This window comes from Bradyrhizobium sp. USDA 372 (assembly GCF_053629095.1).
The window spans coordinates 5,251,521-5,482,206 of record NZ_JBRJHR010000001.1 but is presented as its reverse complement, the minus strand read 5'-3'; the positions used below and the strand labels follow the sequence as shown (position 1 = coordinate 5,482,206).

Genomic DNA, 230,686 nt, shown 5'->3' with positions numbered 1-230,686 from the left:
GCATCGTACACTCGGCCTACGTGGCATCATTCAGAATACCCTGGAGTTCCAGGACGTCGAGATGCCCCGTTCTTACGTGCTCTCTCGCCATCAAGACGGCTGGGGTGCGGCGGCATCTAGTATGAACCGCGGCCGCATCGGTGTGGCTGCTATGGGTCTTGGAGCCCTTGAGCGCGCTATCCAGGTAGCCGCCTCTTATGCAGGCCAGCGTCGGCTTGGTAAACTGCGCATGATCGAAAACAGTTACATTGAGCAGCTATTTGGACAGATGGTGCTGCGGCGGGAAGTAGTGAAGGCGATGCTAGCAGCATCCTGCCGACTTGTTTCAGCGCACGGTGCGCCGAACGTCCACCTTGCGTCGGCGACGAAGGTTTTGTCCTCAGAGTGGTGCGGCCTTGTCGCCGATCAATGCGTCCAGCTGTTAGGCGGCCGCGGCTACGATGAGGGAACGCCTTTGGCCAAAATCTACCGAGACGCTCGCATCCTCCGCATCTTCGAAGGTCCGACTGAGACGCTCCTATCGCATCTCGGCCGTTGCCTCCTCTCTAAAGCCACGCGCGACGAGATAGCCGATCTGTTTCGGTCGGTTGGGGCGGCATCAGTCCATGCTGCTGCAATTGACGAGCTCTCCGGGCTGAATGAGACTGACGGTGCCGTGCTGATCTATGCGGGTTGGCTCACCACATTGGGACTGGCAAAAGCTGTCATGTCTGCTGATTGCTTCTCAGCCTCAGATTGCGCCGCGGCGGCGGCTGACCTGGTCAGTTCTGAACTGGCATCTCTCCGCACTCGCATGCCGGCACGACACTCTGTCGAAACTCGCAGTCGGGCTAATCGGACACTCGCCACCTTTCTTCACGACGCGGCTTGCTCTATTCGCTCCCCTGTCTTCACAGACGACTACCTTAAATTGCTGCAGTATGTCTGACATCTCCCGCATGTCCGACGTCCTTCCACGCCGTGGTGCCGCGCGCGACGCGCAACTTCCGCAAGCGGAAAGGTCCGTGACAACTCTCACGTCTACATGCGGCACGCGCTGCTGTGAAGGCCTAACCTTCTCATTCCTGGCGGCACGCCGCGGCAGCGAAGGCTTTCGCGTTAAAGAGCACCCGATACCGCTCCCCGATCGGGGCTGGCGCCCGAGAAGGGTGGGCCGCCTCGATTCGCCCCGCGCTGCAAACATCGATAGGCGTGGTGTGTTTTAAGCGTCCTGCTGCCACCTTCTCGCTGGCACATGGCATATGCGAGTTTTCACGACCTCTTAAAGGAGGAGCTTGCGTCTGTAGTCAACGATACTTTTAAGTCAAACTTCCGCTAGGCGGGTGGCGGGGCTCAAGACGGGAGGGCCTCCCCGCACAGGCCGCTTTCGCTTGATGCATGGCGTCGGGTTCGTCAGGTTTCGGAAAGCTCGCCCATCTACATCGATGTTGAAGTTAGCAGCACGTGGTAGGGACAGCGCTTGCCCCGAGTATGCGTGGGGATTTTGGCGCCGAGTCACGTTTCTGCTAACTTCAACCAGTGGTGCGGGCGTGGCAGAGAGAAGATCTGATCCATCCAGTCCGGCCAGGGCCGAGTCGCCCCGCGCTGTTTCCGGCGTGAGACTGGATCAGATCCGCACTACGGGGCGGCCGTCTTCCAGATCAAGCTCAATGCCCGCATGCGCTCGCTCCGTCCAGGAGAAGGATCTCACCTCGCATTATTCGACAAGTCACTCCTCAACGACTTTGTAATCCAGCTCGGCGGAAAATCTCGACCGTGAGGCTCGGAACTGCATAGTGTTGTCACCGAGCTAGTTCGTGGCTGGGGGTTTCACCAAAGCCGGACGATACGGGAAGTGCGGCGACGCGACAAGGCGCCGGAGCTCGTGGCGAGTGAGGACTCGGTTTGGACGCCGGTGCGACTGCATGCAGTTGTCGGCGGCTGCAGCTATTTGGTTGGCGAATCAGTACAGAAGGACTGGCGAGAATTCCGAAGCAGTCGAACTACAGCTTGTGCCGGCTCTGTGGATGCCTGGTCACCGACCTTAGCCCTGAGCGCGATTGGGGTCGGGCATCGGAACCCACACGAGGAAGTTAGTCTAACGGGCCCTCGATCGTGCTCGAGTGCAAGGGCTTTGAGGCGGCGAGGACGCTGGCTCACGAACCTGAGTGATCGGACGACCTATATCGGCTGAACATTCTCCCCTCTCTGCACTACTTCCAGGAGCTTCCGTCGAGAGCACCGATCCAACATCCGAAGAACCGCGTCGACTGCACCATCTAGGGACGCGGCTGTCCCGCACCGACCGAGTAGGTTCCGCGCGGGGGCATCGGGTAAGGTCCGTTGCAACCTAGGAAGTCCTCACGTCACCCTTTGTGTGACGACAGTCGATATGTACATTTTGTTCGGGGGGCTCCTGTAGCGCTCCGCAAGACTCTTGAATAACTTTCCGACCTCATCTGAAGGAACAGAAAATTCCCCATAGTTAGGATCAAAAAGGGTCGTCGTTCCATTCGACGTCACTGTCGCAATCATGTGGGCGCCACCTGCGGCGAAACGCAAGCTGACCAAATACATGGACGCATCCTGGGTGAGCTCCTTCACGATCTGGTCAATGCACGAAGATGTATCAAACCTATATCGCGTCTCTTCAGCAGACGGCTCTAAGCCAGCGTCGCGTAACGTTGTGTTTTTTGCCTGGAGGTTGTGAGACCCTTCCGCGCCACCGGTTTTCAATTGAGCCTTGAGCTCTTCGTACTGTTCCTGCCGACTTGCCGCTGAGCGGTGCTTTTCAGTGTCCGGGAGCAGAGCCCTCATTCGGGATGACGGGCTGCTTGGGAGATTAAGGAGCCACTCCGCTACCAATCCAACACAGATTCCGTTGACATTGGCTTCGGGCAATTCAGCAGTCCTGTAATCGAATAGAGCGCGGACAGGGCTATCGGCAGAGGATAACTCCGAGCTGGAGGACAGAGAGCTGTGGCGCGAGTTGCTTGGACTATAAACGATTGAATCTGAGGTATGTGGCTTGCTGAAGCAGAGCCCCATCCTGTCGATCAATTCGCCCGACGGCAGGCTCTCTCGTCGCGCGACTTCAGTGAGTGTTTGCGCAAATTCGGTACTATCTGCGGGCCTGATCGATCCGTCGGCTTGATCAGCGCGTGTGTATTGGCCATCGAGTCGATTATACATCCTGGTTCACCTGCTTCTTCGGCGCACGCGTCCTCAGGGAGAGCGCGCTGCTTACATCTTGCTGCGGATGATATCGCAGCAAACTGACGAAGAGCTGACCACCAACAAGCCTGGGGAAGCTACGGCCGCGGCGGCCAATTGGTTGCACGACAGTGCCACTCACGAGCGGGGCTGCAGGTGTGAGGTAGTGGCCGAACGGCTAGTTACTCTTGCACACTACGGAGGGGCGCGCTTGGAATTGCAGATGCCGTCAGGATGATGGCTACGCTGGACAGCGCGACCGTCGGTTTGGTGGTCGATCTCACCTTTATCGTGTTGCGCCGCTCGGTCGCACAACTACGCCTCCAACAGTGCGCAATTCACGTCCCCGTGATCGGCCATCGGCGAGTGAGATGCTGTTGTTGCCGCTGACGTACCTTCAGCACAGATCCGAAACCCGGTTTGAATACAAATTACGATCTTGTTCACTCTACAAGAACTGGCGCAGACATTTCTCACGGCCATCAGTGTGCCGTTAGCCGCTCGGACGGCGGCATTTCGGGTTCAGCCCGCCTAAACACTGCAACAGTCGAGCGAGCCCGACATACACCCGCATGTGACACGTCATATCGGGAAGCCGAACCGGTGCTTGTGCGCCCGCTCGACCTCACCTTCTGCTCGCATTTTGTTAGCTCAGCCCGTCATGCTGTCGCGCTCATTTGCGCGAACAACGTTGCCGCATCGGAGGGACTTAATCCAACGACGCCTACGAAGCTCGGGGACGGCATCGGGATGTCTCGATAAGTGGGTCTCCACAAGTGAAGGCAATATCGGCTGTTATTCACGTACCTCGAATGTGGCGGATGCAGTTGCATGACGCACTCTTCTTCATCCCAGAACAAGTCTTTCACAAAGCACATCTCGTCCCAATTCGGACAACGCCGCGGGGTCGAAACAGCGACATGCTCCCAACCGGGACGGACAAACGCACTTATCTTAAGTTCACACCCACAAGGCCCCTGCACAAGGAACAGACCGGAAGGGCCTGACCCTGGAGCAGTAGCGAACCGGCCGTGTTGCACGCGGCCGGCCTCCAGCTTGTCTATCATCTGCGGTCGCACGCCCGCTCCTTTTCTTCTCGGATAGCCCTGACGTCTACGTAGATGACGCTGTCTCGTAACAAGTCAACCTGCTCGGTCCTCGGCCCAGCGTTCCTAAACCAATCTACAGCGCGCCATCCGCGAAAGCCGTAGATGTCTATCATCACTCACTCTCCTCTGATTATTGCTCTAAGACGTACTTCGCCCTCGGGCCGCCGGTCGCCTGAGCATGAGCGGTACCACTAATTGCGCGTCGGGCGAATTGAGCCGCCGATTGCACCTGGCGCTACTTATGTAAGTCCATCATTAAGTCTCTCCGAGGCGAAACAGTTTGTCATCCGTGCCAGGCAGTATTCACTGCTCATCGCCGGCAGAGCGCACATCCCGCATGAGCAGACGAAATCGGCGACTCTGACGCGTCACCTCGTCTTCAATGAATTGGTCTTCATCATGGCACGCTGCCGTGTTGGCGAAACATCTAGAGCTCATGATGCTCGCGAAACCAGTAGTGGCACCAGATAGATCGGAGTTACATTGCTGCTTCGCGAGAGAGAGTACTTGATCACTCGACGGCCTCCTCGCCAAGGCTGAACAGGCCCAATGCGCCGTTTATGTGAAAATGGTTCAGCTTTATGGCTTCCAAATCGGCATACACATAGCCGCGGACGCCGGCATGCTCCGTTCTTCCAAATGGACCATCCGGCGGATCGCCTGCTATCTTGGTCGTAAGCTAACGGTCAGAAACAATGATTAGTCGATTTCATCGACTGCAACTGCGAATGTCGCCCGATTTTCCGCATCACTAAGATGCAGCTCCTAACGCGTTGTCTACGGCATGGCGCTCGCGAACCGCTCACCCTTTGCCGTTAATCAGGGTGTTGTTTCCGACATGAATGTCGCGACTCAGACGCCGCGCAACGGCTCCGTGTCACCAACCCACCGCATCAAACGCGCTGCAGACAGTTCTACCTCGTGGCATGTCGCTTGCTGTGCTGACAGAACGCGACCTCGCTGTAGCGAGGATGCACGAGCAATGAATCGGCCGAATCGTCGCCGCAACGAACATCGGTTCTGATGCCCCATGAAAAGAGGACTGCTAACTTATGAGTGATAGGAGTCATGCAAAGCTTGGCATTTTTCTGTTCACCGGCGCTCAGCGTAATGAAATGACTCATTGGCGCGCAACAAAGCGCCCAACGATCAAGCATTGCGGCACCGATCGTCCCTCCCGGCGAGCCCAGAAAAGGTGGAACTTGTGGCCTCTGGCCGCACTCCTCATAAATGCGCTGCTTTGGGCCGGGATCTACTTAGTCATCGCAGCGTTCTTCTGAAACACTCTCGCGCATGGCAACCGCGCGATGGACTTCTGGCGCCTCTCGCAACCGCGGGCCGCCACGGCTGCGAACAAACTGATGCCAAGGCGCTTCGCGCTCCTACCGGGATATACAATGCGCTGCTCCGGCGGAAGGAAATGTCGACGCATGACCCAGATGCCTCGAATTAGCGACACTGATGTGCCGCTGCCGCGCGACGAAGTGCCAAATTGACCTGTAGCAGCTCAACCCGTCCGCGGCGAGTGGCATCCGGGCTTCCAAGTGAGGCGCGACGGATCGACTGCAAGTGAGGACTAGTGCCAGTATTCCCCTTATGTGAAAGTTAGCTTTCGAGAAGCTGACGAAACAAGGTGACCTAAGGGAACGTTGGGCAGGCGGCTGGCTCGGGCCCCGTGCGTGTGGCATAGGACGGTCAGGCGTCTTGCCTTCTGGCTCTCTCAACGCTCCGTACAGGCGGCATTGACTTGCTTGCTGAGCGATATCTACCTAGCCAATGGGTCGGGTAGAGATCGACAGGCTGAGGCCTTATGGACCGTAGCGACGCTTTACAGCTCTTGCTCAGGCTACGTATCGTCCTCATTCTTGCGCATCTGCCACACGTGTGCACGCCACGCTAACTTGTCGTACTCCAGGGCAATCTTAAGCAGCCTGTCTTTGGCTTTTCCGTCGATGAGCGCTGCCGCTTTCTTTCGCGTTGCTTCCGCGCGGCCTCGCCAGTGATCGGGCTGGTACAGTTTACTTTTCGGATTCATGCCGAGAGCATGCAATCCGTAGATCAACGAATTGCGACACTGACGCTCCGTATAATCACGTAGGAGCGACGCTCGTGGCTCCGGCTGCCGAAGCAGTCAGTCCCCAGTCCACAGCAACCATTCAGAAACGGCTGAATGCGCATTGCAGACGATGCTCGTACGAAGAATGCACAGTCACCGACAGCTTCAGACCATTGCTCCCACCAAAAGACTTGAATCGCACGCTGCGTTAGATTGTAGGATTCTGGACAGGTGTGGATCACCTCTGACAATCAGTCGATTACTGATAGTTCACGAGCATTGGAAATGCCTCAAACATCTACAATCGCCCGGGACGACCGAATAGAGAGCCTAACATCATCCAGATGCGAGCCTGCCCGCGATTCATCGAATGCTATTCCTCTTTCTGCTGTACGTAATCGCGCGTTAGGAGGTCTGCGCGGCCGACTCCGATCAACTCAGACTCGGCTGACCCGACGCAAGACGAAACCTACCTCACAGAGATACCCCCCAACCTCTTCACATAAAGTGGAGCAGAAGCGCGATGACACCAAACATTGCCTCAGCGCGCCATCATGGTCGCTCTTGCCAGGCCGAATGCATCATCAACAACGAGAGAAGCACATCTGGCCTCCCTAATATGTATGCTTCGCCACAGCTGGCCAGGGCCGCGTCGAGCCGGCATCGTGGCGAGTCCGCCGTCACTCACCGGCCGGCGATTAGGCTGACCATAGCACCTCAGGTCATGTCAAGCAGACTCAAGCAATCCTCGAGGCATCGAGGCATGCACTGGCTGCACAATCACAGCAACTCCAAGACCTTCATCTGGTGCGTCGGCGCAGCTGCTACTAACTCCCCTCTTTCGTAAGGCTCTGCCGGTATGCAAGGTGTCGTTCCTGTCCTCCTGGACAAATGACGAACTCCGTACAGTGAGAACGGCAAAAGTAGAACAACGAGCTTGCAGACAGCTAAGCAGATCCGCCTGTTTCCCGGTTTGCAGGTGATGCGTTCCGGGCAGCAAGAACAATAATCAGCTCCACCGAACTGAAGAAATGTCATGGTTCAAAAACAACAAATTCGGCCGGCTCCGCGCCTCAGGCTCTACTACCGCGATATCGCCCTAGGCGTGGCAATGGCAACTGCAATGCTTGCGCCGGTCAACGCGCTTGATCGAACGCCGACCGCAGAGGAGAAAGAGGCCTGCATGGGAGACGTGTTTCGCCTTTGTAGCAGTCACATACCAGATCGTACCGCTATTACTGCCTGCCTCAGATCCAAGCAAGATCGTCTCAGTCAGCAATGTCGCTACGTGATCTCCGGGCGGGACACCGGCAATAAGAGCAGCGGATCGAGGTGAAGATGCTGCGAGCTGTCCGCCCGACTCCTCTCCAGAAGTCGTCCCAGCTTGACGTGCAGCACGTCACACGAGGGTTCGCCCAACGGCTCACCAGCTCATGCGGGCCGGTCAACGGACGCGTCCATCGCTCCTTGGAGGCTTTCATGCGCAGGTTCATTATAGTGAGGTGGGGTCATTTCGTAGAGCCAGCTAAGCTCAGCCTGGAATTGGCATCGATATATTCATAGCACGTGCGGAAGCCGCTCTGCGGCTCCGCCACGGCGGCACCGGAAAGCGAAGCCTTGTGATCCGGCCGGAACATCGACGGCAAGCGGGCGCGAGACAGAGCTGTTATCCTCGCATCAAGCAACTCAGTGCTCTGACTAGCCGCCGATGTCCTCTCGAGGGCACCATCGAACGGAGGGAGCTTGACCCTGACGTAGCGTCAGGTTGTAGCGTCGCCACGGGTGCCACGTTCATCCGACGGCCCGCCTCAAGGACTCGTGCGGCATAGCGAGTGCGGATAGACCGGCAGCTGCATCAGGGCGCCCGGTTGCGAAGACGCCTGGCTGGACGGACGGACCCTAGATTGGATAAGGAACGTGTAAAGTTCGATGGAACCGCTTAAATCGATCATCGGCAAAGTTGCCACCGGTGCCACTCTGACCCGCGAGGAGGCCGCGTTAGCGTTCGACAGCATGATGTCCGGCGACGCAACTCCCTCGCAAATCGGTGGCTTGTTGATTGGGATGAGGGTCCGCGGGGAGACGATCGAAGAAGTCACAGGCGCCGCATCCGCAATGCGAAATATAATGCCCACCGTCGAGACGCGATGTGACCCCATCGATATCGCTGGCACGAGCGATACCGTTATGTGTTCGCTCAACGTTTCGACGTGCGCTTCGTTCATCGTCGCCGGGGTCGGCGTTCCCGTCGCCAAGAATGTCAACCGCGCGGCATCTTTGCGCTCAAGCACCGCAGACGTGTTGGCGCGCCTCGGCGTAAAGGTCGATCTCAAGCCTGAGGCAATTGCACGTTGTGTGCACGAAGCCGACATTGGCTTCATTTTTGCGTCACCCGACTATCCGGCGATGCAGCGCATCAGGCAGATCCGGAGCGTACTTGGAACCCACACGATGTTCAATCTAATCGAGGCTCTGTCGAATCCAGCCAGGGTCAAGCGGCAGATTCTTGGAGTGTTCACTCCCGAATGGGTGCAGCCTCTGGCGCAAGTCTTGAAGAACCTTGGTGCCGACTCGGTATGGGTTGTTCATGGCTCGGACGGGCTCGATGAATTATCCCTCACCGACACAAGCTTTGTTGCTGCGGTTGAGGCGGGTACAGTCCGCACGTTCGAAGTCACGCCGGAGGAAGCCGGGCTCCCCCGCTACCGCGCCGATGAGCTGGAGTGCAGTGATGTCGAGGCTCATGCCTTTGCGTTACAAAAAGTGCTTGATGGGCTGCCAGGTCGTTTTCGTGATGCCGCCCTTCTGAATGCGGCGGCCGCACTGGTGGTGGCCGGGCGGGCCTCGAACCTACAGGAAGGCGTGGCGCTTGGACAAGAATCACTTGATCGGGGCGCTGCCGCCGCTCGACTGAATCGCTTGATCGCCGTTTCAAACGCCTGACAGCCGATCTGGTTGATGCCGCATCCTTGCGATCGATAGTGCAGCTTACGCGCGAGAAAACTGTTGCAGCCGCGAATGCGGGTTACTTGTGCCGATTTCTCATGGAGCGCCCGCTTGCGCAAGTCCTGGTCAAAACAGCTCCGCGCTGAACACTCAGCCCGACAGCCAACATTTGGTGCACTAGAGGTTGTTCGCGCCCCGGTTGCTGAGGTGAGGACCCGCGACGAAGCGTGCGCAACGCGGCAAAGGAGACGATCGAAGATGCCCTGGCAGAGGATTGAAACACTTGGAACTATCGCAACGATAGAACACATCATTCGGAAGTTTCGGGAATTGATCGATACAGATAGCTCGATCCCGCCGGAGCTGCGGCGTGCGCTGCACGAGACGCTGGATGGGCATCTTCTGGAGGCAAAGCGGCGTGTTCTCCTGAGAGAAGAATAGGTCCGGATGCCGTTTACACACGGAGAGACACTGGCAGGCCGGCGTTGCGCTCTATGCCCACGCTCAAAACGCTTGCGGCCAAGCTTGGCTTCGAGCTGCTCGCTCGTTCAGCGGTGATTCCGATGGCGATTGCTCAGCGCCGCTCATCTCGCCGCGGACTGGCCATCGATGGTGATGGCCCGCATACGCACCCTGACCAACTCTACATTTCGTCCAAACTCGGCGCACTGGGGTCATGCGTTGGACACGCCGCCGGCGCATTCGCCGGATCGCTCCTAAGGGCTCAGCCACAGGCTTCCCCCTCAGGGTGGCGCTGAATGCTTGCGACACCAGCCCCTCGGGGGCCCTCTTCGGGTAGCATGAGCTTGGCCACGTTCTCATTGGCCCGCAAAAAGGGGCTTGAATCTGACGTAACGTTAAATCGTAGGCTCTTGAGGTGTTACCTACATGGGTGTGAAGGACTTCGGATGCCTCAGTTGGTCAGATCCGCGGACCGGTCGCTGGTCATGCTCCTTATGCCCGATGGCCCATTGGTCGAGAGGGCTTTGCACCAAGTTCCAATCGCGGCGCTAAGGGTAGCAAGTAACTTTCAATGCTGCGGCATTTCGGATCTGGACGAAGTGGCGGTCGCGTACCGCCCCGCCAGAGAGCCGATAACGACAGAATTGATCGACGTAGAACTCAATCCGAAGCGCCTAGATGGTGCTGCTTTCCTCAAGCTGACGCAAGCCCGCCTCTGGCGCAGCAGCGCACAAAATCAGTTTGCCGAACCCGCTACCTTCAAGCTGCTTTCCCGCACGTGGCGTCTCGATCGCGCAAAGGTGTGACAGACGGTGGGCCTGCGCAGGTTTTCGAAGTGACCCGGCGTCTTGCTCCGCGTGACCAGCGCGGCATCGGACGTTATTGCATGGCATGCGGGAGCAGCAAGTTGAAAGACCCGGCCGGCCTTAAGAAGGTTCTGTGTGTTTGATCATATTGAAGGTCAGTGCCGCTGCATCATCGGCTTCAATGATGGAGATATGAGAGCGCCATATATGTGCGGCGCCTCTGTATATCAAAGGCGCGGCAAGAAACCCTCTTCGTGGTGCGCCTGTCACAACCGACAGATGCACACGACCGCAGCAGAGCCGAGCGAAGTGAGTGATCAATCGGCAGATTTCCCTCAAGAAATAACCATCGTTCGCAACCCATGACAACCATTAAGAGCCGGCCAAAAGAAGCATATGACTGGGGCGTCGCCAAGCACTCCGGGCTTCCGATGAAACGCATCGGCACAAACACAATGTGCGGACCTGATGCACATGAATAGCGAGTTGGATTCTCCACCTTCGTCGAGCAAAACGCCAAGTATACTCCTGACAAGACCACGATCCATTTCGAACGGAAGACGCCCAGCTATGTCATCCTCAATCGACTGATCGAGCGGATCGCTCGCGCCTTCGAGAGCCAGTTTGGTGTCCAGAGAGGAGGCCGAATCAAGATGCCCCGACTCGCAGGGGACTTTGGATGCTGCGACGCAGATGGATCTTTTCCGCTTCACGACGCCAAATCAGCACTCGGTTACTTCCGCCGAGAACATCTACCTAGCGAAAATAGAGCGAGTGCATACGTAATATCCAGATCTAGCCGAATGCGGCCGGTCGGTCGAGCCGATGCGCGCTGGGAAGAAGTACCGGTCGCTTATATGACCAAGCGACTGGGGTGCGAGATCGAGGCAGACGCGCTGATCGCACATGTTTGGTCACGGTCCGTTTTAGCGTGCCGCGCGAAATCATTTCACACGAAGCATTCCGAACATCGCACTACCCAACGTCCCGCGCTTTTTCTGAAGCGAATAGCCATGCGACCGAGCTATCAATTGAGATCGGCAGATCTGAGACGGGCCGTTCTCTCCCACTACATCGCAGGTGACATCGAGACGGCGCAAACTCTCCCTGTCTCAGCGACTTACCACGGGGTGGCACGGCTGTCATGCTTGCCATGACCATCCCATCCTGATCAAGTCCAGATGCCCGGAGGTCGCGAATGCCGCGGATCCTAATTATGAATGCCGGTACGCCTCAGATGTCGGGCGCCCATCTAACAAAGGCTCAACGTTCGCTGGCCGCCAGCTCGGCATACCGTTCAGCGTGGTTTGCTCAGGAGGGCGACCTGATCGTCTCCCCGGTAGCGATCCCGGCGGATCTGCTATCCTTCATTGGCGCGACGCTCGATTTCGATGCATCGCGTCTTCGCCTTGTTGTACCTGCGAGCCGCCAATCGACGATCCTCGATGATTGCACGTTGCTGTCCCAGCCTGTTGTCGAGCGGCTCAAAAGACATATTCGTCAGAAATCCGCCTGGCGATTGCATCCCTGCTACTTTACAGAAGGTGTCGCACGTTTGGCGGCCACACTGGGCATATCGAAGACCGGGGACGACTTCGCTCTGCAGCGCGGGCCTGATCTGTTGAATCGCAAGAGCCACTTCCGTCAGTTGGCAACAAGCGTCGCACTTCCGCTCCCTCATGGATGTGTCGCGACAGACCCAAATGGACTATTCAAAGCGGTCACTGCCCTCAAATCCGAGACGGGCAGGGTCATTGTAAAGTTGGATAATGGAGCTGGAGGAGTCGGAAATGTCATCTTGACCCGCAGCAAAAGCGATCCGCTACCTGGAGCCAGAGATACTCGGATGATTTCGTGGCCGTCGCTTGATCCTGACGCGCTTTACTCTGAGATCACAACAGCATCGTGTAAGACGCTGGTCGTCGAATCATACCACTTGGCCCGATCTCTATTTTATCTCGAGTATGAAATCCAGGATGATGCATCAATCGCTTTTATCAACAGTGGAAACATACGCCTGCGTAAAAGCACAGATCGGTCCGAACGGGCTCTCACCTGGACGGGGCTTGAGCTTCCAAGCGACCTGGAGAACGAGCAATGGTTGACTGCCCAGGAGCATGCCTACCGATTTGTGGCACTAGCGAGAGACCTGGGCTATCGCGGAATGATCAACATCGACGCCATTTTCACAAAAGACGAACGGTTGCTGTTCAATGAAGCGAACGGCCGCTGGGGTGGCGGATCGGTGTTACACAACATTGCGATCCGGCTGCTCGGCTTCGACTATTCCAGCCGCAACGTTATTCTATCTGTAAGAAATGTGCGATCGCCATCCTTTCAAGCGGCGCATGATCGCTTCTTCAAAGAAGGACTCCTATTCGACCGCACACGTAAGGCGGGCGTGATCCCGCTTGCCGCCGACGAGGAGGCTGGCACCGTGGAGTGCGTTGTGATTGCGCCAGACAGGACTGCGGCCCACGATCAGCAACACCGACTTTTGAGCTCCTAGCGAGCAATCTTCACACGCTCAATTCACTGCCCCGCTCCAAAGCAGCGCTTTATTCGGCCCTACATAAAGAGGGCACAGTCTGAGCAAATAGGTTCGGCGCTGCGGCCGGCTGCACTCCCTGAAGCGCCGGACAGGCGAGAGGCTAGGTTGATCCTTAATGCTAAACGTCGGATCATGATCGTGACCTTGCGCGGGAAATATTCTCACCCAGCTGGTCGATCGCTGCAAGAGGCTGTCCTACGCAACGGCATCCGCTAAGCGCATTGCGTCCATCAATCGGACATTCTCTCGGCGGAGATTAGAGTCATGCTCGAGCGGCTGCGTTTGCAACCGGCGACTTTCGCAACTGCACGCATGCGGCACCAATCTTCGGGTGAGGACGAGGGCCGACCTTATAGTGGGATGATGGCTCGCCTACAACGAGAACCTGGGCAGACTCATATCAGGCGCGCCACCTCATAGCCGAGCGGTAGAACTTTCGATGACCCGGCGGTTCGCGCCGCCCCTTTTTGAACAGAAGTAGACAAGAGATCGGCGCTCCCCGCTCGACACCGGCTTAACTTCATGCCGGACCTTACATGTCGTGACAAGCACGGCGCCGAATGGTGGCCGGAATACGTGCTGTTCGTACACGGTAGGATATACCACGAACTCACCCCCCTCGAAGTCTCTCGCTAGCTGCACAATCACCGCGTACTCGAAGTCCGGATCACTCTTCGCATCCAAATGGATGCCCACAAAGGACCCGGGCGGCATACGATGCATTTGGCATCGGCGAACCACGTAATCTGAGGATGCTCCGAAGATCTGTCTTAGCGCGAAGCTGCGGTCTTTACTTTCAAGTAGCTCCATGATCTGCCCTGAAGCTGTACCACTCACGTTGCTAGGCGCCCGGCCGGGTGGATCTACCCTTACGCGCTTGACAAAGACGCTGTGCAAGTCGCCGGCATCTCCCTCCCGCACTTCTTCCTCGGGAATCTCAGCCTGCAGCTGATCGATCTTGGTCAAGTCGGCTTGAGTGAACAATATCTGGGGGGCGATAACGGCCGTCCCCTTTACTAACAGCTCTATGCGGTACTTTGTCAGCATTTCCTCTGAAAGCTGGCGGGATTTATCACTCATTGCGCGCGCCATTCGAGCTCACTCCTTTGATCTTCGAAGCAGGACTCCGGGTCCTTGTGCATTGAGACGAATGCTTGCTCCCAATGCTCGCCATCGAACTCGGTTATTCTTACGCGCGCGATCGTCCTTCTGTCCAGGCATCGAATATTTACGCTGAACCCGGAGGGGTTCGACCTCGGCCTATAGAATGGCTTTACCCCACAAAGCCGGCAAAACGTGTGCCGAGCAATGTTCTTGTTGAACTGATATGTAGTGAGGAATTCTTCACCGCGCTCGATGCGTAGCTTATCGCCAGTTACGAGTAAGTGGAGAAACCCAGACATTTGACAAATCGAGCAATTGCAACGAACTCCAGAGAGCTCCCGCGGCGCTCTGACGTAGAACTTGACAGAGCCACAATGGCAACTGCCATGATGTTCGATCTCCGAGTGATCATCTCCGGTGCGTGCCGCAATTGCGATGAGATCGCGGCACCACTGGACGCTGACCCGATAGGCTTGGAGGAATTCATTCAAAAAACGATCACTACGGTCAGGCTGCACAAGTTCACCAATCAGCCGGCCTGTCATTTCTCCGTGGTACTTCTCCGCGGGATCTTCTCCGCCCACATGGCTGCGAAAATACTCCAGATCGTCCGGCTGCGCTTTAAACGTTTCGGCCAGGGTGGTCCACAGCGATTGGATCATGTCCGCAGCATGTAGCTCAAAAGCTACCATGTAAGCGCAACGAACGAGGGAGTCTTTCGATGACAATCCGGCGTAGAGAGAATGCAGATACTGCTTCGTCCTAGAGCTATAGTTGGGCAGTATTGCTCGGCCGAGTAGTTGGGAGGCATCTTTCTTCAACAGGTTGGAGTGAAAGCTTTCTGTCAACAGAATATCCGGTAGCGCGGCCTTGCCCCCCTGGAGAATTCGGCCATGGCCTCCGGTCTCGTCCCAACAGATAAAGTTCGCGACCACGCTGGTCAGCTCAATGTCTCTCGCAATATCCCGATTGTGATGCATTGCATCAAATATGAGGTCCCCTTGGGACCCCGCCTGCAGGTACGGGAACGCCTGTGACATCGCCAGATATTCGGGCAGCACCCTGGCAACCTGATCTTCGGACAACTGAGAGGCGAACGGATGCGGGCCGAACAAGGCTCGCGCTTGCTCGGTCAGGTACTCGCAGCATATCTTCGGAGGCTGATCCGCTGCAAATCGAGACGCTTGAGATGTCATGTGATCCCTGCAGATGAGAAGCGAACGGTCCCTGACGAAGCAGCTTCGTGTCCGGGCCACCTATTAACCGCCCTGGGTTCATTGGCTTAGAAGGGCCAATGATTGCGCTCACCTTCCAGGCGAACTTTTGGTAGTTTGCTTCGCGATGGCAGACAGCGGCATGCTCAGTCCAGCTCATAAGCATCGAAGGGAATGCGTTCATTATTGGAGCGGCGGGAATCCAGTCGGATTCCTCTCCACCAGCAGTCCGACGCCGCAGTGCCCGCCCCGACCAGCATTCGCGCGGAGACTCATAATGGATACTGCGCCGCCCACGCCGTTTTGTAGCTAATGTCGCGTGGGCGAGTGGCGTGCCTGGCCGCTCGGCACGCTTGCAGCTTTCGCGATCTTGGGCGAATGGATCAAGCCCTCGCGGGTGGTGCTCCCGCCATTTCGCCGAACCGCTGTCAGCCTGGGACAGCATTGTAGACTCCAATTTGTACCTATGATGCTCTTAAGGTTTTTGGCCCCTGGTGTCACATACCGCTGCTGGCGGCACAAAGCATCTCAAAGAGACCCTCACCCGTTCTTCGTTCGCGATTACCACCTCTAAGTTCTTAGTCGCTCTCAGCAATCATTATGCCAACTCTTGGATTCGCTCCGTAAGATCTGAATCAGTTGATACAACGGTCGTGTCGCCTCCTCATTGCGAGTGTATCGACCTTGAGAGCCTGCGCGCCGCTGTCAGAAAGCAAACAGCGAAGAGCCAGCGGCCGCTCACATGCGTACAGGTCTGCTCAATCGCGGAGACTGCTTCAAAGGCGACGCATGGGTTGACTTTGCGCCCCGAAGCCAGCGACAGCGCTTTGTGCGTGCAGACGGCAGCGCTAGTATGGTGACCCGGGTCGCTGACTATTGCGTCTTCGCCGTGACCGTTACAAGAGAAGAAATGGCCTTCCACGTCATCGAATACGACCGAACGGTGACCTGGAACATACGCAGGCCCCTTTGCCTGTGCCCCGACAATCCCCCGCGACTCCGTCGTAGCGTAACGTGGTCTAGGGAACATCCGGGCCCGCTGCTCGCGAGATCGACGGATGCCATGGGCAGACCCTATTGGTAGCTGGCCGAGATGGGTCGCTACATGTTGCGCGCTCTTCGACACGGGTGCGGCGTTGATACATTTCTGGAGCGTATCCACTATCATGGCCTGGACTCTCCGGATCGAGCGCCACGAGCAAGTGCCGCAAGATCGGTTTCGAGCTTCGGTTGAAGCGAGAACATTGCGTCTATCAACGCCTGCGCCGGTTGCTCAGCGGCCTCAACCAGCGCCGCCTTCTCGGCCCGCGCAGAGGGAGCGAACACACGCTTAACGACCGTCGGCGAGCCCTTGAGACCGCAGTTGGAGGTGTCTTCGACACCGGCTTCTTGCGCGCTCCATTTCACGATTTGGGCACGCGCGGCACGCAAGGCATCCGCCATCGCGCCGCGCCGAATCTGATTGGTCGCCTCAAGCATGGTGATGAGGCACGGCAATTTGGTTTGCAACACCTGCACACCACCTTCGCAGCGTCGTTCCACTTCAATCGTTTGAGCGGCGAGGTCCAAGGATCTGATCTTAGCAACGTAAGTCAGCTGCACTACGCCCACTCGCTTTGCGATGCCGGGCCCAACCTGCGCAGTATCGCCGTCGATGGTCTGCTTTCCCGTGAAAATGACATTCGTCGGGCGATAGTCCTTACCCATTTTCCGGATGGCGGTTGCAAGTGCATACGTTGTGGCCAGTGTGTCGGAGCCCGCAAAGCAGCGATCGGTGAGTAGGACGGCGCGATCGGCACCATAAGCCAGCGCCTTTCGCAGGGACTCTTCTGCCGATGGCGGTCCCATGGTAAGCACGGTAATTTCGCCGCCGAACCGATCGCGCAGCTCCAGCGCGGCCTCGAGCGCGAAGAGGTCATATGGGTTGATGATTGTCGGCACTCCCTGGCGCATGATTGTATTGGTCACGGGGTGAACGCGGATTTGCGCCGAGTCCGGAACCTGTTTGATGCAGACGACATTGTGCACGATGTTGCTCCAACAGTTGCGATAGCTGCGAAGAGAACAGCAAGTGTTGTACCATCGCCGTTGCCTGGAATCGGCTCGCTGTCAAAAAGGCTTAAACCGGGCGATAAGTCGCTCCAGCCGCTCTTCCTGACGAACGAATGCCGACACAAGTCAGGGCACCGACAACGCGGTTCCGCTCGTCACGCCAGCCGAGAGACGCAAGGGATGCTCGCAGGATCACTGCTGCGAACCACCTGCGGGCATCGGGCCGATCGACGGTTAAGCATTGCCGCTCACTCGTCCGCAGAATAGGGATGATAGCTTGTTACATGTTCGAGCTACGGAGGACGGTTCACGATTGTATGGCCCCAGGTGAGGCTCTGTAACTCATGGCGCACAAATCCATGTTGCGCGCGCGCCGTCGTCGCCGCAGGCCGGCCCATTCCCTTCAGAGTGCGTAGATTGCCTCTTCGGAATCATTCTTCAACTATCTATTTGGCAGCAGAAGTTCCGACGGGTGTGGTTGTTCAGAACCGCTTTATCTCAACTCCGTATTTTCGCAGCGCATAGCCGATTTGGCGCGGGGTTAGTCCGAGTAGGCGCGCTGCCTTGGCCTGCACCCAGCCAGATTTTTCCATGGCCGCAATGACACGCTCGCGATCGGTCATGCTCGCACCACCAACGAGAACTGTGCCGGCAGGTGCCAGTAGGGCCGGTCCGCAGACAGACTGCGGTGGCAATGTCGTTTGAGCTAGCGGAATGATGGACTTTGCAGGCATCGGCTGCATGGGTACCGCCACGTCGGCCTTGTCGTTCGATGTGCTTTTCCAGAGCATCATGGAAAGGCACTGGCCTTGGCAGCATGCAAAGTCACTTCTCACAATCGATGGCCCGGTACACAGCGTCGCTGTTCGCTCGATGCAATTTTCGAGTTCGCGAATATTTCCCGGAAACCCGCAGTTCATCAGTACCTCGATCGCACTCGCCTCCAGGGTGAGCGTACGGCCGTTCTCGCTGTTGAACTTTCTGAGGAACTCTCGGGCTAGCAGCGGAATATCAGTGCGTCTTTCGCGCAGCGGCGGCAACAACAAGGGAACTACGCTAATACGATAGTAGAGGTCCGCGCGGAACTCGCTCCTTGCCACGGCCTCTTCAAGGTTCTTGTTGGTCGCAGCTATGACTCGAACATCGACCTTAATCGTGTGATTGCTACCGACGCGCTCGAACTCCTGCTCTTGCAGAACTCGCAGCAATTTCGCCTGGAACGGAGCTGAGATCTCTCCGATCTCATCCAGAAATAGCGTCCCTTTGTCAGCAAGCTCGAAGCGCCCCTTGCGCGAGCTGACCGCACCGGTAAAGGCACCTTTCTCATGGCCAAACAATTCCGATTCCAGAACCGTCTCTGGCAGCGCCGCGCAATTCAGTTTAACGAACGGTCGTTTAGCGCGGGACGAGGACTCGTGAATGGCCTTGGCTACGAGCTCCTTGCCGGTGCCGGATTCGCCCCGCAGCAGAACCGTGCTGTTCGATTTGGCTACAACCGCAATCTTCTCGAGCAGAGCGCTCAGCGCGGCGCTGTCGCCAATGATCCCGTGGGCGTGAAGCTTCTTGCGCTCGCGAGCGGCCACCTCAAGCTCAACAATCTTCTGTGGCTGGTCTTTGTCCACTAACAATCGTTCACGATCGCAGGCCAACAAGCGATGTAGCTTGACTGTTTGTCCCACCAAGTTGGCGACCATAGCCAGCAGTCGCGCATCGTACTCGAGCCGAAGACTGGAACTATCGTCCTGGATACGGTCTACCGTCAGCGTACCAACGACCCTCGCTTCAATACGAATAGGAACCCCAATAAACGATACGCGCACGCTGTCGGAGGCGCCGAGAAGCTCCCGGTCGGCAGCGCTGAAGGCTGGCTCGCCGGCTACGCTCTCGACAATAAGAGGCCCGTCTGTCGCTACGATCTGGGCGATTGCTTTCTGCGGCAGGCACGTGCGGTAACGTTCGTCACTGCCTTCGCTCCAGCCGGCGCCAACGGTAATTTCCGGGATACCGTCATCGTGGAATAGCGAGACGATGCCGTGTCGCATCTGCACAAACGATTGCAGCAGGCCAAGGACCTTGGCCAACATGACTTCGAGCCGACCAGGGGCGCTGACTATTTTCGATATTTCGAAGATGCCGGCCAGCGCACTCTCATACGACGGCTGCCCCGAGGGATCACGCTCCGGCTCCGGTTGCGAGGCAGGTCGTTCGCCCGAGGATGGGATGTGCAGCATGAGCCTGTCTCCGTTGTCTTGATTATCCTCCATGGAGCCATGTTGGGATTGGCGAGCTTCGTTTTGCATGTCACTCTCTGATCTAGCCCCACGTGTTGAGGAGATGACATAGAACCGTGACACCTTATTATGGCACGACACCACACTTGCAATGTGCCCTCGTTTCACTTTTTGCGGATCGTGCGCGTCGTCAGCGGAGAACATACGTGCCGCTGCAGGACACGTCAGCTGCGTCGCCAGAGCGGCGGCTTTACAAATGCTGCCCGCCATTGATCGGCACCTCGGCTCCCGTGACATAACTCGCCGCATCCGAGCACAGGAAGAAGATGACTTTGGCCACTTCATCCGGGGTCCCCACTCTGCGCAGCGGGATACCTGGCACGAGACGGGCTTCCGTGTCTGGCGATAGCATGTCGGTCTTGATTTCGCCGGGCGCGATCGCATTCACACGAATGCCATGCGGCGCATAATCATAGGCCAGCTCGCGTGTGAGGCTCGCAAGCGCCGCTTTCGAGGTCGCATAGGCGCTACCGGCGAATGGGTGCACCCGTGAGCCTGCTATTGAAGTCACATTTACGATTGATCCTGACGCGGCTCTTAGCTCGTCAAACAGACCCTGCGCCAGCAGGATCGGAGCTACCAGATTAAGATGAAACACCCCCATCCAGGTCTCGCGTTGACGTGGTCAACGACGTCATCCGATCGCCAGTGGGCGTTTTCGGCGAGACCCCGGCATTATTCACCAGCGCGTGCAAGGGCGCACCAGCCAAGCGCTTCTTGACCTCGGTGATCGCACGCGGCAGCATTCGATGATTGCTGAGGTCGATCTGGAAATGATCGTCATTCCCTGCCTCCCAGGAGCATCGCTCGCCGTCGAAAGGTTGGCGCGCGCAAGAAATGACACGCCAGCCCGCCTCCGAGAAGAGCTTGGCAGTGGCATGACCAATTCCGCGCGATGCCCCCGTGAGCAACATCGTCTTTTGTTCTCTACGATTATCACGCGCTTTATCGGCGTAAACGAGGCAACCCAAATGTGTTTCGGCCAGCGGCTCTCTAATCAGATTGTCATTCGGCAGATCGAGACCCAAGGCCGCCTCCTCTACTGTTAGGGCAGCGGACGATTAGCAGGATTTGCGCCACTGCGGTGCAGGTAAATCACCTCCGTTTTGCGTCCTAACGTCGCGCACACCGAACACTTGGCCGATTTCAGACAGCCGTGGGTGTGCTTTGTGACAACAATGGCAAATCAGCTACGTAAGCTCTCTAGCACACTCGCCTGCTTCATCACAGGGGACGGGCCGCGCTCGCTTTCTTGATCGCGCAACCGAATGAGCTGCGGCTTGTCGGCGCCTCGCCGAAGTCAACGACCGCTCGGGAGCGACCACGGACATTTTGCCGCGCTAACTCTAAAACTGACGTACCAGCCTCGCACGTCAGATTCGTCAATCGTCGATTCTGTTTGTCGCACCCCTGGGCAGAACTGGAAATATCGCTGGACGGGTTGGCTCCAGGCACGAGCTGGCGAACTGATATGTTCATCCACGCTCGAGCACTGATCAGCTCCGATTTGTGGCTGACCGAAGGATGACGACGACGTGTTCCGTCTGCTTAACGCTGCGCAGCACTTTAGGGCGGTTGTTATCGACGTCACGGCTCAAGCGAAGGCACTTAGCCGTCGCTTCGTTCTGCTCTTCGTTGCAACAGCATCACGTTGGGCAGACGATTGTCGCCTGTACAAGAACTGGCAGTACTCTTGGATGCAAAGAGCGACAATCAGGTCGATCAAGCGCGCTACAACTTTCATGAAGCTACGAGCTCTTGCGAGTTGTCTTCGACCAAGATCAACCTGCTCGGATCGTTCAAGTCGAACTCTATAACGCGTGGAGCAAAGAGACGCGCATAGCGCGTGAAGGCGCTCGTTGGGGGAAACCGGATCACCGTGTCGCAGCGCGCAAGGAGATACATCTCAGTGAGGGCAGAAAAGCCACCCTCGGCTCCGAGGGCGGCGTTGTGCAACGGGCCGGCGTGAGGCGCCTGGAACTGTTTTGGAATCGCAAAAACATCGGGAAATATTGCCGACACCTGCTCAAGGATGAGCGCGCTGTCCGTGCACAGGAATGCCCTCACAGGCCTCGCATGTGGTAACGCCCTCGCCTTTTCAATGGCATTACAGACCTGTCGAAACGCGCGCTCCGCGTCCGCCCAGTAGGGAGCATGCCCCATAATGTCCTCACCGTTGCCATGCCGGACATGAATTCCGATCACACTGTACGGCTCAAAGTGCTCGCGGTAGATGGCATCAATCCGAGCCTGAATTGCAGCTCGCGGCTTTATACTCCGAAAGATCTCGCGCTCCGCCTCCTGATCGCAGCGCCACATCAGGCAGGCATCACACACAACCGTGTTAGCGTCACTATCTCTCTGACTTTGGAACAGTTGATCGAGTTGGTCGCGTTCCCGGAAGATCTGCTCGTTCGGGCGGTAGACGCAATCGATAGATGGCTTGTTCCACCATGCCGGAAAGAATGGTCCCGGAAACGAACGTTTGTTGATGTCGTCGTCGCAAATCACCGGCACGCCGGCAATGTCTTCAACCGGTTCGAAGAAGACTGGAAAGGCATTGGTGAATGGTTCATCAAGATAGCAAGAGCCCCGCCAATCGATGGCTAGCGTCCGCCCTGTCTGCTTTGCAAAACGCCAAGCTGCCGCCAGGGACCACAGACAGTCGCCAAAACCCGTACGTCGCCGGGACACTACGAACCGAACATTCATCGCACCGCTAACCATCTCGATTGCCTTTTCGCGCGCTCCTGGTTGGACAAAAGACATCGATACAGACATCTCGGGTCTCTTCTCGCCCGGCGTCACAGTCTGTTGCGGTTCCGGCGAGCTGCGTCGGTAGAACTTCATAGCAGGGCTATCCGTGATGGCCGCGTTCTCTCAACACTTTCTGTCCTTTCTTCAGCGGTGTTGTATCGACCTGCCCGAAGTCCGATGCCCAATACTCCCTGTGCGTCGGATGGGATGGTCCCCTCACATGCAGGCATAGGAGGCGTGGCCACATGCGCTTCGTGGTGATTCACCAAGGAAAGTCGGGACGGATCGATCTCTGCCCCGAACTCCCGTGCCAGAAGCTGCCGCAGCAACAGTTTGGCGTCTAGCGTAACTGGTTGAGAAACAAAAAGACGCTCGAGGATGGTTTTGCAATAGGCTTCAGTCGCGTAGGACGCGATGCGATCGATCATCCCCGAGCTCGACTCCTGCGGCAGACAGGCAGTATCGGGTCGGGCTGCTAGGGAACTTGTTGGAGTGCTTGACACAGTTGAGACGCTCCTCTTCGACAGCAGCAATTACGCGGCCATCCTGCACAAAAACCGCAGTGCCACCGTGAAGAAATGTATTCGGCAGCTCCGGAGAGCTTTCATGGATTCTATCAAGGTCACCACTCAGTCCCGGGCACAACATCCCGTCCTCCATCGTGACGGGAAGGCCGACTGCCGTCCCATCGAACTAACCTGTACAATCACGCTCCGCCGGTGCGCGGGCCAGACAGCACAACATGACTTTGCAAGGCCTGTCTCGGCGCCTAGCGACAGGCACTCAGAAATAGGGTGGCTGACGTCCGACGCCGATAGACCGAACAGGCGGCCATAGATCTGGCTCGATCGCAGCCTCTTAAGGCCGTTGCAGAAGCCGCTGTAACGGACCAGGTCACTCGCGAGCTACCGCGGAAGGACTCATGATACTGCATCGATTGACTTTCTCGCGTTCGCTCAATTGACGTCAACGCAGCAGGCGTCGCCGAAATAGTGCTGTCGACGCGAAAAAGGGCAAGACCGCGTAAACACAAAGCGCACCTACGTGCAGGGCGGCACTGTCGACGCCGCGCTCAAGCATCGTTGGACGAATAAGGTCGACCGAATGTGCGAGCGGCAACAAGCCGGCAAAGTGCTGAAATGAGTCAGGCAGTTGACTCGTCGGAAAGATCGCGCCACAGAGAAACACCATGGGCGTAAGGACGAGCGACTGGTAAAACACGAAGTAATCGTAAGTTGGCGCAAGAGATATGACGACCATTGCCAGGCTGGCGAAGACAAGACCCGTAAGGGCGACTGTGGGTATCGCGCACAGAATTGACGTCCAGGATGCATAGCCCAGCGCTGCAGCGACAATCCCGATTGCTGTCCCCGCTAGAACGGACTTACTGGCCGCCCACACCAACTCACCTAGAACGATATCGCCGAGCGTGAGCTGTGTGAACAGAATTCCCTCCCAGGTGCGTTTGACACCCATCCTAGCAAAGGCCGCATATAGGGTTTCAAAGGTCGCGGATGTCATCGCACTGATTGCGACCATACCGGCCGCCAAAAAGGCAATGTACGAAGTCCCCTCAACTCGTCCCACGATAAGTCCGAGGCCAAAGCCAAGGCCCAACAGATTGGTTATAGGGTCTGCGAGATTGCCGAGAAGCGATGCAAGCGCGACTTTCCTCCATGCCAGGAAATTTCGTCGCCATACCGCGATCCAGTTGTACGCGTTAGCCGGCATCACCGACGCATAGCCATCATCCATCGCTCATTTCTCCATCTCGCGCCCGGTCAACCGCAAGAACACGTCTTCGAGATTCGGAGGGCGCTGCAGTACGCGAAGGTTTGCTTGCCCGCGCAGGTGCACGCGGACTTGCTCCGGATATGGCGCGTAACAAAAAAGCGTCTCTCCACTCACTTCGATATGCCGCGCATAAGGCCTGATCAGCTCTCGAAGTTGATTGGGATCACCGCCATAGATCTCAATCACGTTGCAGCCGATATGCTCGTCGATCAAGGCATCTGGTTTGCCTTCGGCGATTTTGCATCCACTCTCAAGCACGCATAAGCGATCGCACAGGCGCTCGGCCTCTTCCATGAAGTGAGTGGTCAAGAGGATCGTCTTGCCACGCGCAAGCAGGGCCCGCAGGCGTTCCCAAATCAGGTGACGTGCATGCGGATCCAGGCCAGTGGTGGGCTCATCCATCACGAGTAGATGTGGATCATTAACCAGGGCACGCGCCAGTGTCAGCCGCCGCCTCATGCCACCGGATAACTCGGAGACACGCACGTCCGCTCTGCTTTCAAGACGCGCAAACTCAAGCAGCGCGGGCGCAACCGCCTCGATTCTGCGAGCGCTCATGCCAAAATAGCGGCCAAACACAAGCAGATTCTCTCGCACTGTGAACTCGAGCTCAAGGTTGTCGAACTGCGGCACCACCCCGACGCGCGTACGCGCCGCACGAGCTCGGGAAGGCACAGGCTCATCGAGGACTGTAATATTGCCTGCGTCGGGCGAAATCATGCCGAGGAGCATGCGCGCAATCGTACTCTTGCCAGCTCCATTCGGCCCAAGCAGTCCGAAGCACTCTCCGCGCGCGACCGAGAACGACAGGTCGTTGACGATAAGGTTGTCGCCAAATGACTTTTTTACCCCGGCAAGGTCGATCGCCACAGTGGACATGTTCATCTTAGGCTGACAGAAGTCGTTCCGTGGACAATGGCTTCTTGGCGACCGTTTTGCTCCAGAGCATGCCCTCGCACCAAACATGCTCGACACGCCCCCATTGGCAAGCTGCCGCAGCGTCCGGAAAGAATCCCCGTCCGTGGAGGTTGGCGCTCGTGTTGCAGAGCAGCGGAATGCCCGTGAGTTGCTCAAATTCGACGAGAAGCGCGGCAATTTCGTGAGGAGAGTTGCGGGAAATTGTCTGCAGCCGCGCCGAGCCATCAAGATGGACCACCGCCGGGACCTTGTCGCGCCAATTCGCCCGGGTCTGGTGATCGAATAGCATGTAAGGATCTGGCGTGCCCGGGCTGAAGATCTCCGGCGCCCGATCCTCCAGACAGATCGGCGCCACCGGTCGGAAGTGCTCGCGACGCTTGATGTCGTTGAGATGATCCTTCATTGCCGGGCACGTTGGAGCTGCAACAATGCTTCTACCGCCCAGCGCCCGCGGCCCAAGCTCGGCACACCCGGAAAGAAAGATCACGGGCTTGTTGTCGGCAAGAATCGACGCAAGTTCACTCAGACTGCAAGGTGCGGCCTCCCAGTCCGGCGGAACCTCGCTCTCCTGGAGGGCAGGACCACTGTAAACTGACCATTGCAATGGCCCGAAGCCATCTTGCGCTGCCATGGCGCCGCACGCCGCGCCGATTGCCGAGCCGCTGTCATTCGGAAACGGCGGCACCCAGACATCATCGAACAATCCCGTCGCGCGAAGCGCGCTGTTCCATTTGATATTGAGACCGCAACCTCCGGCGACACATAGATTTCGCGCTCCCGGAAGCGACGAATATCTTAGCAGAAGCAGCGCGATTTCCTTAACAAGAAGACGTTCCAGAAACACATGGAACGAGGCGAGGACGTCCTCCGCTCGCTTGGCAGCCAGGCGCAACGTGCTTGCCTCGAAGAACGCGTGCATAGCTGCAAGAGACGATTCCGCATTGTTGATGTCTTCGCGGTAGCGGCGAGCCTGCTCCGTGTCGGCCGCCAACCGTGTTTCATAAAGCTCCTGAAACACTTCCACTATGCTTTCATCAACTGAGCCAAGCGCGATGTAAGCCATCAGCTTGCCGGCGATGCCCAGATCCCAACTGGAGCGGTTCGGCTGACGGTACGGCCCGAAGTGAAGGCCCGCGGCAGCATAGGCGTGGCCAATCATAGGAAACAGCGATCCAATGAACCGAGCCCCGCGCGGTTCGACATAGTAAAGACGTGGAAAGATGCAGCCATCCCACACCAGACAGAACGAAGGCTTTCCCGCGGCTGCAAAGGGACTGGTGCTATATGCTGACGCGACATGGCCCGTGACATGCGGGTAGCTCTTATATGGAAACTCCTTGCCTCCGAGGAGGAGGCCAACGCCGTCGACGGGATCAAGGAGGCCCTCAGCATGACGCTCGACATATGGCGCGCCTTTTAGCGCAACCTGCACCGCTCCGCTTAGGAGCTGGAACTGCGATTCATTCTCCCCGTCCCAGCCGTCAACGACGAACTGATCGATATCCCGCGGCTCCAGGCCATGCTCAGCCAAGGCGCGCACGACTGCATCGAGATTGTCAACGGACTGATAGCGTGGACTATTGCCGCGCTTCTCTTGCTCCACGCAAAAAAGAAGCCGACCGTCCTCGACGACAGCAATTGCTCCGTCATGTGTCAACTTTATTCCGCAGATGCGCATACGTACTCCTGGCCTAATGACCGACGTTTGATTGTTCTGACGTGGCGTCCGGCTTTCGAAACTGGACGATCAAGCAGTCTTCGTTTGCCAATCCGGTGGAGCAGTGCCGACGCTCGACCTCCGATAGGCTCTCCTTAAAGAGAGCGATCACCGTTTCGGCACCAGCAGCATGCCCCCAGCGTTGACATATTTCATCACGCGCGGACCCGAAAATCAGAGTGCCACTTGGCGCAAGCATACTCACGAGGTTGCGGATAGCCGCATGCATCTCGCTCACGTCTTTGAGGTAGTAAAGAACCTCGGCCACGACAATCAAATCGAACTGCTCAGTGGACGAGAACCGCTGAATGTCGCAGGTCACCCAAGCAATATGTGACCACTTACTGGTCCGCAGTCGCGCTCGCTCAATTGCCTGCGGCATGACATCCACCACGGTAAGTCGCTCGCATAGCGGAGCCAGCATCTCCGTGAATGCACCGGCTGCACATCCTACTTCGAGGCCAGACGCAGCGTCTCCGTTGCCACACGACATCCGGAGCATTTGCGCGTATCGCTCCTGCTCGAACGAACTACTGTCAAGGCGCCATGGGTCGTCGAGAGCCAACTCTCGCTCTAATAGCCGATGGTTTTCGTCCAGAATCATGAGACGACCACTTATTCGTAGGCAGTCGAGCGTTCACGACCGGAAACACTCTCCGTGGCCGTGAGGCTCGATGGACGGTGCGATACCCCCCCTTTATGAATGACAGTAGGCCCCACCCCTACACTAGCCGCACCTCGTCCGGCATTGGGGCGCAGGATGACACGCTGTTTCTCCTCTTCCGCCGGCACATTAGTAACTTTTCGCGATAGCCAATCGCTATTGCTCAATGTACAAAGCGCATAAGCCTTCAATGGTAGTAAAAGAAAGATATTGATCGGTGTGTGGAGCGAGAAGCCGATAAACCGCAAATCGCGAGCACGAAGTGCTGCCACACTGCACCGGACCATAGTCATTGCAGCAATCGTCAGTCCCGTCCACCAGGGTATAGAGCCACCGATCACGAGCTGTGCAAGGGCAGCAAGTGTTGAGATCGCGAGGAGAAATGGGCCGAGATTCTGCCCGATAACATCTAGGGTCAAATAACCATCGAGCTCTGGCAGCAGGCGCAATGCAAGAAACGTATCTCGAAAGGTACTGCGTGCCCAACGGAGCTGCTGACGCAGATATGGCCCAAGACTGTGCGGGACGACGGTAGCTGCTATCGCGTCTGGGACGTATTCGGTTCGAAAGCCCGCCTTGAGCATGAGTATCGTTAGATGGCGGTCCTCGCCGAAATCACTCGGCTTCCCACGAAAGAATTGCGCTTCGTATTGATCAAGAAGCAAGGTGAGTGCGGAACGCCGATACATTGCACATGGGCCGCAGCAACACATGACGGCACCGAAACGCGCCTGTGCCGCGCGCTCTTCGTTGCACGCGAGCCAATATTCCATATCGATCAGCCTGGTCAGCCAGGTCTGGTTGCGATTACTTGCTACGAGTTGACCCATCGCCGCACCGATTTCCGGGTCATGCATCTTCAATACAAGCTTCGTGACGACATCGGCAGCAAGAACCGTGTCGGAATCGACGTTGAGAACGAGATCCCCGGATGAGCTGCGTATTGCAGCGATCTGCGCCTTGCGCTTTCCGACGTTGTTGGCCAACAAGATGATATTGAATCTCGGATCATTGGCATATATCTGGTGTACAGGCGCGACCACGTCGCGGTTTGCAGACCCGTCATCGACCACATAGACCTGCATCTTTCCGGCGTACTCTTGACTGGCAATCGACTCCAGACATTCGGCAAGCGTGTTTGGATTCTCATTGAAGCACGGCACGATGACGTCCACAGTGGGAAGGACCACCTCGGTTTGTCCGAGGCTGTCCTGTAGCGATGAGTTGATCGTCGGCTGGGCATAAAGCGCTTGCACGCTCTTATAGATAGTCGAGAGCAGCGCATAACTTGAAACAGCAGCAGCACTGGTTGTCGCGAGCAGGTCCATAGGTGTCAGTTCTTGTTTAGTGAAGTTGAGGGAGTGGACGGATTACAAACCCGCGCCGTTGTAGTGCCGGAATCAGAAATGCCAGCGCCTTCGTGGTCTGATCGCGCAGCGTTGTATCGGTGCACAGTCTCTCCTCATCGGGAGGATACCCGTCGTGCAGGAGCACAATTGCACCCGGGCGAACGTTCGCCAGCACCGAATTCACAATTGTATCAACCCCAGGGCGGGACCAATCTCTCGGGTCGACCGACCAGTGCAGAGCCGTGAGACCAGCGCTCGCAGTCATTGCGAGCACCTGTTGCGTCCATATGCCGTAAGGCGCTCGCATATGCCTGGGCGAGGCCTTCGGGCACGCCAGACGGATCGCCTCGCTCGCGGTCAGCACTTCATCCTGTAGCTCCGCAGGTCCGCATCTGGATAGATCAGGATGGGTCATCGTATGGTTCGCAACCTCATGCCCTTCCGCAATCACTCGTCGGATGAGGTCAGGATGCTCGATCGCGTACGTGCCGATGACGAAGAATGTCGCCGGAACCCGATGTTGCGCCAGCACATCGAGCACCTCTGGCGTACAAAACGGGTTCGGCCCGTCGTCAAAGGTCAAATAGACAGCTCGACTTCCGCTCACGTCAGCGTAGTCGCAGCGGACAGTGGATGGGGTGGAACGCTCTGTCACAACTCAGGCCCGTTCCGATCGATGAAAGTCCCGGCCGGCCATTCGCTTATCGAGCGCCCCAGCGGAAACACCACCACGATCACATCCTCGAGGCGGGTCGGCGATAAATTGGGATAGACATCCGGCTGCGTGGAGCGGACGCGAATGCCATGCATCAGGGTGGCGAGCCCCTGCCTTTCGACCAGTCGCGTCATATGTTTCTCAAGCGCCGACCGAACCGTGCCAAAGCCGAATGGAACGCCAAGCTCCTGCAGTACGGGATACATCACGCGCATTGCGTGGCTTATTCCGAGCCCTTCGAGATCCGGACGCACCGCATACAACCCCAGTTCTGCTACGAGGAGATCGACTTCACTAACTTTGATGAAGCGACGTAGTAGCCCGAGGTGGGCCGCTACCCCGCGCGCGTCGTAACCAATTGCACGGAGCTCCGGTCTTGCGCCGGCCCAACTTCGGCTTCCCTCAAAAGGCTGCGCATTGAACGCACCCGTCGGTCCATAACTCTTGCGGAAGAACTCCGCGAGCTCGGCATGATCGGCGAGCCGCAGCTCGTTCTCCCAACGAAGGCTCCACTGCACTTGAGCGCGCGTAGAAGAGCGTTCCGCAGCCGGGGACACGGCAATGTTCATGGCAAGCTTCCTTGCGCCAGTGGAATTAAGAGCGAGACGTTCACGTGAAGTCGTTAGTCGCCGAACCGCCGATCAATGCTGGGATGCGCGGACTTGCTGTGTCGGAGCTCGGCACCGCTCGCCTGCACAGCGCCGCTGGCCCCATGCTCGCGAGGCAGCGAGCGCTCGGTTCGCGCTCCTCATCCGGCCAATGCCCTGCGTGCCATATATCGGAAGATGCCCACGATGCGATTCGACAGGCCAGATGCTGTCTGCACCAAAGAGCTTTTGCGCCTCCTGTCGCTTCGATGTCCGCCGCTTTGATCTCTGAGGGCAGGCGATCGACGCGCGGCCCTCATCGACGGCGCTTCGGAGCGGCATCAGGTCAAACTGGCTTTCATACATCTTCGACACGCCCCGAATGCACTGGACAGGCGAGCCATTTGGAAAGGCGCCTGGAATTATTGGCATCCGCAATCTGCGCCTGCCGCTATTCCCTGACACTAGAATGATGCTGAAAGCGCTCTCAAGTGTACGCGGGTAAACCTCGAATATGGAAACGGATGGCGTCACCATACCAAGGTTTATCGGACCCCGCTTGCCGACCAAACGAGCGCACTTCGCACGGAGACGCAACACGGCTCGCATGACGCGCCTGTAGACGCCCATGAAACGGAATCGGCGGCGCGCTCGCACGTCCAGGAGCTTTCCTCTGAGCTCACCTGAACGACCATAAAGCATTGTGGTGTGCCTGGTTACTTTTTCAAACTTCAGTTTGCTATCCAACATCCCGCAATTTGGTAAAATCGATTGTTTCGATAGAACACATCCACACGATGGATAGACTCACAACATGCGGTTCAAGGGACTCGATCTAAATCTTCTCGTTGCGCTCGATGCCGTGATGACGGAGCGCAATCTCACAGCGGCGGCTCGCAAAATTAACCTGAGCCAGCCGGCCATGAGCGCTGCGATCGCACGGCTGCGCACCTATTTCCGTGATGAACTATTTACTATGAAAGGTCGCGAGCTCGTCCCGACACCTGGCGCGGAGGCGCTTGCAGGTCCGGTTCGCGAGGCCCTGCTGCACATCCAACTCTCAATCATATCACGGGACGCGTTCGACCCGACGCAGTCGAGTCGACGGTTCAGGGTCATTCTTTCGGATTTCATGACGATCGTTTTCTTCCGCAGAATAGTGGACCGCATCGCACAAGAAGCTCCCGCCGTGCGGTTCGAATTGCTGCCATTTTCCGATGAACCCGATGAGCTGCTCCGTCGGGGCGAAGTCGACTTTCTCATTCTGCCGGAACTGTTCATGTCGAGTGCGCATCCTAAGGCGACGCTGTTCGACGAGACCCTCGTGTGCGTGGGATGCCGCGCGAACAAGCAGCTATCCCGACAGCTTACGTTCGATAAATACATCTCGATGGGGCACGTTGCTGCCAAGTTCGGACGGGCACTGAGACCGAACCTCGAAGAATGGTTTTTGCTTGAGCACGGTCTGAGGAGACGAATTGAGGTGGTCGTGCAGGGCTTTAGCCTGATTCCGCCCATATTGTTAGACACGAGCCGTATCGGCACGATGCCCTTGCGACTGGCCAGACACTTCGAAAAGCGGATGCCGCTGCGAATCATCGAACCGCCTCTCCCCCTACCCATATTCACAGAGGCCGTGCAATGGCCCTCGTTCCACAATACCGATCCCGCGAGCATCTGGATGCGGCGGATATTGCTCGAGGAGGCATCCAACATGGCATCTGGTGAGCAAGGGCCTCCAACTCGTAGGCGCTGTTAGGCTTACCGCAGGCTGCGACTCCGAATATCCAAAGCACGCTATGGGCCCTTCGACGTGCTCGGTCCCTTTCCTCGCTTCGGCGTCTCCTGGAGAGACACTGCCACGACCTCACAAGCCAGTGATCCGCTTGCGAAGACTTTTCCAGTTGTAAGCGTGGTGACTTCCCAGGTGTGGTTTGATGGGCTTGCGCTGCGTTCAGGGCTACCCCTGGCAATATCGCGGATAGAACACGCCTCCATTACAAATGTTCAGCTTGGCCATTAAAATGGCTTGAATCGCACATTGCGTCAGGTTGTAGGTTGACCGTCGCGACTTGCGCTGCACGACACAGCCGTCGACGGAGCGCTTTGGGGACCTCACGGCGCTCACGGATGCTGGGACGATCTGCCATCAGCGAGCTGAACGGACCAGCTACGTGGTCGGCCGAAACCGGCGAGACGGATCAGCTTGGAGGGTCCTGAAGCTTTCCCGCCGCGGCCGATCGGCTTACCGCTTGCTGTCCATTCTTGTGGTCATTCGCGAGCCTCTTGTCGTGATGGCCGGGTTGAGCCGATGTCCATTCGGGCGAGCCAGGACGATTGCTCCAAACGCAGCCGCCACCGCACGCTTTGTCGCAGCAAGGACGTTTGCGCCGGATAAGAAGAGATGCGTTTCAAAGGTCTGGATCTAAATCTTCTCGTTGCGCTGGATGCTCTGATAACTGAGCGCAATCTCACCTCAGCGGCGCGTAGCATCAATCTCAGTCAGCCGGCCATGAGCGCAGCCGTTGCCCGGTTGCGCTCATATTTTGGCGATGAACTGTTTGGGATGAGGGGGCGCGAACTTGTCTTGACCTCGCGGGCGGAAGGGCTCGCAGCTCCTGTACGCCAGGCGCTGGCGCACATTGAACTCTCAATCATGGCGCGAGACGTGTTCGATCCAGCTCGATCGAGCCGGCGATTCAGGATCGCCCTTTCTGATTTCATAACAGTTGTATTCTTAAAAAATGTCGTGGAGCGCGTCACACGAGAAGCCCCCACCGTCAGCTTCGAACTGGCGGCGCCGACCGCTGAGCACGAGGAGCTCCTCCGCCGCGGCGAAGTCGATTTTGTTATCCTGCCAGATTCTCTCATGTCCAGCGCGCACCCCAGGGCGGCCCTATTCGAGGAGAGGCTCGTCTGCGTAGGTTGCTGCACGAACAGGGAATTACAACGCGGGCTTACATTCGATCGATATGTGTCGATGGGTCACGTTGCAGTTAAGCACGGAGGCGCACCCCACACGCCAGTTGAGCAATCATTCTTAATCGATCTCGGTCCTACTCGGCGCATCGACATTCTCGTGCAGAGCTTCAGCATGATCCCGCCCCTCCTTGTTGGGACGAACCGCATAGGCACGATGCCATTAGGGCTCGTGAGGCATTTCCAAAAAACGATGCCTCTTCAGATTGTCGAGCTTCCGGATCCATTCCCCGTCTTCACTGAAGCGGTCCAATGGCCCGCACTTCACAACAATGACCCGGAAAGCCTGTGGATGCGGGAGATGTTGTTCCAAGAGGCCACGCGCATGGCAACTGCGAAAGAACACCCCGTCACCAGCACTCCGGAAGGAGCGGGCAGTGCCGGAAAATCCGCACAATCCGTCTCGCCGTTGCCTTAAGGAGGCTCGTGAAGTCTACGAACCTCACATTCCAACACTTGTCTCAGCACACACACAATTCCACCTACCTGGCTTGCTCTCCTTATCGCGGGATAAAGACCCTCCGGGCGCGCGGTTCATGAGACGTTCTTGATCTCTTTTGCGCGTTGGCGTTAGGCGCGATGTCCGAACCGCGGAATGTTGGCCTGGCTTTAGAGACGGACACGGAGCAGCACGTTTGCCCTTAGGCCAGGCGTTTACGTTGCAGCGCGGCCGCCAAGCGCGTCTCTCAAGAACGCATGGCCGGCACGGAGCTCCGGTCGTCAACTCTCCGAGTTAGTAGTTGCTCCCGATGAATGGAGGCGATCGGCCTCTTTGGAGTCGCAACAAAATGCATCGTGAGCATAGAGGTCGTCGATCATACAGACGAAGCAAGCATCCGCGCTCGCGTGTGGCCCTATGGCATCACTCTACAGTACACCGCATCTCCATCGCTCTGCGCCGCAGGTATGACTTCTTTTGGCCCTACCGCAGCCAAACGTCTTGACGACCTGCGCTGCCCTGGACCCAATTCAAACAAGGAGCTGAAGGTTGAAGCTATCCAGCGGCGTGTTCGATCCAGAAGAGCTTTCTGCCCTCGGACGACTTTATGACAGCGCCGTCGACGCGCTACCCCCATCGATGCGGAGTCCAGAGAATCGCACGGCAATCGCCAAGCTCATCCTGGAGCGTACAGTGGCTGGCGAGACTCAACTGGCATGCCTTGCGAACTTGTTGATCACCCTTTCCCCTCAGGGTTGATCCGCCGCCATTCTAAGGATAGTCACCACTCTCGCGCTGGAGAATGGAAGACGATTCAGGCTGACGCTAAGAAAGCAGCTTGAATCATACGTGACGTCAGGTTGTAGGCTTCAAAATTGAACAACATGAACAAACCTACACCAAGAAGGCGTCGATGGCGCATTGGCGAACTTGCAGAGGCGACCGGAGTAACGGTACGCACGCTGCACCATTATGAGCACACAGGACTCCTAGCAGCCACAGAGCGTACTGACGGCGGCCACCGGATGTATGACCGCGAAAGCCTGCAGCGGGTTCAGCAGATTCGCGCGCTGCGTGAGCTTGGCTTCTCACTTGTCGAGATCCGTAAAGCCATGGAGGGAACGACTTCTCTCACGGACCTGCTGCGCAAACATTTAGAGCGCATAGAACTTCAAGTCGCTCGAGCAACTCTTTTGCGCGACCGTTTGCGCAACATGACCATCGACGGCGAGGCGCAAGTAAGTGTGGATGAGCTGCCTGCCACTCTGAATGCCATGTCGCGAGTCGAGACGCGTAGTCAAACGTCCCGATGCATCTGCAATTTAGCTTCAGAGCGCGAGGACCGGTGGCGGCGAATCCGTGACGACCTTCGCGATTGCATGGATCGGAGCGAGCCCCCTTGCGGTGAGCGCGCAAAGGCTGTCGCAGTTGCAGCACGCTTGCTGATCAGCGAAATCGCCGGCGCCGATTCACGCGTTTCGATGATCCTGAAGGTACTTGCACGACTGAGCGCCCCCCGCGCTCTGGCTGGTTGGGATCCCTGCCTGATGCAATATCTCGATCTCGCCCTTGGCGGGTTGGAGGATTAGCCGTACTGACCCGTTCATGGCCGTTTCCACACGTCGGTTGAAGGCAACCTGACAATGCTAGGTTGACCGGCCGCGCTCTGATGCGGGCTGAAAGCTTTATGAGCTTAAGCGAACAGATGATCATGGCCCGCCGATGCGCGCTCCTGACGCACCCATGCCCCTTAAAACGGCTTGATCCGCACGTAACGTCAAATTGTAGACTCTCCGGAAATTGGAAGCTGGTCGAGCCAACGCACGGTTGGCTTGGAGCAGCCTTGACCTGCAGGGGTGTCTGATCACAACCACTTGGGATCACTTCAGTGAGCATTGAAGGCTATACAATAGCAAATACGCAGCGCGCTTCTGTTGCAAGTGCGGCGATTCTCTTCTGTGCTCTCGCCGCCCCGCTTGCGCTCGGTTCTGAAGTAAAGATCGCCGTGGCTGGTCCAATGACTGGAAGCAGCGCCGCGTTCGGCGCGCAAATGCGCGATGGTGCAGCTGCTGCGGTTGAGGACTTGAACGCTTCGGGCCTACTTCCGGATAATGCCAAAGTTATATTGAGGGTCGCTGACGACGCCTGCGACCCAAGGCAAGCTGTCGCAGTTGCGAATAAGCTCGCGACAGAGCGCGTCCTGTTGGTGGTTGGCCATTTTTGGTCCTCTTCGTCGATCCCGGCCTCCGACATCTACGCTGAAGCAGGCATCGTTCAGGTGTCACCAGGCTCGTCAACTCCTCAGCTAACAGAGCGCGGCCTTAAGACTGTCTTTCGGATCTGCGGGCGCGACGACCAACAGGGAACCGTTGCCGCCGAGTACATTCACGTGAACCATCCCAACGAGAACATCGCGGTGCTCGACGACAAGAGCACTGCTGGAAAGGGCATTGCCGACGTGGTCGAAGCCCAGCTTCATCGATTCGGACGACAAGTCAGTCGGCAAAGCTATGTTGCAGGTGAACGGGACTTCAGAGCGCTAGTCTCAAGAATGAAAAAGGATCGAGTGCGCGTCGCCTATATCGGCGGCTATCATACCGAAATCGGATTGTTTGTGCGCCAGGCATCAGATTCAAAAGCAGACTTCATAGTCATGGCAAACGATCCGCTGATGACCTCTGAATTCTGGGCGATTACCGGCAGCGCTGGGAATGGCACATTGTTTACCTTCATGCCCAATCCGGCCGGGAGTGCCAAGGCGGCCGGCGTGGTCGCCGGACTCAAAGCTTCCGGCCTGTCCGGTGAAGGCTACACGCTATACGCCTATGCAGCTGTGCAAGCCTGGGCAGAGGCGGTGAACCGGAGCGGCTCCTTCCATGCTACGCGGGTCGCCAGCGCACTTCGTTCACGGCCGGTCGACACCGTAATTGGCCCGGTCCGGTTCGACAAAAAGGGAGACAACTCGGCTTCTGGATTTTTGGTTTACCGCTGGCGCGACGGCCGTGTTGAACGTGTCAAGAAGTATTGATTGGCAGGCACCGCCGGCTCCAAACGCAATGTATCACGAATGACGAGACGCCCTCAGAACGTTATCGCAGCGATACTCGCTAGCTCTTTTATACTTGCTGCTTTCGGAGCGTTTTTCGCGTTCGCTGCGGCGCTCGCAGAGCTAGCTAGGGTCGAGCTGACGGAGGTGCTACGTCCGATGATAGACAAATAGCAGCCCCGTTGTCCCGATCCGTCCGGCAGCACAGGACCGCTGAGCGGTCGACTACAGTTCTGGCGGGTCTGAAGGCATGACCTTTCTGCCGCCAAGTGATTGAAGGTTCAGGGGGGAGGAACGGGAAGCTAACGAGTTTATAGTCACGCTATGGCTCAGATGGGGGCGCGTTCGCTACTTCGATCAAACTGACAGCCCGATCGCCATTGACGCATTCTCCTGTACCTATCATATCGCGCAAGCTCGGATCCACGCAGGGGAGAGAGAGCGGGACGGCATGAAGCAATCAGGACCCACCACATAGGCTATAGTCGGGTACGGTGGGTAACCACAGCTGGTGGATCGTAGGCGCCGACATTGCATGTCTGTCTCTTCGGCTTGGGACTACCCCAGAGCTTCAAACTATTCGCAAACGTGCAGCCCTGCGGCTTTTTCTTTGTCAATCATGATCGGTGATCAACGGATCAGCAGCCCTGCCCGACATCCCTTAGACGTTGCTCTGAGCCCAGACCGCGGGAGGCACCAATTAGCCGGCTCCGATGAAGGCGGTGAGACTGCTCGCGGGCGCTATCAACGAACTGGATGCATCCCATCAACACTTTCGATTTTACTAATTCCAGCCAAACACCGCATAAGTCGACGCCGGATTACGGAAAGAACAGTCCACGAATGTCTCGTGACAACGATTCCTTGCAGGTTGGTCGTAGCCCAATTCGTGTCTGTCGTGGCTGCACCACGCAATGTTTGACAACGAAACACGCGGGGCACCAATGCAGTGCGATGAGCAACCGCAGGCGGGCGCGCAGCCTATCACGTTGTCGTCTCTCGCCTTTGCGATGATACTTGGCGGCTCTAAGAAGACAGCTTTCACGCGCACTGTTCGGCGAAGGTAAATGCGTCCGCAGCATAGAACTCGGGCAGGTGAACTGTCCTTTGCACCGGTGCGGGCCGGACTTTTCGCTCTGACCAGAGCCGATAGCATCAACAATCCAGCCGTGTCGCCGCGGCTCCAAGCAAGGCAGTACAACCACCTGTGTGACCCCGACTGGAGTCACTGCAGTTATCCGACACGCCGGACGGCTCGATCACGGTCCAATAGACTTCCGGGCCATCTACAACGCTTGTCGGCTTTTCCATATACGCCCCCTTCCCCTTTGCGATCCTGTCGCGGGACATGTGTGCCGCCCTGTTTGGGGAGCGTGCGCACCTCCTGTGCAACAGCGATTCGTCGGCCGACGCATCCGGCGTCTGGCGAACGGGAAACGACTACCCTTATTCCGCCTGTCTTGCATTTCACCACTTTGGAGAAATACCGTGAAACTTGACCCTTCCAATTCACGCATACAGGATCTCGAGGATCGCATCGACCTGCAACTCGACATCGTGGCCGCGCTCATGCGCGAAGAAGGCAACGAGCTCGAAGCGATCCGACTGCTCAATGCACTCATAGGCCAAATGATTACGGCGGAGCTGGAGCTCGGCCAGCGTGGTGATACGAGCACCGGTGACGGACGAATGCGACTGTTTCGAGACCGTGGCGTTTACCAGCCCGAGGACCTTCAGTTCTTGGGACGCCTCTTCGATCAAACTGTGGCAGCATTACCGGCAGCGCTACGAACTTCCGTCAATCGAATGACGATCGCCAAGCTGATTTTTTCACGTGCGGCGGCGGACTGAACTTCCATTTGGCTTTTTCTGGGTTGACGGCGCTGACCGAACGTTTATCGCTGGACTGACATCGTGCCAATGTCGTCCGCACCAGATGGAGGGTATGCGGCTTATGGGCTACCCGTCCATAAGCGGGTCGCTTCCGCTGGCTTTCTATATCGCAACTGCTCGCGACGTTCGAGAGCAGGCTCGCTTTATCTCGCACCGCGGACGACACAGTTACGTTCGATCTAGCAAGACCTTGCTGTTCCTCGACGCCTGTGGCCACCAAGAGCTGATAGCGCGGAAGCGCAACCCAACACATACGTTCGAGACACCGGACGGCTATCGCCGCTTCCGACCGCTCCCTGCGCCGACCTTCGAACTCGCTACATGTATCAGATACGATTCCCAAAGCAGCCCTAGGGGATGTGGCGCTTCTTCTTCCGATCAAGATCTACCAGATAAGGCAGCTACGACATGTTGGATGTGTGGTACCCTTGAAAGCTAATGCTCGGAACAGGGCGATCAGCCACTCCGCACGTTAGCAATCTTTCCGCGAGGCACCCCGATATTGTCCGCCGCGCACTGGTGGCGCTGAGACGCGGCGCGCACCACCTGTCCGTATCCGAGAACCTCACATAGCTTTCCGAGATCACAATATTGCGGTTGGGCCGCTCACGTCAGGTTAGTCGTGACTGGCCTGGCGCGGATCTTCCGATTGCAGGAAGAATATCCACAATTTATTGTCGACGCCAATCAACTGCGCACTACGGTAAAGAAGCGCGCTAGAATCCCTGCTCGTTTCACTCCTTTCAGAATTATTCGACTGCGCCTGGCAATACGACATTCGGTCATCCGACTTTCAACAACGATCTATAAACTTCCCTGAAGCACCGAGAGCAGCTCGATCGGGGGTCTGCACGCTGATGTCTCGCTTGCTACACGTCACGAAATCTCGGTTAGCTGTTGGGAGGGTACTCCCTTGTGTCAGGATGTCGAGGAGTGTTTTAGATGGATCAGTTTTCTTCCGACCAAGTGCAGGTGCCAGATGCTGTCGTGAGCGTCGCATTTGACAAGGCTTGGGGCTTCGTCGAGAAGGATCCCTTGCTGGCACATAATCTCAAAGCCGTCCTTCATAGACGATTGCGCACTTACCTTGAGTGTTCGATAAGAAAAGGCGAACGGAATACTCTGAATCTGGCAAACGAGGCGATACGCAACTTGCGTGCTGAACTCGCACCGTCGACCGACCAATGAGCGCTTGCAGCCGTACCGCTGGGAGCGTCCGGCTTGGTAAACGCATCTAACGGGTCTATGCGATAGGCAAATCGGGTCAGAGCGTAGTCGAGCAGACTTTCCTCTACTCATGCTCTGCCCGGCGCGCCCGTAATCAAGGCCTTCATTACCGATCTGTCTGAGCCGTCAGCATGCACGAAGTGTGTAAGCGCGGCCTCGTCTTGCCGTTTGCAACAGAAGGAGCCAAGCACCTCCCAACTTTGCAGTCGCATCGCACGCCATCATGAACGGCTCGTGTCCAAAGAAGGGCCCCGCGAGGCGCCACTGCCGGGCCGCAGCGTCTCGATGGCTGTGGAGCAGCGGCATTTTGCGCGCTCCGCAATCTGACGCCGCGTACGATTGGACACATTTCTTTCCAAGACATGTTGTGCGGCAGTTACAGCAATTCGCGTTCATATTGATAAACGCACGGCGCCGGGGGGGCACCGAAAGGAAACGACACTCGAATGAAAAACATTCTGATTCTGACTGCAAGCATCGGCGCACTCGTTGCGGCCACTCCCTCCTTCGGCACGGACTTGGCCGGGCAGCCTGTCAAGGTCAAAGCGGCACCGCTGCCGGCCGCGGCCCCGATTACCGATTGGTCCGGCTACTATATCGGTGCAAATGGCGGCTGGGGAACGAGCCACAATTGCTGGGATTTCAATGGCGCCACTCCCGAGGGCTGCCACAATTCGACTGGCGGGACCATTGGCGGCCAGATTGGCTATCGTTGGCACATCTTCAACATGGTCTACGGCATCGAAGGTCAGGGCAACTGGGCCGACGTCAACGGCTCCAATATCAGCACCGCCTTTCCGGCAAGCACCGTTGGCACCACGACAGATGCATTCGGTCTACTCACGGGCCATATCGGCTACGCGTTCAATGCCGTGCTACTATACGGCAAGGGTGGTGCTGCGGTGACCAGCAACACCTATCAGGTCAACTCGTTGGCTACTGGCACCGAGATTGGCAAAAGCAGTGATGTGCGTTGGGGTGGCGTGCTGGGCGCCGGTGCCGAAGTCAGCCTCACGCCGAACTGGTCAGCTGGCGTCGAGTATAACCACTTGTTCATGCAGCGCAGCAACATCAGCTTCCCAGCGGCTCTTGGTACGGATCGCGTCCACCAGGATGTCGATCTCATCACCGCACGGCTCAATTACAAGTTTGGCTCGCCCTTTGCTAGATAGAGACCTCCACGCGGTCGCGTGAATCGGACCCCGGCCAGCGGTCGGGGTTCTTTCGCGAGTTGATCCCACAAAAACGGCAATCATGACATTGGTAGGGAAGGCGACAGCACCATTTGCGAAGCAGGGACACGAGGTGACTTACAGCAAGAAATGCAGCTTACCTCGGCGGCCCCTCGAGTCCGGCCCTCTCAGGGCCATGTGTGGACGGCTCCGGGTTGGCAAGGAGAATCCTCACGTCGCAGATTGGTCGGAGCAGCCATGTGTTCGGCCTGTTTGTGCGGTTCACATGACCGCTGGCCATAATGCCCTCCGCGGATCAGGTCCCGATCAAAAGCACGCATTCGAAGATGCCGTGGCCCGTATGGGTTGTCCTGATCGCCGGATCGACCGGCGCTGCATTACGTGCTGTTCGCCCTCCCAACCGTTACGTCACGCCGGCGATGTCGGCGCGATCTCGTTTAGGCCGCCAGCGCGGCCGGCTCCTGGTAGCGTTCGTTCCTCGCCATCATCGCCCAGGCCATCCTGGCGAGCTTGTTGGCAAGCGCGATGGCCGCGACCTTGGTGGGCCGGCGGGCCAACAATCGCGTGAGCCATGGCCGATGATCGGTGCCATGGATCTTGGCGTAGCGGATTACGGCGAGCGCGCCAGCCGTAAACAGGCTACGCAAATAGCGATCGCCCTGCTTGCTGATGCTGCCAAGCTTGTCTTTGCCCCCGCTCGAGCTCTGCTTCGGTACAAGCCCAACCCAGGCCGAGAAGTCTCGTCCCGATCGAAAAGCTCTAGGATCAGCAATGCTCGCGACCAGAGCTGTTGCCAGCGCCGGCCCAACGCCGGGGATCGCGTCCAGCCGTTTGCTCGTCGCGCTTGATCGATGCCAGGCGATGATGCGCCGGTCGAACTCCAGGATCTGGGCCTTCAGCGCGCGCAATTGCCCACCGAGAGCAGCAAGACACATCCGGGCGCCCTCCGGGACTCGGTCTTCGGCTGTATCGGCGACGACTTCCAGCAGTTGCTCGACACCCCCGCGCCCGACAGGGGCGACAATCCCGGACTCGGCGAGATAGGCGCGGATTGAATTGATCACGGCAGTCTGCTGGCGGATGAAGAGGTGGCGCGCTCGGTGAAGCATCAGACAGCTCTGTTGTTCAACCGTCTTGGTCGGCACGAACCCCCATGTTGGGCCTCGTCACCGCCTCGCAAATCGCCTCCGCATCAGCGCTGTCGTTCTTCTGCCGCTTGACGTAGGGCTTCACATAGGCCGGAGGCATCAATCGCACCGCATGCCCCAATGCCTGCAACTCGCGGGACCAATGGTGTGATGATGCGCAAGCCTCGATCCCTACCAGGCAGGGCGGCAGCTTCTGGAAAAACGTCAGGACTTGCCGGCGCTTCAACTGACGGCGGATGATCACCTGGCCAGCTGCATCAACGCCGTGCACTTGGAAGACTGACTTCGCGATATCCAGACCGATGGTCGAAATTGGCTGCATAGGGCTGCTCCTCCGAATCGTGGGAGCCTCAAACGGCGCCCACACCTTGGCACTCTCGTGCCGGTGGAGGAGCCGTCCACAGCATCAAAAGCGCAGCCCTATTCCAGCCCAGTCAAGTACAAAGTTCGGCAGTTGATGGGACGGTCTACACACGACGCTCGTTAAGGACCTTGACCTGACTGCAGCTCCGGCCGCCCCATCCCCACTTAAGCCCCTTGCGGAAACACAACTAGGCCGCACCTGATGCACAACTTATGAAGGGCTCGGTGGAAAACGGCGAAGAGCTTAGCCAAGATCGTTGAGGCATGATTTCTCCGCTCTTCGCGATCATCTCGCTGCTCTATGCGAGCGTTGGTGAGGCGGGTGGTACTGCATTTCTGTTGCTAATAACTTTCATTGGTATGCCACTGCATTGTACAACAGAGGTCGGGTGGGGCACCCACTTTCGCCTGATCAAGCGCTTGCCGCAATCTCCTCGACGCCTGGGTAGGCTCAGCTCGCATTCGCGCAAGAGCATCTGCAGGCTCGATTGGTCTACCGAACCACAAACTTCCTCAATCCATTGTGACCGGACTGGAATACCAGGATGGGAACGCATTCATGCAATGAAAAGCCGCAAGCTCTCCACCCCGATCCTGCATAGACGGCTCGAGCTCGCAGCATCGAGAACATAGTGACTGGATGGTCGACGCCTGACCAGGCGGCCTATGTGACACTGAGAGCTGCAGGTGCATCACATCGACGCGACGCGAATGAAGGCTAACGGAGTAGATATGCGCGTCTGGCAGCGATCGATAGCTGCAAAGGCTATGTCCAAAGAAAACTACCCAGCTGGTCAGGCAGAATAGACCATACAGATAGTGTTACATCTGATGTATCTGGCCAGAATTCGCTTTGCCATCAGCAGAACGTCCACAACCGTTGTGAGTTGGTGAGCTGCATTAGACAGGAACGAGACGCCGCCGAACCAAGGCGCCCCGACGCACTCGGCCGGGGGGCTGAAAGTGCGCCGGGTTCGCCCCAACATCATCAGTACATCCGTGATGATGCTTGTGGCAATGAGACAAGCAGCGTGGCGGAATTGAGGCTTATGCTTCGATACTAGAGATCAAAGCGAGTTTTCGTCGGCTGCGCCGACAGACTTGAATCGCACGTCGCGTCACGTTGTACTATTGCGCTCCTCTCGCTCTCATCCAGCAAGCAACTTGTCTTCCGTGGCACGCCGGCCCTTTGACGGGAGGCATCCTTTGAACCCTGTGAGCAACCAAATCGGCTTTTGCTTGGAAACACCGGTTTGAAAATATGCGCCAGCTCAGCTGCTTCTGGTGAGACCTGCAATCCCTGTTTTCGTCGCAGAATGAGCAGCCCTCAGCGAATGCGGAAACGACGTGCCCTCGTATGAGCGATTGAACGTTGCGCAGGCTCGTCGGGCACGTCTAGTCGCTTCTCCGTGCTCGCACGAGAAATTCATATCCTAAACGTTCAGATAGCCGCCAACGAGCGACTCTCACTCCCTCACCCTGCCCCTAAGCCGCGTTTGCAGTAACATCGAAAACGGGACCAGATCTCAGAAACCACTAGGCGGGTTTGACATATCGCAAAGACATTAGAGAGGGTATTCGTCAGCTTTATGCTGGCCTGAGCATTGGAAAGTTAGGACTTGCCGACCTCCCTTCTGAACAAGTATTGCGATGCTCGCCTGCCTTGGTACACCATCTATCCAACCGTACCGGATTTCTCCGCGTGGTCGGTGCCGAGACTTGTGAGACATGGCTGAGGCGACTGCCGCCCGACGAGCCCGTATCGCTCTACATCCACGTTCCGTTCTGTCGCTCTATCTGTTGGTATTGCGGCTTCCCTACAAGCCTCACTCGCAGCGAGCGACCGGTCCGCAATTACTTGGCAGCGTTGCGAGAGGAGATAGGCTTGGTCGCAGAGCAAGTGCCGCGCGCTCTGCCGGTGAGCGACGTGCATTTTGGCGGCGGGACGCCGACCACCATTGCACCGAGCGATTTTCTCGCCTAGATGGAACTCCTGCGCCACTGCTTTGCGTTCAAAAAATCAGCTACCATCGCCATAGAAATCGATCCGCGTGGGGTCACGCCCGAGATGGTCGAAACGTTACAAGCGGCCGGGGTCAGCCGCGCGAGCATCGGCGTGCAAAGCTTCGATCCTATAGTTCAAAGGTCGGTCAACCGCGCGCAGAGCGAGGTGCTGACGGCTTCTGTCGTCGAAACTCTACGCCAGCATGGGATAAACCGCATCAATTTCGACCTTCTCTTCGGACTACCGCATCAAACGGTGCGGTCCTGCGTCGACACCGCGCGGACAGCTCTGGCCATGCGGCCAGACCGGCTTGCAGTTTTCGGCTATGCTCACGTCCCCTCCTATATGAAACGTCAACGCCAGCTCGATGAGACGGCGCTGCCGGACAATATTGCCCGTGCTGAGCAAGCCGCGGCCATAGCAAATACCCTGGTCTCGGCCGGCTATCGCCAGATCGGGCTCGACCATTTCGCCCTGCCCAACGACGAGCTCGCCCTGGCGCAGAAAGCTGGTCGACTGCGGCGCAACTCCCTCGGTTATTCGGCTGATACCACCAAAACCGTAATCGGCTTAGGTCCATCCGCCATCGGCCGTTTGCGTGAGGGTTATGTGCAGAACGAGATCGCGACCACTTCCTATTACGAACACGTTCGAGCCGGCCGCCTGGCAACCTCAAAAGGCTATTGTCTGTCGGCTGAAGATCGCCTCCGCGCCGCAATCATCGAGCGTCTAATGTGCGATTTGCACGCCGACATACCAGCGATCTGCGCTGCTCACGGATTTGATCCGATTCCTCTTCTCAAGTCTGCAGGCCGGCTGGGAATGCTTGCCGAAGACGGGATAGTGGACATTGAAAAGGGCTTAATTCGGGTCAAGCAGGAGCATCGGTTCGTCGTTCGTGCGGTTGCTGCCGCATTCGACACTTATCTCGACCGTACCCCCATTAGCTAAGCCATGCCTCGAGCGGAGTTGAAGACTCGAGTACACCTGCAGCAGTCTCGGCCTCAAGGCTCGGCTTTCTTCGGTCCTGCGATCATTGGCGCGCCTCCGAGAGAAACAGGCCGTTCTCGTTTGGACCGGCCGAAGGGTTTCCTGGCGCTGCTTGAACAGCCCGGGCTGCCGACAAAGCAGTCGCGGGAGCAGCAGATGGGAGAGGAGTTAAACTCTGCAGCGAGTCGATCCGCGAGGTCCGGATCGTGATCTGATCCAGGATCCCTTTTAGGTCATCACGCTGGGCAACGGCCCGGCGCTTGAGTTCCGCGATCTCATCGTCAGCTTTCTGTTGCGCCTCCCTTATCTCGGACTGAACCTGTCTCCCCTGGTGACGGGCTCATCTTTGAAGCGACGTCCTGCACTTCTGGCGACTCGACAAATTGTTCAAAATGACCCAAAGCCACGCGCCAGAAGCGAGCCGACGAGGACAAGCGGCAGCATCAAACCGGCGAGAATCCGTCTTGACGGCCTGTGCAGGAGCGGCCGCACGTCTGAACCGGCCGCTTGAGCAATCGACTCCATTGCTCCTCCCTCAAAATCCCTTCCAGCAGGTTTCTTTGTCGACGCGAGAGCCTACGATGCTGACGCGCTTCTAAGGGCTACTAGCGTCCACAATAAGCAATCTCGGCCACCTTCCCGATCGGCTGCTCCTGCTTCGATGCTATCCCCTTCAGCAACTCGACAATTTGCGCTCGTTCTCCATGATACAGTCCCGCAGCGAGCAATGGTTGTCGTCGTTTGGCCATGGCGATGGCGCAGCATTTTTTCCTCATTCAGAGGAATATTGCAGATTTTCTCGAGCGTCGCACGAATGCAAATCGTCCGCGGCTTCCTGCATTGTGTTGGATAGAGCAGCCTCGCCTCAGGCCTTGACGACATCACAAACTTCATCCGGGACACGCCACATAGGCACAACGGCTGAACGGCCGACCCGCAATGGCCGATCGGACTAGCTATCATTGCAAACTGTTCAACTCCCAATTCCGGCGGGTTGCTTGAGATGACGGATAGATGGCAAGCGTGACCAACGAACGCCGCGCACGTCATGGACTCCGATGCAACACAGATTTTGCACTGACAACCGCGGTAACAGAGCCAGCAACGTGCTCGCAGATTGGCGGCAAAGCCGCTGTATGGCTGTTCCCTCCGGCCTCCTGGGCCATCAGGTTAGACCTTCTGGTGTGATTGCCGGACGCGCAAATTCAAAGGCGCCTCGGCGAGCTTGGCGATTTTCTCGTCTTTCCGTGACAACGATGCCAATGAAGCGCTTCGTGAAGCCTGGTCTCACCGCCAAATCGGCTGACTCAGGTGAGCAAAGTGGAGATTCGCAACGCTTTCGTGCCCATTGCAGCGAGGCGCTGCGCGCTCGTGATGAGCATCTTGATGAACCAACGCTCGGGGCTGGCTCTCGGCGCACCGGCCTCGTTCATAGCCGTGGTTGCGAAGCGGATCATCACGTCGCGAGCTAACAGCTTTACAAGGCGGGGATGGTTCTTGTCGGAACAATCGAGATCCAGCTCGCCGTCCTCGCCCTCGAACGAGAAAACCCTAAGAGCTTACCGTTGGCCAATCAGGCCGCAGCGCAATCTATTCATGGCCGGGAAAGATGAAAGCAAGGTGCGCCGTGCGTGATTGCTTTCTTGAGACGAGTTTGCCGTGGGGATACCCGGCGGCCAAAGCACTTTCCTTTAATTTAAAGCCGAGAGGAAAGCAACGTTGGCTTCTTATCGCAGTTTCGCTCGCAGCTTATCTGGTCGACAATTCCGTACTGGCACAAACCGCCAGCGGGTTTGATCCTAGGAGCCACCCTGTGGATCAGGCCAGCAAAAGACGAAAGGCTTCTGATCCGGCCGAAAAGCTCCGGATGGGCCTGGCAACCAGCCCTCGTGCCCCGGCGCCAGCACCAAATCCCGGTGCGTCTTTCGAAAAGCGCGCTCGTGCGGACAGAGCTACTCAGACTAGAACGCAAAAGACGGTCGATCCCCTCGCACGGTACGACAATCTGCGTGAAAAAGGAGTGTGGTTCAACATACCTGGCGCTGTGGACACGATCGATCAGGACAAGGGCGGCGTTAGATCAGCGCTTGCAGATGTCGGCATCGGCTACATCGGCTGGACACACAACAGCTTTGCAAACAACCTGCTGCCGAATGCCGCCAGAAGTATTATCGCAAACCAGCTCTATATGGGCCAGAATCCGACCTTCGCGTCGGCAAACTTCATGATCGTCACCTACGATCTCAGCCGGCTTGGCATTTCCGACGGACAAATTGTCATAGGGGCCGAGCAGCAACACTGGACATGGGATCGCCCGGGACCAGATCGAGTGGGGCTCAATACGCTCGCCTACTACCAGACTTTCTTCGACAAGACACTAGAGCTTAAACTCGGCTATCTCAGAAACCAAAATGAATTCACCGGCACATTGTTCGGAGGGATTACAGGATCGAACATGTCTGCCTTGTTCCAGGGGGGCATGAGCACCAATGCCGCACCGACGCCCGCGGTCAATCTGAAGTACAATTTTGACCGTGGCTTGTACAACAAGGTCTCCGTCCAGCGCTCAATTAGCCCAGATGGTCCCTATGTCCAGATAACGGAGAATCCCACGGGCTTGAACTGGAGCACGCCCCATGCAGGCATTCTTCTCATTGATGAAGCCGGCTACAAGAGCAAGGCAGCTCCCGGCGTACCCGATACGTGGCTGCGGGCGGGCGTTGGTTTCAACACCAGCCGGTACACGAGTTTGACGGATCCCAAGCGAGGGAGGGAAAGCGGGAATAACTTTCACTACATCGCTGCGGACAGGCAGTTCTGGCAGAACGACCCCGATGGGATCCCATCTCGCGGGATCTATGGCGGCTTCTCCATTATGGAAGCTCCGCCGGACCTGAACAGGATCAGCCGGTATTCTGAGCTTCGTCTTTACGCCAGGGGAGCATTTGACAGTCGGCCCAGTGATCTGATTGCACTCGTTGCTAGCAACACGAGCTGGAGCAAATTTGCGGTGGATGCTGCCCTCGCCAAAGGGCAGCTTGCGCATCGCGACACAACAGCAATCACCGCAACATATACCGCCCATCTCGCTCCGGGAATATATGCAGGGGTCGGACTGTCATACATTCATAACCCGACAAGCATCACGCACACACCCCAGACTAAAGACGCGCTCAATCTGTTGCTATCTACGTTGATATTCTTCTGATCATCGCAACCGCCATTGTGCTACCAACTCCTCGTGACCCGAGGGACTTGAGCTTGGCGATCTCTTTGAAAGGATCCGCCGCATCTGCGCTAGCCAGGCATTGTTGCTCGGCTTGACGGAAAGTCGCTGACCCGGCGGTGACGTGCGCGAGTTCAGCGGGGACGCGAATAGCAACAGACTCATTGAAGCATTAAAGTATCTACGGACCTTTCGCTCGACGGGGGCGTCGTGCCCATCGTGCGTCCAAGGCGCACTCGCGCTAATCTCAATCCTTCCCCACAGAACCGGACTCTCATCAAGCCCGAAGACGCCATACCCACGGACACGCATCGATGGCGCCCCTGTGCAGGACCGCACGCCGCACGAGGCTAATCGGCACGAGGAGCATCAGGGTGGGCAGGATAATACGCCCATACCTCGGCTCTCCACGAAGGACAGGTCCTTGTCGGTCCAGAGCAGCTTCTTAAGAGCAGCTTCGCTGCCTACTGGATCATCTGGGCGACCAATCCATACCCTTGCCATGTTCCGTCCCTTCGCAGGAGCTTCAGCAGCTCGAAAGGACTTACGTGACGAGCTTCAGCGGCAATGGAAGGATCCCCTGGCCTCTCGTTTTCGTTGATCCAGAAGAGTTTACTGTTGATGAGGAGCAGTTCTCGAGGGGGGCTCGACGCAGAGCAGGGCTCTCGGGAGGAACCCTCGGGTAAGCGTTGCAGGAGGGCCCTATCGATCGGGGGGCACACGGCGTTGGCGAGAGACAGTCGTCTTCGAGACCAACCTCCTGTCTGAGTACGAGCAGTGGAGTTGTAGCACGATAAACCGACCGCCAGCACCATCGCCAACGTCACGCCTCAGCTCTGCAATCTACATCGACTGGATGCATGGCCCATCAAGCGCGAAGTGAGCGAAGGCCGCGCGCGAACTGCCCGCCGAGCATTTGGAAATGCAGCCAAGTTTGATTCTTCAGCCACGTTCGGGATAGGCGCGAACGCGCCGGCGTCCCTCGCTTTCCACCAACTCGCCCCTATAAGGCACTCCACGGATAGCGAAATAGGTCGGGCGCCCAACTTCGGGCATGATGCGCTGGCCTTCAAGGACGCGGACGAGGTAATCGGGCAGGAATCGCTCCCGGTGCTCCCATCCGCCCCGAATCAAGTACCCAAGATCGACTGTACCTTCGTCGGGTCGCGCGGCCCTGACGATCTGCGGGGGACGATAGAGGGGCTGCGATGGGCCAGCCTCGTTTATCCCGCCAGCGCGCGGGTGGTGGATCAGGCGAACATCCATGGGGCCTTCCGGCCCGACAGTCGCGGAATAGTGCTCCCCATTGATCGCGAACTGACTTGGCCCGAACTGGTTTGGCAGCAGATTGATATTGCTCAATACTTCGATCAACACGTCTGAAGCCGCCTTGGAGCCGTGGCGCCAGTCGGCGCCAACGATCGCTCCGATATCCCGCAGCTCCGGAGCCGCCCCCGGCGGTCCTGCGAACCACGAGGTGGCTGCAAATCCAGGTGCTGGCGCAGAGCGCGCATCGTCACGCAAGTCGTGCGGTGTGGGTGGATCGAGATCAACGAAGGAATCGAGGCCGCCGTAGATGTTTGACGATCGGGGCCTCACCGATGACGGTGATGCGGGTTCTTGCATTTGTTGCCCAAGCCAGGCCCAGGCTCCCTGGCTCGGGGTGGCCGGAGTAGCAGGAAGCTCGAGCGGCGGATGAGCTTGCGCGGCCCAGTGCGGCGCTGGCACTGGTGAGGCGGGTTCGTGGATTTGCTCGCCAATCCAATCCCGGGCTGCCGCGCTCGGCGTTGCCGGGGTTTCGGGAAGCTGTTGCGACGAACCGGCCTGCCAATCGCTGGGCGCTCGCATCGATGTGGTGGGCCCGTGGATCTGCTCGCCAACCCAATCCCAGGCTCCCGCGCTCGGGGTGGGTGGCGTTGCAGGAGGCTCCTGCATTGAGTGCGGCTGTCGAGCAGCTTCCCAAGAAGGCTGGCCCGGATCCTCAGGAGGCCGCAATCCAAGCGCCCTGTTCGCCTCCAGGATTTGCTCGTATTGGCCAAGCTTGACTAGATCAGGCTTGATCTTGCCGTCTTTGGTTTCGCGCCTGTATTCCTCGACGTCCCGGTCAAGCGCTGGGGTGGAAAGTCTGCCAGCCATTGCCGGCCGATCATGCGTCTGCAGCCACTCACTTAGCCTATACATGCGGCGAGCTTGCCTGTCGATCGTCTCCGGCTCGATCCTGTGCGCCGCCTTTTCCGCCGCCGACCACCTGTCGATGAGGATTGCGTCCGCGCGGTGAGGGGCCAGTCGGCGGAGATCAGGCGCCAGCGCGTTTCCGGCACCGACCTCACGGAGCTTCTTCAAGGCCGCTTTGATGCGTCTGCTTCTGTCCTTTGCGTAGGTATCGACATCCTCATCCAGCTCAGCTTCCAGCTGATGGTTTTCCACCTCCGGGTTGTCCTGCTGCGCGTTTTCTGATTCCCGTTGAATTCGATCCGCAATTGAGGGCCTGCCGGCGGTGCTCAGGCGCGCGCTCAAATGGCGCAAATCGGCTGCGGCATTCTTGATCGTGCCGTCGGTGAGGTTACCCGCCGCTTTGTTTCTGAAATCTCTTATCAGCACCTCGTCCTCCTCTGGGACAGCGCGCGTCCGGCCTGGCTGGCGAGCATAGTCAATGCGAAGAGTCGTGGAAAAGGCATCCCCCTGTCCCGCATTGCGCGAGTACTTTTCGCTGCTCCCGCCAAAAGCCTTGCCGATTCCCGACTTGAAGCGTGACCATAATCCGCCGCTCTTGCCGCTCTTGGCCGACGCGGCAGACTCTGCGTCTGGAAAGCTGTAGCGCGCGCTGCTGAACGGATCATCTCGCAAGCTGGACTGCGGCACTTGCGCCGAAGCGGGAAGCTGGAAGCTGGGAATGTCTACGCTCCGGCGCGTGCCGCCCAGCGCACTCTCCCTAAAAGCGGAGTCCGGCGGCACCCGCATCGAACCGCCGAAATCCTCCCGCCGGACTGCTCGACCCCCTCCTGCGGGAGCCCGATCAGGCGAATTTGAGTTGCTTTCATCTGACGGATCGAGACGCAAATCCTCCAGCCGCCGTTCAAAACCACGGTGCTCCCTTTGGTTGTCTCCTCGCTGCGCGGTCCGCTCTTGCAGGGCGGCGTACTCCCGCATCCAGGCTCCTGAATCGAAGAATGGGTCAACCGGATCCACCCTGCTCTCCTCATGTTTGTACAGGCCGGACAGCAATCGGTACGGCCTCGTAGCAGATCGTCTAGCAAGAAACAGATTGTGGATTGTTGTAGCCGCAACCTTTCGAAAAGCTGACGAGATCAGGACATTGCTGCGCGATTAACGGCCTCGCATCGGCCACCGCCTGGCGACAGGCGCTCCAATTTTTTCGCACCTCTTCGCCCGGCCTGTTCCAGTCGGCGAATTTTGTAAGCCGATGATACCAATGGATCGTCCTGTCGATCGTGTGAGCAATTCAAGCATCAGGCCCGGAACTCACTCAGCCGCTAAGACTGTCTAAGGTCATGCGTGACGAGCATCTTCTCCTCCTTCGCATCAACTTTGGCGCTGAGCTTATCCTGCGGGTGCTCTTCAATGGCGGACAGCGACCTCTCCTTGACGCAGACCGGGGGCGTTCTGGTGTCCTGGACTTCCATTTGTTGCTTTCGGCTGCGCTTGTGAGGGACCGAATTGGCCTACTGCGGTTTACCAGGTCTGGCGCTTTCGCTCGAATGCAGAACGTCCCTTTCGAAGGCTTACGGCGTATCCCCCGCTTCCCGGAAGACGTGGATCACATAGGGCTGCCCTTGAGGGAGCGTAGTCGCCTAGACGAGAGGAACAGCGAGTTCAGATATCAAATCGCCCAGACAGCTTTTTCAAGAAGATGTGCAGGTTGTCCTGAGTTCTCAGCAGTCATCCCGAGCGCCTCTCGGCGCTCGGGAGCGGACAGGCAGCGCGCAGTTCGAGGCCGAGCTTGGCAGGCCAGCTCGGCAAATGAAAATCCGGCAGGCTTCATTCGTCCCTTGACTGCGGAACCGCAAGGCTTGTCGTGCAGTCTCGGAAGCGCCTCGATCAAGCGCGTGCAGGACTTCGCCCGCATGACGGATTGGCCATCGTAAGCTGCGAATACGGTACTCCACCACTGCTTGCCCAGATGGATCTCGCTGGAAGGACTCGAAGTCAACTAGATCTGACGAACAGTTAACTCCCGCGTCAAACCAGCTGGTTGGTCGGCGCAGCGGCCTGTCTGGTCTGCTCAACAACTTCCGACTGACGGAGCTCTGGTCCCGAGGAGCTGTGGAGCTGACGCAGATATGCCTCGCCTTGCGCGCGCGTTTTCATCGCTCGGCAAGACCGAAAGGCCCGCATTTTCCAACCTGCAAAAGCACCTTCGCGGCAATTGGCGAGGCTTTGACGATCGACTTTTTGGTTCCGCCACAGAGCATTGATAGATATATCTCCGGCGTGAGGAGACCTCAGAGTTCGAGGCCGCCACGCTCGGCCAGCACACGGTGCATGACATCGCGTTTGATCTCGCTGGCGAGCTCGTTTCGGACTTGGGCTCCGAGCACCCGCTCGGCATCCGGATCGCCCAGAAGACCGTGCTCGCCCAGTCGCTGATCCAAGCGGGTTTGAAACTCCTCGCCCATGGCTTCGACGAGCCGGTCTTGCATCGCTTCATATTCATCAGGAGCGATTCGCCTCAGCACCGTCTCCCACGGTTGCCAGCGGGTTGCCATGTAGTCAGTAAACTGGTTCGCTTCTTGCTCGCGAACCGAGTCCAGTGCGCGCGCCGCATCATCGGATGTCACGTGAGAAACCGTCAGAAAGCGCATGTCAGGGGCGACGTGAATCAGCTCCAGCGGCTCGCGAAGAAGATTTTGATAGGCCAAGTAGACTTCAACGTCGTCTAAGTCCGGGTGGAGAGTGAGGAGCGCGTTGACCCTGTCGCGCGCGATGCCTTCCAGCGCGTCCAGGCGGAACGCAACGCGGCCGCGCTGGATGAGTTGGCCGAGCCTATCATCATACAACCCCTCCTCGACGTCAGCATTAAGGCGCGCGGTCCGCATACCGTTCCAGTGCAGAGTAACACGATCCTCGCAACTCGCGTTGGCTTCGGAAGCCTGTGTGAAAAACTGCTCGCGCAATCTCGGATTGGTCGCCGCCTGCCGCAGATCGTCCGCCACGGCCTGCCGAAACTCGTGATTGCCATAGTTGACGGTCCCACGTAACCTTTCTAGGAACCGGGCGTAGTCTTGGGCGCCAGGCTCATCCGCAAAGTGCTGCCACTCCGCTAGCGCCGTCGGATCGTCCCCGAGCCAGTGCGCGGCAGCCTCGTCCAGAGGCAGTTGCTCAAGATGGGGTGCTGCTAGGTGAGCGCGGACCTCGTCCGGGAATGGGTTATTACCGAACTCGACGTTCTGCAGCGGATGGCTCAAACTCCCCGGTAGGAGATCCTCGGGCAGGCTGGTCAGCCGGTTACCGCTGACATCGATCGATTCAAGCCAGCTCGGAAGGGTTTCGGGGAGATTGGCCAATTGATTGCTGCTGACATCGAGCTCAACGAGCCGCCATGGGAGGGACTCGGGGAGTTCGGTCAGCTGATTGCCACTAACCTCGAGTGAGGTGAGGCTGCTCGGGAGAGCGTCGGGCAACCTAGTCAGTCGGTTGTTGTTTGCGTTCAGGATCCCCAGCTCCGCCGGGAGGCTATCTGGGAGACTCGTCAACCTGTTATCGCTCACCTCTAAGCGATAGAGGCTCGCCGGAAGAGCGTCCGGCAAACTGGTCAACCGGTTGTGGCTAATAAAAAGTTCGTGGAGACCAGGTGGGAGGCTAGCGGGCAGGCTGCCTAGCTCGTTGTGCATGGCGCGGAGGTTCAGCAGTCTCGGCGGCAGGGCGTCGGGCAAAGCGGTTAAGGACAGGGATGACAAATCGACCAAGTGCGAGCGCATGTTGTCCGCAGCCCTGATTCGCGAGCGCCCCTGTCCGCGGCTCTCCGCTGAGCCCTGCCCCTCTTCGCCAACCCACTCGTCCAGGATCCGCGCGCGCGCGGAGCTGGGGGTCCGATACCCTGTCAAGCTTTCGACCAAATTTGCCAAGGCGCGGTTGAAGCCGCCGAGGTAGCTTTCCCGCTCCCCTTCTTCAAAATTATCCGGGGCAGAACCTGCGCTCCGCTGTGCCTGTCCTGTGTCCATCACCTTATCTCCCTCGTCAGAAACTAAGAAATCCGCGTGCCGCTGCGCAAGGCCGCGGAGCAGGAGTTTGCGCGCTGGCGCAATAATCATTCGAGCGGGCGCACGTGCGCCCGCGGCGGCCCGCCCTGGTCTAAGGCGGCTCAGCTTCACACGATTTGGAGGCGGCGAATGGATCGCTGCTGCTGCAAAGTTTGCTGCCATTCCGTTGGCCGATAGATCCAGAGGACCGCTAACGTGAAAGCGTTCTGCCGCTAGCACGGCCACCTGTCGATCAGCTGACGAGTCTCGCTGCAAAAACGCCCGAGTCACTCGGTTTGCCACCCGTAGCAAAGACCAGCGTTGCACCGATTGCCTTGGCAAGTGAAAGGGCGGCCGCGGAGGTGAGCGTTCGAGCGCCTGCCGCTCGTCGTTCTTCACGGACTCGGCCGAAAAGGGACCCCTGCCTGCCATTGACGTAACGCACCGTTGCCGCGCCCCGGGCTCGATGTTTAAGCCGCTGCCGCGTCGGTGCGGAGTGTAGGCGCAGCTAACGGACCGCCATGGATTCACTGTTCCAAATCGTTGCACCGAAATTATGCCTGCTTCGATGCCATCGCTGCGGTAACTGCGATAGGGCCGTCAGCTTGTCGAAAGAGTAGTGTCCTAGGTCCTAGATGGTGTCGTCACGGGCTGAGTTGGCCCGGTGTGGTAAGGGAGGTGAAATGGATCCTTTTGAGACAGGGCAAATTCGGCGTGACGGAGGCATTCCTTCTGCATCTTCCCAACAAGAGGGGGCGGAAGACGGGCGGGGGGCGCCACAGTGGGATGCATTCGTGACGGGTTTCGCAGCAAACTCCGGGCATTCAACCCATGCGGTGACCGAAGCAGACGAGACCCTTGAGAATTGGGCTTCTGAACAGCACGTGGGTCTCCTCGAGGACCGGGACGAAGCGGCAAGGCGGGTCAATGCTTTGGGTGAAGACGCCATGCTGGATCTCCAGTCGCTGTCCCTTACCAGTCTGCCCAGACTTCCAAGCGAGATCGTCGTGCTCGATGTGCCCTTCAATCGGCTTACCAATCTGCCTGACGAACTTCCGGCTTCGCTCCAGCGTCTTGATGTTAGTGGCAATCAGTTGAGCAGCCTGCCCGCGCTCCCGGGCGGGCTCAGAGGCCTCGACGTGAACTCGAACCGGCTGGAGAGCCTACCTGCCGTCCTACCTGCCGGGCTCCAATTTCTTTCCGCCAACCACAATCGGCTGCTGAACCTACCCGACTCCTTCCCTGCTTCGCTCCAATTTCTCCACGTCAGCGATAATCAGCTGACGAGTCTACCGGTGGCGCTCCCTGCTATGCTCGAGTTTCTCGACGTCAGCCAAAATCAACTGACGGATCTGCCGCCGGCTCTCCCAGCTTCGCTCCGGTTTCTCGACGTAAGCCAAAACCATTTGACCAGTCTGCCGGAGGACCTGCTGACGGCCTTGGGCGATGGTGGCACCCTAGTTCTGACTGAAAATCCGCTATCTGAGCAGGTGCTGGCGAACCTCAGTACAATCCTAGGCGCGGAGGGTTATGTCGGCCCGACTGTCCACCTTTCGCACGACGACGAAAGTGAATCGTCCGGGACAGACGATGAGCAGGCGGACGCTCTCGCTGAAACAGTTGCAGAATGGCTGAAGGGCAATCCACAGGAGGACGATCGGGAGGTGCTTGCCGCTTGGCAGAACTTTGCAGAAGAGCCGGGCGCTCGGGAATACGGGCTTTTCCTCGCCAAGCTGTTCGAGTCCGTCAGCTCTGGCAATGAAGGGTTCCGGCAATCGGTGGCCAATGATCTGCGTCAGGCGGCAAAAAACCCGCAACTGCGTGCCCAGTACTTTCAACTGGCATGGGATGCCAACCAGAGCTGCGAGGACCGCAGAACATTAACCTGGAACGGAATGCAGACGGCGCGCCTCATCGCGGAAGTCGAGAACGGGCTCTATGACAACAAGGCACGGCTTGCCGATCTCATCGAATTGGGGCGCGTCATGTTCCGCATGGACGCGCTCGAGGCGACCGCGCGCGATAAGGCTCACTCGCTCGCCTCGGTCGACAACGTAGAAGACATCGACGCCGTTGAAGTCTTTCTTGCCTATCAGAGCAAACTGCGCGAGCGGCTGGGACTACAACACGTCGCGCCGGACATGCGCTTCTTTCAAGTCTCCGGCGTTACCGACTCTGACGTTGACAGGGCAGAGACATCCGTGCGGGAGAGCGAGGCGGCCGAATTTGCCGACTATTTGGCAATGGATTGGCAGCCTTGGGACGATGTGATTCGCCGCATCGCACCTGAAGAGCATGCCAAGATGCAGGACCAGCTCATTGGTGCAATGGGAAAGGAGTTCGACAGCCGAATGGAGCAACAGCTCGCCGCTCAAGGCCTGACCGGGGCTGAAGCTGGCCTCGTCGAAGATGCCAAGCGAGTGTTGGGTGCCGCAGTTCGCAAAGAGATCGCCCGTGAGATCAAGGGGGCCCTGAGAGATAAGGTGCTCAATGAGCACAGCCTCGCGCTCTGAAGCCGCCTTGCCGTAGGATGCTGTTAATTTTGCTGCCGTTCCTCTGGTGCGCCGGTTGGTGGCCGAGAGGAATGCGTAATGCCGCATGTCGTCTATCAATGTTCGGAGCTGTCGCGAACTTTTGCATCCCCCCATTTAGTTTTGACTTCGGGAAGGACGAAAAAATGACCATCATCCCGATCCAACTGCTGTCTTTCCTCGCAAAGTGGCGCTTTGGACACCATGGAGTACCTGTTGTCGGCAGCCGTCGCCCGCGGCTCGCCCCACGCCGTGTTGAGCGCAGCTTGCCGGGCCAGGCTTCCCTGGGCAGCACTTCGCGTGCGCCCGTAAAGACCCCATCGCGGATTGCGCGAGACGCCCGCTGCAATATGCCGCTGGCCTAAGCGGGCCTTGGGTAATCGCGGTGCCCGGCCTTCGGAGCCATTTGAATCGTTCGCTGGGCAAGCCCGCCGACGACGGAAGAGCCGCTACAACCCCGTCACCGGCCCCATGCAGGTCTGCGCGCCGTGATAAACGCGTGCTCTTGCATCAGGGCCCTCCTTGATGAAAAAGTACGCATACGACGAGGACCGCCTGATTGACGCATGCGCGCGGGTACAGTTAGTTCTATGATCGGCGGGGTGAAGGTCAGGCGGCTTGCTGATCGGTGGGATTGGCTTGGCGCAGGAGCTTCCATTCCCAGGGCAGCAGTTCGTGCAGCCGCGACGTAGGAAGATCGGCGATCCGGGCGAGGACGTCGGCGAGCCAGGCCTTGGGATCGACGTCGTTGAGGCGACAGGTCGTGATCATCGTCAGCATGATGGCGGCCCGATCGGCACCGCGCTGGCTGCCAGCGAAGGTCCAGTTGCGCCGCCCCAAGGCGATGCCTCTCAACGCGCGTTCAGCGCAATTGTTGGTCAAGCAGACCCTGCCGTCGTCGAGGAAGCGGGCGAAGTCGTCCCAGCGCCTGAGCATGTAGTTCATGGGCTTCAGGACCTCGGAGGAGCTCGACAGGGTCTCCCGCTCGCGGAGCAGCCAGTCGTGCATGTCGTCGAGAAGCGGCTTGCTCTGTTCCTGGCGCACGGCGCGCCGGCCGTCGGCACTGCGGCCGTTGATGGCGCGCTCGATCTCGAACAGGGCGTCAAGACGCCTGACCGCTTCCAGCGCGATCGGGGAGACCGGTTTGCCTTTCTGTCCGTCCCGGGCGGCTTTCTCGATGTCAGCCAGTTCGAAGAAGCCCCGCCGCGCATGGGCCAGGCAAAATGCCGGCGTGATCGGCATCGCTTTCCTTTTTGGGTCGAACAACGGCTCGAAGCCGCTATAGCAATCCGCCTGCAGGATACCGCCGAAGACGGCCAGATGCTTCTGGGGATGTTCGCCCCTTCGGTCGCCCGAGGCGTAATAGACCGCCGCCGGCGGCGCAGGTCCGGCGAAGGGCCGATCATCCCGCACATACGTCCAGATCCGGCCGGTCGTGCACTTGCCCTTCGCCAGGATGCGGATGGTGGTGTCGTCGCCATGAAGGCGCTCGGCCGCAAGCACATGACGCTCGATCAGCTGGAACAGCGGCGTGACGGCGAAGGTCCCGTGACCGACCTGGTCGGCCAGCGTCGATAACGGCAGATCGATCCTCTCGGCCTTAAAGCGCACGCTCTGGCGGTTGAGCGGGATATGCATGCCGAACTTGTCGAACAGAATCGTCGCCAGCAATTGTGGGCCGATGAAGCCGCGCGGCGTCGCATGGAACGGTGCCGGCGGCTGGCTGATCTTCTCGCAATCGCGGCAGGTGAACTTCTCGCGTACCGTCTCGATGACCTTAAAGCGACGCGGAATCTCCTGCAGCGTCTTGGTCACATCCTCGCCGACCTTCGCCAACCGCGATCCACCGCAGCAGGCGCAGGTCCTTGGAGCCTCGATGACGACGCGCTCACGTTCGATGTCGTCCGGCCACGGCTTGCGCACCGGCCGCTTGCGCGTGAAGGCGCTCACGCTCTGGGTTTTTGCCGCGGCAGCCTGCGCAGCCAGCTCATTCTCGGTCGCCGTGGTGGCGAGTTCTTCGAGCTCCAATTCCAACTGCTCAAGTAGCCGCGCCGTGCGCTCGGAGCGCTGCCCGTGCAGTTCGCGTTTGAGCTTCTCGATCCGTAGCTCAAGATGAGCGATCAGCACTTCGCTGTCCGACAGCTCCGCCCGCGCGTTGGCGGCATCCGCGACCGCCACATCGCGTTCAGCCTGCAACGCCTCGCGCTCGGCCAGCAGCGCAAGGTAGGCGCTCGCGAGATCCGACGGAAGATCGCTCGGCTTCAATGTCATGAAGCCATTGAATCAGATCGAGCATCAGATTCAAACCCAAAACGATTATCCGACCCGCGTCGGACGCTGGGTTTCTTGCGGATTGCGCCAATCGATCCCGGACAGCAGGTAGCTCAACTGCGCCAGCGAGATCGTTACCGCTTCACCGGCAACCGATGGCCAGATAAACTTTTTTCTCTCGAGTTTTTTTGTGAACAAGCAGGCTCCCTGACCATCGTGCCAGATCACCTTCACAAGATCGCTGCGGCGACCGCGGAAGACAAACAAATGACCGCTGAGCGGTTCTTTGTGCAGCACCTCCTGCACTTGGAGGGCCAGCGATGGAAAGCCTCTGCGCATATCCGTGTAGCCTGTAGCCAGCCACACTCGCACATTCCCTGGTACAGAAATCATCGGCGTCCAAGCACATCGAGGACCCGCGCCAACGCCTCCGGATCGACGTGCGCATCCACCCGGATGCACCGTCGGTTGCCGAGATCGATCTCTATCAATCCAGTACGCGCGGCTGCCGCCGAGCGAACTCGGCCATCAACCGTAGGCAAAAGCTTCGGAGTTTCTTCAGCCGAGGCCGCTACGGCGGCGATCTGCACCGGCGTAAAAGATGGTGCAACTTGTTCCGATGTCCGTGCTTGTCGACGCCAGGTAAACACCAGGCTGGCCGCTACTCCGTTGCGCCGCGCAACCTCAGTTACCTTCGCGCCCGGTGCCAGCGTCTCCTCGACAATCCGTGCCTTGTCGTCCTGCGACCAACGCCGCCGCCGCTCGAGCCCGCCCAACACTTCGACCCGCATCGCCTGATGACCTTAAAGCTAGACCTAAGGTCACACGCTTCGCGAATTACCACCCGTCACGCAAGACGGTCCTCGTCGGAGCGGTACATGAAAAAGGCCATCGGCGCGTTTGGAAATGTTGCGCGGCACTTGACATGAGAAGGAGTCGATTGACGGTGTTATCTTGAATGCCGACGACCGGCGCCTGACGAGAAATTTAAGCCGACTTTGCCTTCATCTGAGCCTGAAGAATGACCTTCTGCGCTCGCTTGTGCATTCGATTAAATCGAGCTGAGATGTTGGCCTCACATTCGATTTACGCCCATTGGCGCCAATCTTCGACGGGTAGTTGGACAGGCTGCCAATAAGGGCGGGATAAGCGGATGATCGCATCCCGCCGCAAGCGATGGAGCGTCTTAACGAGCTCCTCTAAGCGTGGAGTGACAGCCGAAGCCCTGCCCCTCTCACGCCCCCGGCAGTTTGGTTGCTGGACACCACTCTCCATCATGTCCGCTCTCTCCGTCATTCATCCGAGGATCGCCGTCGTTCCCTCACCGTCAGCGTTGTTTTGTCTTCCATCGATATGGTTCCGCAGGCAGCCAATCTGTGGCACCCCCGAAGAACGCGGTCAGCGACCATCTCGCGGCTTCCCCATCTGTCAGTTGATGGGAGTAAGGTTCGCGGCCTGAGGGGTTAGCCCCGACCCCGAAGGATCTATATTCGGCATAATAGCTCGTCCTCAAGTTGTTGGTCTTGCCCCTATCCCATTCGCGCCAGCCCTCCGGAATGACCTGCGCATCTATCTTTGTCGACAGAAAGACCACTGTGGCATACGGCCGCCAGGGGCGGCCAAGCGCGATATCGCGCGCGGAAGGGTCGGCACTTAGAGTGCAATGATCAAAAACATAGCCGCTGTCCTCGTCCGGTACTGCCTTGCTCTGAGCGGTAAAGACGACCGCTTGATTGGCGATGCCGTGCAACTCACATTTCCGGAACCAGGCCTTGGCGTTGCCAAATACGAAATCGACATGCCCTTCGATGTAGCAGTTCGAGAAGTATTGACGTGACATTCTGCCGTTTGGACCCTTGCCGGCAAGCAGCGTGTCCTGGGCGCCGAGCAGGCGGACGCGCGTAACGACGTCCCTGTCTCCGGTAAGGGATAATGCAACCGCCTGCGAGGGTGGATTGGCCGGGTTGAGAGCGTAGTCGTTCTGGATGGTCAAATTCTCGAGCCGGAAGTCATCGCCAGTGGCATCCAGCGTCGCCGACCGGGCGGTTCCTCCTACATTGATCGCGCCATCGCCATACACAATGACGGTATTCTCCGGCTTGCTACCAGTGCCTGAGAGATGAACACCGGATTTGGAGATTTTGACCTTCTCACGATAGATACCCGGCGCGATCCGAACATCTCCGCCTTCCGCCGGCAATGCGTCGATGGCTTGCTGCACCGAGTGATAGTCGGCATTTACGGCATGCGACACGAACAGTGGCTGAGCGTATGCTGACGAGATGCAGAAACATCCCGTCAGAAGTGCAGCAGGGTGAACGAAAATACGCATGATCCTACACTTCGTTGAGTCAGCGGCACCTCGACGCAGTCGACAGAGCCTCTCTCGGCGGGATAGCCGCCGCGCATGGCCAACACATTTTTCGCGCCAAATCAGAACCTCCACGTCACCTTCGCATCCCTGGCCCTGCAAACCGTCAGACAATTGCAAACAAGTCCGGACATGAGGCCGACCTTCGTCAACACCAGTAATCTTGGTCCAGAGCTGAACTCACCACCCGAGTTCGGCGCCGGATGTAGTGCTTACCGATTGCTGTTGCGGAACGCCCTGGAACATACCTCCGAGCCGCGCAGCAGCGGTTTTGCAGCTTGTCCTGGCAGCGGCGGTGATACGTCCGAGTGATTTGCGGTGACGTTCGCATGTTCAACTTGCCAAGTGGCGGAATCGGAAAATCGGACATCTTCGAGTGTCAGGTCAAGTGCATGCTCCTCGTCTACGCCGCGCATCAGCAACACACCGGTGTCGCCATGCACATGACGGAGAACGATTCGCCGATAGACCGGAATTCTCGTGCCTTGTGCGCGCGGATCATATTTCGTATCAAAAGCTAGCGGCCACCGGTTGCCCCTCAGGCACACGTACTCATAAGTCACGCTCTCGACCAGACCGCCTCGGCTAACATCGCTCTTGATGCGCAGGCCGGACGTCGTACCATCCAGCGTCAGATTACGCACCAATATGTCTCTGGCCCCGGAATTCACCTCACTGCCGATCGACATGCCATGCCCCCAGCCGAAATAATTATCAATGATCGAGATATGGCTGCTTGAGCCATTGTCGCCGGCCTTGATTGCGACGTTGTCGTCACCCGTACGGATCAAGCTGCGGGTAATGGTCACATCCTGACTCGCGCCAAGATCGATGCCATCAGTGTTGCGCGCATCCGCCGGTGAATCGATTATGAGGCCCCAAAACGTGGCACCTTGGACCCGGTTCATCGCGACATGAAAGTTGGGAGCGTTGCGCAAGGTGACACCGGAGAAAGTGATGTCCTGCGCATGATCGATTTGGATCAAGCGCGGGGCGTTCTGGTTGCCGCCCTGGGCTTGAGCGCGGCGCGCTAGCTGCCACCAGGTTTCCGCGCCGCCGCCAATTATTGCGCCGCCCTGACCATCGATGATGCCTTCTCCGTAGATGCCACCGCCGCTGGTTCTGGAAAAGCTGATGAACGGCCGGCAACCGCCGCCCTTTTGCGCAATACGACCACATTGTCCGAGGCCCTTGTCGTAAGCAGCAGGTTCGGGGATGGCGATCAGCGTCGCCCCGCGTCCGACCCATAACGTCACACCCGATTTCATCTCGAGTGGGCCCGACCGGAACTCGCCACGCCCTAAATACACGGCGGCCCCGGAAGGACATTGGTCGATGGCATTTTGCAACGTGGTCGTATCTTGCTTACCAGACGGCACGAGGCGCTCGCACACCGTATGAGGTGCAACAGGCTCGGTGATAGTCCGGCGGTCTTGCGCTTTCGCGGCGGGGAAGACAACGATGGAGGTGAGTATGAACAATAGGGCCAAGTTGCGAAAACGCTTTGTCATCGACCTCCTCGTGCTTTGTCAGGCATCCACGCCCCATCGGTATCGAGCCGCTGGCTCAATCTAGCCGCCGCGCGCGTCACTGGCGCGCGCAAGATGACATTTATAGGACGCAGCAGAGACCGGACCGTGCACCTGCGCAGCAGCACTTTGCAGATGCGCAAAAAACACGAAGCGTCATGCGATGGTTCAAAATCCGACAGCTTCGTCAATGGTCGGCCTTCTCGCGCCAATCAAGCGGGTCGCCGGATTCGGCCTTTTTGCATCTAGAAAGTCGTCGGCGCCCAGTGCTTACTGTTGATATCGATTTCGATAAGCCGCGCTTCAGCCTCACTGGGAGCAATTGGTGTACGCCCAGTACCCGCCGAAGCCGCGGCACTCACGCGCGCCTGACCCCGACTGCTGCTACTGAACCTCCGCGCTGTTCTTGAAGCGTCTGGAAGGCTATACCTGCGTGCTTGTTCTCCTTGAACACCGTGTTGGCGAGCTGGTTTAGTGTACTGTCACCACTGGCCTGGAGCGACTGGCCGCCCTCACCGGGGAAATCCGCCCCCTTAAAGCATCTGAAGATACTTCTCAGCCGTAGATTGGTGAGAGTTTCCGACGAGTACTTGGACTGCTCACCATCTCGTGAATGTAATGATCCGCGCGCTAGACATTCGACGGCGGATTGCGACCGCGGCATCGAGGCAAGGCCTGCCACACGCGCTGTATCCAGCTGCGGCTCAAAGGCATCTTCTTTCGCCAGTTTCGGCTGCTGATCGTTTAGTCCGGCGTGCTGTACCGATGGTGGAGGGGCAGCACTGGATAGTCGAAATTGTGCGAGTGCACGCCCGCCTCCCGTCCAGGATCGATGGGTTTATCCGTATTCGGAGAAGCTTTCGAAAAGCTGACGAGGCTACGGCCGGGAAGATGGATAAAACGACCGAACTGGCCCTGAGTAAGGGGGACAGCTCTTGACGTTCAATCCAGACATGTGCGTGAGCAGCCCTCCAGATAGGAGGCTCTAGTCAACACCGCAGGGAGACGTCCCGCATGTGGTGTTACTCCGCGCCCCATCCGCCGGCCCAACGCACCGCGATCACCAAAACGCCCGGCATAACGGCAGGCCGCCAGTTCGCGCGCCCCGGTCCGTAAAAATGATGCCTCCCAAGCCGGTCGGTATTCTCGCCGTTAACGTGGGTTACGGCAGTTTTAATGGTCTCATGATCGCCTGGAAAACGCCACGGCGGCTTTCTAGCCAACAGGATCATCGATGCTTCGCGGTTCGCGCGGTAGCGCGTCACGTATTCAATTGTTTGCCGCAGAGTTGCGGTGGCGTTCATCGATCGGCAATGAGATCGCTCGACCCTCAAGCCTCCGCTCCAAATCCGCCAATCCTGCTTTACATTCGGCGACGACCGATTGGGCACGAAGCAGCTTGACCTTGAGCTCGTCCTTCTGCCTGACTATGTTCTCAGCATCCCAATCGTCCTGCAACAGCTCATTTACCATGTGTGACCACCGATGCAAGGCCGGCGCTTAGCTCCAAGAACCCAGGCTTGGCATCTCGCCAATACGGGCGCTTGAGCCAGGGGTTAAAGGTGGCGCAAACGATCGTCCAGAAGCGTAACGTCTTAACCCCGGTGTGCGCCATCTTGTTGAGGACCGCCATTGGTCGCGAGCCCGTTGCAGGACAGTCGGATTCTGGCCGGCAAAGCAAACGGCAATCCGAAGGTAGCAGAGTTCGCAACGCTGGCACGCGTTTCGGAAAGTGCATCAGGAGACGTCTGCCATCGATGAAGTGGGCACGTTTCATTTGAATACCTGGATCGCGTTCTGAAGGAATATCATGGCCAAATTGGTGCTGTCACACATTCAAGCAACCGGCATGCCAATGCCCTCGTGCATTTTCATAGACAGACTCATGTAGGTTTTTTCGCGCCATCTGGCTGCCGGCTCCTATTTGTCGCGACTGAAACAACCGTTATCTTGAGCAAGACAGCGAAACCGCAACCACGAGCCTGTAGCAGCGCTCGCTCCGGCAGCCGATGTCGGCCAGAGTGCTCCCACCATCTTTGCGCAGGACGTTGTGGCGTGAGCCACAGTGGCGAGCGTCAACGCCAGACTGACGGTGCTGTGCGGCTGATCGGCAGTCGATCCCCAATGCAGAAGGGCGTTGGGGCTCCTCGCAATCTGATGCCACGGCTGTTCACGATACTGACCTCACGCTTAAATTCCGGAGCCGCGTTTGGCCCAGCCTGGTCGAAGATCAGTTCGTGGCCCGCTTGCATCCTACGTCGCGATGCTAGGCAGCTGCTCGGAACGGACTGTCTCACCTTCAGTCAGCATGGGCATCTTGGATGGCGTGGGAGATTGAACGGTCGAGCCTAAAGTGAGTCAAGCACTCGGGTCCGAATACGCCAAGCTCAAGCCGATCGGGAGCCCGGACAATGTTCGAATGTCACCAGCGTTTTCGGTTTCACTCTTCATCGCGCGTTTTCGCTTGCTTGCCCGATGAGAGGCTCAAAACCTCCGAAATCTCCCGCAATTGATACTCGCGAGCAAGGTAGAGCTGCTCATTGCGGGAGCGAGACCGCCGTCCGAAGATCCATGTCTCGCGGAATAAGTCGCGCAGCCCAACCGTCCGTCAAAGAACAGATCGCGATTTTTTTGTCGCCGAGTTCTTCACTAACGAAGAACTGAGGGAGGCAACTCTAACCAACCGCGAACCCGGAAGCGGAATCCATAATCCTTTATCCGCGGCTTAGCGAATGGATCCAAACCGAGCGGGACAGTTGGTGGGATCAGCAGCCGAGGAAAACCGAAGAGAGAGCAATCGCACGATGATCACTGGGGCGAGACCGCCCATCGTGGCTGCCTGCCGTTCTTCCATGGGACGATCAGCAAGCGAGAATAACGCACGCGTTCGGGTCCATTTGGAAATGGCCTACCTAAGCTGGGAGTGTCGCGTCTTTCTGACGAACTGTATGAATTTAGAAGTTAACCGGAGTCAGCCAGATGGCACCTCGCCAGATCACGCGCATCACAAAGCATCGCGAAGACAGCCATCGGCGTATTCAAGTCAGCCGCGCGCCGCTTCCACTGAATAGACGCAATCTAGCGCACGTATTGAGCTATGGAGACTGCCTTGTTTTCTACAAAGGAAGCGCCGGTGAGATCATGGCCTTCGTGGGCGTTTCGGTGCTGTCACGCCAACCGCTGACCTGCCCTACTCTCCGAATTAACTGAACCTTAAGCTTGCAGAGTGATCCGCTCAAAACGCGCGGCCCTGAGAGCGGGCCGCGAGTTAGGCCACGTAGCCGTGTAGCTTTCGAGCAGTCCGCACCCGTTTGTTCCGGCGGCATTCGCACACAATCAACAGCACGACCGCTTGGGGGTCCGTCAGGCTAATCCGGACCGCACAGAAATTCAACGAGAGCGAGCGGCATGGTAACAACGCTTTCTCCATCGGGCTCATTCACCAACATACTCAGCCACGCCAGGCTCCAAGCGCCCACAGGCAAGCGACCGTGATTGCGGTGAAAACGAGTACAGCGCCAATTGCTAGCACAATCTCCATCGTCGGCTTCCTTCATTGCGCGGACCACCCACCAGACGTTGTATGTGAAGGAATTCCTCCGCAAATCGACTATCTGGACACCATTGTCTGTCACTCTCACGGAGAAGGAGGTGAGGTGCAATAATCAGGACCGCTGTAGACTCCTGGGCACTTGGGCCTCAGTAGCCAATGCGACTCCGTACCGAAGTGATATATACTCGGTAGCGCACCGGCGATGTGGCATTCACTTTCGAAGTCGTAACCGTTTGTTATGCTCCCGGTTACGCGGACTCTGATTCTATTGTACCTGCGGCCTTCATGTTCGTACACGCTGAGGACTTCGCGCATGAGCGAACGCGATCGCCGCTGAAGCCGCTCGAATACGTTGCTCCATGTTGCCTCGCGAGCAGTAACGGGGCGGACCCGAAATGGTCTCGAACCATATCAGGCCCGCCCCAGCATCACAGCCCCTGCAAGACCGGTGACGCTCACTGCACCCAAGCAAGCACCGTGCCTTTCTTCCAAAAGGCTGCTGTACCTCGCTTGGGGCTGTGTATACTTGTGAAGTGTGTCCTATTTTGTTCTGTCTCCATGTCCATTAGGATGCAAAATGTTTGCAAGCCGACATTCGCACATCAACCTTGAACTCAAGCGCAGGTAAGCTCGCCATCGCACAGGAAGGCGATCGCATCGCTCCGGAAGTAGCGCTGACGCTTGCAGTCTACAACCCTGCCGATCCCAAGCATCGATGGGAATTGCTATTCTGAGTATCGCCGACACTAAGCTGTGCATCGACAACAAAAGCCGCGCACGAAAAATGGCAATCCTACTTGGCTCTACCAGTTCAAAGGGTCAGTTGTTCAGCAGTGGAATTTTGTACCCCTAACGGACCTTAGGGTTGCAGAGTGACTGCCTCAAGAGGGGCGACGATTCGCGGCGCGCATAAACCGAATTCCGCTGATTACTCGCAAGGTAGCGTATGGTACGATCATGCTGCAGGCGCAAATCCGTGTCGTAACGCAAAGCACGAAAATGAGTTCATGGGCGCCTTAGCCCCTCATCATTCTCGATGTCTCTCCGCCCTCCTTGGCGCTTGCGTTATCGATCGGCTTCCTCAAATCGAGCAGCATGTTTTTGACCCAGGTCATTGACGTTTCATTTTCCCCAACGGGAGTACCGAGAGCGGCAAAGCCGCGGCGGCGTGCTTCAGCAAGTTTCAAGTCAGAATAGTGACCCAGCCGAACTTTGGTGCGGTTGTTTGACAACGACCAGGCTTTTCGCCTCTTGCGGACGCGCAAGGCAAAGGCCGGCGTCTTCCGGTCCATATACAAACCGGGCTTCAGTGACTGAACGAGAGATCTGTGAGTCCAAGAATTGGCACGATCTGGCACGCCTCTCACGTGGAAAGAAGGAGCAGAGCGTGGACAATCCTCCGCGTCGAGCCTGACGGCTTTGATGGAGGTCCAGGACGAGTTCGTGCCTCAGGCGGCGCATGAGAGGCAATAAATTCCGGACCATCTTCAGTAGGCAGTTCAGGCAGAGCAGACGCGCCAGACTCTGCGGCAGAGCACGGTGCGGCGCTATGCTGACGCGCCTTTCTAGCTCGGCTCTCGTGATGAAACAATCACCGCACTCGAACCACAATCTCTACCAGCCCGCATCGAGAACTATTTGTCGCGGGACTGACGGCTCTGCGCCAACAGCGCTTCACCGGTGTCGCAATCCCAATGCCTGGACGGCGTACGCCTCGGCTATGTTGCTTCAGCTGAGAAGGGGAGTGGTCACGTCAGCAAGACCTCACCACTACCTGACAACTATCCTCATCAACCCGAGACAGAGACCCCGCTCTCGTCCGAGGCGTCATCCGTCTTTCGATCAGCCAACCCGGAGATCTTCAGCTGAGATCTTGCCCGTACGCCCGGCCTTGGGCTGATAACTTACGCGGGCCCCCTCTTCGAGAGTGGTGTAACCGGCCTTTTCCACGGCACTGACGTGCACGAAGACATCGGGGCCTCCATCCTCGGGCCTGATGAATCCATAACCCTTGGTCGGATTGAACCACTTCACAATACCCATTGCCACGTCGGCACCTCCATAGTGAACCGTTGTGATCTAGCGAAGAGTCTTCCGGCCATCAAGAGCAGCGGCAAAAAACATCGCGGCATGGATGCGAAGGTCTCGTCTCATTTTTCTGTCGGATCGCCTAGCTGTCGCCCAATATGCAAACGATAGAAAGCCCCTGACGCGACCGCACTTCGCTTCCATTCCTGTGGATCCGGATGGCGATTTGACCTTCGCTTCAGTTGCCGCGGCGAACGGTTCACAAGAGAGTTGCACGCATCGAACACGCCCCAATAATCCAAAAACACGACGTCTGCATTGATGGTCCGCGAAGTATCGGTCACTAAGCCAGCAACGTTTCGTGAGGAATCACCCGAACTTGGTTAAGCGCGCAGAGTCATGGTTCGTCCAACTTCTACCAGCAGCGTGTTTTGGAAATGCGTCTGCCGACCATCATTGCCGACTTAGGGTGCGGCCCGCGCCGTCCGAGCCGCGTTTGGGTGATCACCATTTCAGCACGTCAGCCGCTATGATCACTAAGATTTCCGCTTCCGACACATATCGAACCGCTACGCCGGTAAGGGGAGGACGGACATTGGAATTCGACCGACCGTCCAGCTTTCAAGAGTGTGATGCGCGTGCGCCGTTAGCTTGATTACCTTGTCCACGTTGCGCCTCACCGTCGCAATCAGCGATGACATGGAAGCACGCACTGTTCATAGTATCAGCACCTCTATCATCGCTGTACACTTGCCACGCGACGTCCTTGTATTCGCCACAGCGCCACCGAAACCGCGGCTTAAAGAAGACCCAAACGCCGCGCCTTGACGACGCACTGCGTCCGGCTGGTCGTTTCCAACTTTCGCATCGCATTCTTGACATGAAAGTTGACGGTGTTCAGGCTCACTTTCAGGATCACTCCGATAGCCCAGGATGACTTCCCTTCCTCGACCCATCGCAAACACTGTCTTTCCCGTTCCGACAGCACAACCTCTTGCCTATCCGCCATGAATTTCTCCTGTAGTCCAGAGAACAGGAAAGCATCAGCAAATGCCATACCACTCAGTGGCGCCAGCAAACTGTCGGCGAGGCAGGACAAGTTGTTCGGCGATTGCCGCTCCATTCGCACGAGGCTGCCATCCTGCTGTAGCCCTATCGACGGGCTTTCGACATTGTCGTCAATCCGACGGCAGCATTACGACATCCGTGGCTGTCGATATTTTCGTCTAAATCTATGTGAGCCGGATATCACCCTTTCCCTAAGCACTCCTCCCCCGAAGGAGTGTGGGAATTCTCTCTCGAGGCGTAGCACGGGCTCGCGAACCCAGGTCATTCATTTTGCATCCAAAGCCCTTCTTTCCAGCCTTAGGCGCGATGTCAATCAACCTATAGCGAAAGCTTTGCGTTCGGCGCGCCTCCTATGGCGATCATGCAAGCCTTTGCGGTCCCAATAAACTACCAATGCTGTTCATTGAGCGGCATCACGCCGAAAAAATATGAGCAGCGACGTTGGTGGCAATCTAGGTCGGCTTACAGGATCTATGCATGCAGCATCAAGCTAGAGGCGTTCGGTCCACCGCAGGTCAACGACGCGCGCGGCCCTCGCCTGTGGAAATGCTTCGTGCCCAGGACTGCTCGAATGATAAGCTCTCGTTTTGATGGAAGCCCATGATGGCCTTTCCGCCACAATCGCCCAGCGCTCAGGATTTAAGGGGCTCTGGGCTCTGGTCGGTCGATTGCCAGCTCGCTGAGCTATCGTGATGCCAATGAAGCTTCATGGAGCCAGCTCGTCCAGAGCGTCGAACGTATGGTGGACTCGACAGAGCTAGCTGTGCTCGTTGACGGGGATGGCAGCTTCGGCAGTTTCAACAATGCTCGCCTCCTCGCACGCAAGCTTCGTCAGGCTGGCGCGGCGCGCGTCTCGCTTGAGGACAGCTGCTTCCCGAAGCTGAACTCGCTCATTGGTGAGCGGCCTCCGCTCGCCTGGATGAATTCTGCGGTCGTCTGCAGGCTGTAAAAGATGCAGTCGTCGAGAATCTTGTTCTCGTGGCCAGGATCGCGGCGCTGATTGCCGGGCACGGATTGAACGAAGTCATGCTCCATTCGATTGGCGCCTTGTGGTGCCTGCCGTCCCGCAGTAGGGCATCCAGGCGTCGCACCAGGTCGCCGGCCCGGCCGACGAGTCCCTGCCCGATCCGCTCGGCGTACTAAGGGTGCTGCGGACCCGGGCTTCGAGCTGCTTGCGGAAGGCCTCGATCCTGTCGAACATCTCCCCGATCTGATCGAAGATGCTTTCGATGGCCAGCAGGTCGTCGGCAGCGGCCATTCGACCGTCCTCGATGTCGGCTGCCATGCTGGAAGCTGTGTACTCCTCGGCAAGGACCTGCATGGTTTCCGGGGTGTAGCTCCGCGCGAGATCGACGATGGCGTCGCGGAAGCGGTACGGATGGTTAACGGTGAGGATGGACTCGAAATCCTTCAGCAGGACTCGACTAACTCCTCGAAAAAGGCTGCCAGCCGGGTAGCGACTGTTTTCGACTCCATGACGGTCCGTCGGACGCGCTTCAGGTCGGCCAGAATGGCCCGCAGGCGCTTAGTGAACTGGTCGGCCTGATTGCGCGTCTCGCGTACGGCGAGCGCGGGCTTCGCGCTGCTTGCGGTCGGTGATCTCGGGCCTCAGTTTTTCGACGGCCTCCGTTGAGGCGGATTTGCACGATCAAGCCGCCGAATCGCTCGAGAGATGTTATTGCGGCTCGCGAGCCGCTCCGGAAAACCAGACCTTTCTCAAAACAGAAGCGAGCCGCCGCGAATACTATTGCTAGAAGACCTACGCGCCCTCGGTGGCGAGGGACCGACGAAGACGACCCTCAATATGTCTGTCCGACCGATGATCCCGAGATTGCCAACGCGCGGAAGCTTTCCAGCGCACCAAGATTGGCTATAGCGCGCGACGCGAGCTGGCAGCGAAGTTGAGGCGGGCCGGCTACCCTGCTCCTCCCCACATGGAAGGTGTCGTCGTCAACGAACTCGCACGCGCGGGACTTTTCCGGATTCGCGCCACGCTCGTCGGTTCGATGGCCTATCGGACATACAGTGGCGTAGTCGGCCTCAAGCTGCCCGACGAGCTCGTGACGACCGAGGATATGGACATCGCGAAATTTTACGGCATCTCGATCTGGATCGATGAAAGCATGCCCGACATCGAAGAGATCCTGAAAAAGGTGGATCCGACATCTGCGCCCTCATTCTCCCCCGATGAAACCAAGCTGTTCAGCGGTTTTGCCAATGCCACCGGCTCAAGGTCGAATTCCTTACACCAAACCGTGGCGACGAGGACTACTCCTCCAGACTGACGCAGATGTCATTGGGGCCGTCCGTAGGAGCGCAGGTGTTGCGGCTCCTAGACTAACTGATCCATGAGCCCATCCGCCCTCTTGTCTTGCACGACGCCGGCGTGCCGGTCCTTGTACCGGCCCCGGAGCGCTATGCCGTCCACAAACTGATCATCGCGACCAAAAGGAATGTGTTCTTTGCGGATAAGTCAAAAAAAGAGATCAACCAAGCTGGCGCGCTCATTCAAGCATTCAATGCCGTCAAACGTAGTAGCGACTTAGGCTTTGCGTGGATGGAAGGGTGGGAACGCGGAGCCAGATGGCGACGACGGCTTGGTGTTGGCGCCCTGCGTCTTTCGGATGACACTTTCAAGACGCTCGAAGGGCGTCGCCGAAGCGGCCAAACTCGACGGCAAGCCTGCAGAGGAGTACGGGCTTACGGGAGGCAAGGAAGGTCTTCTGGCGCGCGTTTCAATTGCGAATCCGACGGCGTCGCCAACGCCGTGATGCCAATTCGACATGTCGACGAGGCTCTCTCGCCCATCATGGGCGACGGCCCCCGGAAGCCTTGAGCGCAGATGTGCAGCCACGTTTTCCGGCGGTGAGGCGGCTCGGGTTTGTCGCCACATGCGTCTGTTCCTAGCATTAGGTGAGCGCGCCGTGCGTCCGCGGTCTGGTGAGCTCGCCGCCAGAGCGACCATGCGAGAACACGGTCGATTGAGATGCGCCGTTGAGCGAGCTTGATAGCGATGCGACGGGTTTCCTTGGTCGACCAGCGACGCCGCGCACGATCGAAGATGCCCGGATCGAGGCAGTAATCGTCCGCACCCTTGAGACGAAACCGCCCAACGCCACTCACTGGAGCTCGCGCAGCATGGCGAGGGCCAGTGGACTGTCGGTCTCGACGGTACAGCGGATATGGCGCACCTTCGGCCTGCAGCCACATCGGTTGGAGACCTACAAGCTTTCAAACCATCCTGACTTCGTCGCCAAGGTTCGCGACGTCGTCGGCTTCTACGTAGTCCCGCCCGAGCGAGCCATCGTGCTGTGTGTCGGCGAAAAGCCGCAGATGTTGGCGCTGGATCGGAGCCAACCCTCGTTCCGCATGCGACCTGGTCAGGTGGAACACCACAGTCACGACTACAAGCGCCATGGCACGACATCGCTATTTGCCGCTCTCGACATCGCAACCGGCCGGGTCATCGGCAAGTGTTACGGGCACCACGGGCCACAGAATTCCGCAAGTTTCTGATGAGATCGAAGTCGCCGTGCCGGATGATCTGGACGTTCATCTCGTCAAGGACAATTAGGCAACCCATAAGACGCCGCTGATCCGTAACTGGCTGGCCAAAAGACCGGGCTGGCAAGTCCATCTGACGCCAACCAGCTCATCCTGGCTCAATCAGGTCGAACGTTTCGTTGCCCTCATCACCGAGCGCAAAACCAGGCGCGGCATCTACCGCAGCGTGGCGGAGCTACGTACTGAGATCGCGTCCTTCATCGAACAGCACAACGCCGACCCCAGCCCATTCCGATGGACCAAATCAGCTGACGACATTCTCAGCTCCATCGAACGCTTCTGCCTACACTGTGTCAGCCAAGGCCTTAAAGGCCATGAACTTCTGGTTTAGGACACTAGATTATGCGCGATGTCCCGCGTACGGATTTTCGCCCGAAACGTCCGCGCACCTATTGCTGCGCCGATCGCGGGCAATTTCCAGAGGAAAATGAACTCCCAATGCAAGGCTGTCGAGTGGCGGTGTGCTGCCCCCGGCGCGCTCGCGAAAATTTCGCGCTTCAGGCTGCGGTCATGTACCGCAGGTGATGATCCCGCAGCTGAGGCGGTTATCCCGGCATCGCTGTCTTCAGCAGCACAGCAGCTGCGATGGAAGTGGACCCAAGGCGACATGGGCTTGTGCATCGGGAAAAACGCTCTTGGTCAGCTACTCGTCAGCGAAGCGGTTTAGCCAGGAAGGCTGCGCATTCTCGACTCTTCTATCGGAGATAAAATATGACGGGCATCGGCCGAGCTGGCAAATCGTACGTTGGAGCTGCAGGAGCCGACAGCACTGGGGTATCGAGCAGTTCGAGCCTGGAGTTCGGCCTCGTCCCTGGGGAACGCAGTCAATCTTTCGAGGCCGTCGTGGAGCGGATGCGCTCCGGGCCTCAAGATAGAACCGCGCCGCTCGTGAACCGGCAACCAACTTCGGATGTGGCGGCGCCAACACGAGATGAGGTTAAGGCAGCAAAGCGAGCGTTGGACTGCCTGCTTGAGGACCTTAATACTTGTCGTAGGGCAGCCACGGGCGGCCGGACCTTGTCCGAGAGGCAAGAGCTGATCGATCAAGTCGTCAAAGCAGGCTTAGCAGTTCTGGACTACTACGCTGCTCTGCCCCCAGGTTTGGCGCGGCGCATTCTGCCCGACCATCGGGCTCGCCAGCTCCGCGATGAGACGCTGGGCGCGGCCGACGAATGTAACGCCGTGGCTGCTGCGATTTTCGATGACCTGGAGAAGAGCAGACATAAAGCAGCAGCCCTGCTCGGCAGGATCATCCGCACCGCTTCGCCTGACCAGCTGAACCGCGTGCTTTCAGGCGTGGAGCCCTACTATGAGCACTGCATGGAGTGGTGGAGAAAGAGGGCATTGCGCTCGGAGCGGATGCAGTCCGTCTGCGCGGCTACTGCCGACCTACCAAGCAGCACGCCCGAGTTGCGGAAGTCCGAAGAGGCCGCGCTACGACTGCATACCGGCTATGCACTCAACACGAAGTACAAGTATCTGGAATCGCAGATCACTCTCGCGCAGCTCTCCCTAGCGAGCAGGTTGGGACCAGCCGTCAGAGACGCCCTTATCGATGGAGACGGGCGAGTGCGTCTGCTCGGGACCTTCATCGAGGATGTTGTTCCGGCATTCGCCTCGACGGCCGAGGCCGTGATGAACCGCAACGGAGCGCCGCTTGACGCTGAGCACCGCGACGTTCTGGAAGGAGTCATGGAGCGGCTTTCGGAATTTGCATCAGGAGTGAGCGGCATGGTTGCCAGCCTGACGGACGCCGGAGCGGGAGCCGATGTTCCGTTAGAATTGCTGGACCAGATAGTGGAAGGTGCGTGGCTTACAGCGGACGAAGTCATGCGGCTGCTGGCACTTCAGCCAAAGACACCCGCCACGATTGAACCGCCGGCTTGGGCTGTGCTGCCGGAACATACTGCCGGGGTGGCCGAAGGCACTGCAGCGCGCAGGAAGGGCAAAGGCAGGCGCGCAGCGGCCGCAGGCGAGGGGAGTTCGACAGCTGGGGGCGCTGAGCCGCAGCTCGCCGGGTCCGACGCTGGCACGGGCTCAACACGCAAGGTTATCGTACTCTCGGATTTGGGTACAAAGAAACTCACGAGCGCGGAGGAGGCCCGCGCGCGGGCGTCATCGTCGGCGAGCGGAAACCTGACGATGTGGCAGGCTCCGCCCTCCAGAGAAGCGCTGACGGGACTGCTCAAGCGATTGGACGAACTTTTGCAGTTCGATCTGCCCGCTCAGCAAAGCGCCGTCTCGCAAGCGCGTCAGATGAAACCCGAGGACGCCGACCACGTCCTAAATATCGTCGTCGAGCGCCTCCACCGACAGGCCGCCGAGATCGAAGCCTGTGTAGCCGCGTTGGAGGAGCCTCGTCGAAGTGGCTTGCTCACGCCCGCGCAAGTGCCCGAAGTGCACGACAAGATAGTCCGGCTCAAGACGATGTATTCCGAGGTGCAGGGACAGGCAAACTCATTGAAGAGGCAAAGAGCCGCGATCATGATCGATTGCATGAAGAGCTACGGCTTTCCCTCGCAGAAATACCTTGAAGCGTTGCGGGCGGCCGGGGAGTTGGAGCCTCCGGATCCTCCGCGCGCGTTGAGCGGCGATCCGGGGACGCTGTTCGAGATTAAGCTGCGGCCCAAGGCACTGCGCAACGGTGCGACGGCGAATCCGATGTGGGTGCACATCCATACGAAGCGGCCGGTACATGCGTGGCATTTGGCGACGGCGGCTGACGCCGAATTCGCCGCTTGCCATGTGAAATCCAATGAACAGCGCGGCTACAATCGGCACTGGCAGAGCGCGCGAGCCGCGATGGGGCACGAAAACGTCGTGATCCACCGCGGCAAGCTCACGCCTGCATTCTGTAGGTCCTTGTTGAACAACGCAGTTGGCACGTCCGACGTCAGATAATTTGAGACTGATTAGGCTTTTCGCGAAGAGAGGCTCTGGGCTCATCTAAGTTAGCATTACAGTTTCATTTTTCGTCCGAGGTGAGCGCGGCGAGCGTCGGCCTGGTGAGCTCGCCGCCAGAGCGACCATGCGAGAACACGGTCGATCGAGATGCGCCGTTGAGCGAGCTTGATAGCGATGCGACGGATTTCCTGGATCGACCAGCGGATCAGGAACGATGTTTGGTGCGCCGGCGTCGCGTTTTTTGAGCGCTGGCTCAGCATTGGCCCGATGACGGATGACGGCCATCAAGGCGAAGGCCAGCATGACGAGTGAGACATGGCGATGCCAGCCATGCCAGGAGCGGCTTTCGTTGTGATCAAGGCCGAGCTCGTTCTTGGCGGTTTCGAAGCTGTCCTCGATGGGCGAGCGATGGCCTTCTACCGACACCAGCTTCTGCATGGAGGTGCCCTCGGGGCACCAACTGGAGAAGAAGGCCAAGCTGCCGTCGGCGATGTTGCGGCGGATCAGAAGACCCCGCGTCCATTCCCCGGCAAGGTCGTCGTTGTATTCACTGACGTCGAGATCGGCCCAACTCGAGATAGGCCCTGTCGTGCCAGCGCGGACCTTTGGTCCCTCCGCCTGACGGCGGCGCCAGGCGTTCTTGGGAAGGTTCTGCGCGATCGCGGAGGCGGTGCCGGCGACAGGCTGCGGCTTGCCCCAGGAACGGAACACGTGATTGGAAGCAACACTCAGAACATAGCCTTTGCCCGCCTCGCGCAGCAGGGTTTCGATCTCGCCCGTGCCATACACGCTGTCCGCCGCCACGAACGAGAACGGCGCCCTTGCGGCGATTGCACGAGCGATCATTCGACGCGCGATCTTGGGCTGGGTCGCAAAGCCCACATCGCTCGGTACATGCGGTGCCTTCAGGCGAGCGGGGGCGTCCGTCCATTCCTTCGGCCGGTAGAGCGTGCGATCGATGAAGGCATGGCCATGCCGCGACACATAGGAGGCGAACACTCCGATCTGGCAATTGGTGATCTTGCCCGCCGAGCCAGTGTACTGGCGTGCGACGCCGCACGACGCCTTGCCCTGTTTTAAAAACCCGGTCTCATCGATAGCCAGAACCGCGTCCTCATCGGCAAACGTTTCCAGCGCGTACTCACGCAACAATGTCGCGCAGCGTGTCGGCATCCCACTGCCCCCGACCCCAGGATCGCCTGCTGGCGCCACGGGCCTGGATCGCCGGCCGCTTCAGCCCGCATCCAACCCGTCTTGCGCGGCTCGTTACCCAACAGTCCGTCGAGAAACCGTCACGCCGAGGCCGCCACCCGCTCCTGCGTAAACAGCGGACGGATGCGTTGCCTGGCATCTCGCAACGAGGAAGCCCGCAGCGTCAGCGTATCTTCAACCGACGCACCACCAATGACCAGATCCCGTATCATGGTCACCCATGGATTCAGAACTCACCGAAAATAGCAACTGTAATACTAGGACGATAGGGCTGCTGCGCCTTTCGGCGCTGGCTCCGTTTGCTTCAGGCGATCTAGGTAGCCGCGTGCGCGCGAAATCACCGCCTCGACGACCGTGTCCAGGACGGGATCGCCGCGGGCAGGCATGGCTTCGACTTCGGCCTTGGCCACCATTGCGTGGTGCGTCACGGCCTGAGCAATCTCGGAGACGCGACGGATCGTCTGTGTTGGAGAGAGCTTGCAGTCGATGGCGAAGCGCTCCCAGTGGTTTCGTCCAAGCTGATCAGCCTGCTTCTGCCCGCCGATCTTCTGCGCCATGTTGCGTGTGATCTTCGGATATGGCGCCGCACAGATGATGTCGTAGCCTGGCGCCATGGCGGCGCCGCGCGCCGATAGCATCAGCGAGTAATTTTTGGCATGGGAATCCGTGTTCCACACCATTGGATTGAAGATGGCAAGGTCGACGAAGCGAGCGGTCTCCTGTGCTGTCATGTGGCGCTGGGTCACGCCGACCATGTCGGCCAATGATGGTCCTTTTAGGCCTCTATCGTTGTTCTGGTACTTGGCAGCTGGCGGTCGGCCCAGGGCTTGGCAGAAGTCCTCCTGATGCAGCCGCCGCCACCTCTTGCCGTCATGACGGCGGTCATAGCGCTCAACCAGCAGGTAGCTACGTTCGCCTGCCGTCCCGGTCGTCACCTTCGGCGTCGGGATTCCGATCATGCGCGCGAGCGTCAGGCAGAATGCCTCGTTCTGGACGGCGCCAGGCAAGCGCTCGCCATCGGGCTTGATGATGTGGGTCGATGGCGCGCCGTCGATCGGTATGTACAGGGTGTCGCCATCCAGAGCGACGGCGAGCTTCGTCTGCACACCGGCAAGCGACATCGACACGCCATCTTCGCCGACGAGGAAGGGCTTGTGGGGTAGCTCATTGAGGATGCGCTCGAGCGCGGCCTTGTCGGGGATCTCTCGCCATTTTCCGGCGATCAGCCCGGTGCCCGGCTGTCCGACGGAGAGCGCGCCGGCGGTGTCGCGGCCCATCTCGGCAAGAAGGCCGATGACATCGGCCGGCGACTTGCCGAGCATATGACCTACGATCCCGAGAGTTGCGTTCTCCGGCAGCAGATTTGCCGCCCATGACAGAATTGCCGAGGCATCGTGCGACGCCCGCGAGAGCGGCATGGTGAGCGACAGAGGGAAGGCGCCGGTCAGCCCGCGCCAGGATTCGGCATAGGTGAAGCCTGACGCTTCGTCGGCGGTCGTGATCCAGCCGACCTCTCGCGTCTCAAAGTAGACGGGAAGACGGTCCATGAGGCTCCTCCTCGTCGCTGTCGGGAATGTCCGGTGTCTCGGAAGTGTTCGCGCGGCGGGCTTGGGCATCCTTGAGAACATCCTCGATGCGCAGCCCGAGCACGTTTGCCACGTGCAGGCTGCGCCCGAGCTGACACGTGCTTTTTCCGGCCTCGAGGTCAACGATGAAGCGCTTTCCTGTCCCGCCCACCATGGCCAGCTCGTCCTGCCGGAGGCCCTGGCGTTTGCGTTCTGCCTGGATGAGGCGACCGAATGCTGCAGCGAACTCGGCGGCTTGGCGCGCGACACCGGTCTCGCCAGGAGCGTCGTTTCCGCCTGAGAGGGGAGTGCCCTTTGGACGCGTGTTCATAGCTCTCTCGTCGTAAAGTTACCGAACGGGAACTTTAGGAGCTGAAACGGTGGGTGTCCAGCGAAAAGTTACCGAGCGGGAGTTTTTCGCTCAGTTCCATGGTTGAGAGGCAAAAAGTTACCGAACGGGAACTTTAACCCCAAGCCGGGGGTGGGGCGACCCAGAAAGTTACCGATCGGGAATTCTGCTGCCAATACCAACTCTGTTCTTTGAAAATCGATGACGACCCGAGGGAATCCCCGCTCATCCCGTCCAGCGAAACATGGTCCTTGGCGTCCCCTCGATGTGGCGACCTCCTCACGTTCGGCGAATGAGGTAGCGTCCTAATAGAGGTTCTGACGATCGCGATAAATGTGTCGGGGTCATACCGCCCGCTCGTGCAGTTGGCAGATTGTGCAACCCTGCGCGAACGCTTTCTCACCGCGGAAAGACAATCATTTCAGACCCATCAATAATCGCTGTCGATTTGGATCTATGCTGCGTGAGAACGATAGCACTTTACCTGAGTTAAGTGCCGCGCGCGCTTCGCAGCCGGGGCGGCAGCCAAGGCGACTGCTGCGTCACGCTGTGCGTCGATTGGATCTGCCGTTCCTGCGTCGCCGCGGCCTCTGACGGCGACTGCGCGGAGGAATAAGCAATTGGTCGCATCCGTGACCGCTTGCGTAGCGACTTCGCCGTACGAGAAATAGATGGTTGCTCAGGGAGCTCAATGCAGGCATGGCGCGGATTGACTATCCTCAAGGAATCCCATCTAGCAACTTACTTCCAGCTCGTCATGTTGTGCTTGGGACGCCAGGAAATCCGCTCGACAGCGGTCGAGGCTGTTCAGACCGGTAATTTGCGCATCTGACGAGCTTCATCGAGTCCGCCCACCCTCATCAGCTCTCTCGCCTTGCGTTCCATGAATTCAGCTGAGCAAACTGAGGAGTTGAGATAACCATGGTCTCTAGTCTATCGGCTTCGATCAGCCCGTCCGCCGAACTTACTCAGAACAAAGCCGCCTCGATGCATAGGTGTATTCAAGGGCGAGTTGACGCGCATCTTCCATGAGATTGGCCGCGGCGCTATGTCCGCCGTCGATGTTCTCGTAATAGAAGTAAGGCTGGCCCAGCGCGGCGAGCTTCGCGGCAGCTTTGCGGCCGTGCGCTGGATGCGTGCGGTCGTCCTTGGTGGAGGTAAGAATTAAGGGAGCGGGATAGGTCTTGCCCGCCACCAGCTTCTGGTATGGCGAGTAGCCTTCGATCCACGCACGCTGCTCGGCAATGGCGGGGTCACCGTACTCGCCGATCCAGGAGGCGCCCGCGCCCAGCTTGGTGTATCGAAGCATGTCGAATAGCGGCACCTCGATGATCGCCGCGTTGAAGAGCTCGGGACGCTGGGTGATCGCGGCGCCAACGAGCAGGCCGCCCTGGCTGCCGCCAATCGCGCCCAGCTGGCGCGGACTAGTGATCTTCCGACGGATCAGGTCCTCGGCAACGGCAATGAAATCATCCCATGTCGTCTGCTTCGTTGCCGCCTGGGCCGCTTGGTGCCATTGTGGACCAAACTCACCGCCCCCGCGCAGGTTCGCAACGACATAGGCATTGCCCTGTTCGAGCCATAGCCGCCCCATCGATCCCAGATCAGAGGGCAGTTGCGACTCCTTGAAACCGCCATAGCCATGGAGAAGTGTCGGGATCGTGCCGTCAAACCTTGCGTTTTTGGGCCGCACCAGAAAATAGGGAACTGACGTGCCATCACGCGAAATGGCCTCGAGCTGCTCCACCACATGGTTCGACGCATCGAAGGCAGAGGGTGCCTTCTTCAATTCCTCCAAGCTTTTGCGTTCGGCATAAAAAGACCAAACTGAGGTTGGTCTGAGATAGCTCGAGACGGTGAATATGACCCGGTCGGCTTCATCGTAAGTGGCTGACAGGCTGACATTTGTATCTTCCGGCAGCGGGATCGGTGTCGCCGACCAAGCTCCCTGATCGTACTTGTAGAGGAACGCTTTACTCTGAACGTTCTCAAGGATCGTCAGAATCAAAAAGTTCCTTGTGTGAGTGAACTCGCTCAGTGCCTGCCGGGGCCCAGGCTGAAAGACGAGCGATGGTCTGGCGCGCAACGGATCCTGTTTCCATTCATCGAGGTCATACGAGATCATCGAGCCGGCCGTGAAGCGGATGCCCTCGGACGGTATCCAGTCCTCATCAAGTTTCACAAGCAGGCGGCCGCACGCGAGCGTGGCGATCTCGGCCTTCTTCGGCAGATTGAGCTTGATGGGCCCATCGGGGCGGAAGACCACATACTCGGACTCGAAAGTGCTGATTGCGCGGGCGGCGCCGGTCGCATGAATATGACCCTCGCTGTCACGAAGCACGAAGGGGGACGCCCCAACGTCGGTGGGCTCGCCCCGAAAGATCTCGCGAGCCTCACTGAGCGGCTGAGCACGTTTGAGCTCCTTCACCACAAAAGCGTAGCCGGCTTGCGTCAAAGTCCCCTCGCCCCAGTCCCGTGCAACAAGGAGGGTGTCACCATCGACCCAGCTGACGTCCTGCTTGCCCTCGGGCAGATGAAAGCCGTCCGCGACGAAGGTCTTGGCGGCGCGATCGAACTCTCGTATGGACACGGCATCCTTTCCGCCATCGGAAAGACTAATCAGGCAACGGCGCTCTTCAGGCGGAAGGCAGCTGCGACCTTGAAAGACCCAATTTCTGTTTTCGGCGGCAGCTAAGGCGTCCACGTCGAGAATGGTTTCCCACTTTGGGTGTTGGCTACGATCGCTCTCACGCGTGGTGCGCCGCCAGACGCCGCGCACCTGATTCTCGTCTCGCCAGAACTGCTCCAAACCGCCCCCTTCGAATGGAACATCTGCGATCCGATCTTTGGCCTGCAGGATGGAGAGCGCCTGTTCGTAGAAGCGCCGATAGCGAGGATCTGACTGAAGCACCCCGAGCGTCTTCTCGTTCTCGCCGCGAGCCCAAGCCAACGCGCCTGGCCCTTCCATCTCCTCAAGCCAAAGGAATGGGTCGTCAGTCACCGCCGCATCCGTTCGCTCCTTTGAAAGCGCCGTGGACGTGGCGCTAGCAATCGAAGGCAACACCGCGGACAAGAGTGGTGGCGTGTTCATGGACTTTTTCTCGATAAGATCGGCGGGCCACGCTGGCCGGCCCTGGCGCGTCAGGCAGACGCGGCGGAAACCGTGCAAGCGCATGACATAGCGCGGCTTGCGCTATGTCATGCGCCGCTTACTGCAAGCTGCGTGCCGGCTAAGGAGTCGCAAGTTTCAGCCGTTCGGGGGCTGCACGGCCATGTTCCGTTGCCGCCATTGGTTGCCAAGCGGACATCACAGCCTGTCGGCGGACAGCCTGTGAGACAGCGCCAGCTTTTTTCGATCTTCAGTGGCAAGACTGGGACGCAGCGATGCTGCTTACCTCCGCATGCGAGGTTCTCCTGGTTGGCGTCACCGGGCAGACTTGTCGACGGGCATCATCAGGACAACGATCAGCGCATTGATCAGCAGCCAGATCGACATCATGCCAAGGTGGTATGCATGGCGATCTCGACACCTCGGCTGCAAGCATTGCCTAGTTGGAGGAGCTTTTTCCTTGCGCAACATGCGAAGTCACACCGATAACTCGGTTCGTTAACTGATTGCCGGGAGAATTGCGCTCGAGACAAGGAGAGTAAAAATGCCCAAGAGGCCTACGCTGCAACACCTCTTGGCGGTTCAAGGCTCGTGCAACCCTCGCTGCGAACTGTTCCGTGACGGTGCTGTTGCGGCCTAGAGCAAGCGCCGCTTTCCGCCGCGGAGCGATCAACGGGCACCAGCGCGCCGACTGGCGCCGCCCCCCCTCGCATCAGCGTCGTTTAGGCATAGAACATGAATTGATTGTATCGCCCCCATTCTGGTGATGGACCACTCATATGATGCCTTGATTTCCTAGGCCTGCGCCGTGCGCAAGAACCGCGTCAGCGCCAAAGACCTGGATTGCTCCTCTGTCCTGCTACAGAAGTCTGTCATCCACCGTGCTATGCTTTTCGTTCGGTCAGTCCTCTCGGGCACCGAGCTCTTGTCCGCGATGACCATGGCGTGAAGCTGTCGCCGCTGGCAGATCCCAGAGTATGTCCTGTGTATGGTTCAGTGGGGCCACTAAAGCGTCAAAGGCCGACATCACGGCTCCATAGGGCAGCCTCCTTCAACGCGGCATCAGCGGGATCGATCTCGTTATAGGCGGTCAGCGCCGAGGCATAATCTTGATACAAGGGGATTTGAGCCTCGTTGGTCCAGCCCATACCGAGATGATGGACTCGGGCTCCTGGTTGACCATCGAGACGGTCCTCCACCTCGCCCGACCCAACAGCATCGGAAGGACCTGCACTTCGCTTAAGAGAATCTTTCTTCAAGCTGTCCCGGCCCGCAACCTTGGCCCTGTCAGGTGTGGCCCTGCGCGGTTATACAACTGCGCATCAGAACACCCATCTGGCTATGTGATTGAAGAGAAGAGATTTTGTTGAGCGGGATGCGATCCCGCGGGGTATTTTGGGTTCTGTCGCGCTCGTTCGGCGATAGATCGAGCAGCAGTTGTTATCAGCGAGGTGCGGGCGAAGATCCAAGGACCATCCGGAAGAGGATGGATGGATTCGATCTCGCCGGCTTCAGCGGCCAGCCGGAGCGTCTTGGGCGCGATCTTCAGGAGCTTTGCGGCGTTGCCAAGGTTGAGCCATGGCTCGATCCCGTCCTCGGCAGGCTTGAACACCGGGATGTGGTAGTTCGAGCGCATTGATGTGACGCGCTCGCGGGTCCAGCGATTGCCGTTGCCGGTCTTGAGGCCGTTGCGATTGAGGAGGCCGGCAATCAGATCGTCGCTGGCGATCAGCACCAGTTGACGCACGGCCTGGACGATATCGGCCGAGGTGCTGTTGCGCTGTCCGCGCCGGCGCTTCGGCAAGCGCAACTCGCTGTGGGCGCCCCCCACCCAATGAACGATGAGAACGATCTCCGAGGCCGCGTCGTCGATATCGGCCACGACCTCATGGATGAGGGTGCGCACAATGCGCTTCTTAAGACGAGCATCCGTCGTCCGCGCATCCCAGACCGTTTTGAGGTTCGAGGCCAGAACGCCGAACGAAGCTGGATCAGCAAGGGGTGCGGGCGTCGCCACATCATGCATGGCGATCTTGGCCTCAACCTCCGCCGCGTGAGCGAGCGCCCTGTTCCAGCGCGCTTCCAGCTCACTGGCCACCAGCCGGTTCGCGGGATCAGCGGCATCGTATTGCCGGAAAGCCCTGTCGGCGGCATAGCGCGCCGCTTCGAGGTCGCGACTGAGAGCATCGCGTACCTGATCGCGCCGCTCCCTGGCTCCCTTGGCGGCAGCGGTTGCGGCGGCGACAGCGCCCGGACCGACGACTCCAAGCAGCGATTCCTCGATGGCGTCATCGACGCGCAGTCCGCCGAAGGCGATGCAGTGGGCCCCGCCATTATCCATCCAGGCACGGCTGCAGCTGTAGCGCGGGATATGGTTTTCCATGCCGGAGTAGCGGAGTGTGAGCTTACGACCGCAGCGCTTGCAGCGGATCAGACCGGCCAGCAACGCGTCACCATGCTTGGGCGCGCCGTGATGCCGACTGGTGGGAACATTGCTGCTGACCATGGTGCGAATCGCCTCGAACTTCTCCCAGCTCACATACCCTTCGTGAGTGTTGGGCTTCAGCGTCAGCCATTCGTTCCGCGCCTTGCGGCGGATCTTCACGCGCACGCCCGCGGTGCCATATCCCGCCGCCACAGCTGTCTTACCATAGGCATAGGCGCCGCCGTAGACCGGGTTCTCAATGATCCGGTGGATGGCAGAGTAGTTTGGTCGCCGCCAGGCCGTGTCGCCGTTGGTCTGCTTCACCGGAAGATCGAGATTGTACTCGTGGAGCCAGCAGAGCGCCTGACGCGCGCTTCCCAGTTCCTCGACCTTGTCGAACACCAGCTTGATCGCCTCCTGGACACGCCGATCCGGGTCTTTCTCATAACGATCGCCGGCCTTCACGAAGCCGACGGGCGCTGTCACAACCAACTCGCCCCGGCGCGCCTTCTCGTAGCGTGCCGAGAGCGAGCGCTGGCGCAACAGATCCAGCTCGTACTCGTTGAGGCTGCCCTTGAGCCCGAGCAGCAGGCGGTCGTTGCCGTGTCTTGGCGCATAGATGGTCTCTTGATCGACCAGAACGGTGTCGACCACGCGGCACATCTCGATGAGTTGCTGCCAATCCCGGCTGTTGCGGGCGAAGCGCGAGACCTCGCGGGCGCAAACCGCACCAACCTTGCCAAGGCAAACCTCCGCTACCATCCGCTCAAAACCAGCGCGTTGTATGCCGCCGGCGGCTGAACGACCGAGATCATCATCGATCACTTCAACCTCTGACCACCCGAGAGCCGTCAGCCGGTCCCGCATGGCGTATTGCAGCGCGCTGCTCTCGCGATTGTGCAACACCTGATGGGCCGAGGATTGACGCACGTGAAGAATCGCCTTGCGCTCCAGATGATGAGGCCTGACCTTGTCAGAGATCATGATCGACCTCCTTCGCGGGCAGCGTTGCTGTCCTCGCAGCATGGTCGAGGATCAACTGCGTCATCAGGCTCGTGAGGGCCGCCCGGGCTTCCGCCGGCAACTCCAGCCATGCGGGCGCGCCGATGGCGCCGTTTGACAGGCCACTCCCGAACAGATCCATCTGCGGCTGCGGCCGCGGCCGCGGCTGCGGCTGCGGCTGCGGCCGCGGTTGTCGATTGTGTCGGTATCCGCTCCCTGGCATTGCCGTCTGGCGTGACATGAGTCGCTCCCCGATTCTGGTCGTGAGAGACTCTGGATGCGCCAGAAAGCAGGGCAGCTGATGACGTTCGACCCTTCAACGCCAGATCGAGAAGCGCAGAGAGCGCCGCAAGTGCATCGATGCTGACAAACGGCTGAGCTGCCAAAAGCTCGGCGTCAGGGCATGCTGCCCGATCGAACATCCATGCTGGAACCTCCAACCATCGATCCGCTTGCGATCCATCCAGAGAGCAGCGGAAAGTGACATCATCAGCCTTCCCGACCGTTCCATGAACGCAAACTCGGCGACCAAACCAGGGATGAAATCGATAAAGAACCTCGCGAAAAACGGTTTTGTGGGCGTTCTTGAGTCTTGTTGTACGATGCGGTTCGATTACATGCCCCTATTCATACCGTGATGAGGATACTCCGATGTGGTCGGCTTGATACTCTGCCCGCGGCACGAACAATGCGGGCGGCTCCCCACTATGCGATCGAACGAAATTGCAACTCGAATGTTTGACCAGCTTGGCAGGAGCGTGCGTCGTTAATGGCTCCGCACCTGTCGTACCCACCTCGCGGAGAATGCAGATGAGCTCTACATCGCGCAACGATTTGTAGTCGCGTTGCACGCCTCGCCTCCTCCTCGAGGCCCGACGATACTGCAACTTTGCACATCATTGATGGCGCCCTCTGGTCGTGGTCCAACTCAGTCAGCTTGACTTCGGAGTCGCCTACCTTTCCAGACATCCGGATCGCGGCTTCCGCCGCAAACATGTTTAGCTTATCTCGAATCCGCTACATCATCAGAAGACCCCAACATTCGCATCGGAGGTCAGCGAAGAGGTCGCTCATAGAGCCAGCTACGCTTCGTGAGGATTGCCCGCACTTGGTAGCGCGCAGAGCGCTAGAGTATGGGGCAACGTCTAACAGCAGCACGCTTTCGAAAATGGGTTCACGGACTGTCATTGCCGTCTTCGTGCCCGGCCTAGGCCGTCTACACCGCCTTTCCGCTGACAACGACTTTAGTACCTAAACCGCTACGATCGCCTCCCAATTTGGGACACGCATCCGACCGCCGCGTCCGCAGCACGGGGATGGATCGATCAGAACGTTAACACAGGGATCCGACAGATCCTCGAGCTTTCAAGAGCGTTCTGCGCCGCGATCTCACCTCGCCTGGTGGTCCACGGCGCCCCGTGACGATCGGCGACGAAATAGAAGCACGCCCTTCAGCTGCGGGCGCGTAATTTGCTTCGCATTCCGCCGGAGCAACCCAAAGTCGCGCCTTACACTTCGCCATATCTGCATTAGGGGCAACGGCACCGATGCCGTTACCTTAGATAATACCCTGACGTCGCGCTTTGACGACGCACTAAGTCCGGGTGGATGTTTCCAGCTTTCGCATCGCATTCTTGAGATGAAAGTTGACGGTATTCAGGCTCACGTTCAGGATGACCCCGATCTCCCAGGATGACTTCCCTTCCTCGACCCATCGCAAACACTGTCTTTCCCGTTCCGACAGCACAACCTCTTGCCTATCCGCCATGAATTTCTCCTGTAGTCCAGAGAACAGGAAAGCATCAGCAAATGCCATACCACTCAGTGGCGCCAGCAAACTGTCGGCGAGGCAGGACAAATTCTTCGGCGATTGCCGCGCCATTCGCGCGGATCCTGCCATCCCACCGCAGCCCTGTCGACAGGCTTGCGACGTATGTCGTCAACCTGACAGCAGCATTGCGACAATCGTGGCTGTTCGATATTTGCGTCAAACTCTATGTGAGCCGGATATCACTAAGGGCTCCTCCCCCGCCGAGGAGTGGGGGGCAATTCTCGCTGGGGGCCGCAGCACCAGGCTCGCGAACGGAAGGTCATTCATTTGCATACAAAACCCTTCTTCCAGCCTTAGGCGCGAGGCCAATCAACCCATAGCGAAAGCTTTGCGTTCGGCGTGCCTCCTATCGCGATCATGCAAGCCTTTGCGGTCCCGATAAACTACCAATGCTGGTCATTGAGCGGCATCACGCCGAAGCGATATGAGCAGTGACATTGGTGGCAATCTAGGTCGGCTTACGGGATTTAGGCATGCAGTATCAACCACAAGCCGTTCGGCCCACCGCAGGTCATCAATGCGCGCGGCCGTCGCCTGCCGAAATGCTTCATGTCCAGGTCTGCTCGAATGATGAGCTCTCGTTTCTGATGGAAGCGCATGAGGCGATGAGCCGATCAGAGGCGAACGGGGGAATCATAGAACTTAGGCACGGAGGGCGAGTTCCTCCCCGCCACCAAAACGTCAGTCAAAGCAATTTAAATAGCGCTGCCGCACCTGTGTGAATCCTTGCGGCCGCGCTGTAGCAACGTAGCGTTAAGGTTGAACTCGGATTGTAATCTAATCCTCGGAACGGCTGCGACCCTGGCTACTTCGGATTCACGGCATCGCGCCTAGATGCCATCAGCGGCTTTGCCGTCCCGCTCTGATCAGTCGCGGCAAAGGTGACCGGCCAACAACTAGCAGGCGCAGTTCGCGCTGTGGGGCCTTCGGTGGCCAAGGTCAAGAGTACCTGAGCGAGAAATAGCGCCGCCCTCGAAGGGCGGTTTGGTGTCGGCATCAGCATGCACGCGCACCGCACAATCCTATCTGCCAGCCTTCCGTTCTGAAACCAGCCATTCTGCGAGGGGATCGCTCGATGCGGCCTCCCCGGTAGGCAGACCGGAAGCCCGGTCCAGATACCAGTCAATCGCCTTGCGATCCCAACGCTGAGTGCCGGGGATAGCCTCCGGCACCAAGCCCTTCTTAACCCACGTGTTGAACGCGTCCTTGGAGCAGCCACAATAGGCTGCCGCACTGGCCTTAGTGAGGCCCCGAGGTGCGATCTGATCGGCTCGTAGTATCCGCTCCGAACGTCTCAGCTCTGCGGGCGAAGGTTTGTCACGCTGATGATCACCGTCCATTTGGACCTATGGTAGAAGTTAGCGGCAACGTGACGGCGCCCCGAAGCGTTGGAGGTAGAGCGCTGTCCCTAGCACGCCCCGCCAACTTCAGCATGGCCAGCCTCAAGCGGCAGAAGCTGACGGCGGAAAGTATCGTCCGGAAGGCCCATGGCGCAACTACCAGAACCGGTTGCTGCCAGGCGCTTGGGCGATCAGTCTCAGTGACCGGAAGCAACGCGGGCGCGGCTCGGCGCCAGGTCAGGATAAGAATCGGGCGTTGTCCCTACCGCGCCCGCGCTGCGATTGAGATTAGCGGTGACGTGACTCGGCGCTCTAGCCCCCTCGCGTACACCGGGGAGGCGCTGTCCCTGCCAAGCGCCGCTAAGCTCAATGGCTGAGTATTCGGGCTAGCTTTCCAAAAGCTGACAAGGACCCGCGCGGAAAAATCTACAAATGAAAAGCGGCCCGTGTGGGCCGCTTGCCGTAGACGTTCAGGCCGCAGACAAAAGCCGTTCGGCCCGCTTACGATCAGCGGCAGCCGCACCACGACGACGGGCCGGATCGGCGCTCAGCCGATCTATTGCACGCTTACGGCTGATCGGCGTTACGACTTCACGCCCTCCAGGCTCCATCTATTCGACCAAATAGAGCTTGCCGTTCGGTTTGCGCATCAGGCGAGAGCGACTTTCGTACCAAGCGCCACTTACCGGGCCGCGATCAAGCCTGATGCGCGTGACGATAGCGGCATCGCTTGCGGTGTCGGAGACGATCTTCGAATTCGAGACGTTGCGGATGGCTTCCATTTTTATTCCCCTACAGGCTTCTGAAACGCCGCAGACACTGGATGAAGCCTCCGTGGCGGCGGGAGGTTCAGAACCTGTAGAGGACAGGCGAGCTAAGCCTTATATCGCTGCCCTCCCGCCATGCGGAACGTCGAACGGAAATCCGGACACAAAAACAGCGCCATTCGAACGTTCGGCGCTTTGGGCGCCTCCAAAAGGGGTTCTGAAACCTTTTCTGCCAACACCAATCCAATATAACACTGATTTTTCTCGCATTTTGTAAGCTGACATTCCTTACAAAACTAACGACGTTGCGACCCTCAGCCTGGATGCCAAGACTGCGCGGCGCTCAGCCTGTCAGTCTCGGAGAACGATCAGAGCGGCGCGAACGGTGCGCTGATCTCACCGTATCTCTGCTTCAGTTGCCACAATCTGTGAAGGCCGAGCGCTCGCTCAAGCATCGGCTCGCCGCAGCATTTCATCACGCCCCCTAATGGCGCGAGCCGGAATGTCCTGCGTCAGCCGCCAAGCCAGGAATGGCAACCCGACTTCGGGCAGCTCATCCGTCAAGCGCAGGACGTTGATTGCCACATTTCCTCAACTTCGCGAGTGCATGCGCGAGGACATCGGGAGTGTCAGTCTCGACGGCCGCAGTGCGAGGCGCGAATTGCAGTTTGACTACACTGCTCACTCTACGCTCCTGCCGAGCCGAACGACCTTGACTTCGATACGCGCAACGCTGTCAGACTTGATGTCTGTTACCTCGAAGGCTTCACCGGTGCGAATGAGCGTGATGCGATAGCTTTGCAGCAACGGCCACGGCAGCGCCTTGTGATCGAAAGTGAAGATGGGGACGCTTGTGGTTATGAGCGGGCTCAGCGAATGGCCGCGCGAATGCACCTTTTTATCGCCCATCACCACAGTCTCGGGCTTCGCAATGAATACTGCGATAACCCTCGCAGCTCTGTCAGGCTGAGGCTCTCCGGGAAAGTTAGGCCTCCCAGCATAACCAGAACGGGTTCGCCCATATTGTCGTCAATGGCTGCGCTGACACGCTGGAGGCCTGCGCGCCACGTTTGTGGGAATAGCATCGTCATTCTTGTGATCCTGTGGGCGGCCCTTGTGTGGACTTAACCGAATTGTCGCCAAGTCCCTGCATTCCCGTGCCGAGCTGGCCGTTGAGTTGAACGCGTGAAGCCGCTTCGGCCCGAGCCACAACGGCTTGGAGGTATGCGGACGGCTCGACGGTGACCGTGATGTTCTGATGCATCTCAGCCTCGCCGCTCACAGTCCCGTGGACTTCTTGCCGTGGCCTCATCCCTGGGAGGGCCGCGTTGAGCCCGCAATGATGGAGTCCTGCAAGCCCTGAGACTGAATGCCCGTATCGGCTGAAGGCAGCCGACCGATGTCCGGCCTCAGGATAGCATCAGGACGCAGCACTCTATAGATTTTTCGACAATCCGCGCGTCACCGAACACGGCGTGATGGCGGGACATTTCGCTGCGACTGCAGCGCGTTCAAAGCCCGCGAAGGGCCTGTCCTGATCCTGCAGGATACGACCGAGTTCATCTACAGTCGCCCGGCAACATCGGCTACACAAAGACCATCAATGCTGGGCGCTATAAGGCCGGACAACCCACCACCCACACCTTGTGCGGCGTGTTGACGCATTCGAGTCTGGTCGTCACCACCAGCGGAACTCGACTCGGCCTGTCCGCGGTAAAGTTTTGGACCCGCAGCAAGTTCAAAGCAACAGCTGCGCTCAGGCGGCTCGTGAACCAAACGCGCGTGCCGATCGAGACAAGGAAAGTTATCGCTGGCTCGAGAATTTGCGTCAGTCCATCGCGCTTCTGGGCTCGCCCGAGCGCTGTGTGCACATTGGCGATCGCGAAAGCGATATCTACGAACTCTTTTCCCTGGCGCAGGATCTCGGGCGCGGTTTCTTGTGCGCGTTCAGGCCAATCGGCTGGCTGAACCAGCGTCGGAGGCCTCGCCGACGAATGCGGCCCATCGCGTGTTCGCTCAACTTGCCGCGGTCCCTTGGTCCGGCCGCCACCGGGTCGCGAATTGGCGGTGAAGATGGCGAAACTGCTTTCTTGCAGATCAAATTCGCCTCGGGGAAAACATTGCCGCCAATCAGCAAGCAAAAGCGCTAACCGCCGCAAACGCTCGTCTATATTCATGCCTTGGTGGTCGACCCACCGTCGAATCGTGACCCGATCGACTGGAAGCTCGTAACCAATTTGCCTGTCGACGACTTAGCAGCCGCCGTCGAGAAGCTCGACTGGTACGCCTCGCGCTGCAAGGTCGAGGTGTTCCACAAGATCATGAAATCTTGGTTGCCGCGCTGAGGACGCGAGATTGCAGACGGCCGAGCGGCTGGTAACGCTTCTCGCTCTCGCTACGGTTGTCAGCTGGCGCATTTTTTGGATCACTATGTCCGCCCGCGCTCAACCGGATGCGAGACCCGAGACTGTCCTATGCCCGGCGGACATTGAAGCACTCGACCGCATCGATGCGGCGCGTTCCAAACCGCGCATCCTTCGCCGAACGCTCGCAACTTACCTTTTGCAGATCGCCGTGCTCGGCGGCTATCTCGCCCGCACACGTGATCCTCCTCCAGGAAACATCGTCGTTTGGCGAGGACCAAGTTGCAAGATGTCGCCGTCGGCATCGCTATCGGGGCACCCCGAAGATGTGGGTAATTGAAAGCCTCACCGGATGCTTACTCCGATAGTCGCCACCTGGCGACAGCTTCGTCGTCAGCTTACAGACAGGTAAGTGCTTCAGAGGTTACAACGTATCGTAGTGGACTGAGTCTACTCAGTCCTGGCAAGGGAGTATGGAATGGATCCTTTTGAGGCAGGACCGATTCTGCGCGGCGATGGGATCTCTTCGAACGAACAAGAGGGGCAGGAAAACGAGGCCGGGGCGCAGTGGGACGGAGTGCTGACAGGCTATGACGTGGCAGATTCAGCTCATGCGGAGGATGACCAAGACCAGACGGTTGAAAATTGGGCTGCCGAACGGGACGTGGGCCCGCTCGAGGATCGAGAAGAAGCCCTAACGCGATTAAATCTTTCTGAGTTCAATCAACATCTCGATCTCGAATCGTTGTCCCTGACCAGTTTGCCCAGATTTTCGACCGATCTCAGGCGGATCGACGTTCCCTTCAATCGGCTAACCAGGCTGCCCCATACCCTGCCCGCCACCCTCGAGTCGCTCAACGTCGGTCACAACCAGCTGACCAACTTGCCCACCCTTCCGGCCGTGCTCGCTTATCTCGACGCGAGCAACAACCGGCTAGCGAACCTGCCTGACGCCATCCTCCCGCGCTTCAGTTTCTCGATGTCAGCCACAATCAGTTGCAGAATCTGCCGGAGGTCCTCCCTGCCACGCTCGAGAGGCTCCGCGTTAGTGGCAACCGCTAACCAGGTTACCCGAGGCGCTCCCACCCGGGCTCGAATTCCTCCTAGCTGACTATAACCAGCTAACCAGCCTACCCGAGAACCTACTGACGCAGTTGGGCGCTGATGCCAACGTAGATCTGTCTGGAAATCCGCTGCCGGATCAGGTGCTGACGAAGCTGCATACAGCCGTAATGCCGCGGACTATACCGGTCCATCCGTCATACTTCCGGGCAACCACGTGAGTGCACTATCCTCGATGAACAGGACCATACTCTCACCGAAGCCGTCGCAGACTGGCTCAGGGGCAATCCAAAAGACGGCGATCCGGAGGTGCTGGCCGCTTGGCGGACCTCTGCAGAGGAGCCGGGCGCTGAAGAGTACGCGCTTTTCCTCGGCAAGCTGTTCGAGTCCGTCAACTCTGACAATCAGGAATTCCAGCAGTCGGTGGCGAATGATCTACGCGAGGCGGCGAAGAACCCGCAATTGCGTGCGCAGTATTTTCAACTGGCCGCCGATGCCAACCAGACCTGCGAGGATCGCAGAACGTTGACTTGGAACGGTATGCAAACAGCACGTCTCATCGCAGACGTGGAGAACGGCGTCTATGACGATAGGGCGCGGCCTCCCGATCTCATCGATCTGGGGCGCGTCATGTTCCGCGTGGATGCTCTGGAAGGGACCGCGCGCGAGAAGGCTCACTCGCTCGGCTCCGTCGGCAGAGCCGAAAACATCGATGCCATCGAGGTCTATGTTGCTTATCAGAACAAGCTACGCGAGCGGCTGGGACTGCAGCACGTCGCGCCGAATATGCGCTTCTTTGAAGTTTCCGGCGTCACCGACGCTGACGTTGACAGTGCAGAGATAACCGTGCGGAGTAAGGAGGCGGCGGAATTTGCTGACTATTTGGCGACGGACTGGCAACCTTGGGACGATGTGGTTTCTCGCATCGCCCTGACGCCCATGCTGCGATGCAGGACCAACTCATTGATGCAATGGGCGAAGAGTTCGACAACAGACTGGAGCAACAGCTCGCCGACAGAGACTTGAGTGGAACTGATTCTGATCTCGTCGAGGATGCCAAGCGAGAATTAGGTGCCGAGGTCCGTAAGGAAATTGCCCGCGAGATCAAGGGCGCTCTAAGGGATAGGGTGCTCAATGATCACGGCCTCCGGCTGTGAAGCAGCCTTTGTTAGTTCGCACGAGGCATAGCGCTGTACGTCAGGGCTGCGGAGCGCCGGCCTAGACGCCGGCGCATTGCTCAGGTCAGCTGCTAAAATGCGTGCACGTAGCGGCGAGAGTCGGACTCCCTTCCCCGATGCCGCAACTGCGCGAAGACCGCCGTAAAACAGGGAGCCCAAAAAGGCCGGGCTCGATTCTGTGACCACCGCCGTGTACCACCGATTCGGCCCGCAACGCGGGTAAGCATCAGAACAGCGAGGCAGCCATGGTAAAACCGTTCCAGTCCAAGACCCATATCGGCAATCATCTGCTGCATCCGGAAACCCTGATGCTGACCTATGGCTATGATCCGCAATTGTCGGAGGGCGCCATCAAGCCGCCGGTGTTCCTGACCTCGACCTTCGTGTTCAAGACCGCCGAAGACGGCCAGGACTTCTTCGACTACGTCGCCGGCCGGCGCGAGCCGCCGGAGGGCATGGGCGCGGGCCTGGTCTATTCGCGCTTCAATCATCCCAACAGCGAGATCGTCGAGGACAGGCTCGCGATCTACGAGCGCACCGAGAGTTGCGCGCTGTTCTCATCTGGCATGGCGGCCATCGCAACCACGATCCTGGCCCTCGTCCGCCCCGGCGATGTCATCCTGCACTCGCAGCCGCTCTATGGCGGGACGGAGACCCTGCTGACGAACACGCTTGCGCGTCTGTCGATCGGTGCCGTCGGCTTTGCCAGCGGAATCGACGAGACGGCAGTCAAGCAGGCCTCGGAGGAGGCCATGGGCAAGGGGCGGGTTTCGATGATCCTGATCGAGACGCCCGCCAATCCGACCAACGGCCTCGTCGACGTCGCAATGATCCGCCGCACCGCCGAAGCCATCGGCAAGGCTCAGGGACACACGCCGGTCATTGCCTGCGACAACACGCTGCTCGGGCCGGTGTTTCAGCGACCGATCGAGCACGGCGCGGATCTGTCGCTGTATTCGCTGACCAAATATGTCGGCGGCCATTCCGACCTGATCGCGGGCGCTGCGCTCGGATCGAAGGCGATCATGAAAGGTATCAAGGCGCTGCGCGGCGCCATCGGCACCCAGCTCGATCCGCATTCCTGCTGGATGATCAACCGTTCGCTCGAGACGCTCAGCCTGCGGATGGAGAAGGCCGATGCGAATGCGCGGCTCGTGGCGGACTTCCTGCGCGACCACCCGAAGGTCGCCAGGGTGCACTACCTCGGTCACCACGAGCAGGGCTCGCTGTCCGGCCGTGTGTTCGCGCGGCAATGCCTGGGTGCGGGCTCGACGTTCTCGTTCGACATCGTCGGCGGCAAGGAGGCGGCGGTGAAATTCCTCAACGCGCTGCAGATCCTCAAGCTGGCGGTGAGCCTTGGCGGCACGGAATCGCTCGCAAGCCTGCCGGCGACGATGACCCATTCCGGTGTTCCCGCCGACATTCGCCAAAAGATCGGCGTGCTAGATTCCACCATCCGGCTGTCGATCGGGATCGAGAACCCGTCGGATCTGATCGCGGACCTCACGCAGGCGCTGAACGCGGCTTGAGCGAGGGAATCAAAGCGGATTGGACGCGCGGCACGCTGACATGATCGCCGCGGCGGCCTCATTGCTCTGCGCGCAAGGGAGCTGCCGCACGAGCCAGACGTAATAGCCCTTGCTGGGATGCGTTTAGCAGGGAATCGCCGGCAGGCCGTCAATCTCACTCGATTTCGAACCATTCGGAGACGGCACGACCGGTGGGCCAACGAACGAAATCAAACTCGCAATTGCCGCTCGATCCCGTGCCCGAACCGCGATCACCGTGCTCCTGCTTTGCATCTAGTTGAAGCAGTTCAGCCTCGACTCACGCCAGGGGTCCTTGCCAGTTCTTGGTTGGCCAAGGCGTCGATATGTAGCGTCGTCGGGATGAGGAGCCAAGTCTCGGCGCCCCAGACCTGGGGCGCCGGCACCGACTCCTCCAAGTTGACGGCCTGTTGTTTGCCTGGAGCCATGCGGCGCCCCTGAGTAATCATTGTGCCCTGGGGAACAACCCCGAGCCTCTGAACGGCTGCGAAGTCGTCGAGAAGGACGTGTTCTTCAGCGAGCATTCGGAAGGCCCGAACGCGCTGGCGTCCCTCGCTTTCCACCAACTCGCCCCTGCAAGGCACTCCACGGATCTCGAAATAGGTCGGGCGCCCGACTTCGGGCATGAGGCGCGGGCCTTCGAGGGCGCGGACAAGGTAATCGGGCAGGAATCGCTCCCGGTGCGCCCATCGGCCCCGAATCAAGTAGCTAAGATCGACTGTACCTTCGTCGGGGGGCGCGGCCCTGACGATCTGCGGGGGGCGATAGAGGGGCTGGGATGGACCAGCTTCGTTTATCCCGCCAGCGCGCGGGTGATGGATCAGGCGAACATCCATGGGGCCTTCCGGCCCGACAGTCGCGGAATAGCGCTCCCCATTGATCGCAAACTGACTTGGCCCGAACTGGTTTGACAGCAGATTGATATTGCTCAACACGTCGATCAACACGTCCGAAGCCGCCCTGGAGCCGTGGCGCCAGTCGGCGCCAACGATCGCTCCGATATCCCGCAGCTCCGGAGCCGCCCCGGGGTCCGAAAATTTTGAGGCCTTCATCGGTATCCGCTCCTCCCAGCCGAGGGGATTCGGCAGCGAGAACTCTCTAGCCAAAAATGGTCCAGTTTGCCGGCCTCAGATCAGCACCACCCGGATCGGGGATTTCGAAATCGGCGGCCTCGCGGAGGTTCGTCGCGCTGTCGGCGGCGCGGCTGGCCGACTTCATGGCTGCCGATCTGTCCGCGCTCGACCTTCTGGTGGTCCAAATCGATGGGCTGCATCTCGGCGACGATCTCGTGCTGGTCGCCGCGATCAGGGTTGACGGCGAACGCAACAAGCATCCGCTGGCGCTGGTGGAAGGGTCGACCGAGAATGCGGCAACGGTTCAGGCCCTGCTGGACAATTTAGTCTGCGCGGGCTCGCCCCGACAGTGCTAAGGCTGTTCATCTCATCGTCGATGGCGCGAAGGCGTTGTCGAAGGCGATCCGCAACCACCTTTGGTTCGGCCGCCCCGATCCAGCGCTGCCAGATTCACAAGGCGCGCAACATCATGGAACGCCTCCCGAAACAGCATCATGCGGCCACCCGTCGGGTGCTGCGCCAAGCCTTGGAGGTCGATGACGCCGCAGGCTGAAAAAGTGATCCGCAATCTCGCGCGTCGTCGCGACCAGCAATGGCCCAGCGTCGCGGCGAGCATCATCGAAGGCCTCGACGAAATCCTGACCGTCGTCCGGTTGAAGCTGCCGAAGGAGCTTCGTCCATCGCCGAGAACATGATGGGCACCATTCGCCGCGTCACGCGCAACGTCAAACGCTGGCGGGGTGCCGGTATGGCCTTAGGATGGGTCGCGGCCGGCATGATCGAGGCCAACAAGGGCTTCCGACGATTGAAGGCACGTAAGCAATTGGCGATTCTGGGTGCAGCCCTTCAAACTCACCACGATCGCATGACGATCAAGCCCGTTGCCCACGTCACGAGGGCCGCATAACAGTCGTTTCGGAAATGCCGGCCCGACGTAGTTCAACATTGATCGGGACATCCCCCCGCAACAGTTCCGAGGGTCACTTTACCCGGTCCTCCCTAACACCGGCGCAGTGCGGGGAAACGAAGCGCTCGAGCTCTCTAGCGACAGACTCTGAAACTCTTTACGCACCCGCGCAATTACGCAGACATGGAGAAAACCGGAAGATGGGATTGAGCCGAAGGGAATTCGCAGGGGCGGAGGGCTGCAGTGAAGGTGCGGTCAGATATGCCTTGCGCCAAGGGCGTTTAGCGGCGCGGCCCGATGGCACGCTCGATCCATCTCAGCTCGGTCGGGCGGTGGATGCGAGACTCCTCGGGACAGAGGCCCTCGGCGTATTTCTTCCGGTAGTCGATGCCACCGAAAGGATACGGAGACGATCGGGATCGCCGCCACCTTCCATGGAAGTGGTCTGTGGAGGTGGCGATCCTCCTCAGTATCTTGGTCTCTCGAAAATGGGCGATGTTGATCCGATCGGCCCGATAGAGATCTGCGACGACCTCAACGCGCAACTCGCTGAATTTTGGGTTGGTGCGCAGGTTGGGCCGCGCGATGGCACCAGATGAACCAGATGATGAGAACGCCGTCCTCCTAGATATCAACGATCCGATCGCGGTCGCCGGAAGGATGATCCATCTGGCGGTGAATTTTTACCAGGAAGACCTGAAGCGCCGGCGCCGGGAGACCGGGATCGTGTGTGTGAGGGACAAACGCCATGGCAAAGGGTAAGAGCGAGGATTTCGCAAACCAAGCGCCTCAGTTCGCGCGTGACGGATAGCTCGCGATCTTGCGAGCTTGCGAGTGAGCCGCCAAAGCTCGACCCTATTGGTCTCGGCTAATTGCTGTGCTCGCTGCTTAGCCGCTTCCTCATCAGCGCAAATCAGCCTTACGCAGTGCACTACATTCCCGTCGGGCTCGAACAAGTAGACCATGAACTCCTCGACCGAAGGGCTTCCAGTCACGCGCCGGCCGTGACTTTGAAGGTTATTGCTTGGTCCGATGGCGCTGCGTGCATGTCTTTGGTGGAGGTAGTCATCGCTCATGCTTAGCTGATCGCGACAACCGGCCGGCGTATTGCCCGGTTGCAAAGTTCCTGCATGGACATCGCTCGGATCTTATTCCCCGCCGGTTGCGCTCGACGATAGCTAGAATCAATTCTTCGGTGGCGATCAGGGCCAGCTCCATTTTTTCCTTAACAATAGTCGACGTATCTCGACCGATACTGTCGAGATGGTTCAGGGCCACCGCTTTGAAGCTATGGGCTAGGCGCTCCTCGGCATCGTCGCGTGCATAGTCTATAATAGTATCCAGGTGGGCGACGATTTGAGCCCGTTGCTCGGTCGGTTTTGGACCGTCAAGCAACGTTATCGCTCGAATAAAGGCCTCTTCAACAGGGGTCATATCAGGTTTCCTTTGTTGCTGGATTGGAAGCCGCAGTAGCTCGCGCCGGTGCTGCAGATTTAGCGAGGCTCGACCCGCAAAGGCAACTCCTCAGAAAAAAGAGTTGATGTTGCGCAATCTTGAGGGGCGACCATCATCGGCATGGATCTGTGTGCGGCGGGGCGAGGCAATGCAGCGATCAAACCGGGGTGGTGTCCCAATTGGGCACCTTTCACAAATCACACCAACGAATTGGCCCCGGGCGATGGTGTGAAATGGATCCCGATTTTGGGACCACGTGCTTAGTTGGAAGGGGCGGCTCCGTCTAATAAACGGAGCGGATGATGACGACGAAGACGAGACGCAAGATCGACGCGGCATTGAAGGCAAAGATCGCACTGGAAGCCGTGCGGGAGCAGGCGACGGTGGCCGATCTGGCCCAGCGCTACGAGGTTCACCCGAACCAGATCTATGCCTGGAAGAAGCAGCTGCTGGACCAGGCGGCCCGGGCCTTTGAGGCGGGTGTCGGGCGGGAGAGCGAGGACGCTCGCGAACGCGAGGCCGCGGTCGTTGGATGGACAACGTCTTCATCGAGCGGCTGTGGCGCAGCGTCAAGCACGAGGACGTCGTGTGCTGTGGAAGTCAGGCGTCGGCCTGAATCCTGACGAAGCTTTGTCAGAGATGGAGGATGGCCCTCCGAAGTCGACCTGCAGGGGTAGACGTCAAACCGCTCCGAGCTGCGAGGGTAAAGAGCCCTAGTAGTGAGCGTTGGAGGAAAAGGCGGAGGAAACTCCGTCAGGTGAGATCCGAGGAGACGAACGTAAGTAAACCGCTGATGACGTGTCGTAACGTGTTCTATCGACGTCGAAACCGGGATCAGGATGTCTATCCCGCGAGCAAGGGTTGGGGGGAGCCTGCCGACTGTCCAACCGGCGTCCGGCATGAAGGTGGCGTGACGTCGGATCAGGCTTTGACAAGGAACACAGGAACCTGTCGCTCCGATGTGAAGGGAGGACTCCAAGCGGCTCGTCGCCGCAAGGAGCAGAGTACCGATGCGGAGCACAGGGGCGGAAACGCCCGTATTAGGGACGAAGGCGCTGCAATGGCACTGCACCGAAGGGGCGTTGTCATCCGGCTTTACGCGGTCGACAACCCGAAAGGGGATGATCGGCATGAGTAAGGCCAAGCCGTTTTGTATTGCCAAACGCGATGTGTGGGAGGCGTATAAGCAAGTGAAGGCTAACCAAGGGGCAGCTGGTGTTGACGGGCAGTCGATCGAAGACTTCGACCGAGATCTGAGTAAGAATCTCTATCGGATCTGGAATCGGATGAGTTCGGGCAGCTACTTTCCGCCTCCGGTGCGGCGCGTTGACATACCGAAAGGCGGAGCTGGCAGCACGCGACCGTTGGGAATACCAACGGCCTCGGACAGGATCTTGCAAGATCGCTGCCGATGCGCCTGCATTCATCCTGACTGAACGCGGAAAGCCTTATAGCGATAAGTCGTTCACCGGCAAGTTTTCGGCCTGGGGCAAAGCAGCTGGAATCACAACACAATGCAGTCCCCACACCTTGCGCTTCGCGGCAGCGCGTCGACTGGCCGAGCTGGGCTTATCCTTGAAGGTGATTGCCAGCATAACCGGGCACGACAGCTTGAAAGAGCTGTAACGGTACACGAAGGCTGCGGAGCAAAGGCTGGTCGCCAAGCGGGCTATTGCCGCGTTAGGCTCACACTAGCCCAAGGGTCGCGCCTTCCGCATCGCCTGAGAGGACTTCGAACGCTCGGTCGATCAGTCGCATGTCCCACAGAACCACACCGCCGCGCCTGATGGGCCGGGGCATCGTTCCGTCCTCGAGAATGCGGACGGAGTGAGCTGGCTCCGGAAATCTGGACAGGGCGATAAGTGGAGTTTCTGCCTGACGGCGGGCAAGATTGTCCCGCGAATCAGGAGAGACGATGAGCAAACGAGCCCGCCGGCAGCACGCACCGGCATTCAAGGCCAAGGTGGCGTTAGCGGCGATCAAGGGCGAGATGACGCTGGCCCAGCTGGCTGAGCATTTCGACGTACACCCGAACCAGATCACGCAGTGGAAGTCCCAGCTTCAGGGAGCGGCGGCCGAGGTCTTTGGTCCTGGCGCCAACAGAACGAGCGAGCCCGCGGTGGACGTGAAAACGCTGCACGCCAAGATCGGGGAGCTGACGCTTGAGAACGATTCCTAAGAAACGGCATCGCCGACGTTCGGCTCGAACGGCTGGAGAAGAAGCCGAATGCCTTGGCACGCCGATGCAAATTGTTGACCACTCGCGTCCGGTAGCGCGTCTCGTATGACGAGGCCCCGGGATCGACATAGTCCATTCCGTATCGCACAGCATTGTAGAACAGAACTGCGATCTTGCGGGCCGTGGCGGTCACGGCCTTGGCCTTGCCGACGCGCGATGAAAGTCGACTGTAAAAGGCGCCGAGCGCAGTATCGGTGCGTCCGACGGTGACGGCAGCAAGGCGCAGAAGCGCCGCCGCCCGGCCGCCGGATCGGGGTGTTCGGGACGAGAGCCTTTTGCCGCGGAGACCTTGTTGCTCGGCGCCAGTCCCAGCCAGGAGGTAAAATGCTTTGCACTTGGCCACGAGGAGAGGTCGTCAACGCATTCAGCGATCAGCTTCAGCGAGAGGTAAGGACCGCGGCCGTCGATGGTGGTGATGTCTTTTCCCAGCAACGCGAACAGCGCCTCGCGGACGTCGAAAGCTAGAGCGTTCGCCTGATCGGTTCGATTCCGACGCAGCGATGCCCGCGGTGCTGGTCCATGGCCACGACCGCGATGGTTGCTCAGTTCCTTCAACACGGCTTCGATCCGGGCGTCGCAGGCAGATGCCTTCTCGTGGTAGGTGTCGTAAAGCGCAAGTGCCTGCTCGAGCGCAAACAGATGCTCGGCGCGGTAGCTCCCGGTGAGCGCCTTCGCAATCGTCTCGGCACTGGAGTGGCAACTGTAGTGGCGCAAGCACGCCAACGCCTCGGGATCGCGCTCGCCGGCAAGGATCGCGCGTATGATACGCAGGCCAGTCGCGCCGGTGATGTCGGCGACGACGTGGTGGAGCTGAAGATTCATCTCCGTCAAGGCCTTCTGCATATGCTGGATGTGTGAGGCCGCGTACTCCAGCCGACGCTCGCGCTGACGCACGTAGGCTCGCAGTTCGGCAATCTGCCCTTTGGGCTGAAAGCTGGCCCGCAGCAACCAGAATGAATGGAGCCGCTGCAGCCATTGCGCATCGCTGACATCGGTCTTACGCCCCGGCACGTGCTTGGCATCGCGCGCGTTGGACAAGAAACACGGTAAATCCCCGGGCATCGAGAAGCTCGAAAATCGGAATCCAGTAGACGCTGGTCGATTCCATGACGACGGTCTCGACGCCGCATTCCGTAAACCAGTCGACCAGCCGATGCAGATCGGCCGTGAAGGTACCGAAACTGTGGACTGGCTCCGGTGCGCGATCTGCCCTGACGGCCGCCATATGCATGGTGGCGCCAACGTCGATGGCAGCCGCGTTCGGGTGCACCATCGGCATCTTACCGCCGTCCTTCGACTTCGATCTTTTGGGATTCATCTGTAGCTCCTTCTGACTCCGGCGGAAGGGCTGGGCTGCGCAATTCATTCAAATTCCTAAACGGGATCGCCGAGATGGCGTCACCACTCTCAAGTGCGCAACAGCCCATGGACCAGGTTTTTTGACGGGCTCACGTGCCACCAAAATCGTATCGGCCGCTCCCTTCCGGCCGCAGTCTAGCGGTTAGCCGTTTCTATCCCACAGGGGGCGCGCAGCGCCGCGCTCAGTTTTTAGAAGGCGCGCTCAGCAAAGCCGGCCTGCTGAGCGCAAAGCGATGATCGACCGTGATGACCTGCCGATCACGAAACAGGCGGAAGTTTTGAAGATCAGCCGTGGCAGTGTCTATTATCTACCACGTCCGGTATCGCCCGCCGACCTCGCGATCATGCAACGGCTTGACCGGCTGCATTTGGAGTTTCCCTTCGCCGGTTCGCGAATGTTGCGAGACCTGTTGGCTGCCGAGGCGTGCAAGATCGGCCGCCGGCATGTCAAAACGCTGCTGCGGCGGATGAGGATAGAGGCGCTTTACCGCCGGCCGCGTACCACCAAGCCCGAACCCGGGCCCAAGATCTATCCGTATCTGCTGCGCGGGATGGAGATCACACGCCCGAACCAGGTCTGGGCGATGGACATCACCTACATCCCGATGGCGCGCGGCTTCATCTATCTCGCGGTGGTGCTCGACTGGTTCAGCCGCCGGGTGCTGTCGTGGCGCGTCTCGATCACGATCGAAGCCGCATTTTGCGTCGAGACGCTGGAGGACGCTCTCGCTCGCCACGGCAAGCCGGACATCTTCAACACCGACCAGGGCTCGCAGTTCACGGGCTCCGCGTTCACCGGCGTGCTCGCCAGGCATGGCATCGCCATCAGCATGGACGGCCGGGGCGCCTGGCGCGACAACGTGTTCGTCGAGCGGCTGTGGCGCAGCGTCAAATACGAAGAGGTCTATCTGCGCGCCTACGACACCGTGTCCGACGCCCGCGCCTCGATCGGCCGATACTTCGCCTTTTACAACTGCGCATCAGAACACCCATCTGGCTATGTGATTGAAGAGAAGAGATTTTGTTGAGCGGGATGCGATCCCGCGGGGTATTTTGGGTTCTGTCGCGCTCGTTCGGCGATAGATCGAGCAGCAGTTGTTATCAGCGAGGTGCGGGCGAAGATCCAAGGACCATCCGGAAGAGGATGGATGGATTCGATCTCGCCGGCTTCAGCGGCCAGCCGGAGCGTCTTGGGCGCGATCTTCAGGAGCTTTGCGGCGTTGCCAAGGTTGAGCCATGGCTCGATCCCGTCCTCGGCAGGCTTGAACACCGGGATGTGGTAGTTCGAGCGCATTGATGTGACGCGCTCGCGGGTCCAGCGATTGCCGTTGCCGGTCTTGAGGCCGTTGCGATTGAGGAGGCCGGCAATCAGATCGTCGCTGGCGATCAGCACCAGTTGACGCACGGCCTGGACGATATCGGCCGAGGTGCTGTTGCGCTGTCCGCGCCGGCGCTTCGGCAAGCGCAACTCGCTGTGGGCGCCCCCCACCCAATGAACGATGAGAACGATCTCCGAGGCCGCGTCGTCGATATCGGCCACGACCTCATGGATGAGGGTGCGCACAATGCGCTTCTTAAGACGAGCATCCGTCGTCCGCGCATCCCAGACCGTTTTGAGGTTCGAGGCCAGAACGCCGAACGAAGCTGGATCAGCAAGGGGTGCGGGCGTCGCCACATCATGCATGGCGATCTTGGCCTCAACCTCCGCCGCGTGAGCGAGCGCCCTGTTCCAGCGCGCTTCCAGCTCACTGGCCACCAGCCGGTTCGCGGGATCAGCGGCATCGTATTGCCGGAAAGCCCTGTCGGCGGCATAGCGCGCCGCTTCGAGGTCGCGACTGAGAGCATCGCGTACCTGATCGCGCCGCTCCCTGGCTCCCTTGGCGGCAGCGGTTGCGGCGGCGACAGCGCCCGGACCGACGACTCCAAGCAGCGATTCCTCGATGGCGTCATCGACGCGCAGTCCGCCGAAGGCGATGCAGTGGGCCCCGCCATTATCCATCCAGGCACGGCTGCAGCTGTAGCGCGGGATATGGTTTTCCATGCCGGAGTAGCGGAGTGTGAGCTTACGACCGCAGCGCTTGCAGCGGATCAGACCGGCCAGCAACGCGTCACCATGCTTGGGCGCGCCGTGATGCCGACTGGTGGGAACATTGCTGCTGACCATGGTGCGAATCGCCTCGAACTTCTCCCAGCTCACATACCCTTCGTGAGTGTTGGGCTTCAGCGTCAGCCATTCGTTCCGCGCCTTGCGGCGGATCTTCACGCGCACGCCCGCGGTGCCATATCCCGCCGCCACAGCTGTCTTACCATAGGCATAGGCGCCGCCGTAGACCGGGTTCTCAATGATCCGGTGGATGGCAGAGTAGTTTGGTCGCCGCCAGGCCGTGTCGCCGTTGGTCTGCTTCACCGGAAGATCGAGATTGTACTCGTGGAGCCAGCAGAGCGCCTGACGCGCGCTTCCCAGTTCCTCGACCTTGTCGAACACCAGCTTGATCGCCTCCTGGACACGCCGATCCGGGTCTTTCTCATAACGATCGCCGGCCTTCACGAAGCCGACGGGCGCTGTCACAACCAACTCGCCCCGGCGCGCCTTCTCGTAGCGTGCCGAGAGCGAGCGCTGGCGCAACAGATCCAGCTCGTACTCGTTGAGGCTGCCCTTGAGCCCGAGCAGCAGGCGGTCGTTGCCGTGTCTTGGCGCATAGATGGTCTCTTGATCGACCAGAACGGTGTCGACCACGCGGCACATCTCGATGAGTTGCTGCCAATCCCGGCTGTTGCGGGCGAAGCGCGAGACCTCGCGGGCGCAAACCGCACCAACCTTGCCAAGGCAAACCTCCGCTACCATCCGCTCAAAACCAGCGCGTTGTATGCCGCCGGCGGCTGAACGACCGAGATCATCATCGATCACTTCAACCTCTGACCACCCGAGAGCCGTCAGCCGGTCCCGCATGGCGTATTGCAGCGCGCTGCTCTCGCGATTGTGCAACACCTGATGGGCCGAGGATTGACGCACGTGAAGAATCGCCTTGCGCTCCAGATGATGAGGCCTGACCTTGTCAGAGATCATGATCGACCTCCTTCGCGGGCAGCGTTGCTGTCCTCGCAGCATGGTCGAGGATCAACTGCGTCATCAGGCTCGTGAGGGCCGCCCGGGCTTCCGCCGGCAACTCCAGCCATGCGGGCGCGCCGATGGCGCCGTTTGACAGGCCACTCCCGAACAGATCCATCTGCGGCTGCGGCCGCGGCTGCGGCTGCGGCTGCGGCCGCGGTTGTCGATTGTGTCGGTATCCGCTCCCTGGCATTGCCGTCTGGCGTGACATGAGTCGCTCCCCGATTCTGGTCGTGAGAGACTCTGGATGCGCCAGAAAGCAGGGCAGCTGATGACGTTCGACCCTTCAACGCCAGATCGAGAAGCGCAGAGAGCGCCGCAAGTGCATCGATGCTGACAAACGGCTGAGCTGCCAAAAGCTCGGCGTCAGGGCATGCTGCCCGATCGAACGTCCATGCTGGAACCTCCAACCATCGATCCGCTTGCGATCCATCCAGAGAGCAGCGGAAAGTGACATCATCAGCCTTCCCGACCGTTCCATGAACGCAAACTCGGCGACCAAACCAGGGATGAAATCGATAAAGAACCTCGCGAAAAACGGTTTTGTGGGCGTTCTTGAGTCTTGTTGTACAACGAAGAGCGGCCCCATTGCGCGATCGGCAATCGACCGCCGATTTTACTGCAAAACCACGTCGGCGCATCCAGCCCGCCAACGTGATCACGGCGAAAAACTCTAGTTCTGAATGGTTCACAGTTCGGTCTCGCTACAGCGACAAAAGGGCATTATCAAAGCTTGGACTAAGAACCGAGTCGCACCTCTGATTGCTGTGCTGGCGCGCAGTTCGCTCGGCGCACCGAATTTGTACCATCGCTTGACGGCTGTGCCGCCGGATCTATTGCCTCGCCGTAGAAATAGGACTTGGCATTATAAATGCTTCAACAGCACACTGTAGTTAGGCCGCGCTATGTAGGCCGTCTCTATGCAGGAGTGTTCGGTGCAAACCAAGTCAATCATAATGATCTTATTGAGATTTGTGATGTTCTCGACAAGTGCCGTGGCAGGGGCATTAAACGAAACATGCCCTGAATGCGTAACACTTGAGGGAGGGATGGCAAAGGGCGTGATCGAGGATGGGATCCTGAGCCTCAAAGGAATTCCCTACGCGGCTCCGCCGGTGAGCGATTTGCGATTCCGCCCACCATCTTTGCCTAATCATTGGCAAGGAATTCTTGAGGCAGCGAACTATCGGACAATCTGTCCACAAATCGAGGATCCGCTCGAAAGTTATCCCAAAGCGGCCATGGCGCATGAGGTTGTCGTAGGCGGAGTCACAACTCGCTTGTTCGAGGATGAAGATTGTCTTTACCTTAATGTCTGGAAGCCTGCGAAGCAGGTCAGGAATTTGCCAATCATGATCTATCTTCCCGGCGGAGGCTTCATTGCCGGTGGCGCGTCCGACGTTTATAATGGGGCAGCAGTTGCTCGAAAGGATGTGGTCGTCGTCACGATCAACTATCGTATCGGCTTGCTGGGATTTGCGGAGGTAGGTGCGCTCGACCCTTCCTATTCCGGTAGCGGCAACAACGGCCTGCGCGATCAGATCGCAGCGCTTGAGTGGGTTCGACGTAACGCGACGGCGCTCGGCGGGGACTCTGATAATGTCACGGTATTCGGTGAATCGGCTGGTTCGATCTCAATCGCCGCACACCTCGTGTCTCCCTCGCTGAAAAAGCCATTTCAACGGGCGATCCTGCAAAGCGGGGCCTACAATCTAATTCGCACCAGGAGATCGGCGGAAGCGACAGTGAAAAAAGTCATGGACGTCGGATCCTTGAAAACCATGGCGCAGATCAAAACGGCGCCCGTTCGAGATCTATTGCTGCAGGCCCACGCTACCGGTGAGCCGGATGGTTTCTTCGCTCCCGTCGCAGATGGTTCGGGGGTCGCCCTCGATCCTGCCGAAGCACTCGCCTCCGGAACGTCAAGACATGTTGGGATCATGCTTGGGACGAATGCAAACGAAATGAACTACTGGGCAATGTATGACAGCAAGTTCCGCAATCCGTTCGTGGAAGACACCGATCTCGGCGCAAAGATCGATGTCTTCTCTATGTTACCCTCCATACGGGACACCTCAGAGGAGAAACGGGAGGAAGTAAAACGCAAGCTCATGAGTACGTGTGAGAAGGTTCTCGGGACGACGGATCAAAGAACAATCGAAGCGGCGCTGGTTGATGACGTGATAATGACGCAACCGGCAACACACCTAGCCGAGCGCCAATCGGCCTCGGGCGGCAAGGTGTGGCTCTATCGCTTCACTTGGCATGTGCCCCCAAAGTATCTCGATCCTGCGCTGCCCCCGTTGGGGGCGTTTCATTCAATTGAACTTCCATTCATGTTCGGCACCGGTGATTTCAGCCAAATTCCAGGTGGTCTTGCGCTGTCGAAGGCCCCGGGCTCGGATATCTCTCGGCTGACTAATCAGATGTTGACCGCGTGGACGAATTTCGCAAAGAAGGGAGACCCTAATGGCGTTGGCGTGCCGGAATGGCCTTCCTACGACACAAACAAACGCGTCGTGATGGTGTGGTCAGCAGATTCTGAGGCGGTTGCGGACCCTGACGGGTCACGCCGTGAAATCTGGGAGCGCTGGCACTTTAACCCTTATTGATTGACAACCCGGATCGGTAATGTCCCGCCCGCTGTATCGCGGCTACGCCAGATTGCTGCGACGATGGCCGACAAGGTGTCGCCGCACGCGCCATGTCCCCAGGCAACGTTCGCCGTCTCCGAGGGCCTTGGATCTGCCTCTACTACATTGAGCCAGCAGTGGCCTCGCGCCTCTCCTCCGCCGAATAGTAGTCCGTTCTGTTAATCGCGGGGACAGTGTCATGTCGGTGACGAGGCGATCGAGCACGCCGATTTCAGTTGTAGTCAGTCGTCCGTTAAGAAGGCGAATTGAGCGGGGCGGGACGGCCGAACGTGCGCCATAGCTGGAGCAGGATGAGGCACAAGAGTTCTCTGAGCCAGGCGAGGATGCGGCGGAAGTTGTGGCCGACGGCTGAGAGGATGACTTTAGCCGCATCGCCGGCGCGGCCTTTGAGGTAGCAGCGGCCGAGGTGACCATCGGCCTTCAGGTGTCCGATGATGGGTTCGATGGCGGAGCGGCGGCGCAGCTCGCGCTTGATGACACCGAAGACGCCGCGCTTCTGGCCGGAGATGAAGATCCGTCGGTGATTTTGTGCGTCGTGGCCGCGGTATCCCTTGTCGACATAGGCCCGCTCGATCGCGCAGCCGGTGAGTGTCTCGGTGGGGTCGATGACGTCCCGCAAGGTGTGACCGTCGTACGGGTTATCGGGTAGCGCCCTGGCGTGCAGCACGAACAGGCCCCGGGAGAACGGCGGTTGTTGGTGACGATGGAGGCTTTGACGCCGAACTCGTAAGGCGCGGCTGCTTTGCCCTTGCCGATGCACTCCACCTCCGGGGCGTGGAAGGAAGAAAGCTTGAAGCCGCGCTGGCGCTGCTGCTGCGAGCGGATCTGCGAGGCCCGGCTGAGCGGGAGGGGCAGCTGCCGCTGATGCCGCTTCAATTGCTTGGCATGGCCGTAGCGTCCCGCCATCATTGTCGCGGTTTTGGCAATGCGAAGATAGGACCGCCGCAGCTTGACCCCGTGCTTCCTCGCCAGTGGCGGAGACAGCGCTAACTCCCAATCACCGTAAGCGGCCTGCCGCCCCGGGACCGGTGTGATCCTTTAGGCCATCGATTACCTTGAGCGCGGCTTCGAGTCATCTCGAAGGCGCTTCGTAATGCGCAGAACGCCGCTCGCAAGCTCCTCACGGCTGATTTCTGCAACGTGAGCGACTTTTTCTTCGAGGTCGCGTATAGCTTCGCCGATCGTGTGCAGCGAGCATGTGCTAGGCATCATCCGCTCCGTCCTGATTAAGGGTCCGGCATCCGCCGAACCACGGCGTAAAAGGCGTCCGCTACACGGTTGAGTAAAGCGGATGGCGTTGCGGGAAAATCTGTCCCCATCTCGCGTCTGAGCGCCTCGAATTCGGATAAGGTCGAAAGAGGGCAATCCGCCACGGCGTCCATTTTTGAGCAGATAATTTCAACTCGGGATCGCCAATCGGCCGCTGTTCTTCAGTTCGCTGTGGCCCGTACGTGTCTTCTGCCGGTGTATGGCTTGGCCTACGGACGCAGTCCGTGAATGCTTGGATTGCCGCTACCACTTCCGTCCTAGGCACGGCAGTTACTCGGAGCCAGCTCGAGAGTTGCAGGCCGAGCGCTTTGATATGGCATGCTCGCGGGGCGCGGCAACCCACTGGTGCTGGTAGGTGTCCTCCGGTACTTTTCGACGATATTGCTTTGTTGGTCCCCCTTGGGAATTTGAGCCTCTTGGGAGCGAGCCCGGTTAGCCTTGCCAATCCAAGGGCGAAGGCTGGCCACCGAGATCTGCGGCACGTGATAGGGACAGCGCGCTGTGTCGGGGGAAGATCAGTGCTAGCTTCATCGGCAGCGCGGGCGCGGTAGGGACAGCGTCGTTGCGCATTTCCGGCGCCGAGGCGCGCCCGCGCTGCTTCCATCGTGGGCTAAGCCCCGTCATGGTAGCTATGCTCGTTCTGCGAGCGATAAGATCCTGGTCAGCTTCTTTCGCCGCTTGAGGCTGGCTGCCCCCGAAATTAGCGGTGCGCCGCAGGGACAGCGCTTCCTCAGGGTAAACGCGAGGAACTTTTCAAGCGCCTAGTCATGTTGCCGCTAATTTCAAAGGGTAGTGCGGGCGTGGCGGGGACAGCGCCTGACACCGCGCAGCCGAACGGCGCCGAGTTGCGCCCGCACTACCGGCGATCTGGGATGGACAAGCATCACGGACACTCAGCGAGTGAAAGAAGATTGTCTGGCTGAATGCCGTCTGCCGTCGTCTTGATGTACTTGTGCCCTTCGTGTTTGGCCACGATCAAACCAGCAGTCAGCCCGTCTTCCTGGACATAGAATTCCCACGCGCCGCTTTCGATGTCTCTGATCGTCTGAACGACAGATTGCTTCCAGTGACTTCCGTTCGAATATACCCCGCCGATGCTGCTAATTCTCTCGTGTGGATTCGTGCTGTCGGTCTTACTGACGCAACGAACGCGTGCGAGTCTGGCCACGGGGTCTCTTCTTCCGCATGCAAAAGGAGCAACAAGGTTAGCGTTCAGTGGCGGACCATGCCGCCGACCAATTCAGGTAGGTGCCCCGGTTACTTGTCTGCGCCATGATCTGGTGGCGCCTCGGGAATATGTCTCTGGAGCAAAGGTGGCCAACCACAGTCTTCACGGACGGGGCTCGGCCACCGGCGCTGCGGCGTTTGCGAAGCGTACCCTAAGGCTAGCTACAGGCCAACGGATGCACATATTCGAGCGGTACATCACGTCGCTACGCTCAGAGGCGCTTGCGGTGCTTGCAGCCAATCAGGCCCGCGCGGCCGATCAGTCTTTGAGCCTGGCAGATCGCCAAGTCGCGACGCTCGATGCCGAGGACGCTCAGGAAGTGCTAGGGATCCTCGATTGCGTGAAACTCGACCCGGGGCCGGAGGAGGCACGCAAGATCGCTGCGCGCATACGCATGCTTCTAGAAGGGAAGAAGTGAGCCGCCAAGTTGACGGCGCGAAGGACGAGTCGGCTGCTCGATCACATCCCGCCTGTCATTCCTCAGAAATGGAGATTCTGCAAGGAGCGAAATTTCTGCGGCCTTGTCGAAGACTGCGGCCTGGTCAGTGGACAGAGTAGCCCTATTGGTGGACGACACATCCTTGGTAATCGTCGGCGGCTTCTGATAATCGAAACGCGGCATCGGCTGCTCGCGTGGTAGTTCTCGGCTTGCGTGGACCGCCGCCTCTCTCGTCTTAGACATGGTCGGTCTCCAACTTGTTGAGGTTTTGGGGGTAGTAGTGCTTTCGCTTGATCCACTTGAAACGTTCGTGCCGCGTCACCACGGCGATATCAACCTCGCCGCCAACCGTATCGGCGCCTGGTAGGAAACGAACGAAACCTTTGGTGGTTTCGACAAGAAAACTACAAAGTTCGATTGCGTCTTGAACCGGCATTCCAGGGTGCATTAACGGAGCCACGGTTTCAGAGCTTATGAAGTCCATCAAGCCCGGAAGGTCGGCGTCGGATACTCCCACTTTTCTCAGCGATTCCACAAGAGTGTTGTCGTAACCCATGACCAATCGATTAATGGCACTCGGTTGACCACCCCAAAATAGGTCGCTTTGGCCGTCTCGACACAAGCATTCAACTGTCGCAGCCCCATTTACGATGCCCACCTTGAACAACTCGTGGGTGTCGGAATCTGACGAATAGCCGCCGATCCAAAAATCGAGTGAATGATCGCCCTCAATCTTGGAAGCTGCCGAGTACTTGTCGGTGAACAGGAAATCGTGTGCCTTCTCCGCGACTTCAGCAACTGAGTATTTGTCGGGGTTGAGCTGGTACTTGCTGCCGTCCGTCTTAAACTCCCGGCGCAGGTCCTTCGCGAGTGAGTGAATGGGGGCGTTGCCGATAGCTCCCAAGCCCGAGGTCATGCCGACCACCGGCAGGCGCTTGTCCAGGTTGAACACTTTGTTCCCGTACTGGTACACACGCTCAATCACTACCTCGCCGGTAGTCCGGTTAGCACCCAAGAGGCTGGTAGCACTATCCGCAGCAAAGACCAAACCATCGTGGACGCAGGCAGCAACACACACAGTCATCTAAATTCCTTCTCTTTGCTTCCTTCGGGCCTTAGGCTCAGGTGTAATCGCGGAGAATGCCACCGCGAACGCAGAGTCTATTTAATAGACAGCTTCCGAAAATCCGTGCGACTACAGGGCTGATGTTTTGTCGCCCCTGAAGGTCTGCCGATGGTCAGAACGGAAAGCCCCAATCAATCTGCGTTCACGCGCCCTCGCCGGGGATTGCGCAGTGAAGACGAGGCGTTCTACGTCGGCGTGTCTCTGAGCTGGCTCCGGTTGTCTGAACAGCAATTCCGCGTCGTTAAGTGGAGCTTCTGCCAGAGTTAGGCTACCGCGCGGAACGGCAGCGGGCTGAAGTAAGCTTGATCCGGGGTGCCGCCGTCAAGGCTCGAGTGGGGACGCCGGCCATTGTACAACAAGGCTCAAGAACGCCCACAGGACCGTTCTTCGCGAGGTTCTTTATCGACATCATCCCTGGTTTGGTCGCCGAGTTTGCGTTCATGGAAGCGTCGAGAAGGCTGATGATGTCGCTTTACGCTGCTCTCTGGATGGATCGCAAGCGGATCGATGGTTGGAGGTTCCAGCGTGGATGTTCGATCGGGCAGCATGCCCTGACGCCGAGCTTTTGGCAGCTCAGCCGTTTGTCAGCATCGATGCACTTGCGGCGCTCTCTGCGCTTCTCGATCTGGCGTTGAAGGGTCGAACGTCATCAGCTGCCCTGCTTTCTGGCGCATCCAGAGTCTCTCACGACCAGAATCGGGGAGCGACTCATGTCACGCCAGACGGCAATGCCAGGGAGCGGATACCGACACAATCGACAACCGCGGCCGCAGCCGCAGCCGCAGCCGCGGCCGCGGCCGCAGATGGATCTGTTCGGGAGTGGCCTGTCAAACGGCGCCATCGGCGCGCCCGCATGGCTGGAGTTGCCGGCGGAAGCCCGGGCGGCCCTCACGAGCCTGATGACGCAGTTGATCCTCGACCATGCTGCGAGGACAGCAACGCTGCCCGCGAAGGAGGTCGATCATGATCTCTGACAAGGTCAGGCCTCATCATCTGGAGCGCAAGGCGATTCTTCACGTGCGTCAATCTTCGGCCCATCAGGTGTTGCACAATCGCGAGAGCAGCGCGCTGCAATACGCCATGCGAGACCGGCTGACGGCACTCGGGTGGTCAGAAATTGAAGTGATCGATGATGATCTCGGTCGCTCAGCCGCCAGCGGCATACAACGCGCCGGATTCGAGCGAATGGTGGCGGAGGTTTGCCTCGGCAAGGTTGGTGCGGTTTGCGCCCGCGAGGTCTCGCGCTTCGCCCGCAACAGCCGGGATTGGCAGCAACTCATCGAGATGTGCCGCGTGGTCGATACCGTTCTGGTCGATCAAGAGACCATCTATGCGCCAAGGCACGGCAACGACCGCCTGCTGCTCGGGCTCAAGGGCAGCCTCAACGAGTACGAGCTGGATCTGTTGCGCCAGCGCTCGCTCTCGGCCCGCTACGAGAAGGCGCGCCGGGGGGAGTTGGTTGTGACAGCGCCCGTCGGCTTCGTGAAGGCCGGCGATCGTTATGAGAAAGACCCGGATCGGCGTGTCCAGGAGGCGATCAAGCTGGTGTTCGACAAGGTCGAGGAACTGGGAAGCGCGCGTCAGGCGCTCTGCTGGCTCCACGAGTACAATCTCGATCTTCCGGTGAAGCAGACCAACGGCGACACGGCCTGGCGGCGACCAAACTACTCTGCCATCCACCGGATCATTGAGAACCCGGTCTACGGCGGCGCCTATGCCTATGGTAAGACAGCTGTGGCGGCGGGATATGGCACCGCGGGCGTGCGCGTGAAGATCCGCCGCAAGGCGCGGAACGAATGGCTGACGCTGAAGCCCAACACTCACGAAGGGTATGTGAGCTGGGAGAAGTTCGAGGCGATTCGCACCATGGTCAGCAGCAATGTTCCCACCAGTCGGCATCACGGCGCGCCCAAGCATGGTGACGCGTTGCTGGCCGGTCTGATCCGCTGCAAGCGCTGCGGTCGTAAGCTCACACTCCGCTACTCCGGCATGGAAAACCATATCCCGCGCTACAGCTGCAGCCGTGCCTGGATGGATAATGGCGGGGCCCACTGCATCGCCTTCGGCGGACTGCGCGTCGATGACGCCATCGAGGAATCGCTGCTTGGAGTCGTCGGTCCGGGCGCTGTCGCCGCCGCAACCGCTGCCGCCAAGGGAGCCAGGGAGCGGCGCGATCAGGTACGCGATGCTCTCAGTCGCGACCTCGAAGCGGCGCGCTATGCCGCCGACAGGGCTTTCCGGCAATACGATGCCGCTGATCCCGCGAACCGGCTGGTGGCCAGTGAGCTGGAAGCGCGCTGGAACAGGGCGCTCGCTCACGCGGCGGAGGTTGAGGCCAAGATCGCCATGCATGATGTGGCGACGCCCGCACCCCTTGCTGATCCAGCTTCGTTCGGCGTTCTGGCCTCGAACCTCAAAACGGTCTGGGATGCGCGGACGACGGATGCTCGTCTTAAGAAGCGCATTGTGCGCACCCTCATCCATGAGGTCGTGGCCGATATCGACGACGCGGCCTCGGAGATCGTTCTCATCGTTCATTGGGTGGGGGGCGCCCACAGCGAGTTGCGCTTGCCGAAGCGCCGGCGCGGACAGCGCAACAGCACCTCGGCCGATATCGTCCAGGCCGTGCGTCAACTGGTGCTGATCGCCAGCGACGATCTGATTGCCGGCCTCCTCAATCGCAACGGCCTCAAGACCGGCAACGGCAATCGCTGGACCCGCGAGCGCGTCACATCAATGCGCTCGAACTACCACATCCCGGTGTTCAAGCCTGCCGAGGACGGGATCGAGCCATGGCTCAACCTTGGCAACGCCGCAAAGCTCCTGAAGATCGCGCCCAAGACGCTCCGGCTGGCCGCTGAAGCCGGCGAGATCGAATCCATCCATCCTCTTCCGGATGGTCCTTGGATCTTCGCCCGCACCTCGCTGATAACAACTGCTGCTCGATCTATCGCCGAACGAGCGCGACAGAACCCAAAATACCCCGCGGGATCGCATCCCGCTCAACAAAATCTCTTCTCTTCAATCACATAGCCAGATGGGTGTTCTGATGCGCAGTTGTAGTATCTGCGCCAAGTCTCCACCTTTTGCTAGGCGTCCGCAAGAGACAGGAACCAGTGGGCGTTGAGGCATTCGGCCCTGAAGCGGCCGTTGAAGGCCTCAATGAACGCGTTGTCGGTTGGCTTACCGGGCCGCGAGAAGTCCAGGGTGACACCGCGCTGGTAGGCCCAGAGGTCAAGATCGCGGGACACGAACTCGCTGTTCTTGATCCACGCGGATCGTTGCCGGGACTCCCACTTCCTTGCAGGCCCTTTCCAGCACCTCCACAACATCGGTGCCGCGGAAGGTGAATCGCGGCGCCAGCGCCGCGAGAAGCGGGAGAAGGTATCGACAATCGTGAGCACGCGCAGCTTGTGTCCGGTCGCCAACTGGTCATGGACGAAGTCCATCGCCCAGGTCTCGTTCGATCGCGTCGCCGGCCTGCGATCATCGCGCAGCTTGGCCTTGACCCGGCGCTTCGGCGTTTTGTTGCGTAATTGCAGGCCCAATTCGCGATAGATCCGCCGCGTCTTGTTCTGGCCATGGCGCCAGCCTTCACGACGCAGCAGCACGTGAACACGACGATAACCGTAGCGGATACGAACATGGCAGATCTCCTTGATCTTCTGTTCGAGGGCAGCCTGGCCGGAGCGACGGCACTTGTAGTGGTAGGTCGAGCGGTCAAATTCGAGAGCGTCACAGGCCCTGCGGATCGAGACCTGCCATTCGCTGCGGACCGCGTCGACCAGCATGCGCTTCCGACCGGGCTTCATAGCTTTCGGCGGATCACGTCCTGCAGCATCTCCTTGTCGAGCGACAGGTCCGCGACCAGCTTCTTCAGCTTGCCGTTCTCCTCCTCGAGCTGCTTCAGCCGACGCATCTCGGTGGGCAGCAGCCCGTCATATTTCTTCTTCCAATTGAAGTAGGTTGCCTGGCTGATCCCGGCCTTACGGCAGATCTCCGCCACCGCAACCCCGTCGTTGCCCTGTTTCAGGATGAACGCCTTCTGAGCATCTGAAAACTTCGAGGCCTTCATGGTCCATCGCTCGTCCCAGCCGAGGGATTCGGCAGCGAGAACTCTAGCCAAAAATGGTCCAGTTTGTCGGCCTCAGATCATCGCACGATTCGAAGGATGCGCCATGGGACAAGTTTTACACGGCTGCACCACCACGACGGAGGGAGTCCGTCGAGCAATACAAAATAGTCAAAAAGAGCCTAAGAGCACTCGCCAAGCGCTATGGGATCAATAGAAGACTGTCGCGAAGTGAAGCAGCGCGAGACCGTCGCCGATCGTTCGACAGGCCCCAAGGGAGCCAATCGACAATCCTTCCATCGAGAAAGAGGTGATCATCGCCGCTTTCCGGAGGCACAGTGCTGCTGCCGCTCGATTGGCTCTAAGCCCTGCAGCCGAGCATACTCCATCTGACGCGGAGCTCCAGGGCGCTACGTTACGATTGACCCTTCGCGGTGGGAGCGCGAGTACGGGAAGAAGCCAAGGGGCGCCGCTATTGGCGCATCCGGATCGTATCGCCCAGTATTTCGGTCAAAGACTATGAATTCAGGACGGAGATCCCATTGATGTTCCCCAGGACGCGCAGGGCGGCAATAGAGAGGGCGCGGCAACTCGGTTCGGATCAACTGGTGCTACCGTGAGGAACGATGACGGCTTGGACAATCGAACGCATGGTTTACCGCAAGACGCGCCGACGTGAGATAATCGTCGGCCATCGCACCGCTGATGTCGCGTCGCGGGAAAGACCTCGTCGAGCGCCTTCCAGAAGCCGAGCGCGTCATGACCAACGGCCACTTTTTCGGGGCGATCTTCAGCCCACGGGTTTTGGCTTCGACGAGCAGTTCGTGCCAGCTTTGCGCGCTCTCGCGCACGCCGACTTGGAAGCCGATGAGTTCCTTCTTGCCTTCCGGCGTCGCGCCGATCAGCACCAGCATGCATTTGCTGTGGTCTTCCATGCGAGCCTGCAGGAAGACGCCGTCCGCCCACACGACCTCCAGCTGAACCGATGACAAATGGAGGCTGTGTCGTGATGGCGAATGAACAGGATGGTTATCATTGGACGTATTGCCGGATCGAAATCGACAAGCCGGGTGCCATCATAATTGAGCAGATGGATAATGAAATCTCCATTGCCATTGCGAGCGTCGTCGGCGTTTACCTCCAAGTGACGCCGGGGCAGGCACGTGAGTTATCTCTATCTTTAGCTCTGCCGGCGGAGAACGCGGAATAATTCCGCGCCTCAGCCAAGATGTAATGGTGCGCGCCCCACCATCGCCGCGGGATTTCAGTCAGATTCCGCCATACGGGGCGGGCTGTTGCCCTGGTGAAGCGACAGCTCAGCTCGGTCCAGCTTCTTAACGGTCGACCAGTTAATCGCAGCGTGCAGGTACCTGCACGCCATCGTAGCTTATGAAGTCTCCCGGCCCGCCCAATTGCGCAGTTTCTTTTTCGATCGCGGTCCGTTCATGGCTGTTTGAATATCGCGCTCCTCTTCGAATTCCCGAATTCGTGGACGGCTGATTCGCGAGGTTGACCCATCCTGATTGGTGATCAAGCTGGTTTCGAGGATGCTTTCCGCCCAGCGAAGAACGAAGCGGCCAGTGTCGCTGGTCTCGCGCCATTCAGTTGTTTTTACAAGTTGCTTCATCATTTCGCCCCATCCCCGAAAAAAGGAGTCGCCGTGGGAGGTCCACCCGAGCAGGGGTAGAATAATCAACTCCAGTCGCCCCTGAAACCACTCGTGAATTAACATTTCAGGTGAGTGATTCGGGCCGAACGCATACTGGCAGTATCTCAGACAGAGATATACCTAGCGCGCTGTCTGCATGGATGTGAGTGTCTTGTAACTGCAGTACGCGCCAACCTGATGTTGGGGCATGACCATTCAAAGCAGAAGCGAACTGGTATGTGGACCAGCCTCCGCAAGGAGCTGGATATCGCGCCGCATTTGCCGCTTTGCCCCTGGCGTCTCGCTGAGCATCTGGAGTTTCCGGTTTTTCCGCTCAGCGACTACGCGAAGTTGGCTCCTGACGCGGTCGCTTACCTACGAACAGGCAACGGTCAGAAAGACTTCTCGGCCGTGACGCTTGCGGTCGGCCAGGAGCGCTTCATTGTGAATAACGATGCCCACGACAGGAAATGGCAGGCCGCTGATATCAGTCACGAATTGGCCCACGGGCTGCTGTTGCATCCGCCGATGCAGATTTCGACCCGTCAGGCACCCGCAACTACGACAAGACTATGGAGGAGGAGGCCAACTGGCTCGGACCGGCGCTCCTGGTCTCGGACGAGGCTGCCATGCACATCGCCGCCCTCAGCCTCACGATTTCGAAAGCGTCCGACATGTATGGCGCAAGCGAGCCGCTGGTCCGCATGCGGCTCAACGTGACCGGCGCCTACCAGCGAGTGGCGAACCGCCGCCGCTTCGCGCGGGCCTAGCTGCGCCCGCTGGATCGCGGGAGCGATCTAAGCGGCTGCTTGCGGCGCGGCGCGGCGCGGGTGAATTCATCAAGCTTGCCATCAAGCTCGAAGAAATTTGCGGCAGCTTGGCGCAGTTCCCGAGCCGCTTGACCCCAAAACGCCACCTCGACCTTGAAGCCGCGCTCGATCAGCTTCTCGACGACCGGCACATAGTCCGAATCCCCGGCCACCAGCAGGATATCGTCGTTTTCCTTGTCGATGACGTTGAAGTGTCATCCATCATCGCCGTGGCGATCGCCACGTCGACCTTCTTCTCCTTATTGCCGGCGTTCTTGTTGTAGACGTGGGTCTTGAAGCCGACCTTGTCGACCATCTTCCAGAAGGAGTCGCCGGGAGGTGGCGAGCCCCACAACTTGGCGACGGTGTCCTCCCCGCTGACATATTTGTACAGCGTGCCGTAGTCGAGCATCCAACCGTGATCCACAATGCCGTTTCTCATGGCTTCGGCAATGTTCTTCGCCTTGCCCTTTTTGGCGGCCGAGACGCGGGAGCCTCGATGTAGAGGTTGGAATTGTCGACGTAAGTGTAGGTGGTCATGCGGGCGCTTCTCCAATGAGGATCGTGAGAAAATGATCAAAATAATGATTTAGGAGAATAATGACCCGAGCGAGCCGGAGCTTCGTCGATATGGGCATGCGGTACCAGGTCGCAAGGCCTCGACCCCCAGACGCCGCACATTTTTGATCGCCGATGAGCTTCGCGAGCGGACTAGGCCACTGCGGGTGAAGCAGAGCCTTGGCCAGCATCAAGCAGTTGGGCTGGAGTTCTAAGCCATCACCACGCCCGCACCTCGACAGGAGGTCTCGAGTGCCTCTAAGATGTAGGGGAAATAAGTTCGCGGAAGCCGGGTACGGAGTGGGGCAGTGAACTTCCAGGTGACGGTTCTCAAGGTGCTGGTCAGCTATCCAGACGGGTTCGCCGCCATGGCCGACCTCAAGCGCGATATGGCGATCCTGGCGACCAGCGGACGGGACTGGAGCGAGCGCACGAAGCGATTGGCGGCCCGCGTGCCCGACCTGGATATCTTCTCCCAAGGTCTCATCGAGCGCATGAACGGTGGCTGGCGCATCACCGACAAGGGTCGTGCGGTTCTCGAGATCATGGAGGCGCGGCCCGCACCCGCCCAGGTGATGGAGCCGCCTAATGTCCACGCGGTCGAGGGGCCGACTGCAGCCACGACGCTGCCATCGATGCCTTCGATAGCGCTAGTTCGACGTATGCGGAAACGCAGGCGACGCCAGCACGACGCTGTCCGCCGACGACAAGCGAAGGCGTCGTAAGTAAGGCGGTTGGTTGGAAATTAACCAGCGGTTTCGGTCATTCGGAAAATAGGAAAACATTCCATAAAAAAGTTATGCGAGCGCGGTGCGCTTCAAGATTGCTGGGCAATTATTACTTCCGCCGCCGCTTCATGAACGATCGTTGCTTCACCCGCCCTGGCCGCTCGGCGTCGACTTGCTCAACGCAGACCGCCGCCGCCTCGTCAATCGCGATCTATGCGATCCGGCGGAAATCGAACTGCTCGTAGCCATCACGACACTCCATGCCTCCAGCGACAATTTAACGGAGAGCTTGTTTCAGGAATAGCGCTTCTGTCGATGAACGCGGCGCTGTACGTTTCGTACAAAGCGATCAGCGCGGATCCAGCACTCACTGCGGATCTGGCCCGGGGAGAAGACTCAATGCGCTGGATTCCCGATGATGTCCGTTGTCAGCTCAACCCGCGATCTCGAGCGCTTTTGAAGCGGGGTGCCGCAGCGCTCGTCCGATCTGAGCGAGTTGGTGGAACATCACAATAAGCGCGATCATTCCGGGGTCCAGCTCAGCGATTGCTTGACTGGCCAAAAGTCCATTGAAACCCCACATGAGCGGGAATAGTACGGCCGGTACGAAGAGATATCCCTGCCTCGCCAAGGAAACAACTGCACTGAGACGTGCTCTCCCGAACGACTGAAGCATCGTTGTGACGACGCTCTGAATAACAAAAAGCCCAAAAAAGAGATGGAAGACGATGCAGGTCGAGACCGCAACTTTCGTGACATTCTCGCTATCACTGAACAGCCTGACCAAAGGCCGGGCAAAGATCACAACGGCCGCAGAATAGGCAACGGAAAGAGCGACAGTCATCGAGAGCATCAACTTCGCAGCCTTCAATACGCGAGCAAAATCTGGTGCGCCCCAACCGAAACCCAGGATAGCTTGAGAGCCTATACAGAAGCCGGTGACAGGCAGTGCGCCGATCGTCAGCAATCGAATAGCTATTCCCACCGCGGCGATCGCATTCTCGCCGAACGGCTCCGAAGAGCATCAAGCCAACGGCAGATAAACTGTTGGTTATACTCGCCCGCGACCCTATGAATGCGAGCTGTCTGATGCGATCTGCTCGTACTGACATGTGAGTGGCCCTGACGCGGACTATCCCGCGAGCATTCGTAGAATACGCGATATATAGAGGCTTATGGCTGCGATCTGAGATGCCAGCGTTGCGAGGGCTGCGCCTCGCACACCAGGTCCAGTAAGAATATGAAGACCGGATCGAGCACAACTTTCAGTATGAAGGCGGTCATCATCGTCCACATGCTGAATCGTGTGTTACCCTCGGCTCTTACGATGATCGTGCCCGCGGCGAGCGAAATGTGATGCTTTGAGCCGCCAGCTTTGGCGCGACGCCGCGGCTGACGCGTTAGGAGTGTCCCCATCCGTCGTGCAGTTCACGATGAACCGGACCATCTCCGGTCGACTCGCAGTAGTGGTTAAAGACGAGCAAGATTCTGCCACTGCTCGTCACGGCGGTGATGCAGGAGGACCGCGAACCGGTCAAACTCGACGGCGTGCAGCATCAACGAGACTGGCCAGCAGCGCGTTGGCGCTTTCGAACGCGAGACCAACCTCATATGTGCATCCGTTGGCCCTATGGTTGAAGCTAGCGGCACGTGACTCGGCGCTCGATGAGAGAGAAGAAGCGCTGTCCCTACCACGCGCCGCTAACTCCCACACAGCCAGCCTCAGCGGCGGAAGAAGCTGACGTGGGATACATCCATCGGAAAAAGCTGCGGCACAACTACCAGAATCGGTCGGCCCCACGTCTTCAGGCACTCTCTAAGCTGGTCCGACAGCTTGCCGCAATGGGAGACTGATCTTCCCCCGAAAAAGTGGACGGGTTAAGCGGCTTTTAGCTCCATTTCGATCGGGGCGACATATCCGATGGCGGAGTGGAGCCTTGTTCGGCGGTAGAAGCCCTCGATATGGCGAAGATATCGTGCTGGGCCTCGCGCGGGTGTTGTAGTCGCGATGATGGACCAGCGCGGTTTTCAAGGTATGGAAGAAGCTCTCCATCAGGGCATTGTCGTAGCAATCGGCCTTGCGGCTCATGATGCCATGATGCCGGCGCCGGTGAGGACGTTGCGATAGGCTTGTGAGGCATACTGCACGCCGCGATCGGAGTGGTGGATCAATCCGGTCTGCGGCCGTTGCTGGTTGATGGCCATGGTCAGTGCCGCGGATGCGAGTTCGACCTGCATATGGTCTTGCATGGCCCAGCCGATGATCTTTCGGCTGAACAGATCCATGACGGCCGCCAGATACAGCCAGCCCTCCGCGGTCGGGATGTAGGTGATGTCGGCGAGCCAGACTCGGTTCGGGGCGGGAGCGGTGAAGTCGCGCGCGATCAGGTTCGGTGCGATCGGGAGATCGTGACGGCTGTCGGTGGTGCGCCCCCGGCGTGGCGACGCCATGATGGCGCGGATACCGTGCCGGTGCATCAGCTGCTCGATCCGGCCACGGCTGGCGCCACGTCCCTGCTTGCGCAGGATGGCATGGACGCGAGGACTGCAGTAACGCCCGCTGCTGTCTTGATGGACTTGCCGGATCGCGGCCAGGAGGCTGGCATCGGATTTGGTCCGCTCACTGACCGGGCGATCACGCCAGGCGGAATAGCCGGCCGGCGAGACCTCGAGCACGGCACACATCAGCCGCACCGGATAGGCGTCGCGATGGTCTTCGATGAAGCGGAAGCTCATGTCCGGGTTCCGGCGAAGATCGCGATCGACTTTTTTAAAATGTCGCGCTCCATGCGCAGCGTTCGTTCTCCTGGCGCAGACGGGCGATCTCCGAAGCCTGGTCCGCCGACATCGGCGTCGCCTGCGTGGTGGGGCGCCACGCCGCCGATGTCGGCTCCTGCCGCAGCTTGTCAACCCAGCGCCGCAGCACCGAGTCACGCAGACCGAGTTCCTTGGCAACAGACCCGATCGAAGCGCCCACTCAAAGCCAACTCAACGGCTTGGCGCTTGTACTCTTCGGTAAATGAACCGATGTTGACGTTCCATTCGACACCTCCGGGCTCAATGAGCCTACTACAGGTGTCCACTCATTCGGAGGAGGTTCAGTTGCGTTGGATCAGACCCTGTGCCTACCCCGCCCGCACCACTAGTTAATGGCCACGTGACTCGGCGCTGACCATCCTGGTGCCATTGCGCTGTCCCTGGCGCGTGTCGCTAACCCAAGGGCTCCGTATCCGCGCTGGCTGACGAAAGGCTGACGAGACCTGCGCGGCATCCACAAAACGAAAAAAAAAGCCCGCGTGGGCTGTTCAAAGCTTAGCCGCCTTTGACGACAGTGCGCTCAATCTGTTGTGGGGAATCCTGCAGCCACGCAAAGACGCTCGCTAGACTGTAAGGCCGTGCGACTTCATGGCCGCCAAGCTTAATGGGGTGATCTTCGATAAGATAGAACTGCCCTTCGGCTGTTCTGACCATACGATCTCTTATCTCAAACCACACGCCCGTTGCCGGCACTCTTCTGTAGAATACGCGCGTTGCGAAATGGAACGCTTCAGCAAGGTCGCGCGCTGTCGGAATCCGTTTCCGCGCGCGGAAATGTCTTAATGGCTTAGCCCTTGATGCCGTGGTTTGTCGCTTGAACATACGCTTTCCTCGTCGGCTCAAAACAGCGCGGATGCGACTCGGCGCCTACATCGGCGAGCCTTGAAAGGCGCTATCCTGCCGCATCCGCACTGCGGGTGAAGTTAGCGGCGGCATGACTCGGCGCATTCCGCTGGAGGAAGGAAGGCGCTGTCCCTTCACGTGCCGCGAACCCCGGCAGTGATTTTAGCGAGGGAGCGGCCTTAAGTGACCTACCAGGATTGGTATTCTCACAGAGCAGACGACTGAGCGACTTAACGCCGCTCAGCCTGTCAGTCTTCAGAACGATCAGGCCGACGCGAACGGTGCGCTGACCTCCCCATATCTCTGTTTCAGTTGCCGCAAGCGATGGATACCGAGCGCCCTCTCAACCATCGGCTCACCGCAGCATTTCATCACGACCCTGATGGCGCGAGCCGGAAGGTCCTGCCGTCGCAAAGCCGCCCAAGCAAGGAACGGCAACACGATTTTAGGCAGCTCCTCGTCAGACGCAGGACGTTGATCGCATCGCCCCAGCTTCGCGAGCGCGTGAGCCAAGACATCGGGACAATCAGTTTCGAGAGGGGCAGTGCGCGGCGCGAACTGTAGCTTTGCTACCCCCATCACTCCACACCCCTGCCAAGCCTTACGACGTTGATTTCGGTACGCGCGACGCTATCAGACTTAATGTCGGTCATCTCAAAAGGCTTCACCCGTGCGAAGAAGCGTGATGCGATATCCCTGCATCAGCGGCCAGGGCAAAGTGATCTTCCCCTGAAAAAGTGGACGGGTTAAGCGGCTTTTAGCTCCATTTCGATCGGGGCGACATATCCGAGGGCGGAGTGGAGTCTTGTTTCGGTTGTAGAAGCCCTCGATGAAGGCGAAGATATCGCGCTGGGCCTCGGCACGGGTGTTGTAGTCGCGATGATGGACCAGCTCGGTTTTCAAGGTATGGAAGAAGCTCTAGAGAACCGGGCGGGGACCTCTAACGTGAGGCTCCCATTGACCCCCCCCACCAGCCCGGGTAGGTACCACTGCAAGCTTTTAGCAGTACCCTGCCGGGCATCGACACCCACGCAGGAGGTAGGCCGTGTACTTTCAAATTTACCGCGACACGCGCGATGAGTGGCGTTGGACGCTACTCGCTGGAAATATGCGCAAGATCGCTGAGTCTGGCGAGGGCTATCACAACAGAGCCGATTGCCTTGCGGTCATCGAACTCGTGAAAAGCACCGACCGCGACACTCCGGTGCGGGGGTAACCCCACCCTCATTCCATCAGACTTTCAGGTCGGACAGGCGATAAGATAATTTTCCTTCTCACCCCGTCCTGTCCGCCCCAGAGTAGAACGCTCGTGGCGGGACATTCAAGGTTTTGGGCATGACCCCGACAAAAGTCCCGGCCCGTCTGGGCTTGCCTTTTTCATCAATCTTTTCAACTGCGGTAACGCGGACGTTTCGGAATTTCCACCCGGACGCGACCCGGACAAATGACGCTCCATTCTCTCCAGATGTCACTCCGGAGCACATTATCCCCTCCCGCCTGAAGGCTCCACGCCTGAACGCCCGAACGACTGAAAGCCTCGACGCCCGACAAGGTCAGATCGCCGCCGCGCCAAGCGCGGCTCCAAATGTACCAGGCGTGGAGGCTTTCAGTCGTTCGGGCGAGCCGCCAAGCAAAAGGGCGGCCTGTTTGGACCGCCCTACAGCCTCACCGTCTCGCAATGCGTCTCAGCCCGCATACGTCTCTCACCATACGAAGCGCAGGATGCTTTGCCGCCCCGACCAAGCTGTTTGCGCCGCGCCTCTGTAAGCCGCGCAGATTCCTTCATTTTAGCTCGCGAGGCTGGGGCGAAGTGGTCTAGTGCCCTCCGAGAGCGCTTCGCGCAGATCGCCAGAGAGAAATGTGGGGACCGCCTTCGCATCGCGCGCGCCTGCAACCGTCCTACCGATGTGCTCGACAATGTAATCTCCCAACGTGTCGCAGGCTGCCTCGACATGACGGCATCATTGGCCTCGTCTGAAAACACATCACCGAACGCCTCACCGACTAAGAGGGCTCGCCCGGCACACAGATCAACTCATGTCGCCATGTTACCCCATTTATTCAACCCTAGCCGCCGTAACTGGTTCGGGCATTTACGCAAAAGGGGCCGCAGCCGCCGGCTAAGACCAGTTCTTGCACTGAAATCCGATGCAACTCCAACATTCACCCTCCAAGGATCGCAACCGGCCTCTTGCGGATCCGAGCCCTTAATGTCAGCCCCATAGAGCACCCCTCGCGAATCAGGTGCTCAGTAAGGAATCACAAGTGATTCTTTCGACTCAAGATTTCGCCGATCAGCAAACCAGGCCGAGTGCTCAAAGTTATGGGTAATTGAAAGCCTCACCGGATGCTCACCCCCAAAGGCGGCCTTTTCGCGCTTATTCAGCTGGCCGCTCCTGAGCAGGGCGCTTCCCTTCCGCTCGCCTTGCGGTTGCAGGCTCCTTTTCCAGCTGCCGAAGGCACCGGGCGGCGCCGCATGTCGCCGCAGGGGCGGCTCGCGGGCTACCCCCAGCGCCGCCCGACTGCACAGAACCCCCTCGCCCAGAGCTCCCTCCCAAGAAGATGTGGCGGATACGGAGGGGCATCAACGCGGCCGATTGATCCGGGGAAAACGGGGAATTTCACCCTGCCGGTAAATTCAAGAATGACGGCTGGCCGCCGCGATCAGGTCGCGAGCTTGAAGTATCTCCGCAATCGCGTTTGCACACGCTTTGCGTGTTATATATTCGCATCTAGCGAGTCGCGGGCATCCGACGAGGTCGTCTCGACGGCCGGATGGCAGCATCGCTCGCTGAGCGATGGCCTTCCACCGACGATCAATTTCTTGGTTCAACACAGAGGCGTCACATGGCTCAATGCACAGCACTGCGCTATTGTTCAATTGGAATCGTCCCGCTGAGCCAGAGCCGTGATCCGCCTTCGAACGACCAACCAGCCGTGTAAGCAATCGGTGCGCCGGCGGGTGCTTTCGCGTACAGCGGCGCATCGGACCATTGCGCCGTCCGCGGGTCGGCGCCAAAATGGTAGTTCAACCCGATCTTTCCTATGTGATAGTTGCTGGACAGGCTGGTTGTGTTCGCCGGAAGAACTGCGAACGGCTGGTTTCTGCACCGTGGGAGGCGTTGCGACGCTCGGTCCCCCGAAATTCAGATAGTTATGCTCAGCTTTCACCGACCATGCAGGCGTAAGCGCTTGCTCGACGCCCAGCCTCATGGTGGCACCGAAGCGACCATAGTCAACATGGGTTTTCTCCTGTGGCCAATCAAACTCGTGGTTATTGAAGACGTCCCCTCGATTGTTTTGCCAAGCGACGCACCTCCCTCGAGATAGGCCGGCGTGCGGCCCAGCGCGCCAAACGCGTAGCCGATGCGGCCGGTCCTGGTGGCAAAGACGTTGGGGCCTGCTGGCATCGAGTTCGACACACCACTCAGCCGTTCTTCTGCCAATTGTAGCCGATCTGGCCGCCGGCGAGGAACACTGGGGTATCGACGACATCGCCATAGATTGGCGGACCGTAGGATTGCTGAAGGAGGTGCGGCCGTAGCCGCCGCCGACGTGCCCGCCAATATAGGCCTCCGCACCAGTTCCACACCGCCGGTGGCAGTTTCACTTCTGGCTCAAGGTCTGCCGCATTCGCTGCACCGGTTGCGACGAGCGCAATTGTCGTGGCTCCCAAAAGAAGAACTCCAGATCGCATCCAAGACGTCCCCGCATTATCTCCGGTCCACAACCGAGCGCCCTTAACTTATCGCGCAGCAAACCGTCGGAGCGGATCAGACGCTAAAAGCGACGCGCGCCGAGTCCGTCCCGAAGACCATCGCACTGCGATTGGTGATGATGCCGCAAAGAGAGCAAGTCGCGTGCCGTAGGGAATTCGCGGGCTCTGCAGGCACTTCGTCGCGCGTGCGCGTCAAGTTGCTGACATTGTGTCAATACCGACAGCCGCGCAGCCACTGCCCCCAGCAATACTTAGCTGGCGCGGTGTCATGGGTCTACGCTCACAAGGCGCTGGTCTCCCTCGGCTGCCGATCGGCGTCGGACCCCCGCGTCCACTCAAAATTGGCCCTCAGCTCGTACTTGGTCGGCGTCTGCACGGGCAGATCAGCTGGCTTCGCGCCGGCACCCTTAGCAGCGCCATCTTAAGCCATGCAGGAGCGGCGCCGACGTCAGCCTCCTCTTCCTCCAAAACGCGGACGAAGTTGCCGGGCGGGCCTCGGCCTCAGTCAAATCGGACGCATGCCCGCGCTGCTTAGCTTTACACTTCTGGATCTGAAATGCGGGTCAGCATCCTCACGTGCGGTCCCGCCCGTTTGAAGATCGGCTCCCAAAAGGCGTAGGCGTCCTCGACGAAACTCTCGGTTACGGTGAACTTCGTGAGCGCGCCCCGATATGCGGCCTGTCGCCGGCAGCCCTGCCCCTCGACAAGATGCCAGATGAATTGAGCGACCTGGCGTGCGTATGTGCTCGGACGACCTTGGTGGTTGTGTACGATCTCAAGTCGCATGGTCCCAGCGTCACGCGTCTGCGGTTCGGTGATATTGGCAAGCCAGATGAAAATTGATGGATCAATGCTCGCAGCATAGCCGTCGCGCTTGAGCTGCTGATTGATGATAGAGAACGCGCTGGCGGCTTCTCTGAAGCATTCGCTCAGGATGAAGTTCGCCTCATTCTCCAGCTTTCCGCTCCGAAGATCGTCCAGTAATCTGACCGCCTCGTCAGTGAGCCGCCGCATGTATCGCGGTTGGGGCTGCTTTGCGTCGTCGTTTGGTTCCTCTTGTATAATCAATTCGACCGCATCCGCGCGGAACTCCGTTGCGGCATCTTTGAGAACGGGCAAAAAATCGCTTTCAAGGCAGGAATCGCCGACGTCTTTCGACACCGCGTCGCCTCCCACCCGTGTCTCCACAAGATTCTTTGCGTGGTCCAACGCAACGTTCAGGCTGGCTTTGAGGTTTTCAGAAGCTCTTTCTTGAGAGTCCTCGACAACCTTTACCATCATCTCCGCGGTACTGTCGGAATCTATGAGTTCGTCCTTAAGCGGCGCCGCCGCATTCCGAGATTCAAGCTCCTCAAAGGGGCTCGGAGCCGTCGCTTGCTTTGCTAGGATCGTTTGATCAGACGTATTCGCGCCTGTGCGCTCCGACCGCGGATTGGAAGCAGCAATCTCGCCGGACAATACAAACAGGCCATCGTCAACGGCTCGGCTCGCCGCCGCGGTAAGATCCACCAGCGAGCGCCGCACGCACCGCGTCTGCCTAGCGCGCCGCTTTTTCGTTTCTTGCGTATGGCTCATGATCTGACGACCCCCTTGAAGCGGCCAAGACGATCAATATGTCGGTTCAGGGGCGCCCTAAACGAACTCCTGACTGAACTTCCGTCTCTTGGTCGCTCAATTCCGTCCTCTTGAACACCTAATCTCAGTGTCCAGCAAAGCTGGTAGCAGCTTATCTGAGCATAACTCAGAATTGAACGAGGCCACAAACTCATCGCTCACTGTTTACCTGGATTTGTGTCTTCCGATATGATGTCAATCACCTTGAGCCTGGCGTCATACTCCTCGTATGAGCCGAGCACGGCTTGGCCAACTGACAAATTGTGCACGGGGTCCACTATTGAGGGGGAGTCGTAGGTTAGGGAGGTGGGTCCGGTAAAGTGAACTTCCTCACCAAACTCGTCGCGTCGCAACGTTCTGGCGGTGCACCACTTGATGAGTTGCGTTACTGCTCCTTTTCCGCTCTCATTGATGGGCGGAAGATGTCGAACCGAATAGAAATACGTTCGCGCAGAGTGCGTCTGCTGGGAGTCCGAACTCTTGCGCTGGTCTGGTTGCGCGGTGAGGGTCAGTAGGCGCTTGCCGGCCGGACGCTCGAGCGTTCCCTGAAACAGACCGCCTTCTCTAATCAGAGTAATGTGCGCCAGCTTTTTTGGAGCACCAAGAACCTCTCGTCCCGAGGCGAGCGCGGCATCGTTTGTTGTCACGTACATGTAAGGAATGTAAAAGCCAATCTCACCGCCAGAATCACGAACTTGAATTCCTGAATAGCACTCCAAGTATGACCCCACTATGCTTGAGGGATAGCTCGCGACGCCAACAATGGCGATTGCTGGGTTTGCTGACGGTACTAACCCCTTCGGCAATAGATGGCCAACCTCGTTCCCCACGCTGAATATATGGTTTATGGCTCGGCAGCGGAGGAACGTGCTGCCAAGGTCTTTGCTCCCATGGTAGAGGGGCGCATCAAACGGAATACCTTTAACGTCGGGCATGGCATCCCTCCTCGCTCTTGAGAGTTTACAATCGGAGATGCAGCTGACTCATCTCACAAAGACATCTGGTTGTGGAAGCATCATGAAGAGAGTGCAATGTGCGGCCTCGCATCCGGCTTACGCGTTATAGTGAAGTCGGAGGCCGCCTTGCACCTCAGTTTTGTGCTGCTGAATGGGCCTGACGTTGTGCATACACTCCGGAGAAGCGTGCTACTGAGGTGACGTTGAGTCGAATGCGACTCGCTATGGTTATGCAAAGTCGATGCCATCTTCCCTTTATGGGGTGCTAGACGGACTGCTCGGCTACAGATGTCGAACTGGAGTACGAGAGCTCGGACAACTTCGCTTGTCTTCTTGCCTTCCGCTTGTTGGCTTGATGACACAGAATGTTGAAAGTCCCACATGACCAAACGCGAACGCAACGATGAGGAGGTTCGCAAAGCTATCGAATTCGGGGCTAGCTTGACTAAACTAGATCGGCCGCGACAGCTATCTCGGTGCATGGCCGAAATACATGCTCGCGGATACCGACGTCCTGCGAGGCACGTCGGTAGAGCTCCAGAACCCTGTAAGTTCTGGTGAGTTTGCGTTCTTGTCAGTGTCTGGCGCGGCGCTTGCACAGAATGGATACTTCAGTTCGCACATTCGGAGAACATGCATCGTTATACTCCAGCTCCTCGCGCTCCCGCTCACAAAGAGCTCGGTACCATCTGCCCATTGGGATACGACATTATTGGAGGCAACCCAGCCGAAGATTAGTCGTGCCTGAGCGGCGAGCGCATGTCCGCGACCTCAGGATCATCAGCATGAGTCTCATGCGTGATGCAGGAAGACCTTGCCCCGCCAGTGACCGAGGAAGCGCGCCGGAAGTGTCACAAGCATTTCTTGGTCCTGTCAGCGCACGAGCCCTCTTACCTTGCCGGCTAAGACAATCGTTGTCGATGGCGGTCTGACGATCGGCGTCCCGCACGTGTCAGGCCCCCGAAAACATCTTCTGACTATCAGCTGAGGGATCGTCTCATCAAAACGAGAGTATGAGTCGCGATACTACAGAAGTGGAAAGCCAGGAAGCTAAGCATCAGCGACAGCTGTGCGCCCTGCGCAGCTCGCTTGGCCGGGGAATCCGAGACGCCCGGCGGATGATAGAGATCCTGGGGGTCGCGGGCCGGTTCCGCTGCGACCCTGTTCTTTGCGAACGTCAAAGCGTCAGCGCGTCACCGAAGGGGCACCATTGCGCGGCGCGCGGCGAGCTAGATGCTGTCGTTCATCAACTCGGTCTAGCGCTACGTTGGCAGAAACTGTTTTCGCCACTGTTTTTCAAGGGTTTACTTTCGGCAATATGGACACTGCTAAGAGGGTGGCCGAAAGGGAGAGATCGATGATGGCGTGACGTGCGGTGGGCATGGTTGATTGAGGCGGAGGCCGGTTGATTCTGTTGTTTCCGCCCCGCGTGTGCGAGGCGACGAGTTGCAGGAGGCGTAGGCGATCATTGTCATCAGGGGCGTGGCGATGAAGTCCCCTGCCATGATCGCCCTTCGAAGTGATCAAGTCCAAGCTCCTCCTTCTGCTGATGCGCCTGCTCACAAATCCACCGTGCCCTTGATAGTTGCGGCCAGCGTGCGCAGATCCGTCGCCGCCGGAAGATTGGCGAGATTCTCCCCCCGAGGCGCGTCGATCGCCAATGAGCTAGGCTTCGTCGCCTGGGAGATGCTGCTGACCTTTATCCCATATCCGCTGCGGAGGGCGGTCCGCGGTGGGGACACGGAAAGCAGCAAATCGGGCGTTTAGGGTCTGTACTCAATAAAGGCTTCCATCTGGAATTAGACTGTGATTGAAGCTTCTTAGCGGGGGAACGCTTGAATCCTAAAGTAGCTCCAGCATAGCGGCAAGGCTCACACGGTCAAACGGTCGCGCGACCGCGGGAGAGATGTCCGTTTCGCCCGCACACGAGCTGAACCAGCCGCTCGCTGACATTCTGATCAATGCCGAGCCGGCCCAGCAGAAATTAGAGAATCTGACACCCGACCTCGGCGCAATCGGGGGCACCCTCGATCACATCCGCCGTGACGGTCAGCGAACCGCTGAAGTCATCGGCCGGCTGCGGTCTTTGCTGTCGATTCCTTTCCGTGCAGGCCCTGCTCAACGATGTCGAACTGGTTACGGAGCCGGCCCGCAGACACTCGCGTGGCGACATGGTCCAGCTCGGCGACTCAGTCTCGCTCAGGGCAACCTCGTCCTTGTCTCTAGTACCAACGCAGGTCACGGCATTCTTGCGGGGAAGGTGGCCGGGATCTTCAAGCCGTTTTTCATGGTGAGGCGCAATGCATGGGCATAGGCCTCTCGATTGCGCATACTATCGTCGAAGCGTATGGCGGCCACCCGTCAGGGGGCGCGTCTTTCACGTCAGCCTGCCGCTTACTGTGGCGCGATGGCGACGCCCTTCCCGGCGAACGCCTCACGCGAACGCTTTCTCCAGCGTCGCGAAGATCACGGCGAACGACTTGTCGTGGCGCGTCACCGGCGGCACCGGGCAATCGATCTTCATGAGCTGATAGACCGCCATCTGCGCCGCACGCACCGAATATTCGACTGTGAACACGACGTCGTCGGGAACTTCGACGAACTGGCTGACGAAGGCGAGGTTGACGGAATTCCTGGGCACCGGCAGCGGCCGGTCGGCCAGGTTGCGCGGCATGAACATGCTGGTGATGTAGGGCATGCGGCAGGGAATGCAGATCGCGTCGTCGAAAACGACGGGATCGAAGTTCAGGTGACCGCAGAGCTCCTTCAAGATCTCGGCGCCGCCGCAATCGGACATCGGCTTTGCCACGAAATTGCCGATGCGGTCGGGATGCAGCGCATAGCCCCAGAACACCTGCACGTTCTTCGGCTGTCCCATGAAATGTGGCTGGTGATAGAGCACGACGGACATCAGCCAGTTGGAATCCTTGAACGTGACAAGCCCGCCGGTGCCGGCCCTATTGCCGGAGAACGCTTCCATCTGGTCGAAGAAGCGTGGATCGCGGCAGGTGACGGTGAAGGACAGCCAATAGGATTCGGGGATCGAATTGTTGAACACCGACGGATTGCCGAATTCGGGACGTCCTTGCGCGATCGTCTCCCATAGCGCCCAGCCCTGACTGTCGGCCTTGGTCAGGCGCGGCGGCGGCTCGGTCATCGAGCCTAGGCTCGAGGCATCCGTCATCGAGCCGTTCTGGAAGAAGACGATGTCGTCGTCTTCGAGCCGGACGTTGGCGGTGCGGCTGTCGCGGTCGAGCGTGAGCTGGCGCACCCGCAAGCGCGCGCCGTCGGTCTCGAACGCCATGTCGACGACGCGCGTGCCGCGCACGAACTGCACGCCCTGGCGCTTGAGCCAGTCCGCGAGCGGCCGCACGATCGCGTCATACTGATTGTACACGGTGCGCTTGACGCCGCCGAGCGTCTCGATGCGCGGAAACTCGTTCATGAAGCGATGCAGATAGCGCTTCAGCTCGACCGCGCTGTGCCAGGGCTGGAAGGCGAAGGTGGTCTGCCACATGTACCAGAAATTCGATTCGAAGAATCCGGGCGACAGCCAGTCGGTGATGCGGCTGTTGCCGAGCGTCTCCTCCGAAGCCTCGGTGAGCCGGAGCAGCTCGAGCCGGTCGCGTCCGGAGAAGCCCATATGCGAGACATCGACCTTGAAGCGGTTACGGTCGACCAGACGCGCGCTGGAGTGCGCCGGAGTCTCCACGTTGAATGCGACCGTCTCCTCGCGCACGCTGCGGCCGGGATGCTCGAGCGAGGGAATGCTCGACAGCAGATCCCAGGTGCATTCGTAATGGTCGGTGGTGAGCATGCGCCCGCCGCGAAGCGAATAGGCGCCGTTCGGAAGCTGCGCGCCGTCCAGGCTGCCACCAACCAGCGGCTGCGCCTCGTAGATCACGATGTCGCGCCCCGGCAGCTGCGCATCGCGGACGAGGAACGCCGCGCCCGCGAGCGATCCAATGCCGCCGCCGATAAAATACGCCTTCATGGCTTGCCTCGATTGCAATTCGACAATTCGAAGCAACATAGCATGGCCGGACGCATCCAAGGTTGCGCTGGATCAAGCGGGGTGAGGACTGGCTCAGCTACGCGGAAAGGCGGCCGATTGAGCCGTTGTTGCCGCGAGGGCGCAAGGGAGCGCATCGGGTCGATGATCGATGCGTGATCAACGGCATTGTCCAATTGCCAAAAGCAGGTTCGCGCTGGCATGATTGCCCGGAAGTCTACGGTCCGTACACAACGGTGTACAACCGCGTCAGTCGCTGGAGCCGAGAGGGATTTGGACAAACGTTTTTACGCTCTGACTGAATCAAGCGGCGTGTCCGGCTCGATCTCGGTGGATTCCAGCTAAATCAAAGGCCATGGCCCCGCGGCCGGCCCAAAAAAGAGGGACCTTCAACAAGGTGATCGGCTGCTCGCGCGGCGAACGACCACCAAAATCCAAGTGTTGATCGACAATATTGGCCGCCCGCTTCTTTCCTGATTACTCCTGGCAACACTCACGCAGCCCGCGTCGTCGGCTGATCGAGCCTACGCCGTCAGAAGCTTGCGCGACGAGTTGGCCGCCGCATCAAGGCTGTCATCCGGCCGAATCCGCGCCGCAAGCATCCGCATCGCTGCGATAGGGCCTACAGAGGGCGCAATGTCATCGAGCGATGATCCGCCCTCTCGCAGACGTCACGCGGTCTGCGATACGCCAGCATCGTCTATAATGTAACACCTCGGATCGTGATCCTGTTGCTGGACGAGGAGCCCCGCAGTCGCCCGGGGACGGCTCGCTGCGCATCACTCAATCGCGACCCTCGCCAGCGACCGGCGCGGAGGCTTAGGGCGACGCCGAGGCAAAAGGCCCCGCCGCACACGGTTCAGGTCGCAGATCGCTGGCATTTGATGGAGAGCGCCTGCCGGGGCTTCCTCGAAGGATCGGGAATTCTGCCCAGCTCTGCGCCTTTCCGCACGCCGATCTGAAGCCGATCAGTTCCTTCTTGCCCTCCCGCGTCGCGCCAATCAGCACCAGCTTGCACTAGCCGTGCTCTTCCCTGCGGGCCTGTAGAAGAGGCTATCCGGGCGCGTGCGCCCGACGTGCCTGCAAACGCACATCTCTTCGCGACGCTCGGTCATGGCGTATCGCTCTCTTTGAGAAGTTCTGTGGTATTCGGCATCCGCCTCCTACGCTGCCCATCTCAAGCAGTCACCCCCTACGTTACTGCATAGCACTGCTCGAAAGTGCTATTTAGGACGAGTGTCTCAATCTGGAAAGCGGTGTCGGGGTCTGCTGGAAGGCGTAGCTAGTGCGCTCGCACGGATGCGCGTTCTTTGCCACGCCCGAAATATCTCATGACTACGACGTAGAAGACCGGCACAAAGATCTGCTTGGACGAGACGAGCGCGTAACGCTTGCTATCTGAGGCCGTCTTTATGTGATACTTGCCGGATTTCGATTTGCCAACGGGAACCCAGTGGCCTTCACCTCCATCGATTCGACTGGAAACGAGATCGGCTGCCACGCTGGCGAAGGCCGCTCGCAATCCAGTTTTCGTTTGCAGTTTGTTACAAGGGATAAAATCAAAAGTTGCCCGGTTGTGACGGGTTTCCTCGCTTGGCTCGTCATCCGTAGCGCCGGGGACGACGTGCGGCTGCAGTCCCGGCTGTCGCGAAGCCAGCGCGACCAGCGCCGGCACGTTCAGAACTTTCGGACTTGCGACCGGCGTCACCGCCGGCTGCTGCGGCAGTGCTGCGGTCCGCTTCGCGACCTGCGCTGGCGCACAGTTGGGCGGCGCGGAGGAGCCCGGGACAGCTTTGGGCAAACACTGATTGCGTAGCCCTACGCTTGCGTTGGATAGTAGCGCTTAGAAAGACCTTCGCGGCAACTACGAAAACTGGTGGCATCCATTCGCTCCTGGAAGATGGCTGTCGTACAGCGGACTTCGAATGTATCAAGCAGGTCTTCGCGACAATTGAATTCCTAATGCAAGCTGCCGAGCCTCGCTAGGAGGAGACAACCTTGCCCAGGGGCTTCAGATCACTCACAGCGCGCTAGCGGTTGATGCGCACGACATTGCCGCGCTAACGACAGGGCCGTCACTAGGATCCTCGATGGCGTATCCCCGAACACAAACGCGGAGCCATGCTTGCCATCGAGATAGCCTCCGGTCCGGCGATTTTTCCGAGGAGCTTTCATGCCGAAGCGAGGTCGATCGAGAGTCACCTGTTCGTTTTTATGCGGCTCATTGGCGCGGTCGCTCAACAGCCTCCGGTCGGTTTCTTCGCTGTACCGCCAGCTTCGATTATCCCGCGAACAAGCAGACACCTGGGCAATATCGGACATGGGTAAACGTCCCGTGCAGCGTCTCCACGTCTGGAAGATGAGATTGCCGGATTAGCAAGGCGCCGATGCGAACCGGCCTCTCGTCGCAGACGTTAGAGGCCAAGAGTCTTCTATTTGGTCACCGGACAAGACCCCGGATGGTTGCAGCGTGGAGGCGTCGATCGCGTGGTCGCGCTAACCTCCTCGGACGCAGGTCCTTCTGCTCCATTGAGAACGGCCGAGACGCGCCAGCGATATGTTGTTTGCGGCCTAAGATCGGAATCGCCGAAGCTGGCTCCTGCAACCCTGCCGATCCTCTGAAATGTGTCATCAGGGCCTGCACGCAGCACGCGGTATGTCGTTGCTCCTGGCAGCGGCGACCAGACCAGATCAACGCTAGTATCCGAAGCATCGATCACCGTGAGCCCCTGAGGTGCTGATGTCAATTGCCGCGTCGCGCTGACGGGCGTCGCGCCATCGGCCGCGAGCGCGTCGAGCATAGCCTTAACCGCTTGGATCTGCGCCCCAGACTTCGTCACGTAGCTGCTCGTGTGATTGACGTAGCCCCACCAGTCCCAGCAGGCCTGCGGATTGGTGGGCCGATATAAGCTGGTCCTGGTCTGTGGATAGAGAATGATCAAACGGTTCGTATCCGCCCAGGCATTATAGCCGGTATCATTGACGAACTTGAGCCCGATCTCGCGGGCATTCTGGCGGCATCCGTGCAGCGCCACGTGGACACGGCAGAGAGCACCTTGCTCGCAGTCCTGAGGCACGAAGAGATAGCCGGTATCGCTCAGGCTCAACGCGGCGGGCGCCTGCGGCCTGGTATAGAGTGACTGATCGAAGCTCTTCACGACGCCCGCGAGCTGCCCGCGATTAGGTGGATTGAGGCGGCCATAAATATGCTGCAGGATGATTCCGGCCTGATCGTAGCCGCATTGGTCAATATATGGTTCCTTGTTAGCACTGCAGCTATTCAGTCCGGTGTCGCCCTGCTTGGCCACCACGAAGGAGTGCCCGGCGCCGAGGGCGGTCTGATAGAAGAGATTGCCTCGATTGGCGTCACCTAGATAGCGACGGTAGAAGTCGGCAGCCGCATCGGTCACGGCCCTATCGACGACCGCGTCGTTGTAGCCGTGAAAGAGATAGATCTTCTGCCCGGCAAGATTACTATCCGGATCGATCTTGCCTGCTGACGCGTTCGCATCAGCCTTCGTCGTGAACGCCGCGATGTTCAGGCCCGATGCAGGCCCTTTCATGCACGGACCCGTCGCACGCCACATCTTGGCCTCAGCGCACCAATAGGGACCGCCAGCGACCACCCCCACTCCCTTGACAATCGAGGACCAGGCTGCGCCGAACTGGACTGCCATGAAGGCGCCTGATGAAATGCCGGAGATCGAGCTCTCGCCGATCGGCGCGTGATAGCTGCGCAATGCCAAAGGCTCGGCAGAGAGCGGCGACATTCCAACGACCGCGGCACAAATGCCGCCGATAGCGTGTTGCCGCAAGATGGCCAAGTCCTTGAAAAACGTGCTAATCGAACCGACGGGCGGTCTCCGGTGTTCATGTGAAAACTCGCCATCGGAACAAGAAATCACTCGCCAGTTCGGAAAAGGATTCTGCGGATTACCATAGTCGACCGTCTGCCTGCCGTCCCGCGGCAGCGCCGACGTGATGACCGTGTCGGGCTGGTTCGGCTCCGAGGCAACAGGCGTGATGAGCGACCCCTTGAGCATCCGTCCGCTTTGATTGATCAGTTTCTGGTAGGCCATGTCTGATCTCCTTCATCTGGTCAGACGTTCCCGGACGCCGCCGGGAAAGCGGGGGATAGGTGCTGGTGAAGACAATTCATGACAGGCGATCAATGCGCACGTGGAATTCGCGTGTTGAAGCAAGGATACCGAAGCTGGTTTCCAGGGTTTCGCCAGCCGAAAACCACTAGCTCGATTATGATACGAGTAGAATCCCAGCTGATGGCCGGCCTCTGCCCCAATGAACTGCTAGGCGTTTGGACATGGTGGCATTCTACGCAGCCGAACCGATGCCGACGTCAGCGGTCGCTTCGCTTGGCACTCCTTATCAACAGTTCCCTAATGCAAGATGTTCGAACCTTCCAACCAACCCTAGTGTTGATTCGTTGAACGTTCCACCCGCCAAAACTTGTAGGTTCAACCTACCCTGTTGAGTTCAGCGCGCCTGCGTGTGTCAATTCAAGTCGTTGCACGAAATGCCGTCAAAAGTCGACATTGGTATGTTGGTCAACTGCACAGTTATTCATAAGACCGTCGTTTGATTGCGGGATTTGCAAGCGACCTTCACGCACGCGTTTCAGAATCGCAATCCTTGTTGCGAGGCTCTACGAGCCCTTCGCTCCGGCCGAGAGCACTTTGGAGAAGGTGATAGGCTTGGGTCGTGGGTGAGGTAGAATATTCAGCTTCCAATGAGCTTGTTCGTGAGAGTGAAGCCGAGCGCGAAAAAATAAAGGCGGAAATCATAGCCGCCGAGCAGCGGTGACCTAGTGATCGCACGAGAGACGATTCTGCTCGGAGCAGTTGTCGGTTGGGCGCGGGCGGTCCGAACGCCCCTCAGACCCAGCGAAAAATCGAGCGCTGGCATCAGACGCTGAAGAACCGCATTCTGCTCGACAACTGCGACCGACCCGATGATCTCGAAGATCAAGTAGGGGCCTTCGTCGAACCCTATGATCACGTCCGCTATCATGAGAGCATCGACAACCTCACGCCAGCCGATGTCTACTGCGGCAGGGCTGAGGCGATCCTCCCCGAACGAAACCGCATCAAGCGCGACACATCGCAAACCGCCGCATGCAGCATCAACTGCAGGCCGCTTAACTCTAACGCTGATGAGCCAGAGCCTCCCTTGTCGAAGAGCCTGACCAGTCGCAAATTATCTGACGATGGCCAAGCGACGGCTCCGGTTTTAGGCAGTTTTTGGCTGATAGAGCGGTCGCAAGTTCCGTCCAAGACTTCAGGGGCGTCTCCTGTGGTCACGGCTCCGCCGCCTGGCGATCGTTCCAGCCGGCGCGCAACATGTACACATGCTCAACCTCCTAACAATGGTAGAGTCGAGATGCCAGCCGTGGCCGCGGACGTCACCATTCCTTTCCCACGAGGTCCTTCAAGGCCGCGTTGTCCAGCATGGCGTCGGCCAGCAACCGCTTCAGCCGGGTGTTCAAAATCTCGATGATCTGCTCTTCCGAAAACCGGCTGCGCTTCATGCTCTGGTCCTTGTCGTGGGCCAGAGCGAACTTCAACCTGTATTAAGCCTGAGGGGCAAGGTCACCACCGAAGATCAATTGGCCAAAAAGGGCGTTGCCCGAAACTGATTATCGTTCGCCAGAAGAGTGTGAGTTGCTCCTTTCCCAGGCAAATGGCCTAGTGCACGAACTAGTTCTGACGGCGCTGCGGACGGGTATGCGGCAAGGAGAGCTCAGCGGCCTTTCAGTGGTCGTCTCTCGATTGGCTCACGCCCAACGTTGCGGTGAGACATTCATACGATGATCGTGGGAAGACGCTAGTCGCGCCGAAGAGTAACCGCACGCGGCATATACCGCTCGACATTGATGTGTACACGATGCTGTACCGGCGTAAGAAGGACACTGGGTACGTGTTCCGAGGCTCGGAGGGTCGCCCGTTCACTGGAACTACCACTACGGAATGCACTATGCGATCCGCAAACTCTGTAGGAAGGCGAAGTGTAGAACCATCGGCTGGCACACGCTTCGCCATAGATCGAAGCTGAAGGAAAAGAGTATCGCCTCGGAACGAAACTAGACAAAAAAGGCATTGCTCGAATACCTCAAGATGACCCGTTGCGTCATTTGCTCCTTGAGCATGTTCAAGAGGCGGTAAACAATGTCGCTCGAGAATGATGAGGCCGTCGGCAAGTCGGCCTCTGAACAATCCGGCGATACGACAACGCGAGAACTCTTAGTGGATGCTGCGGGAGCGAAATAGGCGTCGGTATGAGAGCGCATCTCCGGCAGCGTCTGCGCAGTTGCCTGTTGCCCAGGGGAATTCCATGACGCGCTTGATTGTGCTCCTGCTCTTTGCCGTTACGTCGATGCCTGCTCACGCGCGGTTGCCAGTCCCTCTAAATGGGTAAATCAGCGAGGCTCTCTTCTGTCGATCCAAACGCTCGATGCATCGACGGGGATTTTCGCCGGAACGTATGTTAACAATGCGACTGGAGTTTCCTACCAGGGACAGCCCTACCCTGTCGCAGGCGTCGTTACCGCAAATAGGATCGCTTTTTACGTCAATTGGACGGCACCCGCAGCTCCAAACTGCAAAACGATCACCATTTGGAACGGCCGCGTCGCTGATAAGAATATTCCAGCTGCGGGGACCCTCTTCTACGTGGGATCGAACTGAAAGTGTCACAAATGACGGGGCGGGTTTCTTTACGAGGAGGTAGAGCAATCGTGTTAAGGCTGATTATCTCTCGATGGCCGACGTCTTGCTGATTCTCCCAATCTGGGGGCAGATGAACCTCTAGTGTCCTGAGTCACAATTTCGCAATCGTAGATTCGCAGTAGAGTCGCGTCGCTGTGCCAGATTTGGCGGCTGCCGGCCCAGCGACTTGCGCCACTGATATTGAGCGATGATGAGTTCGCCGAACATCAGTCGCTGACGATGCGGCGGAAGACCGCAGGCGCTGGCTCTGAGGGCCCGGATCGTGCTGACCTGCGCGGAAGGCGGTCAGAACAAGGAGGTGGCGGCCAAGCTAGGCCTGGAGCGGGGAACGGTAGGCAAGTGGCGCGTTTTGTAGAGCAGCGCGTGGCCGGGCTGCACGACGAGCCGCGTTCCGGGGCGCCGCGCACCATTGACGATGCCCGCATCGAAGCCGTGATCGTGCGGACGCTGGAAAGCTGCCCCGAGAACGCCACTCATTGGAGTTATCGGGGCATGGCCAAGGCCAGCGGCCTGTCGGTGTCAACCGTGCAACGCATCCGGCGGGCCTTCGGGCTCCAGCCGCACCGGCTGGAGACATTCAAGCTCTCCACCGATCCGAACTTCGTCGCCAAGGTGCGCGACGTCGTCGGCCTTTACGTCTCGCCGCCGGCACACGCCATCGTTCTGTGTGTAGACTAAAAGTCCCAAATCTAGGCGCTGGACCGCAGTCAGCCGATGCTGCCGATGCGTCCCGGTCAGCCGGCTCGAAGAAGCCATGACTGCAAAAGGTACGGCACCACATCGCTGTTCGCCGCCTTCGACATTGCGACCGGACGGGTTATTGGCAAGTGCTACGGACGGCACCGTGCCGCAGAGTTCCGCAAGTTCTTGGACGAGATCGAGGCCGCTGTGCCGCGCCAACTCGACGTCCATCTCGTCATGGATAACTATGCAACGCACAAGACGCCGCTGATCCGGAAATGGCTGGCCAAAAGACCGCGTTGGCATGTGCACCTGACCCCGACCAGTTCGTCATGGCTCAATCAGGTCGAGCGCTTCTCCGCGCTCCTTACCGATAAGAAGATCAGGCGCGCAGTCTCGCTGCCCTTATGGCGGACATCACCTCGTTCGTTGACGACACAATGCCGATAAGAAACCATTCCGATGGACCAAGTCCGCTGACGGCATCCTTGCTTCCATCGAGCGCTTCTGCCGATACAATGCCCCGGCACAAAACGCAGCAATGTTGCGAACTTCTGGTTCAGGACACTAGCTAGTACCCGGAATCATAGCTGAGTGATACGTCGGCCTTTGAATCGGCGTCGCCTGACCTTTTTCTTGGTCCAGACGAATGGCTCAGCTCTGTGCTTTGATATAGGCATCGATGTGCTGCTCAAGCTGTTTGAGGCTTGTGAACGAGGCGCCGCTCAACGACTGCCCCTGTCAGATCGAAAACCACACCTCGACCTGATTGAGCCAGGACGCGCTGGTGGGCGTGAAATGAAAGTTCACGTTGGGATGTGCCTCAAGCCATTCCTCGTTCTTCGTATGGGTGCTGAGGTTGTCGAGAATGACGTGAAGCTGTCGGTTCGGAAATGCTGCGGTCACGCGATCCATGAAGTCGAGAAACTCGACCCGGCGACGTCGTTTCGAATGCGTCGCAAGAATCTTCCCGGTGGCGACTTCCAGCGCTGCGAACAGCGTGGTCGTGCCGTGCCGTTTGTAGTCGTGGCTTTGCCCGGTCAAGGATCTGCCGTTGGGTAGTTTCAGATAACCCTGCGCTCTTTCCAAGGCCTGGATCGAGGGCGCTTTCGTCCACGCATAGCACGATGGCCTTCTTTGGCGGGGCGACATACAGGCCAACCACGTCGGCGGCTTTGGCCGTAAACTCCGGGTCGTTGCTCTCGCACCAGGACTTGCGAGCGGCGAGATCGAGTTTGTTGCTGCGCAAGAATCGCCAGACATATTGCACGTCGACATCGCCAAGTTCCCCAGCCAGCAGAGGCCCAGTCCAGCGCGCGTACCCGGCAGAAGGCGATTTATCGAGCAACTTTAAAATCCGTTTGTCAGTGGCCTTCGTATAGATCGGCTGCTTGCCCGGGAGAGGCTTGCTTTGCAGACCTTCAAGGCCTTGATTCGCATAGCGATGCCGCCAAAGGCTGACAATCCGCGGCTGGACCCAACCTCCTTGGCAATCGATCGGGTGCTGCGACCGGCAGCAGCCAAAAGAACGATCCGCGCCCGCTTCAAATCGCGCTGCAACGTCACCGGTGAGCGGCAACGTTCCTCAAGCACCTTGCGATCTTTCCTCGAAAGGTGGACTTCTCTTGCGTCGGGTATCATCCCGACGTTGAATCATGACCCACTTCCCAAGGAAAGTGGGTACTAGTTGTCCCCACCCGGTCCTTGGATCGAATTGCTAACAGAGTGTCCCATCAGCTTCGACTGGATGCGAGCGAGCGCGTCACTGAGCCTCGCCGCTTCATTGAAGCGTGTCTCGGAATATGGCGGGTGCGCGGATGGATCGTGCAAGAGGGCCTCGGCTGTATTCGAGAGCCGGCGAAGGGGCGTCCTCAGCCACTGCGCCGCACAAAAGAGCAGTGCTAGTATGGCAATGGCACAAGCACCGAAACTACTCCAGAATGATCGGATGAGATTACGGGTGGACGCAAGCGCCTCGTCGGCACTCTGCCGAACCAGAAGAGACCAACCGAAGCTTGGAAGGTTCGCGAAGCCGACCGTCGGAACGATCACTGTGAAGTAGTCCCTGCCGTCAGGCCAACGTTCGCGCAGAGACGCAGTCGTGACGCGACTAGCCGCAAGTGCGGAGCCGATGTTGAGCGACTTGTTGATAAGATCCGGCGGACCAAACAGGACGGTTCGATCCCCCGAAAGCAGCAGCACATCAATGCCGGGTACTTGTAACGAGTCCATGCTTTCTGCGACCCATTTCCAGTCAAGGTGAGCGCCGATGACCCCGGCAACGGAGCCGGCGTGGCGCAACGGCGCTGCCAGGTCGATAAAGCGATAGGGCTCACGAGGTGCCGGCAACTGGGTGGCCAGTAGTTGAGCGGCATGCACATCGATAGCCGCCGGCGAGACAAGGCCCCGCCTAAACCAAGGTCGCTGTGCAACGCTTACTCCTTCGAGCATGCCGTCTTTAGCCGCGAGAATGGTCCCTTCGAGATCCGCGACCCCAAGCCAAGTATAGCGTCGATCAAGGCGGCTCAAGAAGTCGATGTGTTCTCGCGCATTCTTAAGATCAGTTAGGTCAATGAGCTCAGCGGACCGCGCTACATCCATCCAAACTCCATAGAGCCGGCGGGCCAACAGCGCGGAACTCATTTCGCCGCGAATTCTTAACGCGTCGAACTGCAGCTGCTCTCCCCCTTGCTGTAGCAAGGCCGTGTAGATCGTCGCGGTCACCATGGCCGGCACCGATATGAGCAAGGCGCCTCCACAGAACACCAAGGAGAGTAGGCTCGGTCTTCTCGGCATCTCGCGCTCCTCAACTCGTTAGAGCTCGCGCCAACTCACGAATCATTTGCAAGATGTTCCCTCGATCGGTCCCTGGCATGGCGGATTCAGTGTGAAGCTTCTTGATAATTTTCGCCCTTTGCTCGGGAGTTGGAGAGAACTTGATTCGATAGCCGTCACGGGTAGTCGCAGCAACATGCGCGTCTACGCCGCTAATCCCGGGCAGGTCGAGCTGCCCTGCTGCTCCGGCGGAAAGTCCGGATGGACCGCTGATTCGCGCGCCCCCTCGGCCCAGATTGAGAAGCCATCCGCGATGCTTCTCACCTTGGATCACCAACGTGATGGGTTCTGGAATCTGGCGCTGAGGTCGATCGTATCGCGGTCGCTCAATGCACACCACGACTGCCACGAAAAGCACCAGAATGTTGTAAACTGTCCAGAACATCACGACAGTTGTGCCGTCCCCCGCTGTTGCGGACGTATCGAAGACAAAATCGGAGTTCAACGGCACGATCAAGCCGCCGATTGTCAGAGCGAGCAGGAGTACAAACGGGCGCATCAACGCCCATTGAACTATGACCTTGGTGCGGTCGCCGCCTTTGGCCGTCACCGAGAATTTATGCGATCCGCTGGTCAGAAGCCCGAGAGCAGCTGCCTGGCTGATGGGCCAGGCCGCGATCAGTTGAGCCGTATCGTTGAGAAGCGGGACAAACAACCCTTTTGAAAGCCAGTTCAGGGACACAAGAACCATTAGGTAATAAGGTATATAGTAACTGATAATTTCCACCAGCGACGCGTTCACGATGGTGATGCCGAACCACCAATACAACAGCGGGCAAATCAGGCTGGCAAGCCTGAAGGGAAAGGTGCTGACCCAGTAGAGCAATGAATCCAGGATCCCGATTCGATGCATCAGACCAAGGCCGCGCATGACAAAGGGGCTGTATGAGTTGCGGACGATTTGCATCAAGCCGAGGCACCACCGTCCACGCTGAGTAATATATTCTTTCAGTCCTTCGGGAGCCAAACCTTCAGTCAACGGCTCGTTTAGGTATACAGTTTGCCAGCCGTTTTCCGCAAGCTTAAGGGTGAGCAGGAAGTCCTCGGTTACGCTTTGTGTTGGAATCCAGCCAATCTGCTCGACGGCCTGGACCCGCATTACGGATGATGTCCCACAGCAGATGGCAATCCCCCAAGCGTCCCGCGCTGGCTCGACGTTGTCAAAGAAATGACGTTGTTCATCCGGATATGCGGTGCTTATTCCAAGGTTATGTTGGATCGGATCAGGATTGAAGAAGTGCTGCGGGGTTTGCACGAGCGCGACGCTTGGCTCGTGAAATAACGCTAGCGTCCGCTCGATGAAGTCCGCATGGGGAACGAAATCTGCGTCAAGTACAGCGACAAAGATCGGGGGAGCTGGATCGCGGGCGCGCGCGCGAAGTGCATGGTTAATGTTCCCCGCTTTAGCATGCTCCTTATCCGAACGTGCGAGATATCCGATTTCGGTGCAGCTCGCAAAGTTGCCGTACCCAATTCCTGGCGCCGTCGTCGAGGATAAAAATCCGAAGCTGTGAATAGCGGATTTGCGTCGCGCCAATGATCGTGCGCTCGAGCACTTCCGACGGCTCGTTGTAAGTCGTGATAAAAACGTCCACACGCGGCGCTTCTCCAGGCAGCCACCATTCAGAGTACTGGTCTGCTTCTGCCGACCGGTCGTTCACTCGGGACAGTATGAAAAACGCGATGGTAGAGGAAAGCATCGTCAGGGCCTCGAGGGTGACGAATCCCCAACTGAACAGCGCGTCCGCAGTCCAGTCGAGCGGTGCCAGCGTTTCGGTGAAGCGCCAAGCCATATAACGCCAAGACAGTACGGCAGCAGCCCCGAGGAGAAGAGCGCGCCAATACCACTTCATCGGATTGAGAAATGGAAAGACGGTAAGGCGAAGCCCAATTATGAAGGCGGCGCCTGCGAAGGCAGCAACGAGTGGCGACAGCTGAAGCATCAGAGTCCGTACCGCGTTATAAAGCGGCGGAACTGTGCGATTGGGCCAGCTGTGAAGATGACGCGTCCAGTGCGTCCAATCGCGCAACCGACATCTGCCTCTCCTGCAAGATCTGGAACTGTCACTGTGACGTCAAAGCGCTGGAGATGTTGAGCACTTGGCCCTACAACAAGATTGGTGTAGAGCGAGGCCGCACCGGATCCGCCAAGGCGAGTTATGGTTCCATTGAAAATACGATCATCTCGAAACAACCGAAATTGCACGGCCGTTCCCACCGAGAGACGGTCGTAGAGAGATTCGCTGACGCCGGCGGTGACGATCAGTGTACTGCAGTCTACGATCTTGACGAGATCCTGGCCGCGCCGCGCGTATTGGCCATCGTCTACTAGTATGTCCCAGACTAGACCAATCACGCTGGCGTTAAGGGTAGCGAAGCTCAAGTTGTTGACACGAAGACGCTCGGCAGCGATTTGCCGGTCGAGCTGTACAATACGTGCTTTCACCTGCTCCTTGTCGACATTCAGCTCGGCCAGCCGCTGCTCGAGCTCTCGGATACGTTGAGCCGAGGAAGGAGCGTCGTTACAGGACTCCCCGATGAAGATGCCGTCGCGAGCGGACGTAAGTTCCGTCTCTAAGTATTTCACTCGCTGCTGCGCACTCTCCAGTTCTTGCTGCGCCACGTCGTAAGTGGCGCGAGCCCGATCCAAATGCGCCGCCGTCTGTACACCACGCGTGCTTAGTTCGTTTGCTCGCCTAAATTCTGCGTCCGCTTGACGAAGGCGTGTGGCCGCAGCGTCTTGAGCTGCTTTCGTTTCGGCAATTCGAGCCTCAATCTGCCGAACCCTTCCGCGCTGGTAATCAGTTGATTGAACATCGAAGCGCGACCTGGATGCGGACAAGGCCTCTCGCTGGCCATCGAGACGGTCGAGCTCGATCTGCTGGTTTGTGCGATCGCGATCAAGCTCAAGAAGCCTCGCGGTATCGAAGCGTTGGTCGGTGAGTTCTGCTATCAGCGCGCCGGGACTAATGCGCGCGCCGATGCTCTGCACGGCAAGCGTTACCTTTCCTTCGATCGGGGCGCGAACGATGTAGAGCCGCGCATTGAGTGTAGCATCCGCCGATGTTCCAGCGAAGTGCTCACCGATAATAATGTACAATCCCACTGCCAACAGGGCCAAGCCGACGATTGCACGTACGAGCCTCATAAGCACATTCCAACTGTTTATGACGGGAAGGTCGCGCAGGGTATTACTGAGCAGCCTACGGTACAATCGTTTTCGCCTAAGGGCCCCCGCGGCTTTGGGTTGCCAGGTCCAATGCCGCTCGGATGCGAGCGTTAGCGGCTCAGGCGTCATGATCAGACTAACAGGCTGGTAAAGAATAGCTTCGTGATCTCAGCGCAGGAGGATCCATATCGTCAGAAGTGAAAACAGTCATGAATTCATTCCTGCAGTTCCAGCAGCGCCAGAGATCTTGGACCTCCCGCGCACCCATACGTTCATGCCACTCGAGGTGGACAAATGCAGAGCCACATTGAGGGCAGTTTATGTGACGTGCTATTGAGACCGACTCCATGTGGCAGCTCGTGTCATTGCACCAAAGGGCCACAGCCGAAGAAGCGTTAGTGTAGCCGCCGCTTCGGGGGCGGCTGCGGTGGATGCACCTCTCTGTTCAAACCCTGTGCCAACTGCGACAAGCTTGATCAACAAGGAATATTGCTTCAAGGAAGTTTACCAGACCGACTGCATGTCAGAAATCGGACAGTCTAGGTCATGTTCTAACGTAAGGTCGCAAATCGGATTGAGTCTCGTTATGGAAGCCTTGGGGATCGTTTGGTGCTGAGCAATGCGGCCTGGGAGGTTTGGCTGACCATAAACGGCCTGATCAGGAGGGCTCCCACCTGAAGGCACCTGAAGGGGACCAGCGGATGCCTGAGTTGGATCGTGTGCGTCCGGCGCTCCCCGGAGCAATCAGGAGCCGCTAGACTAGGAGACCAGAACGGTCAGCTCCGGCGCTTCAGTCGGAGGGGCATCAGGGGATTCAAATGGCGGATCTTCGAGACGATATCCAGAGTTCGGATGTCTGATCCCCGTTGATTCAGCTCATCGTGTATCTGTGCGCCGCTACAGCGAAGAGGAGTAGTCGAAGATCAGGCGCTTGGCCGCTCGCGCACCCTGAGCGCATAGGGCCCTTCGCGAGCCCCTGTGCGTTGATGTTGGAGTGTCAAACGGTGATGCACGGCAGGCCTCCGCCCGTAATCGCGTCATCGATCCATGGTGATCTCTTAAGAGTCTGCGTCCTGTCCAAGTAAATGGACCCGCCCTGAGCAACAATGCAGGTGATGCGTCGAAAGTATCGTGGCAAATCTAGCCGGATTATTCTAATCAAGCGCCTCCCGAGCACGCGTGAACTCAGCGCGTCGGCTCACGCACGTGGGTTTCTTGCTCCGTCCCTTCAGTAACCGGCCCGCGGCTGGCTTCGCGATTGAGCAGCGCGGGAATACTGGTGGCTGGAACGGGACCGCTGAACAGGTAGCCTTGTCCTTCTGTGCAACCATTGGACACCAGATAGACGAGCTGGCGTTCGCATTCGACTCCCTCGGCCGTGGTCGTCAAACCAAGCCCTTCAGCGAGGCCGATTATAGCACGAACGATCACCCGGCAGTCAGTGCTGTCGTGGAGATGTGACACGAAGCTGCGATCGATCTTGATCTTGTCAAGACGAAACGAAAGCAGCTGGCTAAGCGTAGCATAACCTGTTCCGAAATCATCGAGCGCGATGCGGACGCCGGCTAGACGAAGTGCGTCAATCACGGTCTTCGCAGCCCCGCTTCTTTCCACAAACGCGCTCTCTGTAATTTCAATCTCCAGGCGGCGCGGACTAAAGCCGGTTTGCTCAAGGACAGATATAATGCGCTCTCCAAGCGCGGAGTCCCGCAACTGAACAGGCGAAATGTTGAAGGCAAGCGAAAAGGTCTTTGGCCACGCAGTGGCATCAAGACACGCGCGCCGAAGAAGCTGATCTCCAAGAGCGTTGATGAGGCCGGTTTCTTCTGCAATTGGAATAAACACGTCAGGCGGGATAGGCCCAGTTGTCTTGTTCTCCCAACGCGCCAACACCTCGAACCCCACGATGCGATTACTTACGAGTGAAACCACCGGCTGGTAATGGGGCTCGATAATATTCGTTGCGACAGCGCTCCGAAGCTCACGCTCAATATTGATGCGCCGCTCGACATGCATGTCCATGTCCGGTTCAAAAAAGCGAACACGCGACGCGCCGTCGCATTGCGCGCGATAAAGTGCGCGTTCTGCGCGCCTGACCAACTCGTGGGGAGTGACGCCATCAAGCGGAGCGATGGCGATGCCAATTCCAAGACTAAGCTCGGCTGCGCCAGTCTCAATCACCAAACTGTCGGCGGCAGACACCACGATACGGCGCGCCAGATTGGCGGGATCCTCGAGGGAGCTAATGTTGGGCAGGACGATCCCGAATTCGTCGCCTTCGATCCTCGCCAGGAGACCGTCCTTGGGCAAGATGTCGGCAAGCCTTGTGGCAAACTCGCAGAGTGCCTTGTCTACCGCTGCATAGCCGTGCGTATCCTTGATCCGCTTCAAGCCGTCGAGGCCGAGCATCAGAATGGCGACTTGATGCGTGTCGGTGGCGAGGCCAACGTACACATCAAGTGTGTAATCAAACAGGCGGCGGTTTGGAAAGGCAGTCAATGGATCGTGCCGCGCCGGATCGCGGACTTCTCCTTCTGTGATGGTTTGTGTGTCAGTTCCGCGGGCAAGTTCTCGATAGCGCCGAACACTAAAAATTGTGAGCCCAATGCTCAGCAAGAATGCAACGAACGCGATGAATATAATGTCGTCGAGTATCGGATTCACATAGCGCTGTCCCAGCTGCGCTAAACGAGGGCCAAGCCCATAGACATGCGCTAAGAGTGAAGCGAGAACGACGCCGCCGAAGAGAGCAATGAAATCCCTCGTGGCAGAACGGCGCCAATCGAAGTGCAATACGCGCAATCGTGGAGTTGAAACTCTCATCTCAGTCGAACCGTCGCAACGCACGGTGGCCCAGCGAGGGTCTTGCTCGCAGCATGATTGTTGAGAAAACCAGATGTTGCGCCGATTGCGGAACTTCAGTAACGGCTTCGCAAGCAGCAATGAGCCATCGGGTCGTGATAAGGTGCTTCCCGGAAAAGTGGCGGTCGAGCGACCGGCAAGTTCGCGCATCGTTAGTGCGGCCTAAGCAACGAGCTATATCCTGAATATGCCGCTTCAAGACGTTGATCACCCTGGAAGCGCCAAGGGAGGGCGCTAGTTCACGTGCGATAGCAATCAGCGCGACCAGGTGCCTACCGGTCGTGCCTCGTGATCCGGAGCTTCTGCCAAGTGCCTGGCGAGCGGATTGATGGTCGCGGCGCGCGCCAAGGGGCGGCCGCCTTGGCGGGGCGAGGCGACCGCCAGCTGAACGCTCGATGGAACGGCTGTCACGGACGCCGTTGTAGCAAGAAACCGACATAAGAGCTCCCGGCTGCTAGTGGCCGCAGCTTATTGCGGTGAGAACCGGCCTGCAAATGTTGCAATGGATGGACCATGACCGAATAGTTGTTAGTAGCGTTGCGGCTTTGGCTCGGAGAAGAGCGGACGGGCGTCCGCCCCAGACACGGGAGACGAAGTGAACGATGAACGTTATCCTAGGAGACAACCACACGGTTGCGGCCTTCAAATTTTGCGCGATAGAGTCGCTGGTCGGCGACGTTCAAGAACCCGTCGAGCGTGTCTCCATCGCGCCTGAACTCCGACACTCCAACACTGATGGTGACGCCGACCGATGGTTCGGCCCCGACATCGAATGCAGTGCGTTCGATGGCCGATCGAAGGCGCTCGGCGACCGCGCTAGCCGCGTCGAGCGTCGCCCCCGGAAGCAGTACCATGAATTCTTCACCCCCCACGCGCGCGACAGAGTCGTAAGGCCGGATTGCCTCCAGACACTTTCGCACGAATACGCGCAGGACCTCGTCGCCGACGCTGTGACCACGTGAGTCGTTTATATCCTTGAAATGGTCGAGATCGAGCGACAGCAGGGACAACGGAGCTCCGGTTCGCCTGGCCCTTGCGATCTCCGCGCCGATATGCTCGATGAAGTGGCGCCGATTCCCGGCACCGGTTAGTGGATCGGTTGCGGCGAGGCGCTCCAGCCGTTGATTGCTCAGTTGCACTTGCTGAAGCGCCTTTTGAGTGTCGGCCATCGATTTGGCAAGGCGGGCGGTCATTTCTTCCTGGCTATAGATGGTGGCGAACGATTGCGTTGTTCGGAACGCCCGGACGACGCCATAGCTGAGCAGAAAAAATCCGCCAGCAAAGATCGCGTGAGCCAGCCACCACATATGATTCCACGGCGCCGCCAAGATGAATGCGAGCGACGATAGCGCAAACCACGCGACAGAAACGCCGAAAACAAGCATGAGCGGCGAGTGAATCCGTCGCATGAGCAAGACGGCGACGTTCAGCGCACTGAATAGCAATGCGCCGCCCTCCATGGACAGGCGGACCACCGGGTGCCCAGCATAGGGTGAATAGGCGACCAGTGCGACAGCTAAGTCCATCGTAAGGAACAGGCCAATCCACGTCAGCCATGCGCGCGTGTCCGAGCGCTTCTCAAGCCCGTCTGACGGCAGGTTGTAGCTGAGTAGCCCGACGAGGAGCAGAATCGACATCGCCAGACGCGACGCTGGCCCATAGAGCAGAAACAGCCAAATGTTGCGATGTGCCATGCCGGTGAAGGCGCCGTGCAGCGAATAGATCAGCACGAAGGCCAGAAAACCAAGGGTCAACCATCGCAACAGAGGCTCGCCTGAAGACCGATAGCAGCGCCACGTCACATATGTGACGAACAGCCCCTCCAGGGTGGCGACGGCGATGGCGAATTCGTGGAACAGGTGGTCTTCAAACTTCAGCGCGGGATCTTGCTGGAAATAGAGGTAAGCGATGAACTGAGTGGGCAGCAGGGCGAAGCCGATAATGAGAAGGCTCGTATACGCCCGTGTGATCAGCCGCAGCGCGCTGGGCGGCTCGTGCAACATAAGATTGGTACTCATATGCTATACCGTCATTCCATGATGATCCCACGGGGGCCTTTCATGAACTCGTGGGGCCCCTTCTTCAAGCACCTTGGAGTCCTGCTGGACAACCATAGTAGAAGGCATCATGGTTCGCCTCCGCCGTAGGTTATCCAACACGCCGGCACGGGTGATGAAGCTGCACGGGCGCGGAAGTCACAAGAGTTACCTTTCCGTCCATCGGCTGCACTCATCCGGGCGGGGCTGCGACGGCGCCAGCATTGACTTGCCATCCAAGAGCAGCCAAGTTCGCCACTGCGGGATCGTCGGCGACGTTGCGGGTTAGGTGTTCGAGCCCACCACGTTCGTATCGTGCGTGTTCAGGACAGTATCCCAGCTGCTGCCCTTCACGATCTACGACCCGTTCGAAAACGCGCCATCGAAGGATGAGGAAATCACGAGCCCATTGAGGAAGGGAGTCTGCGTATTACCTTACTCAATCGTCTGCTTGCCACCCACTGGTAGCGCCGCTGTGACGATCGGCGCGGACTGGGTTCGGCTCGGAGCCAACGCGCGTGATGAGCAACACCGTAAGTGTCAGGCCGCTTTGATTGATGAGTTTCTTGTATGCCATCTGTGACCTCCGTTCTGCGCGTGTCCCAGGGCAAAATGCGGGACAGAAGTTCCACTTATATACATGAGCTGGCTTAGCTAACCCCCTGCCAGATCTTGTAGGCGGCCGAAAATTCGAGCCTGCAAGGACTGGGCATGTCACTTTATGCCAAGCGGCTGGAGCGCGGCTGCTTTTTGTGGCCGTCGTCGGCGGACGGCGTGGTGACAATCACCCCAGTTCAGCTTCGCTACATGCTGGACTACCCATGCCCAGCAGCCTTCGCAAAACGGCTGATGTTGCCGGTAAGTAAGGATACGCTGCTGCGCGTGGTCCGGCGCCGTCACCGTCCCGGCTGGCCCGCTCAGGGTTATCGGATTGTAGATAAGCTGGGCCACTGCCATCGTTCCAGCACGGCCGTATCGGCCGCGCGACAAAGCCTAGGTCGAAGTCGGCGTCCAAATCGTCGGGCGACGGATTTTGGCGCGTCTAGGCAACCGCCGGTTCTTCTCGCTGGCCGTCCTCAACGAGGCGATCCACGCACTGCTCGTCGATCTCAACAACCGACCGCTATGGAGCTGGGCGCGAAGCCGGCGCGAGCTGTTCGAGGAGCTTGACCGACCGGCACTGACCCCATTACCCGACGAACCCTACGAGTCCGCTGAGTGGAAGCGCTGTCGGGTGAACCTCGAATATCATGTCGAGCTTGCCAAGCATGACTACAGCGTGCCTCACAACCTCGTGCATGAAGAGGTCGAGGCACGGATCACGCTAAAAGCCGTCGAGAGCTTCCTGCGCGGCAAGCGCGTCGCCTCCCGTCTGCGCAGCACTCTGCCGCATCGACCAACGACGATCGACGAGCATATGCCAAGCTCGCATCGCCGCTACCGCGACTGGGCTCATGAGCGGATTCGTTCTGAAGCCGCCAAGGTGCGCCCCGAGGCCGAGACGCTGATCGACGTCATCCTGCGGTCGCGACCGCATCCGGAACAAGGCTTCCGCTCGGCCATCGGCATTCTCGGGCTGGTCAGGCGCTACGGCGAGGAACGTGTCGACGCCGCCTGCGCCCGTGCGCTGCTGCTTAATGCCCGTTGCTACAAGTCGGTCGCCGCCATCCTCAAGAACGCCGCCGACAAAACCGCTCCTCCTGCCCAGGAGGCGCCCGTCCTCTTCCACGCCAACATCCGCAGCCGCAGCTACTACAACTAATCAGGAGATCATTGTGCTCATTCATCCGACCGTCGACCGCCTGCGCGCGCTCGGCCTCACTGCCACGGCCGATAACCTCATCGAACTGCAGAACAATCCCGAGGCCGCCGAAATGCCACACCCCGATTGGCTTGGTCTCGTCGTCGATCCCGAGGTCACCGCCCGCGACAACCGCCACCTCGTACGGCGCTTGAGCAATGCCAAGCTCCGCCAGGCTGCCACCCCCATCGAGAATGTCGACTTCGCACCGCTCGTGGTCTCGACCCCTCCTCCTTTCAAAGCCTCGCCACTTGCCAATGGATCTGCGAGCACCACCATCTCGTCATCGTCGGTCCGACCGGTACCGGCAAATCTTGGCTGGCTTGCGCGCTCGGCAACAGGGCCTGCCGCGATGGCTTTTCGCTCCTCTACGAGCGCGCGCCCCGCTTGTTCGCCGATCTCGGCCAGGCGCCTGGCGAAGGTCGTCTTGCACGCCTGATCGCGGCGCTGGAGCGCGTCAATCTACTCATCCTAGACGACTGGGGCCCGAAGCACTCACTGCCGACCAGCGCCGTGATTTACTCGAGATCGTGGATGATCGCTACGACAAGGCATCATTGTTGATCACAAGTCAGGCCCCCGTGGCGCAATGGCATGACGTGATTGCCGATCCCACATTCGGCGACGCCATATTGGACCGCATCATTCACAATGCCCACCGCATCGAGCTCAAGGGCGACAGTGTGCGTCGTTGGGCCGACGATTGGACAGCAGCGTGACCACCGCGCGGCCGATCGCCCCACCGACCCACAGGTCCCTCCCGCGCACGCCGCTGCGTCGCTCGTGAGGGCCACTCCGCGCGCACGCGGGTCCCTCCCATGGACCGCTGGACCGATCTCCAAACCCTCCCGCCCGTCTTGACGAGGAAGACCATTTCCAGCACACATAAACACGTCAGTCGTGTTCGCCTCCGCAAGTGATCACCATCATCTGGAAACCGTGATCACGATGGCCTGGAATCGCTGATCGCAATCCCGCGGCCCCGCCACCGGATATAGCGAAAAGACAGTTTAAGTATCAAATTCCCCGCTGGTGTTCCGTCAGGAGAACACCATGTTCAACAATTGACAATCCTGGCAGCTATGGAGAAAGGCGCGGAACCGCAGATCATCGCGGCCGCGAGATGGATGAAGCCAATAAAGTTGACGGTTCGCCCGTCATAACAGGATACCGGACGCCAAGCCCAAAGAGCAGAAGCCGCGCCCGATGCTGTTGCGCTGACTTCCGCGAGGATCGCATGCATAACAGCCGATTGCCGAGCGCCGCTTCAGCATCAGACGGCGGCCGTTCGCTTTGATCATTTCCTCGGAAGGCCAATGTATAGCCGCGCCTGCGAAGCTCTGCCTCGGACCTATTGAGTGTTTCGCAAATGGATTTCGCAGGCGCGCCCGCATCAACAAGCTCGCGCAGCAGTTCGTCTTGTCGTTCCGTCCAGCGACAAGAGTCGAGAGTCAACTTCAATCCACCTTTTAGCTTCGAGATCAGGCGGTTCTGAAGAAGAGTGCTATCGGCCAGAGCGTCGCCTTTCATAGGGGCGCCTTTTTAATGTCCCAGTCATCGCGCCGGCCTCAAAAAAGGAATGGCAGGCGAGGCGTTCCTTGGAAAGCTATACGTTGGCATAGCCGAAGCTCCGGGTCCTCTGCCAACGAGAGTTTCGCGCCATCGAAATTCACCCGGCCATGGCGCACGACCTGTGTGAGATGGCAATGCGGGCAGGAATTGCCTTACCCCCGTTAGACCAGATACTCGCCCCGCGATGAGCGGCCGGCCGCAACGAATTATGTCGTCAGCTACACCAGGAACTTGAAGCACGAGTCAACAGCTATCGCCGCGATAGGCTATTGCTAGAAGAAGTTCGCTAAGCGCGCTGTAGCGGCATAATCAGCCGAGTTCGGCCCGTCCGCCTTAAGACATGCACGTCATGAACGCAATCACGGCATGCAGTCAACATGCAAGGCATGCGACCGTTTTCGCATCAACGAACGAGTGCACCGCGTTTTTCTGTTGGCACCCTTATTGCTGCGATACCGCGAGGCTCAAATGGCCTGAGGTGCATCAGGACCAAGGCGGGATTGCCTTCGCCAAAGCGCGAAAAGGAGCGAAGATGCCGAACTTTCTACGAGCGACCCAAACTTCGTGCTCGGAGTAGAGGTCGTTTCCCAAGGAGTGGTGTAGCTGATTAGCAAAGCCGCTCGCGACGCGCGCCCCACATAGCGCCGTAGCGAGCGAGCGGCTTTGCGGGTGGTCACCGATGATTCGTCGGTAAGGTTTGGGTTGCGACACCAACCTGATTCGAGGAACCACCGATGACCGACGACATGATGAACCTGCGCGCGCTCGTGGAGAAGACCCCTGATGCCGATCTGTTGCGCGAGATGATCGGCTTTGCCGCCCACCGGCTGATGGAGCTGGAGGTCGAGGGCCTGACCGGGGCGGCTTACGGCGAGAAGAGCCAGGAGCGCCAGGTCCAGCGCAACGGCTACCGCGATCGGAACTGGGAGACCCGGGCCGGCACGGTTGAACTGCGCATCCCCAAACTGCGCAAAGGCTCCTACTTCCCGGGCTTTCTTGAGCCGCGGAGGATGGCCGAGAAGGCGCTCACCGCCGTGGTTCAGGAAGCCTACGTCCAGGGCGTCTCCACCCGCTCGGTCGACGATCTGGTGCAGGCGATGGGCATGAGCGGAATCTCCAAGAGCCAGGTGTCGCGGCTGTGCGGCGAGATCGACGACAAGGTGAAGGCCTCCCTCAATCGCCCGATCGAGGGTGACTGGCCCTATCTGTGGATCGACGCCACCTACGTGAAGGTGCGCCAGAACGGGCGCATCGTCTCGGTCGCGGTGATCATCGCGGTCGGCGCCAACAGCGATGGCCGGCGCGAGGTGCTCGGCATGGACATCGGCCCGTCCGAGGCCGAGACGTTCTGGACGGCGTTCCTGCGCAAACTGGCGCGGCGGGGCCTGCGCGGCGTCAAGCTCGTCGTCTCCGACGCCCATGAGGGGATCAAAGCCACGGTCGGAAAGGTTCTCAACGCCACCTGGCAACGCCGCCGCGTCCACTTCATACGCAACGCGCTGGCGCATGCCGGCAAGAGCGGACGGCGCGTCGTCTCCGCCTTCATTGCCACCGCCTTTGCCCAGGACGACGCGGAGGCGGCACGGGCGCAATGGCGGCGCATTGCCGATCAACTGCGTCCCAAGCTGCCCAAGCTCGCGGTGTTCCTCGATGAGGCCGAGGCCGACGTGCTGGCCTATATGAGCTTCCCGGCCGCGCACCGCGCCAAGCTGCACTCGACCAATCCGCTCGAACGCGTCAACGGCGAGATCAAGCGCCGAACCGAAGTGGTCGGCATCTTTCCCAATGAGGACGCCATCACCCGCCTGGTCGGCGCTATCCTGCTCGAACAGAACGACGAGTGGGCGGTCCAGCGCGGTCGCTACATGACACTGGAAACAATCACCCCGTTGGGCGATGATCCCGCCGTCAGCTTCCCGGCAATCGCCACCTGACCGATCCGGACCATGCCGGCGAACGCAGTGACCCGCACTCACCTACACCACGCCACGGGACACGATCGGAGTAGAGGAGCCCGGACGTGTCGAATGGAACGTCAACGTCGGTTCATTTACCGAAGAGTACAAGCGCCAAGCCGTTGAGTTGGCTTTGAGTGGGCGCTTCGATCGGGTCTGTTGCCAAGGAACTCGGTCTGCGTGACTCGGTGCTGCGGCGTTGGGTTGACAAGCTGCGGCAGGAGCCGACATCGGCGGCGTGGCGCCCCACCACGAAGGCGACGCCGATGTCGGCGGACCAGGCTTCGGAGATCGCCCGTCTGCGCCAGGAGAACGAACGCTGCGCATGGAGCGCGACATCTTAAAAAAGTCGATCGCGATCTTCGCCGGAACCCGGACATGAGCTTCCGCTTCATCGAAGACCATCGCGACGCCTATCCGGTGCGGCTGATGTGTGCCGTGCTCGAGGTCTCGCCGGCCGGCTATTCCGCCTGGCGTGATCGCCCGGTCAGTGAGCGGACCAAATCCGATGCCAGCCTCCTGGCCGCAATCCGGCAAGTCCATCAAGACAGCAGCGGGCGTTACTGCAGTCCTCGCGTCCATGCCATCCTGCGCAAGCAGGGACGTGGCGCCAGCCGTGGCCGGATCGAGCAGCTGATGCACCGGCACGGTGTCCGCGCCATCATGGCGTCGCCACGCCGGGGGCGCACCACCGACAGCCGTCACGACCTCCCGATCGCACCGAACCTGATCGCGCGCGACTTCACCGCTCCCGCCCCGAACCGGGTCTGGCTCGCCGACATCACCTACATCCCGACCGCGGAGGGCTGGCTGTATCTGGCGGCCGTCATGGATCTGTTCAGCCGAAAGATCATCGGCTGGGCCATGCAAGACCATATGCAGGTCGAACTCGCATCCGCGGCACTGACCATGGCCATCAACCAGCAACGGCCGCAGACCGGATTGATCCATCACTCCGATCGCGGCGTGCAGTATGCCTCACACGGTCCTCACCGGCGCCGGCATCATGGCATCAATGAGCCGCAAGGCCGATTGCTACGACAATGCCCCGATGGAGAGCTTCTTCCATACCTTGAAAACCGAGCTGGTCCATCATCGCGACTACAATACCCGCGCCGAGGCCCAGCGCGATATCTTCGCCTTCATCGAGGGCTTCTACAACTGCGCATCAGAACACCCATCTGGCTATGTGATTGAAGAGAAGAGATTTTGTTGAGCGGGATGCGATCCCGCGGGGTATTTTGGGTTCTGTCGCGCTCGTTCGGCGATAGATCGAGCAGCAGTTGTTATCAGCGAGGTGCGGGCGAAGATCCAAGGACCATCCGGAAGAGGATGGATGGATTCGATCTCGCCGGCTTCAGCGGCCAGCCGGAGCGTCTTGGGCGCGATCTTCAGGAGCTTTGCGGCGTTGCCAAGGTTGAGCCATGGCTCGATCCCGTCCTCGGCAGGCTTGAACCGGATGTGGTAGTTCGAGCGCATTGATGTGACGCGCTCGCGGGTCCAGCGATTGCCGTTGCCGGTCTTGAGGCCGTTGCGATTGAGGAGGCCGGCAATCAGATCGTCGCTGGCGATCAGCACCAGTTGACGCACGGCCTGGACGATATCGGCCGAGGTGCTGTTGCGCTGTCCGCGCCGGCACTTCGGCAAGCGCAACTCGCTGTGGGCGCCCCCCACCCAATGAACGATGAGAACGATCTCCGAGGCCGCGTCGTCGATATCGGCCACGACCTCATGGATGAGGGTGCGCACAATGCGCTTCTTAAGACGAGCATCCGTCGTCCGCGCATCCCAGACCGTTTTGAGATTCGAGGCCAGAACGCCGAACGAAGCTGGATCAGCAAGGGGTGCGGGCGTCGCCACATCATGCATGGCGATCTTGGCCTCAACCTCCGCCGCGTGAGCGAGCGCCCTGTTCCAGCGCGCTTCCAGCTCACTGGCCACCAGCCGGTTCGCGGGATCAGCGGCATCGTATTGCCGGAAAGCCCTGTCGGCGGCATAGCGCGCCGCTTCGAGGTCGCGACTGAGAGCATCGCGTACCTGATCGCGCCGCTCCCTGGCTCCCTTGGCGGCAGCGGTTGCGGCGGCGACAGCGCCCGGACCGACGACTCCAAGCAGCGATTCCTCGATGGCGTCATCGACGCGCAGTCCGCCGAAGGCGATGCAGTGGGCCCCGCCATTATCCATCCAGGCACGGCTGCAGCTGTAGCGCGGGATATGGTTTTCCATGCCGGAGTAGCGGAGTGTGAGCTTACGACCGCAGCGCTTGCAGCGGATCAGACCGGCCAGCAACGCGTCACCATGCTTGGGCGCGCCGTGATGCCGACTGGTGGGAACATTGCTGCTGACCATGGTGCGAATCGCCTCGAACTTCTCCCAGCTCACATACCCTTCGTGAGTGTTGGGCTTCAGCGTCAGCCATTCGTTCCGCGCCTTGCGGCGGATCTTCACGCGCACGCCCGCGGTGCCATATCCCGCCGCCACAGCTGTCTTACCATAGGCATAGGCGCCGCCGTAGACCGGGTTCTCAATGATCCGGTGGATGGCAGAGTAGTTTGGTCGCCGCCAGGCCGTGTCGCCGTTGGTCTGCTTCACCGGAAGATCGAGATTGTACTCGTGGAGCCAGCAGAGCGCCTGACGCGCGCTTCCCAGTTCCTCGACCTTGTCGAACACCAGCTTGATCGCCTCCTGGACACGCCGATCCGGGTCTTTCTCATAACGATCGCCGGCCTTCACGAAGCCGACGGGCGCTGTCACAACCAACTCGCCCCGGCGCGCCTTCTCGTAGCGTGCCGAGAGCGAGCGCTGGCGCAACAGATCCAGCTCGTACTCGTTGAGGCTGCCCTTGAGCCCGAGCAGCAGGCGGTCGTTGCCGTGTCTTGGCGCATAGATGGTCTCTTGATCGACCAGAACGGTGTCGACCACGCGGCACATCTCGATGAGTTGCTGCCAATCCCGGCTGTTGCGGGCGAAGCGCGAGACCTCGCGGGCGCAAACCGCACCAACCTTGCCAAGGCAAACCTCCGCTACCATCCGCTCAAAACCAGCGCGTTGTATGCCGCCGGCGGCTGAACGACCGAGATCATCATCGATCACTTCAACCTCTGACCACCCGAGAGCCGTCAGCCGGTCCCGCATGGCGTATTGCAGCGCGCTGCTCTCGCGATTGTGCAACACCTGATGGGCCGAGGATTGACGCACGTAAAGAATTGCCTTGCGCTCCAGATGATGAGGCCTGACCTTGTCAGAGATCATGATCGACCTCCTTCGCGGGCAGCGTTGCTGTCCTCGCAGCATGGTCGAGGATCAACTGCGTCATCAGGCTCGTGAGGGCCGCCCGGGCTTCCGCCGGCAACTCCAGCCATGCGGGCGCGCCGATGGCGCCGTTTGACAGGCCACTCCCGAACAGATCCATCTGCGGCTGCGGCTGCGGCTGCGGCTGCGGCTGCGGCTGCGGCCGCGGTTGTCGATTGTGTCGGTATCCGCTCCCTGGCATTGCCGTCTGGCGTGACATGAGTCGCTCCCCGATTCTGGTCGTGAGAGACTCTGGATGCGCCAGAAAGCAGGGCAGCTGATGACGTTCGACCCTTCAACGCCAGATCGAGAAGCGCAGAGAGCGCCGCAAGTGCATCGATGCTGACAAACGGCTGAGCTGCCAAAAGCTCGGCGTCAGGGCATGCTGCCCGATCGAACATCCATGCTGGAACCTCCAACCATCGATCCGCTTGCGATCCATCCAGAGAGCAGCGGAAAGTGACATCATCAGCCTTCCCGACCGTTCCATGAACGCAAACTCGGCGACCAAACCAGGGATGAAATCGATAAAGAACCTCGCGAAAAACGGTTTTGTGGGCGTTCTTGAGTCTTGTTGTACAACCGAACCCGCCTCCATTCCGCGATCAACGGTTTGGTGCTTGTACTCTTCCGTAAAGGACCGACGTTGACGTTCCATTCGACACCTCCGGGCTCAATGAGCCTACTACAGGTGTCCACTCATTCGGAGGAGGTTCAGTGGGCACGCCGAGAGCCCGGGGCAGAACTCAGGATTGGATGAACTCCTGAAGCTTTATGGACCGCTGTTTTCCTGGATTTGCCGTTTCCGAAAGGATATCAATGGCCTGGAGCTTGGCGTCATGCTCCTCGTATGTGCCGAGCACGCGTTCGCCAAGTGCCAAATTGTGCACGGGATCGACAATCGAGGGGGAGTCGTAAGTTAGGAAGGTGGGTCCAGTAAACTTCTTCGCCAAGCTCGTCGCGTGGCAACATTCGCGCGGTGCACCGTTTGACGAGTTGCGTCACTGCGCCCATCCCGCTTATTGATAGGGGGGCAGATGCCGAAACCAAGTAGAAATACGTCCGCGCCGAAATCATCTGTTGCGAACTCGAGCTCACGCGCTGGTCTGGTTGAGCGGTAAGGGTCGGCAGACGCTTGCCCGCTGGACGCTCGAGCGTACCCTGAATTAGACCACCGTCTCTAACCGGTAATGTACGCCAACTTTTTTGGAGCACCAAGAACCTCTCGTCCCGAGGCGAGCGCTGCATCATTCGTTGTCACGTAGGTAAGAATTAAAAAGCCGGCCTCACCGCCGGGATCACGAACTTGAATTCCTGAAGAGCACTCCAAGTACGGCCCCACAGTGCTTGAGGGATAGCTCGCGACCGGCACAAGGGCGATTGCAGGGTTTGCTACGGTACTAATCCCTTCGGTAATAGAGAGGACACCTCGTGCCCCACGCTGAATACAAGGTTTATGGCTCGGTACCCGAGAAACGCGCTGCCACGGTCTTTGCTCCCAAGGTAGAGATGCGCATCAAGCGAAATACCTTTCACGTCGGGCATCGCATTCCTCCTCGCTCTTGAAGTGTTTAGGCGCAATCGAACATTCAGCTAACTCATCTCACCAAGACTACTCGGTTGTTGAGCATCCTGAAGAGACTGTGATGTGCAACTTCCAGTGCGGCTCGGTGATCCGTCGGCTCATAGATCCAGTGATCGCGATCGTCTTGCCCCCGACGCGTCCAGTTCTGCGCGTTGCACTTCGATTCTGTGCTGCAGAATGAGCTTGACGATTGTGCGTTCATTCCGGCGAAGCGTGCTCACCGAGGATGACGATAACTCGATAGGCCTCTCTATCTGTCGTCTGCGATCGATGCCAAGCGCCTCATTGGGTGTTATAAGACTCGCTCGGCTGCAGATGCCGAGTTGGAGTACGAGAGAAGGCCTTCGACAACTTTCGCCGCTTCTTCTGTTGCCTTCCCGCTTGTTTGATTGGCGACGCGGAGTGTCGAGAGTCCGACATGATCAAGCGGGAGATAAACGGATGAGGAGCTCGCATGGCTATCAAAGCTGTGTGTGGCTCGATAAGTCTTGATAAGTCGAAGCGCTATCGCTGTGCATGGCCCGAAAAGCATGCTAGCGGATACCCAGGTCGCGCGAAAAGGTCGTAACAGCTCCAGCAACTCTGCAAGAGTCGCGTGAGTTTGCGTTCGTATCAGAGTCTCGGCGCGCGGATTGCACAGAGTGGATACTCCAATTCGCAAGGCTCGGAGAGCTTTATGCGTTCTGCGCCCTACTCCCGCGGCCAGCCTCGAACAGCTCAGTACGTGCGCCTGTGCGGAACCGGCATTGCCTCGCGTGCAGTTCACGCCCATCTTCCGGAGGAAACTCGGTCGTGAATTGTCGGGCTCAACAAGGTGGCCCAATGTCGCGATGCTAATTCAACACTCCGACGATAACGCCTGAGCGGCGGACGCGTGTCCACGACGTGAAATCGTTATCGAGTTGGTTTTCGCGGCGAGTTGCGCGGCCACTACGCACAGCCGTTGGGCATTGCAGCGGGACACAGCAGATCGAACAGGGCTAATTGACATAGTGGATGTCGCAAGACCTTGCGCCACCACACTGATCGAGGAAGCAAAATTATGGGACGTCTCAGCGAAAAGGTCATTCTGGTGACCGGCGGGGCTCGAGGGATGGGGGCCGCTCATGCGCGCCTGCTGGTAGCGGAGGGAGCTAAAGTCGTGATCACCGATATTCTTCGTAAAGAAGGAGAGGCATTCGCGGCCGGCCTTGGCACATCCGCGATCTATGTGCGTCAAGACGTCGCTCAGCCAGAGGAATGGCGCCGAGCGATCGCGGCTGCGGAGAGCAACTTTGGCGCGCTGCATGGCCTCGTCAACAATGCGGGCATAGCCAGTATTGCTCCTATCGAGCAGTTTCCACTCGAGCAGTGGACGAAGACCCTTGCTGTCAATCTCACCGGTGTATTTTTGGGAATGCAGACTGCCCTGCCCGCCATGCGCCGCGCGGGCGGAGGCTCGATCGTCAACATCTCGTCGGTCGAGGGGCTGAGGGGTAGTGCAGGGCTTCACGCCTACGTTGCTTCCAAGTTCGGTGTGCGGGGCATAACCAAGTCCGCTGCTTTGGAGGCCGCTGCGTCTGGGGTTCGCATAAACTCAGTCCATCCGGGGTTAATCAACACTTGGATGACAAAGGACTTCGATTCTTCCAGTTTTCCCATTCCGCTTGGGCGGGCAGCCGAACCGCCGGAAGTGTCGCAGGCAGTTTTGTTCCTGCTCAGTGACGAGTCCTCTTATCTTACGGGCTCCGAAATCGTCGTCGATGGCGGTCTGACGATCGGCGTCCCGTACAAGTGTCAGGCTCCCGAAAGCATCTTCTGACTACTGTCACATAAACGAGATCTGATCCTTTGCTCGCCCGGGCAAGCCCGCTGGTGTGGACAGCAAGACGCCGTGGTTCGTTGGTTCGAGCTTGGCGGCACTCTCCGGCGCGGCGTTCATGATCCCCGACGAGCATATGCGTGGCCGATCGCATTACCTTCTCGAGCGCTGAACCTTCCGGGTGGGGCGTTGGACGGTAGTTGGGACCCGGAAAGAGGGGTCGTCATCCGAGGTGATCCAGAGATGGAGGAACATTTCGAGTGCCTCTGGGATCTGTTCCGTTCGGTTCTACTGGCTGAAATACTCGGTCAGACGGCGATGGAAGCCGTCTATATCCTCCTCAGATTGAACGCGGCGTGCCCGAGGTATTCAATTGACCTATGATATCAGCAATCGCTAGCAGCCAAGGGTAGACTACGTGACGGCAAGGAAATTGAGATCCCAGGACCGGCGTTCCTACCCCAACATATTCTGAAACAGATTAGCCCAACCGAGCTTGGTGAACTGATGAATGAGTACCTGAGTTGAGGTGGGACGCTGTCTGACGTAGCGGACATCGGGCAACGGGCTGTGCCGTGCTTCTCCCGCGCGGTGACATTACCATCGACGTTGATGTCTAGAGAATAGCGCGCCCGGTGACCAGGTGGGGCTTTCCACTCCTGCCGCTGATGTCAACGGGCACCTTAGACGCACAATCGAAGCTGCCTAAATTGGGAAGCCTCGCGGATCGCGGCGATCTGCGCGCCAGGCAGGAGAATCGGCGCGGTCACGATCGGCGATATGGTGCTATTCAATACGCTTCTGCTTCAGCTCAATATGCTCTTTGAGACGGTCGCGAGGGCGATCTCTGACGTAGCGCGGTTGCGAGCCGACCTCATCCCTCTAGCTAGACTGTGGGCCGCACTAGAAGAGCGGCAAGCATCTCATGCTCACGATTTCAAGCCCTCCGCTGGCCAGCTCTCTTCCGAGAGCATTGGTCATGCCTACGACAACGGTCGCGGCGTTACTAACGTCTCGTTTAAGGCCGGGCGATCAGCAATACGGATGCATCGTCCCGGATGATCCAAGAGTGGCGAGACTGCTTGAGATTTTCCAACCCCCGAACGCTTTCCTTTCTCTCGATGGGAATCCGGGTCGGTTGATCTTCATTTTAAGCGCTGCCGTCCCCTCGAATGTCTTCCGGGTCCAGAACTTAACGGCCGCCAACCCCAGTGGCACACCCTCGATTGTAACTGCGAGGCTCGAATGAATCAGGATGCCGCAAACCGTGTGCGATCTGAGGCGGCCCGCCTTATCCCGTCCACTGTTTATGCTCTTGGTGATGCCGATCGCTTCTGCGGCGGCGCGATCACTTGTCAATTGGAAATGGCCGGCCAGAATGTCCGCTTCGCTGACCCGGTCATTAGAGAAGAAGCGGTAGGCGGCCTTGGTATTCGCCCAATCCTGGCAGACGAGCGGAATGCGTTGTCCCATGGGGCGTCCAATCTGCGTGAGCAGTTTGCGGAATTGTCGCCAAGCCGCTCGTCCCTAAACTCGCATCCACTACTCTCTCGATCAATCCAACATTCACCTTCCAAGGACCGCAAGCGGCCTTTTGCCGATCGATCCCTTAACGTCAGCCCCATAGAGCACCCCCTCGCGAATCAGGTGCTCAGCAAGGAATCACAAGTGATTCTTTCGATTCAAGATTTCGCCGATCAGCGGATCATCCCGAGTAGTCAAAGTTATGGGTAATTCAAAGCCTCACCGGATGCTTACGCCCTGTTCGAAGCTGCCAACGTTGTTCTCAGGCGATCAACCCGATGGTCTCCGATGAAGGCCTGGGCGGTGCGTGTTGCCCACCGGCAAGGAAGCAAGCGTGCAAAGGTCGCGCTGGCCAGAAAGATGGCTGACGACCATCCATATCAATCAGCTTAACGTCGCGCTTCCGAGCGCGATCTCCGTCGTAAACGTCCACGACTTGGTTTCTGATCAGATGAGCCTATGCATCGTCCATTATTGCCTTTGCGCTATGAATGATATGTAATGCGCACGCCCGCAGTAGGATACGCGATCTTTCAATCGATCAGCCTGACCTGGACGGCTCTGTACTTCGAGCGCTGTTGATTGAAGCGAATTTCGAAAGTCACGCGCGTGACCGACACCAGATCAGACCCTGCGCAGTCGCGAAGGTCCGATATGTGCACGAACAAATCCTCCTGGTCGGCATCGTCAGGAGAATGAACCCCCAGCCCTTTTCAGCGTTGTACGATACCACCGTTCCAGTGCGCATCTCTGCTTCCAATATCTTGCGAGCTGAGATCGCCGCCTGCTGCTCCGGAGCTGCGGGTGCACTTTCCGCCGTTAACTCGTCTCGAACGCGGAACTCGTGGATTGGCCATCTGCTCTCCCGCTTAGGTGAGGCTGATGCTGTGCTACTTACCTGCCTTCTTGGTGCCGTCGTCCGACATGACGGCGACGAGCGCGAGCGAATGAGCGCCACCAGTTGAGAATCCTGATCTGATTCACCTCGCCTCACAGCAAACCGGCGGGGCGCACCAGGCGCTAGCCGCAACGAGCCCGCCCCTAACTCACCGCATCTGGAACATTCGGTGATGCTGCCCAGAACCGAGCAAGGGTCGTGCTGAATCGAGAATTGGAGGGTCTGCAGGCGCTTCGTGTGCGTCAAATTTGTTCGCCTTGGTCTGAAAACTGATGCTCGGCACTATCCGTCCCTGGTGGTCCCGCCGAACTTCGGACCAATGCAGGATGACGCTGGCGTGTCCGATACCGGGGTCACTGATACGTCGGGGTCCACAATTTTAAAGGCGTCGAACTGTCACTTTCTCTTTCGCACTACTTTCGGCGAAAGTTCGACCAGCCTCACTGATCAGCCTGGTCGCTGGGGAAAGGCAAACGGAGCAAGGGCGGAATCGTTCTTCGTTTTCCCGCTTAATTCTAAACGGCGTGTACGTGCCACACGCCGGATGATTTGCGCGCCGTCAGCCTATTTCACGCCTTGCGCCTCTTAACTTACCGAAGACCGATGGCTGTGCCTGAGACGATCCAACATCTTCCAGCCTTCGCCAAACAATTTCGAGCAGGATTGCTCCGCAAAATCCAGGTGGCACTTCAGTAGCTCAGAGGGAGTTTTAGAGTCCGCGAGAGTCTTCATGAAGGTGGCCTGATCGTGCAAAGAGGAAGCAGCCAGCTTTAGCGCGTCGCGGAGCGACGCGGCGAACAGGTTTGCTGTCGCTTCGATGGATTTTTGCCATTCCGGAACCGTAAATGAAATGCGCGATGCAGCTGCGGTGCTTTCTCCAGTATCATCCGTGGGGCCACCGGCTCCAGGGCGCGATGCCTCGGCCAGTTCGGGCCCTCCACGTGGTCGCCGTTCGCGTTTTCCGTCTTCGCCTAAGGTCTCTGGCATTGCATATCTCCCGAAAAGATTGCTAGGAGCTGGGTGGTTCGCTGCAGGTTTTCGAGCACCAGAGGTACCACAACCATCAACATGTTGTACCTGTCTTATCTGGTAGCGTTGGCTGCGAGGAAGAAGCGCGACATCCGTTGGGGCTTCCGTCCTCAGAACATTGGAACGGTGATCCAACAGCGCTAATGTGGTGTGATCAGGTTGTGTGCCCAGGCGGACTCGGCCACTTTCCGGCGCATATACGTTGGAGAGACCAATATCGAACTGCTTAGCGGCTGCCGCCGCTAGGCGCCGCATGAACCCTCTGTGCGTCCCCAATTCTGCTGTTTCAGGAGTCCATCGCTGAGCTCGAAATTCTCTGCGGTTGTGTAGTGACAAGCGGCGCGTTTGATCCGGTCTGAAGACGGAATATTGAGCTAAGTGACCTTGCCCCACGGGCTTAATCCAGTGTGAAGTTCGCTCTGGCCCACGACAAGAACAGAGCATGAAGCGCAGCCGCCTTTCGGAAGAGCAGATCATCGGGATTTTGAAGTAGCACGAGGCCGGCGTTTCGGTCGCCGGTCTGTGCCGCAAGTATGGCGTCAGCGACGCCAGCATCTACAAATGGAGGGCCAAGTTCGGCGGGATGGATGTCTCCGAGGCCAAGCGGCTGAGGACGCTGGAGGACGAGAACACGAAGCTGAAGCAGCTCCTCGCCGACACCATGCTGGACAACGCAGCCTTGAAGGACCTCCTGGGAAAGAACTCGTGGGAAAGAAATGGTGACGCCCGCGGCCCAGCGGAAAGCTGTCGCCCATCTCCTAGACGCCTTCGGGATGAGCGAACGGCAGGCGACCTAAAGCACATCGGCAGACGCGATAGCCGAAGCGGAGGCGGCTGTTCCGGCTCTACCGGGAAGAGAGGCTTCCGGTTCGTCGCCGTGGCGGTCGCAAGCGAGCGATTGGGACCCGGGCGCCGATGACGGTGCCGATGGCGCCGAACGACCTCTGGTCGCGGCGCCTACGCCAACGGCTATGCTGCGCAAGTGTCCCTCCACCGCTGCCGAGCAGCCGTGGGCACGTGCGTCGTCGCGTCGGTTGGAAGTCGCCGCTTGGTCAGTGCCGTGCCAGCGGCGCCTGGTCCGCGCGCAGCAACGTGGCGACAATTCCAACACCGCACCTCCGGCGCGACAGACCACCATGAACTCGTCGAGGCCGAGGCAGTCGAAAACGACCGGCACCGCGCGAACCGTAACTGCTCGGAGAACCGCTCGGAGGTGCGGTTGATCGGTAAGCGTTGTTCTCAGGCCACAGCTTTGAGGTCGTGACGGCAATAGGCCCACGCAAGCGGATCGACGTCGCCCAGCTTGCAGGTTTATGCCGCCCGCCGAACTATGCCGAACAGGGCAGCCTCATTCCATTCGGCATAGTCTTGCCGTTAAGAGCGACTCGAGGAAGGCGAGTAGGCGGTCGTTCGGCTGGAGCGGGTTCGCTTGCCGCGCTCGCGCCGGTTAACGTAGTGGCGCAGCCCAGTTCTCGTCGTCGGATGCAATGGCACGAACGGCGACTTGCCGAACTTGGTCAGCCGGACCGTCAGCACGCCGGCGTCGAGGTCAACGTCATCACGCTCCAGGCCATCGCCTCGGATATACGCATGCCTGCAGCCGGACAAGGTATGGTAGCTCCATCGGCGCAGCCCGTCCGCTGGCGCCAGAGCCAGCGCTGCCGTCAACAACGCATCGATCTCCGCGTCGCTAGAGACATAGGGCTTGGCGCGGTGGACGCCCGGGCTGATGTCGAGGGGCGACACCTTCGTTCTCGGATCGAAGTTAGCGACAGCGCGCGAACCCGCGCACGTCGCTCAATCGCAGCGCCCAGGATGCATGACGATCGGGCGGCAGCGTTGCCCATTTCCATTGCCAGCTTCTTGGTGATGATCCTGGCATTGCGCTTCTCCATGAAGGCGACGAACGTCGTCCATGACCAGTTGGCGAGCGGACACAAGCTTCGCGTGCTCATAATGGTCGATACCTTCTCGCGCTTCTCGCCGGCGCTGGCGCCGCGGTTCACCTTCCGCGGCACCGACGTCGTGGGAGGTGCTGGAAGGGGCCTGCAAGGAAGTGGGCTTACCGGCAACGATCCGCGTCGATCAAGGCAGCGAGTTCGTGTCTCGCGATCTTGACCTCTGGCCTACCAGTGGGGCGTCACACTGAATTATAGCGGCCCGGCAAGACGACTGACACGGATATCGTAAACAAGCCCTATGTCGCAGAAGCCTTGCTTTGTCGGGATCGCGGCTTTGCCCGCCACCGGGACGTGAACCTCGTATACTCCTTCTCGGCGCATTCCACGCGTGCTCGTTCCTCGGCCCTCTTCGCGGGGATGTTGTATTCATAGGCCGATCTACGCTTGGCATGACTGCATTTCACTGATGAGTGAGCAGGGATTTCGCGCGATCATGAGCGCCGAATTCAGACGATCGTGAGCAGCCCGCTCCGGCCGAGGCGGTGATAGAGTCAGCGTTCTGGCTGCTCGTCAAGGGTGACGGTTTTGGCGTTGCGTTTTCGCATGCTTTCGCCGGCAAGCTGGAGGCGGTGAGCGTTATGGACGAGGCGATCTAGGACGGCGTCGGCTGTCTCCGATAACTTCGTGCCATGTGTCCACAGGGAGTTGGCGGGTTACGATGGTGGAGGCGCGGCCATGGCGGTCCTCGAGGACTTCCAGTAGATCGCGCCGCTCGGCGGCGGTGAGCACCGATAATCGTCCAAAATCAGAAGCTGGGCGCGGCCAAGGGTTTTGAGCAAGCGGGCATAGCGTCCATCGCCCCGCGCGAGCGCCAACGCTTCGAACAATCTTGGAACGCGATGATAGAGAACCGAGCGATTGTCGCGGCAGGCCTTGTGGCCGAGGGCACAGGCTAACCAACTTTTGCCCAATCCGGTCGCTCCGGTTAGGAGCAAATTCTCGTGCCGATCGATCCAGTTGCCACTGACGAGCTTGGCGAAGAGGGCCCGGTCGATACCCGCGGCGTGCGCAAATCGACGTCCTCCACGCAGGCATTCTGGCGGAGCGCGGCCAGCTTGAGGCGCGTGGTGAGCCGCCTGGTGTCGCGTTCCGCGGCTTCCCGGTCGACCAGCAGGCGGATGCGATCTTCGAACGGCAAGGCCTCGAGATCAGGCGATCGTCGCTGCTCCTCAAAGGCCTTGGCCATGCCGCTCAAGCCGAGCTCGATCAGGCGTTCGTGGGTGGGATGGTTGAGCATACAAGTCTCCTTGGCTTCAGTGGAAATAATCCCGGCCGCGGATGTTGCCGTGGCGCAGGGGTTGGTGTTCGGAGGGTTCGTCGAGAAAGGTGCGATCCAGGCCGTTCTGGAGGATGGAGCGGATCGAGGCGACGGATCGCGCCTTGATCAGAATGCCGCGCCGACAGGCTGCGTCGACACGCTCGGCGCTGTAGCTTTTGACCAACGACAGAATGCCGAGGCAGGTGCGAAAGCCTTGCTCGGGATGCGGCCGGGTGGCGATCACGGCCTGGAAGAAGGCGGGCCGATCCGCTCGCCGGCGGCGATCACACCGGCGGGCGTCCATTGGCCGTAGCGCAGATGGGCGCTGGGCATGTGGTCGGTGATGGTGGTGTGGCCGCGCCGGTTGGGCGCGCGAGCGTGGCTGGCGATCCTGCTGCCCTTGTGGAAGATCTCGACCGTCCTTCGTCAATGCGCGCATCGACGAGCTCACGGATGAGCCGATATGGCGTGGAATACCAGTGTCCATCGATCTCGATATGATAGTCGGGGCCGACCCGGCATCGCTTCCAGTGCGCGAAAGCGTAAGCCTGGTCCGGCAGCTCTATGAGCTTGGGGCTTGTCGAGTTCAGCGAACAGTTCGGCGCGGCTGGCGCCGAAGTCGCGCATCTGCCGGGCATTGAGTTCGACGACGAGCATTTTGATGGCTGCGTTTAGCTCCGCTAATGAAAAGAAGCGTTGGTTGCGTAGCCGCGCCAGAATCCATCTTTGGGCGACTTGCACCGCAACTTCGACTTTTGCCTTATCTTTTCGGCGCCGCGGCCAGGCTGCGAGAATGGCCGCGCTGTAATGGCCTTCCATCTCCGCATAGGTCGGTTGAGGCCGAGATCGTGGCGGTCGGATTGGGGACGGCGGCCTTGAGGTTGTCGCAGACCACGAATGTCGGCGCGCCGCTGAGGAAGGCGAAGAGGTTGATGTGGACCCAGACCCAGTCGGCGAGCCCCTCGCTTGGCAGGCCTCGGCGTAGGTATAGTTGGACGCACCCATCGCCGCGACGAACAGCTTCATCGACTGTACTTCCCCCCCACTTGAGGGGTCGATAACGTCGATGGTGTCGCCGGCGAAATCCACGAAAACCTTCTCGCCGCCCAGATGGGTCTGCCGCATCGAAGGCCGGGCTCGCCCCTTCCAGGCCTCGTAGGTCGTGCAGAACCATGTGTAGCCGAATCCATCGGGATGGGTGGCGCGATACTCATCCCACAGCAGCCGGGCGGGTCACGTTGCGCCGGCGCAGCTCCTTGTCGACATAGCCCCAGTCGGGAACGTACCGCTGTAAGCTCTGCGATGCAGGCCTCGGCGCAGGGAAAAGCAGCAGCTCCAGGTCTTCGTCAATCATTCCGGCCGGCAACGGCCAGTTCAGCCCGGCCGCCCGGCTCAGCGCACATAGCTGTGCGCAGCGCCGTTGCTGATGCCCAGGGTGTGCGCGATGGCTCGCTCCGGCAAGCCTTGAACATGTTTTAGGCGGAGAACCCCTTTGATCCGGCGCATCGACAATCTCTGGGTGGGCATCGGCCTTCGTTCACTGACGAGGCAGTTCCTAAGCCGGTTGAGTTGTCGGCCGAAGCGGGCTGAGCCGTTGAAAAGTTGCTCACGATCCCGCGAAACATGCAGCATGGCTGGTGGGTAATCCAGCGGGCGCAGTTCGACGCACGCGCGCCGCTCGCCACTGCACAACCGCAGAAAATTGCAAGCTAAGCAATGGCCTCCTGACCGCCGGAACCGAGAAGCCGACAGCGACGGTACATGCGGCGCAGACGCTAAAGCCGATCGAAATCGGTGTCTCCAACCTTTGTGCGCCGGCAAATGGCCAAGTCCGCCTGGGCACACGACGTGACTACACCCTTCATTGCATCGAGAGTCTTTGGGCGGCCACCCTTCTCGAGCTTCTTTCAAAACAATGCTGGGGCCCGCCGCCAAGCTGGTTGCGGTCGCGCATCTTCGGGCTGTCATGAGCCTGTCGGAACCGGCAGGCCTGTTCGATCGCAGCGCTGATGGAAAGATCTCCGCTATAGCTTCCTCCGGACGTGGCTCTCCGTGGTCGACTGCGCGATCTCGCCAACGAGCGGCGGCGCTTCGGATACCGCTGGCTATTCGTCTTGCTGCGGCGGGAGGGCGAACCGTCGGGGATCAACCGGATCTGCGGACTTTATGGCAAGGAACGGCTCACCACGGGCAAGCGTGGAGCCCGCTGATGCAGGGGATTTAAGCAGCACTTTGGATACCGTTCGGGTGCGTTCATGTATAAGGCTTGTTAATGCGACCGATGCCATGGCCGCTGACCCTGATGGAGATCGCGGCGAGGTCTCATCTACGGGTCGCGCTTGTTGCGCCTAAAGCTCTTCGAGCTTGCTCGATGTCCAGCTCCGCCGGTGTCCATCATGCTGTCATTTGCCATCACAACGTAAGGTGGTCAAGATACGCTGAAGGGTCAGGCCGCGAGCTTAGGCCCATAGAATTCCCCAATCGTCATCATCGCTCAGACGATCCGTGGCCAACTTGTTGGCAACGGCGACGACCATGGGCCGACGCCGTTCAAGCAGGGCTTCGATACCGCCACCTCCGGCCCAGGACCGGGCCCTTGGATACCGAACAACGTTGCGTGTTCCGATGTCAAGCCAGTACCTGAGATCGGAATCGCCCTGTTTCGTAATCCGATCTAGCCGGTCCGTCCCGCCGGTGGAATTCCGCTTAGGCGTCAGGCCAAGCTAGGCCGCGAACTCCCGCGCGGAGCCGAACATGGTCGCGTCCAGCATCCGACGACACATCACCGAACGCCTCACCGGCCGAAGACGGCTCGACAGGGACCGCGCCACGACTGAAGTGGCAACACGGTTTGTTGAGCCCTAGCTCCACAAGTTCCAGCTCGAACAAATGCACGCCGCCTTTGCGCCCTCGCGCATTTTGTCCGAGAGGACCGCGATTGAGCCGGGCTTCATCTCAATCCTGAGCTTCTTCTTTTTGGGCCGTTTCGTGCGTCATAAGCTCAAGTTCGAAGGCGACGTCCACATAGATAACGTAGCTGCCGCGCGACCGGCTGTGGTGTCCTTACCCGTATGCTCGAGAGAAGAAAATTACTGCCTGTCCGACTTAAAAGCCCCTGATCGACTTGAAAGCCGGTAGTCCTGGTCCTCCGCTTGAATGAGCAAGGTGGGAGCGGAGGTCAGGGCGTGCGCCGCGACCTTCAACGTGATGGCAGCCGACCATTTCTGGCAGGGTGCCAGCCGGAAACTTAGAGCGTAAGATGGTAGGCGACTTTCTCTCACCCGGAGAGCAGCACAATGGAACCTCGCATCCAAATCCTCCGGGAGCTTATTGAAGATCAAATTGAAGTCGTCGCGGCGGCCATCTGCGAAGGCAACGGCGCTTTAGAAGCCGAGCTTCGTTTGGAATGGCTTACGCGCGAGCTGGTGAGCGGGCAGCGCGTTTTTACTGACCAGAGCATAGCCTGAACGGGCTTTAGAGGCTGCAGTCGGCCTCTCGCATGCCTCGGCCCTTCTCTCAAGCAACCGCGCTCAAACTAAGAGCCTTCTAGGCCAAATGAGCTGCTGCCGGTTTGATGGACACCAGGTTAAGCTAATCCCACCTTGCGCTCGAACTGAACCGGGCTGAGATAGCCGATGGTCGAGTGCCTGCGGATCATGTTGTAAAATCTTTCGATGTAGTCGAACACATCGGCTCGTGCCTCGTCTCTGGTTCGGTAGATCTTGTTGGCGGTCCGTTCGGTCTTGAGCGACGAGAAGAAGCTCTCCATCGCTGCGTTGTCCCAGACGTTGCCGGAACGGCTCATGCTGCAGAGAATGCCGTGGTCGGCCATCAAACGCTGGAACTGCTCGCTGGTGTACTGACTGCCCTGGTCGGAGTGGTGCAACAGGGCGTCCGGCTTGCCGCGTCGCCAGACGGCCATCAGCAGGGCATCGGTTACCAACTGAGCTGTCATGGCGGCGCTCATCGACCAACCCACCACCCGGCGTGAGAACAGGTCGATCACCGCTGCGACGTAGAGCCAGCCCTCGGCCGTCCAGAGATACGTAAAGTCGGCGATCCACTTCTGGTTCGGCCGCTCGGCGGCGAACTGCCGGTCAAGGAGGTTCGCCGGCCCGGTCTCGAGCTGTCGATCGCCGCTGTCCTTCGGCAAGCGCCGGCGTCGCGGCCGCGCCCGCAAGCCTTGCAGGCGCATCATCCGTTCGATTTGGTGCAGGCCACAGTCCGCCCCATCGGCGAGCAGATCACGCCACACCCGGCGCGCACCATAGGTGCGGTCGCTCGCCATGAAGCTGGCCTTCACCTTGCCGCCGAGCTCTTCGTCGCTGCGGGATCTGGCGCTGGGCGAACGATTCAGCCAGGCATGGAAGCCCGACCGCGACACCCCCAGCGCATCGCATAGCCATGCCACCGGCCAGATCGCCCGGTGCTTCGCGATGAAGACGAACTTCATGTCGCTTCCTTCGCGAAGAAGGCTGCGGCCTTTTTTAGGATGTCCCGCTCGGCCTTCAACTTGGCGACCTCACGGCGCAACCGCTCGATCTCCTGCTGCTCCGGCTTCATCTGCCCGTGGCCGGGAAAGGCCTGCACCGGATCGGAGCCGAACTCTTTCACCCATTTGCGCAGAACGTTCTCATGAACATCCAGGTCGCGCCCGGCCTGCGCCACCGACACCCCACGCTCCCTAACCAGTTTGACCGCCTCGATCTTGAACTCGCGACTGAACTTCCGTGCACCTCCGGCTTCATGAAACACCTAATCTCGGTGTCCATCAAACCGGCAGCAGCTCAAAACCCGTTTAGTCGGGCGGGCGAGTCGCTCTCGGAGCTTTAAGGCGCTCAGTTGTTCAGTCGTTCGGCCGGGCAGTCGTTCAGCCTAAACGGTTTACCGGGAAATCGCAGAATTAGTGGCGGCGAGTCTGCCTAGGGTGGGATCGCGCTGTTGCGGCCAGTGCGTTGTCCTCCTTTCCGTGGTGAGGCTCTGTGCTTGAGAGGTCCGGAGCCTCACTGGCCCATCGCCAATCCCGTCAAGAGAGACCTGCCACAATGAACTACGAACCGTGGCCCGGTCTTTGCCGGCCTGGCTGAGGGCTTGCGAGCGCGCCATCGCGCCCGAGCCTAAGCCGAGCGAAACGATCCACCCCGACCCGGAGCTGCTAGCCGCAGCTGAACGACTTCAATTACTCATCACGGCTGAACGTCAGCGGGGCACCGACGAGAGCCTCGCCGCGCCGCTCCGAAGGCATGGCGGGCGCAGCATCATGCTTCTCGTGTTCAACTACCAAGACAGGTAAGGGTGACTTGGGGTCGCAGGCAGTGCGGAGACTCGGCGCTGTTCGGTTGCGTTGGAATCAGACACTGTCCCTATCCCCGCCCGCACCACCCTTTGACGTTTGCGGCAACGTGACTCGGCGCTTATCCCCAACGCATACACGGAGGAAGCGCTGTCCCTGCCACGAGCAGCCAACTCCCACACGGCCAGCCTCATAGCAGCGGAGGAAGCTGGCCGGGAGGTCATCGTCGTCGGAGGACGAGCCTAACTACTTGATCCCTGCCCACCAGTCGGAAGCAGCGAGGGCGCGGCTCGGAGCCGGTTAGCCATGGAGGCATCAAGGCCCGTATCCTGCCACACCCACGCTGCCGATGAGTTTAGCGGGCTGCCGCCCTCGCTAAACCCAACCGTTTTGTACCGGGGCCAGCTGACTGAAAGCTGACGAGACCGCGTAGCAATTCACCCAACGAAACGCGGCCCGCGTGGGCCACTTGCCGTCAAGAACAATGAAGACGTTCAGGCCGCAGACAAAAGGCGTTCGGCCAGCTTACGATCAGCGGCAGCCGCCGCACGACAACGGGCCGGATTGGCGATCAGCACCACTGCACGCTTAAGACTGATCGCCCTGACGACCTCACGCTCTCCCGGCTCGTGCGCATCCACCATGGGATCCATGAGGTGGCCGTCCATCCGATTTGTGCCGGTCGTCGCCGCCGCGTCGTCGACCCCGAGCATTTTGCGGGCCTGACTGGATCGAACCGCGCTGGCGCGCTCGCAGGATCGTCCGTTGTGCCGCCGGCGCTGCTGCGGCCGCTCGGCGAGTATGAGGCAATCGTCGGGGGGAGCTTCTGATGCGCGCCGCTGTCTCCGATCGCCTGAGCGATATGCTGACCCGCCTGAAGCTGACCGCCGTCCGCGACCAGTTGGATGGGCTATTGGACGAGGCCGGCCGACAAGAGCTGAGCCTGCGCGAGACCCTGGTGCTACTGTGCGAGCGCGAGATCGCCCGCAAGGACGAGCGGCGCATCGAGATGACCCTCAAACTCGCTCGCTTCCCGTTCGTTCGCGATCTCTCCGGCTTCGACTTCTCGGCCCAGCCGTCGCTAGACCCCAAGCAGGTACGTGAGCTTGCTGGCGCGCGCTGGATTGCCAATGGCGAGAACGTGCTGCTGCTTGGGCCGCCTGGCGTTGGCAAGACGCACCTGGCGGTCGCGCTGGGGCGTGAAGCGATCCTGACTGGGCATTCCGTGCAGTTCGTCGCAGCCACGACGGTCGTTGCGCAACTTGCCAAAGGACACAGCGAAGGCAGGCTTGACGAGAGGCTCGCGCAATTTGCCAAGCCAAAGCTCCTGATCATCGACGAACTCGGCTATCTGCCCTTTGAGCCCAATGCCGCACATCTCTTTCGTCCAGCTCGTCAGCCGCCGTTACGAGAGAGGCGCGATCCTGCTCACCAGCAACCGCAGCGTCGGCGAGTGGGGCTCAGTCTTCGGCGACCCTGTGGTCGCCACCGCGATCCTTGATCGCCTGTTACACCACAGTCACGTGATCACAATCCGCGGCGACAGCTACCGCTTGAAGGAAAAGCGTCGTAGCGGGCTTTTGCAGAAGGCCGCGGCGCAAGAAGCTAAATCGGAGAAAACGTCGTGAAGCAAGCCGCTCGCTCGCTACGGCGCTATGGGGGCGCGCTCCGCGAGCGGCTTGCTCCACATCCGCCAAAACAACAAGGGGGTCACTTCTTCATGTCGCTACGGGGTTAAATCCGGACGTCACTTGACACAGGGAGCAGTGCGATCCTCAGAGATCGGTTCGATGAGCCTGAACGCGCTCCGGCTTGCGGCAGCTACAAAGCGGAGCTGCGTCGCCGCAACTAAACCGTAGAACACCCAGGATAGTGAACAAGGGCACTATCTGTCTAAGGACGGTGGCGGCGTCTCCTTTGTGCGCGTTGGCAGTATCGGATATTCGATCTTCGGCAAACGGCCGCTCAGTGAATTAAGAAACGCAACGATATCGTTCGTCTCCTTCTCGGTGAGCTCGGCGCCGAGCTGGACCTCACTCATAATGCCGACGGCTTCCTGGAGCGTCCAAACCTGACCCGAATGGAAGTAGGGAGCTCGCAAGGCTACGTTGCGCAAAGGGGCGGCGCGGAACACGTATCGGTCGCTGAAGGCCTTCGTGACCGCGAAACGCCCCTGGTCGGCTGCGGGAAGCAGTTTGCTGTCTGGTCTTTCAATCACGCCGAACGGGAAAAACTCCTGCCCACCAATATTGATTCCGTTGTGGCAGGAGGCGCAGCCTTTGTCCATGAACAGCCGCAATCCCGCCTTTTGGTTGCCATCCAGCGCGTTGCCATCGCCGTTCAGATATCGGTCGAACGGAGCTGCTGGTGTCGTGAGCGTCGCTTCGAAAGCCTCGAGCGCTTTCGCGAAATTGTCGAAGGTGACCGGCGGTGTATCAAGCGGGAATGCTTGCTTGAACCTGCCAACATAATCTTCCATCGAATTCAGTGTGGTCGTTACGTGATCCGCAGTCGCATTCATTTCGGCGCTCGCCTGAACGGGCCCCTTGGCTTGTGCCTTAAGATCCGGCGCGCGTCCGTCCCAGAATTGCGCGACATTGAACACTGAATTGTAGACGGTTGGCGCCCGCCGCGCTCCCCGTTGCCAACCGTGACCAACTGACGTTGGACCCGCGTCGACGCCGCCGGTTCCAAGATTGTGGCACGTATTGCAGCTAATGATCCCACTCGCCGACAGACGAGGGTCGAAGAACAGCATCTTCCCGAGCTCCGCTTTCTCGGTCGTCACGGGATTGTCCTTTAGGGTGGGGATAGCAGAAGGGATCGGTTTGAAGATCTGTCTGGCTGTCATCATCAAATCGTCGTTTGCGATAGCATTGCATGAGACGAGCATCAGAACGGTAGTAATCGATACCTTGCGCATGACGTGAGACTTCCAGATTTTGCGGCGCCGCTACCGAAGAACAGTTCTTCAGAAAAGGCGATTTCATCGTCCATCTGCTGAACTATGACGGCCGCCGTCTTGTCGATTTTGATCTCGGTAGTGCGTCCAATCGCTAACATCCTGTTACTTCGCCATTACCGCACTGGCTCCATTTGTGATCGGCTCGGCTGGAAGGGCCGCTGCGCCCGCGCGGACCGGAAGCCGCGCGAGCGCGACTCGACGTCGCGAAACATGCGAAACGACGCTGTCCCTACCGCGCCCGCGCTGCCGGAGAGCTGGCCGCGACATGACTCGGCGCCTTGGACGTCGCATAAACGAAGCGCTGTCCCTGCCACGCGGCTAACCTTGATGGCCAGACTTGCCGCCTGACCACCGCTCCTTCCGTGGGGTGCCGTCAAGCTCCAGGGACCAGCAAGAACTGTAGCGCCAAAGCCGCTCGTCGCGTGCCTACCTGATTTGGTTGGTCAGACGGAGATTCAGTGATGACATAACGCCAGAGGCCCCATTCCCCCCCCGCGGTTGATGGCGCTAATGGTCGTTTCACCACTGCCGCCATCTCGAATGGCAGGAGACGCACCGTTCGATTGCCGAGTACCTTGACGAGCTTCACGACCGGCGCACTGCCTTGCTTGACGAGCGTCAAGAACGAACTGTTGTTGTTGACTCGGTATCTTTGCTCCTGCGACAAAGGACATGACCAATGGACGTTCTTGGTCACTTGAGCCGGAGGCGGGGTTGCTGCACGAGGTGTTGATTTCGGGCTTCAGGTCATCGAAGCTGATGCCGCCTAATTTCGTTGACCGTCGCCATCATGCGGTGAATGCCATAAGTCAACTCAGTCGAATAGCGTGTTATCGAGGTCGTTAATTACGACACGTTTGACGTCTTCATTCAAAGAACTACCCCGTTTTCCACTCCATGGCCCCCTTGGAGATCGTCTCCTGAGAGCTCGCAACCAGGTCGAGCGGATCTTTCAACAGGATCGATCAACGCCGTGGGGTGGCAACGCGCTATGATACCTCGTTGAAAGCAGCGACTGACGCGCTTTCTCCGCGGAAACAGCGAGAGCCCGAGATAGCTCAAGCGCCTGGTCCACTGTCACTTGGAAGTGAACGCCGACAATACTTGCAATGACGAGCGTGATTTCGTCATCCATCTGCTCAATACAGATCGCGGCCGTTTCATTCAGTTCGATCTGAGCAATACGTCCGAGGGAACATCCGGCTCATTCGTCATGGCTACACTCCATCCGGCGATTGGGCTCGCGACTGGCATAGGGTGCGTCCCGACAGCGATTCAGCCAAGAGAGCACGAACTGGTCAGCTACAAGAGTATGTAGGTAAGGCGCGCGTCACGAAGTCAGTCGCTGTGGAAATTAAGGTCGAAAGCAAGACACAACCACGTGCCGCGCGATCTTTGCACCGGCGCTAAACACTAGAGCGCCGACTCTGCGCCGCCTAGAGCGATGAAGACTGTGCCGCCTGGAGCGATGAAGACTGTGAGATTTCACGTGGGCACCGGCAAGCACTAACCCTGGTAGGTCTCCCCACGACCCCTCTCCCGCTATAATCCGCTTTATCCCGTGGTGTGACAGCCCTCACGGGAAAGCCGGGTGGTTGGCCTCTTGACGCCGAGGCTGACTACTGAAGTTAGCGGCACGTGATAGGGACAGCGCTTTCCTTGCTGAGCGGAAGGCGTTCAGGGTCACGTCGCCGCTAACTTCCCCGGCAGTGTGAGCGCGGTAGGACATCGCCTGCCGTCAAAGTGACGAGCCGCGCTCGCGCGACTTCAGGACCGATACTGATGAACAAGGGATAACGATCAGTCCTGGTAGTTGTGCTAGGGCGTTCGCCGAATGATACCACACCCCGTCAGCTTCTTCCGCTGCTTGAGGCTGACCGTGGTGAAGTTAGCGGTGCGTGGTAGGGACAGCGCTTCCGACAAAGCGCCGAGTCACGTGCCGCTAACTTCTACTATGGGTCCGCATGGGCGGTGACAATCAACCCTCCAAACCTTCGCTCGTTGAGCTTTGATCGGCACATCACATCCCTGCGGTCGCAAGCGCGTGCGGTGCTTGCAACCAATCAGGCGCGCGCGGCCGATCAGGCTCTGCGCCTGTCAGATCGCCAAGTCGCGACAGTAAAGTAGCCTGCCGCCCTCGCCGATCACCGGCTGGCCGTACTTCCGCATGAAGTATCGCGTCCCCTTGCGTCCACGATCCGACGTGCGGACCACAGCCGACCGATTGGTGCCCATGTTCTCGAACATCTCGCCGATGATGGCGACCCGGTCGCGAGCGATCTTGCCCTTGTTGGCGATCTCGTAGGCGGCAATGCCGGATGCGCCGGCGGCTTCAATGTAGGAGATCATCCGCTCTTCGTCGGTCAGATTCTTCGAGAGCCGCCGCCTCCCCTTCGGCTGCTAGGCGAAATGCTCTGAGCCAGGCCGGGGGCAAGATCGGGCTGCGTCTGCGCGACGATGGGCATGGTGTGCGGCCTATCGAGCCAGAGTGCATCACGGAGCGCGGCAACGGGAATGGCGGGGTGTTCCTTGGCGAACGTGCGGCAGAGGTTGATGAGGTTCGTCGCCTCGACCGCGATGGCGAACTTGATCTCGGCCTTGAGCGCCTGATGCTCGTTCCATGCCCCGCCGGGATCGCGGCCGAGCAAGAGCCTGATCTTCAGGAACGTGGGATGCGCCTGGGTGAGGAAGCCAGCCAGTTCCGGATCAATCAACGGCGGCTGCTCGACTCCCCTCGCCCTCGGGCGACCTCGACCGGAACGCATCGCCGCCGGGAACACTCTGCCGTGTCCAGCGCGCATCGAGAGCCAGATCAGCTTCTTCCGGTGCAGATACCGCGCGATGGCCTCTGCCTCACTAGGATGGCACGGCAAGGCGCTGGCGAAGCCAACGAAGGACCAACCATCGTCCGGCACTTGAGGAACGCCGCCTTGGCGTCCCACTCCGACATGACCTTCCTGCGCATCGGATAATATCCACTTCCATCCGTCGAAGTGACGGACTCATCCATCATCCAGCAAAACATCAACTGACGATTCCGGGGTTTCGCCCCTATACATAGACGTAATCCCCTACACACATATCTTCATCAGAATATATTACGACTATATATTACTATCTTATATATAGGGGATACCCTCCAATGGTCTCGCAGGCCCTATCGAAAGCAGGGGTTTAGTTTTGCGGACGTTTCCGCGCATAACCGAAACCGGCCCCAAAAGATAATATGGAGTTGGCGATTTCCATGCGCGAGATCGGCCTGCTCTTTCCGGCTCGCTAACGATGGGCCAGCGGCCGTCCGTCAAGATGCCTATCAAAACTCTTGCGTGACGGATAATCCGTCGACTATCCATTGATTCCGGCGGGACCGGCGTGATTCACGCCGGACGGGGACGAGAAATCCACACCGCACGTCGCTGATCTGAACAACGCCCTTCAGGGCGAACGGGAGAGCTTTGTGCATGTCTCAAAATTATCTGAACACGCCGGGATCGAAGGGCGGTGGCGCTTCGAGTGACGCCGCCGAGAAGATTGTCAGCCGGGCAGCGATGCTCCGCATCGCGATCATCGAACTGATGCTCAACGGCTACCGCCTGACGGCTGACGAGATCGCCAAGCAACTGAAGGAAAGCGTCCTGGCGATCCGTCCGCGCGTCTCGGAACTCGTCAAGATCGGCACGACCGCCGGAAGAACGTCAGCGGCATGACGGCTCACGAGGACAGCCTGACCGCCGTCGATCTCCCGCAGCCCACCCCCGCAAAACCGCTTCGCTCCGCGCCGCAGGCAATGCACTCGGATCAGAACGCCTTGTTCAGCTGAAGGGGAGCGCCGTGACCGAATACCTGCTCACGCATTCAGGAAAAGATGATCACGCGCCGCGCGCTCGGGCTCGAACACGGCAACTCGATCAGCCGCAACTTCGTCGCCGCTCATGACAACGGCGAAGACATCGGTGTCGCACAGCGCCTTATCGGCAAGGGCTACATGGTCCGCAACCCCGAACGCGATTTCGGCTCGATGCGCGTCTTCGTTGTCACGGCGGCCGGGGCCAAGGCCATAGGCAAGAAGCTGCCGCCCGCCTACGTCGTTCTGTCCGCCGCCGCCTGACCCCCTCGTCTTGATGTACTTGTGCCCGTTGTGGACGGCCACGATCACATTGGCCTTGTGTTCTTCTTCGACATAGAACTCCCATACACCGTTTTCGATTTCTTTGATCGTGGCATTGACGGATTGCTTCCACCTGGACCCGTCCGGATTTACTCCGCCAACGTTTTTGACTCGCTCGTGAGGGTTCTGCCTGTCAGTCTTGTTGATGCATTGAATTCGTATGCGGCTGATCACTCGGGTCTCTCCCATCTGCAAGAAAAAAGAGCCTCAGTTTAGACCTCGGGCGTGGGTTAGTGGCCGACCAATCCTAGTAGGTGTCTCGCATCCTTCTCCGCGCCGAGTCCCGCCCGCACTCCCAGCGACCCGCGGCTGTGATGCGGCAACCGGTTCTGGTAGTTGTGGCACGGCTTTTTTCGATGAATGTATCCCACCGTCAGCTTCTTCCGCTGTTGTGAGGCTGGCGGTGGAGTTAGCGGCGCGGGATAGGGACAACGCTTTTTTCTCCAGACGGGCGCCGAGCCACGTGGCCGCTAAACTTCAGCCGGGGGCCAACCGATGTATTCGAGCGGCAGATCACGGCCCTACGGTCGCAAGCGCTTGAGGTGCTTGCAGCCAATCAGGCCCGGGTCGCCGATCAGTCTTTGAGCCTGGCAGATCGCCAAGTCGCGACATTTGATGCCGAGGAGGCTCAGGCAGTGTTGGGCATACTCGATAGCGTGAAGCCCAATCTTAGGCCGAAGGACGCGCGGCGGATCGCTGCACGCATACGCGCGCTTCTAGAGGGGACGAGGTGAGTGTCGCCCGACTCTCTCGGGGTAGAGGCGGCCAGCCCTGGTCTTCGAGGACGGGCTGGCCACCATCGCTTCCGACGCCGTTTGGGCGAACCCGCACCCAGGCTCGTGGGCCTAAGCGGATCATCTGGTGCGGCGATCAGGACAGCGCCGGTTTGAAGCTGCGCGCGGCCATGGCCCAACTGTTCGGCATCGCGCGGTTCTATTTCGTCAACTGGCCGGAAGGTTCAAAGGACGCCAACGATCATCTGCGCAGCGATGGCGCGCAGGCGGTGCGCGAGTTGGTGCTCTATGGCCCGTTGCCGTAGCCGACGAGCGGCCTGTACCGGAATGAGCGATCTGCCGGATCCGCCGCCGATGACGATCTGGTCCCCGGGGTTCAACAGTTGGGGACACCGCTGCAAGCTCGCGGCTGGCACCTTGTCGGTGATGACCGACAGGGAGATCGCCGATGCGGACCGCTGGATCAATGAGCACTATCTGTTTATGGGCCCATCCCGACCGGTGGCCTGATCTGCAATGGCTGTTGTCGCAGGCGGAGGCTGCTGTGCATCGCCACAGCGTCCGGATTCCTGCAGATCGATCCCTGGAATCGGCTGGAAGCGAACCGCGAGCCGCGCGAAAGCGAGACCGACTATCGGCCGGTGCCTGCGCGAGCTGTACAATTTCGCCGTCGACCTCGACTGCCATGTGCAGATCCTCGCGCATCCGGCCAAGGCAGGAGATGGCTACAGGCGCAGCGATCCGCCGGAGCTGGAGCACATCCACGGATCGAAGCACTGGGACAACATGGTCGACCAGGGGTTTGTGGTGCATCGGCGTCGGCTGTTCAACGACAAGGGCGAGCGCGAGTTCAACACCGAGCTGCATCACAAGAAATCTCGGTTCGAAGAGCTTGGGTACGCAACCAAGTTCGGACTCGAGTTTCAGAGCGACACTGGGCGGTTTGCCGACTGCAACCTCGCGAAGAGAACGCCCGCAAAGCAGCAACGGCAAGCTACAATTTTGAGCGCGGCGAATGACGGATTACGACGCCTATCTGCGATCAGAGCAATGGCGCACCAAGGCGGACGCCGTCATTGAGCGCGAGCACGGCGGTTGCCAGCGCTGCGGCGACTTGGCGCGGGAGGTGCATCACCGCACCTATGAGCGAATTTTTCGCGAGCGCCTCGAAGACCTGGAAGCGGTCTGCGCTGACTGCCACAAGCTGGAGCATGGGCTGTCGTCTGCAGCCGACACTGATCGACAAACACGGAAGCAACAGGCGTATCGTGAGCGGCTTGTTCGCGAGCTCTATGCGCCAAACAGAGGTAAAACATGGACTGCATTCTGATCCGGCGCGACGAACCGCCGAAATTCAACCCGCTCGAAGAGGCCGTGATAGGGGACGTCGCGCCTTCGGTCTGGTGCGGCCCGCACGTGGGCACGCGTCTCGCCGAGGCGATGCGAACGCTGCGTCTGATCCCGATACGCGCGGTCGCGGGCTATGGCGCTCCGTGGCCTGCCTACAATTACGAGTTCGAGGACTTGCTCGCTCAACAGGCGCAAGGCGAACTCGAGAAAACGATGCGGATGCAGAACCGCACGCGCCTGCTGCCGTCCTTCAGCGATGTCACGCGGATGGAGGCGGCGATCTGCTGGCCCGCCCGCTACCTGCTCGGCCAAATGCATCTGCGCCGGGCGGTCAACTGTGTCGCCCTGGCGCACTCTCTCGAACGCGACGCGGGATGGGTCGCGGTCAAGCGCGGCGGCTATGCCGACACATGGCGGGCGAACCACGATGGCGGACGGGTCGCTCACCCGTTTGAACGAACATGGCAAACTCTTCAGATGTCATATTGCCGAGGCCCAGGTTCGCCAGGGTACGCCCATGTGACAAGAATGAATTGTCTTTTAGCAGATATTGGCCAAGTTCTGCGATCAACTTCATTCGGCTCATCGACAATCCCTGCATCCTGCCCAATTCGATCATGGGAACGAGGCCGAACGGGATATCTTCAAGAATATATCTCGTCCGCAGGTCTTTCTGCCCCCTAATCTTCTCGTAGGCCGGATTCTTGCGACAGATTTCGGAAAGGCTTTCGCCCTGCACACCGTAAATTAATCGGTACAGCTCGCGCACAGAGGGCAAGTCAAAGCCGAAAGACTTCCCAAGAGCTACGCGTTCCTGGTCGATATCTTCCGCAAAGGCTCCAATGGTGGGGGTGATACCTTCTGAATAGTAAAGCCAGTCGTGCTGAGATTCGATCATGGAGAGGTTAAAGATCGTGGGGGCCGGATGCATTATGACAGCGCCATTGGACAGGCTCGTTTCCAGGACATTTCTTGCACCCCGAATCTGCGGGAACACCTCGTTGAGCAATTCCAGGATTTCGTTATTCTTGTTTGACGGCAACGTGGCAAGTAATACATCCTTCTTGATGGCAAGGATTTCGGCGTAACCAGGTTTCGCACTTCTGCACGCGTAGAGAAGATGATTGCTTTCCGCAACTGGGATATTTGCGGTGCAACCCGCATTTCGGAGAATCTCGCGGAATTCTATAGCCCCGCACATCGCACCCGGATGAAGGAAAACGATCTGCCCGTCAACCAAGTGCGAAGCGCACTTGGTCGCTATCTCAGCATGCGCGGTTGCTGGGGTGACCACCACCACAACGTGTGCCCCTGCGAGCGCTTCGCCGATGTCCGTAGTCGCGAGTTCAAGTCCGCCAAAACCTTGGAGAGCGCCGTCAATATTGATCCCACCAAGTTTGTTTATCTCTTCAATTGTTCTCGCCGTTCTATTGTACAATCTAACGCGACATCCCATGATGGCTAGATGACCAGCCATGGATTGACCACCATGTCCTCCACCTATGATTGCCCATATGATATCCTCTTTCATTTATGGTTTTACAGGATAGTGCCCCGAAGCGGATCTCGCGAGCGTAGTGACAGAGATTCGTCTTCTGGGCGGGCGGCTCGTGCCGAAGGATAGGCGAACGCTGTTGAAAGCCGCGCAATCTATGGCCTGCAGCGCATTCCTCTCAGCAATGATGTCAGGTTTACGTGGTGAGTTCCGTCGGCATTCTTGATCTCCGCAAAGCGCGTTGTGAAGGGCAACGTTCATCGTTGTCGCTCATAGAAAGCAGTGACAAAGCCGGAGATAGTTATAACGAAGATACCAAATAATTCGATCATGGTAGGAAGTTCACCCCAGATAATGAAACCGATACCAAGTGAGAAAACTAACGAGACATAGCCGAAGGGCGCGACCATCGAAGCAGCCCCCAACTGGTAAGCCATAGTTACCAGGATCTGCCCGATGCCGCCGACAAGCCCGATAGCAATCAAAGTCGGTATATCAGCGAGTTCTGGCCAAACATTTGCAAAGGGCAAGGTGGCTGCGCCAACGACGACTCCCGCCAGTGTGAAATAGAAAGCGGTCGCAGTGCTTGACTCGGTATCAGCCATCCTGCGGATAAAAATCATCGCGAGCGCGGCAGTCAACGCGCCGGCCAGCGACAGAACAGCGCCGAGCGAGATGCCGCTAACATCTGGATGAACGACCAAGAGAACGCCAGCAAAGCCGATGATCACGGCGGCCCAGCGATGGAGCGGTACGGTTTCGCCAAGCATGGGAATAGCTAGGATCGTAACGAATATCGGTGCAACGTAGCTTAGCGCCATGACTGTTGCTAACGGGATCATGCTGAGAGCGGTGAAAGTGAAGAACATCGAGCATATGCCAGCACCCGAGCGATAGAGATGAGCGCTAATCCGCCTAGTGCGCAGCTCCTGCCATCCGCTCAGCCGATATGCCAACCACAAGATTGGGACCATAGCGAACAAGCTACGAACGAACAAAATCTGTCCAATTGGATACTGTGGACCCATTCCTTTGATAAGCACCACCATAATGGTAAAAAGGGCGGCCGAAGCCAGACTACATCCGATAGCTTTATAGACAGCGACACGGTTTGAATTCACCAATGCAATCGGTCCGAGAGAAGACGTTCTCATACGATAAAACTCATGGTATCTCTAGCTATAACCGGGGCAACTACCTGAATTGGTCGGCGGCATGGTCCGCCACTGAACGCTAACCTTGTTGCTCCTTTTGCAGCGAAAGAAGAGGCCCCGTCGCCAGACTCGCACGCGTTCGTTGCGTCAGTAAGACCGACAGGACGAAGCCCCACGAGAGAATTAGCGGCATCGGCGGGGTATATTCGAACGGAAGTCAATGGAAGCAATCTGTCGTTCAGACGATCAGAGACATCGAACGGCGCGTAGGAATTCTATGTCCAGGAAGACGAGCTCACTGCCGGTTTTGATCGTGGCCAAATGAAGTGGACCCTATGCTGAGGACCACCGGGTCTGGTTTCTTAAGTGGAGCTGCTGCCGTTCGTTGTTGCCAATAGTTTACGCTACTGTTGCTTGCTGCTGTCCTGGCTGTGGGGATGTGGCAACGCGCAGCATTGTAACGCTTCTCGCTTGCGAGAAGCGTCATATCCACAGCCTGTTCCCCGAATGCGCCGGTGACACCTGCCCGCCAGACCGTCATCGGCGCGCGGTTTTCCAGCGCCTGATGGGGGCGCTGGAAATTGTAAAACTCGATCCATCGGGCATTCCGGCTTTGGCCTCGTGGCCATCCGAATAACCCTTGAGATAGGTGAGTGGCGCGGGGCATTGCAGCCCCGCGCTCTCTCAGGTAGGGTCGAAGACTGGCGCGCCGACAGGCCTCTCGACCGTGCCACGTTTCCAGTCCCCTCCACGTCGCACGCAGCATGCGGATTTCCCGCACTGCGCGCTCCCATTTGCTTCACGCCAACGCTTATGGGACCTATCCTGCTGGGGCGACTTTCGGCCCGTCGCGTCGCACTCTGTAGGCGTTGAACAGCCCGAGAGTGTCGTACAGCCACCGCCTATTCCATCGTTCCCAGCCGAAGCCCTTTCGTTTCTGAGCATGCGCCAGATGGCGCCTGACCTTCTTCTCCACCCAGTCTTTGATGAAGCTGAAGCACTCGCTGGAATGCCCCACCGCGAAGTAGTTCACCCACCCCCGGAGCATCGGATTGATCAAGTTTATCACTCGTTCAACCGGTTGCGACCGGTGTCGGCGGAACACCTCTTTGAGCGCCCGCACCAGTGCCGTCCGCTTTTTGAGCTTGGGCGTGTAATGCGGCCGCATCGCTCCGCTTAGTCCGCGGAAGTAGCGGAACTCAAAGCCCAGGAACCCAAAGTACTCACCGCGCTCAAGGTCCACTGTGCGGCTCTTTTCATCATTGATTTCCACCTGCAGCTTGGCGAACTCCTCCCGGAGTCGTTTGGTCACGGCTCCAATCAGCCAGTCATGACGCTTGTAGGCGTCGATCAAGACCACCAGGTCGTCAGCGAATCGCGCGTATTCGACGTAGGTGTACTTGCCGTTGCGGGTGACTTCCCGCGCTCGCTCCAGCATCCTGTCCACCTCATTGAGGTAGAGATTACTGAGTAAAGGCGAGATCACACCGCCCTGCGGAACGCCCTTCTTGCCTGAGGCTTTCAGCATCATCTTTAGGAGATGCAGTATATGCGCGTCATCAACCCGCCGCGCCACTTTCTCCAACAGCCGGTCATGCCGGACATTGTCAAAGTAGGCCCGCAGGTCAATGTCGAGAATCCGCGTCTTCCGTTGGACTATCGCTTCAGCCACACGCTTGATGGCGCCATGTGCTGTCCGTTTGGGCCGATATCCATACGACCCCGGTTGAAAGTCAGCCTCGAACACAGGCTCGAGGATGAGCTTGAGCGCCCCTTGCACCACTCTGTCGCGGATCGCCGGAATCGAGAGGACACGGACTTTGCCCCCGTCCTTCGGTATCTCCTGCCTCCGCGCGGGAAGTGGCTGGTAGGTGCGCCCGATCAGTTCGTCCCGTAACTGCTCGAGCAGAGCTTCCACGCCTTGCGTCTCAATGGCCTCGAAGGTGACGCCGTCTATTCCCGGTGCTCCATCGTTCTCTTTGGCCATCTCATACGCAGCGCGCAGGGTCTCCATCTTGCAGACGTGGACGTATAGTCCCCAGAACCGCCAGGACGGTTCAGCCTTTGCCTTGACGTATATTCTCCGCCTCAGGTCCTGCAAATCGATGGACGCCTTTGTCATCTCGTCCTTGCCTTCCCTATGTTGGAGACATTGCAAATGGCAGGGTCCCTTGGCTCCACGGATATTACTCCGCTTCATTGCTACTCCGGACCCGGCCGCCACCCTCTCGTCTTCGGCCGACTTCCCGGTTTCGCCGGTTATACGGCCTACCTTGCTCCGACGATTTCGCGTCGGGACGAGGAGGGCTTCTCCAGTTGCTCAGCATGTCCTTGTCACCGTGCTGTCGCTTCCACCCCGCCGAGGTGAACATCCGTATCGGTCAGTCTTCAGTTGCTCATGCTGCCTTCGCCCTCCGGTTGAAGGCTCGGCCCTCGGGGATACTCACTTTCGAGGCCACAACGCGTTCACTTTTATTACGGCCCGATGACTCGTAGCCTCCCCTGGGGAGACTTTGTCGATAGGCTTCAGAGTTTCAGTTTCCATCACCTCTGCTATCCAAACTACGGGGCTCTGACTTCTACCCCGGCAGGTTTGTCTCCTGCTGAACATGCCAGCCTTCGCTGGACACACAACCGGACGTGAACCTCGCGATTCATCCGGCTCCCGTCATCCAACCGTTGATCCGGCAACCCAGTGAGCGAACAGGCCTGGATTGCGTCGCTTCAGCGATCGCAACCATTCCCATACCGCCAACGTGTGTCCTCGGAACCGTTTGTATTGTCGTGTTGCCCATCGAACGATGTAGGCATCGATCGTGCGCAACTCCTCTTGAAGCTTCGAGGGATAAAACCGCCCGGAGTGGCGGCGCACGGCCTTCATCAGAAGGCTCCAATCGATTTCGTCGAAGAAGCTCTTGATGTCGAGGTCGAGCACCCAATCGTGGCTCCAGCATCGACGCCGAGCCACAGCCAGTGCATCATGTGCTGATTTCCCTGGCCGATACCCATAGGAATCCATGTGGAACACGGGCTCCAGAATCGGTTCAAGATAACGCTTGGCCACCATCTGGGCGATCCTGTCCGAGACCGTTGGTATTCCCAACGGTCGCGTGCTGCCAGCTCCGCCTTTCGGTATGTCAACGCGCCGCACCGGAGGCGGAAAGTAGCTGCCCGAACTCATCCGATTCCAGATCCCATAGAGATTCTTACTCAGATCTCGGTCGAAGTCTTCGATCGACTGCCCGTCAACACCAGCTGCCCCTTGGTTAGCCTTCACGTGCTTATACGCCTCCCACACATCGCGTTTGGCAATACAAAACGGCTTGGCCTTACTCATGCCGATCATCCCCTTTCGGGTTGTCGACCGCGTAAAGCCGGATGACAACGCCCCTTCGGTGCAGTGCCATTACAGCGCCTTCGTCCCTAATACGGGCGTTTCCGCCCCTGTGCTCCGCATCGGTACTCTGCTCCTTGCGGCGACGAGCCGCTTGGAGTCCTCCCTTCACATCGGAGCGACAGGTTCCTGTGTTCCTTGTCAAAGCCTGATCCGACGTCACGCCACCTTCATGCCGGACGCCGGTTGGACAGTCGGCAGGCTCCCCCCAACCCTTGCTCGCGGGATAGACATCCTGATCCCGGTTTCGACGTCGATAGAACACGTTACGACACGTCATCAGCGGTTTACTTACGTTCGTCTCCTCGGATCTCACCTGACGGAGTTTCCTCCGCCTTTTCCTCCAACGCTCACTACTAGGGCTCTTTACCCTCGCAGCTCGGAGCGGTTTGACGTCTACCCCTGCAGGTCGACTTCGGAGGGCCATCCTCCATCTCTGACAAAGCTTCGTCAGGATTCAGGCCGACGCCTGACTTCCACAGCACACGACGTCCTCGTGCTTGACGCTGCGCCACAGCCGTTCGATGAACACGTTGTCCATCCAGCGGCCGCGACCGTCCATCGAGATCCGAATGCCGGCGGCCTCCAGCACGCCGGTGAAGGCCGCGCTGGTGAACTGGCTGTCCTGATCGGTGTTGAAGATTTGCGGCTTGCCGAACCGCGCCAGCGCCTCCTCCAGGGCGTCGATGCAGAACGACACGTCCATCGTATTGGACAGGCGCCAGCTCAGCACGGCCCGGCTCGCCCAATCGATCACAGCCACCAGATAGAGGAAGCCGCGTCCGATCGGGATATAGGTGATGTCGGTCGCCCTGACCTGGTTCGGCCGGTCGACGGTCATGCCGCGCAGCAGCTAGGGATAGATCAGGTGCCCCGGCGCAGGCTTGCTGGTGCGCGGCTTCGGCCCCAGTGCCTCGATCCCCATCTTGCGCATCAGCCGCTGCACGCGCTTGCGGTTGATCGGAACGCCATCCTCGCTCAGCAGCCACGCCATCCGCCGCGAGCCCAGAAACGGCCGCGCGGTGAACAGTTCGTCGATCTGGCGCATCAGCCTCAGATCGTCGTCATTGGCCGGCTGCGGCGTCCGGTAAACGCCCGAGCGCGACAGCCCGAGCAGCCGGCACTGGCGGCGGATCGACAGCACGCCATGCGCGCGGTCGAGCTTCGCCCTGCGGTCCGGGATGCTCATCTTCCGGACCTCTTCGCTAAAAAATCCCGCTCCACGACCAACTGCCCGATCGTGGCATGCAGCTTCTCGATCTCACGGTCGCGACCAACGTCCGCCGCCTCCCCAGCGGGATCAAAAGCTCTGGCCGCCTGATCCAGCAGTTGCTTCTTCCAGGAATAAATCTGGTGGGATGCACCTCCTAGCGCGGCGCCAGATCGGCCACGCTCACCTGTTCACGCTGCGCCTCCAAAGCGATCGTCGCCTTCAGCGCCGCGTCGATCTTCCGTCTCGTCTTCTTCGTCATCGTCCGCTCCGTTTACCAAACGGAACGGCTACATTCCAACTAGGCTTCTGGTCCCAAATCCGGGGGCCACTTCACCGATTCCCGCCGGTCACCAACTTTGGGCGATAGCTCCATTCGTTGTCACGTACATGTAAGGAGTGTAAAAGCCAATCTGACCGCCAGAATTACTAACTTGAATTCCTGAATAGCACTCCAAGCATGACCCCACTGTGCTTGAGGGATAGCTCGCGACGCCAACAATGGCTGATTGCGGGGTTCGCTGACGGTACTAACCCCTTCGGCAATAGATGACTCACCTCGTTGCCCACGCTGAATTTAAGGTTTATGGCTCGGCAGCGCAGGAACGTGCTGCCACGGTCTTTGCTCCCATGGTAGAGGGGCGCATCAAACGGAATACCTTCAACGTCGGGCATCGCACCCCTCCTCGCTCTTGGGATCGAAGATGCAGCTGACTCATCTCACCAAGACATCTGGTTGTGGAAGCATCATGAAGAGAGTGCAATGTGCGGCCTCGCATCCGGCTTACGCGTCCGTCGTCTTATAGTGAAGTCGGAGGCCGCCTTGCACCTCAGTTTTGTGCTGCTGAATGGGCTTGACGTTGTGCATACACTCCGGAGAAGCGTGCTACTGAGGTGACGTTGAGTCGAAAGCGACTCGCTATCTATGGTTGTGCAAGGGGATGCCATCTTCCCTTTATGGGTGCTAGACGGACTGCTCGGCTGCAGATGTCGAACTGGAGTACGAGAGCCCGCCGACAACTTCGCTTGTCTTCTTGCCTTCCGCTTGTTTGTTTGATGACACAGAATGTTGAAAGTCCCAAATGACCAAACGCGGAGACAGCGGGATGAGGAGGCTCGCAAAGCTATCGAATTCGTGTCCGGCTTGACTAACCTAATGCTCCCAGTCGTTGTTCGTGAAGGCGAGCGCCATACGGCGCGCCATCCACCTTGAACTAAATGCGGAGCAGTTTTGCGATGTAGTGTGCAGAAATTGCAGTCTCATCTAGGTGAAAGACCTCGGGCACCATCGCCCGGGGCCAATTCGTTGGTGTGATTTGTGAAGGGTGCCTAATTAGGACACCACCCCGGTTTGATCGCTGCATTGCCTCGCCCCCGCCGCACACCGATCCATGCCGATGATGGTCGCCCCTCAAAATTGCGCAACATCAACTCCTTTTTCTGAGGAGTTGCCTTTGCGCGTCGAGCCTCGCTAATCTGCAGCACCGGTGCGAGCTACTGCGGCTTCCAATCCAGCAACAAAGGAAACCTGATATGATCCCTCTTGAAGAGGCCTTTATTCGAGCGATAACGTTGCTTGACGGTCCAAAACCGACCGAGCAACGGGCTCAAATCGTCGCCCACCTGGATACTATTATAGACTATGCACGCGACGATGCCGAGGAGCGCCTAGCCCATAGCTTCAAAGCGGTGGCCCTGAACCATCTCGACAGTATCGGTCGAGATACGTCGACTATTGTTAAGGAAAAAATGGAGCTGGCTCTGATCGCCACCGAAGAATTGATTCTAGCTATCGTCGAGCGCAACCGGCGGGAAATAAGATCCGAGCGATGTCCATGCAGGAACTTTGCAACTGGGCAATACGCCGGCCGGTTGTCGCGATCAGCTAAGCATGAGCAATGACTACCTCCACCAAAGACATGCGCGCAGCGCCATCGGACCAAGCAATAACCTTCAAAGTCACGGCCGGCGCGTGACTGGAAGCCCTTCGATCGAGGAGTTCATGGTCTACTTGTTCGAGCCCGACGGGAATGTAGTGCACTGCGTAAGGCTGATTTGCGCTGATGAGGAAGCGGCTAAGCAGCGACCACAGCAATTAGCCAAGACCAATAGGGTCGAGCTTTGGCAGCTCACTCGCAAGATTGCGAGCTATCCGTCACGCGCGAACTGAGGCGCTTGGTTTACGCAGTCCTCGCTCTTACCCTTTGCCATGGCGTTTGTCCCTCACACACACGATCCCGGTCTCCCGGCGCCGGCGCTTCAGGTCTTCCTGGTAAAAAGTCACCGCCAGATGGATTATCCTTCCGCCGACCGCGATCGGATCGTTGATATCTAGGAGGACGGCGTTCTCATCATCGGCTTCATCTGGTGCCATCGCGCGGCCCAACCTGCGCACCAACCCAAAATTCAGCGAGTTTCGCGTTAAGGTCGTCGCAGATCTCTATCGGGCCGATCGGATCAACATCGCCCATTTTCTAGAGACCAAGATACTGAGGAGGATCGCCACCTCCACAGACCACTTCCATGGAAGGTGGCGGCGATCCCGATCGTCTCCGCATCCTTTCGGTGGCATCGACTACCGGAAGAAATACGCTGAGGGCCTCTCTCCCGAGGAGTCTCGCATCCACCGCCAGCCGAGCTGAGATGGATCGAGCGTGCCATCGGGCCGCGCCGCTAAACGCCCTTGGCGCAAGGCATATCTGACCGCACCTTCACTGCAGCCTTCCGCCCCCATTCCCTTCGGCTCAATCCCATCTTCCGGTTTTCTCCATGTCTGCGTAATTGCGCGGGTGCGTAAAGAGTGTCAGAGTCTGTCGCTAGAGAGTATCCCTCCGGCGGCGACCGCCTTGTGTAGTTTGCGGGGCGGCCTAAGGATTTGACCTTAACTCTAGCTTTAAGGTCACGTCGGGAATGCAGGTCAATGTGTTGGGCGCCGAGCGTCGGCGGCGATGGAGTTAGGACGAGAAGGTGCGCCTTGTCGAAGAGACCTTGCAGCCCGGCGAGACGGTCTGCGGGGTGGCACGCCGGCACGGGGTGGCTCATAGCCTGCTGTTCACCTGGCGTCGACAAGCGGTAAGCGCTCCTTTCTACGCACCTATGCAGTTGAGCGCGGGGATGGGATGAGGTGTCCACCATGAACGAGGTGGACACCATCGATGATCACTCCAGAAGAACTTTTGAGACTTGAGACGGTCGGCGTGTTGCGCAATGGGCGGCGTCGCTATGATCCGGCCAGCAAACAGCGGCTGGTCGAGGCCTGTCTGCAGCCTGGCGTGTCGCTGGCGGGGCTGGCGGGGCTGGCGTTGCAACACGGCGTGAACGCGAACCTGCTGCGCAAGTGGGTGGCCAAGCGACAACGTCAGAACGGGGATGGCCAGCCGGAGGCGCCGATTGCGCCAGCCTTTGTTCCGGTTCGCGCGCCGTCGCCGTCGCCAACTCGATCTGCTGGCGCGATCGCGGTTTGCGCGACGGAGCGATCCTGTGCAGGGCGGCTGACGGCATCGATGCCCAACGGCGTGAACGCTTTCGCTGGAAGGCGGCGACGCGCAGTTAGCTGTCGGCGGTGATTGAAGCGCTGGGGCGTTGCGATGTTCCGGCTGGCCTCTGATCTTCGGGTCTACCTTCACCGCGAACCGATTGACTTCCGGGCGGGCATCAACAGCCTGGCGATCGTGGTCGAGCAGTCGATGGGGCTGGATCCGTTCCAGCGCGCGGTGTTCGCGTTCTGCAATCGTCGCCGCGACCGGATCAAGCTGCTGATTTATGACCGGTCAGGATTTTGGAAGCTGCTGAAGCGGCTGGAGGCCGACAGATTCCACTGGCCCCGAAGTCAGGAGGCGGTGCTAACGCTGACGACGGAGGAGCTGCACTGGCTGCTTGACGGCATCAACATCGCGGCGGTGCGTCGTCATCCGGTGCGGCAATATCACAGCGTGGGCTGAGCGTGTTCGATGCGGGCGGCGTCATCAGCGCTATCGGATGACGCCGGCCACCGCATGGAACTCGGTTGACGCGGCGGCATGACTTCGATTCAAGACTACGATGAGTCGCAGGCCCACGACGCACGAGCTGGAAGCCTTGATCGCGGCGCACGCGGCCGAGCTCGCGGCGCTGAAGGCGGAGAACGAGAAACTCGCGCAACGCGTCCTGCATCTTGAGGAGCAGTTGCGCCTGGAGCGCTTGCGCCGCTACGCGCCGAAGAGCGAAACGCTCAAGGAGCGCATCTTCAACGAAGCCGAGCAGGCCGCCGCTGAAAGCCGGGACGACGACGATGTCGAGGCGGTCGCCGTGCCGGACACGGGATTGCGGGAGGCTCCAAAGCCGGCACCGAAGACACGCGGCCGCAAGCCGCTGCCTGACGATCTGCCGCGCCAACGCGTCGAACATGATCTGGGTGAGGATCAAAAGGACTGTCCGTGCTGCCGCAATCGGATGCATCGGATGGGCGAGACCGTCACCGAGCAGTTGCACGTCGAGGTGAAGGCGTCGGTGCTGCAACATGTGCGGTTCAAATATGCCTGCCGTCACTGCGAGCGCACCGCGCTGAACACCCCGATCGTGACCGCGCCGATGCCGGCGCAGCCGCTGCCGGGTAGCGTCGCCACGCCATCGACGCTGGCGCTGGTGCTCGCCAACAAATACGTCGACGGCACGCCGCTGTACCGTGTGGCGGACGCGCTGGGGCGCGCCGACGTCAGCATCAGCCGCGGGACGCTGGGCAACTGGGTGATCCGGGCGAGCGAGTTGCATCTGCATCGGGTCTATGACGCGCTACAGCAAAAGCTCAGGTCGCAGCCCCTGGTCCACGGCGACGAAACCTGGGTCCAGGTTCTGAAAGAGGACGGCCGGGATGCGCAGGCCAAATCCTTCATGTGGGCCTATCGCAGCGGCCAGGACTACGCGCAGCCGGTCGTGCTGTTCGATTACCAGCCCGGTCGCGGCCAGGAACATCCTCAGGCCTTCCTGGCCGGCTATCGCGGCTTGTTGATGAGCGACGGCTATGACGCCTGGGGCACGCTGACAGGCGCGACCATCTTGGCTGTATGGCGCATGCGCGCAGGAAATTTACCGATGCGCTCAAGGCCAGGAAGACGCCCGGCGGTCCGCCATTGCAGGCGCACAAGTTCTTCGAGGCGTTGTATGAGGTCGAGAGGGTGGCGCGCCAGACGCCGCCCGACGACGAAACGCGCGCCGCATACACCTTGCGGCTGCGCCAGCAGCATAGCCTGCCGGTATTGGCCGCCTTCCGGACCTGGCTCGACGACCAGGCGCCGAAGGTCCTCCCCGAAAGCTTGACCGGCAAGGCGATCGCCTATGCGCGCAACCAATGGATTATCTGACCCGTTACACCAGTGACGGTCTCGCCCCGATCGATAACAATGTTCTGGAGCGCGACATCAGGCCGTTTTGCACCGGACGAAAAAGTTGGCTGTTCAGCCACACCGTTGCCGGCGCCAAGGCAAGCGCCGTGATCTACAGTTTGGTGCTGACATGCCGGGCATGCGGCGTCGATCCCTATGCATGGCTACGTCACGCGCTCACCGAATTGCCCCAGCGCGCGCCAGACGCCGATATCGAAGATCTGTTGCCGTTCAACTGCACCGCTCAAAAAAACCTGCCAGCTGAGAATAGCGGCTGACGTTCGAACGCTCAGGTCAACCAAGCCGTTCCGATGACACTGCTGGGGCCCGGCGTCACGCGACGCCGCGGCCAGGCGCGCGCGTAGCCTGTGCGGTAAAATACGCGCTTACGACAAGCGCGCCAGGGGCGACTGGGCGGCGATGCTGCGCCTGCTCTCGTTCCCGTCGAGGTCACACCTGTAGCGGCTCCGATCTCGAGCGGCGCACCACAACTGGCGTCTTCACCGCCTGCGCAGCGTGCAAGGGCCGGAATCATCGAGATTGAGCTCGGGGGCGGCTGTCGTGTTCGCGTTGACCGTGACGTGGACGTTGAGGCGCTGCAGCAGGTTCTTGAGCTCTTGCGACGACGATGATTCCGATTCCGAGCGGCGTCAGGGTCTGGATCGCGACCGGCCACACCGATATGCGCCGCGGCATGCGAAGCCTGGCTCTTACGGTTCAGGAGAGCCTGAAGCGCGATCTCCATGCCGGCGATCTCTACATCTTCCGGGGCCGCAGCGGCGATCTGGTCAAGATTCTTTGGCATGATGGGTTGGGCATGTCGCTCTATGCCAAGCGCCTGGACCGAGGCAAGTTCATCTGGCCTTCGGCGTCGGACGGCGCGGTATCGATCTCAGCGGCGCAGATGGCCTATATGCTGGAAGGGATCGACTGGCGGAATCCACAACTGAGCTGGCGACCGAGAAGCGCAGGTTGAGTACAAAATCCAGCAGGTTTTGCATTTTTGGGGAGTCCCAACGCTTCCAATCTGTGATTCACTGTGTCGCATGGATGCTGAGCGCGACGCTGTTCCGGATGACATTGCCGTCCTGAAAGCGGCGCTGGCAGCCGAGCGTGCGAAGGGTTTGGAAGTCGCCGCTGAACTTGCGGTCGCCCGCGCGAAAGCGTCTGAGGACGAAGCGCTGATTGCCCAGCAGAAGCTGCAAATCGCCAAGCTAAGGCATCAGATCTATGGCCAGCGGTCGGAGCGTTCGTCGCGCCTGATCGAGCAGTTGGCCTTGACCTTCGAAGAGTTGGAAAGTGACGCCACTGAAGACGAGCTGGCGGCAGAGCGCGCTGTGGCCAGGCGACGACGGGGCGCGGATTTACGCGCAAGCGCGGCGAACGACAGACGTTCCCTGAGCATTTACCGCGCGAACGAGTCGTCATCGAGCCGCCGACGGCTTGCCAGTGCTGTGGCGGCAATCGTCTGCGCAAGCTCGGCGAGTACGTGACGAGGACACTGGAAGTGGTACCGCGCCAGTGGAAGGTGATCGAGACGGTGCGGGAGAAGTTCTCCTGCCGCGACTGCGAGAAGATCAGCCAGGCCCCGGCGCCATTCTATGCCGTCGCACGGGGATGGGCCGGCCCGAGCCTGTTGGCCATGATCATGTTCGAGAAGTACGGCCAACATCAGCCCTTAAACCGCCAGGCCGAGCGCTACGCCCTCGAAGGCGTGCCGATCGCGCTGTCGACCCTGGCGGACGCCGTGGGGTCGGTCTGTGCGGCGCTGGATCCCCTGCTGCGCCTGGTCGAAGCCCATGTCATGGCGGCCGAGCGCCTGCATGCCGATGATAGTGTGCTGCAGAAGCACACGGAAAGGATGATCGAGATGATCTGAAAATCTGTGTGCACAAGCTGTGGCAGCGATGAGGGTAGGCCCCTCGGGATCGACTTTCAGGAGTAGGTCCCAAATCACTTCAAGCGGCTTCGCTTAAGAGGCGCGGTCGTGAGCGTTGAAGCCAACGGTCGGGAATACCCGAACGGATAGGCGTCCGAGAGACGAATGAAAATGAACCCGCCGATGAACCGTCGTAACGTGGAAATCGTCGTCAAAACCAGAGGTGTGTCGTCCCTCTGGGATGAGCCCGCCGGAAGCCTGATGACCGGGCGGGCGGCGACCGGCGTTGAGGGGGCGTGAATCGGATGCAGGCGCTGCCGCGGAACTGCAGGAACCAGTCGCTCCGATGGAAAGGGAGAAGCACAAGCGGAGAAGACCGCGAGGCGAGATTACCGACGCGGAGCACTGGGACGGACCGATCCGTATTAGCGACGAAGGCTCGTAATGGGGCCGGAGCAAAGGGATCGGATCAGGAGGGCTGGCCACCGTCGCAACTGACAACAGGAGGACGACGGTGAACCAGCCGAGCAAACCGTTCAACATCGACAAGAGAGAGGTGTACGAAGCATATCTGCAGGTGCGATCCAATGGTGGCGCAGCCGGTGTCGACGGAGTGACGATTGAGCAGTTCGAGTCCGACTTGAAGAGCAATCTCTACAAGATTTGGAATCGAATGAGCTCAGGCGCCTACTTCCCGCCGCCTGTTCGCGCCGTCTCCATTCCAAAGAAGAGTGGGGGCCAAAGGATCCTCGGGGTGCCCACTGTGGCAGACCGCGTGGCACAGACGGTTGTCAAACAACTAATTGAGCCGGCTCTCGACGCAATCTTTCTGGCGGATTCTTACGGCTACAGACCCGGTAAATCGGCTCTCGATGCCGTAGGCGTAACGCGACAGCGGTGCTGGAAGTACGATTGGGTTCTGGAGTTCGACATCAAGGGACTGTTCGATAATATCGACCACGAGCGTCTGCTGCGGGCCGTCCGGAAACATGTGACGTGCGCATGGGCGCTGCTCTACATTGAAAGATGGCTGACAGCGCCGATGGTGCAAGAGGATGGAACGATAATCGAGCGAAGCCGCGGTACCCCACAAGGGGGCGTGGTGAGCCCGATCCTCGCCAACCTCTTCATGCACTATGCATTTGATCTCTGGATGGCACGGATGTTCCCCGATCTCCGGTGGTGTCGGTATGCAGATGACGGGTTGGTACATTGTCGGAATGAGATGGAGGCGCAAAGCATTCGCGAAGCGCTCCAGGCTCGGCTGGCAGAGTGCTGCCTGGAACTGCATCCTACGAAGACGAGGATCGTCTACTGCAAGGACGACCGACGCCGGGGCAAGACTGAGACGGTCATGTTTGACTTTCTCGGTTATTGCTTCCGGCCGCGATCGGTCCTGCGGCCGCGTTCGCAGAGGATGTTCTGCGGGTTCACTCCGGCGGTCAGCAAACCAGCGCTGAATGCCATGCGAGCGACGATCCGAAGCTTGAAACTTCGCAAGCGAACCGAGGTGACTTTGGACGATATTGCCCGCGAGCTAAACCCGATGGTTAGGGGGTGGATCGCTTATTATGGGCAATATACGCGTTCGGCGCTCTATCCTTTGGCGCGCTACATCAACCAGACGTTGGCTATCTGGTTGAAGCGAAAGTACAAGCGCTTCCATCACCGCTTGGGACGCGCGCGTCTCTTCCTGGAGAAGATCGCGCGTGAGAACCGCAGGCTCTTTGTGCATTGGCAACTCGGCGATGGCGGCAAGCTTGCCTGATGGGAGCCGGGTGAGGCGAGAGTCTCACGCCCGGTTCTGCGAGAGGCTGGAGGTGAAATCCCTCCGGCCTACTCACCCGACGGTGCCGGTGCTGGCCAAGGGCAAGACCGATACGGCACGGTGCTGGATCTACGTCCGGGACGATCGGCCGTTTGGCGGCGCCGGGCCGCCGGCGGCGATATTCTACTACTCCCGCGACCGTAGGGGCGAGCATCCCCAGGCGCATCTGGCGGGGTATGCCGGCATCCTGCAGGCCGACGCCTATGACGGGTACAACCAGCTCTATCTGGCGGGACGCCACCCTGGACCGATCCGGGAAGCGGCGTGTTGGGTCCATGCGCGGCGCCCGTTCTTCGCCATGGCCGATATCGAAGAGAATGCGCGTCGCAAGGCCACCGGCAAGCAGGAGCCCCGAAGAGCGTCTGGAGATGCGACGGACGCTAAGCCGGCCTCTGGTCGAGGATCTGCAGGTCTATATGCGGGAGCAGCTCGCCAAGCTGTCCCGTGGGCACGACCTGGCCAAGGCGTTCAACTACATCCTGAAGCGATGGGCGAGCTTCACGCTGTTCCTGCAGGACGGACGAGTCTGTCTCTCCAACAATGCCGCCGAAAGAGGCTTGCGAGGCATCGCTCTTGGACGAAAATCCTGGTTGTTCTGCGGCTCTGATCGCGGCGGACGGCGCGCGGCGTCCATGTATAGCTTGATCATCACGGCCAAAATGAATGGCGTCGATCCGCAGGCCTGGCTCACGGATATCCTTGCCTGCATCGCCGTCCGCCCAGCTCACCGGCTGGACGAGCTTCTGCCCTGGAATTGGACGCCGGCATCTGCGTTCCCCGCTCGAGCGGCATGACCACGCACGTCAACAAAGTTCATCACGTCACCACCCTCACCCAGGTCGCAAAAGACCTCGGTGAAGACGAAGACTGGCTGCGCGACATTACCATCGGCGTTCACCGACTTTGGCATCGAAAACCTGATCGAGCTCGTCAGGTTCTATAATGGAGATCGAGGACGGCCTGATCTGGGTCTATGGCGTCGGCGAAGATGGTGTGCAGGCCGTTGGCAACGGAAATGATCCAACCAGCCTGCGGCCTACGCCGGATGCGTACGCTAGAGAGTTCGAGCGCTTCGTTTCCCCGCACTGGCTGCTCCCGGCAGATCGGCCCGTGCTGCCAGTCTACATCATTGGACTGGTGCAGAACGACTAGAAGGGTACAGGGTGGACCCGGTAAAGTGACCCTCGAAAACTGTTGCGGGGGGATGTCCCGATCAATGTTGAACTACGTCGGGCCGGCATTTCCGAATGAATGTTATGCGGCCCTCGTGAATCGAGCACGCCGATCTTTTGGCGAATGTCGGCGGGGAACGCCGGAATGGGTCATCGTCGCCGGCAGGCTTGCAAGCGATTCCGTGGCCCCAGGCTCACCGCAAGCTTGAGGATCTGCAGCGCGTTCAGGAATTTCACCGCCGCCTCCGTGCCGCCGACGATGTCGAACGAGAACGTCGCCCCCGCGCCGAGGCATTGCCGCGCGAACACGCGGCGCCGGAGAGCGAGTCCTGCTCGTGATGACCGAGGTAATGCACCTTGGCGACCTTCGGGTGGTCGCGCAAAAAGTCCGCCACGAGCCGCGCATTCGCATCGGCTTTCTTCATCCGCAGGCTGAGCGTCTCGAGCGAGCGGTTGATCATCCAGCAGGAATGCGGATCGAGCTGGGTGCCGATGGCGCCGCGCAGCGCCTTGATGCCTTTCATGATCGCTTTCGATCCGAGCGCGGCGCCCGCGATCAGGTCGGAATGGCGCCGACATACTTGCTCAGCGAATACAGCGACAGGTCCGCGCCGTGCTCGATCGGCCGCTGAAACACCGGCCCGAGCAGCGTGTTGTCGCAGGCGATGATCGGCGTGTGTCCCTGCGCCTTGCCGATGGCATCGACGATGCGGCGGATCATTGCGAGGTCGACGAGGCCGTTGGTCGGATTGGCGGGCGTCTCGATCAGGATCATCGAAACCCGTCCCCTCCCCGTCCCCTCCCCGTCGCCTCCTCCGCGCCTGCCTGACGGGGGCTTCATCGATGCCGTCGGCAAAGCCGACCGCGCCGATCGACAGACGCGCAAGCGTGTTCGTCAGCAGGGTCTCCGTGCCGCCATAGAGCGGCTGAGAGTGCAGGATGACGTCGCCGGGCCGGACGAAGGGCCAGGATCGTGGTCGCGATCGCCGCCATGCCCGAGGAGAACAGCGCACAGCTCTCGGTGCGCTCGTAGACCGCGAGCCTGTCCTCCACGATCTCGCTGTTGGGATGGTTGAAGCGTGAATAAACCAGGCCCGCGCCCATGCCTTCTGGCGGCTCACGCCGGCCGGGGACGTAATCGAAGAAGTCCTGGCCGTCTTCGGCGGTCTTGAACACGAAGGTCGAGGTCAGGAACACCGGCGGCTTGATGGCGCCCTCCGACAATTGCGGATCATAGCCATAGGTCAGCATCAGGGTTTCCGGATGCAGCATATGGTTGCCGATATGGGTCTTCGACGGGAACGGATTTACCATGGTTGCCTCGCTGTTCTGATGCTTGCCCCGCGTTGCGGGCCGAATCGGTGGTACACGGCGGTGGTCACACAATCGAGCCCGGCCTTTTTGGGCTCCCTGTTTTGCGGCGGTCTTCGCGCAGTTGCGGCATCGGGGAAGCGAGTCCGACTCTCACCGCTACTTGCACACATTTTAGCAGCTGACCTGAGCAATGCGCCGGCGTCTAGGCCGGCGCTCCGCAGCCCTGACGTACAGCGCTATGCCTCATGCGAACTAACAAAAGCTGCTTCACAGCCTGAGGCCGTGACCATCGAGCACCCTACCCCTTAGAGCGCCCTTGATCTCGCAGGCAATTTCCTTGCATCGTCCCAAGGTTGCCAGTCCGTCGCCAGATAGTCAGCAAATTCCGCCGCCTCCTTACTCCGCACGGTTATCTCTGCACTGTCAACGTCAGCGTCGGTGACGCCGGAAACTTCAAATAAGCGCATAAGTGCTGCTGGATAGTTTCAGATCTCAGGAAGGATCAAGCGATTGTGACGCCGAGCTTTCCCGCCGAGCGCGCAATGCTTTCGCCGCAACGAAGTTACTGACATCCCGCGAGGTCAGGCCCACGGTCCGATAAGCTGAAACAAGGGCGATCAGGGCGGAATGTTACGGGGTGGTGGTCGATGAGAAAGGTCGACAGACCAAGTGACCTGAAAGCCCCTTTCCGCTTACGCTACCACTCCGCATGGCGGCCTAGCACCGTCAGAGGCTCCACCTATCGATGCGGAAACTCGGTTTAGACAATCAGGGCAGCTCTGAACCACCGTTTCTGGTAGTGGTTGTAAGTCACGCGATGCGGTCTAATGCGGGTGCGAGTTGCCCGAGGTCGGAGACGGATGGCACGAAGAATGGCGTTGAACACTCTACGATAGGGCCAATCGCTGAACCAGAACTAAATGGGATGGTCTCAATATCGCCACGGCCGGCGAAAGCTACCAAGAAAGGATGACGCTATCCATGCCACTAGGCTCGTCCAAGCCACGACTGACAAGACCCCGATCCGGATATCCGCGGCCTAACGTCGGCGGAAGCGGACCAAACGCGTCCTTGCTCTCGTTCATGAGCACTTCGTTTGCCTAGGCGGTTAGCGATGTGACGATTTGATCAGACTAGTTCTCTCGCGATCCGTGGCAATGAGTGCAACGCCCTGTTTGCTCTCTCCACTATGCCAGCTTTCATCTGTCGCTATATTTCCCGCACTCCATCTGGGCTATTTACAATGATCTCCGTTGCGATGCATGAAGACCGCCTCTCACGAACATCAACCCTATACGCGAGTCCATACTCTCATCATCGCAGTTGGGGAAATATTCGGTCCGGCCAGTGGTTGTGGTTCCCTTACCGATGCTGACGCTCATGAGTATGCCGGAAGCTTACGCTCAAGATCTGGCAATGATAGAGTGGTGCCTAGAGCTCGCTCGGCGCGGTGCGGAGCACGGAGAGCTTCCGTTCGGGGCTGTCATTGTTTCTAAAGGAGAGATCGTTGCCGAGGCGACAAATTGCGTTTCGTCGGAAGGCGACGTAACTAGACACGCGGAGCTAGTCGCGCTTTCTCGGGCACAAAAGAGTCTGAAGCGAAAACGTCTGCCAGATTGTACTTTGTATTCGATCGTCGAGCCGTGCCCGATGTGTTCGTTTCCTACCAGAGAGGCGCGAATAAGTCGGGTGGTCTTCGCGCTTTCCTCTCCGGTGATGGGCGGATACTCGAAATGGACCGTACTGAAGGACGAGCATCTATCCAGTAAACTGCCTGAGGTTTTTGGAAGTCCGCCGGAAATCGTGTCCGGACTGTTGTCAGCGCGAGCCGAGCAGGTCTGGCGTGACTGGAACCCGATTGCTTGGCGATACATGAAACGAAGAGGTTGCTTTGGACCGGCAGCGGAGTTGCCTGAACGCCATGCGTCCGCACCGCGGCCCATCGTATCCTGGAGCGGCTTGACCGCCTTTTTCGCTGCGCCGGCCCTTTCGATTAGCAAGGCCTTTTTGCGCTCTCGTCCGAGTTCGAAGTCAATCCTTCCCGAATAACCGACGCGACAATCGCCTTCCAAGACAAAGGAAATTGAATGACAAAACCGCTTGCTCTTGTAACCGGCGGATCATCCGGCATCGGGCTTGAACTGGCCCTACTTCTGGCTAAGGACGGTCACGATCTGGTAATCTCAGGTTTCAGTGATCGTGTTCAGCACGCGGCTAGTGAACTCCGGTCGCTCGGCGCTGAGGTGATTGCTTTCAGCTCCGATCTGACTACGGCGGAGGGCAACGAAGTTGTCATCAAAGTAGTATGGGATACTGAGCGGCCATTGAAGATTGCGGTGCTAAACGCAGGGATTTCCATCGGTGGCGCATTTCTTGAAATTCCGCTGGAACGGCATTTGGATCTGATTAGTTTGGACGTCATCTCCCCGGTCCGTTTGATTTATGCCCTACTGCCAGGCATGATCAAGAGCGGGGGTGGGAAGTTTCTGTTTGTCAGCTCGCTCTCCGCCACTACGCCTACGCTTATGAGACAGTTTACGGTCCCTCGAAGGCATTCCTGTCGTCCTTCGGCCACAGCCTGCGCGAAGAACTGGTTGGCACGAATGTCGGGATCACCATCTTGCAGCCGGGAGCCACCGCAACGGCATTCCATGCTAAGGCCGGCATGGGATCGACAGCATTTGCTGACAATAACTGGAAGAACGATCCGGCCCTTGTAGCACGCCAAGGCTATCACGCCCTCCTTACTGGCGAAACCTGCGTGATAGGGGGGCGATGAAGCCACCCGAGAGGCTACACGTCTGAACAAGGTGCTGTCTGAGGAAGAAAAGGCTCATCGTCATGCGATGATGGCTCGACCGCAATAAGGAGTAATGGCATTAAGTTCGATAGCCTGAAGCTCTGAGGTAATCGGCACATTGTCGGAGGTGAAGGCGTCGAGTGGGTGTGCGATTGCGGCCCAGACCGCAACGGTGCGCGGGGCAGCTTTGCGGAACGCAGGTGCTTGAGCTTGCCGACCAGCCGAATGAGTTGACGCCCTGGAGCAGGCCGCTGGGAAAGGTTGTAATCTTTGAGGCTATCAGCACCAACATGAGTGATGTGCGGATTGACACTTCGCGGTGGGAGCGCGAGTACGGGAAGAAGCCAAGGGGGCGCCGCTATTGGCGCTTCCGGATCATATCGCCCAGTATTTCGGCGAAAGACTATGAGTTCAGGACGGAGATTCCATTGATGTTCCCCAGGGCGCGCAGGGCGGCAGTAGAGAGGGCGCGGCAACGCGGTTCGGATCAAGTCGTGGTGCTACCGTGAGGAACGATGGCGAGTTGGGCAATCGAACGCATAGTTTACCGCAAGACGCGCCGCTACGTAATCGCCGGCCATGGCAAGAGTATGAACTCGGTCAGTCGTGGACGAACAAGGCGCGCGTCAAGCCAGCTTTGAAGAGTCGTTGTTCTCACAAGTAGCGCGCGACGTGGAATCGAGGAGTACCAAATCGCGCGGTGCCGCTGCGCGCAAAATGTCATTCATGCGCCATCCCATCTTCACCTTCGATCACAAAGCGGTGCTCTGGCAGCTGCTGTAAGGCTATCGCATATTCAGTTTTACCACCCAGCACGGCTGATGTCGCGTCGCGGGAAAGACCTCGTCGCCAGGGCCCAGACGATGGCGCGACGGCCCCCAAAAATCGTCTCGCGCGACTTCGTGTCAGATCAGATCACCGACGGCCGTCGCTCCGCATTCTGACCGTGGTCGACCATAGCACCCGCGAGTGTCTGGCGCTGGTGGCCGATACCTCGCTCTCGGGCACCCGCGTGACACGGGAACTGGAGCCGCCTGATCACCGAGCGCGGCAAGCCTAACACGGTGGTCAGCAAAAACGGCACTCAACTCGCCAGCAATGCCGTTCTGACGTGGGCGGATCAGAGCCGCGTCGCTTGGCACTACCTCGCGCGAGGCAAGCTGACCTTGCCCCCAGATTTTATCCAGTTCTGAGTTCGCTCAAGCCATTGGATTTGCCCAGTTGGGCGGTGGTAGCGACGGGAGCTGGCGCGGAGCCATCGGCATAGCGCAGCGCCAGATCCCGGCGCGGGTGGCAGGTGAAGGCGAACTCGGAGGGTGTCTTCCATCCGAGCTGTGAGTGCGGTCGTGTGTAGTTATAATCGGCGAGCCACGACGCGGGTCTGAGCCAGCGACGTGAACAGCGTCTCGTTCAGCAATTCATCCCGGAGCCGACCGTTGAAGCTTTCGATGAAGCCATTCTGCATGGGCTTGCCCGGAGCGATATAATGCCAGGCGACGCGGCTCCGATCGGCCCAGGTCAGGATGGCGTTGCTGGTAAGTTCGGTGCCGTTGTCGCTGACCACCATCTTTGGCTTGCCGCGCTCCATGACCAGCCGATCCAACTCCCGCGCCACCCGGGCCCCGGAGAGCGAGGTATCGGCCACCAGCGCCAAGCACTCGCGGGTACAGTCATCGACCACGGTCAAGATGCGGAAGCGGCGGCCATCCGTGAGCTGATCGGAGACGAAGTCCAGTGACCAGCGGTCGTTCGGTGCCATCGGCACCGTCATCAGCGCCCGGGTCCCGATCGCCCGCTTGCGGCCGCCACGGCGGCGCACCACCAACTTCTCTTCCCGGTACAGCCGGAATAGCTTCTTGTGGTTGATCGCAAAGCCCTCCCGCTTGAGCAGAACATGCAGGCGCCGATAGCCGAAGCGGCGGCGCTCCTGGGCGATCGCCTTCATGCGCTGGCGAACGCCGGCATCATCCGCTCGGGTCGTCCGATATCTCATGGTCATGCGGCAGCAGCCTATGGCTTTACACGCCCGCCGTTCGCTCATCCCGTGGGCATCCACGAGATGCGCGACAGCCTTCCGCTTGGCCGCGGGCGTCACCACTTCTTTCCCAAAAGGTCCTTCAACGCCGCATTGTCCAGCATGGCGTCAGCCAGGAGCCGCTTCAGCTTCGTGTTCTCGTCCTCCAGCGTCCTCAGCCGCTTGGCCTCGGAGACGTCCATCCCGCCGTACTTGGCCTTCCATTTGTAGATGCTGGCGTCGCTCACGCCGTGCTTGCGGCATAGATCGGCGACCGACACCCCGGCCTCGTGCTCCTTCAAGATCCCGATAATCTGCTCTTCCGTAAAGCCGCTACGCTTCATGCTCTGGTCCTCGTTGTGGGCCAGAACGAACTTCAAACTGGATTAAGCCCCGGGGGCAAGGTCAAAGCCCTTGCAGAACGCTTTCATCGAGAGCTTTAGGTATAGGCAGCCCCGCTGATGCAAGGGATTTCAGCAGCACTTTGGATACTGGCCGGGTGCGTGCATGGATATAGCGTGTTAGTGCGACCGATGCGATGGCCGCTGGCCCTGGATGGAGATCGCGGATCGAGGTCTCATCAACGGGTCGCGCTTGTTGCGCCTAAAGCTCTTCGGGCTTGCTCGATGTCCAGCTCCGCCGGTGTCCATCATGCTGTCATTTGCCCTCACACCATCCGTGGCCAACTTGATGGCAACGCGATGGCAAGGACCATGGGCCGCTGCCGTTCAAGCAGGGCTTCGATACAGCCACGTCCGGCCCAGGACCAGCCCTTTGGATACCGAACGACCTTGCGTGTTCCGATGTCTAGCAAGTACCTGAGATAGGAATCGCCCTGTTTCGTAATCCGATCTAGCCCGTCCGTTCCCGGCGGTGGAATTCCGCTTAGGCCTCCGGCCAAGCCAGGCCGCGAACTCCCGCGCGGAGCGGAAGATGGTCGCGTCCGGCACGGTCGCGGCGAGAGCCGGGGCCGTTATGAGACCAATCCCGGGAATCGGATCGATCAAGCGCCGTGAGCGAGAACGTCAGAAGTAGGTGAATGGAATTGGCGAGTAAGCGCTCCAACTACCAGACATGATAGTAACTCACGGACCAGTGCGGAGGCTAAATTCGCAAGGACGCTTCGCGGCCGTACAGAAAGTCGTATCAGAGGAGCTTTCAACATGCTCACAGCAGCTGAAATTGCCAACGCAAAAACTCGCGTCAACTATCAAGATGACAATTGTCTCCACGAGGATGATGATAGCGTCCGGATTGCCTATCAATGGCTGGACGCGCAAATAACAACAAAGAAGAAGTTGAGAGCGGGACACCCTTTAAAGGAGATCATTGAAATTTGGGGCGGTAGGTTCGTTGCATCGTCTGATGTACGCGTTGCAGCCGAATTGCACCCACGAATTCGAGGGATGTACCCGCGGTTTAATATTAGCTCTCGCTTAACACTTCCTTCATGCCGTCGTCTGTTGGCTATTGCTGGGGCCAGAACGCAAGACTACTCGCTTACTGCCAACCACATCATCGAAACGTATGCCCGAATCGAAGGACCATAGATCAGCCGTTTGCTTGTAGACCCGCACCTAAAAACCTTTTGTAGCTCTAAACAGGCTTTGCGTCAAAAAAAGCTCCGACCATAACTCCAGGGCGCATCGAGCGGCCGTAAGGGGCCGTTCAGGGGCCATCTACCGAATGACGGGGTGATCTGCGAGCCTGCGGTTCGTTTTGGACCGTTAGGCTTAGAATGGACACAGTGCATACTGCTATCACGGAGCCGGTGCGGCGCCTCGAGATCTTCAACCGGAGCGGGCCTTCGGCGGAAGTGGAGCGACGAGGACAAGGCTCGGAGTTTTGCGGAGATCGCAGCGAGTGGCGACTCGGTCTGCGACGGCTTGGATTGTCGCCGCAGCAGTTGTTTGGCAGGCGCCGTCAGTTGCGAGAAGCACCGGGCGGTCATTCCGAAGCAAAAGAAGTACAGTTTGTGCCGGCGGTGGTGGATGCCGTAGTGCCGGCGCCAGCTCTTGGGCGCGTGAGCGCAAAGCGGTACGCTGCAAGCCAGGGGGGATAGTCATCGAGATCGAAGTTGAGGGCATCACGATCCGGGCCGGCCGTGGTGCGGACCCGACGATGATTGCGTCGATCGTCCAGGCTCTGAAGGCGAGCCGGTGATCGGCCCGTCGGGTGCGGTGCGGTGGGCATAGCGTGCTATGGCTTAAGCACAGTCGGACCGTATTTAGAGCACTACTCAGGAATCCAAGTTCGCGATCTTGGCGGGCAGACCGGCTACTACATTCCCTACATCTATGTGACAACGCATGATGCAGCGCTCGCTTCGGGGCGGGAGGTCCTTGGCTCTCCAAAAAGCTGGCACATCAGAATGACATGGGAAGACGGTCTAATTCAGGGCACGCTCGAACGTCCGGCTGGCAAGCGTCTGCTAACCATCCATGCTCAACCAAATCAACGCTCCGGTGCGGGACAGATGTATTCTACCCGGACGAACTTCTATTCGGTTCCCCATCTGCCCCCCTTAACAGAGTCCGGAAAGGGAGCCGCAACGCAACTCGTGAAATGGTGTACGGACCAAAGGTTCCGACGAGACCGAACGGGGCGACGAAGTACTTTCTACTGGCCCGGTTTCCCTAACTTACGACCCCCCACTCATCGATCCCGTGCACAATTTGTCAGTCGCGGATACTCTGCTCGGCACGTGCGAGGAGTATGACTCTAGACTCCAGGCCATCGGTGTCTTGTCGGGAGATCAATTCAGGCTAACAGAATGAGGAATGAGTTTGCCTCAACTTATCCAGTTAGAAGTCCTGGTGACCTTGCCCTAAGTTTTATCCAGGTCTCTGCCGGGGGTGCCCTCGTATTTTCTTGTGACGTGGCAGCAGGGGTACCAGTAATCGTTCTGGGCCGTCCGACGTTAGATGAAACGATAGATTGACTCATGGCTGATGATGGCGCGACCATGCTTCAGCACCAGCCGCCGGCGATCTGCTCCGGCGAATGTCCCATCGCAAGGCTTTTGCCCACGCATCTGCGCAGGTCTGACTGGCGCGCCATCGTGAAGCGACAAGCCCATCGCCTCCGTCGCTCGGCCGATTGCTGGGCGCGGATCGGCTCGCACATGCCGGCCAAGCCTTCGTGACAGTCCAACCTTCTTCTAGCTGTAGAAATGTGTGATATGCTTCGATGCAAGTTCAATGTTCAATTGCAGCCGTCGGGGTGTAAGCGGCAAGCTGCGGCCGTCACGCGGCATGGTTCCATGGCATGAGCGCGTCGATTTCGCTACTCGGCCAGCCATTGGTGATACGGTGAAGTGTTTAGGACGAGCCAAGCGAACGGATCGACGTTGTTCATTCTCGCCCTATGCAGCAGTGTTGCGATGGTCCCCCAGGTTGTCCGCCGCCGCCGCTGCCCGCGAAGAGGCTATTTTTCTTGTAATTGTCTGTGGCGTGATGGCGCGCTCGACGATGTTGGAGTCCAGCTCAATGTGGCCGTCGGTGAGGAAGCGTTCGAAGAGGGAGCCACGTGAGACGGCATAGCGGATTGCCTCGGCCAGCTTTGATTTCCCGGAGATCCGCCGCAAGGTGTGCTGCCAGAGATCGAAGAGACCTGCGACGACCGCCCCGGAGGCTTGCTGGCGCGCGGCAACGCGTGCGTCGGGGCTTTGGCCGCGCACGGTCTTCTCAACCTGCCAGAGCTTTGCCATCCGTTCGACTGTCGTCGTTGCCACTTTCGAGCTTCCTGCAGCATGCAGCTCATAGAACTTGGGGCCTGCTGTGTGACCAGCAGCCGGCCAAGGTGATGCCGATCATTCCGCGATCGGGTCGCGCCAACTTGGTATAGGCGGCGTATCCACCAGCCTGCAGGGATGCCGCGATAACCATTGAGATGCCGGGCCGCACGTTCGCCGGAGCGGCTGTCTTCGAAGCGATACGCCACGATCGGGGGGCGCTGCCAGCAAAGGTTCCATCATCTCGGGCATAGCCCCATAAGCAGGTCGTCTTCGTCGATCCGGAGCCGGAGCGAGCGTCGGCAAGGTGGTCTCGTCGGCACAGATCCGTCCGGCCTTTTTTACCTCGCTGAAGATGTAGTCGGCCACGATCTCCAGCTTGAAGCCGAGCTTGCCCATCCATTGCGCCACCAGCTGGCTGTCAAGTTCGACCTGATCGCGGGCATAGATGGCTTCCTGCCGGTAGAGCGGTTGGCCATCGACGTACTGGAGACGGCGATCTGGGCCCGGCGCCTGGATCACGCTGTCCTCGTTCTTGAAGGCATACTTGGGACGGCGTGTGACGATGACGGGGAACTTCGCCGGCTCCACATCCAGACGCTTCGACACGTCCTCGCCGATGAGCACCTTCTGCTTGCCGGCATGCTCAGCTAACGCTTCCGGCTCGATGACAACCCCGATCCGTTCCAGATGCGATGCAAAGCCCTTGCGCCGACGAGGTGCGCGTTTGCCACCCGCCCCGCTCGCGGCCCTTATTGACCTGTGTCCTGATCGCAGCAATGCCGGTCTCGATCTCCTCGAAGGCAAAAGCCTGCTGTTCGTCATCGATACTCGCCGAGCCGAGCTTTTCCGATCGTCGGTCGAACCGGGGGCGGTCAAAGGCCTTTAGGATCTGCGTCAGCCGCGCGATGCGCGCATCGGCGTTGCGCGCCTTGAGATCGTCGATCTCGCTCTCCATTGCATCGCAGGCGCCGCTTTTTTGGCCATGGCAAGCACCATGGCCTTTAGCATCTCTACGTCATTCGGGAGGTCGAGATCGGGCGGGGGCATTGCCCCGACCAGAGCACCTATTGCTCCGGTTCTCTCGTCCTTTCAGGCGTTGATTCACTTCGTCGCAGCGCTTACCGCCGGCGTGACCGCCACAGCCCGGACCCGCTTCCCCATCCATCCCGTCCACCAGGGCCATCAACTGCGCGGATTTATCTGTATCCGATGATGCCCGATTCCGCGGCCAGCAGAACTTCGCTTTTTCAAGGCGTTTCAAATAGAGGCACACGCCAGAGCTATGCCACCATACGATCTTGATTCGGTCAGCCCTTTTCGCCCGGAACACATAAAGCGCCCCGTCGAACGGATCTGAGCCGGCATCGCGCACCAGCGCAACAAGGCCATCGGTACCCTTGCGGAAGTCAACTGGATGGCTGGCCAGGAACACCTTCACGCCGGAGGGGATCATGCCGAACGGACCGCCCGGATCACCCGCTGCAGCTGCGCCTCGTCGGCGTCCACGCCGGCGCGCACGATCACCTCGCCAATGGAGGCAATCTCGATCACTGCCTCTGACATGCACGCCACCGCGACTTCGCGACTCGAAGGCCGCGAAGGTAGGTTCGTTCGCCCGAGCATCGCGACGCCAGACGAAGAGATGGGCGATCCCCGATACACTCGCGCCAGGCTCCTGCGCCTCTGCCACAACTTGCGCGTGAACTCGTCCGACCAGCGCCGGCGAAGCTGTCGCGGCGCCCCCTCAAGACGCTCGGCGACAGCTTCAATCATATGGAACGCGGACGATTACATCAAACCGGAGGCGTTCTTTGCTCTGCAAATGCCAGGCCGGTACGACACGGTCCTTGGTAAAGCGCTGAATCGCAGCGCGGGACCGAAACGTCGAGAAGGGTGGCCGGCAAGCTGGCTGGTTTGGCATAGCGTTTGCTCCTGTAGCCCAGCACTCGGATCGGTCAGTCATGTGACGCTGCTTTTGTTCTTCGGGTATCGGGCGGCACGCGTTCAAAATGGGCTCTCTATTGCAAAGTCAACACCAACAGGTCCCATGAAGTCATGCCTTCATACCGCACGCTGCATGTAGTCTCTTGGCGATCGTGGCACCGGAGAATTGGGATTAGTGCAGAAAACAGCGTCTGCGCCGTTAGCATTGCGTGACATGCGCGCACCCGCGTCGGCAGGCGCTCAAGGCCAACGCTAGCATGAATAAGATGGGCTAGATACGGCCGAAAGTCGCCCACACCCCGTCTTCGCCGTCCCAGCTGCCGCGGCTCGCCGCCTTGGAGTACTCCGTGGCGCGCTGCTCGAAGAAATTGGCGTGCTCGACGCCATTGAGAATCTCGACGAGCCACGGCAGCGGATGCGCCTTGAGCTGGGTGAACCCGCCCTCCTTCGCCTCGAAGAAGCCGAAGACCGGGGCAATCCGGAGTTGGGTCAGTCGCCAGTCGGCGACGTAGCGGACGTAGGCGTGGATATGCTCGGGCAGCATGCCCTCGATCTTGCCAAGGCCGAAGGCGAGCTCGACGAAGTTCTCCTCCAGCTTCACCATGGTCTTGGCGACGTCGACAATGTCGTCGCGGACGGAGCGCGTCACCGCGCCGGTTTCGCGGTGCCATTCGTGAAATAGCTTGATGATGCCCTCGCAGTGGAGACTCTCGTCGCGCACTGACCAGCTTACGATCTGTCCCATGCCGTTCATCTTGTTGTGGCGTGGGAAGTTCAGCAGCATGGCGAAGCTGGCGAACAAGGCCATGCCTTCGGTGAAGGCGCCGAACATCGCCAGGGTGCGGGCGACATCCGCCACGCTGTCGACGCCGAACTCATGCATGTAGTCCGCCTTGGCGCGCATCTGCGCATAGCCGCGGAATGCCTCGAACTCGGTCTTGGGCATACCGAGCGTCTTGAGCAGCAGGGCATAGGCATCGATATGAACCGTCTCCATGTTAGTGAAAGCGGCCATCATCATCTGGACGGTGAGTGGCTGGAAGATCGGAATGTACCGCTTGAAATAGTTGTCGCCGACTTCGATGTCCGATTGAGTGAAAAAGCGGAAAATCTGGGTAAGCAGCGCACGCTCGCTGGCCGTGACGCGATCCGACGCCCAGTCCCTGAGGTCGGTGCCGAGCGGCACCTCCTCGCCCATCCAGTGGGTCTGCTGCTGGCGCTTCCAGAACTCGTAAGCCCAGGCATAGCGATCGACGTCATAGCTGCCGGTCGTGTCAAGGAGCCCGACGCGCCCCTTGCCGATCAACGTGCGCGGATCGAGGCGCGACAGATCGATCACTGACATGCGAGGCACTCCTCATAGTCGGTGCGCTGCCGCCCCCGCTGCTGCGTCGGCGTTGCATCCTCGGCAATCTTGCCGGCGAACGCCGCGCGCGAGATCGACTTTGATCGACAGTAGTAGAGGCTCTTCACCCCACGCTTCCACGCTGTCCAGTGCAGCATGTGGAGGTCCCACTTATCGACGTCGGCCGGCAGATAGAGGTTGATCGACTGGCTCTGGCAAATCAACGCGGCGCGGTCGGCGGCAAGCTCGACGATCCAGCGCTGGTCGATCTCGAAGGCGGTGCGAAAGATCGCTTTCTCGTGCTCCGACAGGACGTCGAGATGGGCGACCGACCCCTCGTGCGCGATGATCGACTGCCAGGTCGCCGAGGTGTCGGCGCCTTTCGCGGCCAGCACCTTGGCGAGGTGCGGATTGCGCACCGAGATGGCGCCGGATAGCGTCTTGTGGATGTAGATGTTGGCCGGAATCGGCTCGGTGCAGGCGCTGGTGCCGCCGCAGATGATGCTGATCGAGGCGGTCGGCGCAATCGCGATCTTGTGGCTGAAGCGCGCCATCACGCCGCGTTCCAGGGCATCCGGGCACGGGCCACGCTCGCGAGCGAGCGCCACGGATGCCGCATCGGCATCGCGACGAAGTTTTCGGAAGATGTTCAGATTGAATGACTTGGCCACGGCACCCTCCATTGGAATGCCCTTGGCCTGGAGAAACGAGTGGAAGCCCATGACGCCGAGGCCAACGGAGCGCTCGCGCAGGGCGGCGTAGCGGGCACGCTTCATTCCGTCCGGCGCCACCGTGATGAAATGGGTGAGCACGTTGTCTAGGAAGCACATGACGTCCTCGATGAAGCCGGGCTCCTTATTCCACTGGTCCCAGGTCTCGAGGTTGAGCGACGACAGGCAGCACACCGCTGTGCGCTCCTCGCCGCGATGATCGATGCCGGTCGGCAGGGTAATCTCGCTGCACAGGTTGGAGGTCGAGACCTTGAGGCCTAGCTCGCGCTGGTGCTTGGGGAGCGCGCGGTTCACGGTGTCGATGAACAAGAGATAAGGCTCGCCGGTTTGCAGCCGGTTCTCAAGGATGCGTTGCCACAGCTGGCGGGCATCGATCTCGCGGACAACCTTGTTAGTGTTCGGGCTGCGCAGAGCGACTGCGGTGCCGGCACCTACGGCACGCATGAACTCGTCGGTGACGTTGATGCCGTGATGCAGGTTGAGGCTCTTGCGGTTGAAGTCGCCAGACGCCTTGCGGATCTCGAGGAACTCCTCGATCTCGGGATGGTGGATATCGAGATAGACCGCCGCCGAGCCGCGCCGCAACGAGCCCTGGCTGATCGCCAGGGTGAGGCCGTCCATGACGTGGATGAACGGGATGATGCCCGAGGTCACGCCGCCCCTCGCCTCCTCGCCGATCGAGCGAACATTGCCCCAGTAGGTGCCGATGCCGCCGCCGTTGGAAGCAAGCCAGACGTTCTCGTTCCAGGTGCCGACGATGCCTTCGAGCGAGTCCGGCACTGAGTTAAGGAAGCACGAGATCGGAAGGCCGCGCGTGGTGCCGCCATTGGAGAGCACCGGTGTGGCCGGCATGAACCACAGCCGAGACATCGCATCATATAGACGTTGGGCATGCGCAACATCGTCCGCGAAGGCGCAAGACACTCGGGCGAACATGTCCTGGATGCCTTCGCCGGGAAGCAGATAACGGTCGGTCAGCGTCAACTTACCGAACGACGTCACCAGGTCGTCCCGCGACCAATCGAGGGTGATGTCAGACGGCGTGGGCGATGGCGCCAGGGGCTTCGGCAGGGGAGCCGGCGATGCTGGGGGCCGCACAAGACACGGCTCAGGCTTGGTAGGCTTTGCCTGCGCCCGGGGTTGCCGCACACTCGGCAGCTCAATGAGATGACCATACTGATCGAAGTTGTAAGACGGCGACACCGGCACCCCCGCGATATTTGGGGCCGGGACCGTGCGGACGATTTGCGAGGAGACCGGGCAAATGTCCCCTGCAGCAAGCGATCCACCGGGGCACCCGGCCCGAGGACATGTGTTTCTGTCGCGGCAGATCTCCTGGCTAGCGGGTCGCTGCGGCTGTCGGCCTTCCCGGCGCTATCGCAATGGCCGCTGCCGACGCATTGGGTTCCCTTCTAGCTTCCATTCTACAATATATGGGTATAGAATACCGTGACGGCACCACATATATGCGCAGCTACGGGACTCGTCAAGACGGAACCGTAAAGTTAACGAGTTGGTGCAGCCCCGAGGTCGAGGTTCGAAATTCGCCGAGCGCCTGTCCTGAAGGGCCTCACTCAAAAAGCATAGCGTCTCAAGGACTGGCCAATCGGCGAGTTAGGAGCCTGAGATGGCCGACGAGCAGCCAAGCGAGCTCGGCGGGGGCGGAACCTTCGAAGTCTTTGCAGAGGCGCGGACATCTGCCGAGCCGTGCAAAGGTGCGCTCGACGGCCCTGCGCCTGGGCGGGAGTGGAAGCCTTGGACGCGGGGCGGTCGCTCGACGATCTCGATCGTCCACGGCCCCCAGTGGGAGAGTGCTTGACGAGCTGTTTGCCGCGATAGATCCGATCGGCAAAGATGTGCTCAAGCCGCGGCCTCGCAAATTCTGCAACAGGGGAGCAGCACCATGGACATCCTGAATGTTGGCATCGATCGGTTCGCGGTCCGCGAATTGAGTTGGGCCGGATCGGGTTTCGGTTGCCATACGCGTCTCGCCATTCATCGCTTTCTGTGGCCCTTAGATCAAAATTGTCTGGAGCGCGACCGCAATCGATGCAGCCGCCCGTGGCAATGTCCCACGCTTAGTGGATTTGACCCCTTCGCAGGCCGGGCGAGCCGCCGCACGTGCTCAGTTGTCTGGCCTCGAACATAAGCCGTCCTCAACCGAACGCGGTCATGTCAGGTTATTGCCAATCAATCCTAACGGGATGAGGCGGAGCTATGCTTGAATCTGGGTGACGGAGCCGATAAGGCGGCGTGGCTTTGCTGTGTCGGAATGAAGCCGTTCGCAACATTGGCGTGAGCGGCGGCGAGGAACCGTGTTGTATCTCACCAACGACCTTGAAGCCGTGACGTTGGTAAAAGGGAATGTTTTCAGGGTTCGAGCTTTCGAGGTTGGCAGCAATGCCGTCCTCATCGCATCGTTGAAGGGCGTATTTCGTCAGCAACGTACCAAGCCCTTTTCCGACCCAGTTCGGACCGACGGGAATGAGTGGCAGATACCAATGTGGCTCGTGGGGATGATGTTCGGCCATTCTCCGCCGCAAGTGTGCCATATCCTCCGTGATCTCCGGGCGCAGGGATAGACCATGATTGCATCCAACGCCTCCTCATCTTGCTGCCCGTTGGGATGCAGCCACAGGGCCGCGCCACGAATCTCTCCCGCGACGTAAGCTGTGCCATAGAGCCTGACCAAAAAAGAAAGTTGAGTGATTTAGTTCGTTGTGATTCCTTCGTGTTTGCGAAGACCCGAGGGAGAACAACATGTGTTGGACTGAAATCACCCGCGCACAATATCGGCGCGATGGACTTGGTTATGCAAGCGACATGACGGACGCGGAATGGGAATTGATCGAGCCGTTGATGCCAGCGCGATCTCGACGCGGTCGTCCCCGCAAGATCAGTCTGCGCGTGATCATGAATGCGATTCTCTACATTGGAGCCAGCGGCTACCAATGGCGAGCGCTGCCGAAGGATTTCCCGCCGTGCTCGACTGTTCAGTACCATTTTTATAAGTGGCGCGGTTCTGGCTTGTGGGGCGCGATCAATGACACTCTGGTCCGGCGCATGCGCGAACGGCAAGGACGCAAACCCACTCCAACGGCCGGAGTTATCGACAGTCAAAGCGTGAAGACCACGGAAAGTGGAGGCCCAAGCGGATTTGCAGTCCCGCTGTTGCGGATCATTGGTCGCCTGTTCCCAACCTGCGTCACATCTTCGCCGATCGTGTCTATCGTGGTCCAAAGTTGCTCGATGCCATTGCTGATCTGGGCCAATGGACGATTGAAATCGTCACCCTTTCCGTAAGCGTCGTTCTCAGGCCACGGCTTGGAGGGCTTGAGCGCGGTAGGCGCAGGGCAGTAGCTGGTCGATCTCGCGGTTGGGATGCCCGTTGACGATCCTGGTCAGGACGTCGGTGAGATACGCGAGCGGATCGTGGTCGTTGAGCTTGCAAGTCTCGACCAGGGACGCGACGACAGCCCAGTGTTCGGCACCGCCGTCGGATCCGGCAAACAGCGCGTTCTTGCGACTGAGCTTGATGCTACGGATTGATCGTTCGACGGTGTTGTTGTCGAGTTCGATGCGGCCGTCATCGATGAAGCGCGTCAGTCCTTGCCAGCGCGAGAGGGCGTAGCGGATGGCCTCGGCGAGCTTGATCTTCTGGCTGATGAGAGCCAGCTTAGCGCGCAGCCATACCTCGAAGGCATCGGCCAGTGGTCGGCTCTTCTGCTGCCGCACGAGGCGACGTTCCTCCGCGCTGCGACCGCGGATCTCCTTCTCGATCGCATAGAATGCTGCAATGTGCTTCAGCGCCTCGCTTGCGATCGGCGCGGGGCCGGCTCTCGCGAGTTCGTAGAAGTTGCGCCGCATGTGCACCCAGCAGAAGGCGAGCTCGACCTCGCCACGTTCGGCAAGCTTTGGGTAGGCGTTGTAGCCATCGACCTGCACGACGCCCTTGAAGCCGGCAAGATGGCTGAACAGCCGCTCGGCCTTGCGGTCGGGTGCATAGACATAGGCGATGCCGGGCGGATCGGGGCCGCGCCAGGGCCTGTCGTCGGCGGCATGGGCCCAGAGCTGGCCGGTCTTGGTGCGCCCTCGACCGGGATCGAGCACCGGCACCGTCGTCTCGTCGGCGAACAGCTTGGACCTCGCGCGAAGCACCGTGAGAAGGCGCTCATGCAGCGGGCGCAGATGGAAGGCGGCATGCCCCACCCAGTCCGCCAGTGTCGATCGATCGAGAGCGATGCCCTGTCGGGCATAGATCTGGGCCTGCCGGTAGAGCGGCAGATGATCGGCATATTTGGACACCAGAACCTGGGCGACGGTTGCCTCCGTCGGCGGTCCGCCCTCGATCAGCCGGGCCGGAGCCTCGGCCTGCAGGACGCCATCCTCGCAAGCGCGACTGGCGTATTTGGGACGCCGGGTGACGACAACGCGGAACTGGGCCGGCACCATGTCCAGCCGCTCGCTCCTGTCCTCGCCGATCTGGTGCAGGTCGCCCCTGCAGCACGGACAGGTCTTGTCGTTGATGTCGACGACGACCTCGATCCGCGGCAGATGCGCCGCTAGCGCTCCGCGATTGTTGCGGCGCTTGCGTGCGCGCTCCGCCCGGCCTTCCGGAGCTGGTCGGGCCTCTCATGTTCCGATGATTGCCTTCCATGCGTGATGCGGCCATCGACCCCGACGGAGCGGCATCGTCTCGCATAACGACGATGCTCATGCTGCCTTCGTGACTAGGGAACACAGGTCTCCGCGCACATCCACCTTTCGAGGCTCATTCCCGCACCCCGCATGGCTCCTGTCTACACTTCGAACCCCGCGTTGCCGCGACGCCCGCAAGACTCGGTCCCGGCTTGCCTGCTTCGGCTTTGGCCGGATGGGACTTGCACCCACAAGCAATCATCAGCTTGGCATGACGTACTCCCCTGGCGTGGTGTAGCTGAGGGCGTGTGGTCACCACGTTCGGCGGCAACTCGTCGAGGAAGGTGGCGAGCTTCGGCAGCTTGGGGCGGAGCTGGTCGGCGACGCGCCGCCACTGCGCCCGCGCCGCCTCGGCATCGTCCTGGGCGCAGGCAGTGGCGATGAACGTGGAGGCGACGCGTCGTCCGCTCTTGCCGGCATGCGCCAGCGCGTTGCGTATGAAGTGCACGCGGGGTCGTCGGAAAGCTGCAATTGGCTGATTCCGTTTTCGTCGGCGATTCGCGATCGGCGGAGCAAACGAGATGCTGGGGCGCAAGGAGCGGGATCGGTTGGAGCTCTTCATCACTGGCTCGCTCAAACAGCTCGTCCCAGATGAGCACGTGCTGCCGCGGGTCGATCGTGTGCTCGACCTATCTTGGCTAAGAAAGAGGTCTCCGTCTGCTATTGCGCGAACGAAGGTCGGCCAGGCATGGATCCGGAAGGCGCGGTACGCCTGATGCTGGCGGTTCTGCTCACCGGCATGTACACGATCGCAGGCTGATGCGGGAGGCTTAGGTCAACATCGCGATTCGCTGGTTTGCTGGTTATGGCCTGCACGAGTAGCTACCGCACCATTCCAGCCTGACGCGCATCCGCCAGCGCTGGGAATAAGAGCGATTCCGTAGGATCTTTAAACGGACTGTCGAGGCCTGTCTGAAGGCCAAGATCGCAAAGCCGAAGTGGTTCATATCGATGCGTCGCTGATCCGCGCCAACGTGAGTTGGGACAGCCTCACCGAGCAGGCATGTGGTGGATGTGCTGAGTGAGAATCAAAGCGAAGATGAAAGCGAGGCTGAGAGGAAGGGCCGGCAAAGCGGCAAAAGAAGATCTGCACCACCGATCTGGATGCGACAATGGGCCACCAATGCCCGAAACCGGCGGCTGGAGTCCGCTTACAAGCAGCACGCTGCCGTCGATAACAAGGTCGGCGTTATTCTGGACGTCGCAGTCACGACTGGACAAACGAACGAAGGGGAGACCTTGCCGGGCTTAATCCAGTTTGAAGTTCGTTCTGGCTCACAACAAGGACCAGAGCATGAAGCGCAGCCGCTTTTCGGAAGAGCAGATCATCGGGATTTTGAAGGAGCATGAGGCCGGCGTGTCGGTCGCCGATCTGTGCCGCAAGCATGGCGTCAGCGACGCCAGCATCTACAAATGGAAGGCGAAGTTCGGTGGAATGGAGGTGTCGGAGGCCAAGCGGCTGAAGACCCTGGAGGACGAGAACACACGGCTGAAGCGCCTTTTCGCCGATGCCATGCTGGACAACGCGGCCTTGAAGGACCTCGTGGGAAAGAAATGGTGACGCCCGCGGCCACGCGGAAAGCTGTCACCGAGGCGCCCACGGGATGAGCGAACGGCGGGCGTGTAAAGCCATCGGCTGCTGCCGCATGACCATGAGATACCAAACGACTCGGGCGGACGAAGCCGGCCCTCGCCAGCGCATGCGGGCAATCGCCCAGGAGCGCCGCCGCTTCGGCTATCGACGCCTGCATGTGCTGCTCAAGCGGGAGGGTCAACTGGGGCAAGAGCGCCACCAACCAAAGGAGAGACCACTCAATGAATAAGCCCAGCCGGGCCTATCGCTTCAACGATGGGCTGGACTACGCCCTCGTGTTCCACCCGACAGGTTACCACTGATGTTCATGTGGATCATCGCAGCCAGCCTCTGCTTCCTGTGGGCCGAGAGTAGGCCCATCTTGACGGACCTGATGGTGTCCTCGAACCCTATGTCCCGGTCGAATGTCTGCGTGAGTGCCCGAGCCCTTCGGTGGATACGATCCTGGGGGCCATGCCTAAGTACAGGGTCACGCCGCAGCCGTGGCGTCGGGCAGGACGGCGCCACCGTTCGCAAGGACGACGACAACACCGAGACCCAGATCGACAAGCCGGAGGGCCAGAACCGAGGGCGGCACCCTCCCGGAACTCCCGGACTTCGATCCGCAGAACGGCGCCGGGTCTTCAACGCCCTCGTGCGGGACAAGATCGGCTGGCAGGAAACCCAGCGGCGCCACAAGAAGCTGTTCCGGCTCTACCTGGAAGAGAGGCTGGCGGTGCGGCGGCGTGGCGGCCGCAAACGGGCGATCGGGACCCGGGCGCCAATGACGGTGCCGATGGCGCCGAACGACCGCCGGTCGCTCGATTTCGTGTCGGGTCAGCTGACCTGCGGCCGCCGCTTCCGTATCCTCACCGTCGTGGATGACTGCACCCGCGAGTGCCTGGCGCTGGTCGCCGATACCTCGCTCTCCGGCATCCGCGTGGCGCGGGAACTGGACCGGCTGGTGATCGAGCGCGGCAAGCCCAAGACGGTGGTCAGCGACACCGGCACCGAACTGACCAGCACCGCCATCCTGACCGGGGCGGATCAGAGGCGCGTCGCATGGCACTACATTGGGCCGGGCAAGCCCATGCAGAATGCCTTTATCGAGAGCTTCAACGGCCCGCTGCGGGATCAACTGAACGAGACGCTGTTCACGTCGCTGGCCCAGGCTCGCGTCGCACGCGGATGCTGGCGGGCCGATTACAACTGCGCATCAGAACACCCATCTGGCTATGTGATTGAAGAGAAGAGATTTTGTTGAGCGGGATGCGATCCCGCGGGGTATTTTGGGTTCTGTCGCGCTCGTTCGGCGATAGATCGAGCAGCAGTTGTTATCAGCGAGGTGCGGGCGAAGATCCAAGGACCATCCGGAAGAGGATGGATGGATTCGATCTCGCCGGCTTCAGCGGCCAGCCGGAGCGTCTTGGGCGCGATCTTCAGGAGCTTTGCGGCGTTGCCAAGGTTGAGCCATGGCTCGATCCCGTCCTCGGCAGGCTTGAACACCGGGATGTGGTAGTTCGAGCGCATTGATGTGACGCGCTCGCGGGTCCAGCGATTGCCGTTGCCGGTCTTGAGGCCGTTGCGATTGAGGAGGCCGGCAATCAGATCGTCGCTGGCGATCAGCACCAGTTGACGCACGGCCTGGACGATATCGGCCGAGGTGCTGTTGCGCTGTCCGCGCCGGCACTTCGGCAAGCGCAACTCGCTGTGGGCGCCCCCCACCCAATGAACGATGAGAACGATCTCCGAGGCCGCGTCGTCGATATCGGCCACGACCTCATGGATGAGGGTGCGCACAATGCGCTTCTTAAGACGAGCATCCGTCGTCCGCGCATCCCAGACCGTTTTGAGGTTCGAGGCCAGAACGCCGAACGAAGCTGGATCAGCAAGGGGTGCGGGCGTCGCCACATCATGCATGGCGATCTTGGCCTCAACCTCCGCCGCGTGAGCGAGCGCCCTGTTCCAGCGCGCTTCCAGCTCACTGGCCACCAGCCGGTTCGCGGGATCAGCGGCATCGTATTGCCGGAAAGCCCTGTCGGCGGCATAGCGCGCCGCTTCGAGGTCGCGACTGAGAGCATCGCGTACCTGATCGCGCCGCTCCCTGGCTCCCTTGGCGGCAGCGGTTGCGGCGGCGACAGCGCCCGGACCGACGACTCCAAGCAGCGATTCCTCGATGGCGTCATCGACGCGCAGTCCGCCGAAGGCGATGCAGTGGGCCCCGCCATTATCCATCCAGGCACGGCTGCAGCTGTAGCGCGGGATATGGTTTTCCATGCCGGAGTAGCGGAGTGTGAGCTTACGACCGCAGCGCTTGCAGCGGATCAGACCGGCCAGCAACGCGTCACCATGCTTGGGCGCGCCGTGATGCCGACTGGTGGGAACATTGCTGCTGACCATGGTGCGAATCGCCTCGAACTTCTCCCAGCTCACATACCCTTCGTGAGTGTTGGGCTTCAGCGTCAGCCATTCGTTCCGCGCCTTGCGGCGGATCTTCACGCGCACGCCCGCGGTGCCATATCCCGCCGCCACAGCTGTCTTACCATAGGCATAGGCGCCGCCGTAGACCGGGTTCTCAATGATCCGGTGGATGGCAGAGTAGTTTGGTCGCCGCCAGGCCGTGTCGCCGTTGGTCTGCTTCACCGGAAGATCGAGATTGTACTCGTGGAGCCAGCAGAGCGCCTGACGCGCGCTTCCCAGTTCCTCGACCTTGTCGAACACCAGCTTGATCGCCTCCTGGACACGCCGATCCGGGTCTTTCTCATAACGATCGCCGGCCTTCACGAAGCCGACGGGCGCTGTCACAACCAACTCGCCCCGGCGCGCCTTCTCGTAGCGTGCCGAGAGCGAGCGCTGGCGCAACAGATCCAGCTCGTACTCGTTGAGGCTGCCCTTGAGCCCGAGCAGCAGGCGGTCGTTGCCGTGTCTTGGCGCATAGATGGTCTCTTGATCGACCAGAACGGTGTCGACCACGCGGCACATCTCGATGAGTTGCTGCCAATCCCGGCTGTTGCGGGCGAAGCGCGAGACCTCGCGGGCGCAAACCGCACCAACCTTGCCAAGGCAAACCTCCGCTACCATCCGCTCAAAACCAGCGCGTTGTATGCCGCCGGCGGCTGAACGACCGAGATCATCATCGATCACTTCAACCTCTGACCACCCGAGAGCCGTCAGCCGGTCCCGCATGGCGTATTGCAGCGCGCTGCTCTCGCGATTGTGCAACACCTGATGGGCCGAGGATTGACGCACGTGAAGAATCGCCTTGCGCTCCAGATGATGAGGCCTGACCTTGTCAGAGATCATGATCGACCTCCTTCGCGGGCAGCGTTGCTGTCCTCGCAGCATGGTCGAGGATCAACTGCGTCATCAGGCTCGTGAGGGCCGCCCGGGCTTCCGCCGGCAACTCCAGCCATGCGGGCGCGCCGATGGCGCCGTTTGACAGGCCACTCCCGAACAGATCCATCTGCGGCTGCGGCTGCGGCTGCGGCCGCGGTTGTCGATTGTGTCGGTATCCGCTCCCTGGCATTGCCGTCTGGCGTGACATGAGTCGCTCCCCGATTCTGGTCGTGAGAGACTCTGGATGCGCCAGAAAGCAGGGCAGCTGATGACGTTCGACCCTTCAACGCCAGATCGAGAAGCGCAGAGAGCGCCGCAAGTGCATCGATGCTGACAAACGGCTGAGCTGCCAAAAGCTCGGCGTCAGGGCATGCTGCCCGATCGAACATCCATGCTGGAACCTCCAACCATCGATCCGCTTGCGATCCATCCAGAGAGCAGCGGAAAGTGACATCATCAGCCTTCCCGACCGTTCCATGAACGCAAACTCGGCGACCAAACCAGGGATGAAATCGATAAAGAACCTCGCGAAAAACGGTTTTGTGGGCGTTCTTGAGTCTTGTTGTACAACGATGCGCGACCACACTCGCAGGATGGAAAACGCCCTCCGAGTTCGCCTTCAGCTGTCACCCGCGCCGGAATCTGGCGCTGCGCTATGCCGAAAGCTCCGCCGCCAGCTCCCGTCGCTGCCACCACCCAACCGGGCAAATCCAACAGCCGGAGCGAACTCAGGATTGGATAAAACTTGGGGGCAAGGTCACAAGCCTTCCCTCGCTGGCTCTCCGTTCTCCGCACCCAGCGTCTCCGTCATCTCGGCTTCGAGGGTCTTCCTGCGGATCAGCGGCTTCAGGAACTCCTTGTCCGACCTCAACAACTCTTTGACTGCAGAGACATCCGTCTTAATCGTCGTCACGGTCATGGCGGGTCCAAGCTCCTCTACGAGCGGTGATCTTCGCAACCACCGGACTTGCCATGACCGCTTCAGCCGCTCAGCTTTTGCAGAACTTCCCGCAGGCTACCTCATAAACCTCATAAAAGTGTGCTCGATACTCCGCTCTGAGTTAGGACCCCGTGGGCTCCGCCGCGGCTGCTCGGTGCCGATCCTTTGGAGCATGGCCATCACCTGGGTGATGCCCGGCTCCCGCTGCGCGGGACGGGCATGGCCGGCGGTCTTACCGCGAGCGCTGGCGGCGAGGCCACGTTCTGCTGTCTGAATGACGTCCGGCGGACCGCACCGCATCGACGCAAAGTCTTAGAGGGTGGAAAGTGGTCTTCAGATTCGAGCCAGAAGCGGACGCGAAAAGGCGCTCTTGCCGGTTCGCTTTGACCTGGACCCTCGAGCTGACTACTGTCTCCGTACGTTTTTGGAGGTTGGTGCAACCGGATTACCGCCAGTCCGATGAGCTGCAAGCGAGAATGCCAATCGCGCGCAGCGCGGCAGCCGCCTTCGCGAGTGGAGTAATTGTCTCGACGGTTCCGATTTCGTTGCTGGGCATGGCGTCAATTCGTCGCAGCAGTCGCGCGAAGCTGCCGACTTGTCTGTCCAGAAGAGCGACGTCGACGTAGTCGCCCGGTTCAATACTAAGTAGGTACTGCGGCACGGTGACGAGCGCGATGTTTGGGATGCCCTTTAGGTAGAGCGGCTGGCCTTCGCCGAACTGAATGAGTGCGTTTGGGGCTGACACTCTCGGCGCTTGTCCGGTTGTACGCCACTCTGATTCGATAAGCGCCGTCAGCTCCGGATTGGAGGCCTAGAGCAGTTCGGGTTCGGGGTTGCCTGTCGGGCCATAGGTATTTTTGAGAGGATCGTCACGGTATTCCCGAGCACCGAGGTGCTCGATCACCAGACCTGCCACTGCGTGGCGATTTCCCGGACCACCGGCCCACCACTGCGGGTGGTCCCGCAACCAGCGCGAAGTGGCTTGGCCATGATCGGTGACCGCCGGGATTCGGAGGTGTCCAGCGGTTAACACGAAGACGGCTGTGCGTGCCAACGGTCGAGCGACAGTCTGGCGCGCGAGTTCGACCAAACCGACGTGGCCGTTCTCCTCGACAATGTTTGTACCGTCACTGTGGCTTACCACGAGCACAGTTTCGTGGGCTGCGCTGTTACCTTCCACGGCCGCCCATATTGTTCGCATAGTGCTGTCTCGCTCGATCACGGCGTCGACGACGAGCGTCGCCCGCATGGCCCGTGAGGCGGCGTCCAGCACCAAGTCGGCGTCGTCTCCAGCCACGAAGACCGCTGGAATGTTCTGGTAGGGCAACGTGAACGGTAAGTACTGTCCTTTGGCGTTGAAAATGCTTATGCCACGCCAGGCGAAGATCACCACCTCAACGCCAGCTCGTCTAGCACGCGCCAGACCGAGGCCGGCGAACGTGGCAGGAAGCAGCGGCATAGTGGTCTTGCCCCATGCACGCGCCCGATCCCAAGTCTTGACCGCCGCATCAAACGGGAACTCCCGATTTCGGACCTCGACGACCGCAATTCCGCCGCGCGCTTTGGTCCATCGCGGTATTGGACCGCGCAATCTGTACAACTGCTTCTCGGTCCCTAGGGGGCCGGTGGTCCCGGAGTAGGGAAAGACCGAAGAGATCGCTATATCGCGCCCGTCGATCTTAAGACGCAGACCGTCGGGGTTTTCTGCAGCCATGCTCCAGCGATCGAAACGCAAGACGTCCTCGTGAACTCGCATACCGAAATCGGCCCACTGCTGTTTAACATGCTCTGCAAGTTGATCGTGGCTCTTTGAGCCCGAGATTCGGGAGCCAAGGGACTCCAAGTACATCAGCTCGGCGCGGATGGTATCGTGGTCCACGGCGAAGAACTCCATTCCGCGGATTTCGGCAGGGAGAAAGTGCCCCAACAACTAATATCTCTGCTCGGTCCGGAGGAAGTCGCCAGATTCGACGACTTCAGCGCGGCTGGTTCTTTTCTGCAAAGGGAACGCATCGGTATCTGCTCGCTTCTTTCGTCAAGCTAATTCTTGAACTTCG

The 230,686-nt window shown here is 59.2% G+C and carries 150 protein-coding genes, 51 pseudogenes and 1 riboswitch (1 of these 202 running past the window's edge); of the genes and pseudogenes, 85 read left to right on the top strand and 116 right to left on the bottom strand.

Translation table 11 applies throughout. The annotated features are described in order from the left end of the window. Positions 1-928: the 3' portion of an acyl-CoA dehydrogenase family protein gene (locus AB7M16_RS25655; protein WP_158626804.1), read on the top strand. It extends 623 nt beyond the left edge of the window; the window shows 928 of its 1,551 coding nt (coding positions 624-1,551); the start codon falls outside the window, past its left edge; its stop codon occupies positions 926-928. Positions 929-2,340: 1,412 nt separating this feature from the next. Here the strand turns inward: AB7M16_RS25655 and AB7M16_RS25650 are convergent. Both AB7M16_RS25650 and AB7M16_RS25645 read right to left on the bottom strand, forming a co-directional pair. Then, positions 2,341-3,171, bottom strand: coding sequence for a YopT-type cysteine protease domain-containing protein (locus AB7M16_RS25650; protein WP_453945446.1), 831 nt, complete (start codon positions 3,169-3,171; stop codon positions 2,341-2,343). A gap of 680 nt (positions 3,172-3,851) precedes the next feature. After that, complete coding sequence (locus AB7M16_RS25645) at positions 3,852-4,259, bottom strand: DUF7694 domain-containing protein (protein ID WP_424578361.1); 408 nt, start codon at positions 4,257-4,259, stop codon at positions 3,852-3,854. Between the two features lie 4,027 nt (positions 4,260-8,286). On the opposite strand from AB7M16_RS25645, the gene trpD reads away from it, so the two are divergent. From trpD to AB7M16_RS25630, 3 genes are all read left to right on the top strand, one after another. Beyond that, entirely contained in the window at positions 8,287-9,300 is a 1,014-nt protein-coding gene (trpD, locus tag AB7M16_RS25640; protein ID WP_124163645.1) for an anthranilate phosphoribosyltransferase, read from the top strand. Positions 9,301-10,211: 911 nt separating this feature from the next. Beyond that, positions 10,212-10,571 carry a hypothetical protein gene (locus AB7M16_RS25635; RefSeq protein ID WP_245454662.1) on the top strand — a complete coding sequence of 120 codons (360 nt, stop codon included), beginning with the start codon at positions 10,212-10,214 and terminating at the stop codon, positions 10,569-10,571. 1,198 nt (positions 10,572-11,769) lie between these two features. Further along, positions 11,770-13,080 (top strand): preATP grasp domain-containing protein, encoded by a 1,311-nt coding sequence (locus AB7M16_RS25630; protein WP_453945445.1) that lies wholly within the window; start codon positions 11,770-11,772, stop codon positions 13,078-13,080. 456 nt (positions 13,081-13,536) lie between these two features. Here the strand turns inward: AB7M16_RS25630 and AB7M16_RS25625 are convergent, their stop codons facing one another. The 14 genes and pseudogenes from AB7M16_RS25625 to AB7M16_RS25560 form a co-directional block, all read right to left on the bottom strand. Next, positions 13,537-14,214 carry a 2OG-Fe(II) oxygenase gene (locus AB7M16_RS25625; RefSeq protein WP_124163647.1) on the bottom strand — a complete coding sequence of 226 codons (678 nt, stop codon included), beginning with the start codon at positions 14,212-14,214 and terminating at the stop codon, positions 13,537-13,539. Further along, entirely contained in the window at positions 14,199-15,422 is a 1,224-nt protein-coding gene (locus tag AB7M16_RS25620; RefSeq protein WP_124163648.1) for a GFA family protein, read from the bottom strand. Before AB7M16_RS25620 ends, AB7M16_RS25625 begins: the two co-directional genes overlap by 16 nt. A gap of 1,182 nt (positions 15,423-16,604) precedes the next feature. Then, on the bottom strand, positions 16,605-17,468 hold the full coding sequence (locus AB7M16_RS25615) for an electron transfer flavoprotein subunit beta/FixA family protein (protein ID WP_453945444.1): 864 nt from the start codon (positions 17,466-17,468) through the stop codon (positions 16,605-16,607). A 506-nt stretch (positions 17,469-17,974) separates the two neighbouring features. Further along, a complete protein-coding gene (nifA, locus tag AB7M16_RS25610; RefSeq protein WP_453945443.1) occupies positions 17,975-19,792 on the bottom strand; it encodes a nif-specific transcriptional activator NifA in 1,818 nt (605 codons plus the stop codon). 181 nt (positions 19,793-19,973) lie between these two features. Next, positions 19,974-20,811 (bottom strand): annotated as a pseudogene (locus tag AB7M16_RS25605) (SDR family NAD(P)-dependent oxidoreductase). 712 nt (positions 20,812-21,523) lie between these two features. Then, complete coding sequence (locus AB7M16_RS25600) at positions 21,524-22,633, bottom strand: nodulation protein NodZ (RefSeq protein WP_124163652.1); 1,110 nt, start codon at positions 22,631-22,633, stop codon at positions 21,524-21,526. 143 nt (positions 22,634-22,776) lie between these two features. Then, positions 22,777-23,188 (bottom strand): annotated as a pseudogene (locus AB7M16_RS25595) (carbamoyltransferase N-terminal domain-containing protein); the annotation flags it as partial. A 318-nt stretch (positions 23,189-23,506) separates the two neighbouring features. Next, the gene (locus tag AB7M16_RS25590; protein WP_453945442.1) at positions 23,507-24,295 is read right to left on the bottom strand and encodes an ABC transporter permease; all 789 of its coding nucleotides are present in this window, start codon (positions 24,293-24,295) and stop codon (positions 23,507-23,509) included. A 3-nt stretch (positions 24,296-24,298) separates the two neighbouring features. Then, positions 24,299-25,219: a nodulation factor ABC transporter ATP-binding protein NodI gene (nodI, locus tag AB7M16_RS25585; protein WP_124163655.1), complete on the bottom strand. Its 921-nt coding sequence runs from the start codon at positions 25,217-25,219 to the stop codon at positions 24,299-24,301. Between the two features lies 1 nt (position 25,220). Continuing rightward, positions 25,221-26,930, bottom strand: coding sequence for a nodulation protein NodU (gene nodU / locus AB7M16_RS25580; RefSeq protein ID WP_124163656.1), 1,710 nt, complete (start codon positions 26,928-26,930; stop codon positions 25,221-25,223). 13 nt (positions 26,931-26,943) lie between these two features. Then, positions 26,944-27,573, bottom strand: a complete 630-nt coding sequence (gene nodS / locus AB7M16_RS25575; RefSeq protein WP_453945441.1) for a nodulation methyltransferase NodS — start codon at positions 27,571-27,573, stop codon at positions 26,944-26,946. A gap of 11 nt (positions 27,574-27,584) precedes the next feature. Then, positions 27,585-28,961 (bottom strand): chitooligosaccharide synthase NodC, encoded by a 1,377-nt coding sequence (gene nodC / locus AB7M16_RS25570; protein ID WP_124163658.1) that lies wholly within the window; start codon positions 28,959-28,961, stop codon positions 27,585-27,587. 16 nt (positions 28,962-28,977) lie between these two features. Next, positions 28,978-29,637, bottom strand: a complete 660-nt coding sequence (gene nodB, locus AB7M16_RS25565) for a chitooligosaccharide deacetylase NodB (protein ID WP_124163659.1) — start codon at positions 29,635-29,637, stop codon at positions 28,978-28,980. After that, positions 29,634-30,266, bottom strand: coding sequence for a NodA family N-acyltransferase (locus AB7M16_RS25560; protein WP_124163660.1), 633 nt, complete (start codon positions 30,264-30,266; stop codon positions 29,634-29,636). Before AB7M16_RS25560 ends, nodB begins: the two co-directional genes overlap by 4 nt. Positions 30,267-31,098: 832 nt before the next feature. Between AB7M16_RS25560 and nodD1 the strand changes: the two genes are divergently transcribed. From nodD1 to AB7M16_RS25525, 7 genes are all read left to right on the top strand, one after another. Beyond that, entirely contained in the window at positions 31,099-32,043 is a 945-nt protein-coding gene (nodD1, locus tag AB7M16_RS25555) for a transcriptional regulator NodD1 (protein ID WP_124163661.1), read from the top strand. Between the two features lie 645 nt (positions 32,044-32,688). Beyond that, positions 32,689-33,681: a transcriptional regulator NodD2 gene (gene nodD2, locus AB7M16_RS25550; protein ID WP_453945440.1), complete on the top strand. Its 993-nt coding sequence runs from the start codon at positions 32,689-32,691 to the stop codon at positions 33,679-33,681. Positions 33,682-34,586: 905 nt separating this feature from the next. Further along, the gene (locus AB7M16_RS25545; protein WP_453947265.1) at positions 34,587-35,291 is read left to right on the top strand and encodes a MerR family transcriptional regulator; all 705 of its coding nucleotides are present in this window, start codon (positions 34,587-34,589) and stop codon (positions 35,289-35,291) included. A gap of 299 nt (positions 35,292-35,590) precedes the next feature. After that, positions 35,591-36,730, top strand: coding sequence for a branched-chain amino acid ABC transporter substrate-binding protein (locus AB7M16_RS25540; protein WP_453945439.1), 1,140 nt, complete (start codon positions 35,591-35,593; stop codon positions 36,728-36,730). Positions 36,731-38,236: 1,506 nt separating this feature from the next. After that, on the top strand, positions 38,237-38,599 hold the full coding sequence (locus AB7M16_RS25535; RefSeq protein WP_036030678.1) for a hypothetical protein: 363 nt from the start codon (positions 38,237-38,239) through the stop codon (positions 38,597-38,599). Positions 38,600-39,583: 984 nt separating this feature from the next. Beyond that, on the top strand, positions 39,584-39,829 hold the full coding sequence (locus AB7M16_RS25530) for a hypothetical protein (RefSeq protein ID WP_124163663.1): 246 nt from the start codon (positions 39,584-39,586) through the stop codon (positions 39,827-39,829). 485 nt (positions 39,830-40,314) lie between these two features. Then, positions 40,315-41,040: an outer membrane protein gene (locus AB7M16_RS25525; RefSeq protein WP_124163664.1), complete on the top strand. Its 726-nt coding sequence runs from the start codon at positions 40,315-40,317 to the stop codon at positions 41,038-41,040. A 458-nt stretch (positions 41,041-41,498) separates the two neighbouring features. On the opposite strand, the pseudogene AB7M16_RS25520 reads toward AB7M16_RS25525, so the two are convergent. Then, a pseudogene (locus AB7M16_RS25520) lies at positions 41,499-42,531 on the bottom strand (IS110 family transposase). Between the two features lie 1,660 nt (positions 42,532-44,191). Between AB7M16_RS25520 and hemN the strand changes: the two are divergent. Together hemN and AB7M16_RS25510 are read left to right on the top strand one after the other, a co-directional pair. Beyond that, positions 44,192-45,528: pseudogene (hemN, locus tag AB7M16_RS25515) on the top strand (oxygen-independent coproporphyrinogen III oxidase). A gap of 1,693 nt (positions 45,529-47,221) precedes the next feature. Continuing rightward, positions 47,222-48,775, top strand: a complete 1,554-nt coding sequence (locus AB7M16_RS25510; protein WP_245333606.1) for a carbohydrate porin — start codon at positions 47,222-47,224, stop codon at positions 48,773-48,775. Positions 48,776-49,735: 960 nt separating this feature from the next. On the opposite strand, the gene AB7M16_RS25505 is transcribed toward AB7M16_RS25510, so the two are convergent. Beyond that, the gene (locus tag AB7M16_RS25505; RefSeq protein ID WP_453945438.1) at positions 49,736-51,982 is read right to left on the bottom strand and encodes a hypothetical protein; all 2,247 of its coding nucleotides are present in this window, start codon (positions 51,980-51,982) and stop codon (positions 49,736-49,738) included. 1,274 nt (positions 51,983-53,256) lie between these two features. After that, a complete protein-coding gene (locus AB7M16_RS25500) occupies positions 53,257-54,975 on the bottom strand; it encodes an NEL-type E3 ubiquitin ligase domain-containing protein (protein ID WP_124163668.1) in 1,719 nt (572 codons plus the stop codon). A gap of 701 nt (positions 54,976-55,676) precedes the next feature. Here AB7M16_RS25500 and AB7M16_RS25495 point away from each other — a divergent pair. Then, positions 55,677-57,506: an NEL-type E3 ubiquitin ligase domain-containing protein gene (locus tag AB7M16_RS25495; protein ID WP_158669164.1), complete on the top strand. Its 1,830-nt coding sequence runs from the start codon at positions 55,677-55,679 to the stop codon at positions 57,504-57,506. Between the two features lie 627 nt (positions 57,507-58,133). Here AB7M16_RS25495 and tnpC (AB7M16_RS25490) read toward each other — a convergent pair. From tnpC (AB7M16_RS25490) to AB7M16_RS25465, 6 genes are all read right to left on the bottom strand, one after another. Then, a complete protein-coding gene (gene tnpC, locus AB7M16_RS25490; protein WP_453945387.1) occupies positions 58,134-59,795 on the bottom strand; it encodes an IS66 family transposase in 1,662 nt (553 codons plus the stop codon). 45 nt (positions 59,796-59,840) lie between these two features. Then, on the bottom strand, positions 59,841-60,161 hold the full coding sequence (tnpB, locus tag AB7M16_RS25485) for an IS66 family insertion sequence element accessory protein TnpB (protein WP_370137884.1): 321 nt from the start codon (positions 60,159-60,161) through the stop codon (positions 59,841-59,843). Between the two features lie 23 nt (positions 60,162-60,184). Next, positions 60,185-60,586 (bottom strand): IS66-like element accessory protein TnpA, encoded by a 402-nt coding sequence (tnpA, locus tag AB7M16_RS25480; protein WP_074448291.1) that lies wholly within the window; start codon positions 60,584-60,586, stop codon positions 60,185-60,187. A 536-nt stretch (positions 60,587-61,122) separates the two neighbouring features. Continuing rightward, the gene (locus AB7M16_RS25475) at positions 61,123-62,127 is read right to left on the bottom strand and encodes a pectinesterase family protein (RefSeq protein ID WP_124163921.1); all 1,005 of its coding nucleotides are present in this window, start codon (positions 62,125-62,127) and stop codon (positions 61,123-61,125) included. A gap of 251 nt (positions 62,128-62,378) precedes the next feature. Further along, positions 62,379-63,677, bottom strand: a complete 1,299-nt coding sequence (locus AB7M16_RS25470; protein ID WP_124163920.1) for a glycoside hydrolase family 28 protein — start codon at positions 63,675-63,677, stop codon at positions 62,379-62,381. Positions 63,678-64,964: 1,287 nt separating this feature from the next. After that, a complete protein-coding gene (locus AB7M16_RS25465; protein ID WP_225115078.1) occupies positions 64,965-65,168 on the bottom strand; it encodes a hypothetical protein in 204 nt (67 codons plus the stop codon). Between the two features lie 2,661 nt (positions 65,169-67,829). Here AB7M16_RS25465 and AB7M16_RS25460 point away from each other — a divergent pair. Next, positions 67,830-67,982 carry a hypothetical protein gene (locus tag AB7M16_RS25460; RefSeq protein WP_158626809.1) on the top strand — a complete coding sequence of 51 codons (153 nt, stop codon included), beginning with the start codon at positions 67,830-67,832 and terminating at the stop codon, positions 67,980-67,982. Positions 67,983-68,264: 282 nt separating this feature from the next. Here AB7M16_RS25460 and AB7M16_RS25455 read toward each other — a convergent pair whose 3' ends face one another. The 3 genes and pseudogenes from AB7M16_RS25455 to AB7M16_RS25445 all read right to left on the bottom strand — a co-directional run. Further along, a complete protein-coding gene (locus AB7M16_RS25455) occupies positions 68,265-68,540 on the bottom strand; it encodes a DUF4102 domain-containing protein (protein ID WP_124163919.1) in 276 nt (91 codons plus the stop codon). Between the two features lie 550 nt (positions 68,541-69,090). Next, positions 69,091-69,297 (bottom strand): cold-shock protein, encoded by a 207-nt coding sequence (locus AB7M16_RS25450; protein ID WP_036030656.1) that lies wholly within the window; start codon positions 69,295-69,297, stop codon positions 69,091-69,093. A gap of 778 nt (positions 69,298-70,075) precedes the next feature. Next, positions 70,076-70,273, bottom strand: a pseudogene (locus tag AB7M16_RS25445) (response regulator transcription factor); the annotation flags it as partial. A 720-nt stretch (positions 70,274-70,993) separates the two neighbouring features. Between AB7M16_RS25445 and AB7M16_RS25440 the strand changes: the two are divergent. Beyond that, a pseudogene (locus AB7M16_RS25440) lies at positions 70,994-71,152 on the top strand (phosphoenolpyruvate phosphomutase); the annotation flags it as partial. A gap of 23 nt (positions 71,153-71,175) precedes the next feature. Here the strand turns inward: AB7M16_RS25440 and AB7M16_RS25435 are convergent. Both AB7M16_RS25435 and AB7M16_RS25430 read right to left on the bottom strand, forming a co-directional pair. Continuing rightward, the gene (locus AB7M16_RS25435; RefSeq protein ID WP_370124240.1) at positions 71,176-71,379 is read right to left on the bottom strand and encodes a hypothetical protein; all 204 of its coding nucleotides are present in this window, start codon (positions 71,377-71,379) and stop codon (positions 71,176-71,178) included. Beyond that, positions 71,369-71,740 (bottom strand): Wadjet anti-phage system protein JetA family protein, encoded by a 372-nt coding sequence (locus AB7M16_RS25430; protein WP_349629093.1) that lies wholly within the window; start codon positions 71,738-71,740, stop codon positions 71,369-71,371. The genes AB7M16_RS25435 and AB7M16_RS25430 overlap by 11 nt, the downstream gene beginning before the upstream one ends. Positions 71,741-72,278: 538 nt before the next feature. Here AB7M16_RS25430 and AB7M16_RS25425 point away from each other — a divergent pair. The 4 genes from AB7M16_RS25425 (at position 72,279) to AB7M16_RS25410 (ending at position 76,809) form a co-directional block, all read left to right on the top strand. Continuing rightward, on the top strand, positions 72,279-72,629 hold the full coding sequence (locus AB7M16_RS25425) for a GSU2403 family nucleotidyltransferase fold protein (RefSeq protein ID WP_124163918.1): 351 nt from the start codon (positions 72,279-72,281) through the stop codon (positions 72,627-72,629). 56 nt (positions 72,630-72,685) lie between these two features. Then, positions 72,686-73,180 carry a GSU2403 family nucleotidyltransferase fold protein gene (locus AB7M16_RS25420; protein ID WP_124163922.1) on the top strand — a complete coding sequence of 165 codons (495 nt, stop codon included), beginning with the start codon at positions 72,686-72,688 and terminating at the stop codon, positions 73,178-73,180. A 158-nt stretch (positions 73,181-73,338) separates the two neighbouring features. Beyond that, positions 73,339-73,860 (top strand): hypothetical protein, encoded by a 522-nt coding sequence (locus AB7M16_RS25415; protein WP_158626807.1) that lies wholly within the window; start codon positions 73,339-73,341, stop codon positions 73,858-73,860. 759 nt (positions 73,861-74,619) lie between these two features. Then, complete coding sequence (locus AB7M16_RS25410; RefSeq protein WP_124163917.1) at positions 74,620-76,809, top strand: hypothetical protein; 2,190 nt, start codon at positions 74,620-74,622, stop codon at positions 76,807-76,809. A 45-nt stretch (positions 76,810-76,854) separates the two neighbouring features. Here AB7M16_RS25410 and AB7M16_RS25405 read toward each other — a convergent pair whose 3' ends face one another. From AB7M16_RS25405 to AB7M16_RS25370, 8 genes and pseudogenes are all read right to left on the bottom strand, one after another. Continuing rightward, the gene (locus AB7M16_RS25405) at positions 76,855-77,985 is read right to left on the bottom strand and encodes an IS701 family transposase (RefSeq protein WP_409241684.1); all 1,131 of its coding nucleotides are present in this window, start codon (positions 77,983-77,985) and stop codon (positions 76,855-76,857) included. A 296-nt stretch (positions 77,986-78,281) separates the two neighbouring features. Further along, on the bottom strand, positions 78,282-79,571 hold the full coding sequence (locus AB7M16_RS25400) for a HipA domain-containing protein (RefSeq protein WP_453945437.1): 1,290 nt from the start codon (positions 79,569-79,571) through the stop codon (positions 78,282-78,284). Then, on the bottom strand, positions 79,546-79,920 hold the full coding sequence (locus AB7M16_RS25395; protein WP_124163915.1) for a helix-turn-helix domain-containing protein: 375 nt from the start codon (positions 79,918-79,920) through the stop codon (positions 79,546-79,548). The genes AB7M16_RS25400 and AB7M16_RS25395 overlap by 26 nt, the downstream gene beginning before the upstream one ends. A 982-nt stretch (positions 79,921-80,902) precedes the next feature. Further along, complete coding sequence (locus AB7M16_RS25390) at positions 80,903-83,029, bottom strand: prolyl oligopeptidase family serine peptidase (protein ID WP_124163914.1); 2,127 nt, start codon at positions 83,027-83,029, stop codon at positions 80,903-80,905. Between the two features lie 1,031 nt (positions 83,030-84,060). Further along, on the bottom strand, positions 84,061-84,306 hold the full coding sequence (locus AB7M16_RS25385) for a hypothetical protein (protein WP_124163913.1): 246 nt from the start codon (positions 84,304-84,306) through the stop codon (positions 84,061-84,063). An 80-nt stretch (positions 84,307-84,386) separates the two neighbouring features. Then, positions 84,387-86,456, bottom strand: a complete 2,070-nt coding sequence (locus AB7M16_RS25380) for a recombinase family protein (RefSeq protein ID WP_260374218.1) — start codon at positions 86,454-86,456, stop codon at positions 84,387-84,389. Beyond that, positions 86,446-86,616: a hypothetical protein gene (locus tag AB7M16_RS25375; RefSeq protein ID WP_158626816.1), complete on the bottom strand. Its 171-nt coding sequence runs from the start codon at positions 86,614-86,616 to the stop codon at positions 86,446-86,448. Before AB7M16_RS25375 ends, AB7M16_RS25380 begins: the two co-directional genes overlap by 11 nt. Before the next feature lie 1,452 nt (positions 86,617-88,068). Then, positions 88,069-88,230, bottom strand: a pseudogene (locus AB7M16_RS25370) (helix-turn-helix domain-containing protein); the annotation flags it as partial. Positions 88,231-89,186: 956 nt separating this feature from the next. Between AB7M16_RS25370 and AB7M16_RS25365 the strand changes: the two are divergent. Further along, entirely contained in the window at positions 89,187-89,258 is a 72-nt protein-coding gene (locus AB7M16_RS25365; protein WP_074448345.1) for a DUF3606 domain-containing protein, read from the top strand. A gap of 998 nt (positions 89,259-90,256) precedes the next feature. Here the strand turns inward: AB7M16_RS25365 and AB7M16_RS25360 are convergent. The 3 genes from AB7M16_RS25360 to AB7M16_RS25350 form a co-directional block, all read right to left on the bottom strand. Then, positions 90,257-90,427 carry a hypothetical protein gene (locus AB7M16_RS25360; protein ID WP_453945436.1) on the bottom strand — a complete coding sequence of 57 codons (171 nt, stop codon included), beginning with the start codon at positions 90,425-90,427 and terminating at the stop codon, positions 90,257-90,259. A gap of 666 nt (positions 90,428-91,093) precedes the next feature. Next, positions 91,094-91,324 (bottom strand): hypothetical protein, encoded by a 231-nt coding sequence (locus AB7M16_RS25355; protein ID WP_453945435.1) that lies wholly within the window; start codon positions 91,322-91,324, stop codon positions 91,094-91,096. Positions 91,325-92,025: 701 nt separating this feature from the next. Continuing rightward, entirely contained in the window at positions 92,026-92,589 is a 564-nt protein-coding gene (locus tag AB7M16_RS25350) for a hypothetical protein (RefSeq protein ID WP_158671273.1), read from the bottom strand. A gap of 664 nt (positions 92,590-93,253) precedes the next feature. On the opposite strand from AB7M16_RS25350, the gene AB7M16_RS25345 reads away from it, so the two are divergent. The 3 genes from AB7M16_RS25345 (at position 93,254) to AB7M16_RS25335 (ending at position 96,544) form a co-directional block, all read left to right on the top strand. Beyond that, positions 93,254-93,886 carry a hypothetical protein gene (locus AB7M16_RS25345; protein WP_050996259.1) on the top strand — a complete coding sequence of 211 codons (633 nt, stop codon included), beginning with the start codon at positions 93,254-93,256 and terminating at the stop codon, positions 93,884-93,886. Between the two features lie 260 nt (positions 93,887-94,146). Beyond that, complete coding sequence (locus tag AB7M16_RS25340) at positions 94,147-94,863, top strand: NEL domain-containing protein (RefSeq protein ID WP_245454689.1); 717 nt, start codon at positions 94,147-94,149, stop codon at positions 94,861-94,863. Between the two features lie 397 nt (positions 94,864-95,260). Further along, entirely contained in the window at positions 95,261-96,544 is a 1,284-nt protein-coding gene (locus tag AB7M16_RS25335) for a cystathionine gamma-synthase family protein (RefSeq protein WP_124163931.1), read from the top strand. A 287-nt stretch (positions 96,545-96,831) separates the two neighbouring features. Here AB7M16_RS25335 and AB7M16_RS25330 read toward each other — a convergent pair whose 3' ends face one another. Then, positions 96,832-97,614, bottom strand: a complete 783-nt coding sequence (locus AB7M16_RS25330; protein ID WP_124163930.1) for a hypothetical protein — start codon at positions 97,612-97,614, stop codon at positions 96,832-96,834. 83 nt (positions 97,615-97,697) lie between these two features. On the opposite strand from AB7M16_RS25330, the pseudogene AB7M16_RS25325 reads away from it, so the two are divergent. Continuing rightward, positions 97,698-98,542 (top strand): annotated as a pseudogene (locus AB7M16_RS25325) (transposase); the annotation flags it as partial. Between the two features lie 1,065 nt (positions 98,543-99,607). On the opposite strand, the gene AB7M16_RS25320 reads toward AB7M16_RS25325, so the two are convergent. Then, positions 99,608-99,976, bottom strand: a complete 369-nt coding sequence (locus tag AB7M16_RS25320; RefSeq protein ID WP_453945433.1) for a hypothetical protein — start codon at positions 99,974-99,976, stop codon at positions 99,608-99,610. Between the two features lie 320 nt (positions 99,977-100,296). Between AB7M16_RS25320 and AB7M16_RS25315 the strand changes: the two are divergent. From AB7M16_RS25315 to AB7M16_RS25300, 4 genes and pseudogenes are all read left to right on the top strand, one after another. After that, positions 100,297-100,458, top strand: a pseudogene (locus tag AB7M16_RS25315) (transposase); the annotation flags it as partial. A 669-nt stretch (positions 100,459-101,127) separates the two neighbouring features. Then, positions 101,128-101,397 (top strand): annotated as a pseudogene (locus AB7M16_RS25310) (group II intron reverse transcriptase/maturase); the annotation flags it as partial. After that, complete coding sequence (locus AB7M16_RS25305) at positions 101,324-101,623, top strand: tyrosine-type recombinase/integrase (protein ID WP_074448695.1); 300 nt, start codon at positions 101,324-101,326, stop codon at positions 101,621-101,623. The pseudogene AB7M16_RS25310 and the gene AB7M16_RS25305, both read left to right, overlap by 74 nt. A gap of 289 nt (positions 101,624-101,912) precedes the next feature. Further along, positions 101,913-102,170, top strand: a pseudogene (locus AB7M16_RS25300) (transposase); the annotation flags it as partial. A gap of 2 nt (positions 102,171-102,172) precedes the next feature. On the opposite strand, the pseudogene AB7M16_RS25295 reads toward AB7M16_RS25300, so the two are convergent. Beyond that, positions 102,173-103,554, bottom strand: a pseudogene (locus tag AB7M16_RS25295) (IS110 family transposase). 229 nt (positions 103,555-103,783) lie between these two features. On the opposite strand from AB7M16_RS25295, the pseudogene AB7M16_RS25290 reads away from it, so the two are divergent. Next, positions 103,784-104,623: pseudogene (locus tag AB7M16_RS25290) on the top strand (IS3 family transposase); the annotation flags it as partial. Here AB7M16_RS25290 and AB7M16_RS25285 read toward each other — a convergent pair. From AB7M16_RS25285 to AB7M16_RS25275, 3 genes are all read right to left on the bottom strand, one after another. After that, positions 104,593-106,662, bottom strand: a complete 2,070-nt coding sequence (locus AB7M16_RS25285; protein WP_260374218.1) for a recombinase family protein — start codon at positions 106,660-106,662, stop codon at positions 104,593-104,595. The pseudogene AB7M16_RS25290 and the gene AB7M16_RS25285 overlap by 31 nt on opposite strands. Continuing rightward, positions 106,652-106,822: a hypothetical protein gene (locus AB7M16_RS25280; protein ID WP_158626816.1), complete on the bottom strand. Its 171-nt coding sequence runs from the start codon at positions 106,820-106,822 to the stop codon at positions 106,652-106,654. Before AB7M16_RS25280 ends, AB7M16_RS25285 begins: the two co-directional genes overlap by 11 nt. Before the next feature lie 168 nt (positions 106,823-106,990). Next, positions 106,991-107,293, bottom strand: coding sequence for a hypothetical protein (locus tag AB7M16_RS25275; RefSeq protein WP_260374219.1), 303 nt, complete (start codon positions 107,291-107,293; stop codon positions 106,991-106,993). Between the two features lie 331 nt (positions 107,294-107,624). Between AB7M16_RS25275 and AB7M16_RS25270 the strand changes: the two genes are divergently transcribed. Beyond that, positions 107,625-109,316, top strand: a complete 1,692-nt coding sequence (locus AB7M16_RS25270; protein ID WP_453945432.1) for a carboxylesterase/lipase family protein — start codon at positions 107,625-107,627, stop codon at positions 109,314-109,316. Positions 109,317-109,590: 274 nt separating this feature from the next. Here the strand turns inward: AB7M16_RS25270 and AB7M16_RS25265 are convergent. Beyond that, positions 109,591-110,330 (bottom strand): annotated as a pseudogene (locus AB7M16_RS25265) (IS5/IS1182 family transposase); the annotation flags it as partial. Between the two features lie 1,180 nt (positions 110,331-111,510). Further along, a complete protein-coding gene (locus tag AB7M16_RS25260) occupies positions 111,511-111,795 on the bottom strand; it encodes a DUF3892 domain-containing protein (protein ID WP_036032306.1) in 285 nt (94 codons plus the stop codon). 235 nt (positions 111,796-112,030) lie between these two features. On the opposite strand from AB7M16_RS25260, the gene AB7M16_RS25255 reads away from it, so the two are divergent. Continuing rightward, the gene (locus AB7M16_RS25255; RefSeq protein WP_453945431.1) at positions 112,031-112,273 is read left to right on the top strand and encodes a hypothetical protein; all 243 of its coding nucleotides are present in this window, start codon (positions 112,031-112,033) and stop codon (positions 112,271-112,273) included. On the opposite strand, the gene AB7M16_RS25250 is transcribed toward AB7M16_RS25255, so the two are convergent. Then, positions 112,256-112,537, bottom strand: a complete 282-nt coding sequence (locus AB7M16_RS25250; protein ID WP_453945430.1) for a hypothetical protein — start codon at positions 112,535-112,537, stop codon at positions 112,256-112,258. The genes AB7M16_RS25255 and AB7M16_RS25250 overlap by 18 nt on opposite strands. Then, positions 112,530-113,378: an Ntn hydrolase family protein gene (locus AB7M16_RS25245; protein WP_124163991.1), complete on the bottom strand. Its 849-nt coding sequence runs from the start codon at positions 113,376-113,378 to the stop codon at positions 112,530-112,532. The genes AB7M16_RS25250 and AB7M16_RS25245 overlap by 8 nt, the downstream gene beginning before the upstream one ends. Positions 113,379-113,722: 344 nt before the next feature. Between AB7M16_RS25245 and AB7M16_RS25240 the strand changes: the two genes are divergently transcribed. The 3 genes from AB7M16_RS25240 (at position 113,723) to AB7M16_RS25230 (ending at position 116,453) form a co-directional block, all read left to right on the top strand. After that, positions 113,723-114,055, top strand: coding sequence for a hypothetical protein (locus AB7M16_RS25240; protein ID WP_453947329.1), 333 nt, complete (start codon positions 113,723-113,725; stop codon positions 114,053-114,055). A 168-nt stretch (positions 114,056-114,223) separates the two neighbouring features. After that, positions 114,224-114,394: a hypothetical protein gene (locus tag AB7M16_RS25235; RefSeq protein ID WP_158626816.1), complete on the top strand. Its 171-nt coding sequence runs from the start codon at positions 114,224-114,226 to the stop codon at positions 114,392-114,394. Next, positions 114,384-116,453 carry a recombinase family protein gene (locus tag AB7M16_RS25230; protein WP_453945429.1) on the top strand — a complete coding sequence of 690 codons (2,070 nt, stop codon included), beginning with the start codon at positions 114,384-114,386 and terminating at the stop codon, positions 116,451-116,453. Before AB7M16_RS25235 ends, AB7M16_RS25230 begins: the two co-directional genes overlap by 11 nt. A 56-nt stretch (positions 116,454-116,509) precedes the next feature. On the opposite strand, the gene AB7M16_RS25225 is transcribed toward AB7M16_RS25230, so the two are convergent. Together AB7M16_RS25225 and AB7M16_RS25220 are read right to left on the bottom strand one after the other, a co-directional pair. Then, complete coding sequence (locus AB7M16_RS25225; protein WP_245334273.1) at positions 116,510-117,211, bottom strand: DDE-type integrase/transposase/recombinase; 702 nt, start codon at positions 117,209-117,211, stop codon at positions 116,510-116,512. A 17-nt stretch (positions 117,212-117,228) separates the two neighbouring features. Continuing rightward, on the bottom strand, positions 117,229-117,495 hold the full coding sequence (locus AB7M16_RS25220) for a transposase (protein WP_036032180.1): 267 nt from the start codon (positions 117,493-117,495) through the stop codon (positions 117,229-117,231). 103 nt (positions 117,496-117,598) lie between these two features. On the opposite strand from AB7M16_RS25220, the pseudogene AB7M16_RS25215 reads away from it, so the two are divergent. Further along, positions 117,599-117,896, top strand: a pseudogene (locus AB7M16_RS25215) (IS481 family transposase); the annotation flags it as partial. Positions 117,897-118,188: 292 nt separating this feature from the next. Here AB7M16_RS25215 and AB7M16_RS25210 read toward each other — a convergent pair. Next, positions 118,189-118,463 (bottom strand): annotated as a pseudogene (locus AB7M16_RS25210) (transposase); the annotation flags it as partial. A gap of 38 nt (positions 118,464-118,501) precedes the next feature. On the opposite strand from AB7M16_RS25210, the gene AB7M16_RS25205 reads away from it, so the two are divergent. Further along, positions 118,502-118,702, top strand: coding sequence for a hypothetical protein (locus tag AB7M16_RS25205; RefSeq protein ID WP_453947264.1), 201 nt, complete (start codon positions 118,502-118,504; stop codon positions 118,700-118,702). A 177-nt stretch (positions 118,703-118,879) separates the two neighbouring features. On the opposite strand, the gene AB7M16_RS25200 is transcribed toward AB7M16_RS25205, so the two are convergent. Beyond that, positions 118,880-119,122: a hypothetical protein gene (locus AB7M16_RS25200; RefSeq protein WP_453945428.1), complete on the bottom strand. Its 243-nt coding sequence runs from the start codon at positions 119,120-119,122 to the stop codon at positions 118,880-118,882. Between the two features lie 590 nt (positions 119,123-119,712). On the opposite strand from AB7M16_RS25200, the gene AB7M16_RS25195 reads away from it, so the two are divergent. Next, positions 119,713-119,910: an ImmA/IrrE family metallo-endopeptidase gene (locus AB7M16_RS25195; RefSeq protein WP_050996322.1), complete on the top strand. Its 198-nt coding sequence runs from the start codon at positions 119,713-119,715 to the stop codon at positions 119,908-119,910. On the opposite strand, the gene AB7M16_RS25190 is transcribed toward AB7M16_RS25195, so the two are convergent. Together AB7M16_RS25190 and AB7M16_RS25185 are read right to left on the bottom strand one after the other, a co-directional pair. After that, positions 119,907-120,101, bottom strand: a complete 195-nt coding sequence (locus AB7M16_RS25190; protein WP_453945427.1) for a hypothetical protein — start codon at positions 120,099-120,101, stop codon at positions 119,907-119,909. The genes AB7M16_RS25195 and AB7M16_RS25190 overlap by 4 nt on opposite strands. Next, a complete protein-coding gene (locus AB7M16_RS25185; protein ID WP_124163422.1) occupies positions 120,080-120,361 on the bottom strand; it encodes a PIN domain-containing protein in 282 nt (93 codons plus the stop codon). The genes AB7M16_RS25190 and AB7M16_RS25185 overlap by 22 nt, the downstream gene beginning before the upstream one ends. Positions 120,362-120,815: 454 nt before the next feature. Between AB7M16_RS25185 and AB7M16_RS25180 the strand changes: the two genes are divergently transcribed. Continuing rightward, positions 120,816-121,232, top strand: a complete 417-nt coding sequence (locus AB7M16_RS25180) for a hypothetical protein (protein WP_036032173.1) — start codon at positions 120,816-120,818, stop codon at positions 121,230-121,232. Between the two features lie 85 nt (positions 121,233-121,317). Continuing rightward, positions 121,318-121,539, top strand: a complete 222-nt coding sequence (locus AB7M16_RS25175; RefSeq protein WP_124163421.1) for a hypothetical protein — start codon at positions 121,318-121,320, stop codon at positions 121,537-121,539. A gap of 129 nt (positions 121,540-121,668) precedes the next feature. Here the strand turns inward: AB7M16_RS25175 and AB7M16_RS25170 are convergent, their stop codons facing one another. The 3 genes and pseudogenes from AB7M16_RS25170 to AB7M16_RS25160 form a co-directional block, all read right to left on the bottom strand. Next, positions 121,669-122,202: an MATE family efflux transporter gene (locus AB7M16_RS25170; RefSeq protein ID WP_245454645.1), complete on the bottom strand. Its 534-nt coding sequence runs from the start codon at positions 122,200-122,202 to the stop codon at positions 121,669-121,671. 911 nt (positions 122,203-123,113) lie between these two features. Next, a pseudogene (locus tag AB7M16_RS25165) lies at positions 123,114-124,264 on the bottom strand (IS3 family transposase). A 1,377-nt stretch (positions 124,265-125,641) separates the two neighbouring features. Further along, positions 125,642-125,813, bottom strand: a pseudogene (locus AB7M16_RS25160) (IS3 family transposase); the annotation flags it as partial. 127 nt (positions 125,814-125,940) lie between these two features. Here AB7M16_RS25160 and AB7M16_RS25155 point away from each other — a divergent pair. Beyond that, positions 125,941-126,111, top strand: a complete 171-nt coding sequence (locus AB7M16_RS25155) for a YegP family protein (RefSeq protein WP_074448437.1) — start codon at positions 125,941-125,943, stop codon at positions 126,109-126,111. Positions 126,112-128,322: 2,211 nt separating this feature from the next. Here AB7M16_RS25155 and AB7M16_RS25150 read toward each other — a convergent pair. The 5 genes and pseudogenes from AB7M16_RS25150 to AB7M16_RS25130 all read right to left on the bottom strand — a co-directional run bounded on the left by AB7M16_RS25150 (position 128,323) and on the right by AB7M16_RS25130 (position 135,216). After that, positions 128,323-128,505, bottom strand: a complete 183-nt coding sequence (locus tag AB7M16_RS25150) for a hypothetical protein (RefSeq protein ID WP_225114960.1) — start codon at positions 128,503-128,505, stop codon at positions 128,323-128,325. Positions 128,506-129,150: 645 nt separating this feature from the next. Further along, positions 129,151-130,188 carry a hypothetical protein gene (locus AB7M16_RS25145; RefSeq protein ID WP_124163419.1) on the bottom strand — a complete coding sequence of 346 codons (1,038 nt, stop codon included), beginning with the start codon at positions 130,186-130,188 and terminating at the stop codon, positions 129,151-129,153. A gap of 197 nt (positions 130,189-130,385) precedes the next feature. Further along, positions 130,386-131,162 carry an acetoacetate decarboxylase family protein gene (locus AB7M16_RS25140; RefSeq protein WP_036031505.1) on the bottom strand — a complete coding sequence of 259 codons (777 nt, stop codon included), beginning with the start codon at positions 131,160-131,162 and terminating at the stop codon, positions 130,386-130,388. A gap of 1,317 nt (positions 131,163-132,479) precedes the next feature. After that, positions 132,480-132,950, bottom strand: a pseudogene (locus tag AB7M16_RS25135) (IS701 family transposase); the annotation flags it as partial. 667 nt (positions 132,951-133,617) lie between these two features. Then, entirely contained in the window at positions 133,618-135,216 is a 1,599-nt protein-coding gene (locus AB7M16_RS25130) for an oleate hydratase (protein WP_453945426.1), read from the bottom strand. A 23-nt stretch (positions 135,217-135,239) separates the two neighbouring features. Between AB7M16_RS25130 and AB7M16_RS25125 the strand changes: the two genes are divergently transcribed. Next, entirely contained in the window at positions 135,240-135,497 is a 258-nt protein-coding gene (locus AB7M16_RS25125) for a transposase (protein WP_081493085.1), read from the top strand. A 980-nt stretch (positions 135,498-136,477) separates the two neighbouring features. Here AB7M16_RS25125 and AB7M16_RS25120 read toward each other — a convergent pair. Beyond that, positions 136,478-136,903, bottom strand: a complete 426-nt coding sequence (locus tag AB7M16_RS25120) for a hypothetical protein (protein ID WP_124163417.1) — start codon at positions 136,901-136,903, stop codon at positions 136,478-136,480. 724 nt (positions 136,904-137,627) lie between these two features. Then, positions 137,628-139,274, bottom strand: a complete 1,647-nt coding sequence (locus AB7M16_RS25115) for an extracellular catalytic domain type 2 short-chain-length polyhydroxyalkanoate depolymerase (RefSeq protein ID WP_453945425.1) — start codon at positions 139,272-139,274, stop codon at positions 137,628-137,630. Positions 139,275-140,070: 796 nt separating this feature from the next. Between AB7M16_RS25115 and AB7M16_RS25110 the strand changes: the two are divergent. Then, a pseudogene (locus tag AB7M16_RS25110) lies at positions 140,071-140,354 on the top strand (integrase core domain-containing protein); the annotation flags it as partial. A gap of 266 nt (positions 140,355-140,620) precedes the next feature. Here the strand turns inward: AB7M16_RS25110 and AB7M16_RS25105 are convergent. After that, a pseudogene (locus tag AB7M16_RS25105) lies at positions 140,621-140,740 on the bottom strand (IS3 family transposase); the annotation flags it as partial. A gap of 757 nt (positions 140,741-141,497) precedes the next feature. Here AB7M16_RS25105 and AB7M16_RS25100 point away from each other — a divergent pair. Both AB7M16_RS25100 and AB7M16_RS25095 read left to right on the top strand, forming a co-directional pair. After that, positions 141,498-141,896, top strand: a complete 399-nt coding sequence (locus tag AB7M16_RS25100; protein WP_453947263.1) for an avidin/streptavidin family protein — start codon at positions 141,498-141,500, stop codon at positions 141,894-141,896. A gap of 192 nt (positions 141,897-142,088) precedes the next feature. Continuing rightward, a pseudogene (locus tag AB7M16_RS25095) lies at positions 142,089-143,190 on the top strand (IS630 family transposase). A gap of 13 nt (positions 143,191-143,203) precedes the next feature. On the opposite strand, the pseudogene AB7M16_RS25090 reads toward AB7M16_RS25095, so the two are convergent. From AB7M16_RS25090 to AB7M16_RS25055, 8 genes and pseudogenes are all read right to left on the bottom strand, one after another. Beyond that, a pseudogene (locus AB7M16_RS25090) lies at positions 143,204-144,260 on the bottom strand (IS630 family transposase). A 42-nt stretch (positions 144,261-144,302) separates the two neighbouring features. Continuing rightward, positions 144,303-145,346 carry a cache domain-containing protein gene (locus tag AB7M16_RS25085; RefSeq protein WP_124163415.1) on the bottom strand — a complete coding sequence of 348 codons (1,044 nt, stop codon included), beginning with the start codon at positions 145,344-145,346 and terminating at the stop codon, positions 144,303-144,305. A 79-nt stretch (positions 145,347-145,425) separates the two neighbouring features. Next, the gene (locus AB7M16_RS25080) at positions 145,426-146,847 is read right to left on the bottom strand and encodes a glycosyltransferase family 2 protein (RefSeq protein ID WP_453947262.1); all 1,422 of its coding nucleotides are present in this window, start codon (positions 146,845-146,847) and stop codon (positions 145,426-145,428) included. Positions 146,848-146,869: 22 nt separating this feature from the next. Next, a complete protein-coding gene (locus tag AB7M16_RS25075; protein WP_453945424.1) occupies positions 146,870-147,397 on the bottom strand; it encodes a hypothetical protein in 528 nt (175 codons plus the stop codon). Beyond that, complete coding sequence (locus AB7M16_RS25070; protein WP_158626796.1) at positions 147,397-148,602, bottom strand: HlyD family secretion protein; 1,206 nt, start codon at positions 148,600-148,602, stop codon at positions 147,397-147,399. Before AB7M16_RS25070 ends, AB7M16_RS25075 begins: the two co-directional genes overlap by 1 nt. A 157-nt stretch (positions 148,603-148,759) precedes the next feature. After that, on the bottom strand, positions 148,760-148,972 hold the full coding sequence (locus AB7M16_RS25065; protein WP_453945423.1) for a PaaD-like zinc ribbon domain-containing protein: 213 nt from the start codon (positions 148,970-148,972) through the stop codon (positions 148,760-148,762). Between the two features lie 836 nt (positions 148,973-149,808). Beyond that, positions 149,809-151,635, bottom strand: coding sequence for a putative bifunctional diguanylate cyclase/phosphodiesterase (locus tag AB7M16_RS25060; RefSeq protein WP_245334225.1), 1,827 nt, complete (start codon positions 151,633-151,635; stop codon positions 149,809-149,811). Between the two features lie 464 nt (positions 151,636-152,099). Beyond that, positions 152,100-153,503, bottom strand: a complete 1,404-nt coding sequence (locus tag AB7M16_RS25055; RefSeq protein ID WP_124163412.1) for a GGDEF domain-containing protein — start codon at positions 153,501-153,503, stop codon at positions 152,100-152,102. A gap of 729 nt (positions 153,504-154,232) precedes the next feature. Between AB7M16_RS25055 and AB7M16_RS25050 the strand changes: the two are divergent. The 5 genes and pseudogenes from AB7M16_RS25050 to AB7M16_RS25030 all read left to right on the top strand — a co-directional run. Continuing rightward, a pseudogene (locus tag AB7M16_RS25050) lies at positions 154,233-154,325 on the top strand (IS66 family insertion sequence element accessory protein TnpB); the annotation flags it as partial. 229 nt (positions 154,326-154,554) lie between these two features. After that, positions 154,555-155,283, top strand: coding sequence for an IS21 family transposase (locus AB7M16_RS25045; protein ID WP_050996325.1), 729 nt, complete (start codon positions 154,555-154,557; stop codon positions 155,281-155,283). A 13-nt stretch (positions 155,284-155,296) separates the two neighbouring features. Further along, positions 155,297-156,041: pseudogene (gene istB / locus AB7M16_RS25040) on the top strand (IS21-like element helper ATPase IstB). 1,587 nt (positions 156,042-157,628) lie between these two features. Continuing rightward, entirely contained in the window at positions 157,629-158,828 is a 1,200-nt protein-coding gene (locus AB7M16_RS25035) for an IS256 family transposase (RefSeq protein WP_453945422.1), read from the top strand. A gap of 93 nt (positions 158,829-158,921) precedes the next feature. Beyond that, positions 158,922-160,065 (top strand): annotated as a pseudogene (locus AB7M16_RS25030) (IS3 family transposase). Here AB7M16_RS25030 and AB7M16_RS25025 read toward each other — a convergent pair. The 5 genes from AB7M16_RS25025 to AB7M16_RS25005 all read right to left on the bottom strand — a co-directional run bounded on the left by AB7M16_RS25025 (position 160,035) and on the right by AB7M16_RS25005 (position 163,482). Beyond that, positions 160,035-162,101 (bottom strand): recombinase family protein, encoded by a 2,067-nt coding sequence (locus AB7M16_RS25025; protein ID WP_453945421.1) that lies wholly within the window; start codon positions 162,099-162,101, stop codon positions 160,035-160,037. The pseudogene AB7M16_RS25030 and the gene AB7M16_RS25025 sit on opposite strands and share 31 nt — an antisense overlap. Further along, complete coding sequence (locus AB7M16_RS25020; protein ID WP_158626816.1) at positions 162,091-162,261, bottom strand: hypothetical protein; 171 nt, start codon at positions 162,259-162,261, stop codon at positions 162,091-162,093. The genes AB7M16_RS25025 and AB7M16_RS25020 overlap by 11 nt, the downstream gene beginning before the upstream one ends. Positions 162,262-162,435: 174 nt before the next feature. Next, on the bottom strand, positions 162,436-162,798 hold the full coding sequence (locus AB7M16_RS25015) for a hypothetical protein (protein WP_453945420.1): 363 nt from the start codon (positions 162,796-162,798) through the stop codon (positions 162,436-162,438). 88 nt (positions 162,799-162,886) lie between these two features. Further along, positions 162,887-163,093 carry a hypothetical protein gene (locus tag AB7M16_RS25010; protein WP_050996351.1) on the bottom strand — a complete coding sequence of 69 codons (207 nt, stop codon included), beginning with the start codon at positions 163,091-163,093 and terminating at the stop codon, positions 162,887-162,889. A 227-nt stretch (positions 163,094-163,320) separates the two neighbouring features. Continuing rightward, positions 163,321-163,482: an acetoacetate decarboxylase family protein gene (locus AB7M16_RS25005; protein WP_244621071.1), complete on the bottom strand. Its 162-nt coding sequence runs from the start codon at positions 163,480-163,482 to the stop codon at positions 163,321-163,323. Positions 163,483-164,767: 1,285 nt separating this feature from the next. Here AB7M16_RS25005 and AB7M16_RS25000 point away from each other — a divergent pair. Beyond that, positions 164,768-165,526: a glucose 1-dehydrogenase gene (locus tag AB7M16_RS25000; RefSeq protein WP_124163410.1), complete on the top strand. Its 759-nt coding sequence runs from the start codon at positions 164,768-164,770 to the stop codon at positions 165,524-165,526. 72 nt (positions 165,527-165,598) lie between these two features. Beyond that, positions 165,599-165,910, top strand: coding sequence for an oleate hydratase (locus tag AB7M16_RS24995; protein WP_245333569.1), 312 nt, complete (start codon positions 165,599-165,601; stop codon positions 165,908-165,910). A gap of 648 nt (positions 165,911-166,558) precedes the next feature. Here AB7M16_RS24995 and AB7M16_RS24990 read toward each other — a convergent pair. Further along, the gene (locus AB7M16_RS24990; protein WP_245454641.1) at positions 166,559-166,999 is read right to left on the bottom strand and encodes a transposase DNA-binding-containing protein; all 441 of its coding nucleotides are present in this window, start codon (positions 166,997-166,999) and stop codon (positions 166,559-166,561) included. 1,534 nt (positions 167,000-168,533) lie between these two features. Next, positions 168,534-168,935, bottom strand: coding sequence for a hypothetical protein (locus AB7M16_RS24985; protein ID WP_036031912.1), 402 nt, complete (start codon positions 168,933-168,935; stop codon positions 168,534-168,536). A 484-nt stretch (positions 168,936-169,419) separates the two neighbouring features. Here AB7M16_RS24985 and AB7M16_RS24980 point away from each other — a divergent pair. Beyond that, positions 169,420-169,928: pseudogene (locus tag AB7M16_RS24980) on the top strand (transposase); the annotation flags it as partial. A 423-nt stretch (positions 169,929-170,351) separates the two neighbouring features. Here the strand turns inward: AB7M16_RS24980 and AB7M16_RS24975 are convergent. Further along, the gene (locus AB7M16_RS24975) at positions 170,352-170,723 is read right to left on the bottom strand and encodes a site-specific integrase (RefSeq protein WP_199752318.1); all 372 of its coding nucleotides are present in this window, start codon (positions 170,721-170,723) and stop codon (positions 170,352-170,354) included. A gap of 153 nt (positions 170,724-170,876) precedes the next feature. Between AB7M16_RS24975 and AB7M16_RS24970 the strand changes: the two are divergent. After that, positions 170,877-171,193: pseudogene (locus AB7M16_RS24970) on the top strand (integrase catalytic domain-containing protein); the annotation flags it as partial. A gap of 236 nt (positions 171,194-171,429) precedes the next feature. Here AB7M16_RS24970 and istB (AB7M16_RS24965) read toward each other — a convergent pair. Beyond that, a pseudogene (gene istB, locus AB7M16_RS24965) lies at positions 171,430-172,175 on the bottom strand (IS21-like element helper ATPase IstB). A 16-nt stretch (positions 172,176-172,191) separates the two neighbouring features. Then, positions 172,192-173,723 (bottom strand): annotated as a pseudogene (gene istA / locus AB7M16_RS24960) (IS21 family transposase). Positions 173,724-174,067: 344 nt separating this feature from the next. Between istA and AB7M16_RS24955 the strand changes: the two are divergent. Then, positions 174,068-174,403 (top strand): annotated as a pseudogene (locus AB7M16_RS24955) (IS3 family transposase); the annotation flags it as partial. A 239-nt stretch (positions 174,404-174,642) separates the two neighbouring features. On the opposite strand, the pseudogene AB7M16_RS24950 reads toward AB7M16_RS24955, so the two are convergent. Further along, positions 174,643-174,961, bottom strand: a pseudogene (locus AB7M16_RS24950) (transposase); the annotation flags it as partial. A 531-nt stretch (positions 174,962-175,492) separates the two neighbouring features. Between AB7M16_RS24950 and AB7M16_RS24945 the strand changes: the two are divergent. Beyond that, on the top strand, positions 175,493-175,663 hold the full coding sequence (locus tag AB7M16_RS24945) for a hypothetical protein (protein WP_157786092.1): 171 nt from the start codon (positions 175,493-175,495) through the stop codon (positions 175,661-175,663). Between the two features lie 119 nt (positions 175,664-175,782). Here the strand turns inward: AB7M16_RS24945 and AB7M16_RS24940 are convergent. Continuing rightward, positions 175,783-176,951 (bottom strand): IS3 family transposase gene (locus AB7M16_RS24940; protein ID WP_453945419.1). Its coding sequence is split into 2 segments (ribosomal slippage): positions 175,783-176,687 and positions 176,687-176,951, totalling 1,170 coding nucleotides; the frame shifts between segments, so codons are not numbered across the junction. Positions 176,952-177,983: 1,032 nt separating this feature from the next. Continuing rightward, complete coding sequence (locus tag AB7M16_RS24935) at positions 177,984-178,202, bottom strand: hypothetical protein (protein WP_124163408.1); 219 nt, start codon at positions 178,200-178,202, stop codon at positions 177,984-177,986. A 116-nt stretch (positions 178,203-178,318) separates the two neighbouring features. Between AB7M16_RS24935 and istB (AB7M16_RS24930) the strand changes: the two are divergent. Beyond that, positions 178,319-179,117 (top strand): annotated as a pseudogene (istB, locus tag AB7M16_RS24930) (IS21-like element helper ATPase IstB). Between the two features lie 257 nt (positions 179,118-179,374). Here istB (AB7M16_RS24930) and AB7M16_RS24925 read toward each other — a convergent pair. The 3 genes from AB7M16_RS24925 to AB7M16_RS24915 form a co-directional block, all read right to left on the bottom strand. Beyond that, the gene (locus AB7M16_RS24925) at positions 179,375-180,412 is read right to left on the bottom strand and encodes a cytochrome-c peroxidase (RefSeq protein WP_050996292.1); all 1,038 of its coding nucleotides are present in this window, start codon (positions 180,410-180,412) and stop codon (positions 179,375-179,377) included. Positions 180,413-182,551: 2,139 nt separating this feature from the next. After that, positions 182,552-182,803 (bottom strand): hypothetical protein, encoded by a 252-nt coding sequence (locus tag AB7M16_RS24920; protein WP_124163407.1) that lies wholly within the window; start codon positions 182,801-182,803, stop codon positions 182,552-182,554. Positions 182,804-182,817: 14 nt separating this feature from the next. After that, positions 182,818-183,396 carry a hypothetical protein gene (locus AB7M16_RS24915; protein WP_453945418.1) on the bottom strand — a complete coding sequence of 193 codons (579 nt, stop codon included), beginning with the start codon at positions 183,394-183,396 and terminating at the stop codon, positions 182,818-182,820. Positions 183,397-183,915: 519 nt separating this feature from the next. On the opposite strand from AB7M16_RS24915, the gene AB7M16_RS24910 reads away from it, so the two are divergent. Both AB7M16_RS24910 and AB7M16_RS24905 read left to right on the top strand, forming a co-directional pair. Further along, positions 183,916-184,161 (top strand): hypothetical protein, encoded by a 246-nt coding sequence (locus tag AB7M16_RS24910; RefSeq protein ID WP_124163405.1) that lies wholly within the window; start codon positions 183,916-183,918, stop codon positions 184,159-184,161. A gap of 158 nt (positions 184,162-184,319) precedes the next feature. Next, on the top strand, positions 184,320-184,562 hold the full coding sequence (locus tag AB7M16_RS24905) for a hypothetical protein (RefSeq protein WP_162130869.1): 243 nt from the start codon (positions 184,320-184,322) through the stop codon (positions 184,560-184,562). A gap of 54 nt (positions 184,563-184,616) precedes the next feature. On the opposite strand, the pseudogene AB7M16_RS24900 reads toward AB7M16_RS24905, so the two are convergent. After that, a pseudogene (locus tag AB7M16_RS24900) lies at positions 184,617-184,811 on the bottom strand (DUF3892 domain-containing protein); the annotation flags it as partial. Between the two features lie 697 nt (positions 184,812-185,508). Here AB7M16_RS24900 and AB7M16_RS24895 point away from each other — a divergent pair. The 4 genes from AB7M16_RS24895 to AB7M16_RS24880 are packed head-to-tail and all read left to right on the top strand — an operon-like array spanning position 185,509 to position 186,686. Next, positions 185,509-185,661 (top strand): hypothetical protein, encoded by a 153-nt coding sequence (locus AB7M16_RS24895; RefSeq protein WP_157786090.1) that lies wholly within the window; start codon positions 185,509-185,511, stop codon positions 185,659-185,661. 22 nt (positions 185,662-185,683) lie between these two features. Continuing rightward, the gene (locus tag AB7M16_RS24890; RefSeq protein ID WP_124163404.1) at positions 185,684-185,866 is read left to right on the top strand and encodes a hypothetical protein; all 183 of its coding nucleotides are present in this window, start codon (positions 185,684-185,686) and stop codon (positions 185,864-185,866) included. Positions 185,867-185,872: 6 nt separating this feature from the next. After that, positions 185,873-186,436 (top strand): hypothetical protein, encoded by a 564-nt coding sequence (locus AB7M16_RS24885; RefSeq protein ID WP_453945417.1) that lies wholly within the window; start codon positions 185,873-185,875, stop codon positions 186,434-186,436. Continuing rightward, positions 186,372-186,686 (top strand): hypothetical protein, encoded by a 315-nt coding sequence (locus AB7M16_RS24880; RefSeq protein ID WP_124163402.1) that lies wholly within the window; start codon positions 186,372-186,374, stop codon positions 186,684-186,686. The genes AB7M16_RS24885 and AB7M16_RS24880 overlap by 65 nt, the downstream gene beginning before the upstream one ends. Positions 186,687-187,091: 405 nt before the next feature. Here the strand turns inward: AB7M16_RS24880 and AB7M16_RS24875 are convergent, their stop codons facing one another. From AB7M16_RS24875 to AB7M16_RS24850, 6 genes and pseudogenes are all read right to left on the bottom strand, one after another. Further along, complete coding sequence (locus tag AB7M16_RS24875; protein WP_453945416.1) at positions 187,092-188,237, bottom strand: NAD/NADP octopine/nopaline dehydrogenase family protein; 1,146 nt, start codon at positions 188,235-188,237, stop codon at positions 187,092-187,094. A gap of 221 nt (positions 188,238-188,458) precedes the next feature. Continuing rightward, the gene (locus AB7M16_RS24870; protein ID WP_453945415.1) at positions 188,459-189,355 is read right to left on the bottom strand and encodes a DMT family transporter; all 897 of its coding nucleotides are present in this window, start codon (positions 189,353-189,355) and stop codon (positions 188,459-188,461) included. A gap of 820 nt (positions 189,356-190,175) precedes the next feature. Next, positions 190,176-191,477, bottom strand: coding sequence for a group II intron reverse transcriptase/maturase (gene ltrA, locus AB7M16_RS24865; RefSeq protein ID WP_370137870.1), 1,302 nt, complete (start codon positions 191,475-191,477; stop codon positions 190,176-190,178). Positions 191,478-192,215: 738 nt separating this feature from the next. Beyond that, a pseudogene (locus AB7M16_RS24860) lies at positions 192,216-192,692 on the bottom strand (reverse transcriptase domain-containing protein); the annotation flags it as partial. A 514-nt stretch (positions 192,693-193,206) separates the two neighbouring features. Continuing rightward, positions 193,207-193,590: a DDE-type integrase/transposase/recombinase gene (locus AB7M16_RS24855; RefSeq protein ID WP_124163398.1), complete on the bottom strand. Its 384-nt coding sequence runs from the start codon at positions 193,588-193,590 to the stop codon at positions 193,207-193,209. Positions 193,591-193,602: 12 nt separating this feature from the next. Next, on the bottom strand, positions 193,603-193,938 hold the full coding sequence (locus AB7M16_RS24850; protein WP_453945413.1) for an IS3 family transposase: 336 nt from the start codon (positions 193,936-193,938) through the stop codon (positions 193,603-193,605). Positions 193,939-195,492: 1,554 nt separating this feature from the next. On the opposite strand from AB7M16_RS24850, the gene AB7M16_RS24845 reads away from it, so the two are divergent. The 12 genes and pseudogenes from AB7M16_RS24845 to AB7M16_RS24790 all read left to right on the top strand — a co-directional run bounded on the left by AB7M16_RS24845 (position 195,493) and on the right by AB7M16_RS24790 (position 204,178). Next, positions 195,493-195,861 carry a hypothetical protein gene (locus AB7M16_RS24845; protein WP_260374211.1) on the top strand — a complete coding sequence of 123 codons (369 nt, stop codon included), beginning with the start codon at positions 195,493-195,495 and terminating at the stop codon, positions 195,859-195,861. A gap of 1,065 nt (positions 195,862-196,926) precedes the next feature. Beyond that, positions 196,927-197,082 carry a transposase gene (locus tag AB7M16_RS24840; RefSeq protein WP_081493138.1) on the top strand — a complete coding sequence of 52 codons (156 nt, stop codon included), beginning with the start codon at positions 196,927-196,929 and terminating at the stop codon, positions 197,080-197,082. Between the two features lie 32 nt (positions 197,083-197,114). Then, the gene (gene tnpA / locus AB7M16_RS24835) at positions 197,115-197,525 is read left to right on the top strand and encodes an IS66-like element accessory protein TnpA (protein ID WP_148090219.1); all 411 of its coding nucleotides are present in this window, start codon (positions 197,115-197,117) and stop codon (positions 197,523-197,525) included. Positions 197,526-197,546: 21 nt separating this feature from the next. Next, positions 197,547-197,900, top strand: coding sequence for an IS66 family insertion sequence element accessory protein TnpB (gene tnpB / locus AB7M16_RS24830; protein WP_124163395.1), 354 nt, complete (start codon positions 197,547-197,549; stop codon positions 197,898-197,900). Between the two features lie 100 nt (positions 197,901-198,000). Continuing rightward, positions 198,001-199,597, top strand: a pseudogene (gene tnpC / locus AB7M16_RS24825) (IS66 family transposase). Positions 199,598-199,947: 350 nt separating this feature from the next. Further along, the gene (gene tnpB, locus AB7M16_RS24820) at positions 199,948-200,295 is read left to right on the top strand and encodes an IS66 family insertion sequence element accessory protein TnpB (protein WP_036032545.1); all 348 of its coding nucleotides are present in this window, start codon (positions 199,948-199,950) and stop codon (positions 200,293-200,295) included. 70 nt (positions 200,296-200,365) lie between these two features. Continuing rightward, positions 200,366-201,162 (top strand): annotated as a pseudogene (locus tag AB7M16_RS24815) (IS66 family transposase); the annotation flags it as partial. Between the two features lie 201 nt (positions 201,163-201,363). After that, positions 201,364-201,498, top strand: coding sequence for a hypothetical protein (locus AB7M16_RS24810; protein ID WP_256436599.1), 135 nt, complete (start codon positions 201,364-201,366; stop codon positions 201,496-201,498). Positions 201,499-201,712: 214 nt separating this feature from the next. After that, entirely contained in the window at positions 201,713-202,966 is a 1,254-nt protein-coding gene (gene ltrA / locus AB7M16_RS24805; protein ID WP_199752525.1) for a group II intron reverse transcriptase/maturase, read from the top strand. Positions 202,967-203,012: 46 nt separating this feature from the next. Further along, a pseudogene (gene tnpC, locus AB7M16_RS24800) lies at positions 203,013-203,820 on the top strand (IS66 family transposase); the annotation flags it as partial. After that, entirely contained in the window at positions 203,817-203,969 is a 153-nt protein-coding gene (locus AB7M16_RS24795; RefSeq protein WP_162130879.1) for a hypothetical protein, read from the top strand. The pseudogene tnpC (AB7M16_RS24800) and the gene AB7M16_RS24795, both read left to right, overlap by 4 nt. After that, positions 203,969-204,178 (top strand): hypothetical protein, encoded by a 210-nt coding sequence (locus AB7M16_RS24790; RefSeq protein ID WP_050996349.1) that lies wholly within the window; start codon positions 203,969-203,971, stop codon positions 204,176-204,178. Before AB7M16_RS24795 ends, AB7M16_RS24790 begins: the two co-directional genes overlap by 1 nt. Here AB7M16_RS24790 and AB7M16_RS24785 read toward each other — a convergent pair. Together AB7M16_RS24785 and AB7M16_RS24780 are read right to left on the bottom strand one after the other, a co-directional pair. After that, positions 204,175-205,512: pseudogene (locus AB7M16_RS24785) on the bottom strand (cystathionine gamma-synthase family protein). The gene AB7M16_RS24790 and the pseudogene AB7M16_RS24785 overlap by 4 nt on opposite strands. Positions 205,513-205,817: 305 nt before the next feature. Further along, on the bottom strand, positions 205,818-205,979 hold the full coding sequence (locus tag AB7M16_RS24780) for an NEL-type E3 ubiquitin ligase domain-containing protein (RefSeq protein WP_083235187.1): 162 nt from the start codon (positions 205,977-205,979) through the stop codon (positions 205,818-205,820). 901 nt (positions 205,980-206,880) lie between these two features. On the opposite strand from AB7M16_RS24780, the gene AB7M16_RS24775 reads away from it, so the two are divergent. From AB7M16_RS24775 to AB7M16_RS24765, 3 genes and pseudogenes are all read left to right on the top strand, one after another. Continuing rightward, a complete protein-coding gene (locus AB7M16_RS24775; protein ID WP_124163993.1) occupies positions 206,881-207,561 on the top strand; it encodes a nucleoside deaminase in 681 nt (226 codons plus the stop codon). 38 nt (positions 207,562-207,599) lie between these two features. Further along, positions 207,600-208,232: an SDR family NAD(P)-dependent oxidoreductase gene (locus AB7M16_RS24770; protein WP_199752523.1), complete on the top strand. Its 633-nt coding sequence runs from the start codon at positions 207,600-207,602 to the stop codon at positions 208,230-208,232. Positions 208,233-209,202: 970 nt separating this feature from the next. Continuing rightward, positions 209,203-209,472 (top strand): annotated as a pseudogene (locus tag AB7M16_RS24765) (DDE-type integrase/transposase/recombinase); the annotation flags it as partial. 19 nt (positions 209,473-209,491) lie between these two features. Here the strand turns inward: AB7M16_RS24765 and AB7M16_RS24760 are convergent. Continuing rightward, positions 209,492-210,670, bottom strand: a pseudogene (locus AB7M16_RS24760) (IS3 family transposase). Between the two features lie 384 nt (positions 210,671-211,054). After that, on the bottom strand, positions 211,055-211,276 hold the full coding sequence (locus tag AB7M16_RS24755; RefSeq protein WP_370140868.1) for a hypothetical protein: 222 nt from the start codon (positions 211,274-211,276) through the stop codon (positions 211,055-211,057). Positions 211,277-211,489: 213 nt separating this feature from the next. Between AB7M16_RS24755 and AB7M16_RS24750 the strand changes: the two genes are divergently transcribed. Together AB7M16_RS24750 and AB7M16_RS24745 are read left to right on the top strand one after the other, a co-directional pair. Continuing rightward, on the top strand, positions 211,490-211,876 hold the full coding sequence (locus AB7M16_RS24750; protein WP_124163956.1) for a hypothetical protein: 387 nt from the start codon (positions 211,490-211,492) through the stop codon (positions 211,874-211,876). Between the two features lie 635 nt (positions 211,877-212,511). Beyond that, entirely contained in the window at positions 212,512-213,045 is a 534-nt protein-coding gene (locus AB7M16_RS24745; protein WP_225115009.1) for an acetoacetate decarboxylase family protein, read from the top strand. A gap of 526 nt (positions 213,046-213,571) precedes the next feature. Here AB7M16_RS24745 and tnpC (AB7M16_RS24740) read toward each other — a convergent pair. The 6 genes and pseudogenes from tnpC (AB7M16_RS24740) to AB7M16_RS24715 form a co-directional block, all read right to left on the bottom strand. Continuing rightward, a pseudogene (gene tnpC / locus AB7M16_RS24740) lies at positions 213,572-215,109 on the bottom strand (IS66 family transposase). Then, positions 215,078-215,515 carry an IS66 family insertion sequence element accessory protein TnpB gene (gene tnpB, locus AB7M16_RS24735; RefSeq protein ID WP_453945412.1) on the bottom strand — a complete coding sequence of 146 codons (438 nt, stop codon included), beginning with the start codon at positions 215,513-215,515 and terminating at the stop codon, positions 215,078-215,080. The pseudogene tnpC (AB7M16_RS24740) and the gene tnpB (AB7M16_RS24735) overlap by 32 nt, the downstream one beginning before the upstream one ends. 762 nt (positions 215,516-216,277) lie before the next feature. Further along, the gene (locus AB7M16_RS24730; protein WP_453945411.1) at positions 216,278-217,351 is read right to left on the bottom strand and encodes a ribonucleotide-diphosphate reductase subunit beta; all 1,074 of its coding nucleotides are present in this window, start codon (positions 217,349-217,351) and stop codon (positions 216,278-216,280) included. After that, positions 217,342-219,084, bottom strand: coding sequence for a ribonucleoside-diphosphate reductase subunit alpha (locus AB7M16_RS24725; protein WP_245334299.1), 1,743 nt, complete (start codon positions 219,082-219,084; stop codon positions 217,342-217,344). Before AB7M16_RS24725 ends, AB7M16_RS24730 begins: the two co-directional genes overlap by 10 nt. A gap of 306 nt (positions 219,085-219,390) precedes the next feature. Then, a riboswitch (cobalamin riboswitch) is annotated at positions 219,391-219,549 on the bottom strand. A 124-nt stretch (positions 219,550-219,673) separates the two neighbouring features. Next, positions 219,674-220,006, bottom strand: a pseudogene (locus AB7M16_RS24720) (transposase); the annotation flags it as partial. A 256-nt stretch (positions 220,007-220,262) separates the two neighbouring features. Continuing rightward, the gene (locus tag AB7M16_RS24715; protein WP_225115007.1) at positions 220,263-220,613 is read right to left on the bottom strand and encodes a GNAT family N-acetyltransferase; all 351 of its coding nucleotides are present in this window, start codon (positions 220,611-220,613) and stop codon (positions 220,263-220,265) included. Between the two features lie 229 nt (positions 220,614-220,842). Between AB7M16_RS24715 and AB7M16_RS24710 the strand changes: the two are divergent. Further along, a pseudogene (locus tag AB7M16_RS24710) lies at positions 220,843-221,381 on the top strand (transposase); the annotation flags it as partial. A 13-nt stretch (positions 221,382-221,394) separates the two neighbouring features. Here the strand turns inward: AB7M16_RS24710 and tnpC (AB7M16_RS24705) are convergent. Further along, positions 221,395-222,699 (bottom strand): annotated as a pseudogene (gene tnpC, locus AB7M16_RS24705) (IS66 family transposase); the annotation flags it as partial. A 334-nt stretch (positions 222,700-223,033) separates the two neighbouring features. After that, positions 223,034-223,249 (bottom strand): annotated as a pseudogene (locus AB7M16_RS24700) (transposase); the annotation flags it as partial. Between the two features lie 52 nt (positions 223,250-223,301). Here AB7M16_RS24700 and AB7M16_RS24695 point away from each other — a divergent pair. From AB7M16_RS24695 to AB7M16_RS24685, 3 pseudogenes are all read left to right on the top strand, one after another. Then, positions 223,302-224,022, top strand: a pseudogene (locus AB7M16_RS24695) (transposase); the annotation flags it as partial. A 52-nt stretch (positions 224,023-224,074) separates the two neighbouring features. Further along, positions 224,075-224,555 (top strand): annotated as a pseudogene (locus tag AB7M16_RS24690) (transposase); the annotation flags it as partial. A 492-nt stretch (positions 224,556-225,047) separates the two neighbouring features. Next, positions 225,048-225,578 (top strand): annotated as a pseudogene (locus AB7M16_RS24685) (integrase core domain-containing protein); the annotation flags it as partial. Positions 225,579-225,586: 8 nt separating this feature from the next. Here the strand turns inward: AB7M16_RS24685 and AB7M16_RS24680 are convergent. Together AB7M16_RS24680 and AB7M16_RS24675 are read right to left on the bottom strand one after the other, a co-directional pair. Continuing rightward, entirely contained in the window at positions 225,587-227,656 is a 2,070-nt protein-coding gene (locus AB7M16_RS24680) for a recombinase family protein (protein ID WP_453945410.1), read from the bottom strand. Then, the gene (locus AB7M16_RS24675; RefSeq protein WP_453945409.1) at positions 227,646-227,897 is read right to left on the bottom strand and encodes a hypothetical protein; all 252 of its coding nucleotides are present in this window, start codon (positions 227,895-227,897) and stop codon (positions 227,646-227,648) included. The genes AB7M16_RS24680 and AB7M16_RS24675 overlap by 11 nt, the downstream gene beginning before the upstream one ends. A gap of 357 nt (positions 227,898-228,254) precedes the next feature. Here AB7M16_RS24675 and AB7M16_RS24670 point away from each other — a divergent pair. Beyond that, positions 228,255-228,431: pseudogene (locus tag AB7M16_RS24670) on the top strand (IS3 family transposase); the annotation flags it as partial. 19 nt (positions 228,432-228,450) lie between these two features. On the opposite strand, the pseudogene AB7M16_RS24665 reads toward AB7M16_RS24670, so the two are convergent. The 3 genes and pseudogenes from AB7M16_RS24665 to AB7M16_RS24655 all read right to left on the bottom strand — a co-directional run. Beyond that, positions 228,451-228,608, bottom strand: a pseudogene (locus tag AB7M16_RS24665) (IS256 family transposase); the annotation flags it as partial. A gap of 466 nt (positions 228,609-229,074) precedes the next feature. After that, entirely contained in the window at positions 229,075-229,374 is a 300-nt protein-coding gene (locus tag AB7M16_RS24660; RefSeq protein WP_124163951.1) for a hypothetical protein, read from the bottom strand. 66 nt (positions 229,375-229,440) lie between these two features. Beyond that, the gene (locus AB7M16_RS24655; RefSeq protein WP_453945408.1) at positions 229,441-230,523 is read right to left on the bottom strand and encodes a hypothetical protein; all 1,083 of its coding nucleotides are present in this window, start codon (positions 230,521-230,523) and stop codon (positions 229,441-229,443) included. Positions 230,524-230,686: the final 163 nt, after the last annotated feature.

Excerpts from the sequence above, each read along its gene's own strand:
- AB7M16_RS24790 (WP_050996349.1), top strand. The coding sequence starts at position 203,969 with ATGGAGATCGAGGACGGCCTGATCTGGGTCTATGGCGTCGGCGAAGAT.
- AB7M16_RS24730 (WP_453945411.1), bottom strand. The coding sequence starts at position 217,351 with ATGTCAGTGATCGATCTGTCGCGCCTCGATCCGCGCACGTTGATCGGC.
- AB7M16_RS25475 (WP_124163921.1), bottom strand. The coding sequence starts at position 62,127 with ATGCGTATTTTCGTTCACCCTGCTGCACTTCTGACGGGATGTTTCTGC.
- tnpB (WP_124163395.1), top strand. The coding sequence starts at position 197,547 with ATGTTCCGGCTGGCCTCTGATCTTCGGGTCTACCTTCACCGCGAACCG.
- AB7M16_RS24870 (WP_453945415.1), bottom strand. The coding sequence starts at position 189,355 with ATGAGAACGTCTTCTCTCGGACCGATTGCATTGGTGAATTCAAACCGT.
- tnpA (WP_074448291.1), bottom strand. The coding sequence starts at position 60,586 with ATGCGGGTCGAAGTGTTGGGCGGGCTCGAGCGGCGGCGGCGTTGGTCG.
- AB7M16_RS25250 (WP_453945430.1), bottom strand. The coding sequence starts at position 112,537 with ATGTCTAAGACGAGAGAGGCGGCGGTCCACGCAAGCCGAGAACTACCA.
- AB7M16_RS25470 (WP_124163920.1), bottom strand. The coding sequence starts at position 63,677 with ATGACAAAGCGTTTTCGCAACTTGGCCCTATTGTTCATACTCACCTCC.
- AB7M16_RS25285 (WP_260374218.1), bottom strand. The coding sequence starts at position 106,662 with ATGATCTCTGACAAGGTCAGGCCTCATCATCTGGAGCGCAAGGCGATT.
- AB7M16_RS25435 (WP_370124240.1), bottom strand. The coding sequence starts at position 71,379 with ATGGAGCATGACTTCGTTCAATCCGTGCCCGGCAATCAGCGCCGCGAT.
- AB7M16_RS25025 (WP_453945421.1), bottom strand. The coding sequence starts at position 162,101 with ATGATCTCTGACAAGGTCAGGCCTCATCATCTGGAGCGCAAGGCAATT.
- nodI (WP_124163655.1), bottom strand. The coding sequence starts at position 25,219 with ATGAACATGTCCACTGTGGCGATCGACCTTGCCGGGGTAAAAAAGTCA.
- AB7M16_RS25630 (WP_453945445.1), top strand. The coding sequence starts at position 11,770 with ATGCCGCGGATCCTAATTATGAATGCCGGTACGCCTCAGATGTCGGGC.
- nodU (WP_124163656.1), bottom strand. The coding sequence starts at position 26,930 with ATGCGCATCTGCGGAATAAAGTTGACACATGACGGAGCAATTGCTGTC.
- AB7M16_RS25455 (WP_124163919.1), bottom strand. The coding sequence starts at position 68,540 with ATGGACCGGAAGACGCCGGCCTTTGCCTTGCGCGTCCGCAAGAGGCGA.
- AB7M16_RS25345 (WP_050996259.1), top strand. The coding sequence starts at position 93,254 with ATGGATCCTTTTGAGGCAGGACCGATTCTGCGCGGCGATGGGATCTCT.
- AB7M16_RS25620 (WP_124163648.1), bottom strand. The coding sequence starts at position 15,422 with ATGACATCTCAAGCGTCTCGATTTGCAGCGGATCAGCCTCCGAAGATA.
- AB7M16_RS24990 (WP_245454641.1), bottom strand. The coding sequence starts at position 166,999 with ATGGGACAACGCATTCCGCTCGTCTGCCAGGATTGGGCGAATACCAAG.
- tnpA (WP_148090219.1), top strand. The coding sequence starts at position 197,115 with ATGATCACTCCAGAAGAACTTTTGAGACTTGAGACGGTCGGCGTGTTG.
- AB7M16_RS25320 (WP_453945433.1), bottom strand. The coding sequence starts at position 99,976 with ATGACCCCTGTTGAAGAGGCCTTTATTCGAGCGATAACGTTGCTTGAC.
- AB7M16_RS25085 (WP_124163415.1), bottom strand. The coding sequence starts at position 145,346 with ATGGTGACCGCGACGATCTACACGGCCTTGCTACAGCAAGGGGGAGAG.
- AB7M16_RS24875 (WP_453945416.1), bottom strand. The coding sequence starts at position 188,237 with ATGAAAGAGGATATCATATGGGCAATCATAGGTGGAGGACATGGTGGT.
- AB7M16_RS25270 (WP_453945432.1), top strand. The coding sequence starts at position 107,625 with ATGCAGGAGTGTTCGGTGCAAACCAAGTCAATCATAATGATCTTATTG.
- AB7M16_RS25495 (WP_158669164.1), top strand. The coding sequence starts at position 55,677 with ATGGATCCTTTTGAGACAGGGCAAATTCGGCGTGACGGAGGCATTCCT.
- AB7M16_RS25140 (WP_036031505.1), bottom strand. The coding sequence starts at position 131,162 with ATGCCCGACGTTAAAGGTATTCCGTTTGATGCGCCCCTCTACCATGGG.
- AB7M16_RS25015 (WP_453945420.1), bottom strand. The coding sequence starts at position 162,798 with ATGGAACGTCAACGTCGGTCCTTTACGGAAGAGTACAAGCACCAAACC.
- AB7M16_RS24935 (WP_124163408.1), bottom strand. The coding sequence starts at position 178,202 with ATGCTCGGGGTCGACGACGCGGCGGCGACGACCGGCACAAATCGGATG.
- AB7M16_RS25560 (WP_124163660.1), bottom strand. The coding sequence starts at position 30,266 with ATGAACATTGCCGTGTCCCCGGCTGCGGAACGCTCTTCTACGCGCGCT.
- AB7M16_RS25275 (WP_260374219.1), bottom strand. The coding sequence starts at position 107,293 with ATGGGGCCGCTCTTCGTTGTACAACAAGACTCAAGAACGCCCACAAAA.
- AB7M16_RS24985 (WP_036031912.1), bottom strand. The coding sequence starts at position 168,935 with ATGCCAGAGACCTTAGGCGAAGACGGAAAACGCGAACGGCGACCACGT.
- AB7M16_RS25245 (WP_124163991.1), bottom strand. The coding sequence starts at position 113,378 with ATGACTGTGTGTGTTGCTGCCTGCGTCCACGATGGTTTGGTCTTTGCT.
- AB7M16_RS25020 (WP_158626816.1), bottom strand. The coding sequence starts at position 162,261 with ATGGATCTGTTCGGGAGTGGCCTGTCAAACGGCGCCATCGGCGCGCCC.
- AB7M16_RS25410 (WP_124163917.1), top strand. The coding sequence starts at position 74,620 with ATGACGGGCATCGGCCGAGCTGGCAAATCGTACGTTGGAGCTGCAGGA.
- AB7M16_RS24850 (WP_453945413.1), bottom strand. The coding sequence starts at position 193,938 with ATGAGCATCCCGGACCGCAGGGCGAAGCTCGACCGCGCGCATGGCGTG.
- AB7M16_RS24885 (WP_453945417.1), top strand. The coding sequence starts at position 185,873 with ATGGCTGTTGTCGCAGGCGGAGGCTGCTGTGCATCGCCACAGCGTCCG.
- AB7M16_RS25195 (WP_050996322.1), top strand. The coding sequence starts at position 119,713 with ATGGAGGAGGAGGCCAACTGGCTCGGACCGGCGCTCCTGGTCTCGGAC.
- AB7M16_RS24925 (WP_050996292.1), bottom strand. The coding sequence starts at position 180,412 with ATGCGCAAGGTATCGATTACTACCGTTCTGATGCTCGTCTCATGCAAT.
- AB7M16_RS24890 (WP_124163404.1), top strand. The coding sequence starts at position 185,684 with ATGAGCGATCTGCCGGATCCGCCGCCGATGACGATCTGGTCCCCGGGG.
- AB7M16_RS25255 (WP_453945431.1), top strand. The coding sequence starts at position 112,031 with ATGCACATATTCGAGCGGTACATCACGTCGCTACGCTCAGAGGCGCTT.
- AB7M16_RS24775 (WP_124163993.1), top strand. The coding sequence starts at position 206,881 with ATGCTGACGCTCATGAGTATGCCGGAAGCTTACGCTCAAGATCTGGCA.
- AB7M16_RS24780 (WP_083235187.1), bottom strand. The coding sequence starts at position 205,979 with ATGCGCTTATTTGAAGTTTCCGGCGTCACCGACGCTGACGTTGACAGT.
- AB7M16_RS25000 (WP_124163410.1), top strand. The coding sequence starts at position 164,768 with ATGGGACGTCTCAGCGAAAAGGTCATTCTGGTGACCGGCGGGGCTCGA.
- AB7M16_RS25075 (WP_453945424.1), bottom strand. The coding sequence starts at position 147,397 with ATGCTTCAGCTGTCGCCACTCGTTGCTGCCTTCGCAGGCGCCGCCTTC.
- AB7M16_RS25530 (WP_124163663.1), top strand. The coding sequence starts at position 39,584 with ATGGATCAGTTTTCTTCCGACCAAGTGCAGGTGCCAGATGCTGTCGTG.
- AB7M16_RS25055 (WP_124163412.1), bottom strand. The coding sequence starts at position 153,503 with ATGAGTACCAATCTTATGTTGCACGAGCCGCCCAGCGCGCTGCGGCTG.
- AB7M16_RS25115 (WP_453945425.1), bottom strand. The coding sequence starts at position 139,274 with ATGGCCTACCAGAAACTGATCAATCAAAGCGGACGGATGCTCAAGGGG.
- AB7M16_RS25145 (WP_124163419.1), bottom strand. The coding sequence starts at position 130,188 with ATGAGCCATACGCAAGAAACGAAAAAGCGGCGCGCTAGGCAGACGCGG.
- AB7M16_RS25070 (WP_158626796.1), bottom strand. The coding sequence starts at position 148,602 with ATGAGGCTCGTACGTGCAATCGTCGGCTTGGCCCTGTTGGCAGTGGGA.
- AB7M16_RS24715 (WP_225115007.1), bottom strand. The coding sequence starts at position 220,613 with ATGGCCGAACATCATCCCCACGAGCCACATTGGTATCTGCCACTCATT.
- AB7M16_RS24905 (WP_162130869.1), top strand. The coding sequence starts at position 184,320 with ATGATCACGCGCCGCGCGCTCGGGCTCGAACACGGCAACTCGATCAGC.
- AB7M16_RS24680 (WP_453945410.1), bottom strand. The coding sequence starts at position 227,656 with ATGATCTCTGACAAGGTCAGGCCTCATCATCTGGAGCGCAAGGCGATT.
- AB7M16_RS25375 (WP_158626816.1), bottom strand. The coding sequence starts at position 86,616 with ATGGATCTGTTCGGGAGTGGCCTGTCAAACGGCGCCATCGGCGCGCCC.
- AB7M16_RS25235 (WP_158626816.1), top strand. The coding sequence starts at position 114,224 with ATGGATCTGTTCGGGAGTGGCCTGTCAAACGGCGCCATCGGCGCGCCC.
- AB7M16_RS24880 (WP_124163402.1), top strand. The coding sequence starts at position 186,372 with ATGACGGATTACGACGCCTATCTGCGATCAGAGCAATGGCGCACCAAG.
- AB7M16_RS25425 (WP_124163918.1), top strand. The coding sequence starts at position 72,279 with ATGGAAGGTGTCGTCGTCAACGAACTCGCACGCGCGGGACTTTTCCGG.
- AB7M16_RS25390 (WP_124163914.1), bottom strand. The coding sequence starts at position 83,029 with ATGAACACGCCACCACTCTTGTCCGCGGTGTTGCCTTCGATTGCTAGC.
- AB7M16_RS25500 (WP_124163668.1), bottom strand. The coding sequence starts at position 54,975 with ATGGACACAGGACAGGCACAGCGGAGCGCAGGTTCTGCCCCGGATAAT.
- AB7M16_RS24845 (WP_260374211.1), top strand. The coding sequence starts at position 195,493 with ATGATCCCTCTTGAAGAGGCCTTTATTCGAGCGATAACGTTGCTTGAC.
- AB7M16_RS25220 (WP_036032180.1), bottom strand. The coding sequence starts at position 117,495 with ATGAAGGCCTCGAAGTTTTCAGATGCTCAGAAGGCGTTCATCCTGAAA.
- AB7M16_RS25330 (WP_124163930.1), bottom strand. The coding sequence starts at position 97,614 with ATGAAGGCCTCAAAATTTTCGGACCCCGGGGCGGCTCCGGAGCTGCGG.
- AB7M16_RS25035 (WP_453945422.1), top strand. The coding sequence starts at position 157,629 with ATGACCGACGACATGATGAACCTGCGCGCGCTCGTGGAGAAGACCCCT.
- ltrA (WP_370137870.1), bottom strand. The coding sequence starts at position 191,477 with ATGACAAAGGCGTCCATCGATTTGCAGGACCTGAGGCGGAGAATATAC.
- AB7M16_RS25635 (WP_245454662.1), top strand. The coding sequence starts at position 10,212 with ATGCCTCAGTTGGTCAGATCCGCGGACCGGTCGCTGGTCATGCTCCTT.
- AB7M16_RS24910 (WP_124163405.1), top strand. The coding sequence starts at position 183,916 with ATGTCTCAAAATTATCTGAACACGCCGGGATCGAAGGGCGGTGGCGCT.
- AB7M16_RS25645 (WP_424578361.1), bottom strand. The coding sequence starts at position 4,259 with ATGATAGACAAGCTGGAGGCCGGCCGCGTGCAACACGGCCGGTTCGCT.
- AB7M16_RS24945 (WP_157786092.1), top strand. The coding sequence starts at position 175,493 with ATGGAACCTCGCATCCAAATCCTCCGGGAGCTTATTGAAGATCAAATT.
- nifA (WP_453945443.1), bottom strand. The coding sequence starts at position 19,792 with ATGCAAAACGAAGCTCGCCAATCCCAACATGGCTCCATGGAGGATAAT.
- AB7M16_RS25525 (WP_124163664.1), top strand. The coding sequence starts at position 40,315 with ATGAAAAACATTCTGATTCTGACTGCAAGCATCGGCGCACTCGTTGCG.
- nodD1 (WP_124163661.1), top strand. The coding sequence starts at position 31,099 with ATGCGGTTCAAGGGACTCGATCTAAATCTTCTCGTTGCGCTCGATGCC.
- AB7M16_RS25590 (WP_453945442.1), bottom strand. The coding sequence starts at position 24,295 with ATGGATGATGGCTATGCGTCGGTGATGCCGGCTAACGCGTACAACTGG.
- nodD2 (WP_453945440.1), top strand. The coding sequence starts at position 32,689 with ATGCGTTTCAAAGGTCTGGATCTAAATCTTCTCGTTGCGCTGGATGCT.
- AB7M16_RS25625 (WP_124163647.1), bottom strand. The coding sequence starts at position 14,214 with ATGGCGCGCGCAATGAGTGATAAATCCCGCCAGCTTTCAGAGGAAATG.
- tnpC (WP_453945387.1), bottom strand. The coding sequence starts at position 59,795 with ATGACATTGAAGCCGAGCGATCTTCCGTCGGATCTCGCGAGCGCCTAC.
- AB7M16_RS24795 (WP_162130879.1), top strand. The coding sequence starts at position 203,817 with ATGACCACGCACGTCAACAAAGTTCATCACGTCACCACCCTCACCCAG.
- AB7M16_RS25335 (WP_124163931.1), top strand. The coding sequence starts at position 95,261 with ATGGTAAAACCGTTCCAGTCCAAGACCCATATCGGCAATCATCTGCTG.
- AB7M16_RS24810 (WP_256436599.1), top strand. The coding sequence starts at position 201,364 with ATGAAAATGAACCCGCCGATGAACCGTCGTAACGTGGAAATCGTCGTC.
- AB7M16_RS25185 (WP_124163422.1), bottom strand. The coding sequence starts at position 120,361 with ATGCTCGACTACGGCACGCTGTACAAATATGTCAGCGGGGAGGACACC.
- AB7M16_RS25205 (WP_453947264.1), top strand. The coding sequence starts at position 118,502 with ATGGCGAATGAACAGGATGGTTATCATTGGACGTATTGCCGGATCGAA.
- AB7M16_RS25395 (WP_124163915.1), bottom strand. The coding sequence starts at position 79,920 with ATGAACACGCGTCCAAAGGGCACTCCCCTCTCAGGCGGAAACGACGCT.
- AB7M16_RS25065 (WP_453945423.1), bottom strand. The coding sequence starts at position 148,972 with ATGGAGTCGGTCTCAATAGCACGTCACATAAACTGCCCTCAATGTGGC.
- AB7M16_RS25650 (WP_453945446.1), bottom strand. The coding sequence starts at position 3,171 with ATGTATAATCGACTCGATGGCCAATACACACGCGCTGATCAAGCCGAC.
- AB7M16_RS24655 (WP_453945408.1), bottom strand. The coding sequence starts at position 230,523 with ATGGAGTTCTTCGCCGTGGACCACGATACCATCCGCGCCGAGCTGATG.
- AB7M16_RS25600 (WP_124163652.1), bottom strand. The coding sequence starts at position 22,633 with ATGAAGTTCTACCGACGCAGCTCGCCGGAACCGCAACAGACTGTGACG.
- AB7M16_RS25200 (WP_453945428.1), bottom strand. The coding sequence starts at position 119,122 with ATGATGAAGCAACTTGTAAAAACAACTGAATGGCGCGAGACCAGCGAC.
- AB7M16_RS25380 (WP_260374218.1), bottom strand. The coding sequence starts at position 86,456 with ATGATCTCTGACAAGGTCAGGCCTCATCATCTGGAGCGCAAGGCGATT.
- AB7M16_RS25130 (WP_453945426.1), bottom strand. The coding sequence starts at position 135,216 with ATGTTGCTTCGAATTGTCGAATTGCAATCGAGGCAAGCCATGAAGGCG.
- nodC (WP_124163658.1), bottom strand. The coding sequence starts at position 28,961 with ATGGACCTGCTCGCGACAACCAGTGCTGCTGCTGTTTCAAGTTATGCG.
- AB7M16_RS25360 (WP_453945436.1), bottom strand. The coding sequence starts at position 90,427 with ATGGAAGCCATCCGCAACGTCTCGAATTCGAAGATCGTCTCCGACACC.
- AB7M16_RS25545 (WP_453947265.1), top strand. The coding sequence starts at position 34,587 with ATGAACAAACCTACACCAAGAAGGCGTCGATGGCGCATTGGCGAACTT.
- trpD (WP_124163645.1), top strand. The coding sequence starts at position 8,287 with ATGGAACCGCTTAAATCGATCATCGGCAAAGTTGCCACCGGTGCCACT.
- AB7M16_RS25465 (WP_225115078.1), bottom strand. The coding sequence starts at position 65,168 with ATGGTAAATGAGCTGTTGCAGGACGATTGGGATGCTGAGAACATAGTC.
- AB7M16_RS24855 (WP_124163398.1), bottom strand. The coding sequence starts at position 193,590 with ATGACCGTCGACCGGCCGAACCAGGTCAGGGCGACCGACATCACCTAT.
- AB7M16_RS25350 (WP_158671273.1), bottom strand. The coding sequence starts at position 92,589 with ATGAATATAGACGAGCGTTTGCGGCGGTTAGCGCTTTTGCTTGCTGAT.
- AB7M16_RS25280 (WP_158626816.1), bottom strand. The coding sequence starts at position 106,822 with ATGGATCTGTTCGGGAGTGGCCTGTCAAACGGCGCCATCGGCGCGCCC.
- nodS (WP_453945441.1), bottom strand. The coding sequence starts at position 27,573 with ATGATTCTGGACGAAAACCATCGGCTATTAGAGCGAGAGTTGGCTCTC.
- AB7M16_RS25230 (WP_453945429.1), top strand. The coding sequence starts at position 114,384 with ATGATCTCTGACAAGGTCAGGCCTCATCATCTGGAGCGCAAGGCGATT.
- tnpB (WP_036032545.1), top strand. The coding sequence starts at position 199,948 with ATGATTCCGATTCCGAGCGGCGTCAGGGTCTGGATCGCGACCGGCCAC.
- AB7M16_RS24770 (WP_199752523.1), top strand. The coding sequence starts at position 207,600 with ATGACAAAACCGCTTGCTCTTGTAACCGGCGGATCATCCGGCATCGGG.
- AB7M16_RS24675 (WP_453945409.1), bottom strand. The coding sequence starts at position 227,897 with ATGTCACGCCAGACGGCAATGCCAGGGAGCGGATACCGACACAATCGA.
- AB7M16_RS25400 (WP_453945437.1), bottom strand. The coding sequence starts at position 79,571 with ATGGACCGTCTTCCCGTCTACTTTGAGACGCGAGAGGTCGGCTGGATC.
- AB7M16_RS24750 (WP_124163956.1), top strand. The coding sequence starts at position 211,490 with ATGCTCACAGCAGCTGAAATTGCCAACGCAAAAACTCGCGTCAACTAT.
- AB7M16_RS25225 (WP_245334273.1), bottom strand. The coding sequence starts at position 117,211 with ATGCTGGTCGACGCGGTCCGCAGCGAATGGCAGGTCTCGATCCGCAGG.
- AB7M16_RS25405 (WP_409241684.1), bottom strand. The coding sequence starts at position 77,985 with ATGCCGACACGCTGCGCGACATTGTTGCGTGAGTACGCGCTGGAAACG.
- AB7M16_RS24920 (WP_124163407.1), bottom strand. The coding sequence starts at position 182,803 with ATGATCTCCTACATTGAAGCCGCCGGCGCATCCGGCATTGCCGCCTAC.
- tnpB (WP_453945412.1), bottom strand. The coding sequence starts at position 215,515 with ATGATCCCCTCCGGCGTGAAGGTGTTCCTGGCCAGCCATCCAGTTGAC.
- AB7M16_RS25060 (WP_245334225.1), bottom strand. The coding sequence starts at position 151,635 with ATGCGCGAACTTGCCGGTCGCTCGACCGCCACTTTTCCGGGAAGCACC.